Origin of the sequence: Pseudomonas sp. Sample_14 (assembly GCF_004307515.1) — a bacterium.
GTDB lineage: Bacteria > Pseudomonadota > Gammaproteobacteria > Pseudomonadales > Pseudomonadaceae > Aquipseudomonas > Aquipseudomonas atacamensis.
Map to the genome: position 1 here is coordinate 1 of NZ_RCOC01000037.1, position 189298 is coordinate 189298.

Consider the following 189298-nt stretch of genomic DNA (forward strand, 5'->3'; position numbering starts at 1 on the left):
TGCCATATGACCCGAAACTTGCGCTTGCCCGGTGAGGCTCAAGACGGTATCTACAGGAAACCGCGTTCCAAATGTAGGAGCTGCCGAAGGCTGCGATCTTTTGATCTTAAGCTCCGCTGTCTTTCCCCACCTCATACTCACGCAGCTTGTTGGCAATGGTGGTGTGCGAAACACCGAGTCGCTTGCCCAACTGCCGACTGCTGGGATGCTCGGAATACAACCGCTCCAGCACCGCTTTCTCGAAACGCCCGACGATCTCGTCAAGATTTCCGTCGAGGGAGAAATCGCCAAGCGGCTGCCGCACGCCGTAATCCGGCAGGCGAATATGTTCGGCCTTGACCGTGCCGCCGTCGCACAGGGAAACCGCTTGGAACAGCACGTTCTCTAGCTGCCGCACGTTGCCCGGCCAGTGGTAATGGCTGAGGCGATCCATCGCCGCCGGGGCCAGTTTCGGCAGCGGACAGCCGATCTGCCGACTGGCCTGATCGAGAAAGTGTTCAACCAGCGGCGTCAGACCGTCGAGGCATTCGCGCAGTGGCGGGATGTGCAGCGACAGCACGTTCAAGCGGTGATAGAGATCCTGGCGAAACTCGCCGCGCGCGCACAATTCGGACAAGTCCACCTGCGTCGCGCAGATCACCCGCACGTCCAGATACACCTCTTCATCACTGCCGACGCGACGGAAGCAACCGTCCTGAAGAAAGCGCAGCAATTTGACCTGCAAGCGCGGGCTCATCTCGCCGACGCCATCGAGAAACAGCGTGCCGCCAGCGGTCAACTCCAGCAGGCCAAGCTTGCCCTCAGCGCGAGCGCCTTCGAAAGCGCCGGGGCCGTAGCCGAACAGTTCGGTCTCGGCCATCGACTCCGGCAACCCGGCGCAGTTGAGCGCCATCAACGGTGACTGTCCACGCGGGCTGGCGAGGTGACAGGCGCGCGCGAGCAGTTCCTTGCCGGTGCCGGTTTCGCCTTCTATTAATAGCGGTGCATCCAGCGGCGCCATGCGTCGCGCTTCGCGGACCACAGCGGCCATGACTTTCGAGCTCTGGAAGATACTGTCGAAGCCGCGCAGCTCCTGCTTGCGCACGTTGTAGATGCGCTCGCCGACCCGATCGGCGCGGTGCAGAGTCAATACGGCGCCGGCCATGGCCTCGCTGTCATCGTGCTCCGATTGCAGCGGCGCGATGTCAGCGAGAAAGATGTCGCCCTTGACCTTGACGCGCATGCCGTTGATCCGCGATTTGTTGGCGCGCACCAATTCCGGCAAATCGAAATCCTCGGCGTAGCGCGACAGCGGAATCCCCGGCACTTCATCGACGCGCACCCCGAGCAACTGCGCCGCCGCGCGGTTGGCCGCAACGATTGAGCCGCCCATGTCGATCGACAGCACCGGAAACTCCAGTGCGCCGAGCAGTGCGTTCAGTTCCATGTGCCGGCGTTCGCTGGGCATCAGCCCGACGCGCTTGACCCCAAACACCCCGCCGATCGCCTCGAACTTGGGGCGCAACGCCTGGAACTGGATGTTGATCAGGTTCGGGCAGTGCAGGTAGATCGCATTGCCATGCTCACCACCCACCTCGCCGCGTGCGACGTTGATCCCGTACGCCACCAGCAGATTGAGAATGTCGCGCAGGATGCCGATGCGGTTCTGGCAGTGGACTTTGATGCGCATAGAAAAAGGCCCGACAGGTTTGAAAGGTAAACACATGTCCTTGTGGGAGCGAGCCTGCTCGCGAAGGCGCCAGCACATCGAGTATCGATGTGTCAGACAGACCGCTTTCGCGAGCAGGCTCGCTCCCACAGGGTTTTGTGGCGCGCCGAGGCAGAGTTTTCTGTCGAGGCACGCAGATAGTTGTCAAGATTATGTGACAGCTCCTGCCCTTTTCAAACCCGCCAATCACCGTAAATGCGCATTACCCGACAATGCGTAACGATAACTTTACGAAACTCGACGAAATTTCCTACGCATGCGCGGCTCAACGTGCTGCGCAGCTTCGCGCTTTGGGGTATTCCTTTAGCCATCGCTGGACATAACAACAACGAATTTCCTAGCAGGAGAGCAGCATGAAGCAGACGCAATACGTGGCTCGCGAGCCCGATGCGCAAGGTTTTATCGACTACCCCGCCGAAGAACATGCGGTGTGGAACACGCTGATCACTCGCCAGTTGAAGGTGATCGAAGGTCGCGCGTGCCAGGAATACCTGGACGGTATCGAAAAACTCGGTCTGCCCCACGACCGCATCCCGCAACTGGCCGAGATCAATAAAGTCCTCGGCGAGACCACCGGCTGGCAAGTTGCCCGGGTGCCGGCGCTGATTCCTTTCCAGACCTTTTTCGAGTTGCTTGCCAGCAAGCAATTCCCCGTCGCCACCTTCATACGTACCCGCGAAGAACTCGACTACCTGCAAGAGCCGGACATCTTTCACGAGATCTTTGGTCATTGCCCGTTGCTGACCAACCCGTACTTCGCTGAATTCACCCACACCTACGGCAAGCTCGGCCTGCAAGCGACCAAGGAAGAGCGCGTGTATCTGGCGCGTTTGTACTGGATGACCATCGAATTCGGCCTGGTCGACACTCCGCACGGCAAGCGCATCTACGGTGGCGGAATTCTGTCCTCGCCGAAAGAAACCGTTTACTGCCTGTCGGACGAGCCTGAGCATCAGTTCTTCGATCCGCTGGAAGCCATGCGCACGCCGTATCGCATCGACATTCTGCAACCGTTGTACTTCGTCCTGCCCAATCTCAAGCGCCTGTTCGACGTGGCCCATGAAGACATCATGGCCATGGTTCGTCAGGGCATGCAGTTGGGCTTGCACGCGCCGAAATTTCCGCCGAAACCCAAAGCCGCCTGAACCGCGACTTTTGCTGACAATTGCGTCTGTCCGTCGCCGCCACTTTGCTTTAGCGTGGCGGCATTGACGGCACACGCGCTTTAATAAAAAACACACTCGTTTTCAGGAATCCACCATGTCGACTTTGAACCAAGCCCACTGCGAATCCTGCCGCGCCGATGCGCCACAAGTCAGCGATGAAGAACTGCCGATCCTGATCAAGCAGATCCCTGACTGGAACATCGAAGTACGCGACGGCATCATGCAGCTGGAGAAAGTTTTCCTGTTCAAGAACTTCAAGCACGCGCTGGCCTTCACCAATGCCGTGGGCGAGATCTCCGAGGCCGAAGGTCACCACCCGGGCCTGCTGACCGAGTGGGGCAAAGTCACCGTGACCTGGTGGAGCCATTCGATCAAAGGCCTGCACCGCAACGACTTCATCATGGCTGCGCGCACTGACGAAGTGGCGAAGACCGCAGAAGGACGCAAGTAATGCACTTCGACGCCATCGGCCGGGTCCCCGGCGACCCGATTCTCGGTTTGATGGAGGCTTATGCGCAGGATCCCAATCCGCGCAAGTTCGACCTTGGCGTTGGCGTCTACAAGGATGCCCAGGGCCTGACGCCGATCCCGGAAGCGGTGAAAATCGCCGAGGCACGACTGGTCGAAAGCCAGGACACCAAGACCTACATCGGTGGCCACGGCAATCCGCTGTTCGGCAAGGTCATCAACGAACTGGTGCTCGGTAGCGACTCGGCATTGATTGCCGAACAACGCGCCGGCGCCACCCAGACCCCGGGAGGCACCGGTGCCCTGCGTCTGGCGGCCGACTTCATCGCGCAATGCCTGCCGGGCAAAGGCGTGTGGTTGAGCAACCCGACCTGGCCGATCCACGAAACCATTTTCGCCGCCGCCAAGGTTAAGGTCAGCCACTACCCGTACGTCGGCAGTGACAACCGCCTCGACGTCGAAGCGATGCTCGCCGTGCTCAGGGAAGTGCCGAAGGGCGACGTGGTGCTGCTGCATGCGTGCTGCCACAACCCGACCGGTTTCGACCTGAGCCATGACGACTGGAAGCGCGTGCTTGAAGTGGTGCGCAGCCGCGATCTGCTGCCGCTGATCGATTTCGCTTATCAGGGTTTTGGCGATGGTATCGATCAGGACGCGTGGTCGACCCGGTTGTTCGCGGCGCAGGTGCCAGAGCTGCTGATCACCAGTTCCTGCTCGAAGAACTTCGGCCTGTATCGCGACCGTACCGGTGCGCTGATCGTCTGCGCGACCAGCGCCGACAAGCTCATCGACATCCGCAGCCAACTGGCCAACATCGCCCGCAATCTGTGGTCGACGCCGCCGGATCACGGCGCGGCGGTGGTCGCGACCATCCTCGCCGATCCAGAGCTGAAAGCGCGCTGGGCCGATGAAGTGGAAGCGATGCGCTTGCGTATCGCGCAGTTGCGCAGCGGTCTGGTCGAGGCGCTGGAACCGCATGGTCTACGCGAGCGTTTTGCCCACATCGGCGTGCAACGCGGGATGTTCTCCTACACCGGCCTGTCGCCGGAACAGGTTAAACACCTGCGCGAGCGGCACAGCGTGTACATGGTCAGCTCCGGCCGCGCGAATGTTGCCGGGATCGACGCCACCCGCCTCGCATTGCTTGCGGATGCCATCGCCGACGCCTGCAAATAATCCCCCCGCCCGACTGATCGTTCCCACGCTCTGCGTGGGAATGCAGCCCGGGACGCTCCGCGTCCCAACAGCGGACGCAGAGCGTCCATTGAGGCATTCCCACGCAGAGCGTGGGAACGATCAGCAAACCCAGCTCTTGCCTCCCCTGCGGCCATCTGTCGCATTAATTTGAATTAAAAGTCTGATTGTCATTTTTCCTGCTGTATCCTGCGCAGGCTTTGTAAAGCGCGGAGCACCTGATCTATCAACAGACTTAGCGAGGAGCGCAACCATGCACGAGATTCCCAATCTCCCCTTCCCAAGCCTGCACGTACCTGAGCAGACGACCCCGCAACACGCCGGCGCCGAAAAGCCCGAGCCGCAAGAAGCCGCTGACAGCCGCAAAGCCGACAGCGAAGAGTAAGACCCGCCGTACAGACCGTGTGGAAAGCGCTAACATGCGCTTTCCACACTGCCTGAAACCCGAGCCCGCCATGACCGATGAATTCTCCGAAAGCCAAGCTGCCGTGCTGATCGGCGCCACCGAGAAAATGATCGAGATCTGGAATCGCCTCTCACCCGAGAAACAGGCCGCCCTGCTCGAGCGTTTCGGCAGCGAAGAAAACGCCCTCGCCGCCCTCGTCACCACGCAACTGGTCGCCCCGGCGAAATCCTGAAAGCGCCACCCGGCAAATAGTTTTACTTTTCCCCGCCCTTGAGCGGTTCACGCCGGTATCATGAGCAGCCTATCTAATCTGCTGCTCCCGTGGATCGTTACCCATGTCGTCTATATCCGAGCCCCAGCGTCCGCTGACGGTTACGCTGCAAGTAGTCTCCATCGTCCTTTTCACCTTCATCGGTTACCTGAACATCGGCATCCCGCTGGCCGTGCTGCCGGGCTATGTCCACAGTGACCTGGGTTTCGGTGCGGTGATCGCCGGGCTGGTGATCAGCGTGCAATATCTCGCCACCCTGCTCAGCCGCCCGTACGCGGGCAAGATCATCGACAACCAGGGCAGCAAACGCGCGGTGATGATTGGCCTCGCTGGTTGCGGCTTGAGCGGTGTGTTCATGCTGATTTCCGCGTGGACGCCGAACCTGCCACTGCTGAGCCTGATCAGCCTGTTGATCGGCCGTCTGGTGTTGGGCAGTGCGGAAAGCCTGGTCGGCTCGGGCTCGATTGGCTGGGGCATCGGTCGCGTCGGCGCGGCGAATACAGCGAAAGTGATTTCCTGGAACGGCATCGCCAGTTACGGCGCCCTGGCGATCGGCGCGCCCTTCGGTGTCTGGCTGGTGAGCCGGCTGGGGCTGTGGAGCATGGGCGTGAGCATCATCCTCCTCGCTTTGCTCGGTCTGGCGCTGGCATGGCCAAAAACCGCTGCGCCGATAGTGGCCGGTGAACGTCTGCCGTTCATGCATGTGCTGGGCAAAGTCTTCCCCCACGGCTGCGGGCTCGCGCTGGGCTCGATCGGCTTCGGCACCATCGCCACTTTCATCACCCTGTATTACGCGACCCAGCACTGGGACAACGCCGTGCTGTGCCTGAGCCTGTTCGGCGCCAGTTTCATCGGCGCGCGGCTGCTGTTCGGCAATCTGATCAACCGCCTCGGCGGCTTCCGCGTAGCGATTGCCTGCCTGTCGGTGGAAACGTTGGGTTTGTTGCTGTTGTGGATTGCTCCGGATGCGCATTGGGCACTGGCCGGTGCGGCGCTGAGCGGTTTCGGCTTCTCGCTGGTGTTCCCGGCGCTGGGCGTGGAAGCAGTGAATCTGGTGCCGGCCTCGAGCCGTGGCGCGGCGGTCGGTGCCTATTCACTGTTCATTGATTTGTCGCTGGGGATCACCGGGCCGCTGGCCGGGGCGATTGCGGCGGGGTTCGGTTTTGCTTCGATCTTTCTGTTCGCAGCCTTCGCGGCGTTGAGCGGCCTTGGCTTGAGTGTCTATCTGTACAAGCACACGGCGAAGTATCGCGAGGTTTAGAAGTCCACCTTGCCGCGCCCGGCCTTGATGCTGCCGCGCTTGGTTTTCGACTCCAGCCGACGCTTCTTCGAACCGAGGGTCGGCTTGGTCGGGCGGCGTTTCTTTTCGACTTTGGTGGCGCTGAGAATCAGCTCGACCAGCCGCTCCAGCGCATCGGCGCGGTTGGCTTCCTGGGTGCGATATTGCTGCGCCTTGATGATCAGCACGCCGTCGCTGGTGATACGGCTGTCGCGCAGTGCCAGCAGGCGTTCCTTGTAGAACTCCGGCAACGACGAGTTGGGAATGTCGAAGCGCAAGTGCATGGCGCTGGAGACCTTGTTGACGTTCTGCCCTCCGGCGCCTTGCGCGCGGATGGCGGTCAATTCGATCTCGGCATCCGGCAGATGCACATTGTTGGAAATCACCAGCATGGAAAAGCGTCCGTAATCAGAGCGTGCAGGATAACCTGATTCACTCAACCTCTGTGGGAGCGAGCCTGCTCGCGAAGGCGGTGTGTCAGTCGATGCAGATGTTTCTGATGGACCGCTTTCGCGAGCAGGCTCGCTCCCACAGGGTTCGGTGTGATGCCAGATTTTTCCATTTCAAAACAACAAACCCGGCACTCTGGCCGGGTTTGTCGTTTCTGCCTGCGAGGTTATTTCGCTGTTGCAGCCACCACCGCCTGCACACTGCGCTTGTTCTTGATCAGGTAGCAGACCCACATGAACACCACCCACACCGGAATCGCGTACACCGAGATCTGAATCCCCGGGATCAGCAGCATCACGCCGAGGATGAACACCACGAACGCCAGGCAGACGAAGTTGCCGTACGGGTACCACAGCGCCTTGAACAGTGGCGTCTGTTTGGTCTGGTTCATGTGCTGGCGGAATTTGAAGTGCGAGTAGCTGATCATCGCCCAGTTGATCACCAGCGTCGCAACCACCAGCGACATCAGCAGTTCCAGCGCGTGCTGCGGGATCAGGTAGTTGAGCAGCACGGCAACCAGCGTCACTGCCGCCGACGCCAGAATCGAACGCACCGGCACGCCGCGCTTGTCGATCTTCGCCAGACCTTTCGGCGCATCGCCCTGCTCGGCCATGCCCAGCAGCATGCGGCTGTTGCAGTAGGTGCCGCTGTTGTATACCGACAGCGCGGCGGTCAGCACGACGAAGTTGAGGATGTGCGCGGCGGTGTTGCTGCCGAGCATCGAGAACACTTGTACGAACGGGCTGCCGCTGTAGGAATCGCCCGACGCATTGAGAGTTTCCAGCAGGCTATCCCAAGGAGTCAGCGACAGCAGGATCACCAGTGCGCCAATGTAGAAAATCAGGATGCGGTAGATCACCTGATTGATCGCTTTCGGGATCACGGTTTTCGGCTTGTCCGCTTCAGCGGCGGTGAAACCGAGCATTTCCAGACCGCCGAAGGAGAACATGATGATCGCCATGGCCATCACCAGACCGCTCACCCCGTTGGGAAAGAAACCGCCGTGGGACCACAGGTTGCTCACCGACGCCTGCGGGCCGCCGTGGCCGCTGACCAGCAGGTAGCTGCCCAGCGCGATCATGCCAACGATGGCCACAACCTTAATGATCGCAAACCAGAATTCGGCTTCACCGAAGACTTTGACGTTGGCCAGGTTGATCGCGTTGATCAGCACGAAGAATGCAGCAGCGGAGACCCAGGTCGGGATGTCCGGCGCCCAGTAATGGATGTACTTGCCAACCGCCGTCAGCTCGGACATGCCCACCAGAATGTACAGAATCCAGCAGTTCCAGCCCGAGAGGAAACCGGCGAAACCGCCCCAGTATTTGTGCGCGAAATGACTGAAGGAACCGGCCACCGGCTCTTCGACGATCATTTCGCCGAGCTGGCGCATGATCATGAAGGCGATGAAGCCGCAGATGGCGTAGCCGAGGATCATCGACGGCCCGGCGGATTTCAGGACCCCGGCAGAACCGAGGAACAATCCGGTACCGATCGCGCCACCGAGGGCGATCAGTTGAATATGGCGATTTTTCAGGCCGCGTTTAAGCTCGCCTGATTGCGAGGGTTGTCCACTCATGAAAAAGGTCTCACGCAAGGTTTGATGATGTTCAGTAGACGTTGCTGCAAGGTTGCGATTTCAGGCAGCCCCGATCAAACCCCAGCGCAGGCACCAGGAGTTCAGCTCATTTACAACGGTCATGCGTCACCTGTTTGTTTTTATCTGTGACGAAATCGAACCCGGCACGCTTGTGGCGCGGCGGAGTGAACAAGGCGGATAGCCTCGAGATTTTTGCGATTACGCAGAGGGTCACAGTTAAAACGCGGCGCATTGTACACCGCTAACCCCCTGCTGCCAGACCCGCCTGATCAGCGTGTCGGTTGCCGGGATTGCATGTGTCCGCCTCGACAGTCTCGAGCGGCTGCAAAATGTGAGTCAGGCCTTTGCAGGCCATCGACGGGGACGAGGAGAAAACCGTCCCACGGGGAGAAGTGGAAATCAGTCGCGGCGTACATTGCGCCTCCTTCTTGTTATTCGCCTGCACGACAGGCATGGGGCGCATAACACCCTGCCTGAAGGCTGGAAACAAGCGCGCCAGAGCCCTGCGTGGCGCACGCTCCGTCGGGTTACGGAAGCTTTTCCTTACAACGGAGGGCGAGACGGGAAATCACCGCGTTGGCGGGTCAATATCGTCAGGTTTTCTTTACAGCGCGTAACGAATATTTTCCGAATCAGAAATTTCTGTAGGACGTCTGCATATTGACGGTCGCTAGCTTGCTATCAATTTCACCAACCTAGTTTTTTGTTTTCAAATAAGAAAATCCATCCCGAAAAACAGAACAAAAAGTCTATTTAAAAATTAAATGGATAAATTTTTGCATTCACAAAAACGCTCAACTAGGTTCTTCACGTCTCACCGGCCACCTCGACCGGTCAGTCATAAACCGTGAAATTCTCTAGGAGATCGACCATGCAAGCACTGGAAAAAGACTTGGATACCGAACTGCAACTGGACGAATGGTTTGAAGCGCCAACCCATGAGGCCGCTGTGGAAATGATGCAAGCCGACGCGGTGGTTCCGTTCGGCACGGCGATGTGGCCTCTGTAAGACATCCCGGGCAGGCACGGTCCGGCCGGTCGTGCCTGCCGCTTCATTTCCCGGTCAGTCAGGGAGGATTCATGGACAAGCCCCGCGCCATCTCGCATTTCCTTTACTACCTCGAACATCACCCAGCCCTCGCCGGCCTCGACTCGGCGAAGGTCATGCTCGGCCATACTGCCGACTACGAAGCCCTGACCGGCGCCATTGCCGAACAGGCCGGTGAACATCCGCGCTTCCAGTTCAGCGCCCGGCGCCTGGACCTGGAAAGCACCGCAGCGCTGTCCGAAGCAATTGCCGATAGCGATCTGTACATTTTCTTCTACGACTCTTCCACCCTGCTCAACCCACGCCCCGACGGCCCGGAGTTCGTTCGTGCGCTGCAAGCGGTCATGGCGGAAAACTGGAAGAAGTCGCTGCTGTTCAAGGATTACGGCGACTACTTCTACGACACTTTCAGCATCACCCCGCAGCGCATCGCCGGGCTCAACAGTCACCTGATCCAGCGCATGTCCCAAGCGACCACGCTGAGTTTCAAGGACGACCACGGCTCATGGTTCGAAACGCCGATGAGCAGCATCAAGAAGTGGACCGACATCAATGGCGTCGGCAACTTCGACCTCGCCCCCGGCGAAATTGCCACCCACAGCGAAGCCATCAATGGCCATGTGAAATTCAAGGGCACCTTCCTCAGCACCATCCCCTTCGCGCGCAAGTACGGCGTGCTGGAATCGCCGCTGGAATTGTGGATCGAGAACTCGACCATCAGCCGCATCGCCACCGACGTGCCGGGGCTGGAACATGATTTCAACAAGTACCTGGATGCCAACCCGTCGAACCGGCGAATTGAGGAGTTGGGGATTGGCACAAACGAAGGCGTGAAGGATCTGTATGCGCGCAATGCCGGGTTCGAGGAGCGGCATTGTGGGCTGCATCTCGGACTGGGCGGTGGCGCCAAGGGTAGTCATCACCTGGACCTGATCTTTTCGGGTGGGGTGTTGGCGCTGGATGACAAACCAGTCTTCGACGGACGATTCGTGTTTTAAGCGACTGGCCCCTTCGCGAGCAGGCTCGCTCCCACAGGGGATTTATGTAAGCCGCAGATGATCGTTCCCACGCTCCGCGTGGGAATGCAGCCCGGGACGCTCCGCGTCCCTTCCAAAGCCGAACGCGGAGCGTCCGTTGAGGCATTCCCACGCAGAGCGTGGGAACGATCGCTGGGCGCCAGACGAAAAAAACGCCAACCCTAGGGTTGGCGTTTTTGCTTCAACTTGCAGCTAGTAACTCACAGCTGCCTTATTCCGGTTTCTTGCGTCCAAAACCCGGGCGCTGACCGGAACCAGCCGGTGCGCCGCGACGCTTGCCCGAGGGCTTGTCGCCGTCGACCAGTTTGATCCCCGGACGCTTCGGCGCCGGTTTGGCCGGGCGCTTGTTGCTGGTGTCGGCTGGACGATCCGCCACTGGCGTACCGCGACCGGCCGGTGCACGACCTTCGCCACGCTCAGTACGGCCATTAGCCGGACGCGGTGCGCGCTCGCCGTCACGGGCGACTGGCTTGCGACCTGGACGCTCGCCTTCGATCTGCGGCTCACGGCTCGGGCGCGGTGCGGTTGGTGCGCCAGCGGCTGGACGCAGGGTACGCACGCGCTCGGTCTTGGCCATCGGCCGCGACGATTTGCGCTGCATGCGTTCGAGCTTGTCCTTGCTCTTGGCGTTCAGCTGCGGCATTGCCACCGGGGTCAGGCCGACTTCGGCGCTGAGCACGTCGACTTCGTACTGGCTCATTTCGCGCCAGCGGCCCATCGGCAGGTCGGAGTTGAGGAACACCGGACCGAAACGCACACGCTTCAGACGGCTGACCACCAGACCCTGCGATTCCCACAGACGACGCACTTCACGGTTGCGCCCTTCCATGACCACGCAGTGGTACCAATGGTTGAAGCCTTCACCGCCCGGCGCCTGTTGAATGTCGGTGAAACGCGCCGGGCCGTCTTCCAGCACCACGCCGGCCTTGAGGCGTTCGATCATCTCGTCATCGACTTCACCGCGTACACGCACGGCGTACTCGCGGTCCATCTCGTAGGACGGGTGCATCAGACGGTTGGCCAGCTCACCGTCAGTGGTGAACATCAGCAGACCGGTGGTGTTGATGTCGAGACGGCCGATGTTGATCCAGCGGCCTTCTTTCGGACGCGGCAGCTTGTCGAACACGGTCGGACGGCCTTCCGGGTCGTCACGGGTGCAGATTTCGCCGTCGGGCTTGTTGTACATGATCACGCGGCGCACCGATTCGGCGGCCTCTTCGCGTTTGATCACCTTGCCATCGATGGTAATGGCGTCATGCATGTCGACGCGCAGTCCGAGGGTGGCGTCTTTGCCATTGACCTTGATCCGGCCCTGGCTGATCCAGGATTCCACGTCACGGCGCGAGCCGACGCCGATACGGGCGAGGACCTTCTGCAGCTTTTCGCCTGCTGGGCCGATTTCCTGGTCGTCTTTCTGATTGATGTCACTCATCTGGGCACCTCCCGGTGTGGTCTGTTCAGGCGGCGCCTGAAGTATTGAAAACTGGGTCCAGGCCGAAGGGATCGGCGAAGGGTCGCGAATCATACGCGGATGTGCGCCATCGCGCATCAGAGACTAGCTGATCGATTGCCGGTTATTTCTTTTTCCGCCGACCGGCACCACCGAGTTTGATCAGGCGCAGCGCGGCTTCGGCCAGCACGGTACGCTTGTCGTCCTTGTCGAGTTTCTTCCAGGCCTTGATCTCGCGCTTGCTGCGACCGCAACCCAAGCAGATGTCGTCGGAGAATTTGCAGAGGCTGATGCAGGGGTCTTTGGTTGAGCTCATCGCAATCTCCAGAACGACATTTCACCCTGTGGGAGCGAGCCTGCTCGCGAAGGCGCAGTGTCATTCAGTATTGATGTATCTGACACACCGCCTTCGCGAGCAGGCTCGCTCCCACAAGGGTCTTCACTGGTTTCTCAATAGGCGTCAGTCTTCGAACTCGCGCCGTTCGGCTTCAATCGCCTCAGCCAGTGCGCGGGCTTCGGCTTCTTCTTCGCTGAGTTCCGGTTCCGGCTGTTCGAGGGCGGCGACAGCGGCCAGGAGCTTCTCGCGGGCTTCGGCGACACCGAGAATGTCTTCTTCCGGTTCGGCGTCAGGCGCCGCTTCAAGTTCAACTTCAGCTTCAACAACCGGCTCGATGATCTCAGGCTCGGGCACCGGCGCTTCGCCATCCACCGCATCGCGCAGCAAATCGTCGAAATCGGTTTTGATGCCCTCTTCCATGCTGTCCAGCTCCAGCAGCAGGGAATGGAAACTGGTTTCTTCCTTCTCCTCCTCCGGCTCCGCGCTGGCGTCGGCCAGTTCCTGCAGACTCTGCGGCACCGGCGCGTCGTCGAAGTCGAGCACCGGTTCGGCTTCCATCTCGCGCAGTTCGGCCAGCGGCGGCAGGTCTTCGAGGTTTTTCAGGTTGAAGTGGTCGAGAAACGCCTTGGTCGTGGCGAACATCGCCGGTTTGCCCGGCACGTCGCGATAACCGACGACGCGGATCCACTCACGCTCGAGCAAGGTCTTGACGATGTTGCTGTTGACCGCCACGCCACGCACGTCTTCGATTTCGCCCCGGGTGATCGGCTGGCGATAGGCGATCAACGCGATGGTTTCCAGCAAGGCGCGGGAATAGCGCTGCGGGCGCTCTTCCCAGAGACGGCCGACCCACGGCGAGAACTTCTCGCGGATCTGCAAGCGATAGCCCGACGAGACTTCCTTGAGCTCGAAGGCACGGCCCTCGCAGGATTTGCCGAGCAGGGTCAGGGCTTTCTTGAAGACCGCCGGCTCCGGCCGCTCGCCTTCTTCGAACAGTTCAAACAGGCGCTCAAGGGATTGCGGCTTTCCCGAGGCCAACAGAAAGGCTTCAAGCAGGGACGCCAGCTCGCGGGGTTCAGTCAGGTTCATACAGGGACTCGTTATTCGGCTCGGGCTCGCACGTGGATCGCGGCGAACGGCTCATTCTGCACCAGCTCGACCAAGGATTCCTTGACCAGTTCAAGGATCGCCATAAAAGTCACCACCACACCCAGGCGACCTTCTTCAGCGGTGAACAGCTCGACAAACGGCACAAAACCGCCGCCCTTGAGCCGTTCCAGCACATCACTCATGCGCTCGCGGGTGGACAGCGCTTCACGGCTGACCTGGTGGCTTTCGAACATGTCGCCACGGCGCAGAACTTCGGCCATGCACATCAGAATCTCTTCCAGCGCGACGTCGGGCAACAGCTTGCGCGCCCGCGCTTCCGGGGCGTCGAGCTTGGGCAAGATCACATCCCGGCCGACCCGGCTCAGACCGTCGATGCCTTCAGCGGCAGCCTTGAAGCGCTCGTATTCCTGCAAGCGGCGGATCAGTTCAGCGCGCGGGTCGTCTTCTTCATCTTCAACGGTTTCGGCGCGCGGCAGAAGCATGCGCGATTTGATCTCGGCAAGCATCGCCGCCATCACCAGATATTCGGCGGCCAGCTCCAGACGCACCGACTGCATCAACTCGACGTAGCCCATGTACTGGCGGGTGATTTCCGCCACGGGGATGTCGAGGATATTGATGTTCTGTTTGCGGATCAGATACAGCAGCAGGTCGAGCGGGCCTTCGAAGGCTTCAAGAAAGACTTCCAGCGCATCCGGCGGGATGTACAAGTCCAGCGGCATTTCCATGACCGCCTGGCCATAGACCATCGCGAACGGCAGTTCCTGCTGGGCGCCGGCCTGGGGATCGACCACGGTTTCCACTGCGGACATTCAGGCCTCGACCATGAACGGCGTCGGATCGCCGCAACCGACGCGGACCACTTCCGGGTCGTCGCCGGTCAGGTCAATCACCGTTGAGGCCTTGATGCCGCCAAAACCGCCGTCGATGATCAGATCGACCTGATGCTCAAGCAACTGGCGCATTTCGTAGGGATCGCTGAGCGGGTCTTCATCGCCGGGCATGATCAGCGTCACGCTCATCAGCGGCTCGCCGAGTTCGGCCAGCAGCGCCAGCGCGATCGGATGGCTTGGCACGCGCAGGCCGATGGTGCGTTTTTTCGGATGCAGCAACAGGCGCGGCACTTCGCGGGTGGCGTTGAGAATAAAGGTGTAAGGGCCGGGTAGATGCGCCTTGAGAATGCGGAAGGTGCCGGTGTCGATCTTGGCGTAATTGCCCAGTTGCGACAGGTCGCTGCAGATCAGCGCGAAGTTGTGCTTTTCATCGAGCTGACGCAGACGTCGCACACGCTCGATGGCGGTCTTGTCGCCAATCTGGCAACCAATGGCGTAGGACGAGTCCGTGGGATAAATCACCACCCCGCCCTTGCGGATGATCTCGACCGCCTGTTTGATCAGGCGCGCTTGCGGGTTTTCCGGATGTATCTGGAAAAATTGACTCACATTCTCTACCTGTTCAGACGGCGGCAATATCTGTGTCATGTTTGAACCGACACCACAGGGGTGGAAGGTCCTCGGGAACCGGCCGGTACTGGCCGATCTCGGACCAGCCGCCAGGGCCATGGAAGTCACTGCCGGCGCTGACCAGCAGACCGAACTCACGGGCAAGGATCGCCAGGCTGCCCACCTGTTCTGCGGGCTGATGGCCATTGACCACCTCGATAGCATGCCCGCCTGCTTGAATATAGTCGGCAATCAGCTTTCGGCGCTTGCTACGGGTGAAATCGTAGTGCCATGGATGCGCCAGGCTGACCCAGGCACCGGCGGCGCGCAGGGTGGCGACGGTGTCTTCCAGGGTCGGCCAGTGCAGCTTGACGTCGCCGAGCTTGCCGGCGCCGAGCCATTTGCGAAACGCCTCGGCGCGATCCTTTACATAACCTTCACGCACCATCCAGTCAGCGAAATGCGGCCGGGCCGGCGCGTTGCCGCTGTCGCCCAGCTCCTGCTGGATCTGCCGGGCGCCGTCGAGGGCACCGGGCATCCCCTTGAGGGCGAGCTTGCGGCTTATTTCTTCCGACCGCAGCCAGCGGCCATCGTGCAATTTGGCGATCGCTTCGACCAACGGCGCAGCGTTGACGTCGAAACCGTAGCCCAATACGTGAATGGTCGCCCCGCCCCAGGTGCAGGACAATTCGACGCCATTGACCAGTTGCATGCCCAACTCGGTGGCAGCAGTACGCGCCTCGGCGAGCCCCTCAAGGGTGTCGTGGTCGGTCAACGCCAGGACTCGCACGCCGTTTTCGAACGCTCGCGCAACCAGAACCGCAGGCGCCAGGGCGCCGTCGGAGGCCGTGCTGTGGCAGTGCAAATCAACATTCACGGGGAGTTGTAACCTCAAATCAGCTGGCGCTATCGCGCGCCCATATGTTTGTTATTATGCCGCCACATCCAGCTTCTGGCTCTCACTGTGAAACAATTCATCGATTTCATCCCGCTTTTGCTGTTCTTCATCGTTTACAAACTTGATCCACGGGTCGTCGACATTGCCGGCCAGCAAGTGACCGTAGGCGGTATCTACAGCGCCACGGCGATGCTGATCATCAGTTCGCTGGTGGTGTACGGCGCGCTGTTCATCAAGCAGCGCAAGCTGGAAAAGAGCCAGTGGCTGACGCTGATCGCCTGCCTGGTATTCGGCAGCCTGACGCTGGCATTCCACAGCGAAACCTTCCTGAAATGGAAAGCGCCGGTGGTCAATTGGTTGTTCGCTGCGGCGTTCATCGGTAGCCATTTCATCGGCGATCGCCTGCTGATCAAACGCATCATGGGCCACGCGCTGACCTTGCCAGACCCGGTCTGGACGCGCCTGAACATCGCCTGGATCGGCTTCTTCCTGTTCTGCGGCGCGGCCAACCTGTTCGTCGCCTTCACCTTCCAGAGCATCTGGGTCGACTTCAAGGTGTTCGGCAGCCTGGGCATGACCGTGCTGTTCCTGGTCGCACAGGGCGTTTACCTGTCGCGCCATCTGCATGACACCGATACCACAACGCCTAAAACCGAGGACTGACATGCTCTACGCCATCATTGCCACCGACGTTGCCAACTCGCTGGAAGCTCGCCTGTCCGCGCGCCCGGCGCATCTGGAACGCCTGCAAGCGCTCAAGGGCGAAGGCCGCATCGTGCTGGCCGGCCCGCACCCGGCCGTCGACAGCAATGATCCGGGCGCAGCGGGTTTCACCGGCAGCCTGATCGTCGCCGAGTTCGACTCCCTCAGCGCCGCTCAGGCTTGGGCCGATGCCGATCCGTACATCGCCGCCGGCGTCTACGCCAATGTGATCGTTAAACCGTTCAAGCAAGTCCTGCCTTAATCCCGCTATTGAAATGCCGAAGGGATTCATGTGGCGAGGGGATTCATCCCCGCTGGGTGGCGAAGCCGCCCCAAAACCCATCCAACGCGGTGTGCCTGACACACCGCATGCTCCCATTTCAGGACTGCTACGCAGCCCAACGGGGCGGTGCGACGTTTCGCTAAACCCCTCGCCACAGAATATTCATCAGCCACAAATTATTTGTCAGCCACCAACATCACCTCCTGCGCACTGAACCTTCTTGCTTCTCACCCATCTCAATCGCTCATTATTCTCGTTTGCCTGCCGACAACCTGCCCAATATCCATTTGGAAACAGGTGTCGCGATGCGCAAGGGTCCGTTGTGTCTGATGTTGCTCACGTTGTCGATCATGGCCTCCGCCCATGGTGAGGAAACCACCGAAAGCGGCAGCTCCACACCATTGTCATTGAGCGCCGGCAGCCAGATCACCGAGCTGCAACAGCGGCTCAAGGCCAGTGAGCAGCAGCGCGAAGAACTGAACAAACAACTGCAAAATGCCGACAACACTCGCGAAAGCGCCCAGCTCGCCCGGCTGCGCCAGGAGAACCAGCGTCTGAAGCTGCAACTCAAGGAAGCCCAGGCCAGCCCGCTGCCGCGTTTGCTGACCGATCAACAGCAGTGGTTCGTCACTGGCGCCGGGGTAGCGCTATTGGCGCTGCTCTGCGGTATCTTTGCCAGTGGTGCAAGCCGAAAACGTCGGCAATGGCTAAATTGAGTGAGTCATGAGCGAGCTGTTACTGATTGATGATGACCAGGAGTTGTGCGAACTCCTGAGTAGCTGGTTGAGCCAGGAAGGCTTCCAGGTGCGCGCCTGCCACGACGGCCAGAGCGCCCGCAAGGCGTTGGCCGAAACCGCCCCGGCGGCGGTAGTGCTGGACGTGATGCTGCCCGACGGCAGCGGTCTGGAACTGCTCAAGCAATTGCGCAACGACCACGCCGACCTGCCGGTGCTGATGCTGTCAGCGCGTGGCGAACCGCTGGACCGCATCCTCGGCCTCGAACTGGGCGCCGACGATTACCTGGCCAAACCCTGCGACCCCCGCGAACTGACCGCGCGCCTGCGCGCCGTGTTGCGCCGCAGCCACCCGGCCGCCGTATCGACGCAACTTGAGCTGGGTGATCTGAGTTTCAGCCCGGTGCGCGGCGTAGTCAGCATCGACGAAAAAGAACTGACCCTGACCGTCTCCGAAAGCCGCCTGCTCGAAGCCCTGCTCAAGCAGCCCGGCGAGCCGCTGGACAAACAGGAACTGGCGCAACTGGCCCTCGGCCGCAAGCTGACCCTGTACGACCGCAGCCTCGACATGCACGTCAGCAATCTGCGCAAAAAAATCGGCCCCCACCCCGACGGCCGCCCACGCATCGTCGCGCTGCGTAGCCGTGGTTACTACTACAGCTTATAAGACCTGCGCCGTGTAGGAGTGAGCCTACTCGCGATGGCGGTGTGTCAGTCAACACACTCTTGTGCCATCGCGAGCAGCCTCACTCCAGAGGGGATCTGATCTTTTCCACGCTCTATGGGAATGCAGCCATCGGTGGCTTTGCAGTGGTTAATCGGGCATCGAACGAATAATGTCGGCCAAATCGTCCTTGGTTATCTCGTTGGCCTTAATGGCAGCGGCAATGTCTTTTTTGGAAAGTGGGAAACGCTTGAATATTTCTTGCAAAGTATTCGCATCAACATTTGCCAGCCAGAGCGGATCAATGAAAGAACCGCCGTACTCAGGCTTCATCGGTACTTCTTCGTGGGCAATCGTACCCTTATGATTGAGATACACCACATAACGATCATGCCCTTCAGGAAAGCTTTTATCGTGATATAGCGTAGTACCCTGCGGCAGCACGTAGTAATTTTCGTCGCCGTTTGGACCCTCGATCAGCAACGGTTCTTTAGTTTTGATCATCTTCATATCGTGCCCCTGCGAACCATGATCAAAAATCAGGAATGCCAAAAAAATCGCATTGACCGATAAAGCTGCCATCAGCCATGGGCCGAGTTGCCTGGTAAACGTTTTATTAGTCATAAGGAAGCTCGGTATTCGCTTTGTTAAGGCACGCAGCCGTTGTTCTTTCGCTGAGCGACAATGTCGTCTAAATGAGTGATCACAGCCTCGGCCCGTGCATTATCCAAAAGATCGCAGCCTTCAGCACCTCCTGCACTGGATATGTGTAAGGCCGGGCACGAAGCGTCTTTACCGAAGCTTTACGCTGCGCTGACCGCCGCTGACCTTGATCTGCGTAATCTGCACTCATCCGGAACGTACCGGGAACGAGACAAGGAGATACACCATGCGCAAGACTCTTATCGCTCTGATGTTCGCTGCCGCTCTGCCAACCGTGGCCATGGCCATGCCGCAGGATGGCGGTCCGCTGGGTGGTCCGCTGGATGGCCCGCGCCACGGCGGTCAGATGCACGGCGGCATGCACGGCAAAGGCCCGTACAGCGAGCTCGACCTGACCCGCGAACAGCGCGAGCAGATTCGCAAGATCATGGGCGAGCAGATGCACGAGCGTAAGCAGGTGGTCGACAAGTACCTGGAGAAACTCTCGCCGGCCGACCAGAAAGCCATGAAGGACGAGATCGCGGCCAACCACAAGAAAGCCGAGTCCGATGTCCGTGCACTGCTTAAGCCCGAGCAACAGAAGCAGTTCGACGAAATCCAGAAGAAACGCGCCGAACGCCGCGCCGAATGGGCCGAGTTCAAGGCCTGGAAAGCGCAGCAGGCACAAAAGGCGCAATAATGGCTTGACCCTGGGCCCGACGACTCACCTCGTCGGGCCTGTTCCATTCAAATCGAATGTGGGAGCGAGCCTGCTCGCGAAGGCGGTGTATCAGCCAGCGATGGTTTGACTGACACTGCGTCTTCGCGAGCAGGCTCGCTCCCATATTTGAACGGTGTGATTTTCGAGGAGTTTCTGTGCGTTCACTGTTCTGGCGGATTCTTGCGAGCTTCTGGCTGGCCATCGCTCTGGTAGCCGGGCTGTCGATTCTGCTCGGGCACATGCTCAATCAGGACGCGTGGATTCTCAGCCGCCATCCCGGCCTCAACACACTGGCCGCAGAATGGACGCAGACTTACGAAACCCAAGGCGAGGAAGCCGCCCAGGACATCCTCGAACAACGCAAACGCCAGTATCACATCGACGTTCAGGTGCTCAACGAAACCGGCGATCCGGTGGTGCGTGGCACCTTCCCGCGCCGCGCCGCAGCATTCGAAGCGCGGCAGAACAACGATGACCGCCGCCTGCCATGGCGGCGTCTGACCGACGAGATCACCAGTGAAAAAACCGGTGATACCTACCTGTTCATCTACCGCATCCCGCACCCGGAACTCGACGCCTGGCACCGCGAAAGCCTGCTCTGGCCGCTGAGTGCGCTGGGCATCGCGCTGGTGGTGCTGACCCTGTTCAGTTTGCTCGTGACTTTCTCTATCACCCGCCCACTGAGTCGCTTGCGCGGCGCGGTGCATGATCTGGGGCAGACGACTTATCAACAGAACAGTTTGGCGAAACTGGCCAACCGCCGCGACGAATTCGGCGTGCTGGCCACTGATTTCAACCGCATGGGTGCGCGCTTGCAAAGCCTGATCGGCAGTCAGCGCCAGTTGCTGCGCGATGTCTCCCATGAACTGCGCTCACCACTGGCGCGCCTGCGCATCGCGTTGGCTTTGGCCGAGCGCGCCAACCCTGAAGAGCGCGAAAAACTGTGGCCACGCCTGACCCGCGAATGCGATCGGCTGGAGGCGTTGATCAGTGAAATTCTGGTGCTGGCGCGAGTCGATGCCGACAACGCCAGCGCTGAAGAAGTGGACCTGAATGCGTTGCTCGCCACGCTGCAAAAGGATGCGCAGCTCAGCTCCCCCGAGCAGCCCGTGCGCCTGCAAGCCGAGCCGCAGTTGAATCTCAAAGGCTGGCCAACGATGATCGAGCGCGCCGTGGACAATCTGCTACGCAACGCCCAGCGCTTCAACCCGAGCGATCAGCCGATCGACTTGCAGGCAGCGCGGCAGGGTGAGCGGATTGTCATCAGCGTGCGCGACCACGGGCCGGGGGTGCAGACCGAACATCTGAGTCAGTTGGGCGAGCCGTTCTACCGGGCGCCGGGGCAGACCGCTGCCGGGCATGGCCTGGGGCTGGCGATTGCCAAACGCGCGGCGGAACGGCATGGCGGCACGCTGACGCTGGCCAATCATCCGCAGGGCGGCTTTGTGGCGAGTCTGGAATTGCCGTTGGTACCGGGAGTCGTGGTCCAGCCCTGAAAAAGCCCCTCACCCCAACCCTCTCCCGGAGGGAGAGGGGGCCGACCGAGTTGTCTGCCGTTGTGCATCGACCTTATGGATTCGCAGAAACTAGACGTCCGGTATCCCGACGCTGGATTCAGCGAAGGACGCTCAGGTCGGTGTAATTCCAAAGCATCCCCCCAATCAGTCCCCTCTCCCTCTGGGAGAGGGTTAGGGTGAGGGGCTTTTGATCTTCAGGCCTTACCGGGCCAGGCGCTGACGAACTCAGCCAGATCAACCTTCTCCGCCACGCGCGGCTCTTTCTGCGGCGTGCCGAGATAGAGAAACGCGATCACCTCCTCGCCTTCCACCAGCCCCAAGCCTTCGGCCACATGCTTTGAGTACGCCAGATCCCCGGTGCGCCACACTGCGCCAATCCCCTGCGCATACGCCGCCAGCAGAATCCCGTGGGCAGCACAGCCGGCCGTGAGCAGTTGCTCGGCCTTCGGGTATTTCACGTGTTCCTGCAATTTCGCGATGACCACAACCACCAGCGGCGCGCGCAGTGGGCCGTTGCGGGCCTTGTCGATCATCGCTTCGGTGACTTCGCCGCTCTGCTGGCGGGCCGCCTCGGCCAGCAACTCGCCCATTTGCTCACGCGCTGCGCCTTCGACGGTCAAAAAGCGGTACGGCTGCAAGTGCCCGTGATCCGGGGCACGCAAGGCCGCGGCGAACAGGGCTTCGCGCTGCTCGGCAGTGGGGGCCGGTTCGACCAGTCGGGGAACGGAAACACGGTTGAGCAACGCGTCGAGAGCCTGCATCGGCCACCTCCTTTGAAAAATGTGCGGCTATTCTAGCTTCATCTGCGCAGCGCCTGCCGGTTTACATGCCTTGCCCCACAGGTAGAATGGCGCCCTTCTCCCATCAGCCCGAGCGGATTTCATGGCGTTGCCGACCTTACGGATCATTGGTTTTATCATCGGCATCTTCCTGATCACCCTGGCTGTGGCCATGGTCGTGCCGATGGCCACGCTGGTGATTTTCGAGCGCACCAGCGACCTGCCGTCGTTCCTCTGGGCGAGCATGATCACCTTTGTCGCCGGCCTCGCCCTGGTGATACCCGGCAGACCGGAACACATTCACCTGCGCCCGCGCGACATGTACCTGCTGACGGTCAGCAGCTGGCTGGTGGTGTGCATTTTCGCCGCGCTGCCGTTTCTGCTGACCCAGCACATCAGCTACACCGACTCGTTCTTCGAAAGCATGTCCGGCATCACCGCCACCGGTTCCACCGTGCTCAACGGCCTGGACAACATGTCGCCGGGGATTCTGATGTGGCGGTCGCTGCTGCACTGGATCGGCGGCATCGGCTTCATCGGCATGGCGGTGGCGATTCTGCCGCTGCTGCGCATCGGTGGCATGCGCCTGTTCCAGACCGAATCCTCGGACCGCTCGGAAAAGGTCATGCCGCGCTCGCACATGGTGGCGCGGCTGATCGTGGCGGCCTACGTCGGCATCACCATTCTCGGCAGCCTGGCGTTCTGGTGGGCCGGGATGAGCCCGTTCGATGCGATCAACCACGCGATGTCGGCGATTTCCACCGGTGGCTTCTCGACCTCCGACCAGTCGCTGGCCAAGTGGACGCAACCGGCAGTTCATTGGGTGGCGATTGTCATCATGATCCTCGGCAGCCTGCCGTTCACCCTCTACGTGGCGACGCTGCGCGGCAACCGCCGTGCGTTGATCAGGGATCAACAGGTGCAGGGTTTGCTGGCGATGTTGCTGGTGACCTGGCTGGTGCTCGGCACCTGGTACTGGTGGACCACCAAGCTGCATTGGCTGGAAGCGCTGCGGCATGTGGCGCTGAACGTGACCTCGGTAGTCACTACCACCGGTTTCGCCCTCGGCGACTACAGCCTGTGGGGCAACTTCTCGCTGATGCTGTTTTTCTACCTGGGTTTTGTCGGCGGTTGCTCAGGTTCGACGGCGGGCGGGATCAAGATTTTCCGTTTCCAGGTCGCCTATATCCTGCTCAAGGCCAACCTCAATCAGCTGATCCACCCGCGCGCGGTGATCAAGCAGAAGTACAACGGTCACCGCCTCGACGAAGAAATTGTCCGTTCGATCCTGACCTTCTCGTTCTTCTTCGCCATCACCATCTGCGTAATCGCCCTGCTGCTGTCGCTGCTCGGGGTCGACTGGATGACCGCGCTGACCGGCGCCGCCAGCACCGTGTCCGGCGTCGGCCCGGGTCTGGGCGAAACCATCGGCCCGGCCGGCAACTTCGCCACCCTGCCGGATGCGGCGAAGTGGATTCTGTCGTTCGGCATGCTGCTCGGCCGACTGGAGATCATTACGGTGTTTGTGCTGTGTATTCCGGCGTTCTGGCGTCATTGACCGCGTCCGGCACCTGCGTCAGGCGCAAGCGGTACTCGCCGGGCGTGGTGTCGAACCAGCGGCGAAACGCGCGAAAGAAGTTGCTCGGGTCGGCAAAGCCCAACAGGTAAGCGATTTCCAGCAAGGTCATGCTCGGTTGCGCCAGATATTGCTCGGCCAGCTCGCGCCGGGTGTCGTCGAGCAACTGCTGAAAACTGGTGCCCTCCTCCTGCAAGCGCCGCTGCAAAGTGCGCTGCGACAGGTGCAGCGTCTGCGCCACGGTGTCACGCTTGGGCTCGCCCTGGGGCAATAAACGACACAGCACCTGCCGTGCCCGGTGCGTCACGCGACTTTCGGAAAACCGCGCCAGATATTCCCCGGCAAAGCGATCATGCAACAGCGCCATGGCTTCGTTGGCGGTCGGCAGCGGCGCCTCCATATCGGCACGTTCGAAGATCAACGCATCGTAAGGCGCGTTGAACACCAGCGGCGCGTGAAAGGCTTCTTTATAGGGTTGCAGGTTTGTCGGCTGATCGCCCTGAACCAACACTTTGACCGGGTGCAGCGGGCGCCCGGTCAGCCAGCCGCACAGCGCCAGTGCGCAAGCCAGTGACGCTTCGGCGCTCTGCCGGGTCGGCGGCAGGTGATCGCCGTGCACGGTGAGAATCAGCGCGTAACCTTCATCGAGCAAGCGAAAGCTCAAGTCGGCGCTTTCGGCAATGATGCGTTGATAGCGCACCAGACGCTGGAAGCCTTCAGCCAGGGTATTGCTCGACATCAGCGCATAGCCGGCGACATGAAATGAGGCCGGGCGCACCACTTTGCCCATGTTCAGGCCGATCGCCGGGTTGCCGGAAACCTCGACCGCGCGCTGCCAGAGCCGGGTCATGGAGTCTTGCGGGAAGCGTGCATCCGGATCTTCAAGGGCGCTGAAATCCAGCCCCAGCTGCCTGAACAGTACCCGGCAATCCAGGCCGTCCATCTCCAGTGCTTTGACAATCCCCATCGCCCAGCTTGCAGAAGTCGTTCGTTCGCTCATGGTTGTTATTCTTTTACATGACGGGCTGCAGATAACCGCCCTATTTGCGAAGGATACTAAAGTGGCGCCGATTGTCACTGGCCCACGCCAATGATCACTCTAGACTCAAATAAGCTGCCCGACGCACAACTTGTCGCCAGAACAATCACCACAGAGAGCGCGGTCGTGGAAAACATCAAGCAGTTCAACAGCTTCGCCGAGTTCTACCCGTATTACCTCGCCGAACACAGCAACAGCACCTGCCGTCGTTTGCATTTCATCGGCACTTCTCTGGTCATCTTCATTCTCGCCCTGAGCATCGCCAAAGGCGCCTGGCTGCTGTTGCTGGCATTGCCTGTGGCCGGTTACAGCTTTGCCTGGATCGGCCATTTCTTTTTCGAGAAAAACCGCCCGGCGACGTTTCAGCATCCGCTGTACAGCCTGCTCGGCGATTTCGTCATGTACCGCGACATGATTCTCGGTCGCGTGGCGTTCTGAATGAGGGTCTGCCAATGAATGCCCATGCTCGCTTCACCCATATGAAGGACGGCACCGAGGAAGACTGGGCGATTATCGCCGCTGATTTCAGTGCCTATGCCAGACAGCTGCCATCGCGGATCCTCGCGCATTTGAAGCTGCTTGAGGGCGACTTCGGCGGTTTCCCCGTGGATCGCCTGACCCACTCGTTGCAAACCGCGACCCGCGCCTTTCGCGACGGGCGTGACGAGGAATACGTGGTCTGCGCGCTGTTGCACGACATTGGCGACACCCTCGGTTCCTACAATCATCCGGACATCGCCGCAGCGATTCTCAAGCCGTTCGTGAGTGCGGAGAATCTGTGGATGGTGGAGAAGCACGGCATCTTTCAGGGCTATTATTTCTTTCATCACCTGGGCATGGATCGGCACTTGCGCGAGCAATTCAAGGATCATCCGCAGTTCCAGGCCACTGCCGAATTCTGCGCCAAATACGACGCGGCGGCGTTTGATCCCGCGTATGACACGCTGCCGCTGAGTTTCTTCGAGCCAATGATGGAAAGGCTGTTTGCGCAGCCGAAGAACTCGATTTACAAGGCTGCGATGCAAGAACACAGCCCGGCCTGAGAAAACATGTGGGAGCGAGCCTGCTCGCGAAAGCGCTGTATCAGGCACAGAAGTTTCGTCTGACGCTACGCCTTCGCGAGCAGGCTCGCTCCCACAGGGTGCTTTTTCGCTCAGGCGATTTCGGCAACTTTGGCAGCTTTCAATTGCGCCTCACGCGCCTGCGCATCCGCCAGCCGATACAGCTCGATCGTGCCGTCCCAATGCTCGATCAGCGCTGTGCACGACTCGACCCAGTCGCCGCAATTGAGGTAGTCCACCTCCCCCACCTTGCGAATCTCGGCATGGTGGATATGCCCGCAAACCACGCCATGCAGCTCGCGCTTCACACACTCGTGGGCGATGGCTTCTTCAAAGTCGCTGATGAAACTCACCGCTGTCTTGACCTTGTGCTTCAGGTACGCCGACAGCGACCAGTAGCCGTAGCCATAGCGGGCACGCCAGTGATTGAGCCAGCGGTTGAGGGTCAGGGTGAATTCGTAGGCGGAGTCGCCGAGAAACGCCAGCCAGCGGTGATAACGGGTGATCACATCGAACTGATCGCCGTGGATCACCAGCAAATGCCGGCCATCGGCGGTGACATGCACCGCTTCGTCGACCAACTGGATATTGCCCAGAATCAGCTTCGAATAGCGCCGCAGGAATTCGTCGTGGTTGCCGGTGACGTAGATTACCTCGGTGCCGCGCTTGCTCATGGTCAGCAGGCGGCGGATGACGTTGGTGTGGGCTTGCGGCCAGTACATGCCGCTGCGCAGTTTCCAGCCATCGATGATGTCACCGACCAGATAAACCTTGTCGGCGTGGTAGCCCTTGAGAAATTGCGACAAGTGCTCGGCCTGGCAATCCCGCGTGCCCAGGTGCACATCGGAGATCCACAGGGTTCGCACCCGTTGTTTGCGGCTGGGTCGGGCGAGCTCGGCGCTGGTCATGGGCAACCCTCTGCGATGTTTTCGCCAGCTTGCGCGCGCCCGGTTAATCGACCGTGACAGGCGTGAGTCAGTCGTGTGACAACGCATCCGGCGTACGGCGGTGTAGACTGACGGCCACCTCGGAGACAACCTGCCATGCGACCGATCCTCACCCTGCGCCAGTACACCCACGACCTGATTGTGCACAGCCACGAGCACGCGCAGTTGGTGTTCGGTCTGTCCGGTGCGCTGGATTTCGAGGTCGAGGGCTGTGGCAGCCAAGTGCGTCAGCAGAGTGTTGTGGTGGTTCCGTCCGGCGCTCATCATGCCTGCGACAGTCCCCAAGGCAGCAGCTGCCTGGTGCTCGACATCCCTGAAGGGCAATGGGTGCAGGACTCGCTGGGCGCGCACGCCGAGGCCTGTCGCCGCTTGCTCGATCATCCGGGGCGGCTGTCGCTGGACTCGGGGCAGAGCCAATTGGTCAACTGGCTGGCGAACAGTCCGGTCAGCGATCCGTTGATCGCGCAGCAAGGCGCAGTGTTGCTGCTGGCCAGTCTCAATCACGCGCAACCTGCCGAACTCCGCGCGCGTCGCCTGCCCTACGCCGCGCTGGATGCGCACATCGAGCAATACGCCGGCTATCCGCTGCAAGTCGCTGACCTGGCGCGCGTGGCCGGGTTGTCCAGCGCGCGCCTGCACGCACGGTTCATGGCCGAATGCGGACAGACGCCGATGGATTACATCCGCAGTCGACGCCTGCATCTCGCGGTGCAACTGCTGCGCGACACTGCATTGCCGATTGGTGAAGTAGCCAGTCGCGTCGGTTACAGCTCGCAAAGTGCGTTCTCGGCCGCAGTCCTACGTGAATTCGGCTCCTCGCCCGGACATCTTCGGCGCGATTCCTGCGACAAAAGACGATAGCCTGCCGACAGACTTGCAGGCCGAGACGCGGTTCAATGGCCCCATGAAGTTGAACCTGAAAAAAGGAATGCAATGACTCCGCGTACCGCCCTCGGCGCTCTGCATATTGGCGCTTTGATGTTCGGCCTGACCGGTGTGTTCGGCAAACTCGCTGCCGCATCCCCTGCTGTGATCGTCTTTGGACGTGCGGCTTTCGCCGTGCTCGCCCTGGCATTTTTCGCCCGTTTCGCCAGCCAGCATGGTTGGCAGAAACTTCAGGCCGTGGACTGGCGGCGCCTCGCCCTCAGCGGCGTGTTGCTGGCTGGGCACTGGGTGAGTTTTTTCGTATCGGTGAAGATCGCCGGGGTGGCCATCGCCACCTTGGGCTTTGCCAGTTTCCCGGCGTTTACGGTGATTCTCGAAGGACTGATTTTCCGCGAACGCATCCGTGCCAATGAAATCGTCCTGGTGGTATTGGTCAGCATCGGTCTGGTGCTGGTGACGCCCGCATTTGATCTGGGCAGCGGCGCCACCGTCGGCTTGCTTTGGGCCGTACTGTCCGGCCTGCTGTTTTCCCTGCTGTCGCTGACCAACCGCGCCAGTTCCGGGCGCATCCCGGCGGTGCAGGCGGCGTTGTGCCAGAACGTCGTCGTGGCGTTGTGTCTGTTGCCGGTCGCGGCGCCGCAGTTGAGTCAGGTCCGAGCGCTGGACTGGTTGTGGATCGCCCTGCTCGGAGTGTTCTGCACGGGCGTGGCGCACAGCCTGTTCGTCGCCAGTCTGGCGGTGATCAAGGCACGCACGGCGGCAGTGGTGTTCGCCATGGAACCGGTCTACGGCATCACCCTCGCCTGGCTGCTGTTCAGCGAAACCCCGACCCTGCGGATGCTCATCGGTGGCGCGTTGATCATCGTCGCGATTGTGGTGTCGGCGCGGATGTCAGGCTCGGCCGACAAGAAAACCGTCGCCGCCGAGGCCGCCTCTCACTGAGTGCGGTCGTTGTGGCCGAGGTCGCGGTCAGGATCGATCTGATCGCGCACTCGCTGCTTCAATACCTTGGCCTCAGGGAAACCACCGTCGGCCTTGCGCTCCCAGATCTGCACACCCGCACAAGTGATGTGAAACACCCCGCCGGTGCCCGGCACCAATGACACTTTGCCCAAGTCATCAGCGAAGGTACTGAGCAGTTCCTGAGCCAGCCAGGCCGCGCGCAGCAGCCACTGGCATTGGGTGCAATAAGTGATGACAACTTCGGTTTTGACGACGGTCATGATCGCTGAAACTCCTGAGACAGAGGGCGCCGCTATAATAGCCGGCTTTACCGCTTGCCCCGAGACTCACAATGCGCCGTTTGCTGTTCTGCCTGCTGCTTGGTTTCCTTCCCCTGCTGGTTCTCGCCAGTGAGGCGCCACGACCGAAAGTCGGCCTGGTGCTGTCCGGCGGTGCTGCGCGCGGGCTGGCGCACATCGGCGTGCTTAAGGCGCTGGAAGAACAAGGCATCAGGATCGATGCGATTGCCGGCACCAGCATGGGCGCGGTGGTCGGTGGGCTGTACGCCTCGGGCTACAAGGTCGATGAACTGGAAAAGCTCGCCCTGAGCATCGACTGGCAAGCGGCGCTGTCCGACGCGCCGCCGCGTGAGGACGTGCCATTTCGACGCAAGCAGGACGACCGCGACTTTCTGGTGAAGCAGAAACTCAGCTTCCGCGACGACGGCAGCCTCGGCCTGCCATTGGGGGTGATTCAGGGCCAGAATCTCGCGCTGCTGCTGGAAAGCCTGTTGGCCCACACCAGCGACACCCGCGACTTCGACAAACTGCCGATCCCGTTTCGCGCCGTGACCACCGACATCGCCAATGGCGAAAAAGTGGTGTTCCGCAAAGGCCACCTGCCGCAAGTGATCCGCGCGAGCATGTCCATCCCCGCAGTGTTCGCCCCGGTCGAGCTTGATGGCCGGTTGTTGGTGGACGGCGGCATGACCGACAACATCCCGCTGGATGTCGCGCGGGAAATGGGCGTCGACATCGCCATCGTCGTCGATATCGGCACACCGCTGCGCAATCGCAAGCAGTTGACTACCGTGGTGGACGTGCTCAATCAGTCGATCACCCTGATGACCCGGCGCAACTCCGAAGAACAACTGGCGACGCTGCACGCCAATGACGTATTGATCCAGCCTGCGCTGGCCGCGTTCGGCGTGACCGATTTCGGCAAGGCTCAAGAGATGATCGACGCCGGTTATCGCGCCACGCGAATCCTCGATGCGCGGCTGGCGCAACTCAAGCCGACGGAAACCCAGGACGCGGAACTGAACGCCGCCCGCCAGCCTGGGCAACGCACGCCGATCATTACCGGGATCCGCATCGAAAATGACTCGAAAGTCGACGATGACGTGATTCGCTATTACATCCGCCAACCGATCGGCGCGCCGCTGGACCTGGGCCGCCTGCATTCGGACATGGGCACGCTGTACGGCCTCGATTACTTCGATCAAGTACGTTACCGCGTGGTGCACAAAGGCCAGGATCACACCTTGGTCATCAGTGCCAGCGGCAAGCGCAGCGGCACCGATTATTTGCGGGTCGGCCTCAATCTGTCGGACGACATGCGCGGCGACAGTGCTTTCAACCTTGGTGCGAGCTATCGCGTCAACGGCATCAACCGCCTCGGTGCGGAATGGCTGACCCGCGCGCAGATCGGCGACAAGCAGGAGCTGTACAGCGAGTTCTATCAGCCGCTGGACGTCGGCTCGCGTTACTTCGTCGCACCCTACGGGTCGTTCGAGGCGCAGAACGTTGACTCGGTGCTGGATAACGATCCGATCGCCCAGTATCGCGTCGAGCGCTACGGCTTCGGCCTCAATCTTGGGCGGCAGATCGGCAACAACGGTGAAGTGCGACTCGGCGTCGGCCAGGCCTGGGGCAAAGCTGATGTGCGCATCGGTGATCAGGATCTGCCGAGCGAGAGTTTCAACGAAGGCTTCTATACCGTGAAGTATTCCTACGACTCGCTGGACAACGTCTACTTTCCGCACGAGGGCAAGGACGTCAGCCTGACGTTTGCCCAGTTCGAACCGGGCCTGGGTTCAGACAATCGCTATCGCCAGTGGGAACTGAATTTCGACAAGGCCATGAGCCACGGGCCGGATACGCTGATTCTCGGCGGGCGCTACGGCCGCACGCTGGACGATGCCAATGTGGTCACCTCAAGCTTCCTGCTCGGCGGCGCGCGGCAGTTGTCGGGGTTCCGTGATGACGCGCTGTCCGGGCAGAATGTCAGCCTGATGCGCGCGGTGTACTACCGCCGCCTGACGCCGCGCTCGTATCTGCCGCTGGACTTCCCGCTGTACGCCGGCGCCTCGCTGGAACGCGGTCGGGCGTGGAACAACGACAATGAGTTCGACAGCGGCTACATCAATGCCGCGAGTGTGTTTATCGGCTTCGACACGCCGCTGGGGCCGTTGAACTTCACGTATGGGTTGAATGATGCGGATGAGCAGGCGGTTTATCTGAATCTGGGGCAGACGTTCTGACGCCTTCGCGAGCAGGCTCGCTCCCACAGGGAAAGCACATTCCATTGTGGGAGCGAGCCTGCTCGCGAAGGCGGTGTCGGATGAACGCGAAATCCGTTGGCGCTCAGCGAATCCCCGCCAACAACGTCCTTGCCGTCTGCTTCAACGGCTCATCCCCTTCCCTGAGCAATTCATTGAGCAGCGCGATCGCACTGTCGATGTCGCCATCGTCGATGCAGGTTTGTGCCTGTTCGAGCTTGCCGGCGGCCTCGGTGTCAGTGTCGGTGGACTCGGGTAATTGCAGATCCAGAGGTTCCAGCACCAGCGACGGCTCGGGATCGCCGAACTCGTTGAGAAAGTCATCGTCGAGCGGCTGGGCGTCGGGTTCGGGGATCCATTCAAGTTCGGCTTCTTCGGCAGATGCAGCCTGTGGCAGTTCGAAATCGACAGGTAGCACCGACAGGCTGGTGCCCAGCTCTGGATCATCAATCGGCGGTGCGGCGGCATCAGTGCGGCTATCGTTCAGATCCCAATTTGAATCCATCGACAGCTCGCCCAGATTCAATTCGAAATCATCCTCGAGAGCGCTGGGCGACGCTGCAAGCGGCGCGGCTGCGGTCGCTGCCGAGGCCACGGGCAGTTCGGGCGCGATTGGCGTTGCTGCAAATGCCGCCGGTGCGGCGCCTGCCAGTTTTGCATGGCGAGCGCGGATTTCAATCAGTTCACGGTCATCGACGCCAAGCGCACGCAGGCGGTTTTCCTGCTGTTCAAAAGCGCCGCTGTCACCCTGGCGCCCAAGAACCTCCAGCAACTGCAGACCGAGATCAATGCGTTCAGGCTCCTTGTGCAAGGCATCGCGCAGCAGCCCGGCCGCTTCGCTGAGTCGACCGTAGGCCAGATAGATGCCCACGGCCTCCAGCACGTCGCCGGCACCGGGCTCGTCACGATGATCAGCGGCCGCGTGCGCACCGACAGATTGTTGAAGCTCGGGCTCGTCGACGTCTTCTTCGGCGCTCACGGGCAGTAGCGGCAGCGGCGTGCCATCTGCTGTCGAACGTTGCTGACGGCGACGTATGAGCAACGCAGCCAGCACGCCCAGTAGCAATATCAGTCCGCCGAGCAGCGGCCAGTTCACGCCATCGTCTGCCGCCTCGACCGGGGCTGAAACAGCGGCCGGAGCCGGCGCGACCACAGGTGGTGGCGGCGCTTTCTGCACTTCGGCCAGACGGGTTTGCAACTCCTCGATCTGCTTCTTGCCGTCGGCTATTTGCACTTGCTGCTCTTGCAGCCTGAGGTTCTGTTCGTCGAGGGTCTTTTGCAGTTGCTGGGTGAGCAGCACGCTGGCGGCCAGTTGCTCGGCCTGCGCATCGTTGGCAGGTGCCGCCGGCGTTGGCGGCACAGGCGCCGCAGTGCGTTTGCCCTGGGCAGCCTGAGGCGGTGCGGTAACCGGTTCGACGGTTGGAAATTCGGAGGATTGCGGGCGCGGATCCGGCTCGTCGGTGGCGGGCACGATGCCCGGCGAACCCGGCGGGTCGATCAGCACCGTGTACTCGCGCAACAGACGGCCGTTGGGCTGATCGAGCTGCACGAGGAAGTTCAGGAAAGGTTCGTTGACCGGTTTGCCGGACGTCACCCGGATCATCTGGCGGCTGCCGCGCAGGATCGGGGTGAACTTGAGATCATTGAGAAAGAACACCCGCTCGACGCCCGCCCGGCCGAACTCATCCGCCGAAGCCAGGCTGGCCGAGAGATCGTTTTGCGTCAACGTGCCGACATCGACCAGCGCGATGTCGGCCTTGAACGGCTGATTGAGGGCTGAGTGAACAGTGATCTCGCCCAACCCCAACGCCATCGACCAGGTCGAATAGCTGAATACGCCAGCGAGCAGCAGCCATTTGGCGCCCCCGCGCAGCACGTGCCGACTTGCGAGCATGAGCATCCCTTAAATAAGCAAAACCGGTTTCTATGCGTTCGCACATCCGGTACGAACACGATATTGCCCAGTAGTTCTTATAGTCGGCTCAGCGCGATCTCTCAAAAAATCACTGGCGGGATGTGCCTCAAGATTTTTCCAGGTTGGCCAGAATGTGCCCGTGTACGCGCATGCACACCTTCAAATCCGCCTCATCGACGCCCTCGAACAATTCGTGGCGCAGTTGCGTGGCAATGGTTTCGATTTGTTCGATCAGAGGCAAGGCAGGTGCGCAGAGCACGATTTTTTTCGCCCGACGGTCTTCCATCACTGACTGGCGTTGCACCAGTCCCTGGTTCTCAAGACTATCGAGCAAGCGCGCCAGGGTCGGGCCTTCGACGCCGACACTCTGCGCCAGTTCGCGTTGGGTCGGCGCCTCTTCGAAACGCGCCAGATGCAGCAGCACCAGCCAGCGCGCCTGCGACAGGCCCAGCCCGGCGAGGCGACGATCCAGTTCGGCACGCCAGCCACGGGACATCTGGGCCAGTTGCATACCAAAGCGATGTTGATCGGTTAACGGCATAAAACACTCACGGTTAGACTGAAAATACGGAAAATCTAATTATTAGTCAGCTAAGCATGGGCGGCAGTTATAGGCAAGAGTCGCTCTGTACTGAATCGTTACAACTGCAGGGGGCTTGGCGCATACGTCGTTTCACATCTCGAATTCAGACTGCAAAGCCGCCCGCACGCAATACAGCACGCCTTCCGGCACACGCCCGGCAAACAGCTCAGCCACTTCAGCGACGGACGGCAACTCGCCCTCCCCGTCGAGAAACGCGTCCTGCACTTCGCCCATCAATTCCTCAGGCAAATCCAGCGCCTGCTCCAGCGACAATTGTTGCTTGCCGATGGCTTCGGCGAGCATGGCGTAGACGTTCTTCTCCGAGCATTGCAACTGCCCGGCGATCTGCAGCGGGGTCATGCCGGCGCGGGCCAGGGTGATCAGCTCGTGACGGACATCGGCGACCACCTTCGGCGCCTCCGCCTCGCCGCCGAGTACTTCGAGGAAGGCTTCACCGTAACGTTCCAGCTTGCGTGCGCCGACGCCGCTGACCCGGGCCATTTCCGCCAGCGAGGTTGGCTGGCTGCGGAGCATTTCCAATAGCGTCGAGTCGGGGAAGATGACATATGGCGGCACGCCGTGTTCTTCGGCGAGTTTGCGCCGTAGTGCGCGCAAGGCTTCCCACTGTTCGCGTTCCTCGCCGCGCACCAGTTGGCTGGCCTGGCTCTTGCTGCCCGTTTTCGCGGTGACTTGCGGTTTCAGGTCGCGGCGCAGTTCCAGCTTCACTTCGCCTTTGAGCAGCGGCCGGCAACTGTCATTCAAGCGCAGACCGCCATAACCCTCGTGATCGACATCGGCCAACCCACGCGCCACCAACTGGCGAAACAGCGAGCGCCACTCGCTCTCGCTCAACGCCTTGCCAACGCCGAACACCGACAAATGCTGATGGCCGAAGCTGCGCACCTTTTCGTTGTCCTTGCCCAGCAACACGTCGACCAGATGACCGACGCCATAACGCTGGCCGGTGCGGAAAATCGCCGACAATGCCTGACGTGCAGGCTCGGTGGCGTCCCAGGTCTGCACGCCGTCGACACAGTTGTCGCAATGCCCGCACGGTTCGGGCATGTCTTCGTCGAAATAGGCCAGTAACGCCTGCCGGCGGCAGCGGGTTTCTTCGCACAGCGAGAGCATGGCGTCGAGCTTGTGCTGCTCCAGACGCTTGTGCCGCTCGTCGCCTTCGGAGTTCTGCAGCATCTGCTTGAGCATCACCACATCTTGCAGACCGTAAGCCATCCACGCATCCGCCGGCAGCCCGTCACGGCCGCCGCGCCCGGTTTCCTGGTAATACGCTTCGAGGGATTTAGGCAGATCAAGGTGCGCGACAAAGCGTACGTTGGGCTTGTCGATGCCCATGCCGAACGCCACGGTCGCAACCATGATCAGGCCTTCCTCATTGAGGAAGCGCTTCTGGTGATAGGCGCGCAGATCGTTGGGCAGACCGGCGTGATACGGCAGCGCCGGAAAACCCTGTTCGCTGAGGAACGCCGCAACTTCTTCAACCTTCTTGCGCGACAGGCAATAAACGATGCCTGCATCGCTGCGCCGTTCGGCGAGGAAGGCCAGTAACTGCTTGCGCGGCTGCTCTTTCGGGACGATGCGGTAAAAAATATTCGGACGGTCGAAGCTCGACAGGAAGCGCTCGGCATTCTGCAGGTGCAGGCGATCGACAATTTCTTCGCGGGTGCGCTTGTCGGCGGTCGCGGTGAGGGCAATGCGCGGAACGTTGGGAAACAGCTCTGCCAATTGACCCAGTTGCAGGTATTCGCGGCGGAAATCGTGGCCCCATTGCGATACGCAATGCGCTTCGTCGATGGCGAACAAAGCGATTTCCAGGCTTTGCAGGAACGCCAGCATGCGCGGCTGCACCAAGCGCTCGGGCGCCAAATAGAGCATTTTCACTTCGCCGCGTTTGATCCGCAGAGCGAGGTCGCGCTGCTGCTCGGCACTCAGCGTGGAGTTCAGCGCAGCGGCGGCCACGCCCAGTTCTTCGAGGGTGGCGACCTGATCGTCCATCAGTGCGATCAGCGGTGATACCACTACCGCCAGACCTTCACGCAACAGCGCTGGCACCTGGAAGCACAACGACTTGCCGCCACCAGTAGGCATCAGCACCAGCGCATCACCGCCGCTGGCCACGCGCTCAATGATCGCACCCTGACGGCCACGGAAACTGTCGTAGCCGAAGATGTCCTTGAGGACGCGTTGAGCCTGTTCGAGCATAAAAACTCCAAAAATCTACCGATACATCCCTGCTCAGGCTGGTTCAGAGCAGCCTCGGCTGCTTAAACAAAACGTAAGAACACATTGCATGACCAGCGCAGCGCCGGCAGGGATCGCAAAACGCGGCAGTATACCCGAGGCATTCGCCGCAGAGGGTGCCGCTGAGAAGACACTGATAAACCTGCCACACACAAAACCCTGTGGGAGCGAGCCTGCTCGCGAAAGCGACCTGTCAGTCGATAGAAAAGTGCCTGATACAGCGCCTTCGCGAGCAGGCTCGCTCCCACAGGGTTATTCATCTTTCCAGTGAGGCCGGTAATTCGGGCAAATCTGCCAAGCGGCTGGCTAGAGCGCGCAAGAAGGCCTAGAATTCCCGCATTGTTTATTCCCCAAGGTAGCCCCGTAATGTCCTTCGCTGAGCAACTGACCCGCCTGCAAGTCTTCCTCGACGCCGACGAGCTGCACGACGAGGCGCTGGATTACGTCGCCGCCCACGGTTACCTGACCGCGCTGTCGATCTGCTCCGAAGACGTTCCGGAGCGCGAGTGGATCGACGCGCTGTTCGCCGAAGAGCCGCATTACACCGACGAAGCCCAGCGTGCCGAAATCGAAGCCACGCTGATCGGCCTCAAGGCGCACATCGCTCGCCAACTGGCCTCGGATGAAGAATTCGAACTGCCGTGCGAACTGGATCTGGGCGAAGAGCCGGACGACTCCGAACTGCGCGGCTGGTGCATCGGCTTCATGGAGGGCGTATTCCTGCGCGAAGCGGCCTGGTTCGAAACCGCCGAAGAAGAAGTCAGCGAAATGCTCCTGCCGATCATGGTCGGTTCCGGCCTGTTCGACGAGCAGCCTGAGTTCGAAGACATCGCCAAGGACGCCAACCTGATGGACGACATGATCGTTCAGATCCCGGAAGCCCTGACCGCGCTGTACCTGCTGTGCCAGGCCCCCGACGAAAAACCGGCGATCCTCAAGCCTCGTCATCACTAAGAACCGGCCTATGGACAACCCCATAGGCAACCGCCCCCTGATGTTGCGCTACGTCCTGCTGGCCATCGGCTGGCTCAGCGTGGCATTGGGGGTGATCGGCATCTTCCTGCCGGTCCTGCCCACCACCCCTTTCCTTTTGCTCGCCGCGGCCTGCTTCGCGCGCAGCTCTCCGCGCTTCTATCGCTGGCTGGTCGAACACCCACGCCTCGGGCCATGGATCCGCGACTACCTCGAAGGCAACGGCATCCCGCTCAAAGGCAAGGTCTACGCGATCGGCCTGATGTGGGTGAGCATCCTGTTCTCGTGCTATCTGGTGCCGCTGGTTTGGGCGCGGGGGTTCATGTTGACCAGTGCGGTGCTGGTGACGGTTTATATTTTGCGGCAGAAGACGTTGCGTAAAACTTGATACCTCCCAGTTGATCATGCTTGGCGAACTGGCAGTGAGTCGGGTGCTGGATAATCTGGAGTTGCCGGGGTGATGTTGGTCTGCTGAGTTACTTGGTGATCAACCCGGCCTCTTCGCGAGCAAGCTCGCTCCCACAATTGATCCTGGTCGGACACATATTCTGCATCCACTGAAGAACCCTGTGGGAGCGGGCTTGCCCGCGAAGGCGGACTCACAGCCAACACATCTGTACAGACACACAAACCCGCCGCCCCCGAAACAACCGGGGCGGCGGGTTTTGTCGTTTCAGACCTCAGGTCAAACCGTATCCACCTTCAACGAATGATCATTAAGCATGCCGCTGATGATCGTCGCCGTGTCATGCCCCCCAGCCACCATGCCGCCCGCCCCCGGTGTCACGCCGTAATGGCTGGCGAGGTTGACGCCGGCGAGGTCGATAGTCTGGTTCGGCGTGCCGCCGGCCATGGCGCTGACGTCGATGCTGGTCATCACCGAGGCGCCGCTGCCGCTGACGGTGAAGTGCAGATAGTCGTCCAGCGACGCGGTGCTGGCGTTTTCGCCTTGCAGCAGTTGCGACAGGTCGAGCTTGTCGGTACCGGGGGTGAAGTCGGTGATCAGGTCGTGGCCGCTGTTGCCCTTGAGCCACTGGAAGGTGTCGGCCCCTGCCCCGCCCGTCAGCGTATTGTTGCCCATGCCACCGATCAGATAGTCATCGCCAGCGCCGCCATTGAGGAAGTCGTTGCCGAGGCCGCCGTTGATCACGTTGTTGTTGCCGTCGCCGGTGAGGCTGTCGTTGAAGTTCGAGCCGAGCAGGTTTTCGATGCCGGTCAGCGTATCGGTACCGGCGCCGAGGGTGTTTTGCGCACCGAGCAGGCCGAGATTGACGGTGACGGCGGCCGTGGCGTGGGCGTAGCTGGCGGTGTCGCTGCCAGTGCCGCCGTCGAGCAGGTCATTGCCCGCGCCGCTGTAGAGCAAGTCGTTGCCGCCGTCGCCGTGCATTTCGTTGTTGCCCGAGCCTGCGCTGAGCACGTCGTTGCCTTCGCCGGCGTTGATCACATTGTTGCCGCTGCCCGCTACCAACACATCGTCGCCAGCAGTGCCGGTCAGGGTGTGGCCGTCCTGATAGCTGATGCTGACGTTGGCCGTGTCGCTGCCGCCGTGGTTATCGTTGGCGGTGTAGGTGCCGTGGTAGTCCGGCGTGATGTCGTGGGCCCCCGCATAGTTGAGGGTCATGGTCAGTTGGTAGTTTTCCGCCGCGTTCGGGTTGCCGCCACCATTACCAATGTTGGTGATGTGGATCTGGTAGACGCCGTCCGCCGAGGCGCTGAGGGTCTGGCCGTCCGCCAGCGCCATCCAGGCACCGCCGTTGAGCGAATACTCCATGCTGATCTTACCGGCACCCAGATTGTGATCCAGATTGAGGGTTTCGCCCTGACGTAGATTGACGGTGATGCGATCTTCATCGTTGGCATTGCTGTTGCTCACCATGCCCAGATAACCGCTGACCACCAGCACGGCGGTCATGGTCGCGGCATTGGCGCTGAAGGCGCTGCGCACGTTGGCCAGGTTCTGGTTGGCCGCATTATTGTTCTGCCCAGTGAAACCGATCAGGCCGGTACCGGTGAAGTCCGCCGCTTTCGAAACCCAACCGGTGTTGAAGCTGGTTGGCGTGGCGTTGAGGGTGTCGCCGTTCGGATCGCTGTCATTGGCCAGCAGCAGCTCACCCGGCACCACGATGTTGCCCGAGAGCACGTTGGTGATGACGTGATCGTCCATCGCCACTGGCGGCGCGTTGGGGATCACTTTCACCGTCAGGGTGGAGCTGGCCAGATCGCCGTCGTTGTCGCTGACGGTGAAGCCGATGTTTTCGGTGATGACCACGGCGGTGGTTTTCTGCGAGGTGTAGCTGTATTCGCCGGTATCGAGGTTGACCACCAGCGTGCCGCTGTTGTTGGTGGCGATACTGACGGTGTTGTTGGCGGTATTGAAAGTGCCGTGGTTGGCGCCACCGCTCGCGGTCAACGAACCCTGGCCACCAAGGGCTTTCGGGTCGTAGGTGTAGGTGGTGCCGTCGACCACGATCGACTTGATGAAACCGCCATCGGCACCGAACGAGCCGCCCTCGCCCAGCAGCGAACCGGTGACCGGCGCGCCCTGCACAGTGCCGGACAGCACCGAGTTGAGCTGGTTGAGATCGGTGACCACCACCGCATTAGTGTTGGTGTGGTTGATGCCGTCGTAGGCCAGCGGATCAAGGTTGGCGTTGCTCACGCCACTGCCCAGACCGATTGCATAGTTCTTGATGTTGTTGGCGTCGAGGAAGTTTTTCAGCGCGGCCTCGTCAGCCGTGCCGATGTCGCCCTCGTTGGGCTTGCCGTCGGAGAAGAAGTAGCCGACGTTCTGTGCCCCGGTGAGTTTGCCGGAGGTGTCGAACGCGGTCTGCATCACCGCCACGGCGGCATCGTAGTTGGTGCCGCCGCCGGCGTTGAGGCCGGCGAGCAATGTCTTGGCAGTAGCGACATCGACCCACACCGTGGTGCGGTCGGCGGCATTGCTGCTGAACGTCACCAACTGCACTTTCACATCGCCCAGATCATCGTACTTGTCGAGCAAGGCGCCAATGGCCTGCTTGGCCAGTGCCAGCCGCGACAGGCCCGGCACGCCAGAGGGATCGGCCATGCTGCCGGAGATGTCGAGGACGATGAGGATGTTGGAATCAATCTCCACTGCGGTTACCGAGCGATCCGAGGCAACGGCTTTCGGTATGTCGTCGACGATGTTGACCACGAGGGTGCTGGTGGTGCTGTTGCCCAGCGCATCGGTGGCTTTGTAGGTGAACGTTTCGCTCAGGGTGTTCGGCCCGTCGTTGGCGCTCGGGGCGGTTTTCGGTGCCGACGTCAGCGTGTAGGTGTAGGTGCCATCAGCGTTGAGCAGCAGTTGCCCGTAGCTGCCGGTGGCGTTGCCGACCAGGGTGTACGTGATCGCGCCGCTGCCGCCACTGACCGAACCGACCAGCGTGCCGCTGGCGGTTTCGCCGATGTTGCCCGGTTCGCTGCCGGTGACTGTGCCGGGGGCGAGATCCTGGCCATCCTTGTTCAGGTCGAGGGCTTTTTCGTAGACCGTCACATCCTGATCCACCGAGGCGACCAGTTTGCTGTCGGCGACATTGATGGTCAGCGTTGTGGTGCTTTCGTCGCCATCGCTGTCACGGATGGTGTAGGTGAACGTGTCGGTCGCGCCCGGCGGGCTCACCGAGTTCGGGTTGCTGTGGTAAACCGCGTTGCCCGCCGCGTCGAGGGTCAGGTAGCCGTAGTTGCCGTTGATGTTGCTGTTGAGCCCGCCGCTGGCTGACGTCGCGGTGTTGCTGCCGGCGCGCACGCCGACCACCGTGGCGGCGCCGTCGGCACCGCTGAGGTCATTGCCGAGCACACTGACATTGACCGTGCCGCCCTCCGCTACCGAGCCGGTATCGGCGTTGGCAGTCGGCAGATCGTCGACGATGTTGACGTTGATCTGACCGCTGGCGGTACTGCCATCGGTATCAGTGGCGACCACGTCGAAGCTCTCGCTGAGGCTGTTGGCACCGTTGGCGTTCGGATGGGCTTCGTTGTCGACCAGGGTGTAGCTGTAACTGACCACGCCGGAGGCCGGATCGTAACCGGTGATGGTGAAGGTGCTGCCCAGTGGCGAGACCACCGATTGCGGCAAACCGGCGGCGACGCCATTGCTGATCACCGCAATGCCGCCGACCGTGAGGGTTTGCAGGCCATCAAGCGCAGTCACGGTGAAGCTGCCGCTCTGGGTCAGCGCCGAAGTGTTGGGGCTGCTGCCGTCGCTGAGGTTTTTCTCGTAGACGGTGATTTCGCCGCCCTTCACATCGAGGCCGTCGAGGCACACCGGATCGTCGTTGTTATGGATGTTCAGCACCAGGTTGGCGGTGCTGGTGTCGCCGTCCGCGTCGGTGATGGTGTAGGCGAAGGTTTCCGTGCCGTTGCCGCCGCCGTGGAGGTTTTTGAAGTCGGCGTCATTGGCGTCCAGCGTGTAGGTGTAAGTGCCGTTGGCGTTGAGCACCAGCGTGCCGTAAGTGCCAGTGAAAGTACCGGCGGTTACCGGGCCGCTGGCGACGCGGTCGGCGCCCTGCACATCGTTATCGAGGACGTTGCCGGTCAGGGTCAACTGGTCTTCGGTCGCGTTGGTCGCGTTGCTGTCATTCAGTGCTTTCGGCACGTCATCGACGATGCTCACGACGATTGTGCTGGTGACGACGTTGCCGAGAGAGTCGGTCGCCTGATAGGTGAAGGTCTCGCTCAGGCTGTTGGCGCCGTCGTCAGCGTGCGGCGTAGTGGTAGCCGGCGAAGTCAGGGTGTAGGTGTAAGTGCCATTGGCGTTGAGGACGATCTGCCCGTAATTGCCGGTGGCGCTGCCGACCAGTGCATAACTGATCGCGCCGACCGCACCGGTGACCGAGCCGACCAGTGTGCCGGAAGCGGTTTCGCCAGTGCTGTTCGGATCGCTGCCGACCACACTGCCCGCCGCCAGATCCTGGCCATCCTGGTTCAGGTCGAGGGCTTTTTCGTAGACGGTGACGTCAGTGTCGCTGACCGCTTTCAGGCAGCTGTTATAGACGTCGATGGTGATCGTCGTGGTGCTTTCATCACCGTCGGCATCGCGCACGGTGTAGGTGAACACATCCACCGCACCCGGACCGTTCACCGCGTTGGGATTGCTGTGATAAACGGCGTTGCCGTTGGCATCAAGCGTGAGGTAGCCGTAGGTGCCGTTGATCTGCGAATTGAGTCCGCCGATGGCCGAAGTCGAGGTGTCGGCACCGGCGCGCACGCCGACCACTGCGCCGGTAATCGCCGGGCCATCCGCGCCGCCGACATCGTTGTTGAGTACGTTACCGCTGACAGTACCGCCCTCCGCCACCGAAGCCGCGTCCGCATGCGCGGTCGGCAAATCATCGACGATATTGACGTTGATCTGGCCGCTGGCGGTACTGCCATCGGTGTCCGTCGCGACGACGTCGAAGTTCTCAGTGAGGCTGTTGGCGCCGCTGGCAGTCGAGTGGGCTTCGTTGTCGACCAGGGTGTAGCTGTAGCTGACCACGCCGGTCGTCGGGTCATAACCGCTGATGGCCAAGGTGCTGCCCAGCGGGGTGACGATTGATTGCGGGAAGCCTGCGGCCACGCCATTGGTGATCACCGCGATGCCGCCGACTGTGAGGGTCTGCAGACCATCGAGAGCGCTGACGGTGAAAGTGCCGTTCTGGGTCAGCGCCGGGGTGTTGGGGCTGGTGCCGTCGCTGAGGTTTTTTTCGTAGACGGTAAGTTCGCCGCCGTTGACGTCGAGGCCATTGAGCAGCACCGGATCGTCGTTGTTGTGGATGTTCAATACGAGATTGGCAGTGCTGGTATCGCCGTCGGCATCGGTGATGGTGTAGGCGAAGGTTTCGGTGCCGTTACCGCCGCCGGTCAAGGCTTTGAAATCGGCATCGCTGGTGTTCAGGGTGTAGGTGTAAGTGCCGTCGGCGTTTAGAACCAAGGTGCCGAACGTGCCGGTGAAAGTGCCCGGCGTGACTGGACCGGTGGGTACGCGGTCGGCGCCTTGTACGTCGTTGGTCAGGACGTTGCCAGTCAGGGTCAGTTGGCTTTCTGATGCGGTACCGTTGCTGTCGTCGTTCGCTTTCGGCAGGTCGTCGACGATGTTGACGTCGAGGGTGCCGGTGGCCGTCGTGCCGTTGTCATCGACCACCGTGACCGCGAACTGCTCAGGCAGATTGTTGGCGCCGTTGGCGTTCGGATGCGTTTCGTTGTCAGCCAGAGTGTAGCTGTAACTGACCACGCCGGTTGCAGCGTTGAACCCGGTAATGGTCAGCGTGCTGCCCAGTGGCGTGGTGATCGATTGCGGGAAACCTGCGGCCACACCATTGGTCACCACGGCGATGCCACCGACTGTCAGCGTGGTGACGCCGTCCAGTGCGGTGATGGTGAAGGTGCCGTTTTGGGTGAGCGCGCCAGTGTCCGGGGCGCTGCCGTCGCTGAGGTTTTTTTCGTAGATCGTCAACTCGCCACCGGCGACGTTCAGGCCATCGATGGTGACTGGATCATCGTTGTTGTGAATCTGCAGAACGAGGTTGGCAGTGCTGGTATCGCCGTCGGCATCGGTGATGGTGTAGGCGAAGGTTTCGGTGCCGTTACCGCCGCCGGTCAAGGCTTTGAAATCGGCATCGCTGGTGTTCAGGGTGTAGGTGTAAGTGCCGTCGGCGTTTAGAACCAAGGTGCCGAACGTGCCGGTGAAAGTGCCCGGCGTGACTGGACCGGTGGGTACGCGGTCGGCGCCTTGTACGTCGTTGGTCAGGACGTTGCCAGTCAGCGTCAGTTGGCTTTCTGACGCGGTACCGTTGCTGTCGTCGTTGGCTTTCGGCAGGTCGTCGACGATGTTGACGTCGAGGGTCCCGGTGGCGGTAGTGCCGTTGTCATCAACGACCGTGACTGCGAACTGCTCAGGCAGATTATTCGCGCCGTTGGCGTTCGGATGCGCTTCGTTATCAGCCAAGGTGTAGCTGTAACTGACCACGCCGGTTGCAGCGTTGAAACCAGTAATCGTCAGCGTGCTGCCCAGTGGCGTGGTGATCGATTGCGGGAAGCCTGCGGCGACGCCGTTGGTCACTACGGCGATGCCGCCGACGGTCAGCGTGGTGACGCCGTCCAGTGCAGTGATGGTGAACGTGCCGTTCTGCGTCAGCGCGCCAGTGTCCGGGGCGCTGCCGTCGCTGAGATTTTTCTCGTAAACCGTCAACTCGCCACCGGCGACGTTCAGGCCGTCGATGGTGACTGGATCGTCGTTGTTGTGGATCTGCAGAACCAGATTGGCAGTGCTGCTATCGCCGTCGGCATCAGTGATCGTGTAGGCGAAGGTTTCGCTGCCGTTGCCGCCGCCGGTCAAGGCTTTGAAATCGGCATCGCTGGTATTGAGCGTGTAGGTGTAGGTGCCGTCGGCGTTCAGCACCAACGTGCCGTAAGTACCGGTGAAAGTACCCGGCGTGACCGGTCCGGTGGGTACGCGGTCAGCACCTTGTATGTCGTTGGTGAGGACGTTGCCGGTCAGGGTCAGCAAGGTTTCCGAGGCAATGCCGTTGGCGTCGTCAAACGCTTTGGGCACGTCGTCGGTGATATTCACGTCCAGCGTGCCAGTGGCGCTGTCGCCATTGCTGTCGGTGGCGATCACGGTGAACTGTTCGCTGAGATTGTTCACGCCGTCGCCGGCCGCGTGGGTTTCGTTACCGTTGAGGGTGTAGCTGTAGCTGACCGTGCCGGTCGCCGCGTTGTAACCGGTGATGGTCAGGGTGTTGCCCAGTTGCGTGGTGATCGACTGGGGAAAGCCGATCGGCACGCCGCCAACAATCACGTTGATGCCGCCGATGCTCAGGCTGTTCAAACCATCCGCTGCCGAGACCGTGAAGCTGCCACTTTGCGTCAGCGCGCCTGGATTGGCCGCTGTACCGTCAGGCAGATTGGCTTCATTGAGGTTGAGTTCGCCATCCGCCCCATTGAGGCCGTTGAGGATGACCGGGTTGTTCACTGGTGGCGCTGGCACCACGACCGGCGCTGGCGTGTCGTCGCCATTGTCGATGTCCGCGTCGCGACGATACTCGGGAAATTCGGGAATACCGTTGAAGCCAGCGGTGGGGAAACCAATGATCGGATCGACTCGGCCGCCGACTTCGGTGAGCAGAACGAAACTGTGCCCGCCGCCCAGTTCACCGGTATTGCCGGTGGGCGCGTTGGGGCCGGCCGCGGTGGCTTCGGCGGTTTTGCTCGGGTCTTCACCGGCGGCGATGGCTTGCTGGATTTGCTCGACATCGGTCAGTTGCGCCTGGCTTGGGGTCTGCGCTTCGTCGACGTTCACCGGCACAGCCTGGTCGGCCAGCAATTGCCCGGTCATGGTGATGCTGCTGCCCCGGCCGAGGGTCAATTCCTCGCCGTTTTGCAGTTTCACTGCCACCGCGCCTTCCGCGCCGGTGATCAGTTGATCGCCAGCGTACAAACGATCGCCCTCGAACAGCGGACGCTTGATGCCGTCGCCCGCCTGAGCGAACACCTGACCAATGACTTTTGTGACCGTACCGATGAGCGCTGCCATGTGAAATCCTCCGCTGCCGACCACCGTCGGCACAGGTTCGCGAAGCAGCCCATGGCTCAATCGGGTTGCCGGGGGCGACGCTCGCACCCTCGACAGTTCGCTTCGCAGGCCCGGTTTGAGGTGAATTGTCAGCGCTATCAAGCACTTGCCAACCCTGTTCAATCCATCGACCCACTAGCGCTACGTAACGGTGGTGAATCACCCGAGTGACAAAAATCTGTCGCTCATTCCCCGCTACGCGTCCCTCCCCTTCAGCAGTACTTCGCAGTGTCTCGCAAAGTGAATGGAACTTTCCTCAAGCCTTTTCGAGCTCCCTAAAGCGCATAAAACAAAGGCTTTCGAGCTGAACAATGTGCTGCTTTTGAAAAACCGCATAAGTTTTTTTTGGAATAAACCTTATGAAAATTTTTTCTTAGCTACGCTCTAGGATGTTCTTAGCTCTGTTGTTACAAGAGTGAAACGCTTACACCCTAAATTTACGTCAAATATTTGGCGACAGTAACACAACATTGAGATCCAGGGAGATGCACCCATGCGCGTTTTAACCCCCCTCTGCAGCGCGGTTTTGCTGGCCATGGCTTGCACTTCCCAAGCCCAGGCGATGAACCTCACCGAGGCGATTCAAAGCACCATCGCCACCCACCCGGAGCTGGCTTCGCGCGTGGACGCCCGCCTGTCTGCGGATGAGCAGGTGAAAGTGGCCAAGGGCGGGTTTTATCCGTCGGTCGATCTGAACGCTGCCTACGGGCGCGGCTACAGCGACAACACCAACACCCGTGCCTTCGGTAATCACAACACCGAAATCCTCAATTACACCCAGTCCGAGCTGCGTTTGCGGCAGATGATCTTCGACGGTTTCAACACCGCCAACGAGGTCGAGCGCACCAAGGGCGTGTCCAATTCGCGCGCCTACTACGCGCAAGGCACCGCACAGGATCTGGCCCTGCGCACCATCGAGGTCTACCTCGAAGTGCTCAAGCGGCGTGAACTGGTGACGCTGGCGAAGAACAACCTGCAGGCGCACTTGCGCGTCAACGATCAGATCGGCCTGCGCACCGAGCGCGGCATCGGCAGTACCGCCGACTCCGATCAATCGGTTGCCCGTCGTGCACTGGCGCAGAACAACCTCGACACCGCCGAAGTCGATCTGGCCGACGCCGAATCGAATTTCTACAGCGTGGTCGGACGCATGCCCGATGAGCTGGAAACCCCGGCCTCGACTCGCGGTGAGATGCCGCCGGACCTGCGTGAAGCGCAGCAGAGCATGGTCGACAACAACCCGTACCTGAAATCGGCCCAGGCTGACGTGCAGTCCGCCGAGAGCCAGTACGAAGTGGCCAAGTCGCCGTTCTACCCGCGCTTCGACGCGGAAGCGGCAGTGGGCGCGAACAACAACGTGCAGGGCGACGAAGGCCACGACAACGAATGGCGTGTCGGTGTGGTGATGAACTACAACCTGTTCCGTGGCGGCAGCGACAAGGCACGTCTGGCCGCGAATGCCCACGACATCAACCAGGCGATGGACATCCGCAACAACGCCCTGCGTCAGCTCAACGAGAACATTCGCCTGGCCTGGAACGCCATGGAGAACGCCAAGAAGCAGACGCCGACCGCTCGCGAATACGCCGAAACCACCAAACGCGTGCGCGCCGCTTATCAGGACCAGTTCGGCCTCGGCCAACGCACCCTGCTCGACCTGCTCGACAGCGAAAACGAGCTGTACAACGCCAACCGTCGCTACACCGAAATCCGCTACACCGAGGAATACTCGATGTACCGCGTGCTGGCGAACATGGGCCAGTTGCTGAGCAAGCAACGCGTGGTGCTGCCGGCTGATGCGATTGCCACGACCGAAGTGAAAAACCAGGCGCGCCTGCCCGAGTTGAAATAGATCCTGCAGGACCTGCCGAAGGCTGCGATCTCTGATCGTTCCCACGCTCTGCGTGGGAATGCAGCCCGTGACGCTCCGCGTCACTGGACGCAGAGCGTCCCTAGAGGCATTCCCACGCAGAGCGTGGGAACGATCCGATAACCGAGCCCGTTCAACAGAGGCAATCACTATGACCAGCATGGAACCCGGCGCCACCGGGGTCGATCCGCGCCTGAGCTTCGACGATCCGTTACTCGACGGTCTGCTGATCCTCTGCAAACTGCATGGCGCCACGGTCAGTCGTGCCAGCCTGAGTGCCGGGCTGCCCCTGAACAAACAACGCCTGAGCCTCGATCTGCTGCCCCGTGCAGCCGCGCGGGCCGGATTACAGGCGCGCTTGTTGCGCCGTGAATTGAAAGACATTTCACCGCTGAACCTGCCGATTCTGTTGCTGCTCAACGACGGCCGCACCGCTGTGCTGCGGCGGTTTGGCGAGGATGGCAAAGCCCTGCTGCTGCCCAGCGAAGCCGACGGCGGCGAGCAATGGGTGAGCCGCGAAGAGCTTGGCGAACACTACAGCGGCCAGGCCTTGTTCGCCCGTCCGCGTCACGAACTCGAAGACCTGCGCGCGCCGCTGGTGCCACGGGTAAATGCGTGGTTTCGCGACACCCTTAAACTGTCAAAATGGCTGTACAGCGATGCGATTCTCGCCAGTTTTCTGATCAACCTGCTCGGCCTGATGGTGCCGCTGTTCGTCATGCAGACCTACGATCGCGTGGTGCCCAATCAGGCGACCTCGACGCTGTGGGTGCTGTCGATCGGTTTGCTGATCGGCACCGGTTTTGAACTGGTGCTGCGCGTGGTGCGTGCGCACCTGCTCGACACCGCCGGGAAGAAAACCGATGTGATCCTCTCGGCAACGTTGTTCGAGCGCATCACCGGCATGTCGATGAAAGCGCGGCCGGCGACCATCGGCGGCTTTGCCCAGAGCATTCACGACTTCCAGGGCCTGCGTGAGTTTCTCACCGCCGTGACCCTGACCAGCCTGATCGACTTGCCCTTCGTGGTGTTGATGCTGGTAGTGATCGGCCTGCTTGGCGGCTGGCTGGTGGTGATTCCGCTGCTGGCGTTTCCGATCACGATCATCTTCGCCATGGCGATTCAAGTGCGCCTGCGTGACACCGTGCAGAAAAGCCTGAGCCTCGGCGCCGAGCGTCAGGCAGTGCTGATCGAAACCCTCGGTGGCCTGGAAACCCTCAAGGCCTGCGGCGCCGAAAGCGAGCGCCAGCACAAATGGGAAAGCACCCACGGCGCCCTCACCCGCCTCGACAGCCACGCGCGCAACCTGTCGGCGCTGGCCACCAACGGCACGCTGTTCATCCAGCAGTTTTCCGGGATGGCGACGATTGTTGCCGGGGTCTACAGCATCATTGCCGGCAACCTCAGTGTCGGCGCGCTGGTTGCCACCTACATGCTTGGCAGTCGTGTGCTCGCCCCGCTCGGGCAGATCGCCGGGCTGATCACCCGCTACCAGCAAGCGCAACTGACCATGAAAAGCACCGACGCGCTGATGGCCCTGCCGCAGGAACGCGACGGCAAACAACGGCCACTGGAACGCACGCAGCTGCAAGGCGCCCTCGACGTCAGCGGCGTGACGTTCCACTACAACGGCCAGAACGCACCGGCGCTGAGCGAGGTCAGCTTCAGCCTGAAACCCGGCGAGCGGGTCGGCATCATCGGCCGCAGCGGCTCCGGCAAAAGCACGTTGGCGCGATTGGTCATGGGCTTCTACGAAGCGGAGCAAGGCCAATTGCTGCTCGACGGCCTCGACCTGCGCCAACTGGACGTGGCTGACCTGCGCCAGCAGATCGGATATGTCGCCCACGACCTGCCGATGCTGGCCGGCAGCCTGCGCGACAACCTGACCCTGGGCGCGCGTTACATCAGCGATTCACGCATGCTCGAAGTCGCCGAACTGACTGGCGTCACCGAGCTGGCCCGACAACATCCGCAAGGCTTCGACCGACCGGTGGGCGAACGCGGACAACTGCTATCCGGCGGCCAGCGCCAGGCGGTGTTGCTGGCGCGCGCGTTACTGCTCGATCCGCCGATCATGCTGCTCGACGAACCCACCAGCGCCATGGACAACAGCAGCGAAGATGCACTGCGGCAGAAACTGCATGGCTGGGTGCAAGGCAAAACCCTGCTGCTGGTCACCCACCGCACCTCGATGCTGAGCCTGGTGGACCGGTTGCTGGTGCTGGACAACGGCCGGGTCGTCGCTGACGGCCCGAAAGAAGCGGTCATCGATGCACTGCGCAAGGGCCGTGTCGGCTCGGCGGCGGTCTAGGAGTTACGCCATGCCTGCTTCCTCCGATAGCAACAAGCGCGGTTACTTCGACAGTTTCGGCAAAAGCGCCGAAGCCGAGTTCATGCCGGAAACCGCCGGCGCAGCATTGCAGGATTCGCCGCGCAAATCGCGGATCACCGTGTGGCTGGCGGCAGCGCTGCTGATCGCCGCCCTGGTCTGGGCCAAATTCGCCGTGCTCGAAGAAGTCACCATGGGCGAAGGCAAGGCGATCCCGTCGAGCAAAGTCCAGGTGATCCAGAACCTTGAGGGCGGCATCGTCACCGAGATTTTCGTTCGCGAAGGCCAGATGGTCGGCAAGGGCGACACCCTGCTGCGTCTGGATGACACGCGCTTTCGCTCGAACAAGGGCGAAAGCGAGGCCGACCGTTACGCGCTGACCGCGCAGGTTGAACGGCTGTCAGCAGAGGCCGAGGGACGCCCCTTCAAACTCTCCGCTGAAGTCATCGCCAAAGCGCCGCAAGTCGCCGAGGACGAGCGCTCGCTGTACGAGCAACGCCAACGCCGCTTGGCCAGCGAACAGCGCACCCTCAGTGAACAACTGCGGCAGAAAACCCAGGAACTGGCGGAGTTTCGCTCCAAGCAGGGCCAGTTCAGCTCGAGCCTGGCGCTGCTGCAACAAGAGATGAACATGTCGGAACCGCTGGTCAAAACCGGCGCCGTTTCACCGGTGGAAATTCTTCGCCTCAGACGCAGTGCCGTGGAAATTCGCGGTTCGCTGAACGCCACCACGCTGGCGATTCCCCGCGCCGAATCGGCGATCGCCGAGATCCGCAGCAAGATCGACGAATCCGAGCAGACCTTCCGTTCCGAGGCCGCCAAAGAGCTGAATGAGAAACGCACCGACCTGTCGAAAATCACCGCGTCGAGCATCGCCATCGACGACCGCGTCAGCCGTACCACGGTGACTTCGCCGGTGCGTGGCGTGATCAAGCAGATGAAGGTCAACACCATCGGCGGCGTGGTCCAGCCGGGCAGCGACATGGTTGAAATCGTGCCGCTGGAAGACAACCTGCTGATCGAAGCCAAGGTCCGCCCGCAAGACGTCGCGTTCCTGCATCCGGGCCAGAAAGCCATGGTCAAATTCAGTGCCTACGACTACACGATTTACGGCGGGCTGAGCGCCAAGCTCGAGCTGATCGGCGCCGATACGATCACCGATGACAAGGGCAACAGCTTCTATCTGATTCAGGTGCGCACCGACAAGAATCACCTGGGCGGCGACGTGAAACCGCTGCTGATCATCCCGGGGATGGTGGCGACAGTGGACATTATCACCGGTGAGAAAAGCGTCTTGGATTACCTGCTCAAACCGGTGTTGAAAGCGCGGACCGAGGCGATGCGTGAGCGTTAGCCAATGATCGTTCCCACGCAGAGCGTGGGAACGATCATCTGTCGCCATGGTTACGCTGGAAAACCTCCTCCCCCATCGCCGCAATCTGCCCTTCGATCAGCGCTTCAAACGGCTGGAGCAACGGCGCAAACGTCGTCGGCGCTTCGAGGGTTTCCAGCGCCTGCACGATCGCCTCGATCGTCGATAGCGCCCCCGGCCCCGGTGCCTTGCGCAAGCGATAGCGCGACACGCCGCCCTCGGTCAGGGTCACCCGTGGCAGTGCTGCCAGCAGCGGATTGAGGTGCAACATCTTGCGCGCCTTGCGCCAGGTGCCGTCCGGGACGACCAGCAAAATTGGCTGATCATTCGGTGCGTAAGCCTGCAGCGGCTGCGCATCCTCAGCCGGGAACAACAAGCGCGCGTGATAGCCCGGCCGGTTCAACAGTTTCGGCAAATCCTCGAATACCTCGCCGACAATCAGCTCGGCATTGCTCAGCCCCAGCGCCGCCAGCCGCGCGGTATTGAGCGCGTGACTGACCTCGCTCGGATGCTGCAGCAGCAATACTCGGGTGCGGCTATCGAGGTGCGGAATCAATGGGCACAGGCAATGGGTCTGGGGGCGCAGGCAGCGCGGGCATTGGGCTCGGGACATGATGGGTTACGCCTGATTCAATTGCGCTTTGAGCAAATCGCGGAAAGTCTGGATCAGCGGCTCGCGGCTGCGGCCCCTGCGCATGATCATCGAAAACGGCGCCTGATAACCGAAGGTCGCCGGCAGCAGAACGCGCAGATCGCCCTTGTCGGCCCAGGCCTGCGCGTAGTGTTCCGGCAGGTAACCGATGTAGGCGCCGGAGAGCACCAGAATCAGCTGCGCTTCCATACTTTCCACGGTCGCGGCGCTGTGTTTGAAACCGTGCCGGGCCAGTTCCGCCTGACTCCAGTAACCGCGCCCGACCATCCGTTGCTGAGTGATGACCTGCTCGGGAATGCGCCGCTCGTTGAACAGTGGATGGCGACTGCTGCAATACAGCCAGTGCTGCTCGCGGTACAGCGGCATGTAGACCAGACCGCTCATGCGCGTGGAAAACGCACCGATGGCCAGATCGAGGCGATTGTCCTGCACGCCGAGCTGCAATTCATAAGGACTCATCACCGACAGGTGCAAATGCACCGCCGGGTGTTCCTGGCTGTAGGCGCCGATGGCTTCGGCGAACGGCAGGGCCTTGTCGCTGACCGTGGAATCGATCACCCCGAGATTGAGCGTGCCGCGCAGTTCGCCCTTGAGCGCGGCGGCGTATTGCTCGAAGCCTTCAAGCTCGGCGAGCAGGCGCAGGGTTTCCTGATGGAACAGCTCGCCCTTGCTGGTCAGGCTGAAGCCACCGCGCCCGCGATGGCACAGCACCAGACCGAGCGCGGCTTCGAGCTGGCTCATGTAAGTGCTGATCGCCGAGGTCGACAGGTTGAGTTCCTGCTGTGCATTGGCAAAACCCTGATGACGCACGACGCTGACGAAGATGCGCAGGAGTTTCAGGTCGGGTAAAGCGTTGGCCATGTCTACTCCGGGCTTTGCAACTATGTGTCTGTGGGAAAAGCCCCTCACCCCAGCCCTCTCCCCGAGGGAGAGGGAGCTGATCTCCATGGCTTTCAAATCCTGAGTTCAACTCGATTTTTCAGGTCGATGCAGATTCCGCCAAAAACTCGGTCGGCCCCCTCTCCCTTGGGAGAGGGCTGGGGTGAGGGCAACAATCTTCAGCCCTACACTTCATTCGAACCCACCAAAGTCTAATCCCACCTCTCCCATTAGTTTAGAAAAATCTGAACTAAGTTTTTGCCCGTAGCGATTCTTTCCCGTCACTACATTTCGCATGATCGGCCCCACAGCGGCGTCCGAACCTGTGCTCAACGGCGCGCCGGCATAAATAAAACAAAGACGATGAGGCCCTACCCGTGGACAAGATTCTTCACCAACCACTGGGCGGCAATGAAATGCCGCGCTTCGGCGGCATCGCCACCATGCTCCGACTTCCCCATGTACCGACCGCTGCCGGCCTCGACGCTGCCTTCGTTGGCGTGCCGCTGGACATCGGCACTTCGCTGCGCCCCGGCACGCGCTTCGGGCCGCGCGATATCCGCACCGAATCGGTGATGATCCGCCCGTACAACATGGCCACCGGTGCCGCGCCGTTCGACTCGCTGTCGGTGGCCGACATCGGTGACGTGGCGATCAATACCTTCAATCTGCTCGACGCCGTGCGCATCATCGAAGAAGCCTACGACAACATCCTCGAGCACAACGTTATCCCGATGACGCTGGGTGGCGACCACACCATCACCCTGCCGATCCTGCGCGCGATTCATAAAAAGCACGGCAAGGTTGGCCTGGTGCACATCGATGCGCACGCTGACGTCAACGATCACATGTTCGGCGAGAAGATCGCTCACGGCACCACGTTTCGTCGTGCCGTCGAAGAAGGTCTGCTCGATTGCGACCGCGTGGTGCAGATCGGTTTGCGTGCCCAGGGTTACACCGCCGACGACTTCAACTGGAGCCGCGATCAGGGCTTCCGCGTGGTGCAGGCCGAAGAGTGCTGGCACAAGTCGCTGGCGCCGCTGATGGCGGAAGTGCGCGAGAAAGTCGGTGGCGGTCCGGTATATCTGAGTTTCGATATCGATGGCATTGACCCGGCCTGGGCGCCCGGCACCGGCACCCCGGAAATCGGCGGCCTGACCACCATTCAGGCGATTGAAATCGTCCGTGGCTGCCAGGGCCTCGACCTGATCGGTTGCGATCTGGTAGAAGTCTCGCCCGCTTATGACACCACCGGCAACACCTCGCTGCTGGCCGCCAACCTGCTGTACGAAATGCTCTGCGTACTGCCTGGCGTGGTTCATCGCTGAGGGTCGGGTCATGCACGCACGTGATCAGGTTCTGCATGCGGCCGCCGAGTTGGTCGCCGCGTTTGCCCGTAATGATCGCGAAGCCTACTTCGGTGCGTTCAGCGCCGATGCCAGCTTCGTTTTCTACACCCTCGACCAGCCATTGCTGTCGCGCGATGCCTATCAGGCGTTGTGGGACCGCTGGCGTGCCGAGGATGGATTCGAGGTGCTGTCGTGCACCTCGAGCAACGCCTTTGTCAGCCTGCAGGGTGACGTGGCGATTTTCATCCATGACGTGGCCACCGAGCTGCGCATGCAAGGGGAGCAACACTTCAGCCAGGAGCGCGAGACGATTGTTTTCACAAGACAAGCGTCGAGCCTAGAACAACAAGGCCTATGGCTGGCCTGTCACGAACATTTGTCCGCAATGCCGGAAGGGCTGCCACCCCCTTAGCCAATGGTGACGCTCACGCACGATGAGCGCGCCTGATGATCGGAGCAGATCATGAATAACAACAACAACGAAAAAAGCCTTAGCAGCATCGAAACAAACGGGGTCGAACAGATCCCGGATCATGAGCGCGACGCCCGACCCAGCGACCTGTTTCGCTTGATCTTCGGCGGCGCCAATACGTTTGCCACCGCTGTGCTCGGCAGTTTCCCGGTGCTGTTCGGCCTGTCGTTTCAGGCGGGTGTCTGGGCGATTGTGCTGGGTGTGGTGGTCGGTGCGCTGATCCTGGCGCCGATGGGCCTGTTCGGCCCGCTCAACGGCACCAACAACGCCGTGTCTTCCGGTGCGCACTTCGGCGTGCACGGGCGGATTGTCGGTTCGTTCCTGTCGTTGCTGACGGCGATCGCGTTCTTCTCGCTGTCAGTGTGGAGCTCGGGTGATGCGCTGGTCGGCGGCGCCAAACGCCTCGTCGATCTGCCGGAAACCGATCTGACCCTGGGCCTGGCCTACGGCCTGTTCGCGCTGCTGGTGCTGACCGTGTGCATCTACGGTTTCCGCATCATGCTGTGGGTCAACCGCATCGCGGTGTGGGCCGCGAGCCTGTTGTTCCTGCTCGGTATCTTCGCCTTCGCCCCCGCTTTCGACAGCCAGTACGCCGGCAGCGTGGCACTGGGTCAGGCCGGGTTCTGGGCGGCATTCATCGGCGCGGCGCTGGTGGCGATGAGCAACCCGATTTCCTTCGGTGCGTTCCTCGGCGACTGGTCGCGCTACATCCCGCGTGAGACGCCGAAGGGCCGGATCATGCTGGCGGTGATCGCCGCGCAACTGGCAACGTTGATCCCATTCCTGTTCGGCCTCGCCACCGCCACTATCGTCGCGATCAACGCGCCGGACTACATCGCCGCGAACAACTATGTCGGCGGCTTGCTGGCCGTCTCGCCGAGCTGGTTCTTCCTGCCGGTGTGCCTGATTGCGGTGATCGGCGGCATGTCCACCGGCACCACGTCGCTGTATGGCACCGGGCTGGACATGTCCAGCGTATTCCCGCGCGTGCTCTCCCGGGTCAAGGCGACCTTGCTGATCGGCGTGCTGTCGATCGCCTTCATTTTCATCGGCCGGTTTGCGGCGAACCTGGTGCAGAGCGTGTCGACCTTCGCCGTGCTGATCATCACCTGCACCACCCCGTGGATGGTGATCATGATCATCGGTCTGCTGGTGCGGCGCGGCTTCTACTGCCCGGATGACCTGCAAGTGTTCACTCGCGGCGAACAGGGCGGACGCTACTGGTTCAACCACGGCTGGAACTGGCGCGGTCTGGGGGCGTGGATTCCGAGTGCGCTGGTCGGCCTGTGCTTCGTCAACCTGCCGGGGCAGTTCGTCGGCCCGCTGGGCGAACTGGCCGGTGGCATCGACATCAGTTTGCCGGTGACATTGGGCCTGGCGTCGGTGGTGTATCTGACGCTGCTGCGCTTGTTTCCTGAGCCTCGGGAGGTGTTCGGGCCAACGGATGTGCGCAGTGAAGCCGCAATAAAACCTCAACTGCGTCAGGCCGCCTGACACGAATCCCCTGTGGGAGCGAGCCTGCTCGCGAAGACTTCAGCACATCCAACATTGGTGTGACTGACAGACCGCCTTCGCGAGCAGGCTCGCTCCCACAGGAAGCCTTGCAGACCCCATTTGCTTGACCATAAAAAAGACAATCGGAGACACGCCATCATGGCTTTGGATTTATTCGTCGTACTCATTTATGCCGCTGCGATGCTGATTCTCGGCTACTACGGCATGCGCAACGCCAAGACCCACGAAGACTATCTGGTTGCCGGGCGTAATCTGGGGCCGTCGCTGTACATGGGCACCATGGCAGCAACCGTACTCGGCGGCGCGTCCACCGTCGGCACGGTCCGTCTGGGCTACGTGCACGGCATTTCCGGTTTCTGGCTGTGCGCGGCACTGGGCTGCGGCATCGTCGCGCTGAACCTGTTTCTCGCCAAGCCCTTGCTGAAACTCAAGGTATTCACCGTCACCCAGGTCCTGGAGAAGCGCTACAACCCGATGGCGCGCACCGCCAGTGCGACGATCATGCTCGCTTACGCGCTGATGATCGGCGTGACCTCGATTCTGGCGATCGGCACCGTGCTGCAAGTGTTGTTCGGTCTGCCCTTCTGGATTTCCGTACTGCTGGGCGGCGGTATCGTGGTGACTTATTCAACGATCGGCGGCATGTGGTCGCTGACCCTGACGGACATCGTCCAGTTCGGCATCCAGACAGTGGGCCTGATGTTCGTGTTGTTGCCGATCTGCCTGTACCGCGTAGGCGGCTGGGATCAATTGGTCGCGCAACTGCCGGCGGCCAGCTTCAACTTCACCAGCATCGGCTGGGACACGATCATCACCTACTTCATGATCTATTTCTTCGGCATCCTGATCGGCCAGGACATCTGGCAGCGGGTGTTCACGGCAAAAAGCGAAAAAGTCGCCAAGTACGCCGGCACCTCGGCCGGGATCTACTGCATCATCTACGGCCTGGTCTGCGCCTTGATCGGCATGGCTGCGCATGTACTGATCCCGGATCTGGATAACGTCAACAACGCGTTCGCCGCCATCGTCAAAGTCTCGCTGCCTGACGGCATCCGTGGTCTGGTGATCGCTGCCGCACTGGCGGCGATGATGTCCACCGCCAGCGCCGGCCTGCTCGCCGCGTCCACCACGCTGACCGAAGACCTGCTGCCGAAACTGCGCGGCGGCAAACAATCCAACGTCGCGGTCAGCCGTCTGTTTACGCTGCTGACGGGGATCGCGGTGTTGGGCATTGCTCTGGTCGTCAATGACGTGATCAGCGCGCTGACCCTGGCTTACAACCTCTTGGTCGGCGGCATGCTGATTCCGCTGATGGGCGCGATTTTCTGGAAGCGTGCGACCACTGCCGGGGCGATCAGCGCGATGACGCTGGGCTTTATCACCGCGCTGGTGTTCATGGTCAAGGACGGCATGGACGCGAACACGCCGATCTATTACAGCCTGGGTGTCAGCCTGGTGAGCTTTGTACTGGTCAGCCTGTTCTCGCCGCGCCCGGCGACCGTGGCAACGGCGGTGTGAATCGGCTGTAACGACTTGATGTTTTCTTCAGCGGGTGTGGCGTCGGTGGCCACACCCGTTTTTTTTGCCTGATAAAAAACAAAAGATCGCAGCCTTCGGCAGCTCCTACACTTTGTAGAAACTGCCGACGGCTGCGATCTTGAAATCTCTGATCGCAGGTATTAACGGCGACGTGGCTGGCGTCGGCGCTGTTCGTCGTCCGTGCGAATCGGTACCGGTTGCAGAGGCGGTTCGATCAAACCGAGGGCAACTCCCAAATCGTGCAGCCAGTTCTGGATTTTCTCTTTCATCGTCATGCCCCCTTCAGGGTGGTGCTGAGCGGCCGGAATTCTGAGGCCGCTTCGCACTGATAATAGTCCGAAGTCCTACGCAATGCTCGGCCAAATCCGCAATGATCTGTTACTGAATTGAACAGAATCTGTTGCGATTGGTTCAGGCTGTTTCACGGACGTCATGCAAAGCCACGGGATAGACCGCTTGCTGCACGTCGATCCAGGCATTCAGGTTGGCCCCGGCCATACCCTTGCGCCACATGAGCCATGTTGTCGCACCCGCGAACGGCTCGGCCAACGGATGCACGGCGACGCTTTCGCGACCCGGCAGGCTGGCCAGCATCGACTCGGCCATCAACGCCACACCACTGCCGGCAATCACACAGGCGAGCATGCCCTGATACGACTCAATCTCCATCGGCCGGCCCATCGCCGCGTGGTAATGAGAGAACCACGCCTCCAGACGCATGCGATATGAACAGCCCTGACGGAAGGTGAATACCGAGCGCCCCTCGACATCCTGCGCGCTGTGCACCGGTGGATGGTCGATTTCGGTAATCAACACCAGCCGTTCCTCGCACAGCGGCACGCCATCGAGCCCGGCCAGCTCCAACGGTCCGTCGACCAACGCCGCGTCGAGGCGGCCGGTGAGCAACCCTTCGAGCAATTCCCCGGTCGGTGCCGATTGCACCTGCAAATTCACCATCGGGTATTGCTTGTGATAACGCGCCAACAACGCCGGCAGATGGATCGCCGCCGTGCTGTACATGGTGCCCAGCACGAAATCCCCGGCCGGTTGCCCGCCCATCACCGCCGCACTGGCCTGATCGCGCAGAGCGAAAAGTTTGCCGGTGTAGTCGAGCAGCACCTTGCCCGCCGGCGACAGCTGCAAGCGCTGCCGTTCGCGCACGAACAGTTCGACGCCCAACTGCTCTTCAAGCTGTTTCAGCCGCGTCGACAGATTTGATAGCACCCGATGCAGGCGCTCGGCGGCACGGGTGATCGAGCCTTCCTCGGCGACCGCCTGAAATATCCGCAGTTGGCTGAATTCCACTGCTTTCTCCTGAACAGAACAAGTTACTCACTATTATTCAATTTTAAAGAAAGTCAATCGATCCTAGCCTGACGGTCATTGCTGCCTTGAAGGAAGCCCGACCATGTCGCCGCTGATACGTTTATCCGCCTGTTTCGTTGCCCTGATGATGGCCATGGGCATTGGCCGTTTCGCCCTGACACCTCAGATGCCGCACCTGCTCAGCGAAGGGCAGATCGACCTCACCGCCGCCGGGCTGATCGCGGCGGCCAACTACTTTGGCTATCTGCTGGGTGCTGTGGATGCGATGTTCGCCCAGCGGCCGCAGCAGGTGCAGCGTCGCCTGCATGGCGGGCTGTGGCTGTGCGTGCTGCTGACACTGGCGTCGTTCTGGGCCAACGGTTTCTGGTCGCACCTGCTATTGCGCTTTGGCACCGGGGTGGCGAGTGCCTGGGTGCTGGTGATGATCACTTCACTCAGTCAGCCGCTGGCGGCGGCAGCGGGTCGCCCGCGCTGGGGTGCTCTGGTTTTTGCCGGGCCGGGTCTGGGGATTTTTCTCACAGGCTTGCTGGCGCTGGTCTCACACCGCTTGCAGCAGACATCGGCGACGCTGTGGCTGATTTACGCGGCCGCCGCGTTGCTGATGATGCTCGGCGTCTGGCGGTTGTTACCGCAGCCCACGGGGGTAGCGAGGCCAGCGACAACCCATGTGAACCCAGCGAATCGCGGCATTGCCCGGCTGGCGCTGGTGTATGCGCTGTACGGCATCGGCTACATCATTCCGGCAACGTTCCTGTCGCAGATGGCCAACGCGCAGTTTCACGGCCAGTGGCAGGCGGATCTGTTCTGGCCGTGCTTTGGCCTCGGCGCGGCAATCGGTGTGTGGTTGGTGAGTCTGCGCCGACATGATCCCGAAACCACGCGGCACTGGCTGATGGCGACGTTGTGGCTGCAAGCGGCCGGAGTGTTCGCCTGTCTGCTGGGCAGCGGCGTCGGCCTGGCGTTGGGGGTGATCCTCTGCGGCACGCCGTTTCTGGCCTGCATGCAACTGGTCATGCAGCGTTCGCGAGAGCTGGCGCCCCACGACACTCAGCGCAACGCCGGGATGCTCACGGCGTGCTTCGCTGTCGGCCAACTGAGCGGCCCGCTGCTGGCGGCGCTGAGCAGCCATTTCAGCGGCGGCTTGCAGCCGGCGCTGCTGATCGCCGGTGCCGGCCTGCTGCTGGCCGGCGCGCTGGCGATGCAGGCCAGGGCTACTGGCCCAGCGCCTTGCGCAAACGCCGACGCAGCCACTGTTCGGCGCTGACGAAAGTGATGCCGAGCAGCACCAGCACGGCGCCGATGACGAAGTTCAGGCTCAACTGTTCGCCGAGCAGCAGCACGCCGAAGGTCACGCCGAACAACGGCGTCATGAACGAGAACACCGCAAGGTTGGCCGCCAGATAACGGCGCAGCAGCCAGAACCACACCAGGTAGCTGAAGAACGACACCACCAGGCCCTGGAACAGCACACTGGCTACCGCCACGGTAGTCAGGCTGACGTGGCTGATCTGCCCGCTGAACAACGCGATCAACAGCAGACCGATGAAACCGACCAGCAACTGATAGAACAGGGTCAATGTCACCGGCGCTTCCGACAGTCGCGAGGCGCGCACCACCACAGTGGTCGCGCCCCAACAGGCGCCGGCCAATACGCCGAAGGCATCGCCCAGCAGCATGCGCCGATCAAGGTTGTCCCACGACACACCGCCGGCGAAGGCAATCGCGATGCCGATGAACGCCAGCAGAATCCCCAGCCATTGCAACGGGCGCAAACGCTCGCTGGCCAGCAGGAAATGCACGCCGAGTGCGGTGAAGATCGGCGCGGTATACAAGAACACCGACATATGCGCGGCGGTGGTCAGTTGCAGACCTTCGGCGATGAACAGGAATTCCAGACCAAACAGCGCACCGGCCAGCAAGCCGCCGCGCCAGGTGCTGCCGACCTGATCCCAACCGCCCTTCCAGCAGATCAGCAAACCGACCAGCAACGCAGAAATCCCCGAGCGCCCCGCCGCTTGCATCACCGGCGCGATGTCCGTTGCCGCCCACTTGATCAGGACTTGCTGCACACCCCAGATCAGGCACAGGCCGATCATCACTTGCAGGGCAAAACCGTCGGCATTGCGCCGCTCGGCACTCACCGCAACACCTCGAACACACACAACATGGCAGGCCATCCAATGGTCAGAAAACAGTGTCGGGGATTATCAATCAGATGCGCGGAAAAAGCCGTCTGGAAAAGACATTAAGTTGGTCAGTGGCGTCAGCGCTGAATGGTTGACGGCTGCGCCGTCATTCGCGAGCAGGCTCGCTCCCACAGAGGGTTCGATGAACATGTGGGAGCGAGCTTGCTCGCGAAGAGGTCAGCACTGGCGATAAAGCTTTTGGATCAGTCAGGCGAATCGCTTCGCCACCAGATACCCCACCGTGCAAGCAACCGCCGTCGCCACTGTCCCCCACGCCCAGTCCATCAAACTCACCTGCACCGACCAGTCGCGCAAAGTCGCCCAATTGGTCAGGTCATAAGTGCCGTAGGCCATCAGCCCCAACAGCGCACCCAGCTTCGCCGCCCTCTGCCAGCTCAGCGCCGGCAACACGACAAACACCACGCAGCCAATAACGTACAGGCAATAAAAAACCGCTGCGGGCAACAGCAGCGGTTTTTCCAGCATCAGCGAACCGAGCAGTTCGCGATAGGTCGGCGCCATCAGCAGCCCGAGCCAGATGCCATCGAGCAGCAGAAACGTCAGCAGCGTTGCGACGTAAGCGATCAGCGCCTTTTTCATCGATCCAACCTCTTGTGTGGCCTGCAACATGGGCCACTCAAGGCTCAGGTTAGTTCAATGCGATCGGCGTGAATGACGATCTTGCCTTCCTTGTACAGCGAGCCGATGGCTTTCTTGAAGTTGCCCTTGCTGACGCCGAACAGGCTGCTGATCAGTGCCGGATCACTCTTGTCACTGACCGCCAGGGTGCCGTCGTTTTCGCGCAACTTGCCGAGGATCTTCGAACTCAGACTGCTCGCCGCTTCCTGACCAACCGGTTGCAGGCTCAGGCTGATCTTGCCGTCGGCGCGCACTTCCTTGATGAAGCCTTTCTCGAGCATGCCCGAACGCATGAACTTGAAGATCTCGTTCTTGTGGATCAGGCCCCAGTGCTTGTTGTTGATGATCGCCTTGAAGCCCATGTCGGTGGCTTCGGCTACCAGCAGATCAACTTCCTGGCCCGGGCTGTAGATGGCCGGGGTCTTGTCCAGGTAACGATCGAGGCGCGCGGTGGCGGTGATGCGGCGCGTGTGTTTGTCGAGGTAGACGTGCACCACGCAGTATTCGCCAGCAGTCATCTGGCGCTTTTCTTCCGAGTACGGCAGCAGCAGATCTTTCGGCAGCCCCCAGTCGAGGAACACGCCGATGCTGTTGACTTCAACCACTTTCAGGCTGGCAAATTCGCCGACCTGAACTTTCGGTTTTTCCGTGGTGGCGAGAAGTTTGTCTTCGCTGTCCAGATAGATGAATACGTTGAGCCAGTCTTCATCTTCGCTGGGAATATCTTTGGGGATATAACGGTTGGGCAAAAGAATTTCGCCGTCGGCACCGCCGTCCAGATATAAACCGAAGTTAGTGTGTTTAACCACTTGCAAACTGTTGTAACGCCCGACTAAAGCCATTTCCGAAACCCTCAATACGTGGGCGGCATTCTACCCGTTTTTGCCGCAGACGTCGGGCGACAGATCCTCGCAGCGGAAAATCTGTGTCAACCTGTTGATTTTGCTTGTCACTGCCCTACGGGGTGCCGCTCGTCAGCCGGTCCGACGCTTCACAGCCGTGCTGATTTGCCTCACTTCAATTAAATGTTCTTATTTAAAACAGCAGGTTAGCTGGTTATTACGAGGGGGCGCCCGGTAATAATGCAGCGTTACGGTTGGTTAATCCGGGGGATATTTACCAAGCTATTGTCAAGTTATTCCTGTACGATGCCTGGCCGAGTTACTTTTCTAAAGGTTAATGGCCGCCATGCGTGTAAAAGCATCCACCAGCAAAGCAAAGCCAGCTCCAGCCGTTGAAACCAGCGAATCGATCAACGATCAGATCGCAGCATTCCTCAAGTCCGGCGGCGAGATCCAGCAAATTGCCAAAGGCGTCAGCGGCCAGACATTCGGCCCGTCCAAGCAGATCAGCCTGGGCAAGAAGTAATACCGGTTTCACCCCGTCCAGAGGCGCTTTGAGCTTCGAAGCGCCTGGACTGGCACCGTGCAACACCCCTTCGCTTTAAACAAAAATTCCCGAAAATCGACGAACGGCCATCAATGCCGGGCATTCGTCGGTATCCTTGCACGCGTCTAGATCAAGCGTTTCAGCAGGCCTTTGCCCTGCGCTCGCGGTTCATGGAGTGACGCATGCGCCCATTTCCCTGTTTATTGTTCGTCAGCCTGCTGTCAGGCGCGACCGCGCACGCGCAGGTTTTTCAGGGTGAACTGGGTGACTTCGATCTCAAGCTCGGCACTACGCCCAGCCGCAGCATGGCCCAGGGCCTGGTGAAACCGGCGGCGGTCGGCTCGTTCCACGGTGGCCTCGACCTGAGTCACGACAGCGGCGTGTATTTCGGCCAGTACGCGCCGAGCATGGGCATCAGCCCGGGCAAGAACCTCGAGATCGATTCCTATGTCGGCTTCAAGCAGCCGTTCGATCAGGTGATCGGCTATGAAGTCGGGATGATCCATTACAGCTATCCCCGCGTGGACACCCTCGACAGCCAGGAGCTGTTTGGGGGCCTGACTCTGCTCGGTAGTCGCTTTGGCATTGCCCTGAGCAACGACCCGGATAAACAGAACAACACCTTGTTTGCCGACCTCACTGGCAATCAGCCGTTCGGCATTGGCGTGAGCATGAAATACACCACGCACCAGTTGAATACACCGGCGGCGGTGGACGGTGGCTATATCAGCAGTTTCACTGATTGGTCGGTGAAACTGTCGCGGCCGTTCATGGGCGTCGATCTTGATCTGATCTACAGCGACTCCAGCCTCAGCGGCAGTGATTGCTCGGCCTATTCCGGGCACAACAGCGAGTGCGACGGCCTCGTCACCCTTAAGGCTGTACGCACGTTCTATTGATCGGCTGAACTGCCGCGCGCATCCTGCATCACATAAGAATCAGATTTCCGACGCCAGGCTCTCGCAAGGATTTGCCCATGTCTCGCTGGTTCAAACAGATTGCCGCCCTGCTGATCTTCACCCTCGCCCTCGGCGCTTGCAGCCGCGTGGGCCTGGCCTACCGCAACCTCGACGTAATCATCCCGTGGTCGCTGAGCGACTACGTGGACATGAACGGCGAACAGAAAGACTGGTTCAATGAACGCCTCAAGGAACATCTGAGCTGGCACTGCACCACGCAGTTACCGGGTTACCTCGACTGGCTGGACCGTTTGCAGGCCATGGTCGAGAGCAATCAAGTGAGCGACGCCGCGCTGCAGGAGCGCACCGCCGAAGCCAAACAGGCCATCGCCGAAACCGCCCGGGAAATCACCCCTTCGGCCATTGAGTTGCTGCAAGGCCTGGACGATAAACAGGTGGCTGAAATGAACGACGCGTTTGCCAAGGATTTGCGCAAACGTCAGCAGGAATACGTGAAACCGCCGCTGGCTCAGCAGATCAAGGAACGCGGCGAGCGCATGGAAAAACGCCTGAACGATTGGCTAGGCCCGCTCAGTGACACGCAGAAACAACGCGTCGTGGCCTGGACCAACGCCTTGGGCGACCAGAACACCCAATGGATCGCCAACCGCGCGCACTGGCAGCAACAGTTCAGCGCCGCCGTTGCGCAACGCCAAAGCCCCGAATTCCCACAACGCATCGAGACACTTCTGGTCAATCGCGAGCGCTTGTGGACAGCGGACTACCGCAAGGCCTACGCCAACACCGAAGCCCAGGCGCGCTCGCTGTTTGTCGACTTGATGGCCGAGAGCACGCCGCAACAGCGTCAGCGTTTGTTGAAGAAAATCGAGGGAGTGCGTAAGGACTTCAATGACCTCAAGTGCCTGAAGGCCGCGCAGAAACCTTGAAATCACTGGAATCCAATGTGGGAGCGAGCCTGCTCGCGAAAGCGGAATATCAGACAGATCAAATGTCACTGACAGACCGTATTCGCGAGCAGGCTCGCTCCCACAGGGGATTTCGCTGGCTCAGGCGATTTGAGCCTTCGAGGCGACTTCATCAAACGTCACCTCATCCAGCGCATCCTCCTGCTCATCCAGCACCTGACGCGGATGGTCGTTGCCGGGGATGCTGCTGTCGATCAGGCTCAGCAGGCTGGAGCCGCGCGGGGTCAGAATGAAGTTGTTGCCAGTACTGCCCTCGTGATCCGGCCGCGGCTCGATGAATCCGCGCTCCAGCAACATCTTTTCATAATCACAGGCCAGGGTTTTCAAGTGATCGAGATTGTCGATCGGCTCGCCGGCGCTGGCTTTCTCGGCCGCGTGGTCTTCGGCATACGCGCGGGGAGCGAAGCTGTGGCCAGCGCTGTTCTGCACTTCATGCAGCAAACGTTCAATCAAATCCCAGTTATAAGTCGTCATCCTGATCCAACCTCCGGTGCGGGTGATTTTGTGCCGCGTTCAAGGTTGTGACCGAAGCGCTGCGCAGCCGTTCAGCAGTATTTCCGGCCCCGACCGACCGACGGCTGTCGATTAGCTCGCACGTTGAACGACTAGGCTGAAACAGCCGGTTCAACCCGCAGGAGACATCGTCATGAACGTTGCAAACCATCCGGTGGTATCACGCGAAGAATGGCTCGCCGCCCGTCAACAGCATCTGGCCCACGAAAAAGCCTTCACCCGGGAACGCGATCGCCTCAGCGCCGAGCGCCGCGCCCTGCCGTGGGTGAAAGTCGACAAGGACTATCATTTTCAAGGGCCGAACGGCGAGCTCAAGCTCAACGACCTGTTTGGCACCAACAGCCAGTTGATCATCTACCATTTCATGTTTGCCAAAGGCTGGGAGCAAGGCTGCCAGGGCTGCTCGTTCCTCAGTGACCACATTGATGGCGCCAACCAGCACCTGGCCCATCACGACGTCGCGGTGGTTGCAGTTTCCCATGCGCCATTCAACGAGTTTCAGGACTTCAAAAAGCGGATGGGCTGGAAGTTCGACTGGGTCTCGTCAGAAGGTTGCGATTTCAATTACGACTTCGGCGTCTGCGCCCGGGCTGAGGACGTCGCGGCGGGAAAGGCTACCTACAACTACGAAAGAACCGACAGCGCCGAGGAAGAAATGCCGGGGCTGAGCGTGTTTTATCGCAATGACGAAGGCGAGATTTTCCACACCTATTCCACATACGCGCGCGGTCTGGACATGCTGGTTGGCGCTTACCACTACCTTGATCTGACGCCCAAAGGCAGGAACGAGGACGAGATCATGGAATGGGTGCGGCATCATGATCGGTATGACGGTGCGCCGAAGTCGGGCTGCTGCCATGCCGATTGAGCGCAACCCTGCCCCCACAGTTTCTGAACTTTTACCAGGCTTCAGCCCTCAACCGGTTAACCCGCCTTAACCGGAACTGAGGCCTGCCCATGAAAACCCTGATCAAGCTCTCCCTCGCCGCCACCCTTGCCTGCGCCCTGCCCGTCTGGGCTTGCACGCCGGAAGAGGCGACGATCAAACGCGAACAACTGGCCAAGGAAGTCTCCAAGCTCACCGAGCAGAATCCGGCAAAAGCCAAGGAGATCAACGCCGAGTTGCAGAAAATGGATCTGGGCACGGCCAGTGCGGATCTGCCGGACAAGTGCCAGTTGATCGATCAGCGTTTGAAGGAACTGGGTTCGGCGGAGAAAAAGGCCGACAGTTGAGGCGAAAAAAAACCGGACAATGTCCGGTTTTTTTATGCGCGGTCTAAAGCTTACTCAGCCGCAGGTTCAGCTGGCTTGCGACGCTTGAGCGGGGCCATGCCGTCGCTGCTCACCAGAGAATCCGGCTTTGGACGGTTGACGCTCTTGCGCTTGGTCGGCGTCTTGGCGGCGGTTTTCTTTTTGTCGCCCTTGGCGTCAGTCTTTTTCTTCTTCACACCAACCGCTTTACCCGAAGCCTTGACCTTTTTAGGGCCGCCGTAGGTGCCTTTGACTTCCTTGATGGTGCGGCGCTCGAAGCTCTGCTTCAGGTAGCGCTCGATGCTCGACATCAGGTTCCAGTCGCCGTGGCAGATCAGCGAGATCGCCAGACCATCGTTGCCGGCGCGGCCGGTACGACCGATGCGGTGTACGTATTCGTCGCCGCTGCGTGGCATGTCGAAGTTGATCACCAGATCCAGACCGTCGACGTCCAGACCACGGGCTGCAACGTCGGTAGCGACGAGGATCTTCACACCGCCCTGCTTCAGACGATCGATCGCCAGTTTGCGATCCTTCTGGTCTTTCTCGCCGTGCAGCACGAACGCTTTGTATTCCTGAGCCACGAGGCGGCCGTAGATGCGGTCGGCCATGGCGCGGGTGTTGGTGAAGACGATGGCCTTCTGGTAGGTCTCGTTGGCCAGCAGCCAGTTCACAATCTGCTCTTTGTGCTGATTGTGGTCGGCGGTGATGATTTGCTGGCGAGTCGTCGAGTTGAGCTGGCTGACCGCGTTGAGCTGCAGGTGCTCCGGGTTGTTCAGGACCTTGGCGATCATCTCGCGCAGGCCGGAACCGCCGGTGGTCGCGGAGAACAGCATGGTCTGCTGACGGTTCGGGCACTCGTCGACCAGACGCTGCACGTCTTCGGCGAAACCCATGTCGAGCATGCGGTCGGCTTCGTCGAGCACCAGCACTTCGACTTCTTTCAGGTCGAGGTTGCCGGCATTGAGTTGCTCGATCATTCGCCCCGGGGTGCCAATGAGGATGTCCGGCACTTTGCGCAACATCGCGGCCTGGACTTTGAAGTCTTCGCCGCCAGTGATCAGGCCGGACTTGATGAAGGTGAACTGCGAGAAGCGTTCGACTTCCTTCAAGGTCTGCTGGGCCAGTTCACGGGTCGGCAGCAGGATCAGCGTCTTGATGCTGACGCGGATCTTCGCCGGGCCGATCAGGCGATTGAGGATCGGCAGGACGAAAGCGGCGGTTTTGCCGCTACCGGTTTGCGCCGTCACCCGCAGATCACGCCCCTGGAGCGCCAGCGGAATGGCCGCGGCTTGCACAGGCGTTGGCTCGACAAATTTCAGCTCGGCCACAGCTTTGAGCAGGCGTTCGTGCAGGGCGAATTGGGAAAACACGGGTGCTACCTCGAAGATATGCAAAAAAACAGCTGCATAGGTTACCGGTTTCGAGCGCTCAGGCCGAGTTTCTTTGTGCAAACGCCGACAATCAGTGGTTTTTTTGTTGCCCGATTTGTCACTCGCAGCAATACACAGCGTCTTAAATGCTCTAATCGGCCCTCGCGTCTTACAGAAGAAACGTTTCGCTTATGGATATCAAACAGCTCTGGCTCAAAGCCCAAGGCCTCTGGGGCACGCTCGAAGAGCACCCACTTCTGCAATCGGGACTGGCGCTGTTGGTGCTGCTGGTCATCGCGCTGGTGCTCGGACGGGTGGCGCGTTACCTGATCCTGCATGCCAGCCGCATGCTCGGCCGCCAACCGGCACTGCACTGGATCAACGACTTCCGGCACAACAAGGTGTTTCAACGGCTGGCGCAAATGACGCCGTCGCTGGTGATCCAGTTCGGCCTGCACCTGGTGCCGGAGCTGAGCAAAACCGCGATGAATTTTCTCGGCAACGTCGCGCTGGCGTTCACCATCCTGTTCCTGCTGCTGGCGGTCAGCGCCCTGCTCAACGCCCTGCTCGACATCTACGCGCGCACCGAGCATGCGCGTACACGCTCGATCAAAGGCTACGTGCAACTGGCGAAAATGGTTTTGTACGTGTTCGGCGCGATCATCATCGTCGCCACCCTGATCGACCGCTCGCCGCTGTTGCTGCTGTCGGGTCTGGGTGCGATGTCGGCGGTGATTCTGTTGGTCTACAAGGACACGCTGCTGTCGTTCGTCGCCAGCGTGCAGCTGACCAGCAACGACATGCTGCGCGTCGGCGACTGGATCGAAATGCCACAAGTCGGCGCCGATGGCGACGTGGTCGACATCACGTTGCACACCGTCAAAGTGCAGAATTTCGACAAAACCATCGTCTCGATCCCGACCTGGCGGCTGATGTCCGAGTCGTTCAAGAACTGGCGCGGCATGCAGCAGTCCGGCGGTCGGCGGATCAAGCGCAGCCTGTTCATCGATGCCAGCGGCGTGCGCTTCATCCGCGACGACGAGGAAGAAAAGCTCTCCCAGGTGCACCTGCTGACCGACTATATGGGCCGCAAGAAAGCCGAGCTCAAGGCCTGGAACGAAGCGCAGGGCAATGTCGCGGCCATGTCAGCCAACCGCCGCCGCATGACCAACATCGGCACTTTCCGCGCCTATGCGCTGGCGTATCTGAAGAGCCACCCGGAGATTCAGCCGAACATGACCTGCATGGTCCGGCAGATGCAGACCACCGCGCAGGGCATTCCGCTGGAAATCTACTGCTTCACCCGCACCACGGTGTGGGCCGATTATGAGCGGATTCAGGGGGATATTTTCGATTACCTGCTGGCGGTGTTGCCGGAGTTTGGCTTGAGTCTGTATCAACAGCCGAGTGGCGGGGATTTGCGTGCGGGGTTGTTGCCGGCGGTACTGGGCTCGGCGAGTATTCCGGAGCCGGAAAAACACCTGATGTAACCCAAAGATCAAATGTGGGAGCGAGCCTGCTCGCGAATGCAATGTGTCAGTCGACCCATACTTATCTGACCCAGCGCCTTCGCGAGCAGGCTCGCTCCCACAGGGGTTATGCGGCGGCCGGGGATTTGCGGATGCCCAACCGGCTGATCCACACCGCTGCCAGAATCACACCCCCGCCAAGGAACAATCTCCCCAGTTCCTCATGCTGATTCCAGATCAGCAGATTCAACAACAATCCCACCGGCACATGCAGGTTGTTCATCACCGCCAGTGTGCCGCCGTTGACCATGCATGCACCTTTGTTCCACCAGTACAGACCCAGCGCCGTCGACACCAGTCCGAGAAACAGCAACACCGCCCATTGCAGCGGCGCTTCCGGCAGGAAGTTCGACTTGCCGAATAACAGGAACGCTGGCAGCACAACCGCCAATGCACCGAGGTAGAAATAACCGAAGCGGCGGTAATGCGGCAGATCGCTCGGATGCTTGGCCACCAGATGCTTGTACAACACTTGCCCGGCGGCATAAGTGAAGTTGGCCAGTTGCAGCAGCAGGAAGCCCATGAAAAAGTCGGGACTGATGCTGTCGAAGCGAATTACCGCCGCACCGCCCACGGCCACCAGCGCAGCAACCAATGCCCACGGATTAAAGCGGCGGTTCAGCGCGTCTTCGATCAACGTCACGTGCAGCGGCGTGAGAATGGTGAACAGCAACACCTCCGGCACCGTCAGCACACGGAAGCTCAGGTAAAGGCAGACGTAAGTCACACCGAACTGCAACGCGCCGATCAGCAACATGCCACGCATGAACGCCGGCTCCACCGAACGCCAGCGTGTCAGCGGAATAAACACCAGTCCGGCCAGCACCACACGCACCAGCACCGCGAAGTAACTATCGACATGCCCGGCCAGGTATTCGCCGATCAGACTGAAGGAAAACGCCTGGATCAGCGTCACAAAAAGTAGATAGCCCATGTTCGCCTCGAAATCGAATGGCGGCGACGATAGCGGTTTTTACTTTCTGGAACCAACACAAATCCCCATGTAGGAGCTGCCGCAGGCTGCGATCTTTTGATCTTGTTTTTTTAAAATCAAAAGATCGCAGCCTGCGGCAGCTCCTACAGAGGGATTGTTTGAAGCAGAAAATATCGCAGGCAAAAAAAAGCCCGATCTCGCTAAAGCGTTCAATCGGGCTACAGCACTCAGGAGCAAAAGTGCAAAGGGAGGTTCGATGCGCGTGGAACCTTGAAGGGGTAGCGCCAGGTCACTAGACCATCCAGCGATTATCTGGCGATTAACCGATCAGGCGACCTGAGACAGTTTGGCGTTGGCCTGATTCAGGCCCTTCTCCTGGAAGTCACCGCCCAGGTTCATGCCCTCAGCATGGATAAAGGTCACGTCGTTGATCCCGATGAAACCCATCACCTGACGCAGGTACGGTTCCTGATGATCCGCCGGGCCACCGGCATACACGCCACCGCGAGCAGTCAGGACAAAGGCGCGCTTGCCGTTGAGCAGACCTTGCGGACCGGTTTCGGTGTACTTGAAGGTCACCCCGGCGCGCAGCACATGATCCAGCCAGGCCTTGAGCGTGCTCGGGATCGCAAAGTTGTACATCGGTGCCGCCAGCACCAGCACGTCGGCGGCAAGCAGCTCATCAGTCAATTGGTTGGAGCGGTCCAGCGACGCCTGTTCGCTGTCGTTGCGCTGTTCGGCGGGCTTCATCCAGCCACCCAGCAAGTTGGCGTCCAGATGCGGCACCGGGTTCGCGGCGAGGTCACGCACGGTGATCTGATCGGCAGGGTGCGCGGCTTTCCACTGAGCGATGAAGGTCTGGGTCAGTTGACGGGAAACCGAGTCTTGCTGGCGGGCACTGCTTTCGATGATCAGAACGCGGGACATGGTGTGTAGCCTCCATCCGAATATGTTGTAAGTCGATGGAGTGAAGGTTAAACAGAGTCGAATCGATGAAAAAGCGCAAATATCCGCTGTAATCAATCGATAAATTCGTTTATAAGCTAGACCCATATCCCCTGTGGGAGCGAGCCTGCTCGCGAAAGCGGAATGTCAGTCACATCATCTCTGGATGACACTCCGTCTTCGCGAGCAGGCTCGCTCCCACAGGGAAATAGCGCTATTTCGGGGTGCAGGTCAGTTTGATGCGCAGCTTGATGATCTCTCGGGTGAACTTGGCCGTGGCGTTTTTATGCTTGCCTGCCGGGACATCGATGCTGCGCGTGCGTGGTGCTTCCGGGCCGTTGCTGAACACCGCACGGCAGGTCGCATCGACATCACCGTAGTTGGCCACGCGGATCGAGCCGATGTCGTTGTCCGTGTCGTAAGTCTCGTAGTCGATCTTCATGCCGTTGAGATCCTTTTGCACGTCGATCGGATAGGCAAACGCGGTCAACGGCAGCAGCGCCAGCACCACACAACAGAATTTTTTCATTCGGCAGTCTCCATGAGGGACGGCCAGCTTAGGACAAGAGGAGCTATTGATGAAAGCGCCCCGCGTGACCCTTGATCAATGGCGAACGTTGCAGGCCGTGGTCGACCACGGCGGATTCGCCCAGGCCGCCGAGGCCCTGCACCGTTCGCAATCGTCGGTGAGCTACACCGTCGCCCGCATGCAGGATCAGCTCGGCGTGCCATTGCTGCGCATCGACGGGCGCAAAGCTGTGCTCACCGAAGCCGGCGGCGTATTGCTGCGCCGTTCGCGGCAATTGGTCAAACAGGCCAGCCAATTGGAAGACCTCGCCCATCACATGGAGCAAGGCTGGGAAGCTGAAGTGCGGCTGGTGGTCGATGCGGCCTACCCGAGCGCGCGGATCGTCCGTGCCCTGACCGCGTTCATGCCGCAGAGTCGCGGCTGCCGCGTGCGTCTGCGCGAGGAAGTGTTGTCGGGCGTCGAGGAAGTGCTGCTCGAAGGCGTGGCGGATCTGGCCATCACCGGCCTGAGCATTCCGGGCTACCTGGGTGCGGAATTGAGCGATGTCGAGTTCGTCGCCGTTGCCCACCCTGATCACCCGCTGCATCGGCTCAACCGCGAGCTGAGCTTTCAGGATCTGGAAACCCAGATGCAAGTGGTGATCCGCGACTCCGGCCGCCAGCAGCCGCGCGATGTCGGCTGGCTCGGCGCCGAGCAGCGCTGGACCGTCGGCAGCCTCGCCACCGCCGCGACCTTCGTCAGCAGCGGCCTGGGCTTTGCCTGGCTACCGCGGCACATGATCGACCGCGAACTCAAGGATGGTTCGCTCAAGCTGCTACCGTTGGACCGAGGCGGCAGCCGCAATTCGAGTTTCTATCTGTATTCGAACAAGGACAAACCCTTGGGCCCAGCCACGCAAATCCTCATCGAACTGCTGCGCACCTTCGACACCTTGCCGCTGGACGCACCGTTTGCCGCACCTGAACAAGCCTGACACGGAGTTCACCGATGGCGTATTTCGAGCACGAAGGTTGCAACCTGCACTACGAGGAATATGGCCACGGTGCGCCGTTGCTGCTGGTTCACGGGCTCGGCTCGAGCACCCTGGACTGGGAAATGCAGATCCCCGCGCTGGCCGCGCACTACCGGGTGATCGTCCCGGACATACGCGGCCACGGGCGCTCGGACAAACCCCGCGAGCGCTACAGCATCGCCGGGTTCAGCGCCGACCTGCTGGCCTTGATCGAACACCTGCGCCTCGGTCCGGTACACTACGTCGGGCTGTCGATGGGCGGGATGATCGGTTTTCAGCTGGCTGTCGATCAGCCGCAAGCGCTCAAGAGCCTGACCATCGTCAATAGCGCGCCACAGGTCAAATTGCGCAGCCGCGATGATTATTGGCAGTGGTTCAAACGCTGGAGCCTGATGCGCCTGCTCAGCCTGGAAACCATCGGCAAAGCCCTCGGCAGCAAACTTTTCCCCAAGCCGGAACAGGCCGATCTGCGACGGAAAATGGCCGAACGCTGGGCAAAAAACGACAAACGTGCTTATCTCGCCAGCTTCGATGCGATCGTGGGCTGGGGCGTTCAGGAACGACTTTCCCGGGTGTCCTGTCCAACGCTCGTCATCAGCGCCGACCGTGACTACACACCGGTGGCGTTAAAGGAAACCTATGTAAAACTGCTGCCGGATGCGCGGCTGGTGGTCATTGACGACTCGCGCCATGCCACCCCGCTCGATCAACCCGAACGCTTCAATCACACGCTGCTGGATTTTCTCGCCACAGCCGACCTTCACTCTCAGGATCACTGACCCATGCTGAAAAAACTCGCCCTCGCCGCCGGCTCCGTACTGTTTGCCGCCAACCTGATGGCTGCTACCCCGGCCAAGGCGCCCCACGTGCTGCTGGACACCACCAACGGCCAGATCGAAATCGAACTGGACCCGGTCAAGGCACCGATCAGCACGAAGAACTTCCTTGAATACGTCGACAGCGGCTTCTACAACAACACCATTTTCCACCGCGTGATCCCGGGTTTCATGGCTCAGGGCGGCGGCTTCACCCAGCAGATGCAACAGAAAGAAACCAAGGCGCCGATCAAGAACGAGGCCAGCAATGGCCTGCACAACGTTCGTGGCACCCTGTCGATGGCGCGTACTTCCAACCCTGATTCGGCGACCAGCCAGTTCTTCATCAACGTCGCCGACAACGCGTTCCTCGACCCGGGTCGCGACGCCGGTTACGCGGTGTTCGCCAAAGTGGTCAAGGGCATGGACGTCGTGGACATCATCGTCAACTCGCAGACCACCACCAAACAAGGCATGCAGAACGTGCCTGTCGACCCTGTGATCATCAAGTCGGCCAAGCGCATCGACTGAGTTTCGCCGGGCATATCGAGCGGCGCCGGGCTGAGCCTGCGCCGCTCGCACTGATAAAAGGAGAGCCCGGATTCCGGGCGGTTATCTGATGCTCTATCGCCGTTTCGAACAACTGATCGATATCTTCCGCGACGCCCCGACGGCGTCCCCGCCGGACCGCGTCTGGCCCTTCTACGTCTATTACCTGAAGCAGGTCTGGCCGAGTTTCGCTGCCCTGCTTGTTATCGGCCTGTTTGCCTCATTGATCGAAGTAGCGTTGTTCAGCTACCTGAGCCGCATCATCGATCTGGCGCAAGGCACGCCCAACCCGAATTTCTTCAGCGACCACGCCCTCGAATTGACCTGGATGCTGGTGGTCGCTCTGGTGCTGCGACCGATCTTCTTTGCCCTGCACGACCTGCTGGTGCATCAGACCCTGAGCCCCGGCATGACCAGCATGATCCGCTGGCAGAACCACAGTTACGTGCTCAAGCAGAGCCTGAATTTCTTCCAGAACGACTTCGCCGGGCGCATCGCCCAGCGCATCATGCAGACCGGCAACTCCCTGCGCGATTCTGCCGTGCAAGCGGTCGACGCGCTGTGGCACGTGGTGATCTATGCGATCAGTTCGCTGGTGCTGTTCGCCGAGGCCGACTGGCGCCTGATGATCCCTTTGCTGACCTGGATCGTCGCTTACATCGGCGCGCTGTATTACTTCGTGCCACGGGTGAAGGAGCGCTCGGTGGAAGCCTCCGACGCGCGCTCGAAACTGATGGGCCGTATCGTCGATGGCTACACCAACATCGCCACGCTGAAACTGTTCGCCCATACCAACTTCGAACAGCACTACGCCAAGGAAGCCATCGAAGAACAGACCGTCAAAGCGCAAATGGCCGGTCGCGTGGTGACCAGCATGGACGTGGCGATCACTACCATGAACGGCCTGCTGATCGTCGGCACCACGGCGCTGGCGTTGTGGCTGTGGACGCAGTCGCTGATCACCGTCGGCGCGATTGCCCTGGCCACCGGCCTGGTGATTCGTATCGTCAACATGTCCGGCTGGATCATGTGGGTAGTCACCGGCATTTTCGAAAACATCGGCATGGTCCAGGACGGTCTGCGCACCATCTCGCAACCGGTCAGCGTCACCGACCGCGAGCAGGCCAAACCGCTGGCCGTGGCCTCGGGCGAAGTGCGTTTCGAGCACGTGGATTTTCACTACGGCAAGAAGAGAGGCATCATCGGCGACCTCAATCTGACGATAAAACCAGGGGAGAAAATCGGCTTGATCGGCCCGTCCGGCGCCGGCAAATCGACCCTGGTCAACCTGTTGCTGCGCCTGTACGACGTCGAGGGCGGGCGCATCCTGATCGATGGGCAGAACATTGCCGAAGTCGGCCAGGAAAGCCTGCGCGCGCGGATCGGCATGATCACGCAGGACACCTCGCTGCTGCACCGTTCGATCCGTGACAACTTGCTCTACGGCAAACCCGACGCCACCGACGCCGAACTGTGGGAGGCGGTGCACAAGGCTCGCGCCGATGAGTTCATTCCACTGCTGTCCGACGCTGAAGGCCGCAGCGGTTTCGACGCGCATGTCGGCGAGCGCGGGGTGAAACTGTCGGGCGGTCAGCGCCAGCGCATCGCGATTGCGCGGGTGCTGCTCAAGGACGCGCCGATCCTGATCATGGACGAAGCGACCTCGGCACTGGATTCGGAAGTCGAAGCGGCGATTCAGGAAAGCCTCGAGACCTTGATGCAGGGCAAAACCGTGATCGCCATCGCTCACCGCCTCTCGACCATCGCGCGCATGGACCGTCTGGTGGTGCTGGAAAACGGCAAGATCGCCGAGAGCGGCACCCACGCCGAACTGCTCGCCCATCGTGGTCTGTATGCGCGGTTGTGGGCGCACCAGACCGGAGGGTTTGTCGGTATCGATTGATCGCGCGATATGATCGTTCCCACGCTCCGCGTGGGAATGCCTCAAGGGACGCGGAGCGTCCAGTGACGCGGAGCGTCACGGCCTGCATTCCCACGCAGAGCGTGGGAACGATCATGGTCAGGTTTGGCGATAAGGCAACGCGGTGCGGGCCTCTTCGGCATAGGCCAGAACCCCGGCGCGCTCTTGCTGGAGGAAATCCTTCACCGCCGCTTTCAGCCCCGGATGGCGCAGGTAATGCCAGGAATGGGTGATCACCGGTTCGAAGCCGCGAATCAACTTATGCTCGCCCTGTGCCCCGGCATCGAAACGCTGGATGCCTTGGGCAATCGCGTAATCCATGCCCTGGTAGAAACACGTCTCGAAATGCAGCCGATCAAACTCGGCCAGGCAGCCCCAATAACGCCCGTAGAAACTGTCGCCACCGACCAGGCTGAACGCCATCGCCACCGGCCGTGAGCCCTGTTTGGCCAGGACCACGCGAATCGCTTCGGGCATGCGTTCAGCCAGCAGACTGAAGAACTCGCGCGTCAGATATGGCGCCTGACGCCGCACCGCGTAGGTGTTGGCATAGCAGGCGTACACGAAATCCCACTGCGCCTCGCCCAGCTCACGCCCCTCCAACCACTCGAACTCAAAGCCCTGCCCCGCCACCTGCTCGCGTTCCTTGCGCATCTGCTTGCGCTTGCGAGAGCTGAGGGCGTCGAGGAAGTCCTGAAAGTCGCGGTACTCACGGTTCTGCCAGTGATATTGACAGCCGATGCGCTGCAGCCAGCCCGGTTGCTCGGCCATCGCCGCATCGGTAAACGGATCAGTGAAATTGATGTGCGCGCTGGACAGCTCTTCGATCTGCAAATAGTCGGGCAGGCTTTTCAGCAGTTCGAAACCGTCCTCCACTTTCGCCGCCAGCAAGCGCGGGCCGCTGACCGGGCTGAAGGGCACGGCGGTCAACAGTTTGGGGTAGTAATCGATGCCGGCACGCGCGCAGGCGTCGGCCCAGCCGTGATCGAAGACGTACTCGCCGTAGGAATGCCACTTGCGATAACAGGGCAGCGCGGCGATCAGTCGATCATCTTCGATGTGCAGCAAATGCTCCGGCTGCCAGCCTGTATGCGGGCCGACACTGCCGCTGTCTTCCAGCGCGCTGAGGAAGGCGTGACGCAGGAACGGCTGGTTGTCCGGCACCAGCGCATCCCAGCTTGCCGGGGCGATTTCTGACAGGTCTTGCAGGCGTTGCAACGGCATTCACTGGCACTCCACAGCTTGGCGACAAAGCCCGGCGAGTATCGCTGATCGCGACCCCGTTGCACACGCTCAATCGGCCGACAGCGCTCTAACTCGATAGTTCACGCCTGATCCGCATCGTCATCAACCTGCCATCACTGTGCCACCGCTCTGTCATAAACCATCGCGATACTGGCGCCTGTTTTTAGAGCGCCGGGTTCTAACCCGGACACAGTTTTCCGGCCTTCAGGCCGGTTGTGCCCAGGATGGTTCAGCCATCCCCTTCATCTTCGGAGATTGCTATGCGTCTTGCTTCCACGAAAACTGCAGCGGCCCTGTGCGGCGGCTTGTTGCTGGCCATGAGCGTTCCGGCCAGTGCTGCAGTCGACGCCAAACTGCTCGACATGCTCAAGGCCAACGGGTCGATTTCCCAGGCGCAGTACATCGAGCTGCAAACAGAACTGGCCAAGGATCAGAAGGCTCAGCAAATCGCCCAACAGGCGCAGCAGGAAACCAACGAACAAGTAGCGGCGGTCGCGAAGAAGACCAACGAACAGAGCCTGTTCGATCAGAAACTGGCCTGGGCGGCCAAGACCCAGTTCAAGGGCGACGTCCGTATCCGTCAGGAAACCATCAAGATCGACGGCGAGCCGAACAACGGCGGCCGCGACAAGGACCGCCAGCGCATCCGTGCGCGTCTGGGCGCCTATACCGAGATCAACCCGCAAGTCGACACCGGTATCCGTATCGCCACCGGCGGCGGTGACGACGCGCGCTCGACCAACCAGGATCAGGACAACTACTTCGACAAGAAGCAGATCTGGCTCGACCTCGGCTACATCGACTATCACCCGGATCAGATCAAGAACCTGCACGTGATCGGCGGCAAGATGCTGCAACCATGGGTAAGCATGGGTGACGTGATCTGGGACAGCGACATCAACCCGGAAGGTCTGGCCGTTACCTACAAATACCCACTGGGCGGCAGCGCCGAACTGTTCGGCAGCCTGGGTAACTACAACCTCAAGGACAACGTTGACGGCGACGGCGTGCAATTCCGCCACGACCTGCGCCTGACCGCTGGCCAGTTGGGCAGCCGCTTCAACATCACCGACAACCTGAAAATGACCTTGGGCGGCAGCGTCTACGCCTACCAGAACGACGAAGACAGCCGCTGCACCGGCACCTCGACGCCGTGCGCCCTGGCGGTCAACGGCAACTCGGCGAACAACGAATTCCGTCTGTATGAAGGGTTCAGCCAGATCGACATCGGCGGCCTGCCAATGCCGCTGTCGTTCTACGGCCAGTACGTGAAGAACAACGATGCCGTAACCGATCAAGACACCGCATGGTTGCTCGGCGCCAAGTCGAAAGTCTTCGGCTTCAACCTCGACTACAACTATCGCGACGTGCAGCGCAACGCCGTGGTCGGCGCCTTCACCGACTCCGACTTCGCCAACGGCACCACCGGTTCGCGCGGGCACAAGTTCAAGGTCGGTTACGACATCGACAAGAACTTCGCCGTCGGCGCCACGTACTTCCTGACCAAGGCCGACTTCGCCAGCCGCAGCCAGCGCGATGCAGATGCCAACACCCTGCAGCTGGATGCTGAAGCGAAGTTCTAAGAAAACAGCTACAAGCTTCGAGCGACAAGCTGCAAGTCACCGCTCCCCTTGCGACTTGTCGTTCGAAGCTGATGTCCTGCAGCCCGGCGCAATGCCAGCGATCCCCATCATCCGTTCGCTGACGCTGCCCCGGGCTGACTCTTTCAAGGACTGTCGTCGCGCCTCTGCGTCGCCAGACGCTCAGCCAAAGCATCCACTCCCTCTTCCGGTTTTTCCGGCAGCGCCTTCAGGGTTGCCTGCATCACGCGCATCTGCCGCATGAAGCGCCGGCAGTTGGGGCAGAACAACAGGTGATGACGCACCATCAGCGTCTCGCGAAAGCTCAGTTGGCCATCGAGATAATCGCTGGATCGTGCCACTTGCTCCTTGCAGGTCAACATTCTCCTGTCTCCTCAAAATGTTCCACGGTCGCGAAGACCTTCAAGCGTGCCCGGTGCAGCAGCACGCGGACATTGGAGAGCGAGATCTCCAGAAGATTACAGATATCTTCCAGCTCCAGCCCCTGGCGTTCGCGCAACAGCAGGACACTGCTCTGCAACTCGGACAGACTCAGCAACGTGTGTTCGAGGCATTCGCGCAGTTCGTTTTCGGTGAGCAGCGCCTCTGGGGTGTCCTGATGCCAGGCAAATGGCGCGACCAGCCAATGACCGTCGCTCGAGGAAAATCGATCGTCACCGATGGTGCCGTGGGGCGATGGCAGGTCGTCGAGCAGGACTTCCCGGCGATTGAGCTTGTAGCGACTCTTGGCCGAATTGGCGGTGATGGTCAGCAACCAGGTCTTGAGGCTGGAACGGCCTTCGAAGCTGGCCAGATGGCGCACCACCGACAGCCAGGCATCCTGCACCACTTCCTCGACATGACGCTGGCCGACAATCGCGTAAGCCACGGCGCGCATGGCGCTCTGATAGGTGGTGACCAGTTCCTTGAAAGCCTTTTGCTCCCCCGCCAGCAAGCGCGTGAGCAGTTGGGTGTCGTCAGCCGCCATCCATCAATCCCCTTGTCCGGACTTCGAAAATGAACGCGGCAGGTGTGCACCTGCCGCGACGTCCGAAAAATTACAGCGTTTCAGCCGCTTCGAATGTAGGAAAGATCGACGCGATTAAGGGGAAATTAACCTGTTTCAGCGCTTGCGCAGCAACACGCTACCGATCGAATAACCAGCACCGAAGGAACTGAGCACCGCCAGCGAACCCGAGGCCAGATCATCCTGGTATTTGTGGAAGGCAATGACCGAACCGGCCGAACTGGTGTTGGCGTAGCTGTCGAGAATCACCGGCGCTTCTTCTTCAGTGGCTTCACGGCCGAGCAGCTTGCGCACGATCAGGTGGTTCATGCTCAGATTGGCCTGGTGCAGCCAGAAACGCTTCACGTCGCCGACGTTGAGCTGATTCTCTTCCAGGTGCTCGCCAATCAGCTCGGCGACCATCGGGCAGACATCCTTGAACACCTTGCGGCCTTCCTGCACGAACAGCTTGTCGCGGGCACCGATGCCTTCTTCCGCCGCTCGGTTGAGGAAGCCGAAGTTGTTGCGGATGTTGTTGGAGAACTTGGTCAGCAGTTTGGTGCTGACCACGTCGAACTGGTACGGGGAGGTCGCCAGATCCGCGCGCTCGATGATCACCGCAGTCGCGGCATCGCCGAAGATGAAGTGGCTGTCGCGATCACGGAAGTTCAGGTGCCCGGTGCAGACCTCCGGGTTGACCATCAGGATCGCCCGCGCCTGGCCCAGTTGCACGCTGTTGGCGGCGGCCTGGATGCCGAAGGTGGCCGAAGAACACGCCACGTTCATGTCGAAACCGAAACCTTCAATGCCCAGCGCTTCCTGGACTTCGATAGCGATGGCCGGGTAGGCGCGTTGCAGGTTGGAGCAGGCGACGATCACGCCGTCGATGTCGGCGGCGGTTTTGCCGGCTCGTTGCAGGGCTTGTTCAGCCGCGCCAACCGCCATCTGGCAGAGCACCGACCATTCGTCGTTGGAACGCTCGGGCAGGCGCGGGGCCATGCGTTGCGGATCGAGGATGCCGTCCTTGTCCATGACAAAGCGGCTCTTGATGCCCGAGGCCTTTTCGATGAACGCGGCGCTGGATTCGGTCAGGGCCTGGACTTCACCGCTGGCAATGGCCTCGGCGTTATCGGCGTTGAACTGGGCGACGTAAGTATTGAAAGACTGCACCAGCTCTTCGTTGGAGATGCTGTTGGCCGGTGTGTACAGGCCGGTGCCGCTGATGACGACGTTATGCATGGTCGTTTCTCTAATCTGTTCAGGCAGAAAGTGCTGGAACCGTCGTACCAACACGCAAAGGGTCTATTCCCATCCGGGGGACGCAAACCTGCATCGTTTTATTCCGCAGCGCGACACGGCCGAAGGCTCTGGGTCGCGAAACGGCGGGTTATGGTGGCGAAGTTTGCCATAAACCCGAGGTTTTGGCGCCTTTCTCCTGCTCAACCCGATCCCTGCAGGAGCGGCCGAAGGCTGCGATCTTTTGATGATCGTTCCCACGCTCCGCGTGGGAATGCAGCCCGTGACGCTCCGCGTCACTGGACGCGGAGCGTCCCCAGAGGCATTCCCACGCAGAGCGTGGGAACGATCGATGAACCGAGGTCGTAGGTTTTGGGGCGGCTTCGCCACCCAACGGGGATAAATCCCCTCGCCACAAAGCCCGCTTCCACAGGGGGATTGTGTATGGCTGCAGGTCAGGGCTCGACCTGGCTCCACTGTTTGCTCAGGCGCTTGTCGGAGATCGGCACTTTGGTGCCCAACTGTTGAGCGAACAGCGACACGCGGTATTCCTCCAGCCACCAGCGGTACAACTCCAGCTGCGGATCGCGCTTGCCTTCCTGCGCATGCTTGGCCGCGCGGGCCTGGTATTGCGCCCACAGGCCAGCGAGTTCGCCGCTCCAGACCCGATCCTTCTGCACCTGCGCACCGAGTTTCTCGAAACGTTGCTCGACCGCTTTCAGGTAACGCGGCAACTCTTTGAGCCACTGCATCGGCGTTTCGCGGACGAAACCCGGATAGACCAGATTGCCGATCTGTTGCTTGATGTCGTTGAGTGCCACCGCTTGCGCCAGATCGATCTTGCCCTTGAAGCGTTTTTGCAGACCGTGCCAGATCTTGAGAATTTCCAGCGTCAGCCGCGCAACCCGCTCGGCGTGCTCGGTCCAGTTGCCGCGTTTGCGTTCGGCCAATGCCGCCAACCCGGCGCCATCACGGGGCAACGGGTCTTCGCCTTCGAGAATGCAGCTGTCGAGGCTGGCCAGCAGAATGTCTTCGACCAGCGCATCGACCCGGCCCAGTTCGCGATACAGCAAGCCCAGTTCAGTCTGCCCCGGCAACTTGCCGCGCAGGAATTTCGCCGGCTCGGCCAGTTGCTGCATCAGCAAGCGCTGCAAGGCGCGACGGTGCTGGAACTCGGCTTCGGCCGGGGTAGAGAAGCGTCCCTCCTTGACCGTGCCGCCCTCTTCCACCAGCGCCGGGTACACCGTCATCGACAACCCGGCGATCTTTTGCTGGGTCTTTTCTGCTACCGGCGCGAAGACTTTCGCCTCAACCGGTTGCTGACTTTTCGCACTCTGCGGCACCGCCAGCGCGGCCTGGCTGGCTTCGGCGAAGCGCGCGGTCAACTCAGCCAGATCGCGGCCTTCGCCAAGGAACTTGCCCTCGCCATCGACGATTTCCAGGTTCATGCGCAGATGGCTCTCAACCTGCTGCGCCGCTTCCGCCCACGCTTCATCGCTGACCCGCGCGCCGGTCATGCGCAGCAGCTCGCGACCGAGCGCTTGCGGCAGCGAACCTTCGGCGAAAGTCATGCGCTGCAACGCGGCCTTGATGAAGTCCGGCACTGGCACGAAGTTCTTGCGCAGGGCTTTCGGCAGGTTGCGCACCAGAGCAATGCACTTGGCCTCGATCAGCCCCGGCACCAGCCATTCCAGACGCTCCGGCGGCAGCATCGGCAGCAGCGGAGCCGGCACGCGCAAGGTCACGCCGTCGCGCGGGTGATTGGGCTCGAAATGATAAGTCAGCGCCAGTTCCAGATCGCCAATGTGCAACGTATCCGGGTAATCACGGGCGGTGACTTCGCTGGCCTCGCGGGCCAACACGTCTTCTTCGCGCATGATCAACAGCTGCGGATCTTTCTGGCTGTTGACCTTGTACCAACTGTCGAAGGTCGCGGTCTGGTGGATCTCCGCCGGCAGACGCGCATCGTAGAAGGCGTAGAGGGTTTCTTCGTCGGCGAGAATATCGCGACGGCGAGCCTTGGCCTCGAGTTCGTCGAGCTGCTCGAGCAGTTTCTGATTGGCACTCAGGCATTTGGCCCGCGACTGAATCTCGCCGCGCACCAGACCTTCGCGGATAAACAGCTCACGCGACACCACCGGATCGACCGGGCCGTAATGCACCGGGCGGCGACCGACCACGATCAGGCCGAACAGGGTGATCTGCTCGTAGGCTACGACCTGGCCGCGCTTCTTCTCCCAATGCGGCTCGAAATGGTTTTTCTTGATCAGGTGCCCGGCCAGCGGTTCGATCCAGTCGGCGTCGATCTTGGCGACCATGCGCGCGTAAAGCTTGGTGGTTTCCACCAGTTCGGCGGTCATCAGCCACTGCGGGCGCTTCTTGCCGATGCCCGACGACGGATGAATCCAGAAGCGCCGCTGCCGCGCGCCGAGGTAATCGCCGTCTTCGGTTTTCTGACCGATCTGGCTGAGCAATCCGACCAGCACCGCTTTGTGCAGCTTCGGATAATCCGCCGGCTCTTTGTTCAGGCTCAGCTGCATGTCGCGGCAGATCAGACTTAACTGACGATGGGAATCACGCCACTCGCGCAAACGCAGGTAATTGAGGAAATTCTTCCGGCACCAATTGCGCAGCGGATTGGCGGTCAGCGCCTGGCGCTGTTCTTCAAAACCACGCCACAGATTGACCAGCCCGGCGAAGTCGGAATCCGGATCCTTCCATTGCGCATGGGCCTGATCCGCCGATTGCTGACGCTCCGGCGGACGCTCGCGCGGGTCCTGAATCGACATGGCGCTGGCGACGATCAGCACTTCCTGCAGACTGCCGAGCTTGGCCGCTTCCAGCAGCATGCGGCCCATGCGTGGGTCGACCGGCAAGCGCGCCAACTGGCGACCGAGTGGTGTCAGTTGACTGTTGCGATCCACCGCCGATAGCTCTTGCAGCAGGTTGAAACCGTCGCTGATCGCCTTGCCGTCCGGCGGCTCGATAAACGGGAACGCGGTGATTTCGCCGAGGCGCAGATGGAGCATCTGCAAAATAACGGCGGCGAGGTTGGTGCGCAGAATTTCCGGATCGGTAAATTCCGGGCGGCCGAGGAAATCCTCTTCGCTGTACAAACGCACGCAGATACCCGGCTCGACCCGCCCGCAGCGACCTTTACGCTGATTGGCGCTGGCCTGGGAAATCGCTTCGATCGGCAAGCGCTGGACCTTGGCGCGGTAGCTGTAGCGGCTGATGCGCGCGGTGCCGCTGTCAATCACATAGCGAATGCCCGGCACGGTCAGCGAGGTCTCGGCGACGTTGGTCGCCAGCACCACGCGGCGGCCCGGATGCGACTGGAAAATCCGCTGCTGTTCAGCCGGCGACAGGCGCGCGTACAGCGGCAGGATTTCGGTGTGTTTGAGCTGGGCCTTGCGCAACATGTCGGCGGCGTCGCGAATCTCGCGCTCGCCGGGCAGGAACACCAGCACATCGCCGGGGCTGCGTCGTTCGCTGCGCTCGTAGGCGGCGATTTCGTCGAGAGTGGCGAGAATCGCCTGATCGACGGTCAGGTCGTCCTCGACCCGGTTGCCCTCTTCGTCCTGCTCCAGGGTCAGCGGCCGGTACCAAGTTTCCACCGGGAAAGTACGACCCGACACTTCGACGATCGGCGCGTCATCGAAGTGCTTGGAGAAGCGCTCCAGATCGATGGTCGCCGACGTGATGATGACCTTGAGGTCGGGACGGCGTGGCAGCAGGGTTTTCAGGTAGCCGAGGAGGAAATCGATGTTGAGGCTGCGTTCGTGTGCTTCGTCGACGATGATCGTGTCATAGCGTTCCAGATAACGATCGTTCTGGGTTTCCGCCAGCAGAATGCCGTCGGTCATCAGTTTGATCAGGGTGTTGGAATCGCTTTGATCTTCGAAACGCACCTGATAGCCGACCAGCGCTCCGAGCGGCGTGCCGAGTTCTTCGGCGACACGGCTGGCAACGCTGCGCGCGGCAATCCGGCGCGGCTGGGTATGGCCGATCAGACCGTGCTGCCCACGACCGATTTCCAGACAGATCTTCGGCAACTGGGTGGTTTTGCCCGAACCGGTTTCGCCGGCGATGATCAGCACCTGATGTTGCTCCAGGGCCTTTTTGATCTCGTCGCGCTTGGCCGCGATCGGCAAACTGTCGTCGTAACGAATCACCGGCAGGCTCGCGCGACGCGCCAGTACCTGATCACAGGACGCCTGCATCCGCGCCACCCACTGGGCCAGTTTGGCCTCGTCGGGTTTCTTGCGCAGCTCAAGCAACTGCCGCCGCAGCCGGTGACGGTCGGCGAGCATGGCGTGATCGAGGTTTTTCAGCAGTTTGTCGATGGAGGGCGATTCGTCGGTCATCGGGTAGGCAATTCGGTCGTCTATTTATGCAGGGGGCGGATTGTCGCAGATTTGCGGCACCGAACACGACTGTGAGGTGCTCTTGTGGCGAGGGGATTTATCCCCGATCGGCTGCGCAGCAGTCGCCGACTGGATATCAACGTCGATCTGAAGCGTCTGAGTTGAATGGTTTTGGGGGTGCTTCGCACCCCATCGGGGATAAATCCCCTCGCCACAATGTATTCAGGGGGATTTATTCGTTATCGCGGCCCTTGCGCCGGTATGGGAAGACGTCGATGACTTTCCCCGCCCGAATCGCCTCCTGCAAGCCCTTCCAGTAATCGGCGTTGTACAACTCGCCGTGCAATTGATCGAACAATTTCCGCTGGCCCGAATCGGCAAACAGGAACGGCGGAAACTCCTCGGGAAACACGTCCAGCGGTCCGATCGAGTACCACGGCTCGGAGGCCATTTCATCCTCCGGCGTGCGCGGTTGCGGGATGTGGCGGAAGTTGGCTTCGGTCAGGAAGCAGATTTCGTCGTAATCGTAAAACACCACGCGCCCGTGACGGGTGACGCCGAAGTTTTTCAGCAGCATGTCGCCGGGAAAAATATTCGCCGCCGCCAGTTGCTTGATCGCCAGACCGTAATCTTCCAGCGCTTCGCGCACTTGCGCGTCGTTGGCGTTTTCCAGATACAGGTTGAGCGGAGTCATCCGCCGCTCGGTCCAGCAGTGGCGGATCAGCACGGTTTCGCCTTCGACCGAAACCGTGGATGGCGCGACCTCTAGCAGTTCTTCGAGGCACGCCGGATCGAACTTGCTCAGCGGAAAACGAAAGTCGGCAAATTCCTGGGTATCGGCCATACGCCCGACCCGATCGACGCTTTTCACCAGACGATACTTTTCGATCACCGTGGCGCGATCGACGTTTTTCGACGGTGAGAAACGGTCCTTGATGATTTTGAATACGGTGTTGAAACCCGGCAGGGTGAACACGCTCATGACCATGCCGCGCACGCCCGGGGCCATGATGAACTGGTCGTCAGTGTTGGCCAGGTGATTGATCAGCGCGCGGTAAAACTCCGACTTGCCGTGCTTGTAGAAGCCGATCGAGGTGTACAGCTCGGCGATGTGCTTGCCCGGCAGAATGCGTCGCAGAAAACCGATGAACTCCGCCGGCACCGGTACATCGACCATGAAATACGAACGGGTGAAAGAGAAGATTATCGACACATCGGCTTCGTCGGTGATCAACGCATCGATCTGAATGCCCCGACCTTCGCGGTGCAACAGCGGAATCACCAACGGCCATTGCTCGTCACGGGTGTAGATGCGTCCGACCAGATACGCGCCCTTGTTGCGGTAGAGCACCGAGGAAAATAGCTCGACGCTCAGCTCCGGGTCCTTGCATACCCAGTCCGGCAGGTTCTCGCGCAATTGCGCTTCGAGCCGCAGCAGGTCGCCAGGCAAATCGGCGTAATCCTCGCTGAAGCGGTAGTCGGAAAAGATACTGGCGAGCATGGCGGACAACTGGCCCTGCGGCTTGTACGTACGGGTTTGCGCGGCGCGGGCCCGGCGCAGGCTCGGGCGCGTGGTGTGGATGAACATGCAGCCGTCGCTGATCAGGTCGTGGCTGAACAGCCCGCAGAAAATCGAGTTGTACCAGGTTTCCGAAAGCTCATCGTCGAATCGCAGGTCGATCACACTGATGTAGGCGCTTTTCACCAGCGGCCAGCAGCTGACGTTCTTCAGGGTTTCTTCGTCGAAATACTCGCGCAGGCGAGCGACGGTTTCGCCAACCTTTTCTTCGTACAGACTGATCCGCGCCGCCGAGGCGACCTGCGCCTCCTGCCAGCGCGCCTGTTCGAAGCGCTCGCGCGCGCCGTCGGTGATGCGGCGGAAATGCTCGCGGTAATCGTCGAAGCCGGCGAGGATCATCCGGGCGATCTCGGTGGCTGGCCATTGCTGCGACATAAATGAAACCTCGGCGGGAAATCGATTCGTTTGAGCTTAGTCACGGAACCGTCCGCAGGAAAAGCGCAATTTCTGCCAAAACCGATACCGGGGCGACCGTTGACGAGGTTTCTCGTGCCGATGCATCGGCAAGCAGAATTAAAAGCCCGAATAGCGGTTGCCATGATCCGGACGCTCGGCAACACTCTCGTCCCGATCAAGGAAGGAGCCCGCCGTGAGCCCTGTCGATATTTTCCGTATGTTGTCGCTGGCCGCTATCTGGGGCGCGAGTTTTCTGTTCATGCGCATCATTGCCCCGGTGATCGGCACGATCCCGACCGGTTTCTTTCGGGTGTCGATCGCGGCGGCCGGGCTGCTGGTGATACTCGGGCTGATGCGCATCAGCTGGGACTTCAAGGGCAAGCTGAAAACCGTGATGCTGCTGGGCGTGATCAACTCGGGGATTCCGGCGACGCTGTATTCGGTGGCGGCGCAAGTATTGCCGGCCGGCTATTCGGCGATCTTCAACGCCACGACGCCGCTGATGGGCGTGTTGATTGGCGGTTTGTTCTTCAGCGAAAAGCTCACGGCGGCCAAGCTCAGCGGTGTGTTCCTCGGCCTGTTCGGCGTCGGCGTGCTGACGCGCGCCGGTCCCGTAGCCTTCGATCTGCAACTGCTGATGGGCGCGGTCGCCTGCCTGCTGGCGACCACTTGTTACGGCTTTGCCGGATTTCTCGCGCGGCGCTGGCTGGATCAGGCCGGTGGGCTGGACAGCCGTTTGTCGGCACTGGGCAGCATGCTCGGGGCGACGTTGTTTTTGCTGCCGCTGTTCGCCTACAGCACCATTACCGCGCCGCCGGTCAACTGGGGCGGCTGGCAGGTCTGGCTATCGCTGCTCGGCTTGGGCCTGGGTTGCACAGCGTTTGCCTACATCATTTATTTCCGCCTGCTCAGCTCGATCGGCCCGGTGAAATCGATGACCGTGACCTTCATGATCCCGCCGTTCGGCGTGTTGTGGGGGGCGTTGTTGCTGGATGAGCCGTTGTCGATGGCGCACATTTATGGCGGGGTGCTGATTGCGGCGGCGTTGTGGCTGGTGTTGAAGCCGGCGGTGGTGAAGCCTGCAAACGCGTCAGTCCGTTAGATTTTCTGCCGCAGATATTCGCGAGCAGTCTCTCCCACAGAAAAATAAATTCCAATGTGGGAGCGAGCCTGCTCGCGAAAGGCGGCGCAACAAGCGCCACCTGCCTATCGGCTATCCGGTTTTACGGAACACAAATACCAATCCAACAATGATCAGCAACATCCCCAGCACACCCAACGCCGCCAGCCGATTGCCGAAAATCAGGTAATCCATCACCGCCGTCACCGCCGGCACCAGATAGAACAGACTGGTGACATTCACCAGATTGCCCCGCGCGATCAGTCGATACAGCAACAGCGTCGCCAGCACTGAAACCACCAGGCCCATCCATAACACCGGGACAATGAAGCCTGCGCTGTGCTCGAAGTGAAACGGCTGGAACGGTACGAACACCCCGCACAGCAACAGCCCGGCCAGGTACTGCACTGGTAGCGTACCCAATGGATTTTCGGTGATGCGCTTTTGCATGATCGAGCCGAGCGTCATGCTCGCCAGCGCCAGCAAACCGAACAGCATGCCGGCCCAGGACATTCCGGCCAGACCGATCCCTTGATAAACCACCATGATCAGCCCGGCCAGACCCAGCGCCAGGCCGAACAGGCGGCTCGCCGAACGCTGCCGTTCCATCAAGACCACGGTGAGGATCGGCTGAACGCCCATGATCGTCGCCATTACCCCCGGCGTGACTTTGCAATCCAGCGCCAGCAGATAAAAGATCTGATAGGCCCCGAGCAACACCAGTCCCGTGGCGATCGCGAACAGCATCGGCTTGCCACCCTTGGGCAGCTTCAATCTCAGCAGCGGCGCCAGCAACACCAGCCCGCACAGGGCGATGGCGAAGCGAATCAGCAGAAAGGCAAAGGGCGAAGCATGGACGAGGCCCCATTTGGAGAAAATCGCCCCGCTGCTCCACAGCAGAACGAACAGGCTCGTGGACGTCGCCGCGAGCGCGGATTGTTTCGAAAGGACAAACATGAATACCACCTGTAGTCAGGCAAGAAGCCAACTCAGCCGAAGCTGAAATTCAGTAGGTTGTTCTGGCGGGCGCAGGGGTCAGCAGAAACTGCCGATCAACCCCGCACACCAACGCCCGGCGGCGAAACGACTGCGCACACCGGCGTGCTACTGACAGGTGGAGGGTAATGACTGATCTGCACAGGCTGCCGATTCCCGCACGGCACGACGCCAGCGTTGACCGCTGAATCGACTACCGCGTTGATGAGGGATGCAGGCATGAATGCTGATCTTTAGTGAGGAAATGAACGCGCGAGCCAGGCGGCTCGCGGGCTGACTATAACCAGCCCGGGACACAGATTGCAATGACTTGGGCAATGGGCCGGTAGCGACAGTCTGGCGCCGGGTGGTTAGGGTTATTGGCGTGGCAACGGATTGTCAGGAGACATGGAATGCAAGAGATCACATGCCAAGGGAACGGACGTATTTGCGGTATCAGGTTTATCGGTCAGAGGCGAGGAAGCGGGCGGGTGTTGCGACTGCGCAGATGCGATGCATTTCGGGAGCCGACATGTCTGAAGTCCGCTTTGAGCCTATTGATGCTGAAGCACTCGCAGTTTATCAGTCTTGGGACGACCCGATTTTCTCGTGGGAAGATGTCGTCGTCTGGAAAGCTCGAGAACCTCTGTCTCTGGATATCGCAATCTGGTTTGAACAAGAGCTCTGCGGGCTATGCTTCGCAAATCCCAACAATAGCCGCCAGCGGATTCGCATCGTGCGACTGGAGGGCAAACCCGGAAAGGCTCACCCGCTGAAAAACCGGATAGCCGCTTTGGCATTGCTCGCCATCGACGAATTCGCCCGAATTATTGGCAGCCAAGTCATCGAAGTTCAGGAACCTATGCCGGGAGCCATTCCGGTTTTTCAACAACTCGGCTTCACATTTGATGTGCAAGGTCGCCTTGTTCTACCAGTGGAGAGTGAAGTATCGTGACATCTGTTCATTTATTGACCAGCGAGGGAGGGAGTATGCGCAAAGTCGTAAGAAAATCCCCAAGCAAGAAGGAATTGCGCGAGCCGGTGGAAAAGCTTGATCGACTGGAGTTATCCGCGAATCAGCGCCGTTTTCTGCAGGTCCTTGAAAACGGAACCGACGTGACCGAGCCCAACCTGCTCGCCGGCCGTCCTTGAACCCATCAATAAAAAACCGCTCCCGAAGAGCGGTTTTCTATTGTCTGTTCCAGCCTCAACCAAACAACCAATACCCCAGCAACGTCAGCACCAGCACCGCCAGCACCGGGCGCATTACACGGTAGGCCTTGGGATGGCGGCGCTTCCACTGCTTGACCACGCCGCTGAAACGGTCGCTGAAATTCTTGCTCCAGGCATAAGCCTGGTTGATGCCGCCAACGCGTTCGTCGTCCAGATTCTGCGGCGCGGTGGCGCGGCCGAGCCAGCCGCTGATGAAGCGGTTGATCCGGGTCATCAGGCGGTTGCTCAGCGGGCGTTCGATGTCACAGAACAGAATCACTCGAGTCTGAGCGGTTTCATTCTTGACCCAGTGCACGTAGGTCTCGTCGAACATCACGTCATCGCCGTCGCGCCAGGCATAGACCTGACCGTCGACGAAGATCCGGCAATCGTCGGAGTTGGGTGTCGACAGGCCGAGGTGATAACGCAGGGAGCCGGCGAACGGGTCACGGTGCGGATTGAGGTGACTGCCGCCCGGCAGCAGCGCGAACATCGCGCCCTTGACGTTGGGTATGGCACTGACCAGCGCCACGGTTTTCGGGCAAAGAGCTTCGGCCGATGGCAGCGGTTTGTCGTACCACTTCAGATAGAACCGCTTCCAGCCCTTCTTGAAGAACGAACCGAAACCCGCATCGTTGTTCTTCTCGGCGGCGCGAATGTAGCCTTCGTCGAACAAGTGCATGGCTTCGTCGCGAATGGTTTCCCAGTTGTCGCGCAGTACATCCAGCTCCGGAAACTTGCTGCGATCCAGATACGGTCTGGATGGCACTGCGGAAAACAGGTACATCAACGCGTTGTACGGAGCAAACAGTGCGGAGTGGTTGACGAACTGGCGCAATACCGGCAAACGCGCCTTGCCGCGCAAATGCACATAGAGCGTGCTGCCCAGGAACAGCAACAGCACAAACGCCTTGGCGGCAAACGAAACGGTCATCAACGACTCCTTGAATAAAGACAACGCTGCGCAATGCCCTTTTCCCGGCATGGCAGCCGGCCATGATAAACACTACCGGCTCCGGGAAAAACCCGCCTGACACAAGATTCAGTGTTAAGCATTACGCAACAAAGCCTTTATTAACATGCAGCGCCTGAACCTTGGCTGACTTGAATCAACAGGCTTACTGCTGGTTCTCCTGCTCGGTGAACAGGTCACTGAACAGCATGCTCGACAGATAACGCTCGCCCGAATCCGGCAGCACCACGACGATGGTTTTGCCCTGCATCTCTGGTTTCTCCGCCAGACGCACCGCCACCGCCATGGCAGCACCGCAGGAAATCCCGCACAAAATCCCCTCTTCCTGCATCAGGCGCAAAGCCATGGCCTTGGATTCTTCATCGGTCACCTGTTCGACGCGATCGACCATCGACAGATCAAGATTCTTCGGCACAAAACCGGCGCCAATGCCCTGAATCTTGTGCGGGCTCGGCTTGATCTCGGCACCGGCCAACGCTTGCGTAATCACTGGCGAAGACGCCGGCTCGACGGCCACCGACAGAATCGGTTTCCCGGCGGTGTTCTTGATATACCGCGAGACACCAGTAATGGTTCCACCGGTACCTACGCCAGCCACCAGCACATCCACGGCGCCGTCGGTGTCGTTCCAGATTTCCGGGCCGGTGGTCTTCTCATGAATCGCCGGGTTGGCCGGGTTATCGAACTGCGCCGGCATGAAGTATTTGTCGGCATCGCTGGCGACGATTTCCGCAGCTTTCTCGATGGCGCCCTTCATGCCCTTGGCCGGCTCGGTCAATACCAGTTCCGCGCCCAAGGCTTTCAGAACCTTGCGGCGCTCGATGCTCATCGACGCCGGCATGGTCAGCATCAATTTATAGCCACGCGCAGCGGCAACGAAGGCCAGACCGATACCGGTATTACCGGAAGTCGGCTCGACAATGGTCATGCCCGGCTTGAGTCTGCCGCTGCTTTCGGCGTCCCAGATCATGTTGGCGCCGATTCGGCATTTGACCGAGTAACCGGGGTTGCGCCCCTCGATCTTGGCGAGGATGGTGACCCCGCGCGGCGCGATGCGGTTGATCTGGACCAGCGGCGTATTACCGATGGAATGGGCGTTGTCAGCGTAAATACGGCTCATGGCTGGGTCCTTATGCAGCGTTGAATTCAGCCTTCCAAGGTAAGCCCGTTGCCGATCACAGTCCAGTCGGGTCGAACGTCTGCAAACGCGCGGAGTCAATCGCATTGAATCGTCAAGCCACACTCTTGAAGGAACAATGGCATGAAACGTCGTTACAGCTGGCCGCTCTGGACCCTGACGGGTGTCGTGGTGCTGCTGGTCGCCCTGCATTTCGCCCTGCCCTATCTGGTACGCGACTACCTCAATGACAAGCTCGCGGACATGGGCGATTACCGCGGCCAGATCACCGATGTCGACCTCGCGCTGTGGCGCGGCGCATACAAAATCAACGGTCTGAAGATCGTCAAGGTCGATGGCAAAGTACCGGTGCCGTTCGTCGATGCGCCGTTGATCGACCTGTCGGTAAGCTGGCATTCGTTGTGGTACGACCATGCCGTGGTCGCGCAGGTGCAATTCCTCAACCCCGAAATCAACTTCGTCGACGGCGGCCCCAACAAGCAGAACTCGCAGACCGGTCAGGGCACCGACTGGCGTGAGCAGTTGGGCAAGCTGCTGCCGATCACCCTCGATGAGGTGCAGATCAACGACGGCCGTATCACCTTCCGCAACTTCAATTCCAAGCCGCCGGTGAACATGAATGCCAGCAACGTCAACGCCAGCATCTACAACCTGACCAATGTGGTCGACAAGGAAGGCAAACGCGACGCCCGCTTTGAAGGCAAGGCTTTGCTGCTGGGCCACGCGCCGCTCGAAACCACCGCCACCTTCGATCCACTGAGCAACTTCGAAGACTTTGAATTCCGTCTGCGCGCCCGTGACATCGAGCTCAAACGCATGAACGACTTCGCCGCCGCCTACGGCAAGTTCGACTTCAACGCCGGTCACGGCGACGTGGTTATCGAAGCGAAGGCAGAGAAAGCCCGGCTCACCGGCTACATCAAACCCCTGCTGCGCGACGTCGACGTATTCAACTGGCAGCAGGACGTCGAGAACAAGAACAAAGGCCTGTTCCGCTCAATCTGGGAAGCGCTGGTCGGCGGCACCGAGACCGTGCTGAAAAACCAGAACAAAAACCAGTTCGCCACCCGCGTTGAACTCAGCGGCAATGTTCACCAGCAGAACGTCAACGCCTTTGAAGCGTTTTTGCAGATTTTGCGCAATGGCTTCATCCAGGCATTCAATGCGCGGTACGAACGGCCGAAGCCAGATGAGGGTTAAGTTTTGCCGTTGACAAAATATTCGGCCACCCGCCGAGACTGAGTCAACATGTGACGCTCCATTCAGAGACTGAATAAGCCGTCTGCGTTCACAGTCGACCGGCGTGCGCGTTATAGTCGGGCATCCGATTATTTCGCCCCCGCCCTGCCCGTCAGGTCGGCGTTACCGTTCGAGGATTAGCAGATGAAGTTCGAAGGCACCCAGGCCTACGTCGCCACCGATGACCTGAAGCTGGCGGTCAACGCCGCCATCACCCTGGAACGGCCGCTGCTGGTCAAGGGTGAACCGGGCACCGGCAAGACCATGCTCGCCGAGCAACTGGCCGAGTCGTTCGGTGCCAAGCTGATCACCTGGCACATCAAATCCACCACCAAGGCCCATCAGGGTCTGTACGAGTACGACGCGGTCAGCCGTTTGCGCGACTCGCAGCTGGGCAATGAAAAAGTCCACGACGTGCGCAATTACCTGAAGAAAGGCAAGCTCTGGGAAGCCTTCGAGTCCGAGGAGCGGGTGATTCTGCTGATCGACGAAATCGACAAGGCCGACATCGAGTTCCCCAACGACCTGTTGCAAGAACTCGACAAGATGGAGTTCTACGTTTACGAGATCGACGAGACCATCAAGGCCAAGAAGCGCCCGATCATCATCATTACTTCCAACAACGAAAAAGAACTGCCGGACGCCTTCCTGCGCCGCTGCTTCTTCCACTACATCGCTTTCCCCGACCGCACTACCCTGCAGAAAATCGTCGACGTGCACTACCCGGACATCAAAAAGGATCTGATCAGCGAAGCGCTCGATGTGTTCTTCGACGTGCGCAAGGTACCGGGCCTGAAGAAAAAGCCTTCGACGTCCGAGCTGGTCGACTGGCTGAAACTGCTGATGGCCGACAACATCGGCGAAGCGGTGCTGCGCGAGCGCGATCCGACCAAGGCCATCCCGCCACTGGCTGGCGCGCTGGTGAAGAACGAACAGGACGTGCAACTGCTTGAGCGCCTGGCGTTCATGAGCCGGCGCGGCACCCGCTAAGAGGCTGCTGCCATGTTGCTCAACCTGTTCAACGAAATGCGCGCAGCCAAAGTACCGGTGTCGGTGCGCGAGCTGCTCGACCTGATCAACGCGCTGAAACAGCGCGTGACCTTCGCCGACATGGACGAGTTCTATTACTTGTCGCGGGCGATTCTGGTGAAGGACGAGCGCCATTTCGACAAGTTCGACCGCGCGTTCGGTGCCTACTTCAATGGCCTGGAGAAACTCGACGACCACTTGCAGGCGCTGATTCCCGAAGACTGGCTGCGCAAGGAATTCGAGCGCTCGCTGAGCGACGAAGAACGCGCGCAGATCCAGTCCCTTGGCGGGCTGGACAAACTCATCGAAGAGTTCAAGAAGCGTCTGGAAGAACAGAAGGAACGCCACGCCGGCGGCAACAAATGGATCGGCACCGGCGGCACCAGCCCGTTCGGCTCCGGCGGTTTCAACCCGGAAGGCATCCGGGTTGGCGACGCCGGCAAGCGTCAGGGCAAAGCGGTCAAGGTCTGGGATCAGCGCGAGTACAAGAACCTCGACGATTCGGTGGAACTGGGCACACGCAATATCAAGGTCGCCCTGCGTCGTCTGCGCAAGTTCGCTCGCCAGGGTGCGGCGGAAGAACTCGACATCGACGGCACCATCGACCACACCGCCAAGGACGCCGGCCTGCTGAATATCCAGATGCGCCCGGAACGGCGCAACACGGTGAAGCTGCTGCTGTTGTTCGACATCGGCGGCTCGATGGACGCGCACGTGAAGATCTGTGAGGAATTGTTCTCGGCCTGCAAGACCGAGTTCAAGCACCTCGAGTACTTCTACTTCCACAACTTCATTTATGAATCAGTGTGGAAGAACAACATGCGCCGCACTTCCGAGCGCACCTCGACCCAGGATCTGCTGCATAAATACGGCGCCGACTACAAAGTGATCTTCATTGGTGACGCCGCCATGGCGCCGTACGAAATCACCCAGGCCGGTGGCAGCGTCGAGCACTGGAACGAAGAGCCGGGTTACGTGTGGATGCAGCGCTTCATGGAGAAATACAAGAAGCTCATCTGGATCAACCCGTATCCGAAGGACACGTGGGGCTATACCTCGTCGACCAACATCGTCCGCGATCTGATCGAGGATCAGATGTATCCGCTGACGCTGCGCGGGCTTGAGGAAGGGATGCGGTTTCTTTCCAAATGACGACCTGATCGTTCCCATGCTCCGCGTGGGAATGCATCAAGTCACGCTCTGCGTCACAGGGACGCGGAGCGTCCCTGTGACGCAGAGCGTCCCGGGCGGCATTCCCACGCGGAGCGTGGGAACGATCAACATCTGTGGGAGCGAGCCTGCTCGCGAAGCTTTTAGCGATCTTTGAAGCGCTGCAAATACTCGACATGCTCGCGGTGCGCGACGTCCTGCACCACCGGCCTTAACCTCACCTTCGCTCCCGGCAGGCATTGCGCCAATTGTGCCAGTGCCAGCGGCGTCAACGCGCCCAAGCGCGGATAGCCACCAATGGTCTGGCGATCGTTGAGCAACACAATCGGCTGCCCGTCCGGCGGCACCTGCACTGCCCCCAACGGAATCCCCTCGGAGATCATCGGCGCGCCCTGATATTGCAACGCCGCGCCGAGCAGGCGGATGCCCATGCGGTCGGCGCGACTGTCGATGGTCCAGGCGCTGTTGAAGACATCGAACAGGCTCTGCCCGCTGAACTGGCCGATCTGTGCGCCGAGCACCAAGTCCAAAGGCGCGTGCATTTTGAAATCCGGCCGCAGCGCTGAAGGCATTTCCCGCGTCGCCAACGCTTCGCCGCTGTAACCGAGCGCCGCCCCTTTGGCGAGCGGAACGCCCATGCCATCAAGTCCGCCCAATTCTTCGCGCAGCACCGTGGCACTGCTGCCCAGCACCTTAGGCGCAGTAAACCCACCGGGCGCGGCCAGATATGCCCGTGCGCCGAGCAAAGGCTGGGTGAAGCGCAATATCTGCCCTTTCGCCAACCGGAAACTGCGCCACGGCGCCAGCGGCTGGCCGTCGATCTGCGCACCGAGATCCGCTCCTGCCAGCGCCAGCAGGCAATCCTCCTCAGCCACCACAGCAAAGCCGCCGAGGGTGATTTCAACCACCGCCGCATCCAGTTCATTACCCAACAGCCAATTGGCCCAGCTCATCGAACACCAGTCCGCCGCGCCGCCCTGGGTCACGCCCAGATGTCGCACGCCAAACCGCCCGGCGTCCTGCAACAGGCACAGCGGCGTGCTGGCTTCGATCATCAATCGACTCATGCCAGCGCCTCCAGTGGGGTGTCATCGCCGCCCAGACGAATGAATTCGGCGTGGTCGACCACTTCGAAGCGCACCGTGTCGCCGGGTTGCATCAGGCTGTAGCCGTCGCGATGGCGATCGAAGAGTTTCGCCGGGGTGCGCCCGATCAAGTTCCAGCCACCGGGTGAGACCACCGGATACGCTGCGGTCTGCCGCTCGGCGATACCGACGCTGCCGGCGGCGACTTTCTTGCGCGGTGTGTTCAAGCGCGGCGCGGCGAGCATTTCTTCGACCAGGCCCATGAAGGCAAAACCCGGCGCAAAGCCAAGGGCGAACACCTGATATTCCCGTGCGCTGTGGCGACGAATCACCTCCTTCACCGCCAGCCCGCTGCGTTCGGCCAACAGGCTCAGTTCCGGGCCGACACTCAAGTCGTACCAGACCGGCAAGACGTGGCACTGCCCGGCACTGCGCGCATTCGGCGCCAGATCGACCAGCGCTGCGGCGATCAATTCGCGCGCCTGCGCCGGACTCAACAGCGTCAGATCGTAATGCACCATCAACGTCGTATAGGACGGCACCAGATCGATCAGTTGTGCACCAAACGCCGTGCGCAAGCGCTCGCTGGCGGCGAGCATCCACGGCATGTTGACTTCGGCGATGTCATCGAACAGACGCAGCATCAGGCAATCGAGCGCCACCACTTCAACCCGTGGATTCATGACGCACTCGACTGCTGCAAGGCCTGACGAATACGCCGCACGGCGGCCACGGAACTGGCGTTGTCGCCGTGGACGCACAAGGTGTTGGCGCGCAGGATCAAGGCGCTGCCATCGCTGGCGCTGAGTTCGCCGCCACGGGCGATGGTCAACGCTTGCTCGATGATTTTTTCGGCATCGTGATGCACTGCGTCCGGCAGTTGCCGTGAGACCAGCCGGCCGGCGCTGTCGTAGGCACGGTCGGCAAAAGCTTCGAACCACAGGGTTACGCCGTATTCATCGCCGATCTGCTGCGCGGCAGCGTTGTCGCGTGTTGCCATCAACATCAGCGGCAGGCTGCGGTCATACGCGGCCACGGCCTGCACCACCGCGCGCAACTGCGCCGGGTTGGCCATCATGTCGTTGTACATCGCGCCGTGGGGTTTGACGTAACTCACACGCCCGCCCTGCGCCTTGCAGATGCCGTCGAGGGCGCCGATCTGGTAATGCAGGATGTCCTGCAGCTCTTGCGCGGAATACGCCATGGAGCGTCGGCCGAATCCGACCAGATCCTGATAGGCCGGGTGCGCGCCAATCTGCACGCCGTGTTCGAGGGCCAGCGCCACGGTTTTGCGCATGATGCTCGGGTCGCCGGCATGGAAACCACAGGCAACGTTGGCGCAATCGATGAAGGGCATGACTTCGGCGTCCAGACCCATGGTCCAGCTGCCGAAGCTCTCGCCAATGTCGCAATTCAATAGCAGGCGGCTCACGGTGAACACTCCTGTAGCTGCTGGTCTTTTTATCTGTAGGAGACTTCTGCGCAGGGTATCAGTTACTGCGCGTCGAGTTGCTTGCCACGGGTTTCCGGCAGGCTCAGCGCCGCCAGAATCACCACGCCGTAAGACACCGCCGCGAAGGCGCCGATGCCCATGCTCAATGGCACTTTCTGGCTGAGCAGGCCGATCAACAGCGGGAACAACGCCGCCAGTGCGCGGCCGATGTTGTAGCAGAAACCCTGACCCGAGCCGCGAATCCGCGTGGGGAACAATTCAGTCAGAAACGCGCCCATGCCGCTGAAAATCCCCGAGGCGAAGAAGCCCAGCGGAAAGCCCAGCCACAGCATCACGCCATTGCTGACCGGCATCTGCGTGTAGAGCAGAACGATGGTGAACGAGCCGACCGCGAACAAAATGAAGTTCTTTTTCCGCCCCAGCAGGTCGGTCAGATACGCGCTGATCACATAGCCGACGTAGGAACCGACGATTACCATCGCCAGATAACCACCGGTGCCAAGCACGCTCAAACCGCGCTCGTTCTTGAGGAAAGTCGGCAGCCAGGAGGTGATCGCGTAGTAGCCGCCCAGCGCACCGGTGGTCAGCAAGGAAGCGCGAAACGTGGTGAAGAGCATTCCCGGTGCGAAGATCTCGTAAAACTTCGCCGGGTTTTCCGGAGTTTGCGCAGCTTTGGCTTCGCGATAAATCTCAGGATCCTTCACCAGGCGACGGACGAAAATCACGAATATCGCCGGCACGATGCCGAGGATGAACAGCGCGCGCCAGGCATCTTCCGCTGGCAACACCGAAAACAGGAGCGCGTACAGAATCGCCGTCAGGCCCCAGCCCAACGCCCAACCGGATTGCACCATGCCCACCGCTTTGCCGCGATCCTTGGCGCGGATCACTTCACCGATCAACACCGCGCCGGCGGTCCATTCACCGCCGAAACCGAAGCCCATCAAGGTGCGGGCGATCAGCAATTGTTCGTAGTTTTGCGCGAAGCCGCAGAGGAAGGTGAAGAAGGCGAACCACAGCACCGTCAGTTGCAGGGTGCGCACGCGGCCGATGCGGTCGGAGAGGATCCCGGCGACCCAACCGCCGATCGCCGAAGCGATCAGGGTACTGGTGTGAATCAGCCCCGCTTCGCCCGTGGTGATGCCCCACATCGCGATCAGCGTCGGCACGACGAAGCTGAGCATCTGCGTGTCCATGCCGTCCAGACCGTAGCCGATCTTGCAGCTCCAGAACGTGCGGCGCTCCTGCTGGTTGATGTTGCGATACCAGTCGAACGGCCCGGGGCGCGTTACAGGTTTGGATAACGGGAGGGTGTCGGGAGCACTCATGGCAAATCTCCGCAGGGCTTTTATTGGTCTTGTTCGAAGCTCCGACGACGCCTATCGTGGGAACCGGATGCGCCGATTTTTCGTCGCCCTGCCCTGCGCCGTCCAACGAATAAAAACCCGCCTTAGGCATAAGAAAAATTTGTCAGCCGAGCCTTGTCCATGAATCTGAAGTTTCTCGAGACCTTTGTCTGGGTCGCGCGCCTGAAGAGTTTTCGCCTGACCGCTGACAAGCTGTTCACCACCCAGGCGTCGATTTCCAGCCGCATTGCTGTGCTCGAAGGCGAGCTGGGCGTGAAGCTGTTTCTGCGCGATTCACGCGGCGTCAGCCTGACCCCGGAAGGCCTGAAAGTGCTCGACTATGCCGAGCAGATGCTCGACACCATGGCAGCGCTGAAACAATCGATCGAGACCCGTTCGAGCAAGGTCGGGCGGGTGCGTATCGGCGTGATGGACACAGTGATCCATACCTGGCTGAGCCCGCTGGTGGCGCAGATGACCGATCTGTATCCACGGGTGGAGATCGAGTTGGTCGCCGATACCGCGCTGAACCTTTGCGATCAGCTGCAAAAGGGCTTTCTCGATCTGGTGTTGCAAACCGATCTGATCCGCCACGAAAGCGTGCGCAGCCTGGAGTTGGCCAGCCATCCGCTGGGCTGGATTGTCGCCAGCAATTCGATCTACAACCGCGACTACGCCGACCTCGCCGAACTGGCGCAGGAGCGGATCATCACCTACTCGAAAAACTCACGGCCGCATCAGGATATCGTCGCCCTGATGCAGGCCAACGGCGTCATGGCGCCCCGCTTGAATTGTGTAAATTCGGTGTCGGCGATCACCCGGTTATTGCGTGACGGCTTTGGTGTCGGCGCCCTGCCGCCGGTGCTGGTGGCCGAAGAGCTGGCGCGCGGCGAATTGATCTTGCTCGACATCGAGCAGCGGCCGGCGAATCTGCCGGTGGTGGTGTCGTGGCGGGTCGGGGTTGAGTGGGTCGAGGAGATTGTGACGTTGTGTCAGCAGGTGCTTGCAGAGTACGCGCAGAAAGTCGGCAAAAATTACATTTCCCTTACGTCATGATCGTTCCCACGCTCTGCGTGGGAATGCCTCAACGGACGCTCTGCGTTCGCCTTTGGGGACGCAGAGCGTCCCGGGCTGCATTCCCACGCAGAGCGTGGGAACGATCATCAGAGGCCGCGGACGTCGCGATCTTCGATCGGTCGGCTCTGGCGCAGGCGGCGGCCGCCGAGAACGACCCAGTCGATCAGGCGGAACAGGCATTCGATGCCGAACGACAGCAGCAATGCGCCGCTCATGCCCCAGATCATCGCCTCGGGCGTCAGCAGGATCTGGTAGCTGTAGCCGTTCCAGGTTTCCTTGCGAATGTCCGGATCAGCAGCCAGCACCACTTGCAGGAAGCGCACGTACCACGGGCCTTGCATCGCCTGGAATTGCTTGTCCAGCGCGACCTGGCGGGTGAGCAAGGTGTTCAGGCTGTCGGCATCGCTGCGGAAAATCGGGTCTTCGCTGGCCCGGTAATGCGCGACCAGCGCCTGCATGTCGCCTTTGAAAAACTGATCCGCCGTGCCCTGGAAACCCCGCAGGCCGGTCTGCGCTTCGATCAGGTGCGCTTCGACACGCTGGGCATAATCGTTGATGAATCCCGGCACCTGGACACCGATCAACAGGCCCGCCGCAAACAACACCAGCCGTAGATAACTGAGCAACATGGGTGCAAATCCTTATTCGGTCTTGCCCTGGCTGACGCATTCGCCGCGTCGCCACAGGCTCCATTGGCCCGGTTCGTAGCGGGTCCAGGTTTCGTTTTCGGTCAGAGGCTCGGTGGCAATTACCGTGACCACGTCGTTGGGCGTGGTTTCGGCCTGGAAATCGACAATCACATCGACATCCTTGAGCCGCGCCGGGCCAAATGGTGCGCGGCGGGTGATCTGAGCGAGTTTGGTCGAGCAGTAACAGAACAGCCAGTCACCGTCGCTGAGCAGGCAATTGAACACGCCTTTGCTGCGATATTCGGCGCACGCCGCGACCAGATCCGGCAGCAGCACTTCGATATCGACCGGCTCGGGGAAGGCTGCGCGTACCCGGTTGAGCAAATCGCAGAAGGCCGCTTCGCTGTCGGTATCGCCGACCGGGCGGTAGAAACTCTTGATCGGAGTGAAGTCGGCGAGCTGGCCGTTGTGCGCGAAACACCAGTTGCGCCCCCACAGTTCGCGGACGAACGGGTGGGTGTTGGACAGGCAGACCTTGCCGACGTTGGCCTGGCGGATGTGGCCGATGACCACTTCGCTCTTGATCGGATAACGCTGCACCAGATTGGCCACTTCCGACTCGCTGCTCGCTGCCGGATCCTGAAACAGACGCAAGCCGCGCCCCTCGTAGAAGGCAATGCCCCAGCCGTCGCGGTGCGGGCCGGTGCGGCCGCCGCGCTGCATCAGGCCGGTGAAGCTGAACACGATGTCAGTCGGCACGTTGGCACTCATGCCCAGTAATTCACACATGTGCGGACTCTCGGGTTACAGACGCGGCTCGACCCGCATGCGCTGCGGATTGTTCGGCACTGGCGGGCGACCGTAGCGGTCATCACCGGCGCCGCCGAACGGTTGATCATCGTCGCGCTCTTCGGCACGGGCCGCAGCCTTGGCGGCCTCGGCGCGTTCACGCCGGGCTGTAGAGGCACGCTCGATCGGCAGGCGGATCAAGACGAAAACCAGATACACCCCGAAGGCGATCATGCCGTACATGAACAGATCGGAAACCGCGCGCCAGGCGTTGTTGCCGACCTTGAACAGCATGTCCAGGGCGGTGATGGCGATGGCCGGTGCAACTTTGGCTTTCACCGGATCGACGATGGTCGGGCTGAACAGCAACACCGCCATCAGCACACGCAGCGGCTCGCGCAGCCAGCGCCACATCCAGGTGGTCAGGCGCATCCATACCAGCAGGCAGCCCACGGCGGCAAAGGCGTAAAGGCCCCAGGCGATCAGATAGTCGTTCTCGGTCATGGTGTCCATGGCAAGGCAGGCAAATTGGCGCTTATAGTAACGACTTTTCGCCCATGCGGCTTGTCCCAATACCAGACGGCCAGCAGCCGCCCCTGTGGGAGCGAGCCTGCTCGCGAATACGGACTGTCAGTTGCAACAGCGTTGCCTGACACACCGCTTTCGCGAGCAGGCTCGCTCCCACAAGGGCTGCGGCGCTTTCAAGACCTGCGAACAACCCAATTCCGAATATTGTCCGAGAGCCTTCCATGCCCCAATCCGCCAATGTCATGACTGCCCCGATTGCCCAGCGGGCGCCCGGCGCCGACCCGTATGCCTGGCTGCAGGAGCGCGACACCGACGCGGTGCTCGACTACCTCAAGGCTGAAAACGCTTATCAGGAAGCGCAAACCGCCGATCAGGCCGAGCTGCGTGAAAGCCTGTTCAATGAGATCAAGGGACGGATTCTCGAGACTGATCTGTCCCTGCCCTCGCCTTGGGGCCCGTATCTGTATTACACGCGCACCACCGCCGGTGACGAATACGCCCGGCACTACCGCTGCCCGCGTCCTGCCGACGACAGCCTGACCCTCGATGAAAGCCGCGAACAATTGCTGCTCGACCCGAATGCGCTGGCCAATGGCGGCTTCTTCTCGCTCGGTGCTTTCAGCATCAGCCCCGATCACCAGCGCCTGGCCTACAGCGTCGATGCTTCGGGCGACGAGATCTACACGCTGTTCGTCAAAGAGCTGTCCAACGACAGGGTCAGCGAACTGGAATTCGAGGACTGCGACGGCAGCATGACCTGGGCCAACGACAGCCTGACCCTGTTTTTCGGCGTGCTCGACGACACCCATCGCCCGCATAAACTGTTCCGCTATCGCCTCGATGGCACTGCCGCTGAAGAGGTTTTTCACGAGCCGGATGGGCGGTTCTTCCTGCATTGCTACCGCGCCAGCTCCGAACAGCAATTGCTGCTGTCGCTGGGCAGCAAGACCACCAGTGAAGTCTGGGCGCTGGAAGCCAATCAGCCGCATCTGCCGTTCAGCTGCCTGGCGCCACGGGTCGAAGATCACGAATACGACGTCGACCACGGCCTGCTCGATGGCGTCTGGACCTGGTTTATCCGCACCAACCGCGACGGCATCAACTTCGCTCTGTATCAGGCCCCGGACACTGGCGTGCCGCCAAGCGAGGCCGAGTGGCAGAACCTTATCCCGCACAACGAAGAAGTGATGCTCGACGGCGTCAGCCTCAACGCAGAGGCTATGACCTTGAGCCTGCGCGAAGGTGGTCTGCCGATCATCGAGGTTCACCCGCAGGGCCAGGCGTCGTATCGCGTGCAGTTGCCCGATGCGGCCTACAGTCTGCATGTGCAAAACAGCCTGGAATTCGAGAGCGATCGCATTCGCTTGCGCTACGAAGCGTTGAATCGCCCGGCTCAGGTGCGCCAGTTGATCCTCGCCAGCGGCGAGCAAACGGTGCTCAAGGAAACTCCGGTACTCGGCCAATTTGATGCCGACGCCTATGTCAGCCAACGTCTATGGGCCACCGCCCCGGACGGCACGCAGGTGCCGATCAGTCTGGTGATGAAGCGCGAGATGGTCGGTAAACCGGTGCCGCTGTATCTGTATGGTTACGGCGCTTACGGTTCCAGCCTCGATCCGTGGTTTTCCCATGCACGCCTGAGCCTGCTCGATCGCGGCATGGCCTTCGCCATCGCTCACGTACGTGGTGGTGGTGAATTGGGCGAAGCCTGGTATCGCGCCGGCAAGCAGGAACACAAACACAACACCTTCAGCGACTTCATCGCTTGCGCCGAATTCCTGATTCTCAACGGCATCACCACGGCGGAGAAACTGGCGATCAGCGGCGGCAGCGCCGGTGGCCTGCTGATCGGCGCGGTGCTCAACCAGCGCCCGGACCTGTTCGGCGTGGCGATTGCCGAAGTGCCGTTCGTCGACGTACTCAACACCATGCTCGACCCCGAGCTGCCCCTGACCGTTACCGAATACGACGAATGGGGCAACCCGGAAGAACCGGACGTCTATGATCGGATCAAGGCTTACGCGCCGTACGAAAACGTCACCGCGCAGGCTTATCCGCCACTGCTGGTGATCGCCGGTTACAACGACAGCCGTGTGCAGTATTGGGAGGCGGCCAAGTGGGTGGCGAAATTGCGCGCGACCAAGACCGACGACAATGTGCTGCTGCTCAAGACCGAACTGGGTGCCGGGCATGGCGGCATGAGCGGGCGCTATCAGGGATTACGTGACGTAGCGCTCGAATATGCATTTGTGTTCAAGGTTTTGCAGATTGCCTGAGGAACTCTTTGGGTGGCTTGGGTCTTAACTGCAAACCCTTGTGGCGAGGGGATTTATCCCCGTTGGGCTGCGAAGCGGCCCCAAAACCTGCAAACTCAGTATTCCAGAAGCACCGAGTTGGCAGGATTTGCGACTGCTGCGCAGCCGAGCGGGGATAAATCCCCTCGCCACAAGAGCCCGTTCCTACGGGATCCGTGTATAGCCTTGAAATGTGATAACAAAAAGACCGCATCGACATGTCTGAACCGACCTTTCTGAACAACGAAATCCGCGACTGGCTGATGGACTGTGGCCTGTTCGATCAATTGCAACTGGCCGACTTTGCGGCCGCTTCCGGCTATTTCAGTATCAGCACCGTGGCTGAGGGCGAGGCGATTTTTCGCGAGGGTGATGCCGGCAGTTTCATGTGCATCATCCACACCGGCCAGGTCGCCGTGCAGAAAACCGGCGCCGACGGCCAGGTGATCACCATGGCCACCCTGCGCAGCGGTCGCGCCTTCGGTGAAATGGCCGTGCTCGATGGCGAGCGCCGCTCGGCTACCTGCATCGCGGCGAGCAACTGTCAGTTGCTCAATCTGGGCAAGGATTCGCTGGAAAAAATGCTCAACGACGCACCGAAAATCGCCGCAAAGATCATCCGCGCCCTCGCCGTCTCGCTGTCCAAACGCCTGCGCATGGCCGACGGCCAACTCGCCGCACAACAGGTTTAACCGCCGGGGGACTTGACCTTGTTGCCGTTCGGCTCGATGCCCGGCACCGGTTGATCCTTGCTCGGCGGGCTGGGCATTTCGATCGGTACCAGCGGCGGGCTGCCGCTGCCGGCGCCCGACTTGGGCAGGGTGATCGGGGTGATCTGCGGATACGGCGTCGGCGTCGCAGTGCCGGGCGAACCGGGTTGCGGCGTCGGGCTGACTGGAACGCTCTGCTGGGCCTGCACTGCAGTAATCGCGAGCGCGGCCAGGGTAATGACCGTTAGAATGGTGCGCTTCATCAAGGGCTCCGTTTGGCCTTTAGTCTGTGCTCAGGCTACTCCCAACGCGCCTGCTTGCCTTCCCCCTTGTAGAGATTTCCATGAAACGTTTCGTTCTGCTCGACACCACCCCGATCCCTGAAAACGGCGGTGCCCTGTGCCTGTTCGAGTATGGCGAGGATTTCGTCATCAAGATCCAGGGCGGCGACGGCGGACAGTTGATGAACACGCGCATGCACGGTTCTGAAGATGCGCTGGCCGAGATTCCCTGCCGCAAGGTCGCCGGCCGGCCGAATTCGCGGGTGTTGATCGGCGGCCTGGGCATGGGTTTCACCCTCGCCTCGGCACTCAAGCACCTGGGCAAGTCCGCCGAAGTGGTGGTCGCTGAGCTGGTGCCCGGCGTAGTCGAGTGGAATCGCGGCCCGCTCGGGGAGAAGTCCGGTCGGCCATTGCTCGACCCGCGCACGGTGATCCGCATGGAAGATGTGGCCAACGTGCTGCAAAGCGAGCCGAACGGTTTCGACGCGATCATGCTCGACGTCGACAACGGCCCTGAAGGTCTGACCCAGAAGGCCAACAGTTGGCTGTACTCCGCCGCTGGTCTGAATGCCTGCGCCAAGGCCCTGCGCCCCAAAGGCGTGCTCGCGGTGTGGTCGGCCAGCGCTGACCGACAGTTTTCCGACAAATTGAAGAAGGCCGGCTTCAAGGCCGAAGAAGTCCAGGTCTTCGCCCACGGCAACAAGGGCACCCGCCACACGATCTGGATTGCCGAGAAGCTCAAGGGCTGAGCTAAACTCTGCGCATAACCGTCATCAGTCTTTCTGCAAAGGTGAACCCATGAGTTCGTCCACCCCCACCAACACGTCGAAGCTGGACCGCATCCTCGCCGACAACCAGCGCGACAAGGAAATGGGCTACCGCGACAAGGCCCTGAAAATGTACCCGCACGTCTGCGGCCGCTGCGCCCGTGAGTTTTCCGGCAAGCGCCTGAGCGAACTGACCGTGCACCACCGCGACCACAACCACGACAACAACCCGCAGGACGGCTCGAACTGGGAGCTGTTGTGCCTGTATTGCCACGACAACGAGCACTCGCGTTACACCGATCAGCAGTATTTCGGCGACGGCTCGCTGAGCACACCAAAAATCGCCAAGGCCACGCATAATCCGTTTGCGGCCCTCGCTGGCTTGATGAAAAAAGAAGACTGAAGATCTTCATCGCCTGAGCTGGCCCTTTCGCGAGCAGGCTCGCTCCCACAGGGGATGTGGGAGCGAGCCTGCTCGCGAAAGCGGCCTGCCAGACACCACAAGTCTCGAATCTGCCCGCCCTCCCCCAATCCCCGTATAATCGCGCTCTTTTTCTCGAAGGCACCCCGCTCGTGGCAGACAAACGGTACAGCTGCATTGGTTTGTATAACCCAAAATCACCGGAGAACGTCGGTTCGGTGATGCGCGCCGCAGGCTGTTACGGCGTGGCGTCGGTGTTCTACACCGGCAAGCGTTATGAACGCGCCGCCGACTTCGTCACCGACACCAAACGCGTGCACTACGACATCCCGCTGATCGGCATCGACGACCTGAAAAAAATCCTTCCGCTCAACTGCGTGCCCGTTGCGGTAGAGCTGGTCGAAGGCGCACGGCCGCTGCCGGAATATACCCACCCCGACCGCGCCCTGTACATCTTCGGGCCGGAAGACGGCTCGCTGGATAAAGAGATTCGCGACTGGTGCGAAGACGTCGTGTACATCCCGACCACCGGCTGCATGAACCTCGCCGCCACGGTCAACGTCGTGCTCTACGACCGCATGGCCAAAGGCCTGAACACCCGCTCCGGGCCGAAATTCCGCTGAAGCGTCGCACATTCGATGGAACAAGCTGACCGCCCTGGCAGTCAGCTTATCTATCAATCGCACCCTGCCTGGAGATAGACCATGAGCGAGCTCAAACGCGTAGAACGCATCGAATCCACCCCGTTCCAGTCGCCTTCGCACAAGAACGTGCATGGCTGGGAGCGCGTCGGCTCGTTGACCGGCGGCGTGCTGATGGTCGGCAAGGGCCTGCGCCGTGGCGGCGTGTTCGGCCTGATTCAAGTGGCGCTCGGCGGCATGGCCGTGGCCCGTGGCATTACCGGGCACTGCTCGGCGAAAAGCCTGCTGGAAAAAGGCCGTCAGGACATGAGCAACGTGCGGGCGAAGATCGAACGCGCCGGGGAAGAGCTGAGCAAGCTGAAGACCAATGCCGAAGTGGCCACCGAAACGGCAACCGTTACCGGCAATGATTCGCTGACCTCGCCGAAAGCCGGCGTCTGAGGCTTTAAAGCAAAAGATCGCAGCCTCCGGCAGCTCCTACACGGAATCACGTTTTCCATTGTAGGAGCTGCCGAAGGCTGCGATCTTTTGATCTTTACGGGTTCAACAACCCACCACCTCATCAGCCCGCGCGAAAAATCAGATGATCTTCCCAGTCATCCTCCGGCACGCTGCCTTCGGCGAGCATGCGCCCGGACTGGGAAATCCGCTCATGGTGCACCGCATCGCGGTCGCCACACACCAGGTGATGCCATAACGGCAGATCCTTGCCCTCGCTGACCAGACGATAACCGCAGGTCGGCGGCAGCCATTTGAATTCTTCCGCCTGACCCGGCGTGAGCTGGATGCAGTCCGGGACAAACTTGATCCGGTTCGGATAATCGCTGCACTGACAGGTTTTCAGATCCAGCAGTTTGCAGGCGATGCGCGTGTAATAGACGCTGTTGTCTTCTTCATCCTCGAGCTTTTGCAGGCAGCACAGACCGCAGCCGTCGCACAGCGATTCCCATTCCTCGTGATCGAGTTGATCGAGGGTTTTGCGTTTCCAGAACGGTTCGACTATGGCGGCCATGGCTCAAGCATCAACATCAAGGTGGTGAAAAGGCCGCCAGTCTAGTGCCAGCGGACGCAAGGGCCAAGCGCTGGCGACTGTCGGTAAATCCGCTTGTCAGCGCCAGCGCCGCCCGCTGAGCAAACTGGTGGCTGCACTTTGAAACCAATGTGGGAGCGAGCCTGCTCGCGAAAGCGCTGTGTCAGACACGCTGTTGTCGACTGACACGCCCTCTTCGCGAGCAGGCTCGCTCCCACAGCGAAATCGGGTGAGTCAGTAACCGCGGGTGAAATCCACCTCGCCGCGCAACGCTTCACCCGCCTCATACGCTTTCAGATTCTGCACAAACAAATCCACCATCAGCGCCGGCGAGGTCGGTGCCGAGCTGTGCCCGGTCAGGAGCAAGCCCCACGCGGTCCAGAACGGATGGCGTTGCGGCAATGGTTCCTGACGGCAGACGTCGATCACCGCGCCGGCCAGGTGCCCTTCTTTCAAAGCTTCAACCAGATCGGCATCGACCACTGCCACACCGCGTCCAGCGTTGATGAACAGTCCGGTCGGTTTGAATTGCTTGAACAGCGCCGCGTCGTAGATATCGTGGGTGTGTTCGGTGTTCGGCAGCAGATTGACCACGTAGTCCACCTCGCCCACCAGACGCGGCAGATCCGCCAGCGCGCCGACTTCGACAAACGGCGCCTGTTCGCGGGCGCTGCTGGCGATGCCATAAAGCTCGACGCCGAACGGCAGTAGAAACTGCGCAACGCTCTGGCCGATGTCACCGGTGCCGACGATCAGCACCTTGCGCCCGACCAGACTCTGGCCGCTGCGGTTGTCCCACTTGCGCTCGACCTGACTGACCAGCCGCGCCAGCACTTCGCGTTCGTGGCCGAGGATGTAGGTCAGCACGTATTCGGCCATGACCTGACCGAAAATCCCCACGGCGCGGGTCAGGCGATAATCGCGGCGCAGGCCGTCGGCGAGCAGCGGCGTGATGCCGGCCCAGGTCGATTGCAGCCATTGCGGTTGATGGCCCTGGCGCAGCAGGGTCGCGAGCAGATCCGGCTGGCCCAGCCACACCGGGCAATCGGCGGCCTGCCGCGCCAGTTCGGCGGAGTCGCCGCTGGTCAGGACTTCAAGCTCGGGCAGTGCCTGACGCAGCAGGCGGGCGTATATCGCGTGGTCGTGTTCAGCAATCAGAACGCGCATCTTCAAACCTTTCGCAAACCGTGCAGACAGCCGCCGGGTTTGGGCCGGCCATCGCGGTAAAAACAGTTCCAGGGTTAACCGAGGCCCAGGACAGGGCCTCGCGGGTCAGACCGGGTCGTTGCGTCGCAGCAACTCTTCGGGCAAGTGCTCGATGTACTCGTCCTCGGCCGGTGGCATCTGCAGGTGATAGCCCTGCTTGTCGAGGTTTTCCAGAACCACGGTGATGTCTTCGCTGGCCAGCTTGCGCTCGGGCGACAGCACCAGATCGAAGGAATGCTTCGCTTTGCCGAAAGCCGTCATCAGCGCATCCGGCACGCGCTCGAGCGCATCGCTCTTGAGCACGTAGAGATACATGCCGCTGCGCTTGGAGCTTTGGTAGATGGAGCAAATACGTTTCAAGGCTGTTCTCCGGCGGTGGCCAGGCTGTCGAGCAGCTTCTGGCCGAGCAATTCGCGGCGCCAGCCACGCAGCGAATCGGGCAATTGGTAAGGCCCCTCGGGGAAGCCGCTTTTGACCAGCGCTTCGAGGGTTTTCTTGCGCAGCATCAGTTCCGGGGCAATACCCAGGCGTTCGGCCTCGGCCTGACCCAGCGCGCGCAGTTGTTTGATCAACGCAGCGGCTTCGATCGGCAACGGCTCGGGCACTGCCGGCGGCCATTGATCCGGCCCCACACTGCCAGAGCGCTTGATCAGATCAAGCAGAAACTGACCGTCCTGACGTACGGTACGCGGGTGCATGTCTTCGATCTTGCCCAGCGCCGCGAGGTTATCCGGCTGCGTGCGGGCCAGGGGCCACAGCGAGTGTTCCCGGACGATGCGGTTGCGCGGCAGGTCGCGGGCGCGGGCTTCTTTTTCGCGCCAGGCGCACAGCTCACGCAGCACGGCCAGTTGCGCACGGGACAGCTTCCACGCCAGTTTCGCCTCGCGATAGACCTCGTACGGATCGGTCTCGCGGCGCAGGTTGGCAACCAGTTCGGCGCCATCCTCCAGCACCCAGGCGAACTTGTCGGCGGACAGCTTGGGCCGCAACTCGACGAACACCTCAGCCAGATGCACGGCGTCTTCGGCGGCATAGCTGATCTGGGTATCGGACAGCGGGCGCTGCAACCAGTCGGAGCGGGTTTCGCCCTTGGGCAGGTCGATGCCGAGCACTTCCTGCACCAGACGCGAATAGCCCATCGAGAAGCCGAGGTTCAGGTAAGCGGCGGCCAGTTGCGTGTCGAACAACGGCGCCGGCAGGCTGCCGGTCAGGCGCAACAGCACTTCGAGGTCTTCGCTGCAGGCGTGCAGGACTTTCAGCACCGCCGGGTTCTCCAGCAACGCGGCCAGCGGTTGCCAGGCGTTGATGGTAAGCGGGTCGATCAGGTAGGCGCGTTTGCCGTCGCCGATCTGCAACAGGCCGGCAATCGGGTAGAAGGTGTCGACCCGCATGAATTCGGTGTCGAGGGCAACGAACGGCAGCTGCTGCCACTCGGCGCAAAACTGCGCGAGGCTTTCGTTGTCGCGAATCCAGTGAATATCGATAGCCACACGGCTCTCCCTTGAAGAATGGCGCGCAGTATATATCGCCACCGACGATTTACGCGCCTTTGAAGGGCAAGAGCTGTAAGGAAATGTCTTGCCTGTCAGCAAGAATAGTCTGACAGCAGAAACAGAAAGGCCCGTCGCATTGGTGCGACGGGCAGGGAACGCTTCACTGCTTGGCCAACACGCCGTCGATCACTGCGCCGCGACAACCGGCGAACATGTCCAGCGCCGGCTGATAGACGCTGCTGCGCACTTCCAGCAGGCCGAGCATCGAGTGGAACAGATTGTCCTGGCTCAGCGGTTTGTCACGGCTCAGTTGCAGGCAATGGGTGTCGACCGAGTAGGCCTTCTGATAGCTGTCGGAGAACCACGCCAGCATCGCTACATGCTTCTGTTGCTCGGGCGCCAGCATATAAGGCGTGCCGTGCAGAAACAGGTTGTATTCGCCCAGCGATTCGCCGTGGTCCGACAGATAGAGCATGGCGGTGTCGACTTTGTCCTGATTGCTGCGCAGCACATCGATCAGGCTCGCCAGCACATGGTCGGTGTAGACCAAGGTGTTGTCGTAACCGTTGACGATACTTTCGCGACTGCAATTGTTCAGCGCGTTACTTTCACAGACCGGAGTGAAGTGTTCGTACTCCTTGGGATAACGCTTGAAGTAATCGGGGCCGTGACTGCCCATCTGATGCAGCACCAGCACGGTGTCCTTGTCCAGATGTTCGATAAAACTTTGCAGCCCTTGCAGGAGGATTTCATCGCGACATTCGCTGTTGGCGCACAACGCCGGGTCTTGCAACTTGCTGACATCCTGCACCGTGACACGGTCGCAAGTGCCTTTGCAGCCGGACTGATTATCGCGCCAGATCACATTGATGCCGGCACGCTTGAGTACGTCGAGCAAGCCCTCTTCATTCCTGGCCTTGCTGGCGTTGTAATCCTTGCGGCCCATATTGGAGAACATGCACGGTACCGAGACTGCGGTTTCCGTGCCGCAGGAATGCACGTCAGTGAAAGCGATCAGCCCCGCTTCCTTGTCCAGTTGCGGCGTGGTGTCTCGGTCGTAACCGAGAATGCCGAAGTTCTGCGCCCGCGCACTCTCCCCCACCACCAGCACCGTGAGGGATTTGCGTGGCTGTAGCTGCAAGTCGGGATTGCGCTGGGCATCTTCGCCGATCTTGATGAACGGCTGCTGCGCCGAGACCACTTGCTCTTGCAGATAACCAATGGATGCGCCGATGTAATTGCTCGGCACCAGCATCAGGCGAATTTCGTGGTGATTGCGAAACAGCGACGACAAGCCTTGATAGTTGGCCAATGCGACAACACCGATCACCGCTGCCGAGGCAACACTGACAATAACTTTGCTGAACAACTCGCGATGCCAGCGCCGATAACTGACCGGAACTTTCCACAACAACAAACACGGCAGGACACCCAGCAAGAGAATATAAGCAAACAACTTCAATGAGAGCAGATCACGCACTTCCGTGACGTTGGTCTCGGCAAAGTTGCGCAACATGCCGGCATCGATCATCACGCCATATTGGCTCATGAAATAAGCCACGCCGGCGCTGACTAAAAACAACAGGGTCAATAGTGGTTTAAGCAGTGGCCGGAAAGCGAATAATGTCAGGACTATGTTGAACGCGGCAAAGATCATCACGCCAAACGCAACGCGCATGGCGATGCCCTTGCCATCGGCGGCGGTGATCTCGAACAGATGTTGCCAAAGCACCAGATTGAAACCGAGCAACAAAAAGGCGCTGGCAAACAACGTCACCCATTCCGGGTGCACGGCTTTTAACTTCAACATATGAGTGACTGTTCCTGAAAGAAGAGCCTCGTCGATTGTGAAAATTTCATTCACCGAGGCATGCCAAACTTTAGGCGGCAGCGAATCAATTTTTCGTGAAAAAGATGCTAATGATTAGTTGCCTCGGAGTACGAACGTGAAGGTTTGCGAGTATTTGAGAATGGTTCAGGTTTTATTCAGTTTCAGGCACTTCGCAATGTCCTGTGGGAGCGAGCCTGCTCGCGAAAGCGCAGTGTCAGCAAATGAATGTCTGTCTGGAGGAACGCATTCGCGAGCAGGCTCGCTCCCACATCGGGACAGGGGTGTTATCGAGTTTTTAGGTCTGGCCCGCGACTTTCTGATTTGCCGACGTCGGCGACGCCAAGCCTAATCATCAGCCTCCGCACTCAAAGGCCCGCCGATGAATCACACCCGCCCCGCCGCTTGGCTGATGCTCGCGATCATCCTTGTCGCACTTAATCTGCGCCCCTCAATGGCAGCCATCGGGCCGCTGCTGTCGGCGATCCGTGGCGATATACCGTTGAGCTTCACGCTTGCCTCTCTGCTGACGATGCTGCCGGTGATGGCCATGGGACTGGCGATGTTTTTCGGCCTGAGCATCAGCCAGCGCCTGGGCGACCGACGCACGGTGCTGCTGTCGCTGTTGATCATCGGGCTGGCGAGCGTGTCACGGCTGTTTATCGATTCGGCGATCGAGCTGATCGTCAGCGCGATGCTGGCCGGCATTGGCATAGCCCTGATTCAGGCATTGATGCCGGCGCTGATCAAATCGCGCTTTGCTGACAACGTGGCGTTATGCATGGGCGTCTACGTCACGTCAATCATGGGCGGCGCGGCGATTGCCGCCTCGTTCGCGCCACTGGTGATGGTGCAGGCCGGCAGCTGGCGCGTGGGGCTGGCCATCTGGGCGGCGTTGGCATTGGTCGCGTTGCTGGTCTGGTGCTTGCAGCCCGCGCAAGCCATATCAACGGTGACCCGGCGGGAGTCTTTCATCACCCGCCCTCGCGCCTGGTTGCTGGCGATTTTCTTTGGCCTCGGTACGGCGTCCTACACCTGTGTCCTCGCCTGGCTCGCCCCGTATTACGTGGAAAAAGGCTGGAGTGAACAGAACGCTGGGCTGCTGTTGGGTTTTCTTACAGCGATGGAGGTCATTTCCGGCCTGGCAGTGCCTGCGATCGCCAATCGCAGCCGTGATCGGCGTGGGATAGTGGCGGTTCTGCTGTTGCTGATCATCGGCGGTTTCTGCGGGCTGATACTCGTCCCGCAATATTTGGCCCTGCTGTGGCCTTGTCTGTTGGGCCTGGGGATTGGCGGTCTGTTTCCGATGAGCCTGATCGTCGCGCTGGATCATTGCGACGAGCCGCAGCGTGCCGGTGGCCTGACCGCGTTTGTACAGGGGATCGGTTATCTGATCGCCAGCCTCTCGCCGCTGTTGGCAGGGATGATTCGCGATCGGCTGGGCAATTTCGAAGGCGCGTGGTGGGCGTTGACGGCGGTGATGGTGATCATGCTGCTGATGGTGATGCGCTTCGACCCTCGCCACTACGCGCGCCACTTGCCTCGCCCGGGCTAGAGGCCTCTGGCCATCTTTTGCGCACGAGATTGGCAACGTCGTGTTGCTAAAAGTTTCTGTCCCACATGTGTCCGTGAAATGTCCTACAAGGGTTTCTCCTGGCACCATCGTTCCGTTAGGATCGTACGCACACGTTTGCGCGAATTCTGCGCAAGGGGGCACAGCGAGACGGAACTCATGCTGAACAGTAATTTGCTTCGCAAGCTCGACATGCAGGACTTGATGGTATTCGTCGCCGTGTACGAGCAGAGCAGTGTCACCGATGTCTCGGAAACCCTGTTCGTCAGCCAGTCCACCGTCAGTTATTGCCTGAAGAAACTGCGCACCAGTTTCGAAGACGAACTGTTCATCAACACCCGCACCGGCATGCGCCCGACCTACAAGGCCTGCAGCATGTACGGCCATGTGCAGAAGATCATCGAAAGCATCAACCTCTGCCACGCCGGTGCCCCGGCCTTCGACCCGAGCCGGCAGGCGGTGACTTTCAACATTTGCGCCCCGGAATACTTCGAGCAGTTGATCCTGCCGCGCCTGTTGAAGCGCTTCGACTTTGACGACTTGCCGGTGATGGTCAACATGCACAAGTTTGAAACCGATGTGCCGGCCGAAGAGCTGCGCGACGGCAGCCTCGATCTGGTGATCAGTTTCGGCCCGCACTTTCACCGCCAGCATGCAGATCTGAAATCACGGATGCTGCTGGAAGATGACCTGGTCTGCGTCTTCGACAAACGCGCCACGCCACTGGAGCCGCGCCTGAGCCTGCAAGCATTTACCGAGCGTCGGCATGTGTTCCCGACGCCGTGGACATCAAGCACCAACATGGTCGACGGCTGGCTGGCGCGGCAAGCGCAAAAGCGCCAGATAGTGGCCCGATCGAACAGCTACAGCGCCGCATTGAAGATGATCACCGGCACCGACTTCATCCTCACCCTGCCCCGACGTATCCAGCGTTTGCTGACCAACGACGCGGTGTTCAACCACTGCGAGGCGCCCAATGGCTTGCCGGGTTTCACCCTCGACATGCAGTGGAGCCAGAACGCCGATCAGGACAGCGCCAACGTCTGGCTGCGCGAGCAGGTGATTCAGGTGTGCAGCGAGCTGGAAAACGCCTGAGCGTCAGACGCCGATCGCGGCTTTGCTGTAGGACTCGCGATCGATGTCGAGCAGTTCGACACACAGTTGCACTTCGAGCCCAGCCGGCCATTCGCAGAGTTCCTGCAACACCGCCAGCAGGCTTTGCGAGAGCTGCTTCTTGATCTCCGCCGAGCGCCCGCTGAGCAAGGCCAGTTTCACATGGACGAAGGCGCGCTCGCCCTGCGCCGTGCCGACCTTGAAGTTGTCGATCTTGATCGCGCGGCTCTTGATATCGAACTCCGCGCCGAACTGACCGGAACCGACCAGCGTGTTGTTGAGCCGAATCAGGGCGATGTCAGCGTTCAACTGCGTCAGGTTGGCGGTGTATTCCATGTGCAGGTGTGGCATTGCGGATCTCCAGTCGGCGGATGCGGGGGCGTACATATACCACAATCACACAGCGTCATTTGTGGGAGCGAGCCTGCTCGCGAAAGCGTCCTTTCAGTTCGCACATCCGCGCCTGCCGAACGGCTTCGCGAGCAGGCTCGCTCCCACAGGGTTGTGTGGTGCTTGTCAGGACGGAATCAGCGCCCGTTCACTCATGAACGCTTCGAGCCGCGAGCGCAGCCAGCGTTCGGCAGGGTCGCTGTCGACGTGGCTGAGCCAGACCATCGACAGGTCCAGTGTCGGCGTCTTGAACGGAAACGGTTCCTGGAACAGCGCCCCGGACGCCGCCATCGCCGCTGCGGTGTAATCCGGCAGGCTGGCGATCAGGTCGGTGCCGGCCAGCAACGCCGGCAGTGCGCTGTATTGCGGCACCGACAACACCACCTGCCGCGTGCGGCCCAGCTCCGCCAGCCACTCATCGGCGTAGCCACTGACATTGGCCGTGTGCGACACCAGCACATGCGGGCGAGCGCAATATTCGTCGAGGGTCAGCGGCGTATCAGAGGCATCGGCACGCAGGATGCTCGGCTGGATGTGCCGCAGCAGTTTGCGTTTGGCGTTGGCCGGCAGGCCGCGGGTCTGGCTGATGCCGACGGTGATATCACCGGCGGCCAACAGGTCGGGAATGCGCCAGTAATCGACATGCTGCACCACGAACACCACGCTCGGTGCTTCCTGGCGCAGCGCGCGCAACAGCGGCGGCAGCAGGCCGAATTCGACGTCGTCGGACAGGCCGATGCGAAAGGTCATGGTGCTGGTGGCGGGATCGAAATCGCGGGTCAGGCTCAGCGCCGCCGACAGTGAATCCAGTGCCGGTTTGAGATGGCGGTAAATGTCTTCGGCGCGGGCCGTCGGTTCCATGCGATGGCCGACGCGGATGAACAGCGGATCATTGAGCATCGTGCGCAAACGGTTGAGTGCCGAACTGATGGTCGGCTGGCCGAGGAACAGCTTCTCCGCCGCGCGGGTCACGTTGCGTTCGAGCATCAGGGTCTCGAACACCACCATCAGGTTGATGTCGGCCTTGCGTAGTTCATTGCGGTTCATCCATTGCCCCTGCTCCCGGAATAGCGGCAGTGTAGAAAGGCGTTGGGGATGCCGTCCATAAACGTTTATGCAGCGGCTTTTGCAGAAACATTCGCGAACGATTGGAAACAAATCCCCGATAGCCAAAAAAACCCGCTGCGCTAGGCTTGCGTCGATGCGCCACACAGGTTGGCGCGCACATCCATCGCAGGGAGCGAACCCCATGTATTTCGAAATCTACCGACAAACCCGAGGCACCCCGAGCACTGGCAAAGGCCAATGGCGCTGGCGGCTGCGTGCGCGTAACCACGAGACCGTGGCCAGTGGCGAATCGTATGTGAACAAGGCTGATTGCCTGCATGTGATCAATCTGATCAAAGCCGTACAGGGCGAGACGCCGATCAAGGAAATTTGAGCGACGTCCCGTTCATCTGCAAAGCGGCACCGTCTGTCGCCCTTCAAAGGGTTTATTTGAATGCTTGTCAGCGGTGTTCATCAAAGGTGCATGTACTGCAATTTTTGCTGCCATGCACCCAAGGATTTCAGCCATGTCCCATGAGCACCGCTACCTCGTCAGTTTCATCGTCGACAACCAGCCGCAAAGCCGCACGCTGATCCACGATGGCGACACCCTTGATCCGGGTCTCGCTGAAACCCTGGTCAAGACCGCTTTCGCCGAATTGAAGACCGCTTCACTGAGCGACGTCCAGGTGCAGAAACGCACCAGGCCCGACGAAGGCGACAACGTCCCCGGCCACTATCAGCAGCCATGAGCCGATCCCGGGCCGCCACCATCCATCGATGCTGCGGAGGTTACGCGCCATGAAATCACTCGCCGCGATCTGCCTTGCGGTCTTGGCTATGAGCGTCCAGCCAGGCCATGCAGACACTATCGACGCCTTCATCGAAGAGGCGGCACAGCAAAGCCTGTTCCAGCACAACAGTTCGCGCATCGCCTTGGAAAAGGCAACCTTGCCCGAAGTCAAAGCGTTCGCCAGACAAATGATCTCCGACCATGAGCGTTTCGATAAACAAATCAGGCAGCTGGGGCAAAGCCAGCATATGGTGGTTCCCGCCGAACCCTCGGTGGCATCCAAAGCCAAGCAGCTACGCCTTGAATCAAGGGATGACTCGTTCGACCGCATTTACATCGACAGCCAGGCCGAAACCCTTGAGCAAAAGCTGATGCTGTTCAAGAAAGAAGCGATGTCATCACAAAATCCGCAGCTCAAGGCTTTCGCCCAATCCGCATTGCCGGACATCGAGAAACAGGCAAAAACTGCCCGCGACCTGCAGGAAAAACTCAAGCCCTCCGCTGGCGCACTGAAATCCGTCAACCCCTGACTAACGGGGAACAATCAAAGCTGTAATAGAACCACGGCCACCAGTACGGCAATTACTGCCGATACCGCCAGCACTTGAGTCGAAGTCAAGGCCAGCGCCGCGTCCTTTGAGCGGCCGATAAAGCGGCCACGGGTCTGATGCCGATCCGGCTGCGCTTCGAACAGGTTGTCCGGGTGCTCGTTGTCTTCAGGCTCATTGGTCTGCTGACCGGACCATGCACTTCGCGCCATCAAACGGTCGAGCAGACCGGGAATGACCGACTGGCCGACAATCGCTTTGATCGTCGACCACCCCAGCCACAACTCTCGCGGCGGACGCTTTACCACACTGAAAATTGCCCGTGCTGCCACATCGGGGTCGTGAATCGGTGGCACCGGTTGGGGACGCTTGGGCAATTTGTTGCGTGCCCAATCGAACTGCGGGGTATTGATCGCCGGCAATTGCACCATGCACACGCGAATATGGCTGCGCTCATGCAGCAACTCACAGCGCAATGAATCAGTAAAACCGCGCACAGCGAACTTCGCCCCGCAATAGGCGGCCTGCAACGGAATCGCGCGATAGGCCAGTGCCGAGCCGACCTGGATGATCAGGCCCTTGTTGCGCGCACGCATCAACGACAGCGCCACCAAGGTGCCATGAACCGTACCGAGATAGGTCACCTGAGTGACGCGCTCGATCTCGGCGGCGGACAATTGTTCTATCGGCGAGAGCACCGTGACCATCGCCGCGTTGACCCACACCGCCAGCGGCCCAAGCGTGGCTTCCAGTTGCTGCGCGGCCTCTTGCACGGCGAGCGCATCGGCGACATCGACGCTAACCGTTTCAACCTGAACGCCATACGCTTGCAGCTCTGCTTGCGTGGCGGCCAGCCCCGCCGGATCACGCGCCAACAGGCCGATGCGGTAGCCCCCAGCGGCAAATCGATGAGCCACCGCGCGCCCCACGCCAGCACTGGCGCCGCTTATCACCACCAAAGGTTGCTCCTGCATGAACCGTTCTCCCTGATGCTCAGTCGATCGGCCCGATATTGATCATCAGGTCATCGCCCAGCCCTTGCACCTTGGCCAGTACGTCCACCGGCGTCTCGCTGGAAAAATGCACGACGTAGCCCATGCCGCTGCCGTCCTCTTCGATTGCACTGACCCACGACTCCACCTCGTCAGCATCCAGCCCCAGCGCCTGACCGAACTGGCGGTTGCGGTGATCGGAATCGGTTTCGTCCATCGGATAATCACTCATAGCAAACATCTCCTCGGGGATCGTCCCCTCACTGGTTGCTCAATGTGGTCTTAAGGATGGACGCCGAACGTTCACTGACAGTTCGTTTTTTCAGCCGAGCATCGAGCGCAGCTTGCGCAGCAGATCCACCGGCGCGTAGGGCTTGGCGATCAATTCGAACTCATTGTCAGCCAGCTCATTGGGCGCCGACTCGTCCGCGCAGTAGCCGGTCGTCAGCAGGATCTTCATGGCCGGATAGCGCTGGCTGATTTCCCGCGCCAGTGCCAGCCCGTTCATCTCACCGGGCATGACCAGATCGGTGAAGACCAGCTCAAATTCGCTACTCTGCAACATCGCCAGCGCCTCGCTCGCGTCTGCAGCAATGGCTGTGCGGTAACCGTGTTCGGACAGGACCAGACGCGCCAGTTCAGCGACTTCCGGACGGTCCTCGACGATCAGAATGCGCTCCGTGCCCTTGAGATTTTCTGCGGTTTCAGCGGAGCCAGGTGCCGATAGCTGACTGTCATCCGCCGGGAAGAACAGGCGCACCGTGGTGCCGAGCCCCGGTGTCGATTCGATTTTGACCACACCGCCGGATTGCTTGACGAAGCCGTAGACCATCGATAGCCCGAGGCCAGCGCCGCTACCTTCCTCTTTCGTGGTGTAGAACGGTTCCATGACCTTGTCGAGATCGTCAGCGGCAATGCCCACGCCGTTATCGGCGATCGCGATGCAGACGTAACGCCCCGCCGCCAGTCCGCCCTGGTGCGGATCGGTCGCGTCCGGGACAACGACGTTGCGGGTCTGCACGGTGATCACCGGCTGTTGCTGCTGCCCCAACGCATCGCGGGCATTGGACAGCAGATGATTCAGTGCCATCTCGGCCTGCGCCGGGTCGAGCCGGCAGTTCCACAAATCCTCGGCCAGTTCGAATCGCGGTTCCAGATCGGCGGATTCATGCGTCGGCAACGGAGAGCGCTCAAGCAAGGCATTAAGATTGATCACCCGCCCCTCAAGCCGTTGTCGGCGGGAGAATGCCAGCAGATGCTGGGTCAGCAAACGTGCTTTTTCCGCCGCCGCGCGAGCGTGGCCGGCGCCGACTACGATGCGTTGCGGATCAATGCTCGGCCGCTTGGCGGTGTGTTGGATCAGCTCGATGTAGCCGATCATCACTTGCAACAGATTGTTGAAATCGTGGGCGATGCCACCGGTCAACTGGCCCAGCGCTTCCATGTTCTCGCTGTAGCGCAGGCCGTCCTCGGCGTCGCGTCGGCGGCTGACGTCCATTTGCGAGGCGAAGAAATACACCAGTTGCCCGCGCTCGTTGAATAGTGGCGCGATAAACAGCTCGTTCCAGAACGACGAGCCATCCTTGCGATAGTTGAGTACCTCCACGCAGGTTTCGTGTTGATGTTTGAGCGCTTGCTTGACCTGCTGCAAGACGGAACGATCAGTCTGCTCGCCTTGCAGAAACCTGCAGTTGCGCCCGAGCACTTCTTCCAGCTCGTAGCCGCTGAGTTCAAGAAACGCATTGTTGGCAAAAATGATGGGATCGTCGGGCTGCGCTGGATCGGTGACAATCATGGCCATACGGCTGACCTGCACCGCCGCGAAAAACACATCTTTGCGTTCTTGCGAAAGGGTCGCCGCATCGGCGCGGTCGACGATCGGCCTGGATTTTCTGGGCAAGTTGACCTCCGCTAAGTGACTCCGTTTCGCTGTGACCATCATCAGCGAGCGAAGTGCCAAGGCCGGACACCGCAACGGCGGGTGTCCGATGAATCGCCCCGGTACTTCGATGGATCCGAATCGCCTCGCTGATTGTCGAAAGCTCACCGAGAACTGCACGCAAGATCTGAAATCCGATCCGCCAGGGAGAACCACCGTGGATTTGTTGTTTCTGGGCACGTCTGCCGGCGTGCCGACCCGCCAGCGCAACGTCAGCGCAACAGCATTGATCGCCTCTGCCGGCAAGGGCTGGTACCTGATCGATTGCGGTGAAGGCACCCAGCACCAAGTGCTGCACACGCCGCTGTCACTGAGTGAATTGCGGGCGATTTTCATCACTCATGTGCACGCCGATCACTGCCTGGGCTTGCCGGGTCTGCTGGCGAGCACCGGCATGTCCGGACGCACGCGGCCGCTGGACATTATTCTGCCGGCGGCGCTGCAGCCATGGCTGAGAATGAGCCTTGAGGTGACGCAATCGCATCTGCCCTTCGAGATCAACCTGCACGCTGTGGAAACGCTTACCGAATGGCGCAACCTCAACGTCCAGGTGCAGACCGTCGAGTTGTCGCATCGTGTGCCGTGTCACGGTTATGTATTTACCGAGTCCGATCCGGAACCGCGTCTCGACGTGCAGCGACTCGACGCTGAAGGCATCGAACGCGGCCCGCTCTGGGGTCAGTTGGCCCATGGGCAGGACGTGGAGGTTGGCGGGCGGATGCTGCACGCTCGCGACTATATGCTGAGCGCGCGACCTGATCGGCGCATCATCGTCTGCGGCGACAACGATCGGCCGGCACTGCTGGCAGAAGTGGCGCAATCGGCGGATGTGCTGGTGCATGAAGCGACATTCGTGCAGGCAGCAATCGACCGTGCTCGTGCCAGTTACGGCCACAGTAGCGCCGCCGCTGTCGCCGGTTTCGCCGAATCCGCCGGGGTGCGCAATCTGGTGCTGACGCACTTCAGCGCACGCTATCAGGCCAACCCGGCGGTGAGTCCGTCGATCGAAGATGTGCGCAGTGAAGCGGCGGCGCTGTATGACGGCCAACTGATTCTGGCGCGGGATCTGCAGCGCTATCACTTGGACCGGCTAGGTCATTTGCAACCGGTGGAGATCGAGCGCAAGCCGCTGCAGGTCGCGCCGTAATTTGATAGCGCGTCCGCCCGTCTGGCAGGCGGACGCCGGTGGGCATGGTTACTTCTTGGCTTCTTTGTCCGGATCCGCCGAGCGTTCGAGAAACGCGTCGGTCAGTTGCGGCAAATGCTTGAGCAGCCATTCAGCCATGGCCACTTCCTGCGGCAGAATCTGTTCGCAGGCCTTCTGCGTCTGCGTGTCCCCCGCCGCTTTCGCCGCTGCGATCAGCACGGTATAGCTGGCGACCTCCATGTTCTCGAAAACGTAGCCGGCCATGGCGCCCTTGATCACTTCATCGCTCATCAAGGAGCCGCCGACAGCCTGACCGAACGCCATCAATTTGCCGCCCAGGTCTTTCATCGTCGAGGATTCACCGCCCAGACGTTGCAGGCATTCGTCGATGAGTTTCTGCTGGCCGAGGGTTTCTTCGATGTGCTGATCGATGCGCGCCTTGAGCTGCGGGTAATGTTCCAGACGCTTGGATTGTGCCTTGAGCATTTGCTCGGCCTGTTGCTCCATGGCATGGGCATCACGCAGCCAGTCGAGCAGGTTTTCCTGTGGAGTAGCCATTGTCGAGTCCTCTTCTTGATGATTTCACAGTGATCAACCGGGGCGCGCCGCTCGATGTCCGGCGCGCCCCACGTGCCTTACAAACCAGGCTTGGCCTGCGCGCCGGAGCCCAGATCCGCACCGGTGACCGGCTCGCTGTTGGGGTCGGACATGGTGCGCATCTTCATGTTTTCCAGCAGCGCTTCGTCGGCGCTGTCCAGTTGCACGGTGGCCAAGCCATCGCCGCCGTCGACCGCTGGCGTCGGGGTTTCGACGAACTCCCAATCGTCGCCCTGATTCCACGGGCCGCGCATGCTTTCGGTGCCTTGCGACATGTTGAAGTAGACGTTGGTGAACTCAGGCATGCCGGGCAGCTTGCCTTGCGGGAAGTTTGGCTGAATCGAATGCAGGGCTTTTTCGAACGACAACTGGTGGGCGATCTCACGGGTCATCAGAAAGCCCAGAGCCTCTTTCACGCCGGGGTCATCGGTCACGTTCATCAAGCGCTCATAGACGATCTTCGCCCGTGCTTCAGCAGCAATATTGGAGCGCATGTCGGCGGTCGGCTCACCGATGGTATCGACGTACGCCGCCGTCCAGGGCACACCGGCAGAGTTGGTCAGCGGCGAACCGGCACCGTAGAGGAGGCTGGTGATGTGCGAGTCATTGCCGTTGCCATTGAGCGAGCGATACAGCTCGCCCTCCTGCTCGACGCCTTCGGCCATCCGGCCTTTCGCGCCCTTGTTGAGCATGACGATGATCGAGCCAATGATTTCCAAATGGCTGAGTTCTTCAGTGGCAATATCCATCAGCAGGTCTTTGCGTCCCGGATCGTCCTCGGCCAGGGCTTGAGTGAAATAGCGCGAAGCCGCCGCCAGTTCACCTTGTGCGCCGCCAAACTGCTCGAGCAACAGATTGGCCAGCCCCGGATTGGGCTCGGCGACACGAACGGTGTATTGAAGTCGCTTGTTATGTAGAAACATGACAAATCTCCTCAGTCGGGTAAGCGTGGCAAGTTCTGGGTAAAAGTTTGCCTACCCTTTTGTGAAGCATTGTCGTTGCGGAAATTTCAAAAAATTTGCGGCGACAGGACAAATGGTTTGAACCGCGCGAACAAGCGAAACGGGGCTATACCGCTGGGGATATTCGCACTGGAATGACCGGAACTTATGGCCGGAATCGAGTCTCCAGCGCGCGATTCGATTTCCGGCGCCGCGATCACTAACGCAGCAAATGCACCACCAACCCAACCAACGCACAGCCCAGCAACACCTGAATCACTCCGCGCTTGAAGCGAAACAGCGCAATGGCCGCCGCAATGGCGATCAACGCCGAGGGCCAATCCAGGCTGCCGCTGAAGCCTTGCGGCCAGAGCACGTGGTAGCCGAAGAAACACGCCAGATTGAGAATCACCCCAACCACCGCAGCGGTGATCGCGGTCAGTGGGGCGGTGAATTTGAGTTCGTCGTGCGTCGACTCCACCAGCGGGCCGCCGGCGAGGATGAACAGGAAGGAAGGCAGAAAGGTGAACCACGTCACCAGTGCGGCAGCGACCGCTCCGGCGAGAAACACCTGATCGGCGCCAAACACCTGCGACACATAAGCCCCGATAAAACCGACAAACGCCACCACCATGATCAGCGGCCCCGGTGTGGTTTCGCCCAGCGCCAAGCCGTCGATCATCTGCGTCGGGGTCAGCCAGCCGTAGTGACCGACCGCACCTTGATAGACATAGGGCAGCACCGCATAAGCTCCACCGAAGGTGAGCAGCGCTGCTTTGGTGAAAAACCAGCTCATTTGCGTCAACGTGCCCTGCCAGCCGAATAGCGCGGTCAATACCCCCATCGGCAACGCCCAAAGCGCGGCGCCAATCACGGCGAGCGTGGCCAGTTTCGTCCAGCTGAAACGGGCATGGGCCGGGGTTGGCGTGTCGTCGTCGATCAACGCCGCGCCGAAAGACTTCTTCGCTGCGCTATGCCCGCCGGCCCTGAATTTCTCCGGCGCCAGTCGACCGCCGAAATAGCCAATCACCGCAGCACCCAGCACGATCAACGGGAACGGCACATTGAACGCAAAAATCGCCGTAAACGACGCCGCCGCGATCGCCCACAGCCAATTGTTCTTCAGCGCCCGCGAACCGATGCGATGCGCCGCTTGCACGACAATGGCCGTCACCGCAGGCTTGATCCCGTAAAACAGCCCCGCCACCACCGGCACTTCACCGAAGGCGATATAGAGCCACGACAGGAAAATCAGGATGAACAGCGACGGCAACACGAACAACGCCCCGGCCACAATCCCGCCCCAGCTCCGATGCATCAGCCAGCCAATGTAAGTCGCCAACTGCTGCGCCTCAGGCCCGGGCAGCAACATGCAATAGTTCAAGGCATGCAGAAAACGCCGCTCGGAAATCCAGCGCCGCCGCTCGACCAACTCCTGGTGCATTATCGAAATCTGCCCGGCCGGCCCGCCGAAACTGATAAAGCCCAGCTTCAACCAGAACCAGAACGCCTCGCGCAGACTCACGGCCTGCGGCCTAACGTCGTCATCACCCACCAACGGCTGAACTTCACTCATCGAGCTGTTCCTTTTATGCAGTCGGCAGGTTGTACCCGAAAAGCGCAACGAACAAAACGCCAGAAACGAAAAAGCCCCCGTAATCAGCAATGATTACGGGGGCTTCGTCTTGTTCAATAATGGCGGAGAGATAGGGACTCACCATACGTAGCCGCCAAGCCCAGCAGGTGCCGTATTTACTGGCTTTCCCGGCGATTTTACGTAGACTCTTTACGTAGAATCATCGGAGCTACTGACCATGCCCAAGGCCAACAATCTCGAACTTCAAGGCGGCACCTACCACGTCAGAATGGATATACCCAAGGACGTGCGAGAGGCTTTCGGCGGTCGTCGTATCCTGTCCCTGTCGCTGAAAACTGGCTCGCGAGAGGAGGCAATGTTCCGTCGTCTGCCCATCCTGCACGCTTGGAAGAGCCAGATAAAAGCCATACGTGAAGGCAAGCTACTGGGAGATGGCTGGCAAGAAGACATAGTGCAAACCCTTGAAGATTTGGATGCCATCACCCAAGGGCAGAAACGAGCGCTTGTCGGTGAGACCGCCCCACCACTGCCTGATGTTGATCCAGCCCTGAAAGCGAAGCTGATGAGCAGCCCTCGGTTCATGGAAGCAGTGCGCCTGCTCGTGGGCGACCACCTAAAGGATGGAATCGGCGGGCGAGTACAGATTCAGGACGAACTGAATCGAGGGCTCAAAGGCATGCTGCAAAAGCGTCTCGGCACTGATTACAAGCTCACCGCTCAGCAGCGCCAAGAACTGGAAACATTGGTGAAAGATCCGGCCAGCTACAAGGCTCGCTCGCCGATTACGAAGGCACGGTTAGCCTCATTCCGCACCTACAGGCTTGAGCACCATGTCGCCCTCAAGACGGTGAATCAGCAGGAGTCGAAGCTGTTGAATCTGTCGGAGCATCTGCAAACGACTGGCACCAAGCTCGACTTTGATTCGGTGAGTGCATGGCTACAGGGCATGAAACTCAGCTCGAAAACCAAGCAGCAATATCTGCTCGCTGGTAGCCAATTCTGGCGATGGGCAATGACGCATGAGCCACAGTGGCGACAGACCTTCAAAGGGCATGTGAACCCGTTCGATAAACACACGCTACCTACACTCAAAGGCAAGGCCAAGCTTGACGCGAAACGGAAGGCTTTCACCGTTGAGGAAGTCGGCACCCTGTATTCAGCAGCGAAGAAACAAGGTCTCGACACACTGGCAGACTTGATCCTACTGGGTGGGTATACCGGCGCTCGCATTGAGGAACTGTGCCAGCTCCGCAAGGAACATCTGATTACCGTGGACGGGGTGAGGATGTTCGATATCGTGGATTCGAAGACCGTTGCGGGGATTCGACAGGTGCCAGTGCATCCCAACCTAACGGCGCTGGTGGATCGACTCAGCGAATCATCTACGGATGGCTATCTGGTGCCCACCGGCAGCAATAACAAATACTCGATTCGGTCGGACGCATTGAGTAAGGCGTTTGGTAGGCTGAAAACCACCTTGGGCTTTGATCGTAACCGCGTGTTCCACAGCATAAGGGCGACGGTAATTACTCAACTGGTACGGGCGGACATACCTGACAGGTTGATCAAGGAGCTTGTAGGTCATGAAACCGGAACGGTGACGTTCGACGTATATTCGAATGGATCGTCACCGAAACAGAAGTTCGACGCCGTCGCTAAGCTGCCTGCCGTACCAATTGATCAAATGTTAGGCCCACTCAATCTGGCTACCAAAGCCCACTAACTATCTAAAAAAAGATATAAAATATCATAACGGCAACAGCACCTGATTGAATCCACTTAGATAAGCGTGACGAAACACATGATGAATTTGCCACCATTTGTACATTGCCACCCCAGTGCTGAGACTTCCAAATAAAAGCGGCCAGACATTATCAGTAAACCATGCCAGCCCCATTGCTCCTTTTAGAAAAGCGTAAACGATAGCAACCATGTACAAAATTCTGTTCGGAGTTACATCGTAGCTTCTTCCCCCCGAAGACTTTATATTCATACCGTCTTTGACAAATTCAGCACTAAGCCCGAATGTTATTTTTACTCGATTCGGGTATGAGTAATCCCAAGGGCCAGTTGGGCTAAATTCATCTCGCCCCCCTTCCCGCTCCAAATCATCTCTGTATGTAAGATATCCATACATCTTCAGCCCGACAAGTTTTCCGTCCTCATCTTCCTCTGCAAGCGAAGCCGCATACTTGAAAGCACTACCTTTGTATGCAAACCTGCAAACATTAATTAACACCCTATCCAAAGTATTATGCATATGCTTATCAAAACGCAGCGCCCCTGCTGGAAGCCTCTGGTAAAACCGGAAAAACAGATAAACATTAATTAACGCAATAACGAACCACGCGTGACGGATATTCTCCTTGAGATAGATCTCATTACCCATTAATTTAAACTGACTTAGATCTGCACCAAAGAACCACAACAGCAGAACTACCAATGAATACCCGATCAAAAATCCTCGTGCTTTATTGAAATCTGGCGAATCCGTGTCACCCATCGTGCCCCCTTCGAAACGATAACTACTATCAAGAAAAAATTTGCATTCCCAGCAAAAAAATGCTCGGGCAGTCTCTCAGACTTAAGTATAACCAGAACGTGGTGGCACTATGCCAAAATAAAGGATAATGTCGCAATCCCCACTGACATGGAAGGCATCATGAAATCAAGAAACCTATACACAATCCACGACCTGATAGTCAGAGACTATACGATCACGGAACAACCAAGCGGTAAATTTCTTCATCAGTTCAAACCCTCTACTACTGAGACGCTGTACCAATTCGAGACAAATAGCAGTGCTATCGAATTAGTAAATGGTGAGCGTTATAATATCGGATACATGGAGGACGCGGCTGGCAGAAGAGTTATAGACCCATCATGCTTGGGCAAAGCAGATACCGTAAACAAATACCTTAGCTACTCAGCGGCCAAGCAATTTTCTTTAGACAAACTCGCCGAGAACAAGGGCAAAAATGATGATCGAGTGAGACACAAGGCCAAAGATGGATACTACTGGGGACGCAAATACGCGTGGCGCCGATTTGGCCTAGTGATTGCTAAGGATGCCTTCTACCAATATTTAGAAGAAATTAAACACCCATCCGTGCCATGCAAAACCATTAGCGGCGACGTCGGAATTCACTCAAATCAAGAATCGATTGCTTATAAAGAGGAGGGTCTCGAAGAGGCGATGGATGAACTCATAGAAACAGCAGTCAGAAAAGGTCGCCTTTTCAAATCCCCCAAATACACAAAGCAATTCCAGATTCGGCCTATCAATGCCATAACCGACAAAAAGTAGGTTGAACATCCCCCGCCGTTTTCAGACTTTGCAAAGGGCGGGGGGCGTCTCTGTGCAGGGGTGGAAAAATAAGCTGTAGCCCTGAGTTCTCTCAGAAGTGTTGAGCAGACCACGTCTGAGCGAGGGGTATAGCGTGATGAATTCAAAATAAAGACAGTCGCCCTGTAGCGCTCTCAGACGCTGTCAGAGGCGTGCAACCTCAGCGAAGATGGATGCACTACAAAGACAACAAAGCCCGCTCAAGGCGGGCTGATGTGGGTGTACAGGGTCTAATTCAAACCTTGTTCCAATGTCTCTTGATGGTGGGCAAGCTCACCTTGAGTTCGGCTGCTGCCTGAGCCTGTGTCATGCCTTTAGCCTTGAGCTTCTGCACTGCTTCCGTGGTGTCGGTAGCCACTGGACGACCACCCTTCTTGCTCGACCTTGCGAGGCCCTCTTTGGTGCGCTCCTTGATTCGATCACGCTCAAAGGCTGCAACTGCTGCGAGAACTGTTAGCTGTAGCTTCCCGGCTGCACTGGTGAGGTCTACACCATCGAGGTCAAGACTACGGACATGGATACCATCCTTTGCCAGTTTCTCTACTGTGGCGAGAACGTCTTGCACGTCACGGCCTAGGCGATCCAGTTTCAGCACCACCAACGTGTCCCCCGTTTCCATGCGTTCGGCCATCTTGCTGAACTGTGGACGTTGGAGGGCTGGTACGCCGCCACTGATTTGTTCAGAGAACCAGCGGGTGGGCTTGATATCGAAACCCTTGGAGGTGAGCGCCACCAGTTGGTTGTCGGTGTTCTGCTCTGTTGTACTGACACGACCGTATCCGAATAGACGACTCATTTACTCACCTCCTAGGTATTCCCCCACGCCGTTCGTGGGGTATCAACAATGGAGGGATCATCATGCAATGGTATCAACAATCTGTAAACCCGTATTTGATGATACCGGGATAGCTATCGGATAGACGGTATCGCTTAACGGTCGTTTGTTGACACCAACATCTCCGGTGTCAGGTTCAACGCCGCGTAGCACGCAGGAAGCAACATCGCGTTGGAGTAGGTGCGCTGACCTCTTATGTCATTTGGTTCACCAGTCGCCCAGCCATTAGCGATGAAACGCTCGAAAAGCGGCACGTCATCGCTTCGAATATCAGGAAGCCCACGGTGTAGGCGTAAGGCCAGCGCTATGTATTCATCACCACTAAATACGTCCATATCCACACCCCTGCTCTCATGACTGGAGGATCTAGTGAAGGCATCAGCTCAGCGCCTGTCAATGTTGCCGATTTGCACTAATCGGTGATTCCGGCTCAAAACTACCGTTTTGGCGTAGAAACCTCGGATTGAAGCGTTCTCACCGGATCGAGCTTGACCCACTTTCACCAGACCCCGCGTAAATACTGCCTCATAGCTTTGCTCTATCAATGCAATATTCCTGACAGACACAACTGCACACAGGGTTTTAGTGGGGATTCGCCCCGGTTGTTTTGAGATATGGCCGAGGTTTCAGACTCGGCCAATGGAAGCACTGAGTCAGGCGGCATTTACAGCCGGGTCGAACTCATTAACCTTGTAAATTCCTCGAACCTTCTCAACCACTATACGAGTTGGAGGTGTATTTCCCATTTGAAGTACGTATGAAATCCTCTGGATGTCTAGCTTCTCTACTGTACTTCTTAGTATTTCGTGAATGGAGCCAGCTAACTCATCAATTCTCTGCTGAGTGTTGCTCACATTCATCGGAAGAACCCAAACCGTATCGACGCCATCCACCTTTATGAAATTTACCGCCCTCAACTTCTTGTACAAATCGTCGCGCTGTTCATCAGCGTTTTTCAAGTCCAGCGACAGCATTATGTGAATCATTCCGTGCTTCCTTTCAGGGGGGATGGGATACCCAGACAACCTACCCCGGATAGACGCTAGGAAGCAATGCCAATGAGCCACTATCAAAGTGGTATGGTATCTCTTACCGGAGAGCGCGTGTAAGCCATGGGCGTGAGATGGCATCGACGCCAGTAACTGATCACAGACTATTTTAGGAGTAGAGAGGATGCATGCAGAAGGATGGCGACGGCTCTGGGAGCTGTTGAAGTGGACGGCAGCCATTGCCACCGGGCTGTTTGTATCCTTCAAGCTGATTCAAACATCGCCGCATGTACCAGAGGCAGGAAATAATCAGCTGGGTATTGGTATCTTCCTTGGCGGTGTGCTTGCGGGATTAGCTATATACGGAATATTGCATGCATTTGAGTGGGTGTATCGAGGGTTCCGCCCCTTACTCGTCAGTCCCACGGGAGAGGCTCAACCTGATTCGCAAGCGGAGCGATCTGATACAGCTCTGACACCGGCAGAAGCATTGGAACATCATCCTGCCCTTCCCCATCCAGACAGTCAGCGAATGAACGAGCGTCAGCAGCGACGCTGACAGGGCTGTGCACCTTTGCCCCAACCTTAGCCGGGCGCTGAGCTTTGAACACGATTGGCTGGTATGTGGGGATACGCTCTATAGCTCCGCTGTGGCGCTCCGCGAACACTTCGAGCACTGGGCGAATGGCATCTACGTCTTTCCCGTGCAACACATCGAACAGAGCCTGTAGCTCGGGTGGTGACATGAAGTCGGCTGGCACCCACCCCACCAGCTCATCGATTGAACGAGAGCAAATGACATCGGCTGACCAGCTACTAAAGAAGTGCCCTGCTGCTACATGGATCACCTTCACCACTTGGGCCAGCTCAGGGCGGTGCTGGGCATGGCGCTCAAGCTCGCGATACAACACTTCAAACTGTGTGTAGGCACGTGTGGTGAATTTGAAATTACATCCTTCCTTGCCCTCGATACCGGCCTTAAGGGCTGTCAGGGCCTTTGTTGTCATTGTGTCGAGGCTTGTTAACCATGTGTGGTGTTGGGTGTTACTCGGGTCAAGGTGGGCACGGAGCCAGGTCAACACTGTGACGCGCTTGGATGGCTGCATACCCGCAAGCTTCGACGCTTGGGCAACTACGTTAGGGCCAACAAACTTGATGATGCGTTGCACAATCGCCTTCTGTGTTTCCCCACGCTCAACGGTGTGACGCGGGTTGAGCTTGTTGCGATCAATGCTCACGCCGTGGCCGAAGTGACGGGTGCCGTGACATCTGTTCATGTCCTTGGGTGCCACTGTCAGGTTTCGTGGATGGTAGAGACCGACTGTGTTTTCACCCTGTGACGGAGCAATGTGTGACAGCTCGAAATCCTTGGCTTCGCCGAATCGGTTTGCACGTAGCTTGAAAGCGTACAGACGGTAAAGCTCAGCGAGGGATTCAGCATCAAGGCCGGTGAAGACCTCCAGCGTTCCGGCACGTTGAGCTTCAAAGGCCAGAGTCTGGAAGAAGGCACTGTCTCTGGCTTTCTCAGCGTATCTGACGCGCTTCTTGGCTGTGGCGGCGTTTTGTTTGCACTGACGTGTGCAGTAGATGGCTTTGATACTGGTTGTGCGGAACTGCTTAGCGCAGTGTTTACAACGTGGACGGCGCTCGGCCTTATTAGTCTTGTTCGATGTGTCTTGTTGCATGTAGTGCTCCGTCATGGTCAGCAGGGTGTGTTGGTTTTGGATTGATTAGGGTGAATTCATGTCTGCAACGTCCGCTGCAAAAGACTTGAACCTTTGAATTAGAAAACTGGGTTTGGCAGTGCCTACAGATGAAAGTCTTCATGCTGTGAATACCTCGTATGGGATTGCCGGGTTTCCGTCTGGATGTGTGACGATCCAGCGGAGCTGACCAAATGGATTGATGATCTGTTTGATTACAAATTTCTTACGTGTTGTTCCGATCAGGGTCATGGCAGCGGTTAACGCCGCCCCTGATGATTTGAATTCGAATGGCAATGCCATACAGTTGTCTCCTGTGAAATGGGATAGAAATGTGTGCTCACGCACACGGTGGTGTGACAGGAAAAAGGGTTACAGCCCTTGAATTACTTGACCTGTAGCGATGTACCGAGGAATCACTCAGATACATAGGAGGGTGTTACTTCTTTTCTGGAACTGGTAGGCGGTGATCACTCAGAATATTGAGCTGTGCGAGTTCCTCAGTCGCACCTGCCAGCAGTGAAGACCAAAGCGTATCCAGCACGGCCGGTAGCTGATGCACTACAGCCTCACCGTAAGTCTCGGCGACATAAAGGCCGCAAGCGGCCCTATAGTCTGATTGGTTGACGATCTCATAATATTTCATTGCTTATGCCCCTTGGGAAGTTGAGAAAGCTTCAAGTCGATCCGCTTATCAATCCATGTATGAAGGCTTTCACGCTCTTGCGAGCGTTCCAGCTGAAGTTGGTTATATCGCAAACGTAGTGCCTCATCGGTGTAAGCGTTGGCGTTACGCTCTGCCATTTGGGCATACTGCAACGCCATATCGCTGTTGTGATTGAATAGCCAGAGCGTTAGGCCCGTCGCTATAACGATCTGAACTAAGAAGCCTAGCGCTATAGCAAGGATGATTCCTTTCATCACTCAACCTCGGTCTGTGAAGCTCGGGCCGTTCTCAGCGCCTTATTGAATTCATCATGGAAGGTCTCAGCCGAAAGCTGTCTCATTTCGGCAGCATCCATACCACGAGCATCCACATTTACAGAGACGTTAACCTCTGTATGACTTTGGTCGATATTGCTTTCAGCGGGTTTGACGATTCGCCCATTATTTGGATCATCTGCCGACATCCAGTCACTTGGCAACGCCGTTTGCTTGCGTTGTTGTTGCGCTGCTTCCATCACGTCCTGAGCAGTAACAGGTTGATAACGAAACTGACGAAGTTTTCCGTCTGCAAGATTCTCTGGATCTTTGCCAAGATCTGGAGAGCCAATTCGGAATACATCGAAACTTTCGCGTTGAACTGGGTTGATATGTCCACCCGCCCAACGTTCTCTATGCTCATTGGCTTTAGCTTGATCATCTTCAATGGTTGTTCCAGTGAGAAGACGACGCAGACCATTCAATAGTCCGGGCTGAGCACGCTCTTCCAAGTCTCCTTGGGCATTTAGAGGTGCTGGCTTCAATCTCGGGCCAAGCGCTGCACCTACTGAGCCGGGAGTCGGATTTGCATCTTTCGACATAGCAGTGGTTGCAACAGTGCCATCTGAATCGCGGCCAATCATCCAGCGGATTATGCTTGTGTTTGCACGCATCAAACCTGCTTCGAAATCCATTAACGATTGCTTCAACGGAGCGAGTGCAGTGACAAGCTCACCCTCGGCGGCGATACGATCACTGATGGATTTCACCAGCAAAGGCGAAGCGTTGATTTCCTGTTGCTGCAAATACTTGGCATTGTCCAGACGGGTTTGCTGAGCGTCGATACTCACCATCTGGCGAGCAAGCGTTTCTTGTTGCTGTGATACGAAACGAGCGAAGCCAGCTTCGAAATCCGCCGAGGTGACACCACCCTTTGGAATCGACTTCATGAACGCACCGTCAAGGTTGTCGCCCTTGTACCCGGTACGCTGACCCCAAGCCTCTGTGATAGCCAATCGAATCAAGGGCGCCGATTCTGTGAAGGTTTTTACGTCCTCTGTATCCGCTTTGCCCAAGCTCCGCACCTGCTGCAACTGAATCACGGCGCGATCCTGCTGAGCCTTAGTCATCCCAGCCGCCCGGAACGCCGCAAGCTGCGTTTCATACGTGGCAAGACTCTTTGACATTGCAATGCCTTTGGCCTGCTGACTGAGCATGAACACACGGAAATCGGCGGCTGTCTGGGCGTTGTTGGTCATGCCGTATTTCTCGGTCATTTCGGCGAAAGCCTTTTCAGCTCGTTCCGCATTGGCTGGGTTTTTACCTCCCACCTGAGCGAAGATATTCTGATAGGTTTGGCTCTCGCTTGCGTCGGCTTGACGCTTGTCCAGTCGTGCAGAGAGGGCACCCAGCGCAGCCACTACAGCGGCAACGCCACCTGCAACACCACCAAGGGCAATACCTGCACCAAAGCCTGTAAAGGGCTTAGGCTCAGCCTGCTTAGCAGCCCACGCTGCCTGTCTTGTTTGCGCCCATTGGAAGCGCTCGGCTTTCTGGGCGTGGCTCACATCGAGACGCTGAGCGCGAAGCTTTGCAGCCTCTTGTGACGCAGCGAATTTCTCTGCTGCCCTATGGCCTCGAATTCTCGCCTGCTGCAATGCAAACTCGGCTCTCTGGGTGGCCGTCATTGCTTGGAATTGCTTCTGTTGCAAGATGGCGGTCTTCTGTTGCTGCTGACCCAAGAGCGCTTCCCAGCGAGCTTGACGGGCCTTGTGCTGCTCAACGGATTGAGCCTGCTTAAGAGCTGCACCTGACACCTTCAAGCGCTCCCCTTCGGCCTTGGCTGATTTGGCATCTAGAACGGCCTGAGCGATCTTGTCGCGTAGGGCCTGGGACTGGATCGCAGCCCCTTCTTTCTGACGAAGGTTGATGAGTTTCTGCCCTGCCAGCTCAGCGGTGAACGTGGCGCGGCGTGTACGCTGCACAGCGTTTTCAAGCTTCAACTCTCTGTCGAGGTTGGCTCTTACAGTCTTGGCTAGTTTTTCCTGAGCGGCGCTATCAACCTTGATGCCCATCTTGGTGCCAAGCTTCTTGCTCAGTACATCTGCCTCACGAGACAGAGCCATCATCTTCTGGCGTGCTTGGGATAGGCCACGCTCGAATCTCTGGAGGCCGGAGACATCCACTTGAAACTGGAGAAGGCCAACGAGCTTGGCAATGATCTCGGTGTTCATCGGCTGCTCCCCCTTCCGTGGTATCCATGAATTGGGTGAAACAGTAGCGCGACATCCCGTTCGAATTCCGAGTGTCGATGTCCGTAATGCTCAATGTGAAATGCAACTTCGCGATGCTCAAGATAGGACTCAAATGCTTTCAAGACAGAGCGAGTTCCGCTAATTGCGTAGAAGAGCGCCCCACTTTCGTGGCGAGTCCACTTGTAAACAACTTTGACCGGGTGGCCGTGCCAACGATTAGCGTAGTCGGCAAACTGTGACATGAAATCTCGTGTAGAGATTGCTGCGGCAGGGTGTACTGTGAAGATTGCGTGATACTGGTGGGAGGCTTTATTCAGCCTTGTAGCGGTGTTACTTGTTTGATCCATTAGTTTCCTCAGGGTATTCGATAAACACCCAGCTTCCGGCTGGGATGCCTTCATAGGTGCAAGGTAGTTGGTAGCTGTTACTCATCTGTTCGGGATGTAGGCTGTTAAACTCAGCGCAAGCCTTGGTGATATCAGCGTCGTCATACTGGGTTGAATCCATCAAAACAGCAATCACACCAGTACGACCACTTGCAGACTTATATACGACCTCCTGAGAGCTTACAGGAGACACCTTATTGGCTTGCTTATGTGTATGTAGCGACTCAACATTAGAAGCGCTTACAGGAGCTTGTAGGGCCTTGTTAGTTGGATCATATTTCTCAAGCAAGATTCGGGTAGTTGCATCAATTGTCATGCTGCACTTCCATCGGCGTTCAATTTGCCGGATTCAATGAGTTGATCTCGGAGCTTTGCACGGGAAGCGGCGAGTTCATCACGAACTTCTTGTTCACGGTTCAAGCGTTGTTGTTGTTCGGCCTGTAGGCGGTCACGCTCATCTTTGGCAAGTGACAACGCCACTTGACGATCAATTTCAGCATTCAACGCTGCTTCAAGTTCGGCCTCATATTGAGCCTTAACCTGCTGACGAATCTTCACACAATCACTTTCCTGCTGGGCATCAGGCTTCATCAGGTAAATGGTGACGAATGAACCCAGCGGACTATCAAATAGTGTTGCTGTTGGGAGAGCCGACATCTCTTCAAGCGGCGTGTAACCAGCAGAAAGCATTTGATGGTAGTAATCGAGAGACTGTCGCAATGTTAGATTGCTCGGTGAAGATTCGATGATAGCCCCGACGATACCCTCATATGGCTTCTCGATTCGTGACTTATAGAACGCAATTTCATTTTCGCAGCGTGATCGGTACTCCGTTTCGGAAAATACAAATTGCATTGGTGTTTGTGTCGCCATTGGTGTTACCTCTTGGGTTTGAGATTGTTGTTTTGTGTTTTGCTTCTCTTGGCGATGAAACTGCATCCGGCATTTACCGGAACAGAACTTCGCATGGGGTGCTTGGGGCCTTACAGGAAACTTGGTACTGCACACAGCACAAGGCTGATAGGTGACTCTTGATGCCATAGTGGCTCCTTGAACTTAGTTTTTTGGTTTTAGGTTGTGACGCAGATAACGAGGCACGAAAAAATGGCCAGAATTTTTAGGCTCTGGCCACAAATGCAACACCATTCAATATTAGTGCCTATGCCGGGATCACGGCTGCTGCTGTAGGCGGCAACACGACAGATTCACAAGGTCTGTCTATGCGGAGAACTCCCAAGTTTAGGAGCGAGCAAGTTCACCGGCAGTTTGGTTTGAAATTAGTTGTCCATGCCGTCGAGTAGCTGACCGTAGGACTGACGGTGCGGCGAGTGACCTAAACCCACCTTACAGAGTTTCGACCAAGCCGGCCCTGTCAGCGGCTGAGGTGGGTGCAATGAACCCATGGTCTACATCCGCACCGCTCGACAAGTTCATGCTTGGATCGGTGTGGGTGATTCGGAAATGACGAAACCGAACTCAGCTCGGCGCTGGCCCGGTATATGTTCTGGAATTCTGGTTGAAACTGGAGGGTGGCGGAGTGATGAAGCCCGGACAGACGTTTGAGCTTCTACCCTACACTATTGTCGCACGGAACATTTAAAAAGTCAAGCAATTTCTGTGCCAGCTAATGAAATATCTACAACCGACTGTGTGGCTTCCTGCCGCGTTTCTGTACCTGTATGTGCTAAGTATACACCCAAAAGGCGTTTTTGTCAATGGTAATTCTACAAATGTCAATAGCCGTTCGTCACCAAAAGGGCGTCGGCAACCATGGGATGTCGCTCTTATGTACGAACTGTCAATCCGGCTTGGTCGGCACGAGCGGTTGCTCCCACGTCGATCCGTCACGCTGGTGAAGTGATGCCCTAGAGCGCTACAGGCGCAATGAGAACGCTCAGGCAGAACAATGACTGCGAGCCGAAGGAAGCGAGCCACAGGAGCGCCCTGAGGGGGCTGTAGAGACAAGTATTTTACGTAGAAACGCTACGTAGAATCCCAGAAAGCAAAAAGCCCCGCGACCTGAGTCTACGGGGCTTTTCAATGTATGGCGGAGAGATAGGGATTCGAACCCTAGGTACCGGTGAAGGTACAACGGATTTCGAATCCGTCCCATTCGGCCACTCTGGCATCTCTCCAACGGCGCGCATCATAACAACACTTTCGTTGGTTGCGAACCCCCCAAACGAAATTTTTTCCGTGCTATCAGATGCTTGCGTCGATTAAAGCGGTACGCCCAGACGAGCGGCGACTTCTTCGTAGGCTTCGATGACGTCACCGAGGCCTTGGCGGAAGCGGTCCTTGTCCATCTTCTTCTTGGTGTCCTTGTCCCACAGACGGCAGCCGTCCGGGCTGAACTCGTCGCCGAGGACGATGGAACCGTCGCTGAACACGCCGAATTCAAGCTTGAAGTCGACCAGCAGCAGGCCGGCGTCGTCGAACAGTTTGCTCAGGACTTCGTTGACCTTGAGCGACAGTTCCTTCATGCGCGCCAGTTGCTCGGCGGTGCCCCAACCGAACGCCACGACGTGGGATTCGTTGATGAACGGGTCGCCCTTGGCGTCGTCCTTCAAGAACAGTTCGAAGGTGTACGGGTTGAGCTTCATGCCCTCTTCGACGCCCAGACGCTTGACCAGGCTGCCGGCGGCGTAGTTACGCACGACGCATTCCACCGGGATCATGTCGAGCTTCTTCACCAGGCATTCGTTGTCGCCCAGCAGTTTGTCGAACTGGGTCGGCACGCCGGCCGCTTCGAGTTTCTGCATGATGAAGGCGTTGAACTTGTTGTTCACCATACCTTTGCGATCAAGCTGTTCGATGCGCTTGCCGTCGAACGCCGAAGTGTCGTTGCGAAACAGCAGGATCAAGCGGTCAGCGTCGTCGGTCTTGTAAACCGATTTGGCTTTGCCGCGGTAGAGTTCTTCACGTTTTTCCATGATGGGCTCCGCTTGCTAAGTAGGTGGGCTAGGCGATGTGGCGCCAGTCGAGCCCTGAATCTTGATCGGCCAGTTGCAGCCAGTCCGGGTCGCACCCGAGGGTGTCGACAAAACATTGCCGGGCCAGCTGCGGCAGGTTGTTCTTGCTGCTCAGATGGGCCAGCACCAGGTGTTGCAAACCCTGCCAGCCCAACTCGGCCACCAGGAATGCCGCCTGATGGTTGTTCAGATGTCCGCGTTCGCCGCCCACCCGTTGCTTGAGAAAGTACGGGTAGTGACCACGGGCCAGCATGTCGCGGCAATGGTTGGACTCGATCATCAACGCATCGAGATCCCGATAGCCATCCAGCACCCGCTCGCAGAACGACCCCAGGTCGGTCAGCAGGCCGAAGCGCCGCTGTTCCTGATCGCTGAAGACATACTGGGTCGGCTCCTGCGCGTCATGGGCCACGGCAATGACCCCGACATTCAGTGCGCCGATCTGCAGTTGCTCGCCGCCGGCCAGAAAGCCTGCCGGTTCAAGCGGTTTGCGCATCCCGCGCAGCGTGCCGCGACTGAGGTAGACCGGCAGATTGTAGCGCCGAGACAGCAAACCCACGCCATGCACGTGGTCGGCATGTTCGTGGGTCACGAGTATCGCGCTCAGTTGCGCCGGGTGAACACCCAGGCGCAACAGACGTCTTTCGGTTTCCCGCAGGGAAAAACCACAATCCACCAGCACGTACGTATCAGCACTGGCGATCAGCGTGCCGTTCCCTTGGCTACCGCTGCCGAGAACGGCAAAACGCATATCGGATCAGCCCAGGTTGTCCTGAATCACGCTCAACACTTTACGCGCGACATCGGCCGGCGCGACGGTGTTGATGTTCTTTTCGACGGTAACCTGGATGTTCTCGCCCACCTTGCTCAGGCGAACCTGATAACGCTCGGCGCGGGCTTCGACCTCTTCCTTGCTCGGCGCACTGCCGAACAGGCTGCTGAAGAAGCCAGGCTTGTCGTCTTTCTTCTCGGCTTTTTCGGCCAGGTTGATGTAGTACAGACCCAGGCTGCGGTTGATGTCTTCAACGCGCCATTCGCCCTGTTCCAGCGCACGGCCGACGCTCGACCAGGCGCGGTCCAGATCGGTACCGACGTTCAACACCGGGTTGCCGCTGCCGTCTTCGTTCAGGCTGACACGGCTCGGCGCATCGAAATCACGCGAGGCCAGCATCGACACCGAACCGCCCTTCTCGGAGGTGCGGCTCATGCTCGCGAGCATGTCGTCGACCAGCGCAGCGTCCAGGCCAGTGTTGACCGAACGGTTGGTGAAAGCCACGTCGGCCGTGCTGCCGGCAGGACGCTCGGCGCTGACCACGTAGATCTCACTGGTGTTGCGCTGCACACCCGGCTCGATGCGCACACGCACGCGGGTTTCGCTGTCGCTGGCGATACCGGCCGCACTCAGGCGCTTGGCCATCGACGCGGACAACTCGTCGGAGTGCTGCCAGGTGGTGGTGAACTCACCGGTCTGCGGACGCTGTTCATCCAGACGGAAACCGTTGTCCTGGAAGAACTGCAGCGCCACTGGCCAGACTTCGGCCGGCGGGTGCTGGGCCACGACCCAACGCGAATCACCGCTCTTCTGCAGCGAGTAATCCGTGGCATCGGCAACCGCCGAAAGCGGCTGAGGACGCGGCACGACGTATTCGCCCGTCGCGGTGTCATCGGCCACGTTGCGCGGGATCGGCAACAGCGGATCGAGACGTTTGGCAGTGCTCACATCCGGTGGCAATTGCATCGGTGCAGTCTGTTGCGCTTGCAGGTAATCGCTTCCACGGTCGCGGAAATAACCTTCCGGCCCCCAGACCCATCCGCAGCCACTGGTGCTGGAGATAATCAAGGCAAGTGCGGAAAGTCCGGCCATTCGCTTCATGCGTTGTACTTCCTCAATTAAACCAGGACGTTGCACTGGCGCAGGGCCGAGCGCAGCGTTTCATGACAAGGGGTGCTCAGCCAGGTCAGTGGCAGGCGGATGCCTTCGTGCATCAGGCCCATTTCGACCAAAGCCCACTTCACCGGAATCGGGTTGGCTTCGATGAACAGGTCCTTGTGCAGCGGCATCAGTTTTTCGTTGATTGCGCGTGCGGTATCGGCGTCGCCCTTGAGCGCGGCCTCGCACAGGTCAGCCATTTCGCGCGGGGCGACGTTGGCGGTGACCGAGATGTTGCCTTTGCCGCCCAGCAGGATCAGCTCGACAGCGGTCGGATCATCGCCGGACAGGACGATGAAATCCTTGCTCACGCCATCGATGATCGCTTTGGCGCGCTTGAGGTCGCCGGTGGCTTCCTTGATGCCGATGATGTTCGGCACGGTGGAAAGGCGAATCACCGTCTCGGCCTGCATGTCGCAGGAGGTGCGGCCGGGAACGTTGTAGAGAATCTGCGGAATGTCGACCGCTTCAGCGATGTGCTTGAAGTGCTGGTACAGGCCTTCCTGGGTCGGCTTGTTGTAATAAGGAACCACCAGCAGGCAGGCATCGGCGCCGGCGGCCTTGGCGTTGCGAGTCAGCTCGACGGCTTCGCGGGTCGAATTGGCGCCGGTGCCGGCGATGACCGGAATGCGCCCGGCAACCTGTTTGACCACGGCTTTGATGACGGCGATGTGCTCTTCTACATCAAGGGTGGCCGACTCGCCGGTTGTACCGACGGCGACGATGGCATGGGTGCCGTTCTTGAGGTGGAAGTCCACGAGTTTGCTGAGGCTGTCCCAGTCAAGACGCCCTTGTGCATCCATGGGAGTGACCAGTGCCACCATACTGCCCGCAATCATGAAACCGCTCCTGCCGGAAAAAGAGAGCGGTAATGGTACTGGCGCCAAGATGCTTGCACAAGCGAAGTACTGCGCCGCCGCCATTCCCCTTGGCGCCGCTTTTCGCTACCCTTCAGACTTTGATCGGTACAGATCAGCTTGTACGCCGGGTTTCAGCCTCCCCTTTCGGCCTCCCAGGCCCCGTTCCTGCGTCGCATCGACGCGCTCCCGCACAGCGGAGCGAGCCGCGAACGCTGGCCGGGGCTCTTTATACGGACCGCCAGAACAGGCACTCCCGGCCGCCAATGCCCGTCAACCTACCGACCGCTCATCGCTTTAGGAATGCTGCATGTCCACCCCCACAGTTCGCGAACAATTCCTTGTCATCAGTGCCCTCGGCGCCAACCCCATGGAGCTGACCAACGTCCTGTGCCGCGCCAGCCATGAAAACCGCTGCGCCGTCGTCACCTCTCGCCTGACCCGCCACGGCGAGTGCAGCGCCCTGGTGCTGGAAATTTCCGGCAGCTGGGACGCCCTCGCGCGCCTCGAAGGCAGCCTGCCATTGCTGGCCAAGCGTCACGCATTCACCGTCAACGTGGTGCGCAGCGCCGCTCTGGAAAATCGCCCGCAAGCGCTGCCTTACGTGGCTTACGTCAGCTCGGCGTATCGCCCGGACATCATCAATGAGCTGTGCCAGTTCTTCATGGACCACAACGTCGAGCTGGAAAACCTCACCTGCGACACCTATCAGGCGCCACAGACCGGCGGCACCATGCTCAACGCCACGTTCACCGTGACCCTGCCGGCCAACACCCAGATCAGCTGGCTGCGCGATCAGTTCCTCGATTTCGCCGACGCGATGAACCTGGATGCCCTGATCGAGCCTTGGCGCCCACAAAACCCAATGTAAGGAAGCTTTCATGGCCGTTGTCATCGACCAACCGGTTGCGGATTTCACCGCACCTGCGACCAGCGGGCAGACCGTCAGCCTGTCCGAACTCAAGGGCAAGCAAGTGGTGATCTACTTCTACCCGAAGGACAGCACCCCGGGCTGCACCACTCAGGGCCAGGGCTTTCGCGATCAATATGCGGCGTTCAAGGCTGCCAACACCGAAGTCTTCGGCATTTCCCGCGACAGTTTGAAGTCGCACGAAAACTTCAAAGGCAAACAGGAGTTCCCCTTCGAACTGATCAGTGACAAGGACGAAGCGGTTTGCCAGTTGTTCGACGTGATCAAGCTGAAAAAACTGTATGGCAAGGAATACCTAGGCGTTGATCGCAGTACTTTCCTGATTGATAAGGACGGTGTGCTGCGTCAGGAATGGCGTGGCGTGAAAGTGCCGGGGCATGTTGATGCCGTGCTGGCGGCGGCTGAGGCTCTGAATAAAGCCTGATGTTTTTGCTGCGTCTGTAAAGACGCCTTCGCGAGCAGGCTCGCTCCCACAATTGAAATCTAATCACCGTGGGAGCGAGCCTGCTTGCGAATAGCCTCTCTGTAAAATCCGGATCAACCGCTAAAGCAACGGCGCCACCACCGGCTCCTTGCGCGGCCACGCATCCAGCACAGCCTTGAACAGCGTCGCCAGCGGGATCGCGAAGAACACACCCCAGAATCCCCACAACCCACCAAACAACAGCACCGCGCAGATGATTGCCACCGGATGCAGATTCACTGCTTCCGAAAACAGCAACGGCACCAGCACGTTGCCGTCCAGCGTCTGAATGATTCCGTAGACCGCCATCAGGTAGATGAACTGATCGCTCCAGCCCCACTGGAACAGCGCAATCAGCAGCACCGGTACGGTCACCACTACCGCACCGACATACGGCACCACCACCGACAAACCGACCAGCAACGCCAGCAGCGCCGCGTAGTTCAGGCCCAGCGCGATGAAGGCGATGTAGGTCACGCCGCCGCAAATCACGATCTCGATGCCTTTGCCACGTATGTAATTGGCGATCTGCCGGTTCATTTCCTGGGCGACGCGGGTGATCAGCGCGCGCTCGCGAGGCAGATAGCCGCGCACCCACTCGCCGATCATCGCCCGATCCTTGAGGAAGAAGAACACCAGAATCGGCACCAGCACCAGGTAGATCATGATGTTCACCAGCAGTGGCAAACTCGACAATGAGAAAGTCAGAGCCCACTGACCGAACTTGCCAATCTCGCCCCGCGCCGCTTCGATCGCTTGCAGGACTTGCTCGTCAGACACCAGATGCGGATAGCGCTCGGGCAATAGAAGCAGCAGCGATTGCCACTTGGCGAGCATGCCCGGCAACTCGTTGAACAGGGTGATCAACTGATGCCACAGCAATGGCAGCACCACGACGATAAACAGCATCAGCGCGCCCATGAACAGCGCAAACACCAGCCCCACGGCCACCCCGCCGGGCACACGCAGCCGCTCGAGCGTCACTACCAGGCCCTGCATCAGATACGCCAGCACCATCCCGGCCAGAACCGGCGCAAGCATGCCGCCGAGGGTAAGCACGGCGGTGAAGGCGAGAAACAGCAGCACTGCCAGCACCACCGCTTCTTCATCGGAGAAGTAGCGCTGAATCCAGTCGCGTAACACTTTGAACATCAATAATCCCTTCGATTTTAGGCGCGGCGCTTCAGGCTTTTTTCAACCAGTAACGGTAGACGCCAGCCTCGTCTTCTTCGCGCAACAGCGCATGACCGGCGAGTTTGGCAAAGGTACGGAAGTCGCGTTGCGAGCCGGCATCGGTAGCGATCACCTTGAGCACAGCGCCACTTTGCAGTTTGTTGAGTTCCATTTTTGCCTTGAGCAACGGCAACGGACAGTTCAGGCCACTGGCGTCCAGTTCCACGTCATGGGCTACAGCGTCAGTCATTGCGTCACTCCGGTTCGGGTTGTCGAGCTGCCTAGAATATCTGGTCGCGGCTTCGGTGTCCGGCTACAGTAAGGTCTTTGTCCTCCAAGGCTTTGTGCATGACTTTTCTGCGCCCTACCCTGCTGACGCTCGCTTGCCTGCTCGCCTCACCAGGCTTTGCCGACGATCTGCCGTCACTCGGCGACGCCAGCTCTGCCATTGTCTCGCCGCAACAGGAATACCAGCTCGGCCGTGCCTGGCTGGCCATGCTGCGCAGTCAGGTTTCCCAGCTCAACGATCCGCAGCTCAAGGATTACGTCGAATCCAGCGTGTACAAGCTGGTGGAGACCAGCCAGGTCTCCGACCGCCGCCTGGAATTCATCCTGATCAACAGCCCACAACTCAACGCCTTCGCAGCGCCGGGCGGCGTGGTCGGGGTCAACGGCGGCCTGTTCCTCAACGCCCAGACCGAAGGTGAATACGCCTCGGTGCTCGCTCACGAACTGGCGCACTTGTCGCAACGTCACTTCGCTCGAGGCGTCGAAGCCTCACAAAGAATGCAGGTGCCGATGATGGCCGCGTTGCTGGCGGGTATCGTCATCGCGGCGGCAGGCGGCGGTGATGCCGGCATCGCCACCATCGCCGGCACCCAGGCTGCGGCGTTGCAGGAACAACGGCGCTTCTCGCGGCAGAACGAACAGGAAGCGGACCGCATCGGCATCCTCAACCTGGAAAAGGCCGGTTACGACCCGCGCTCGATGCCGACCATGTTCGAGCGCCTGATGCGCCAGTACCGTTTTGACGCCAAACCGCCGGAATTCCTCCTGACTCACCCGGTCACCGAATCGCGTATCGCCGACACTCGCAACCGCGCCGAGCAGGCGAAACCGGGCGGCATCGAAGACAGCATGCGCTACCAGTTGATTCGCGCGCGGGTGCAGTTGATCTACGAGGAAACCCCGGGGCTGGGCGCCAAGCGTTTCCGCGCCCTGCTTGATGAGAACCCGAAAAACGATGTGGCGCGTTACGGCCTCGCCATCGCGCAGATCAAGGGCGGCCAGCTCAACGAAGCGCGAGAGAACCTCAAGCAATTGTTGGCCAAGTCGCCGAACGAGATCATCTACAACCTCGCGCAGGTCGATCTGGACATCACCAACAATCGTCTGCCCGATGCGCAGTCACGGGTCGACCGCATGCTTACGCAGTTCCCGGGCAACTACCCGCTGAATCAGGTGCGCGTCGATCTGCTGTTGAAACAGAATCGCGCTGCCGATGCCGAGAAGGCACTCGACAGCCTGCTCAAGTCACGCCCGGATGATCCGGACGTCTGGTATCAGGTTGCTGAAACCCGCGGCTTGTCGGGCAACATCATCGGCCTGCATCAGGCGCGCGCCGAGTATTTTGCACTGGTCGGCGATTACCGCCAGGCCATTCAGCAGCTGGACTTCGCCAAGCGCAAGGCGGGCAACAACTTCCCGCTGTCCTCGCGCATCGATGCCCGCCAGCGCGAGTTGATGGAGCAGGAGCGCATGGTCAAGGACATGATGGGCTGAGTCTTTCCCGACAAAGACAAAAGCTGCAGACACAAAAAAACCGCCTCTTTCCGAGGCGGTTTCTTTTTACCTGCCTGCTGGCTTATTCAGCCAGTTTGAAGGTGATGAAGCTGGCACGGCCCTGACGCAGCACGCGCATCGACACCGAACGGTTCTTCGGCAACGCCTTGGCGATGTCGGTGAACTCCTTGGCCGAGCCGATGGCTTGATTGTTCAGGTGGGTGATCACGTCACCCGGTTGCAGACCGATCAGGGCCGCAGGACCGTCCTGCACTTCCTTGATCACCACACCACCTTTGAGGTCGTAGGTTTTCTTCTGCTCGTCGGTCAATTCACCGACCGCAACACCGAGGCGGTTGCTGCTGCTTTCAGCGCCGGATTTCGGCAGACCTGCCAGCTCCTTGTCCTCGTCCGGGATTGCGCCGACGGTCAGCTCGACGTTCTTGCGCTTGCCTTCACGAATCACTTCCAGATTGGCTTTGGCGCCAGCCTTCAGCGCGCCGACCAGATGCGGCAGATCGGCGGACATGACGATCGGCTGACCGTTCATGCTCAGGATCACGTCGCCAACCTGCAGGCCGCCCTTGGCCGCAGGGCCGTCATCCTGGATCTGCGCTACCAGCGCGCCAGCTGGCTTGTCCAGACCGAACGACTCGGCCAGATCCTTGTTCACTTCCTGAATGACCACGCCCAGCCAGCCGCGGCTGACTTTGCCACCGCTTTTGAGCTGATTGGAAACATCCATCGCCACGTCGATCGGAATGGCGAAAGACACGCCCATGAAGCCACCGGAGCGGGTGTAGATCTGCGAGTTGATGCCGACCACTTCACCGTTCAGGTTGAACAGCGGGCCACCGGAGTTGCCCGGGTTGATCGGCACGTCGGTCTGAATGAACGGCACATAGTTTTCGTTTGGCAGGCTACGACCGACGGCGCTGACGATGCCTTGGGTCACGGTGTGGTCAAAGCCGAATGGCGAACCGATCGCGACGACCCACTGGCCGGCCTTCAGGTCCTGGGACTTGCCGAGCTTGAGCACCGGCAGATCCTTGCCTTCGATTTTCAGCAACGCCACGTCAGAGCGTGGATCGGTGCCGACCAGCTTGGCTTTCATCTCACTGCGGTCAGCCAGACGGACGAGGATTTCGTCAGCATCGGCGATCACGTGGTTGTTGGTGAGGATGTAGCCATCCGGCGAAATGATGAAACCCGAACCCAGCGATTGCGCTTCACGCTGGCGGCCATCGCCACGTGGCGAGCGCTGCTGAGGCGGCATGCCGCGCTCGAAGAATTCGCGCAGCATCGGTGGCAGGCCTTCCAGATCCGGCATCTGCTGGTTGACCCGACGGTCCGGCAGTTTCTGCGTGGTACTGATGTTCACCACCGCTGGCGACGCTTGTTCGACCAACTGGGTGAAATCAGGCAGATCGGCCGCTTGCGCAGCAGGCACCGCCTGACCGAGCAACAGCACGGTGGCGAGGATGGAAAGATAAGACTTCAAACTTGGTATCGACATACAGCTCCCGTTACGACGAGCAGGGTTAAGCGATATGGAGCAAAGGAACACCGGAAACCACAGACCGGCATTTTTGTTCCGGGAACAACAAACAAGGCCAGAGCCGTGAGGCTCTGACCTATAAAAAATTTTCAGGGGTTTTGCAAATGAAAATGCTCAGCAAACATTTCGACGTCTCGACGACGAAGTGGAAATGACTGAAATCAGCTCACTGCTTGCTGGTCGCAGCGCCATCGTTGTTACGCATCGATAGAGCGATTCGTTCGGCGGTGCCAATCGGGATTTCGCCGACCACCGTGACCATCATTTCGCCTTGCGGCGTGGTCAGGCGCCGGGATACCGCGACGGTCGGGCCCAACTGAGTGCGGGTGTCAGTGGCCGTTGCGCCATTCAACGGTTCAAGGAACACCGAGAAACGCGCCAGACCATCGTCATACATCAAGCTGCTGACTTGGGTCTTGGTTTGCGCATCCTTATGCGAACTGCTGCTGGTCAGCTCAAAGCCTGGCGGGAGCCAGTCCGAACGCCAGTTTTGCACGGTTTTAGCTGCAGAAGCCTTGTCGCTTGCGATATTGATCGGCTTACAATCCGGGTCCGCCAACAAGTCCTTGTCCGACGGGATTTCATCCGTGTCGAGGCTGGTGAACTGGAAACGCTCGAGCAACTGCCCTTTGTCGTTCAACAGTAACGACTTGAGCGGCAGCCCGGTTTTCTTGTCCAGATGCAGCTCGAAGCCGTAACGGTGCTGATCACGAGGGGTCAGCGACACGATCACTGCATCACGACCGGCCACGCGCGACTTGCCAATGACGGCAAGGTCATACCAATTCTTCAGCTTTTTGGGATCCAGCGCACGGGCGGCAGCGTTGGGTGAATCACCCAATCCCGCAATCAGGGTGCCGCTGACGCATTGAGTACGTCCATCAATGCGCACGACTTCCTGAGCCGAACCGTCGAGCTGTAATAACCGCTCGCGGACCTGGCCATTCTGGACACGATGCCAGATGTTGTGCGTGGAAAAACTGCCGTTGCGCTCGTAAACGAAAGTGCCGTGGAAGCTCTGCTGCTCGGCCTGGCCCAGACGGGTCAACCAGTCCTGGGCCTCGTCAGCGTGGGCTGGAACGATGAACCAGCCACTGAGCAGAAGCGAAAGTAGAGGGATGGCGCGCATGATCCTCCTTAACGGTTTTCCAGGCTTGCGGCACGTGCGTATGGCAGCGCGCTTTCAGTTCCTTTGAGTGCAGCCTGCTGAGCGTGCTGACGCAGGTAGCCTGGCAGACGCTGATCATGCCAGCCTGGCTGGCCTTGCAGAACGCCGTTAGCCATAGGACCAGTCGCTTCCGAGCTCTCGCTGTAACCAGCCAGAACTGCCGGACCTTTGACCTGTGGAGTGGCCAGAGTAGGCTGGTTCGACTGCTGGGCCAGTTCAACACCGGCGATTTCGTCCTGGTTGTACAGGCGAACACCGGCCAGAACGGCCACGGTTACCGAAGCGGCAACAGCGAGGCGACCCAGGTTACGCCATGGGCTGCGGGATACTTTGGCCGGAGCCGTTTCGTCTTCCAGCGCAGCGGACACTGCCGCAGCGATATCCAGACGCGGAAGCAGCAGATCCTTGTGCATGGCTGCCCGAGCGATCTGGTAACGAGCCCAGGTCTCACGGGTATCAACATCATCCAGTGCGCTGAGCACTCGACGCAATTCCAGTTCGTCCGCTTCGTTATCCATCACTGCGGACAGCGATTCCTGCAGGGCTTCACGACTCATGGCGTTCCTCTCTTGGCTGTCGCCGCTGTCTCAGTTTTCCTGCAACAACGGTTGCAGGGCTTTGTCGATGGCCTCCCGAGCGCGGAAAATCCGGGAGCGCACGGTACCCACCGGACACTGCATGACGCTCGCAATGTCCTCGTAACTCAGACCATCGAATTCACGTAAAGTTAAAGCCGTACGCAAATCCTCTGGCAGTTGCTGGATGGTCCGATGGACAGTGCCTTCGATCTCATCCCGCAGCAATGCACGTTCTGGTGATTCGAGATCCTTGAGGCCGTGATCGCCATCGTAGAACTCTGCATCCTCCGAACTTACATCGCTATCCGGCGGCCGACGGCCGCGGGAAACCAGGTAGTTCTTTGCCGTGTTAATGGCAATACGGTACAGCCACGTATAAAACGCACTGTCACCGCGGAAATTTCCAAGTGCCCGATACGCCTTGATAAAGGCTTCCTGAGCAACGTCCTGGGCTTCATGGGTGTCGTGCACAAAACGCACGATCAACCCGAGAATTTTGTGCTGATATTTCAGCACCAGCAGATCGAAAGCTCGCTTGTCGCCACGCTGTACGCGTTCGACCAGCTGCTGATCCTCTTCCTGGGTTAGCATGAACACTCCTCGATAAGCCCGGAGGAGACTTGCATTACTAAACGACCAGACTTGCAAACATAGACTCGGGCTTTTCGCAAAAGTTCTCCCCCTCCAAGCAAGTTTCCTGCGGGCTCTGATTTGGCACGCACGAAAAACGCAGCGCGGGATAAACCGGCTGCGCGAATAATCTTGTTATCGGTTTCGCCGGCAGGAATCCAAACGCAGATTCCGCACTGAAGCCGACACTGTCCCTGGTTTCTGGCACCGTCTATTGATCTTGGGCCTTTGGCAAAAGTTCCAATTATTTATAGCCGTACCCACCTGACATTGCGCAACCCTGCTCGGAAAAGACTGTTTCAGCGCCGATACAGGTGTCATTTTTCAAAACCGATGAAAAAAACTTCCGACGAAGCACAGCGCTTTTTACTGCGCAGTAGTCTCACAATGCCATCTGGGCCCGGCTATTGTGCCGCCCAACCCCTCTATATACTAGTGGGCTGTGTGGCTGTCTTGACTCGCCGATCCAGCTGTCTTGCGCCAACCCCGACCCGGGTCGCTTTGAGCGGAATCCTGAAATGAGCCAACAGTTCCAACACGATGTTCTGGTGATTGGCAGCGGTGCTGCCGGTTTAACTCTCGCTTTGACCTTGCCCGGTCATCTGCGCATTGCCGTATTGAGCAAAGGCGATCTCGCCAACGGTTCGACCTTCTGGGCCCAAGGCGGCGTCGCTGCGGTGCTCGACGATACCGACACTGTCGAATCCCATGTCGACGACACCCTAAATGCGGGCGGCGGCTTGTGCCATGAAGACGCCGTACGCTTCACCGTCGAGCACAGCCGCGAAGCCATTCAATGGCTGATTGACCAGGGCGTGCCGTTCACCCGCGACGAACAGTCCGGCACTGAAGACGGTGGTTTCGAATTTCACCTGACCCGCGAAGGTGGCCACAGCCATCGACGGATTATCCATGCTGCCGACGCCACCGGCGCTGCGATCTTCAAGACCTTGCTGGCCCAGGCCAAAGAGCGCGATAACATCGAATTGCTGGAACAGCGCGTCGCCGTCGATTTGATCACCGAACGCCGCTTGGGCATGGAAGGCGATCGTTGCCTGGGCGCTTACGTGCTGAACCGCGCCACCGGCGAAGTCGACACCTACGGCGCACGCTTCGTGATTCTGGCTTCAGGCGGCGCAGCCAAGGTCTACCTTTATACCAGCAACCCCGACGGCGCCTGCGGTGACGGCATCGCCATGGCTTGGCGCTCCGGCTGCCGCGTAGCCAATCTGGAATTCAACCAGTTCCACCCGACCTGCCTGTATCACCCGCAAGCCAAGAGTTTCCTGATCACTGAAGCGTTGCGTGGCGAAGGCGCGCATTTGAAGCTGCCCAACGGCGAGCGCTTCATGTATCGCTTCGATAAACGTGCCGAGCTGGCGCCTCGTGACATTGTCGCGCGGGCCATCGACCATGAAATGAAGCGTCTGGGTGTCGACTGCGTATATCTCGACATCAGCCACAAGCCTGAATCGTTCGTCAAAAGCCACTTCCCGACTGTTTATGAGCGCTGCCTGGGCTTCGGCATCGACATCACCAAACAACCGATCCCGGTGGTCCCCGCCGCGCACTACACCTGTGGCGGGGTGATGGTCGATCAGCACGGTCGCACCGATGTACCCGGCCTCTACGCCATCGGCGAAACCAGCTTCACCGGCCTGCACGGCGCCAATCGCATGGCCAGCAACTCACTTCTGGAATGCTTCGTTTATGCCCGTTCGGCAGCGGCGGACATTCTTGCGCAACTCGATGACGTCGCGGCACCAAGCGCCCTGCCCGTCTGGGACGCCAGTCAGGTGACCGACTCGGATGAAGACGTGATCATCGCGCACAACTGGGACGAATTGCGCCGATTCATGTGGGACTACGTCGGCATCGTGCGCACCAACAAACGCCTGCAACGGGCGCAGCACCGGGTGCGTCTGCTGCTGGATGAGATCGATGAGTTTTACAGCAACTATAAAGTCAGCCGTGACCTGATCGAGTTGCGCAACCTGGCACAGGTTGCCGAATTGATGATCAGCTCAGCCATGGAACGCAAGGAAAGTCGCGGGCTGCATTACACCCTCGACTATCCGGATATGCTGCCCGAAGCGCTCGACACTATTCTGGTGCCGCCCACCTACGCCGGCTGAACTTGAGCCGCACTCGCAGGCGTCGGTGCAGATCCGCCGCTTGCGAGTCACGTGGCACGCAGATTGACCTGACCCGCCACTCTCCGCGCAGGCGAAAGCGCAGCACTACGATCAATGGCAGCGCCAGACTGTCCGGTCGTAACTGCGCAGCCTGCCAGCCATCAGCCTGATTCCACACCTGCCAGCCATCGCCGTCGCGCCGCAACCCGCAAAATGCTTTCGGATGACTCAGCAGAATCTGCCGTGGCAGCATCCAAAAACCGTGCAGCGCACAGGCGCAAGCGCCGAGCAGACTGGCCCAGAGCGGAATCGACAGCAGACACAGCGAACCCATGGCGAACGCCTGGGCCAACAGATACGCCGCCAGCAACTGCCGTGAGGCATGCCAGCGGCATTCGAACGTATTACTTGGGCTGGACACGATCCAGAATCATCCGGACCATGCGTTGCAGCTCGGGATCTTCCGACTCGCTGCGCTCCATGAACCAGCCGAACATGTCCTGATCCTCACAGGTCAGCAAACGCACGTACAGATCGCGATCCACTTGATTCAACGTCGCGTAAACCTCCTGCACGAACGGCACCAGCAGCACGTCAAGCTCAAGCATGCCGCGACGGCTGTGCCAAAAGAGGCGATTCAGTTCAACTTGTTCGACCATGGAGCCCTCCTCGAATTTGCCGGGCAGTATACAGCCCCGGCGCGGGCCGCACAGTCGGCTTTGGTCGGGCACCCGTGATCCTTTATCAACTACCCATTTCAACCCTGCCCCCTTATGATGTGCCCCAGTCTATTTACCCTGCGATGACCCATGGCCGATTCTGCTTTTTTCTGCACCCTGTCTCATGAAGGCGTACTCGCGGTTCGCGGTGCGGACGCCGGAAAATTCCTGCAAGGCCAGTTGACCTGCAATATCAATTACCTGAGCGACACCCGCGCCAGCCTCGGCGCCCGCTGCACGCAGAAAGGCCGGATGCAGTCGAGCTTCCGCATCCTGCTTGAGGGCGACGGCGTGGTGATGGCGATGGCCAGCGAGCTGCTCGAGCCGCAACTGGCCGACCTGAAAAAGTACGCAGTGTTCTCCAAATCGAAACTGACCGATGAAAGCGCCGCCTGGGTGCGCTTCGGTCTGGCACATGGCGATGCAGCCCTGACCAGCCTCGGTCTGGCATTGCGCGCCGAAACCGACAGCGTTGTGCGCCATGAAGGCCTGATCGCAATTCGCGTTTCGCCCGAGCGCGCCGAACTCTGGGTGCCTGCCGCTCAGGCGCCAAACATTCAAAGCCAACTGTCCGCCACGCTGGCTGAGGGCGAACTGAATCAATGGCTGCTGGGCCAGATCCGCGCCGGTATCGGTCAGGTCATGCCTTCCACTCGCGAACTGTTCATCCCGCAGATGCTCAATCTGCAGGCGGTCGGCGGGGTGAGCTTCAAGAAAGGTTGCTACACCGGCCAGGAAATCGTTGCGCGCATGCAGTACCTGGGCAAGCTCAAGCGGCGCCTGTACCGCCTGCACCTCGACGCAGCCGAGTTGCCGGAGCCCGGCACTCAGTTGTTCGCGCCCAGCCACAACAGCTCGATCGGCGAAGTGGTGCTGGCGGCCAATGCCGAGGGAAACATTGAACTCCTGGCCGTGTTGCAGGCCGAAGCTGCCGAAGCCGGTGATTTGCGTCTGGGCGCCCTCGAAGGCCCCGCGTTGCACGTGCTCGACCTGCCTTACGAACTGGATCGCGACCGCGAAATCCAGCGTTGATCGCAGCATTGTTGCAACACCCTAGAGAGTCCAAATGAGCGAACTGGCGGAAAAGGTCCAACAGGATTTGGTTGCGGCCATCGATAACGATGACCTGGTTCTGCCAACTTTGCCGGAAGTGGCCCTGCAGATTCGCAAGGCCGCCGAGGATCCGGAAATCAGCGTCAGCGATCTGAGCAAAGTCATCGGCCGCGACACTGCGCTGTCGGCGCGCCTGATCAAAGTGGTCAACAGTCCGCTGCTGCGCGCGGCGCAGGAAGTCACCGACCTGCACACCGCCATCACCCGTTTGGGCATCAACTACAGCAGCAACCTGGCGATCGGTCTGGTGATGGAGCAGATCTTCAATGCCCGCTCCGAGGTGGTCGAACAGAAGATGCGCGAAGTCTGGCGCAGCAGTCTGGAAATCGCTGGCGTCAGCTATGCGCTGTGTCGTCGTCACACTCAGCTCAAACCCGATCAGGCGGCACTCGGCGGGCTGGTGCATCAGATTGGTGTGTTGCCGATCCTGACTTACGCCGAAGACCACAATGAACTGCTCTCGGATGCGGTCAGCCTGACCCATGTGATCGAGCAGATTCACCCATTGCTCGGCGAGAAATTGCTGCGGGTGTGGGAGTTTCCCGAGCGCCTGGTGCATTTGCCGTTGCTGTATCAAGACTTCAGCCGCGACTCGACGCGCATCGATTACGTCGATGTCGTGCAGGTAGCCAATCTGTATTGCCGCAAGGACACCGACCATCCGTTTGCGCGGATTGACCCGTTTAGCGTGCCGGCGTTCAGAAAGCTGGGGATTGACCCGGAGAACAAGCAGTTCTGCGCGGATCTGGAAGAATCGCGGTCGATGTTCTACTGACCTGTGGTGAGGGGATTTATCCCCGTTGGGTTGCGAAGCGACCCTAGACTCTGCGATCCGAACCGCGACTGCTGCGCAGCCGAGCGGGGATAAATCCCCTCGCCACAAAAAACCCTTGCCACAAAAGTATTACCCGGCAATAAAACTGACCCGCACCTTCAACCCTGCCTGCTCGCCATCATGCAAGGTGATCTGCGCCAGATGCGCGCGACAGATCTCGCCGACAATCGCCAAGCCCAGACCTGAACCGGCAACCTGCTGATTGCGCCGATAAAACCGTTCGAACACTCGATCACGCTCGTGCAGCGGGATGCCCGGCCCGTCGTCCTCAACCTCAAGCACCGCCGGGGCCGTGACCCGCAGAATCACATTGCCGCCCGATGGCGTATGCGCCAGCGCGTTGTCGACCAGATTGCTCAGCAGCTCATTGAGCAGCGTCGGCTCACCGCGCAGCCACACCGGCTCATCCGCTTCAAGCGCCAGCGCCACGCCGCGCTTGTGCGCCAACGGCGCCATGGCCATGCCCAGCTCTCGGGCCAATTGACTCAGATCGAGCAACTGCGCACCGCCCTCGGCAATCGCCCGCGCACCGTTTTCGACCCGGGCCAGCGACAGCAACTGATTGGCCAGATGGGTCAAGCGATCGGTGCTTTGTGCGGACGATTCAAGGGTGGTGCGCCAGGTCTCCGGCTCGTTCGAGCGCAGGCCCAGTTCCAGGCGTGCCTTGAGTGCGGCCAGCGGCGTACGCAACTCGTGAGCGGCATCGGCGATGAACTGCGCCTGCCGCTCGAACTGGCCGCGCAGACGCTCGGTGAAATGATTGAGCGCGCGCACCAACGGCCCGAGTTCATGCTGCACTTCCACCAGCGGCAGCGGCCGCAAATCGTCGGGCTGGCGTTCCTCAACAGCGGTTCTTAACCGCTCCAGCGGGCGCAACGCCGCACTCACCGCGAACCACACCAGCAGCAATGCACCCACGGCCAACATGCCCAGGCGCAACAGGGTGTCAGCCGCCAGACTGCGCGCCATGCTGACCCGCGCTTCGTCGGTTTCAGCCACGCGGATTTCCGCCATGCCGTTCATGTTCGGCTCGCTTACGGCCTTGAGCAGACTGACCACACGCACGTTCTGGCCGTTGTACTTCGCGTTGTAAAAGCGCGCGAGCGCCGGATAGCTGTCGGTACGCGGCGTGCCGGGCGGCGGCCCGGGGAGATTTTCGTAGCCGGAAATCAGCTTCTGGTGAATGTCGTTGACCTGGTAATAGATGCGTCCGGCGCTGTCGTAGGCGAAGGTATCCAGCGCCACGTAAGGCACGTCGGCGCTGAGGCTGCCATCGCGCTGCGACAACCCGGCAGCGATGGTGCGTGCCGAGGCCAGCAGCGTGCGGTCATACGCGGTGTCGGCGGCTTCGCGACCGTTCCAGTAAGCGCTCAAACCACTGGCGAGCATCAGCACCACCAGCAACCATCCAAGGTTCCACAGCAACCGCCAGCGCAGGCTGCTGGGCTTATGCATCGCGGCTTTCCAGCAGATAGCCGAGGCCACGGAAGGTGACAATGGCCACGGGCTGGCCATCGAGCTTCTTGCGCAAGCGGTGCACGTAGATTTCGATGGCGTCGGGGCTGGCTTCTTCGTCGAGGCCGAACACCTGCGCGGCCAGTTGTTCCTTGCTCATCACTCGCCCCGGCCGCGCGATCAACGCTTCCAGGACAGCTTGCTCGCGGGAGGTGAGGGTCAGCAGTTCGTCGCCGAGGGTGAAGCGCCGCGTATCGAGGTCGTAAGCCAGCACACCACAGCGCTGCTGACGCTCGCCGCCCAGCACACTGCGGCGCAGCAAGGCTTTGACCCGCGCTTCCAGTTCCGTCAGTTCGAACGGCTTGGCCAGGTAGTCGTCAGCACCGAGATTGAGGCCATGCACGCGATCCTTGACGTCACTGCGCGCGGTCAACATCAACACCGGCAGGTTCTTGCCGCGAGCACGCAGCCGCGCCAGCACCTCGAAACCGTCCATGCGCGGCAGGCCGACATCGAGGATCGCCACGGCGTATTCCTCACTGCCCAGCGCCAGGTCGGCAGCTACGCCATCGTGCAACACATCCACCGTCAGACCGGTGCTCTTGAGCGCCTGAGCCACGCTTTCGGCCAGTTGCAAATGGTCTTCGACGAGCAGGACACGCATGGATTTGTACCTCGTTCAGGGTTGGCCGACGCCGCGCTTTGCCGCGAAGTTTACAGCCGCAACCGCCGCTGTGAAGCCCGAAAACCGTGAAAGACAACTGAAAGGTTGTTGAAAGGTTAGCCGGTTAGAGTCGGCCCACGGACAGTTTCGACTGTCGCCGCTGCCGCCACACAGCGCAACGAAAAACGCCATGAAGCGTTTTCGACTCATAAGAACAATAACGGAGTACCCCAGCATGCCCTCCATGCGCACCAAGGCTGTAATGCCTGCTCGCCTTGCTCGATTCCACCGTTGCACTGTCGGTTTTTCGCCGCAGTCCTGTTTCCCCTCCGTTGTTTCAGTCGTTGCGCTCGCGCCGCGAGAGAACTGCGCCTGCCGCTAGGTTTTCGCGTTGCCCTTTGGTCATTCGGTCCATCCATAACAACAACTCCTCTGGAGACTCAAATGAACGTATCACTGCGTAAAGTTGCTCTCGCCGCTGGCGCGATGCTGTTTGCCGGCCAACTCATGGCCGAGCCGAAACGTCCGGAATGCATCGCCCCCGCCTCCCCCGGCGGTGGTTTCGACCTGACCTGCAAACTGGTGCAGAGCGCACTGGTCAACCAGAAGCTGTTGAGCAAACCGATGCGCGTGACCTACATGCCCGGCGGTGTCGGCGCGGTGGCATACAACGCAGTAGTGGCGCAACGTCCGGCGGATGCCGGAACGCTGGTGGCGTGGTCGAGCGGTTCGCTGTTGAACCTGGCCCAGGGCAAGTTCGGCCGCTTCGATGAAACCAACGTGCGCTGGCTCGCGGCCGTCGGCACCAGCTACGGCGCCATCGCAGTGAAAAGCGATTCGCCCTACAAGACCCTCGACGATCTCGTTCAGGCGTTGAAGAAAGATCCAGGCTCGGTGGTTATCGGCTCCGGCGGCACCGTCGGCAGCCAGGACTGGATGCAGACCGCACTGATCGCCAAGGCTGCCGGGATCAACCCGCGCGAGCTGCGTTACGTGGCACTCGAAGGCGGTGGTGAAATCGCCACGGCCCTGCTCGGCGGCCACATCCAGGTCGGCAGTACCGACATCTCCGACTCCATGCCGCACATCCAGAGCGGTGACATGCGTCTGCTCGCGGTGTTCTCGGACAAGCGTCTCGACGAACCGGAAATGAAGGACATCCCGACCGCTCGCGAGCAAGGCTACGACATCGTCTGGCCAGTGGTGCGCGGCTTCTACCTCGGGCCAAAAGTCAGCGACGAAGACTACGCCTGGTGGAAAGACGCGTTCGACAAACTGCTGGCTTCCGACGAGTTCGCCAAGCTGCGCGATCAGCGTGAGCTGTTCCCGTTCGCCATGACCGGCCCGGAACTGGACACCTACGTGAAGAAGCAGGTCGCCGACTACAAAGTGCTGGCCAAAGAGTTCGGCCTGATCCAGTGATCGTCTCTGTCTAGTGGCTGCGTCTCCTACGCGGGGACGCAGCACAGGAGCTCCCATGCTTATTCAACGCATTTTCGCCTCGGTGTTGCTGCTGGTGTGTGCCGGCCTGGCACTGATGGCGTGGCCGTACCAAGCGGCTTTTTCCTATGAACCGGTCGGTCCACGCGCCTTTCCGCTGCTGATGCTCGGCCTGATGGGCCTGGCGCTGCTGTACATGGTGTTTCGCCCGGCGCCGATCAAACACAACCCGGATGAGCCGCCGCTGGATCGCGAAACCCTGACCAAGATCGGTCTGTGCGTGGTGTTGTTGCTGGTGTTTGCCGGCACCTTCGAACCCCTTGGCTTCATTGTGGCCAGCATCATTACCGGCGTACCGATGGCCCGTCTCTATGGCGGCCGCTGGCTACCGAGCGTGGTGATCATCAGCCTGATGGCGGTTGGTCTCTATCTGCTGTTCGATCGCTTGATGGATGTTCCGCTGCCCCTCGGCCTGCTCAGCGTCCTGGAGAACTGATATGGATACCCTTGGCTATTTGGGTCAGGGCTTCGGCGTCGCGCTGAGCCCGTACAACCTGGTGACCGCACTGTGCGGCACCCTGATCGGCACCGTCGTCGGTCTGCTGCCGGGCCTTGGTCCGATCAACGGCGTGGCGTTGCTGATTCCGATCGCGTTCGCGCTCGGCCTGCCGCCGGAGTCGGCGCTGATCCTGCTCGCGGCGGTCTATCTGGGCTGCGAATACGGCGGTCGGATCAGCTCGATCCTGCTGAACATTCCGGGTGAAGCTTCCACCGTCATGACCACTCTCGACGGCTACCCGATGGCCCGCAAAGGTATGGCCGGTGTCGCGCTGTCGCTGTCGGCGTGGAGTTCGTTCATCGGCGCGTTCATCGCCACCTGCGGCATGGTCCTGTTTGCGCCGCTGCTGGCGAAATGGGCGATTGCCTTCGGACCGGCGGAATACTTCGTGCTGATGGTGTTCGCGATTGTCTGTCTCGGCGGCATGGCCGGTGATCGACCGTTGAAGACCTTTATTGCGGCGCTGATCGGTCTGTTCCTTTCCACCGTCGGCATCGACGCCAACAGTGGCGTGTACCGTTTCACCGGCGACAACATTCACCTGACCGACGGCATCCAGTTCGTGGTGTTGGTGCTGGGTCTGTTCTCGATCAGCGAAATCCTTCTGCTGCTGGAAAAAACCCACCACGGCCAGGAAGCGGTGAAAGCCACCGGCCGGATGATGTTCAACTTCAAGGAAGCGGCGTCGGTTTTCGTCGTCAACGTCCGCTGCGGCGTGCTCGGTTTCATCATGGGCGTGCTGCCCGGTGCCGGCGCAACGCTCGCCAGTGCCGTGGCCTACATGACCGAGAAGCGCATCGCCGGCACCAGCGGCAAATTCGGTGAAGGCGATCCCCGTGGTCTGGCCGCGCCGGAAACCGCTATCGGCGGCGCGGCGTGCGGCGCTCTCGTTCCGATGCTGACCCTCGGCGTTCCGGGTTCGGGCACCACGGCGGTGATGATCGGCGCGCTGTCGCTGTACAACATCACCCCGGGTCCACTGCTGTTCCAACAGCAACCGGACATCGTCTGGGGCCTGATCGCGTCGTTGTTCATCGCCAACGTGATGCTGGTGATCCTCAATATCCCGATGATCCGCGTATTCACCCGCATCCTCGCCGTGCCGAACTGGGCGCTGGTGCCGATCATCGCGATCATCACCGGCATCGGCGTTTACGCGGTGCACGCGACCACCTTCGATCTGTTCCTGATGATCGGTATCGGCATCTTCGGTTACATCCTGCGCAAGCTGGATTTCCCGCTGTCGCCGCTGCTGCTGGGCTTCATCCTCGGTGGCCTGATGGAGCAGAACCTGCGTCGCGCCCTGTCGATCTCCAATGGCGCGCTGGAGATTCTCTGGTCGAGTCCGATCACCTTCGGTTGCTGGATCCTCACCGCGATCATGCTGCTGATGCCGCTGATCCGCATCTGGCGCAAGCGTTCGGCGGCACGGCGCGTCATTGCCGATGTTTGATCGCTTGTCCCTGAAAGCCTGGTGGGGCACCCCGCTGGTCGGTCTGCTTGGCGGTTTCATCGCCAGCCAGATCGGCTGGCCGCTTCCGTGGATGGTCGGCTCGTTGCTGGCGATCATCCTGGTGCGCTGCCTGACGCCGTGGCAACTGGCGGAAATCCCTGGCGGGCGCAAGTGCGGCCAGTGGATCGTCGGCATCGGTATCGGCCTGCACTTCACCCCGTTGGTGATGGAACAGGTGCTCAGTCATTTCGGTTTGATTTTCTTCGGTGCATTGGTCACCAGCCTTTCGGCGGTGGTCGGCGTGTGGCTGATGCGCCGCACCGGCGAGGATCGCGCCACGGCTTTTTTCTCAAGCATGCCCGGTGGTTCCGGGGAGATGGTCAACCTCGGCGCGCGCAACGGTGCTCTGCTCAGCCATGTGGCGGCCGGGCAGAGTCTGCGGGTATTGGTGGTGGTGTTGTGCGTGCCGGCGGCGTTCAAGTATCTGCTCGGTGACGGCACGCCGATTTCTCACGCCGGCAGTGTCGATTGGCGCTGGCTGGCGATTCTGTTTCCGGCGGGCGCCCTGCTCGCCTGGCTCTGGCAGCGGCTGCGCCAACCCAATCCATGGCTGTTCGGGCCGTTGCTGGTCAGTGCGGCGGTGAGCATTACGTGGGATCTGCACATCGGTTTGCCCAATGGCGGCAGTCAGATCGGTCAATGGCTGATCGGCAGCGGTCTGGGCTGTCACTTCAATCGGCAGTTCTTCCGCCGCGCGCCGTCGTTCATGGGCCGGACGTTGATCGGCACCGCGCTGACCATGTTGATCGCGTCGCTGGCGGCGCTGGGCTTGAGTGCATTGACCCATCTGGATCTGCGTTCACTGACTCTGGGCATGATGCCGGGCGGGATTGCCGAAATGAGTCTGACGGCGGAGACCCTGCAACTGTCGGTGCCGCTGGTGACGGCGATGCAGGTGATGCGGCTGTTGTTTGTGCTGTTTCTGGCGGAGCCGTTGTTCAGGTATTGGAATCGTATTCCAGAGTCCTGACTGACTGATCGTTCCCACGCTCTGCGTGGGAATGCCTCAATGGACGCTCCGCGTCCGCTTTGGGACGCAGAGCGTCCCGGGCTGCATTCCTTTGCTGCGCGTGGGAACGATCTCAGGCGAGAGGTGGCAAGCGCCAGTCGATCGGCGTTTCGCCATTCTGTTCGAGAAACTTGTTGGTCCGGCTGAAATGCCCACAGCCCAAAAAACCCCGATAGGCCGACAACGGCGACGGATGCACCGAGGTCAGCACCAGGTGTTTGGTCGCGTCGATCAGCTTCTGCTTGCTCTGCGCATGGGCGCCCCAGAGCATGAACACCAGATGCGGCTGCCGTTCGCTGACCACTTCAATGATGCGGTCGGTGAAGTGTTGCCAGCCCTTGTCCTTGTGCGCGTTGGCGTTGGCGCGCTCAACCGTCATGGTGGTGTTGAGCAGCAGCACGCCCTGTTCGGCCCAGCTCTGCAGGTAGCCGTGGTTGGGAATGTCGATGTTGAGGTCGCGTTTCAGCTCTTTATAGATGTTGACCAGCGACGGCGGCGCCGGCACGCCCGGTTGCACCGAGAAGCACAGACCGTGGGCCTGGCCCGGGCCGTGGTAAGGGTCCTGGCCGAGAATCACCACTTTCACCTTGTCCAGCGGCGTTGAGTTCAGGGCATTGAAAATCATCGGTCCCGGCGGATAGATCTCCTTGCCGGATGCCCGCTCCTGCTGCAGAAAGCTGCGCAACTCTGCCATGTAAGGCTGGTCGAACTCAGCACGCAGTGCCTCCTTCCAGCTCGGTTCGAGTTTGATACGGTCGTCAGCAGTCATGGTCATTTCCGGCAAAAACAATGGGGCGAACCCTAGGAAAGCCGACCACGCTTGTCAATTAATCTGACGCAGATCCGGCACTTTCCCCCATAGCGATCATACTGATCGCTCAAATTCCCGATCGAGGTCACGATGAATCTGCACTTCGAAGAACTAACCGGCACCGACGGCGCCCGCATCGGCATCGCCAGCCTGGATGCCGAGAAATCGTTGAACGCGCTGTCCCTGCCGATGATCAACGCGCTCAGCGACAAATTGAACGCCTGGGCCACTGACCCGCAAATCGTCTGCGTGCTGCTGCGCGGTAACGGCAGCAAAGCCTTCTGCGCCGGTGGCGAAGTGCGCAGCCTGGTCGAAGCCTGCCGCGCTCACCCCGGCGAAGTGCCGCCGCTGGCCGCGCAATTTTTCAGCGCGGAATATCGCCTTGATTACAGCCTGCATACCTATCCGAAGCCGCTGATCTGCTGGGGTCACGGTTATGTGCTTGGCGGCGGCATGGGCCTGTTGCAGGGCGCGAGCACGCGGATCGTCACGCCGAGCAGCCGTCTGGCGATGCCGGAAATCACCATTGGACTGTATCCGGACGTTGGCGCCAGCTGGTTTCTTGCGCGGTTACCGGGCAAGCTCGGCTTGTTTCTCGGTCTGACCGGCGCGCATATCAACGGCCGTGATGCGCTGGATCTGGATCTGGCCGACCGCGTCCTGCTCGACGAACAGCAACCGCAATTGATCGAAGGCTTGCTGCAATTGAACTGGCAGGAACAGACCGCCATGCAGCTCAACAGCCTGCTCAAGGCTCTGCAGCAGGAAGCACTCGAACAAATGCCCGAAGCGCAGTGGCTGCCGCGTCGTCAGCAGATCGACGAACTGCTCGATGTCAGCGACGTTGCCTGTGCGTGGAAAGCCATCAGCCTGCACCGCGACAGCAGCGATCCGTTGATTGCCCGCGCGGCGAAAACCATGACCGAGGGCTCGCCGCTGACCGCGCATCTGGTCTGGGAACAGATCAGCCGCGCGCGGCACATGTCGCTGGCCGAAGTATTCCAGATGGAATACACCCTGAGCCTCAATTGCTGCCGTCATCCGGAATTCAGCGAAGGCGTGCGCGCGCGTTTGATCGACAAGGATCAGAAGCCGCACTGGCACTGGCCGGATATCAATAACGTGCCGGATGCGGTGGTCGAGGCGCACTTTCATAAAGTCTGGGAGGGGCGGCATCCCTTGGCGGATCTGACCCAGTATTGAGGTGACGCGTGGCCCGCGATGGCGACTGGATTGCCATCACGGGCCGGCTCAATCGGTCATCCTGTCAGACATTCAGTTCGTAGAACTCAATGATTTCCTTGATGGCCCGCTGCGCTTCATCGTCGCCCTTTATCAAAATATCCTCGACATCCCTTAATGGCGGAAGAGGATGCAGACGCTCGGCAATCTGCGTCGCGCTGTAGTCTTGAATCGCTGTTCCTTCGCTGACTCTTATGAAGCCAATAGCGCTTTCACCAGCGGCAAAATGACTGGAAACCCGGATTTTCGGCGCCATTCCGTAATCCACCACAATCACCAGATCATCGCGCTCACGATGAAACCTCAGGTTGTCGATCGTCAGCCTGCGTTCGGAAAAATCGATTCCATCCTGTCCGCCTCCGTTGTTGATGATCACGTCTCTGCCGAGGCCATCGTATCGGTAGAGATCATTTCCCGCGCCGCCGGTTAGCGTGTCATTGCCCGGCCCACCCAGCAGCAGGTCGTCACCGAGGCTGCCGGTGAGCACGTCATCCCCTTGCATGCCTCGGATCTCCCCCGCGCCGCTTATCGTGTCGTTGCCACGACCGCCCACGAGTGGCAGCGCTCGTCCGTCTCGCAAGGAAGTTGAAAGGGTGGGATGGTTGACGATGACACCCGTACGAAAAGTCTCGGGCGCAGGTCCCAGCTGACTTGATTCCAGGAGCTGCCTCAAACTTGCGACCGAGCCATCGGCGAACTTGACGAGCTCAATACCGGCGCCCTCAAGTTCACCGTTATGGGGCAAGACGATGCGGACTTTCTGTGTCCCGCCCCATTGGATATCGAGTGTCGGATGAAGCATTTTCGCTCTCGGCGGGTTGCGGTAAGCCGCGCGATCCGGGTTGGGCTCCAGCTCGACATGGGTGGTCTCTATCAGCGCAGCACCCCAGCTCAATTGCAGTGCATCGCGCTGCGCATCTGCTGGAAGAACGACCGTGTCCTGATCGATCAATCCGTACTCGTCTTTCCACCCCGCTACGCCAACTTCTGCTCGGTGGAAAACAGGGTTGAGCACGTCCGCAATCGTGGTTGTCGCCCCGGCATGCGCTTGCACGATGTAAGTGTCGGCGCCGTCTTCGCCGTAGAGCCAGTCATCACCCGAGCCGCTGAGCAGATAGTCGGCGCCCTCGGAGCCGAGCAAGGTATCGTCACCTGCACCTGCGGATAAAAACGCGCCCGGTGTTCTGTCGCCGACAGTGCCATAGTCAAGTGGGGAGCCTGCATAAGCGACGATCAGATCATCACCCGCGCCGCCGTGGAAAACGTTTTCCACTTCAACGTTGACTCGCCCGCCGGCATCGTCGCCATGGACGATTTTGCGTTTGATCGTTTCAGTTGTGACATCCCAGCGAAACGCCTTGGGCACTGTTGCGCCCGAACTGAAGCTTGCCGCCGGATAGACGTACCAGCCTTCAAGCGCGCCGGATTCCTTTCGGTCTTCAACCAATACGTCGCCCGTATTGAAGGAAAACCCGTTGGCCGAGCCGGATCGATAATAGCGAGGCGCCTGACTTGAGGAGGCGATTGCTCCCTCGGCTTTCACCGGTTTATGTTCGACACGGGTTGTGGTTGTCGACTGCCTTTCACTGACCACAGCGTGCCCTGCATCAGCCTTCATCCATGGCGGCGTTTCAGACAGTGTTACTGCGTCGACGCTGTCCTCGCTCAGCTCGGTGTGAGTGGTGTAACCGGTGTCGCTGGTGGTGACATGACTGCGCACCCAGACGCCTTGCTCATTCAAGGTAAAACCTGTGGCGTGTTTGCGGGCAGAGCGTTTTGACTGGATTTGCGCGAGGAACTCATCGGTCCAGTTGACCGCTTGAACAGACGCCACCGGGCCTTGCGCCGCAGCGGTCACATCATCTGGCTTAACCGGATCCGCAACTTTGCTTTCAGGGGTTGCCGGGGCGGTGACAAGTTCTGGTACGGGTGATTCGGCCGTCTCTATCGGTGGCAATGTTTTGCGCAGGACATCTGCGTAATCAAGTACCACGCCGTCGCTGAAACTGAATGTGGAATCCTTCCACTTCTCGTGATTCTTGATGAGTATCGCGTCGCCTGTGCCATTGGCCAGTCGCAACACCGTACCGACGGAAACTTCGATAACGTCGGCCTTCAGACTTTGCGCGCAAAACCCTGCACCGAACCTGATGATGTTGCGGCCGCCGGCATCGGTGACGATATCCAGGCCGTCGCCAGCGCCGAAATAGTAGATGTCGGCGCCATCCATGCCATCCAGCACGTCAGCACCGGGACCGCCATCAAACACGTTGTCACCGGAATCACCGCGAAGGTAGTCCGTCCCTTCCCCGCCCAGCAGGGTGTCGTTGCCACCGCCTCCGAGCAGCGTGTCGTTACCTGAGCCACCGTGCAGATAATCGGCATTCTGCTCGGCCTCAGCGCTGTTTTCGTAATCGCCGGCAAGAATGTCGTCACCCGCGCCGCCGTACAGCGTGTCGGCACCGAAACCACCCTGTAACGTATCGTTTCCTTCGCCGCCCTGAAGCACGTCATTGTTGCTTCCGCCCGGCTGCAGGTCAGACACATCGCCATCGAGAAAATCCGCCCCTGCGCCACCCGCCAGCGTATCCGCGCCGCCCATGCCGCGCAGGGTGTCATCCCCCGCGCCGCCATCGAGAAAGTCGTTGCCGTGATAGCGAACCGGATGCTCAGGGCTATCGCCGATCAGATCGTCATTACCTTCGCCGCCGAAGAGCAAATCATCGCCACCGCCGCCCCAGAGCGTGTCATCGCCGGAGCCACCGTCCAGCAGATCATCGCCAAAAAAATGCGCGGCATCGCCTTCGACGCCGTCCAGTACGCCGTCATCACCCTGCAAAATGTCGTTGCCAGGGCCGCCATACAGCGCGTCGCTGCCACCGTTACCGGCGAGCCGGTCATCACCGCTACCGCCGTCCAGCACATCGTTGCCATGGTGTTTGCTGGGTAGCCCACCGCCCCAATCGAGGTTGTCGCCGAGCATTACGTCGTTGCCGCTGCCACCGGTCAGGGTGTCGTCACCTTGATCGCCTTTGAGAAAATCGTCGTCAGCTCCGCCGTCAAGCAGGTCCTCACCCCAGCCGCCGTTGATAATGTCCTTGCCGCCCTGCCCGTACAGCACGTCGTCACCGCCCTCGGGCGCACTGTTTATCGAGGCCTTAGAATAGACCGCTCGGTGACTGGTTACACCGCGAGCTATGGGGACGTCAGCGCGTTTGACCGCCCAACCTTGTTCCAGTGCACCGGTGGTTTCGTCTCCGGATAACACATCGTCGCCAGCACCGCCGATCAAGGTATCCCGGTCATTACCACCGAGCAGAACATCTCGGGATGCCGTACCGATAAGCAAATCGTCACCTTGCCCGCCGTCGAGCCAGTCTCCGCGACTTGCCTTGCCCTTGGCGTCACCGTCGGCCATAGCTTTTTCGAGCGTCGTCTGCTTGTCGCCGAATAACCGATCGTCTCCAGCCTTGCCGAACAATCGATCAGAACCACCCAAGCCGAGAATGACGTCGTCTGCGGCGGAACCGTAAAGTACGTCGGCCTTGTTGCGCTGTTTTACCTGGGGCAGCAGCACCACGTTGCCCAGTTCATCAAAGGAGGGCTGATCGCCGGGGACACTCGGATCTGTGTCTTTGGCTTTCCAGTCGCCCTGAAGCGTCAAAGCCGCAGCAGTGAGCGGCTGCCCCTCATATTCAGGGAGGCGGATGCCAAGCATCCCGGGCTGGAAGTTTTTGATCACCACCAGATCGCCCTGGCCGTATTTGATGTTGAGGGTGTTTTCAACAAGCGCCAGGGTGATGGACCGATCCTCGGTAGACCAGATATTGCTCAGAGGCGCGCGGCGTTTGAGATGGGGAATCGGCGCGCCGTTGATCCGCAGTTGCCCATCGGCGTTGGCATCAAGAATCTCGTCGATGCCATCGCCGCTGGCGAATTCATAACGGTCGTTGCCTTCGCCCCCAATCAAGGAGTCGTTACCCTTTCCTCCGAGCAGAACATCGTCACCGGCCATCCCGTACAACTCATCATTGCCGTCACCTCCGGTAAGCGAGTCATTGCCGCGACCACCTTCAATAACATCGTGACCGGCCATCCCATGGATCGAGTCATTGCCCACGCCGCCATACAGATGATCGGCATTTGCGCCGCCGGCGAAAGATCGCCCACCGTCATCACCGAACATGGCCAGCGGGTTCAGCACTCCGGTGGTCATCGGCGCCTGTTTGCCTGAGGCGAGATCGGAGTAGGAAAACTGCTGCAGCGAGTGTTCTCCAAACGAGCCTTGGGTTCGGGCAATCAACCGCGCCAGCATTTGCGCTCGATCCGCCAGCCACTGCGCGGTGATAAAGCCTTCGCCAGTGTGCGGATCGTAAAGCTCGAGGTTGCGATCGGGATAACCGTCGGCTCGTTCTATGACGACTTCACTGAGTTGCTGCAAAGAGTTGCGCAACGCCAGACCGAGCGGCGTCGCCTCGCCTGCCAGTTTCGCCCATGCATTGGCATTGCCGAACTCGCTTATTGTCCGGGTGACGATGCTTTGCGACTGCTCTGGGGAAAATGCCGAGAAGAACGCGTAAGCGTTGCTGGCGAAGGTGTCGTTGGTGGTGGGTATGGCAGCAGAATCGCCGTCGTACGTGCGCTTGAACATGTCGAGAAATTCGTTCTGGCCGTAGCGCAATATCAGCTCGACCACGGCGGCAACAGGCGTGCCTTTGACTACATGCTGAATCAGCGGATTCACACTGCCACTGGCCAGCGCGATGTTGATTTGCTCGGGTACGACCGAGAGCAGACTTTGCAGTGGATTGATGCCGAAATTGCTGATCGCCGCTTGCAGGCCGACGCTGTAGGCGTCGATGGCGAAGAGAATGTTTTTATAGTCGTCGAGCCGGTTGGGCTTTGCCTGGATGGGTGGGCCGCCATCTTCCGCATCCGGGTCGCCCGCAGAGACCAGTCTCCACGTTTCATAGGGAGGTTTACCGCCCAACAGGCTGAATCCGACTGTTCCAGACCAACCAGAGTTACGTTTCACGGCGGTGTCGTCCTCCCCGCAAACCTCCTTGAACAGGGCCTCGCCAATCGCGCTGGCGTCGATTTCTGCGATCTGGCTGATTGACGGCACGGTCCAGGGTGCCAGTTGACCGGCAAGGGATCCGTTGATCAGGGTATTGATGAAGTTGACGGCAACCTGGTTGGATGAAAGCTGCATCAGGTCTTCACTGAAAATTGTATTCAGTCTCAGTTCACCCTGGCGGGAGGTGTAACCACGAATCAGGGCAGAGTAGGCACCGTTTCCACCGTTGGCATCAATGGCCACGGCAAGCCAGAGTCTGGCGCTTTTCAGCACGTCTCCAGCCTCTTTATCGGCAGCTGCAACGTCAGAAACTTTTTCACCAATAATGTCGAATAGCTTTTGGTACAGGGGGGCGCAGCTTGCCCCTGCTAATTCCAATGCAATGTACTCCACACCCTCAGAATTTAATGTCATGCCTTTGCAACTATTTGCCGCATTGAAAATTTCGGATTTTTCCATATCGTTAAAAACATAACTCATTGTTACTTCCTTGTAATAACAGAGCGTGAAAGATAATCACTGAGATACTTGAGCATCTCAGGTGCTTCGCGTAATGACGACAGACCAAGACCTACACTACCGTGCCCTCCAGCGAAGTCGAAGTTATCCAGATTGACCGTGCAGAAGAAATTCAGCTTGCCGAAATCCAGATTCTCCAATTCAGCCCTACCAAAACCTGCCAGCTTTTTGTCAGTCAGTTGCTCTTCGGAAGCCGGGCGAATCAAGCCGTCACACTTGATCAGCCGAGGGGTTCCGTCTCGCCGCGGCCAACCTGCAATGACAAAATTTCGTACGGATGACACATTCTTGAAATGCGGTGGCGGAGCATTCAGCCAAACTTCCAGCCCCGGATAATTCTTAAGTTTCACAATCAACTCATCCGGCCAGTTGACGTGCCGATAACCCCGTTCATGGGGCTCGGTAGTTTCCTTCCTGGTAAAAAGCCCGGCATTCAATTTATAGAGCCGCCAGCTTTCGGGGATCGGTTCCAGGCGCTGATTCTGGTGCCGATGCAGCCCCGTCCCGGTCCACCAGAAAAGGCCCTTCAGAGCAATCGCCAGACACGCTTTCTTGTTCACCATCTCAGGCATGCCAACGTAAAACTCAGGGACTAGCGTCTTATCTATATAGGCGCCGCCTAATATCGGCACTTGCTTCATGCTCGCCAGCTTGTTCTGGCAAGCTTTCTCGTTTGCATGGTGAATAGCCGCCGACTCGGCAGATTGTTCTTTGCGAATATAAAATTCCGCTACGCAATAACAGACATAAAAGAACAATCCATACTTCGATAACCTTTTAAACCACTTGATCGCCTGCTTACGCGACTTCCTGGACATTTCAAACCTCCCGCTCGAACGGCGGAACGGTTGGTATGTCGTTATGCCCGGATATCGCGCTTGCAAAAATCTCAAAATATTGGCTCACGCCCGATTCCACACTGAACCGACCTGCCGTCAACTTCGCGGCGCTGGCAAGACCATCGAACTCACCTGCCGACTTCAAAACCTTGCTGACACTTCTGGCAATTCCTTGATGGTCGAAGAAATCCACCAACACGCCATTAGCCCCATCGACAATGACTTCCCTTACCGGAGCCGTATCCGACGCAACAACCACACAACCAGACGCCATCGCCTCCAGTAACGACCACGACAAGACAAACGGATACGTCAAGTAAACATGGACTTTGGAACATGCGAGAACCGCGCGGTAAGTCTGGTAAGGAAGTTTCCCTGTGAAATGCACTCTGGAGTGATCGAAACTGACCTCCGCCTCCATCCTGCTGCGCCAATCCGGGTACCCGACCGGCTTACTCCCATAACTGACACCATCACCGCCAACCACGATGATCTGCGCATCGGGGCACTCGGCCTGAATAAGCGGGATCGCTCGCATGAAACTGTGAAAGCCGCGATAAGGCTCAAGGTTTCTGGCGACATAGGTAACGATCGGCTGTCCGGCTTTGAGCTCGATTCCATTGGGCAATCTGACTGCCCCGACTTTCGCCGGGTCTGAACGTTGAATCACACCTTCGTGAATGACCCGAATCGCCGACCGGTAAGCGGCCGGAAACAGGCTGCGCTGCCACTGCGTAGGCGCGATTGCGATATCACATTGTTGAAGATTCAACAGATGCAGCGAGTTGAGCACGCGCAGCCGTGACGACTCCCTCGCGGCTCGCCGGAATTCAGGGTCGAACCCGCAATCGGCGCCCTGCGCTCGATAGTAATACTCGCAATAGTGAATCAGCGGCGTATCGGCATAGACATCCTTGGCAAACAGCGTCTCCCCCCATCCGGGATGAGCAAGAATGACATCTGGCTGATAACCCGAACGCTTCAGCCTGCCCAGGATTTCAAAAACCTTCTGACCGTCGATCACCGCTTGTTCATAGCGGATCAGATAGGGGTGAATATTGCCGGGCGCTCGGCTGGTCGCTCGATATCGATGGATTTGCACACCGGCGACGCCCGGTGCCGTGTCCCGACCTATCGCCACAACCTCATCACCGCGCTCCAGCGCTGCCAGCACCACATGACGGAACTGACCGGGAAAATTTTGATGAATAACCAGTAGCTTCATAGCGCTGAACGTCCATTTTTCGCCGCTATCGAGCTGAGGATTGCTCGCCTCGTTCGGCATCCACGAACGCTACCAAACACCACAAAATGAAACTGTAGGACGCTTCCGGGATTGCCTTGGGAGATGGCCCACGGAAGGACTTTTCGACGGGCAAAAAAAAGCGGCGCATCATGCGCCGCTTTTTTATTTACGGTCAGTTACCAGCGGTTACCACGGCCGTTGTAGTCACGGCGACCGCTGTGACGATCATAGTTGCCTCGACCCCGGTGGTCATTGTCCCAACCGCCGCGACGGTGGCCGTCCCAGCGTCCGCGATCATTGCCGTGCCAGCGACGGCTTTCGTAATGACGCGGGGCCGGTTGATAGTGCCGCGGCGCCTGGTAATACCGCGGTTGCTGGTAGTAACGCGGCGCTGGCTGGTAGTAGCGCGGCTGAGTGTAATAAGTGCCGCCGCTGCGGTAATAGGAGCCGCCACCGCTGTAATAGGCCGGTGCGGGTGATGTGTAGACCTCTGACCTGTAGTAGCTGTCTCCATAGGAATAAGGAACGCATCCGCCAAGGGAAAAAAGCATCACGGCAAGCAGTACGATTCGGCGATACATGGCGGCCTCCTGGACCGCGGGTTGGCCACACCAGCGACGCTGGCAGGCGACCGTCAGCAATTGCTGACTGTCGAAGAATCAGACAGCGGTTTCGGAATCTGGTGCGTTCCTGCAACAAGTTGAAACAAGTGATTATGAAATCTTGTTTATCCGCAAAATCAGCGACCAGTGATGCGTAAACGCGCTGCATGACGGTGCAACCGCGCACCACCACGATGCGCTGTCGCTCGCCCCGCTCACCTCGGCAATCCAGCACATCCCCGCCGCAGAGGCCTCGGCCCGACTTGGCACGCCTCTCGCTTTAGCAAACCCGTGCAGGAGTCATCACAGGTTCGCGGCACCACAATTTGCAATGGCTGACTAGGGTTCCGGCTCGCAATCGCGAGTGGCTGGTCCGAGAGTTGGCGACCTCCAGTTGAGGTTACACGGCGGGACAAAAGCCCGGGAGACAAGCCACCGTTCGCGGTGCCGCGTTGCCTTCCTGTCCGCCCTCGATCAACTGGAGAATCCGCAATGATCCGACTACGTTTCCCCGCCCTGCTCGCCGCCGCCTTCGCCGCGCTCATCAGTACGCAATCTTCCGCCGCCCAGAAAGACCACTTCAGCGTGTGCTGGACGATCTACGCCGGCTGGATGCCATGGGAATACGCCGGCAGCCAGGGCATCGTCGACAAATGGGCGAAGAAATACGGGATCAAGATCGACGTCGTGCAGCTCAACGACTACGTCGAATCAATCAACCAGTACACCGCCGGCCAGTTCGACGGCTGCACCATGACCAACATGGATGCGCTGACCATTCCCGCTGCCGGTGGCGTCGACAGCACCGCGTTGATCGTCAGCGACTTCTCCAACGGCAACGACGGCATCGTGCTCAAAGGCGAAGGTAAAAAAGTCGCTGATCTGAAAGGCATGGACGTCAATCTGGTCGAGCTGTCGGTCTCCCATTACCTGCTGGCTCGCGCGCTGGACTCGGTGGACCTGACCGAGAAAGACCTGAAGGTGGTCAACACCTCCGACGCCGACATTGCCGCCGCATTCAACACCGACGACGTCAACGCCGTGACCACCTGGAACCCGATGCTCTCGGATATCAAAGCCAAACCCGGCGTCACCGAAGTGTTCAATTCCAGCCAGATTCCCGGCGAGATCATGGACATGATGGTGGTCAACAGCGCCACCCTCAAAGACAACCCGGCGCTCGGTAAAGCGCTGACCGGCGCGTGGTTCGAAGTGGTCGCTTTGATGGACGCAAAAAATGCTGCGAGCAAAGCTGCGCTGGAACACATGGCCAAGGCCTCTGGCACCGATCTGGCAGGGTTCCAGGCGCAACTGGACACCACAAAACTGTTCGCCACGCCAAGCGAAGCGCTGAATTTCGCCACCAGCAAACAACTGCCGGACACCATGCGCAAGGTCGCTGAGTTCTCCTTCGAGCACGGCCTGCTCGGCGAAGGCGCGAAAGACCCGAGCGCGGTGGGCATGTCCTTCGCCAACGGCGTGACCAGCGGCGACACCGCCAACCTCAAGCTGCGTTTCGATCCGACCTACGTGCAGATGGCCGCCGACGCCAAGCTGTAAGCCACGGAGGATTTGGCCATGCGCCTGATCAATCGCCACCCCGATCGCCCGAGTCGCCTGTTGCTGGTGATCCTGCCGTTCGCGCTGGTGCTGTTCGCCTACTTCACAGGCTCGGCCGAGCGCCTGGCGGACAACCCCAACGACAAACTGCTGCCCAGCGCCGTGCAGATGAGCGACGCGGTAAAACGCCTGGCCTTCAACGCCGACAGCCGCACCGGTGAATATCTGTTGTGGCAAGACACCGCGTCGAGTCTGCGCCGTTTGGCCATCGGCCTCGGCATCGCGGCGCTGGCGGGTCTTTGCCTCGGTACAGCGGCGGGCACCCTGCCGCTGTTCGGCGCGCCGTTGTCGCCGATGCTGACGGTGCTGTCGATGGTGCCACCGCTGGCGATCCTGCCGATTCTGTTCATCGTCTTCGGCTTGGGCGAGTTATCGAAAGTCATGCTGATCGTGATTGGCATCACCCCGGCGCTGGCTCGGGATCTGGAACAGCGGGCCCGTGACATTCCGGTCGAACTGCTGATCAAGGCGCAGACCCTCGGCGCCTCGACCTGGACGCTGATGCTGCGCGTGGTCTTGCCGCAGCTGTTGCCGCGCTTGCTGATCTCGCTGCGCTTGATGCTCGGTTCGGCGTGGCTGTTCCTGATTGCCGCCGAAGCGATCGCCTCCACCGATGGCCTCGGCTACCGGATCTTTCTGGTGCGGCGCTACCTGGCGATGGATGTGATCCTGCCCTACGTGGTGTGGATCACCCTGCTCGCCTGGCTGATGGACTGGGGCTTGAAACAGCTGACCCAGCGCGCTTTCCCTTGGTACGAGGGTGCGGCGAAATGAGCTTCATCACAGTAAAAAACGTCTGGCAGCAATACGCCGATCAAGTGGTTCTGGAAGGCTTGAACCTGAGCGTCAACGAAGGCGAGTTCTGCACCTTGGTCGGCGCCTCCGGTTGCGGCAAATCGACCTTCCTGCGCCTGCTGCTCGGCCAGGAAAGCGCCAGTCGCGGGGAGATTCTGCTCGACGGCCAGCCCTTGGCCAGCGAGCCGGATGCCAGCCGTGGCGTGGTCTTTCAACGCTACTCGGTGTTCCCGCACCTGAGCGTGCTCGACAACGTCGCCCTCGGTCTCGAATTGCCGCGCGCGCCCTTGCTTGGCCGGCTGTTCGGCAACGCCAAACGCGAAGCGCGCGAGCAGGCGGCAGCACTGCTGACAAAAGTCGGCCTCGGCCATGCGCTGGACAAGTACCCGGCACAGCTGTCCGGCGGCATGCAGCAACGCTTGGCCATCGCTCAGGCGCTGATCATGAAGCCGCGCGTGTTGTTGCTCGATGAGCCCTTCGGCGCGCTTGATCCGGGCATCCGCAAGGACATGCACGCGCTGCTGCTGGAGCTGTGGCGCGAGACGCAACTGACGGTGTTCATGGTCACCCACGACCTGTCCGAGGGCTTCAGCCTCGGCACGCGCCTGCTGGTGTTCGACAAGGTGCGCCTCGACCCGCACGCCCCCGGCGCCTATGGCGCCCGCATCACCTACGACATCCCGTTGAACAGCGACCGCCGCGCCCAGCGCGCCGCCGTCGAGGCCCTGCCGCTGCCGCTGGCGGGCACCCTTCGCACTGCTTGAGAGGACTGCTCCAATGACTGATTCAATCCAACTATTCCCACCCTTCGCTGAAGAAATGCTGCCGGGCGGCGGCCACCGTTCGTTCGTGCTCAAGCGCGGCCAATTGCTGCGCCTGACCGACCTGCGCGGTGGCGCTAACGTCAGCCTGACCTTGCTCAATGCCAATGAAAAAACCGAGCGATTGAACCTGCCCGACAGCCTCAAATGCCAACACACCGCCAAGCTCACTGCCGGCCACTGCCTGTACTCGGACATGGGCCGCGTGCTCGCCGCGATCACCGCCGACACCTGCGGCTGGAGCGACAGCCTCGGCGGCGTGCTCTGCGCGCAAGAAGTCGCCGAAAAATACGGCCAGGGCCGCTACCAGGAACTGCGCAACGGCTTCTTTCGCAATGGCACCGACAACCTGCTGGTGGAGCTCGGCAAGTGGGGCCTGGGCCTGTCCGACCTGCTGATGACCCTGAATCTGTTCAGCCGCGTGAACGTCGATGAGGCCGGGCGTTTCCACTTCGTCGAAGGCAACTCGAAGGCCGGTGACTACATCGAGTTGTATGCGCCGATGGACACCCTGGTGGTGCTCACCGCCCTGCAACATCCGATGGACCCGTCCCCCGAATACGCCCCGAAACCCTTGAAGCTGAGCTGGATGAACGCCGACGCCAGCGTCGCCGAACACTGCCGCACTTCGCGCCCGGAAAACGAGCGCGGCTTCATCAACACCGACCGTTTGTTCGCCTGAGGATCGCAGCCATGTCACTCGCAATCGCCACTTCGCACAAGCAAGCCGACAGCGCGATCTACCGCGCGACCATTCCCGCCGGCGAGCCCTGGCTGATGGAGGTCAAGGCCGGGCAGACCCTGCGCATCCTCGATCTGGAAGGCAATCAGGCCGTCGACACTTTGTTTTACAGCCTCGCCAACCCCAAGGAACGCTACGACGTGCAACGCACCTTGCGCCGGCAGAACAGCGTCTACCTGAGCACCGGCAGCGTGCTGTATTCCAACCTCGGCCAGCCGATGCTGACCATCGTTGCCGACACCTGCGGGCGCCACGACACCCTCGGCGGCGCCTGCGCGCAAGAGAGCAACACCGTGCGCTACGCCCTGGAAAAACGCTACATGCACAGCTGCCGCGACAACTACCTGCGCGCCTGCGCCCACGACGGTCGATTGAGCAAGAGCGACATCGGGCCGAACATCAATTTCTTCATGAACGTGCCAGTGACGGCGGATGGCGGGCTGACCTTCGAGGACGGTATTTCCGCGCCGGGCAAGTACGTTGATTTGCGCGCGGAGATGGACGTCATCGTGCTGATTTCCAACTGCCCGCAGTTGAACAACCCGTGCAATGCCTACAACCCGACCCCGGCGGAGTTGCTGGTATGGAATTGACCATCAGCCGTTTACGCCGTTGGCTCTTTGCCCTGTGCCAGGCGCGTTCCGGGCAGTGCCTGAAATCCACCAGACAACCCTGAACGCTGTGGGAGCGAGCCTGCTCGCGAATGCGCCGTGTCATTCAGCATTGATGTGGCTGATCCACCGCCTTCGCGAGCAGGCTCGCTCCCACAGGGGGGTTGTGGTGGGTTTGAGTGAAGTGTGTTTTTTCCATCCGGGACGGCCCGGATGTCTGTCGAAAAACAGCGGGACGGCCCGCTCCCCCTTCAGGGGTTATGCCATGTTCGAAAAAATCCTGATCGCCAACCGTGGCGCGATTGCCTGTCGCATCCTGCGCACGATCAATGTGCTGAAGGCCCAAGGCGTCGCCGTGTACTCAGAAGCCGATGCTGCCAGCCTGCACATCTCCCAGGCCGCTGAAGCGCACAGCCTCGGCGAAGGCGCGGCGTCCGCGACGTATCTGGCCGTCGATAAAATCCTCGCTATCGCCAAACAAAGCGGCGCCACCGCCATTCATCCCGGCTACGGATTTCTCTCGGAAAACGCAGCGTTCGCCGAAGCCTGCGAAGCGCAGGGCATCGCCTTCATCGGGCCGACGCCGGAGCAATTGCGGGTGTTCGGCCTCAAGCACACTGCTCGCGCGTTGGCCAGACGGCACGGCGTACCCATGCTCGAAGGCACCGACCTGCTCGACAGCCTCGATTGCGCGCTGAGCGCCGCCGAACAGGTCGGCTACCCGGTGATGCTGAAAAGCACCGCTGGCGGCGGTGGCATCGGCATGCGCGTGTGCCGCAGCGCCAGTGAATTGAGCGAATCATTCGAAGCGGTGAAACGCCTCGGCCAGAACAACTTCAGCGACGCCGGCGTGTTCATCGAAAAGTACATCGAACGCGCGCGGCATCTGGAAGTGCAGGTGTTCGGCGACGGCTGCGGTGAAGTCGTCGCTCTCGGCGTGCGCGACTGTTCGGTGCAGCGGCGCAACCAGAAAGTCCTCGAAGAAACCCCGGCGCCGAACCTGCCCGAAGGCATGGCCGATGAGCTGTGCGCAGCGGCGATCAAACTGGCGCAAGCGGTGAATTACCGCAGCGCCGGCACCGTCGAATTCGTCTTCGACAGCGAAGCCCAGCGCTTCTATTTTCTCGAAGTGAACACGCGCTTGCAGGTCGAGCACGGCGTTACCGAACAGGTGTGGGACGTGGATCTGGTGCGCTGGATGATCGAGCTGGCCGCTGGTGATCTGCCGCCGCTGAACGAGTTGTATCAAGGCCTGGAACCGCAGGGCCATGCGATTCAGGCACGTCTGTACGCGGAAGATCCGGGGCGTGATTTCCAGCCGAGCCCGGGCCTGCTGACCGGTGTGCAATTTCCGCCCGCCAACGGCGTTGAGTTGCGTATCGACACCTGGGTCGAGGCCGGCGTGGAAATCCCGCCGTATTTCGATCCGATGATTGCCAAGCTCATCGCGTGGGCGCCGACTCGCGAACAGGCTCGCGCCGAACTCCATCAGGCATTGGGCGATAGCCTGTTGTACGGCGTGGAAACCAACCGCGACTATCTGCGGCAGATTCTGCTCGATGCTCCATTCGCCAGCGGCCAGCCGTGGACCCGTTGTCTGGAAAATCTGCTGTATCACGCCAACACCTTCGAAGTGCTCAGCGCCGGCACGCAGACCAGCGTGCAGGACTATCCCGGACGCCTCGGCTATTGGGCCGTCGGCGTGCCACCCTCGGGGCCGATGGACAGCCGAGCGCTGCGCCTGGGCAATCGTCTGCTCGGCAATGAACAAGGCGCCGCCGCACTGGAGATCACCATGAGCGGGCCGATCCTGCGCTTCAATTGTGACGCGGTGGTCGCGGTGACCGGCGCGCCGATTGCCTTGACCCTTGACGCTGAACCGGTGCCGATGAACACCGCGCTGCTGATCCCGGCCGGCGCGACGTTGCAACTGGGCAGCATCAGCGGCGCCGGCGCGCGCAGTTATCTGTGCCTGCGCGGCGGCTTGCAGGTGCCGGATTATCTGGGCAGCAAAAGTACCTTCACTCTCGGCCAGTTCGGCGGGCATGGCGGTCGCGCGTTGAGGGCCGGTGACGTGTTGCATGTGCCGGCATTGACCGAGCGCAGCGTCGGCCAGCAACTGGCCGAACAGCACATCACGGCGCTGCCGAGCGTGCGCCAGATACGGGTGATCTACGGCCCGCACGGCGCGCCGGAATACTTCAGCGAAAACTACATCGCCACATTCTTCGCGACCCAGTGGGAAGTGCATTTCAACTCCAGCCGCACCGGCGTGCGCCTGATCGGACCGAAGCCTGAGTGGGTGCGTGAGGATGGCGGTGAAGCGGGTCTGCACCCGTCGAACATCCATGACAATCCGTATGCGATTGGCGCGGTGGATTTCACCGGGGACATGCCGGTGATCCTCGGCCCGGATGGCCCGAGCCTGGGTGGGTTTGTCTGCCCGGTGACGGTGATCGAGGCGGACCTGTGGCAGCTGGGACAGCTCAAGGCGGGCGATAAAATTCAGTTCATTCCCGTCGACCTCAACACCGCCCGCGATCTCGCCCTGAAATGGGATGCCCCCTGTGGGAGCGAGCCTGCTCGCGAAAGCGTCGGCAAAGACAAATCGATATTGACTGACACGGCCTCTTCGCGAGCAGGCTCGCTCCCACAGGGTTTGGTGTCGCCTGTGGTGTTGGCGTTGGGCCAAGGCGATCAGCGACTGGTTGCACGGGTTTCTGGCGACACTCATTTACTGCTGGAAATCGGCGCGCCGGAGCTCGATCTGGTCCTGCGCTTTCGCGCCCACGCGCTGATGCAGGCGCTGGAAAGCCAAGCCCTGCATGGGGTGATCGACCTCACCCCGGGCATTCGCTCGCTGCAAGTGCACTACCAGCCCGAGCAACTGCCGCTGGCCGATCTGCTCGGCATCATCGCCGGCGAATGGGACGCGGTGTGCGCCGCCAAGGACTTGCAAGTGCCGTCGCGCATCGTGCACTTGCCGCTGTCGTGGGACGACCCGGCCTGTCAGTTGGCGATCGAGAAATACATGACCACCGTGCGCAAGGACGCGCCGTGGTGCCCGAGCAATCTGGAGTTCATCCGGCGCATCAACGACCTGCCGAATCTCGACGAAGTGCAGCGCACGGTGTTCGATGCGAGTTATCTGGTGATGGGCCTTGGCGACGTTTACCTCGGCGCGCCGGTGGCCACGCCGCTCGACCCGCGTCATCGTCTGGTGACCACCAAGTACAACCCTGCACGCACCTGGACCGCCGAAAATTCGGTGGGCATCGGCGGCGCCTACATGTGCGTGTACGGCATGGAAGGCCCGGGCGGTTATCAGTTTGTCGGGCGCACTCTGCAGATGTGGAATCGCTATCGCGAAGTCGCCGCGTTCGATGGCAAACCGTGGCTGCTGCGCTTCTTCGATCAGATCCGCTTCTACCCGGTCAGCGCCGAAGAACTGCTGCGTATCCGCCGTGATTTCCCGCTGGGGCGCTTTGATCTGAACATCGAACACAGCCAGCTCAACCTCGCCGACTATCAGGCATTTCTCTGTAAGGAAGCCGAGGGCATCAGCGCTTTCCGTGCGCAGCAACAGGGCGCGTTCAAGGCTGAACGCGAGCGCTGGATCGCCAGCGGCCAGGCGCATTTCGACAGCGAAGAAGCCGTGCCTGACGCCAGCGAAGAAGCACCGCTGCAAAGCGGTGAACACAGCGTTGACAGCCACATCGCCGGCAATCTCTGGCAGGTGCAGGTCGAGGCTGGTCAGCGTGTCGCGGCGGGCGATGTGCTGGTGATTCTCGAGTCGATGAAGATGGAAATCCCTGTGCTCGCGCCGCTGGCCGGCGTGGTGCGAGAGATCCGCGTGCAACCCGGTTCGGCGGTGCGCGCCGGACAACGGGTGGTGGTGCTGGAACTCGACTGAAGCCATTTTTTATAAGGATCAACCGATGAATCTGCAACTCGATGCACTGCGCCAGGCCTATCGCAATGGCGACACCACACCGCGCCAACTGCTGCTGCAATTGCGCGAAAAAGCCGCTGCGCTGAATCCCGACTATCACCTGTTCATCCACCTGCTCAGCGTCGATGAACTGGAGCCGTATCTGGCCGCCCTCGACGGTCGTGACCTCGACAGCCTGCCGCTATATGGCGTGCCATTCGCGATCAAGGACAACATCGATCTGGCCGGCATTCCCACCACAGCCGCGTGCCCGGCGTTTGCCTATGTGCCGCAGCAGTCGGCGACCATCGTCGAGCAACTGTTGGCGCTGGGGGCGATCCCGCTGGGCAAGACCAATCTCGATCAGTTCGCCACCGGCCTCAATGGCAGCCGCTCGCCTTATGGTGCGTGCCCGAACAGCGTATTGCCCGAATATCCGTCCGGCGGCTCCAGCGCCGGCTCGTCACTGGCGGTGGCGCTGGGCCTGGCCAGTTTTGCCTTGGGCACTGACACCGCCGGTTCCGGGCGAGTGCCGGCGGCGCTGAATAATCTGGTGGGTTTGAAGGCGAGCAAAGGCCTGATTTCCACCGCTGGCGTGCTGCCGGCGTGCCGCACGCTGGACTGCGTAACCACCTTCACCGCGACCGCCCGTGAGGCCAGTCAGTTGCTGGCGTTGACGGCCAAACACGATCCTCGCGATGAGTACAGCCGAGGCAACCCGGCATGGAACGACGGCTCGGCATTCGGCGCGCCACGGCCGTTTCGCTTCGGCGTGCCACGGGCGCAGGACCTTGAATTTTTCGGCTGCAACGAGGGGCCACAGTTGTTCGCAGCGGCCATCGAACGGCTCAAGGCTCTGGGTGGCGAAGCGGTCGAACTGAACCTGTCGCCATTTCTCGAAGCAGCGCGCCTGCTCTACGACGGGCCGTGGGTCGCCGAGCGTTACAGCGTCGCCGGTGAGCTGCTGGAGCAGAATCCCGAAGCGGTGCTGCCGGTGATCCGAGCGGTGCTGGCCAAGGCTCCGGCAGTGACTGGCGTGCAGACCTTCCGCGCGCAATATCGATTGCAGGCGCTGAAGGCCCTCTGCGACGAGGCCCTGGAAAATCTCGACTGCGTGCTGACACCGACCATCGGCCGTCCGGTGACCCTGGCCGAGCTTGAGGCCGAGCCGGTGCTGCGCAATTCCGAACTCGGTTATTACACCAACTTCATGAACCTGCTCGACTACGCCGCCGTCGCCGTGCCGACCGCGTTCATGGGCAATGGTTTGCCGTGGGGCGTGACGTTGTTCGGGCGGGTATTTACCGATCAGTATCTGTTGAGCGTGGCCGATGCCTTGCAGCGCCAGCAGGACAGCGCCCTGCCAGTTCCGGCAAACCCTGCGCGCAATGACCGCGCTCGATTGGTGGTGTGTGGCGCGCATCTGCAAGGGCTGGCGTTGAACTGGCAACTGACCCAGCGCGGCGGGCGCTCGCTGGAAACCACGTTCAGTTCGCCGGACTATCGACTGCACGCCCTCGCCGGCGGCCCGCCATTGCGGCCGGGGATGGTGCGGGTCAAGGACGCCGGCGTGGCGATTGCCGTGGAAGTGTGGGAATTGCCGAGCAGCGAATTGGGCTCGTTTCTCACCGGGATTCCGGCGCCGCTGGGACTGGGCAAGGTGCAACTGGCGGATGGGCGCTGGGAGAGCGGGTTTATCTGTGAGCCGTATGGGTTGGAGGGTGCGGTGGATATCAGTCATTTGGGGGGATGGCGGGCGTATCTGGCATCCCGGAGCTGATCCGAAAGCTCGCCCTCACCCTGGCCCTCTCCCCCAGGAGAGGGCCAGGGTGAGGCGATTGTCCATCGGTTGCCATTGGCTGATACCGAGTCGATCACAGATTTTCCATCACCCACAATCCAGCTCCCTCTCCCCCGGGAGAGGGCTGGGGTGAGGGGCTGCGATTTCCCTGACACACCGCTACGTCATATCCCCCGCCATTTCAGGCACAAATCCCGCAGTGTTTTCCCGACCATCCCACTAGAATGCATCCCATCGGGCCACTGCCAACGGATCTGCCATGCCGCTTCGTTCTCCCTTGTACTCGCAACGCTCACTGGTGCTCACCCTCGTCGCCCTGCTCGGCGCCGGCTTTCTCGCCACCTCGCTGTTGAGCTACTTCGCGTCCCGCGAGTCGATCCGCGACAACATCGTCAACACTGAACTGCCACTGACCTCCGACACGGTCTATTCGGAAATCCAGAAAGACCTGGTCCGGCCGATCCTGATTTCCTCAATGATGTCCCGTGACACGTTCATGCGCGACTGGGTGGTCGACGGCGAGCAGAATCCCGAGCAGATGACCCGCTATCTCGATGAGGTCATGACCCATTACGGCGCCTACACGGCGTTCTTCGTTTCCAATGCCACGCTCACCTACTACCACGCCAAGGGCGTGCTCAAGCAGGTCAAAGTCGATGAACCGCGCGACACCTGGTACTTCCGCGTGCGCGACATGCAGGACCCGTACGAGATTAACGTCGACCCGGATCTGGCCAACAAGGACAACCTGACGTTCTTCATCAACTACAAGGTCTACGACTACCACAACCGCTTCATCGGTGCCGCGGGCGTGGGCCTGACCGTGGACGCGGTGATCAAGCTGATCGACAAGTATCAACAGCGCTATCAACGCAGCGTGTACTTCGTCGATACTTTCGGCCGCCTCGTATTGACCGGTGCCGAGGGTGGCCCGGAAGGCGCGCACATCGGCCAGAGTCTTGGCGAACTGGAGAGCATGAAAAGTCTGGTCAGCCAGTTGCCCAAGCCGCACAGCGGCAGCTACGAATATTCCACTCAGGGCCAGGGGCACTTTCTCAACGTGCGGTTTATCCCCGAGTTGAACTGGTACCTGTTCGTCGATAAACGCGAGGACGGCGCGCTGAGCGAGATCCGCCAGTCGCTGTATCTCAATCTGCTGATTTGCCTGCTGGTGACGTTGATCGTGCTGGCCTTGCTCAATCGAGTGATCAAGCGCTTCCAGGCGAAGATTCAGGCGCACGCCACCCTCGACAGTCTCACCGAACTGCCGAACCGACGCGGCTTCGACATCCTCGCCGCGCAAGCGCTGCACGAGGCCCAACGGGAAACCAAGCCGCTGACCGCGTTGTTGCTCGACCTCGACCACTTCAAAGCCTTGAACGACACCTACGGCCACATGGCTGGCGATCAGGTGTTGATCGGTTTCGCCCGCGACCTGCAAAGTTGCCTGCGTCACGCCGATATCGTCTGCCGCTGGGGCGGTGAAGAGTTCATCGTTCTGTTGAAAGACACCGACGGTGAGACCGGGCAGAAAATTGCCGAGAAGATCCGCCAGCACGTCGAACAACACAAATATGCCTACGATGGCCACAGCCTGCATCTGACCGTGAGCATCGGCGCCACCACCGTGCAACGCGATGACACCTTGCACACTCTGCTGTCCCGGGCCGATCATGCGATGTACCGCGCCAAGCAAACCGGGCGCAACCGCACCTGCATGGAAATGCCGCACTCGACCTATGCCTGATAACGACGTCAAACCCGACCACTGCCCGGCCTGCGGTGCGCGCAACGATTGCAGCCTCGCCGACCCGCGCACCGCCGACCGCGAATGCTGGTGCTATGGCGTGACTATCGACCCGGCGGTGCTCGAAGCGCTGCCGGCCGAACTGCGCAATCAAGCCTGCCTGTGCCCGCGCTGCGCACAGGTCGAAGCGCAACTGCAAGCAGGCCGGCGGCCGATCCCGTAAGATGCGCGGCCCTTCGTCCGTTGAATCCTGACCATGCGCGTCGACCGCTTCCTCAGCAATCTGCCCCGCTACAACCGTCAGCAGGTTCGCCTGTTGCTGGTGGAAAAGCGCGTGCGGATTGACGGAAAAGTCGTCAGCGACCCGCACAGTGAGGTGCTGGAATTCAGTCGGGTCGAAGTCGACGATGAGGTGCTGCAGAGCGGCAAACCGGCGCGCTATTTCATGCTGCACAAACCCCCGGGCTGCGTCAGTGCCACCCGCGATCCGCAGCATGCGACCGTGCTCGACCTGCTCGATGAACCGCACAAGGACGATCTGCACATCGCCGGACGTCTGGATTTCAATACCACCGGGCTGATGCTGATCACCAATGACGGCGCCTGGTCGCGGCGCCTGACGCAGCCGCAAACCAAACTGGCGAAGGCCTATTACGTCGAAACCGAACAGCACATCGACCCGAGCTACGCGCTGAAATTTGCCGAGGGCATCTACTTCGCTTTCGAAGATCTGACCACGCAACCGGCGCAGCTTGAGCTGCTCGGCCCACGCTCGGCGCGACTGAGCATCGTTGAAGGCCGCTACCATCAGGTCAAGCGCATGTTTGGTTTCTTCAACAACAAAGTCCTGCGCCTGCACCGCGAATCCATCGGCGAACTGACCCTCGATCACGCGCTAAAACCGGGCGAATACCGCGCTTTGCGCACCGAAGAGATTCATTTGTTCTAAGCCGGCGACCGCTCAGCCGAAGTTGTCGAACAATTCGCCGACGGCACTTGCGTGATCCTGAGTCCCCTGCTTGAATCAGGACGTCCGCCGAAATGTGACCGATGAGTCACCACATACTTCCAAGAAACTTTTTGTCGGTCGTCTGCCCTCAAGGGCTGCGCCTCAGCCGGCAATCTGCCCGCCAATAACAACACCCGTCGACCTGCCGTACCGGATCGACATGGGCCAGCAAATTTCAGGCGTATGCCTACCTGTCACAAAGCTCGTGCAATCTCGATTGCGCGCATACCCGCTTGCTTGCCAGGAGTCTTATGACATGAGGCCAGAAATCGCTGTGCTGGATATACAGGGTCAGTATCGGGTTTACACGGAGTTCTATCGCGCAGACGCCGCAGAAAAGACCATCATTCTGGTCAACGGCTCGATGGCCACGACTGCGTCGTTTGCACAGACCGTGAAAAACCTGCACCCGCAATTCAACGTGGTCTGCTATGACCAGCCCTACGCGGGCCGCTCAAAAGCCCACAACCGGCATGAGAAACATCTGACGAAGGAAGTCGAAGGGCAGATTTTGCTGGAGCTGATCGATCACTTCGCCGCCGAACACGTGCTGTCGTTCTCCTGGGGCGGCGCCGCCACTCTGGTCGCCCTCGCCCAGCAGCCCCGGCGCATCGAAAAAGCCGTGATCAGCTCGTTCTCACCGGTGATCAATGCGCACATGCTCGATTATCTCGAGCGTGGTGTCGATTACCTCGGCAGCCGCGACGGCGACCGGGTCGGCCATCTGGTCAACAACACCATCGGCAAACACCTGCCGTCGCTGTTCAAGCGCTTCAACTATCGCCATGTCAGCAGCCTCGCCGAGCATGAGTACGGACAGATGCACTTTCACATCAACGACGTGCTGCACAGCGATCGCCAGTGCTATCTGAATGCGGCGAAAAAGATCAGCGTGCCGGTGCTGTTCCTGAATGGCGAATGGGACGAATACACCGCTGCTGAAGACGCACGCCTGTTTGGCAATCACGTAGCGCACAGCAGCTTCACCACCCTGCAAGCCACCGGGCACTTCCTCGACATGGAGCACAAAGCCGCCTGCCGCGACAGCCAGAACGCTCTGCTGGGCTTTCTGAAACCTGCGCCGCAAGCCAGCCGAACGCGCTACTCGTTTGTGCAGGATCACCATGCCCTGGCCATTTGAAACAGCGTCATCGCGGGCAAGGCTGCAAGCTTGAAGTGCCTGTTGCACCGGCGCAGCCCTTGCTCGCGATCGACCGATTTCTGCGCGGCAAAGCCCTCGCAGAGAAAAAGAAAACTTCAAATCCGTGGCCGAGTCTGGTACAAAGTCAGCCGCTCTGAGCGGGTATAGTTTAGTGGTAGAACGAAAGCTTCCCAAGCTTTAGATGAGGGTTCGATTCCCTCTACCCGCTCCACCGAATATTGATCTCGCGTTGTGTTGTCCGACGAGGGATGCAGGAATAGAAAAAGCCGGCCTTGATGGCCGGTTTTTTTGTGTCTGGAAGTTGGTGAAAGACAATTTCCAAGGAAAAGCCTTCAGCTCCAAAAAGAACCCCAGCGACTCTGAAAATCATCCAGAGAAGGATCGCTACCAACGTCGCCCTCCTTCGTTGAAACGACGGGTAAGCTCGCTCTATCAGTCGCAATGACTGGCTGAGCGATCTGCTTTCATTTTGCGGCGTAAATGTCACCGCAAAACACTGCAACACAACCATCGTTCCTCCAAACACGCGCGGCCTAGACTGGGTTGACCACCTCGCCGGACGCCACAATGGCTGAACGGTAGCAAGTCTATTGATCTGTAGAATTCAGTAGGTATAGTAACCACCAAGCACACCACAGGGAGGTGTTGTGAACAGCCGTTTTTTAATCGGACAACTCGTCGCGGACGGTTGGTTTCTGGTACGTATTCGGGGCAGTCATCATCACTTCAAACATCCAACCAAACCAGGATTGGTAACAGTGCCGCATCCAAAAAAGGATCTGCTCAAAAAAACGGCCATCAGTATTTTGCAACAGGCCATGCTCTGAATCCGTTCTCAGCGTTGCCTTGGAGGATCACGAACATGCTTTACCCGATTGCGATTTCAATAGGCGACGAGGAACACGCTTGGGGAGTTGAAGTGCCGGACATTCCTGGCTGCTTTTCTGCCGGCGACGACCTTGATGACGCTGTCGCCATGGCGCGCGAGGCGATCGAAGGTCATTTCGAAATTCTGGCAGACGACGGTGCGCCGATTCCATCGGCCAGCAAATTGAGCCTGCATGTCGCCAATCCGCAGTACGCCGGATGTGCGTGGGCGGTAGTGGATATCGACGTGGTCAAATACCTGGGCAAAGCACAGAAGCTCAACATCACTCTGCCGGGGCACTTGCTCAATCGCATTGATGAGTACGTGTTACATCATCCTGAGGAGAAAAGCCGATCGGGGTTTCTGGCTTCGGCGGCGTTGAAGGTCTTGCAGCAGGGTTAAAAAATTCTTACTGCCCAACCGGCTCTCAGTCGCCGGTTTTTTCATGTCTGACGTTTGGGGAAATTCTCGCTCTGCTGATTGAAAAGTATGAGGAGCAGCATTTTCCGATGCCGCCCTCTGATCCCATTGAAGCCATCAAATTCCGTATGGATCAGCAAGGCTTGACGCCGCGGGATCTCGAGTCCTTTATTGGCACCAGTGGCCATGTTTCGGAAGTATTGAACCGCAAGCGCAAGCTGAGTCTGGCAATGATCAAACGTCTGCACGATGGCTTGCGTATTCCTTAGCAGACCGGTAGGAAGTCCAAAACCCGGCTCACCCGAGGGTGCCATGCGCACAGCCACCATCAAGTGCAGGCGAAGCCTGACTGGAAGGTACATGTGCAACCGTTGGTCAATCCAGGCCGGGCTGCTAAACCCGATCACTGGAAATCAGTGACGCGAACCAAGTTACCGACCGCCCTCCAGGCGCACAAGCAGGCGGATTCTGGCGTACCGGTAGGCAGCGGCGCAAGGATTTGTAGGCATCGGGACGTAACGCGATTCGACTTTAAACAGCCATGGCGCACCACGTGTAAAAGCCTGGAAAACAGAGGGAAATTTCCGACGAGTTCAGGGTGAACGAGTTGAAAGGATGCCAGAGGACGATGATGGTGGCGGTGCAGCGGTGATCGGTTTTGCATGCATCAAGAGGCCCCTCACCCTAGCCCTCTCCCGAGGGAGAGGGAACCGACCGGATTGCTTTCAAGGGATGCGCCGACCTGAGATAACGTGGCGAACTCCAGAAAGTTAGAGGCGTGATTCAGCGAGTCGCAACAATAAACAAACGTGGAAACGGCAACAGCACCGAGCCGTCAGCCAAGGCCGGATAAGCCTTGGCAACCTCCGCCAGATACCGCTGCAGATACTGCGCCCGCTCCTCCTCGGTCAATGGGCTCAGGAATGGAATCAACCCGCTACCCTTGAACCACTCCACCACCCCCGCCGCCCCGTCCCGAAGTTGGTGGTGATAGGTGGTGCGCCAC

Annotated in this window: 176 protein-coding genes, 2 tRNA genes, 2 pseudogenes and 1 riboswitch; of the genes and pseudogenes, 88 read left to right on the plus strand and 92 right to left on the minus strand. The window is 59.8% G+C overall.

Annotated elements, in window-relative coordinates; genetic code table 11:
- Positions 1 to 106 precede the first annotated feature (106 nt).
- A complete protein-coding gene (locus D8U61_RS07855) occupies positions 107 to 1669 on the minus strand; it encodes a sigma-54-dependent transcriptional regulator (RefSeq protein WP_130899939.1) in 1563 nt (520 codons plus the stop codon).
- Between the two features lie 392 nt (positions 1670 to 2061).
- On the opposite strand from D8U61_RS07855, the gene phhA reads away from it, so the two are divergent.
- The 6 genes from phhA to D8U61_RS07880 all read left to right on the plus strand — a co-directional run bounded on the left by phhA (position 2062) and on the right by D8U61_RS07880 (position 6474).
- Positions 2062 to 2853: a phenylalanine 4-monooxygenase gene (phhA, locus tag D8U61_RS07860; protein ID WP_130926714.1), complete on the plus strand. Its 792-nt coding sequence runs from the start codon at positions 2062 to 2064 to the stop codon at positions 2851 to 2853.
- Positions 2854 to 2968: 115 nt separating this feature from the next.
- Positions 2969 to 3325, plus strand: a complete 357-nt coding sequence (locus D8U61_RS07865; protein WP_130926715.1) for a 4a-hydroxytetrahydrobiopterin dehydratase — start codon at positions 2969 to 2971, stop codon at positions 3323 to 3325.
- Positions 3325 to 4518 (plus strand): amino acid aminotransferase, encoded by a 1194-nt coding sequence (locus tag D8U61_RS07870; protein WP_130926716.1) that lies wholly within the window; start codon positions 3325 to 3327, stop codon positions 4516 to 4518. Before D8U61_RS07865 ends, D8U61_RS07870 begins: the two co-directional genes overlap by 1 nt.
- 271 nt (positions 4519 to 4789) lie before the next feature.
- Positions 4790 to 4921, plus strand: a complete 132-nt coding sequence (locus D8U61_RS28210) for a hypothetical protein (protein WP_016771117.1) — start codon at positions 4790 to 4792, stop codon at positions 4919 to 4921.
- A gap of 70 nt (positions 4922 to 4991) precedes the next feature.
- Positions 4992 to 5174: a hypothetical protein gene (locus tag D8U61_RS07875; RefSeq protein ID WP_039761215.1), complete on the plus strand. Its 183-nt coding sequence runs from the start codon at positions 4992 to 4994 to the stop codon at positions 5172 to 5174.
- Between the two features lie 112 nt (positions 5175 to 5286).
- Complete coding sequence (locus tag D8U61_RS07880; RefSeq protein ID WP_122611737.1) at positions 5287 to 6474, plus strand: MFS transporter; 1188 nt, start codon at positions 5287 to 5289, stop codon at positions 6472 to 6474.
- Here D8U61_RS07880 and arfB read toward each other — a convergent pair.
- Together arfB and D8U61_RS07890 are read right to left on the minus strand one after the other, a co-directional pair.
- Positions 6471 to 6884: an alternative ribosome rescue aminoacyl-tRNA hydrolase ArfB gene (gene arfB, locus D8U61_RS07885; RefSeq protein WP_016771119.1), complete on the minus strand. Its 414-nt coding sequence runs from the start codon at positions 6882 to 6884 to the stop codon at positions 6471 to 6473. The two genes, D8U61_RS07880 and arfB, sit on opposite strands and share 4 nt — an antisense overlap.
- Positions 6885 to 7108: 224 nt before the next feature.
- Complete coding sequence (locus D8U61_RS07890; RefSeq protein ID WP_071171407.1) at positions 7109 to 8521, minus strand: amino acid permease; 1413 nt, start codon at positions 8519 to 8521, stop codon at positions 7109 to 7111.
- Positions 8522 to 9413: 892 nt separating this feature from the next.
- Between D8U61_RS07890 and D8U61_RS27775 the strand changes: the two genes are divergently transcribed.
- Positions 9414 to 9551 carry a hypothetical protein gene (locus tag D8U61_RS27775; RefSeq protein ID WP_003222780.1) on the plus strand — a complete coding sequence of 46 codons (138 nt, stop codon included), beginning with the start codon at positions 9414 to 9416 and terminating at the stop codon, positions 9549 to 9551.
- A 71-nt stretch (positions 9552 to 9622) separates the two neighbouring features.
- Positions 9623 to 10588, plus strand: a complete 966-nt coding sequence (locus D8U61_RS07895) for a leucyl aminopeptidase (RefSeq protein WP_130926717.1) — start codon at positions 9623 to 9625, stop codon at positions 10586 to 10588.
- Between the two features lie 250 nt (positions 10589 to 10838).
- Here D8U61_RS07895 and rluB read toward each other — a convergent pair whose 3' ends face one another.
- The 6 genes from rluB to D8U61_RS07925 form a co-directional block, all read right to left on the minus strand.
- Entirely contained in the window at positions 10839 to 12059 is a 1221-nt protein-coding gene (gene rluB, locus D8U61_RS07900; protein WP_073472826.1) for a 23S rRNA pseudouridine(2605) synthase RluB, read from the minus strand.
- Between the two features lie 142 nt (positions 12060 to 12201).
- Positions 12202 to 12393, minus strand: coding sequence for a DUF1289 domain-containing protein (locus D8U61_RS07905; protein ID WP_016771121.1), 192 nt, complete (start codon positions 12391 to 12393; stop codon positions 12202 to 12204).
- 144 nt (positions 12394 to 12537) lie between these two features.
- A complete protein-coding gene (gene scpB / locus D8U61_RS07910) occupies positions 12538 to 13503 on the minus strand; it encodes an SMC-Scp complex subunit ScpB (RefSeq protein ID WP_130926718.1) in 966 nt (321 codons plus the stop codon).
- Between the two features lie 11 nt (positions 13504 to 13514).
- Complete coding sequence (locus D8U61_RS07915) at positions 13515 to 14213, minus strand: ScpA family protein (protein WP_177433319.1); 699 nt, start codon at positions 14211 to 14213, stop codon at positions 13515 to 13517.
- 123 nt (positions 14214 to 14336) lie between these two features.
- On the minus strand, positions 14337 to 14966 hold the full coding sequence (locus D8U61_RS07920) for an L-threonylcarbamoyladenylate synthase (protein ID WP_016771124.1): 630 nt from the start codon (positions 14964 to 14966) through the stop codon (positions 14337 to 14339).
- A 13-nt stretch (positions 14967 to 14979) separates the two neighbouring features.
- Positions 14980 to 15843 carry a PHP domain-containing protein gene (locus D8U61_RS07925; protein WP_016771125.1) on the minus strand — a complete coding sequence of 288 codons (864 nt, stop codon included), beginning with the start codon at positions 15841 to 15843 and terminating at the stop codon, positions 14980 to 14982.
- A gap of 87 nt (positions 15844 to 15930) precedes the next feature.
- Between D8U61_RS07925 and D8U61_RS07930 the strand changes: the two genes are divergently transcribed.
- From D8U61_RS07930 to D8U61_RS07945, 4 genes are all read left to right on the plus strand, one after another.
- On the plus strand, positions 15931 to 16527 hold the full coding sequence (locus D8U61_RS07930; protein ID WP_016771126.1) for a septation protein A: 597 nt from the start codon (positions 15931 to 15933) through the stop codon (positions 16525 to 16527).
- Between the two features lies 1 nt (position 16528).
- Positions 16529 to 16828, plus strand: a complete 300-nt coding sequence (locus D8U61_RS07935) for a YciI family protein (protein WP_016771127.1) — start codon at positions 16529 to 16531, stop codon at positions 16826 to 16828.
- 326 nt (positions 16829 to 17154) lie between these two features.
- A complete protein-coding gene (locus D8U61_RS07940; protein WP_130926720.1) occupies positions 17155 to 17565 on the plus strand; it encodes a translation initiation factor 2 in 411 nt (136 codons plus the stop codon).
- Positions 17566 to 17572: 7 nt separating this feature from the next.
- Complete coding sequence (locus D8U61_RS07945) at positions 17573 to 18250, plus strand: response regulator transcription factor (RefSeq protein ID WP_016771129.1); 678 nt, start codon at positions 17573 to 17575, stop codon at positions 18248 to 18250.
- 147 nt (positions 18251 to 18397) lie between these two features.
- Here D8U61_RS07945 and D8U61_RS07950 read toward each other — a convergent pair whose 3' ends face one another.
- Complete coding sequence (locus D8U61_RS07950) at positions 18398 to 18871, minus strand: hypothetical protein (RefSeq protein ID WP_073472834.1); 474 nt, start codon at positions 18869 to 18871, stop codon at positions 18398 to 18400.
- Between the two features lie 265 nt (positions 18872 to 19136).
- Here D8U61_RS07950 and D8U61_RS07955 point away from each other — a divergent pair, with 265 nt between their 5' ends.
- A complete protein-coding gene (locus D8U61_RS07955; RefSeq protein ID WP_016771130.1) occupies positions 19137 to 19589 on the plus strand; it encodes a Spy/CpxP family protein refolding chaperone in 453 nt (150 codons plus the stop codon).
- A gap of 176 nt (positions 19590 to 19765) precedes the next feature.
- Positions 19766 to 21106 (plus strand): HAMP domain-containing sensor histidine kinase, encoded by a 1341-nt coding sequence (locus tag D8U61_RS07960; RefSeq protein WP_130926721.1) that lies wholly within the window; start codon positions 19766 to 19768, stop codon positions 21104 to 21106.
- Between the two features lie 215 nt (positions 21107 to 21321).
- On the opposite strand, the gene D8U61_RS07965 is transcribed toward D8U61_RS07960, so the two are convergent.
- Positions 21322 to 21888, minus strand: coding sequence for a nitroreductase family protein (locus D8U61_RS07965; RefSeq protein WP_122505904.1), 567 nt, complete (start codon positions 21886 to 21888; stop codon positions 21322 to 21324).
- Between the two features lie 121 nt (positions 21889 to 22009).
- Between D8U61_RS07965 and D8U61_RS07970 the strand changes: the two genes are divergently transcribed.
- Positions 22010 to 23464 carry a TrkH family potassium uptake protein gene (locus tag D8U61_RS07970; protein WP_024012066.1) on the plus strand — a complete coding sequence of 485 codons (1455 nt, stop codon included), beginning with the start codon at positions 22010 to 22012 and terminating at the stop codon, positions 23462 to 23464.
- On the opposite strand, the gene D8U61_RS07975 is transcribed toward D8U61_RS07970, so the two are convergent.
- Complete coding sequence (locus D8U61_RS07975; RefSeq protein ID WP_202947690.1) at positions 23421 to 24482, minus strand: AraC family transcriptional regulator; 1062 nt, start codon at positions 24480 to 24482, stop codon at positions 23421 to 23423. The genes D8U61_RS07970 and D8U61_RS07975 overlap by 44 nt on opposite strands.
- A gap of 165 nt (positions 24483 to 24647) precedes the next feature.
- Between D8U61_RS07975 and D8U61_RS07980 the strand changes: the two genes are divergently transcribed.
- Entirely contained in the window at positions 24648 to 24959 is a 312-nt protein-coding gene (locus tag D8U61_RS07980; protein WP_122611674.1) for a DUF962 domain-containing protein, read from the plus strand.
- 14 nt (positions 24960 to 24973) lie between these two features.
- The gene (locus D8U61_RS07985) at positions 24974 to 25564 is read left to right on the plus strand and encodes an HD domain-containing protein (RefSeq protein ID WP_016771136.1); all 591 of its coding nucleotides are present in this window, start codon (positions 24974 to 24976) and stop codon (positions 25562 to 25564) included.
- Positions 25565 to 25674: 110 nt separating this feature from the next.
- Here the strand turns inward: D8U61_RS07985 and D8U61_RS07990 are convergent, their stop codons facing one another.
- Positions 25675 to 26490, minus strand: a complete 816-nt coding sequence (locus tag D8U61_RS07990) for a UDP-2,3-diacylglucosamine diphosphatase (protein WP_071171397.1) — start codon at positions 26488 to 26490, stop codon at positions 25675 to 25677.
- A 135-nt stretch (positions 26491 to 26625) separates the two neighbouring features.
- Here D8U61_RS07990 and D8U61_RS07995 point away from each other — a divergent pair, with 135 nt between their 5' ends.
- Together D8U61_RS07995 and D8U61_RS08000 are read left to right on the plus strand one after the other, a co-directional pair.
- Positions 26626 to 27390 carry a helix-turn-helix domain-containing protein gene (locus D8U61_RS07995; protein WP_130901631.1) on the plus strand — a complete coding sequence of 255 codons (765 nt, stop codon included), beginning with the start codon at positions 26626 to 26628 and terminating at the stop codon, positions 27388 to 27390.
- Between the two features lie 72 nt (positions 27391 to 27462).
- Positions 27463 to 28356, plus strand: a complete 894-nt coding sequence (locus D8U61_RS08000; RefSeq protein ID WP_125925335.1) for a DMT family transporter — start codon at positions 27463 to 27465, stop codon at positions 28354 to 28356.
- On the opposite strand, the gene D8U61_RS08005 is transcribed toward D8U61_RS08000, so the two are convergent.
- Positions 28350 to 28637 carry a SelT/SelW/SelH family protein gene (locus D8U61_RS08005; RefSeq protein ID WP_130926722.1) on the minus strand — a complete coding sequence of 96 codons (288 nt, stop codon included), beginning with the start codon at positions 28635 to 28637 and terminating at the stop codon, positions 28350 to 28352. The two genes, D8U61_RS08000 and D8U61_RS08005, sit on opposite strands and share 7 nt — an antisense overlap.
- A gap of 71 nt (positions 28638 to 28708) precedes the next feature.
- On the opposite strand from D8U61_RS08005, the gene D8U61_RS08010 reads away from it, so the two are divergent.
- Positions 28709 to 30898, plus strand: coding sequence for a patatin-like phospholipase family protein (locus D8U61_RS08010; protein ID WP_130926723.1), 2190 nt, complete (start codon positions 28709 to 28711; stop codon positions 30896 to 30898).
- Between the two features lie 103 nt (positions 30899 to 31001).
- Here D8U61_RS08010 and D8U61_RS08015 read toward each other — a convergent pair whose 3' ends face one another.
- The 3 genes from D8U61_RS08015 to recQ form a co-directional block, all read right to left on the minus strand.
- The gene (locus D8U61_RS08015; RefSeq protein WP_130887187.1) at positions 31002 to 32810 is read right to left on the minus strand and encodes a FimV/HubP family polar landmark protein; all 1809 of its coding nucleotides are present in this window, start codon (positions 32808 to 32810) and stop codon (positions 31002 to 31004) included.
- Between the two features lie 127 nt (positions 32811 to 32937).
- Positions 32938 to 33372 carry a MarR family transcriptional regulator gene (locus D8U61_RS08020; protein ID WP_016771142.1) on the minus strand — a complete coding sequence of 145 codons (435 nt, stop codon included), beginning with the start codon at positions 33370 to 33372 and terminating at the stop codon, positions 32938 to 32940.
- Between the two features lie 132 nt (positions 33373 to 33504).
- Complete coding sequence (gene recQ / locus D8U61_RS08025; RefSeq protein ID WP_024012058.1) at positions 33505 to 35634, minus strand: DNA helicase RecQ; 2130 nt, start codon at positions 35632 to 35634, stop codon at positions 33505 to 33507.
- Between the two features lie 405 nt (positions 35635 to 36039).
- On the opposite strand from recQ, the gene D8U61_RS08030 reads away from it, so the two are divergent.
- Both D8U61_RS08030 and D8U61_RS08035 read left to right on the plus strand, forming a co-directional pair.
- On the plus strand, positions 36040 to 36627 hold the full coding sequence (locus D8U61_RS08030) for a YecA family protein (protein ID WP_016771143.1): 588 nt from the start codon (positions 36040 to 36042) through the stop codon (positions 36625 to 36627).
- Between the two features lie 10 nt (positions 36628 to 36637).
- Positions 36638 to 37033 carry a YbaN family protein gene (locus tag D8U61_RS08035; protein ID WP_024012057.1) on the plus strand — a complete coding sequence of 132 codons (396 nt, stop codon included), beginning with the start codon at positions 36638 to 36640 and terminating at the stop codon, positions 37031 to 37033.
- A gap of 297 nt (positions 37034 to 37330) precedes the next feature.
- On the opposite strand, the gene D8U61_RS08040 is transcribed toward D8U61_RS08035, so the two are convergent.
- Positions 37331 to 45178 carry a retention module-containing protein gene (locus D8U61_RS08040; protein WP_130926724.1) on the minus strand — a complete coding sequence of 2616 codons (7848 nt, stop codon included), beginning with the start codon at positions 45176 to 45178 and terminating at the stop codon, positions 37331 to 37333.
- Between the two features lie 532 nt (positions 45179 to 45710).
- Between D8U61_RS08040 and D8U61_RS08045 the strand changes: the two genes are divergently transcribed.
- The 3 genes from D8U61_RS08045 to D8U61_RS08055 all read left to right on the plus strand — a co-directional run bounded on the left by D8U61_RS08045 (position 45711) and on the right by D8U61_RS08055 (position 50770).
- On the plus strand, positions 45711 to 47069 hold the full coding sequence (locus D8U61_RS08045; protein ID WP_016771146.1) for a TolC family outer membrane protein: 1359 nt from the start codon (positions 45711 to 45713) through the stop codon (positions 47067 to 47069).
- A 169-nt stretch (positions 47070 to 47238) separates the two neighbouring features.
- Positions 47239 to 49398 (plus strand): type I secretion system permease/ATPase, encoded by a 2160-nt coding sequence (locus D8U61_RS08050; protein WP_130926725.1) that lies wholly within the window; start codon positions 47239 to 47241, stop codon positions 49396 to 49398.
- A gap of 10 nt (positions 49399 to 49408) precedes the next feature.
- Entirely contained in the window at positions 49409 to 50770 is a 1362-nt protein-coding gene (locus tag D8U61_RS08055) for an HlyD family type I secretion periplasmic adaptor subunit (RefSeq protein ID WP_039761043.1), read from the plus strand.
- Positions 50771 to 50804: 34 nt separating this feature from the next.
- Here D8U61_RS08055 and D8U61_RS08060 read toward each other — a convergent pair whose 3' ends face one another.
- Both D8U61_RS08060 and D8U61_RS08065 read right to left on the minus strand, forming a co-directional pair.
- Positions 50805 to 51401: a DTW domain-containing protein gene (locus tag D8U61_RS08060; RefSeq protein ID WP_130926726.1), complete on the minus strand. Its 597-nt coding sequence runs from the start codon at positions 51399 to 51401 to the stop codon at positions 50805 to 50807.
- Between the two features lie 6 nt (positions 51402 to 51407).
- Positions 51408 to 52301 (minus strand): LysR family transcriptional regulator, encoded by an 894-nt coding sequence (locus tag D8U61_RS08065; RefSeq protein WP_007956593.1) that lies wholly within the window; start codon positions 52299 to 52301, stop codon positions 51408 to 51410.
- A gap of 395 nt (positions 52302 to 52696) precedes the next feature.
- Here D8U61_RS08065 and speB point away from each other — a divergent pair, with 395 nt between their 5' ends.
- The 4 genes from speB (at position 52697) to D8U61_RS08085 (ending at position 57173) form a co-directional block, all read left to right on the plus strand.
- Entirely contained in the window at positions 52697 to 53647 is a 951-nt protein-coding gene (gene speB, locus D8U61_RS08070) for an agmatinase (RefSeq protein WP_003222717.1), read from the plus strand.
- A 10-nt stretch (positions 53648 to 53657) separates the two neighbouring features.
- Positions 53658 to 54080, plus strand: coding sequence for a nuclear transport factor 2 family protein (locus tag D8U61_RS08075; RefSeq protein ID WP_130926727.1), 423 nt, complete (start codon positions 53658 to 53660; stop codon positions 54078 to 54080).
- A 51-nt stretch (positions 54081 to 54131) separates the two neighbouring features.
- Positions 54132 to 55634 carry a cytosine permease gene (locus D8U61_RS08080; protein WP_130926728.1) on the plus strand — a complete coding sequence of 501 codons (1503 nt, stop codon included), beginning with the start codon at positions 54132 to 54134 and terminating at the stop codon, positions 55632 to 55634.
- 159 nt (positions 55635 to 55793) lie between these two features.
- The gene (locus tag D8U61_RS08085) at positions 55794 to 57173 is read left to right on the plus strand and encodes a sodium:solute symporter (RefSeq protein WP_130926729.1); all 1380 of its coding nucleotides are present in this window, start codon (positions 55794 to 55796) and stop codon (positions 57171 to 57173) included.
- 161 nt (positions 57174 to 57334) lie between these two features.
- Here the strand turns inward: D8U61_RS08085 and D8U61_RS28215 are convergent, their stop codons facing one another.
- Both D8U61_RS28215 and D8U61_RS08090 read right to left on the minus strand, forming a co-directional pair.
- A complete protein-coding gene (locus D8U61_RS28215) occupies positions 57335 to 57463 on the minus strand; it encodes a PA1414 family protein (RefSeq protein ID WP_003184145.1) in 129 nt (42 codons plus the stop codon).
- Positions 57464 to 57605: 142 nt separating this feature from the next.
- The gene (locus D8U61_RS08090) at positions 57606 to 58499 is read right to left on the minus strand and encodes a LysR family transcriptional regulator (protein WP_130926730.1); all 894 of its coding nucleotides are present in this window, start codon (positions 58497 to 58499) and stop codon (positions 57606 to 57608) included.
- A 103-nt stretch (positions 58500 to 58602) separates the two neighbouring features.
- On the opposite strand from D8U61_RS08090, the gene D8U61_RS08095 reads away from it, so the two are divergent.
- Positions 58603 to 59784 carry an MFS transporter gene (locus D8U61_RS08095; RefSeq protein WP_016771154.1) on the plus strand — a complete coding sequence of 394 codons (1182 nt, stop codon included), beginning with the start codon at positions 58603 to 58605 and terminating at the stop codon, positions 59782 to 59784.
- Here D8U61_RS08095 and D8U61_RS08100 read toward each other — a convergent pair.
- From D8U61_RS08100 to D8U61_RS08110, 3 genes are all read right to left on the minus strand, one after another.
- Positions 59732 to 60661, minus strand: coding sequence for a DMT family transporter (locus D8U61_RS08100; RefSeq protein ID WP_125925325.1), 930 nt, complete (start codon positions 60659 to 60661; stop codon positions 59732 to 59734). The genes D8U61_RS08095 and D8U61_RS08100 overlap by 53 nt on opposite strands.
- Before the next feature lie 252 nt (positions 60662 to 60913).
- The gene (locus tag D8U61_RS08105; RefSeq protein WP_130926731.1) at positions 60914 to 61306 is read right to left on the minus strand and encodes a DUF2177 family protein; all 393 of its coding nucleotides are present in this window, start codon (positions 61304 to 61306) and stop codon (positions 60914 to 60916) included.
- A gap of 44 nt (positions 61307 to 61350) precedes the next feature.
- A complete protein-coding gene (locus D8U61_RS08110; protein ID WP_125925323.1) occupies positions 61351 to 62187 on the minus strand; it encodes a S1-like domain-containing RNA-binding protein in 837 nt (278 codons plus the stop codon).
- 337 nt (positions 62188 to 62524) lie between these two features.
- Between D8U61_RS08110 and D8U61_RS08115 the strand changes: the two genes are divergently transcribed.
- From D8U61_RS08115 to D8U61_RS08125, 3 genes are all read left to right on the plus strand, one after another.
- A complete protein-coding gene (locus D8U61_RS08115; RefSeq protein WP_016985943.1) occupies positions 62525 to 62713 on the plus strand; it encodes a hypothetical protein in 189 nt (62 codons plus the stop codon).
- Between the two features lie 203 nt (positions 62714 to 62916).
- Positions 62917 to 63633 (plus strand): TorF family putative porin, encoded by a 717-nt coding sequence (locus D8U61_RS08120; RefSeq protein ID WP_125925322.1) that lies wholly within the window; start codon positions 62917 to 62919, stop codon positions 63631 to 63633.
- A gap of 77 nt (positions 63634 to 63710) precedes the next feature.
- A complete protein-coding gene (locus D8U61_RS08125) occupies positions 63711 to 64580 on the plus strand; it encodes a DUF6279 family lipoprotein (protein WP_130887199.1) in 870 nt (289 codons plus the stop codon).
- Positions 64581 to 64700: 120 nt separating this feature from the next.
- Here the strand turns inward: D8U61_RS08125 and D8U61_RS08130 are convergent, their stop codons facing one another.
- Positions 64701 to 65093, minus strand: a complete 393-nt coding sequence (locus tag D8U61_RS08130; RefSeq protein ID WP_130887200.1) for a transcriptional regulator — start codon at positions 65091 to 65093, stop codon at positions 64701 to 64703.
- A gap of 172 nt (positions 65094 to 65265) precedes the next feature.
- On the opposite strand from D8U61_RS08130, the gene D8U61_RS08135 reads away from it, so the two are divergent.
- Together D8U61_RS08135 and D8U61_RS08140 are read left to right on the plus strand one after the other, a co-directional pair.
- Positions 65266 to 66000, plus strand: coding sequence for a thioredoxin family protein (locus tag D8U61_RS08135; RefSeq protein WP_130887201.1), 735 nt, complete (start codon positions 65266 to 65268; stop codon positions 65998 to 66000).
- Positions 66001 to 66089: 89 nt separating this feature from the next.
- Complete coding sequence (locus D8U61_RS08140; protein WP_073472880.1) at positions 66090 to 66365, plus strand: hypothetical protein; 276 nt, start codon at positions 66090 to 66092, stop codon at positions 66363 to 66365.
- 50 nt (positions 66366 to 66415) lie between these two features.
- Here D8U61_RS08140 and D8U61_RS08145 read toward each other — a convergent pair whose 3' ends face one another.
- On the minus strand, positions 66416 to 67756 hold the full coding sequence (locus D8U61_RS08145) for a DEAD/DEAH box helicase (RefSeq protein WP_024012040.1): 1341 nt from the start codon (positions 67754 to 67756) through the stop codon (positions 66416 to 66418).
- A 191-nt stretch (positions 67757 to 67947) separates the two neighbouring features.
- On the opposite strand from D8U61_RS08145, the gene D8U61_RS08150 reads away from it, so the two are divergent.
- Positions 67948 to 69246 (plus strand): mechanosensitive ion channel family protein, encoded by a 1299-nt coding sequence (locus D8U61_RS08150; RefSeq protein WP_056783642.1) that lies wholly within the window; start codon positions 67948 to 67950, stop codon positions 69244 to 69246.
- 106 nt (positions 69247 to 69352) lie between these two features.
- Here the strand turns inward: D8U61_RS08150 and D8U61_RS08155 are convergent, their stop codons facing one another.
- From D8U61_RS08155 to D8U61_RS08165, 3 genes are all read right to left on the minus strand, one after another.
- Positions 69353 to 70219 carry a carboxylate/amino acid/amine transporter gene (locus tag D8U61_RS08155; RefSeq protein WP_016771196.1) on the minus strand — a complete coding sequence of 289 codons (867 nt, stop codon included), beginning with the start codon at positions 70217 to 70219 and terminating at the stop codon, positions 69353 to 69355.
- A gap of 327 nt (positions 70220 to 70546) precedes the next feature.
- Positions 70547 to 71146 carry an FMN-dependent NADH-azoreductase gene (locus tag D8U61_RS08160; RefSeq protein WP_125917799.1) on the minus strand — a complete coding sequence of 200 codons (600 nt, stop codon included), beginning with the start codon at positions 71144 to 71146 and terminating at the stop codon, positions 70547 to 70549.
- 232 nt (positions 71147 to 71378) lie between these two features.
- Entirely contained in the window at positions 71379 to 71693 is a 315-nt protein-coding gene (locus D8U61_RS08165) for a hypothetical protein (protein WP_016771198.1), read from the minus strand.
- Between the two features lie 49 nt (positions 71694 to 71742).
- Between D8U61_RS08165 and D8U61_RS08170 the strand changes: the two genes are divergently transcribed.
- The 4 genes from D8U61_RS08170 to D8U61_RS08185 all read left to right on the plus strand — a co-directional run bounded on the left by D8U61_RS08170 (position 71743) and on the right by D8U61_RS08185 (position 75972).
- The gene (locus D8U61_RS08170) at positions 71743 to 72666 is read left to right on the plus strand and encodes a LysR family transcriptional regulator (protein WP_016771199.1); all 924 of its coding nucleotides are present in this window, start codon (positions 71743 to 71745) and stop codon (positions 72664 to 72666) included.
- Between the two features lie 14 nt (positions 72667 to 72680).
- On the plus strand, positions 72681 to 73484 hold the full coding sequence (locus tag D8U61_RS08175) for an alpha/beta hydrolase (protein ID WP_125917798.1): 804 nt from the start codon (positions 72681 to 72683) through the stop codon (positions 73482 to 73484).
- A gap of 3 nt (positions 73485 to 73487) precedes the next feature.
- Positions 73488 to 74051 (plus strand): peptidylprolyl isomerase, encoded by a 564-nt coding sequence (locus D8U61_RS08180; protein ID WP_016771201.1) that lies wholly within the window; start codon positions 73488 to 73490, stop codon positions 74049 to 74051.
- An 88-nt stretch (positions 74052 to 74139) separates the two neighbouring features.
- The gene (locus D8U61_RS08185) at positions 74140 to 75972 is read left to right on the plus strand and encodes an ABC transporter ATP-binding protein (RefSeq protein ID WP_071174707.1); all 1833 of its coding nucleotides are present in this window, start codon (positions 74140 to 74142) and stop codon (positions 75970 to 75972) included.
- Between the two features lie 117 nt (positions 75973 to 76089).
- Here D8U61_RS08185 and D8U61_RS08190 read toward each other — a convergent pair whose 3' ends face one another.
- Positions 76090 to 77214, minus strand: a complete 1125-nt coding sequence (locus D8U61_RS08190; RefSeq protein ID WP_130926732.1) for a GNAT family N-acetyltransferase — start codon at positions 77212 to 77214, stop codon at positions 76090 to 76092.
- Positions 77215 to 77495: 281 nt separating this feature from the next.
- Between D8U61_RS08190 and D8U61_RS08195 the strand changes: the two genes are divergently transcribed.
- Positions 77496 to 78818, plus strand: a complete 1323-nt coding sequence (locus D8U61_RS08195; protein ID WP_076566478.1) for a putative porin — start codon at positions 77496 to 77498, stop codon at positions 78816 to 78818.
- A gap of 143 nt (positions 78819 to 78961) precedes the next feature.
- On the opposite strand, the gene D8U61_RS08200 is transcribed toward D8U61_RS08195, so the two are convergent.
- From D8U61_RS08200 to aceK, 5 genes are all read right to left on the minus strand, one after another.
- The gene (locus tag D8U61_RS08200) at positions 78962 to 79198 is read right to left on the minus strand and encodes a zf-HC2 domain-containing protein (protein WP_024012036.1); all 237 of its coding nucleotides are present in this window, start codon (positions 79196 to 79198) and stop codon (positions 78962 to 78964) included.
- Positions 79192 to 79803 carry a sigma-70 family RNA polymerase sigma factor gene (locus tag D8U61_RS08205; protein WP_125925316.1) on the minus strand — a complete coding sequence of 204 codons (612 nt, stop codon included), beginning with the start codon at positions 79801 to 79803 and terminating at the stop codon, positions 79192 to 79194. Before D8U61_RS08205 ends, D8U61_RS08200 begins: the two co-directional genes overlap by 7 nt.
- 135 nt (positions 79804 to 79938) lie before the next feature.
- Positions 79939 to 81060: a beta-ketoacyl-ACP synthase III gene (locus D8U61_RS08210; RefSeq protein WP_016771207.1), complete on the minus strand. Its 1122-nt coding sequence runs from the start codon at positions 81058 to 81060 to the stop codon at positions 79939 to 79941.
- 452 nt (positions 81061 to 81512) lie between these two features.
- The gene (gene hrpA, locus D8U61_RS08215) at positions 81513 to 85424 is read right to left on the minus strand and encodes an ATP-dependent RNA helicase HrpA (RefSeq protein ID WP_130926733.1); all 3912 of its coding nucleotides are present in this window, start codon (positions 85422 to 85424) and stop codon (positions 81513 to 81515) included.
- A gap of 232 nt (positions 85425 to 85656) precedes the next feature.
- On the minus strand, positions 85657 to 87378 hold the full coding sequence (aceK, locus tag D8U61_RS08220; protein ID WP_130926734.1) for a bifunctional isocitrate dehydrogenase kinase/phosphatase: 1722 nt from the start codon (positions 87376 to 87378) through the stop codon (positions 85657 to 85659).
- A 214-nt stretch (positions 87379 to 87592) separates the two neighbouring features.
- On the opposite strand from aceK, the gene D8U61_RS08225 reads away from it, so the two are divergent.
- Complete coding sequence (locus tag D8U61_RS08225; RefSeq protein ID WP_130926735.1) at positions 87593 to 88501, plus strand: DMT family transporter; 909 nt, start codon at positions 87593 to 87595, stop codon at positions 88499 to 88501.
- A gap of 111 nt (positions 88502 to 88612) precedes the next feature.
- On the opposite strand, the gene D8U61_RS08230 is transcribed toward D8U61_RS08225, so the two are convergent.
- The gene (locus D8U61_RS08230; RefSeq protein ID WP_130926736.1) at positions 88613 to 89476 is read right to left on the minus strand and encodes a DMT family transporter; all 864 of its coding nucleotides are present in this window, start codon (positions 89474 to 89476) and stop codon (positions 88613 to 88615) included.
- A gap of 550 nt (positions 89477 to 90026) precedes the next feature.
- Here D8U61_RS08230 and D8U61_RS08235 point away from each other — a divergent pair.
- Positions 90027 to 90449: a hypothetical protein gene (locus D8U61_RS08235; protein ID WP_347237675.1), complete on the plus strand. Its 423-nt coding sequence runs from the start codon at positions 90027 to 90029 to the stop codon at positions 90447 to 90449.
- Between the two features lie 35 nt (positions 90450 to 90484).
- On the plus strand, positions 90485 to 90646 hold the full coding sequence (locus tag D8U61_RS27780) for a hypothetical protein (protein ID WP_016771212.1): 162 nt from the start codon (positions 90485 to 90487) through the stop codon (positions 90644 to 90646).
- A gap of 55 nt (positions 90647 to 90701) precedes the next feature.
- Here the strand turns inward: D8U61_RS27780 and D8U61_RS08240 are convergent, their stop codons facing one another.
- Together D8U61_RS08240 and cysK are read right to left on the minus strand one after the other, a co-directional pair.
- Positions 90702 to 91640 carry an aspartyl/asparaginyl beta-hydroxylase domain-containing protein gene (locus D8U61_RS08240; RefSeq protein WP_041478836.1) on the minus strand — a complete coding sequence of 313 codons (939 nt, stop codon included), beginning with the start codon at positions 91638 to 91640 and terminating at the stop codon, positions 90702 to 90704.
- 184 nt (positions 91641 to 91824) lie between these two features.
- Positions 91825 to 92799 (minus strand): cysteine synthase A, encoded by a 975-nt coding sequence (gene cysK / locus D8U61_RS08245; protein WP_016771214.1) that lies wholly within the window; start codon positions 92797 to 92799, stop codon positions 91825 to 91827.
- A gap of 141 nt (positions 92800 to 92940) precedes the next feature.
- On the opposite strand from cysK, the gene D8U61_RS08250 reads away from it, so the two are divergent.
- The 3 genes from D8U61_RS08250 (at position 92941) to D8U61_RS08260 (ending at position 96237) form a co-directional block, all read left to right on the plus strand.
- On the plus strand, positions 92941 to 94017 hold the full coding sequence (locus tag D8U61_RS08250; RefSeq protein WP_122611698.1) for a DUF748 domain-containing protein: 1077 nt from the start codon (positions 92941 to 92943) through the stop codon (positions 94015 to 94017).
- Positions 94018 to 94200: 183 nt separating this feature from the next.
- Positions 94201 to 95046 carry a MoxR family ATPase gene (locus D8U61_RS08255; RefSeq protein WP_130926738.1) on the plus strand — a complete coding sequence of 282 codons (846 nt, stop codon included), beginning with the start codon at positions 94201 to 94203 and terminating at the stop codon, positions 95044 to 95046.
- A 12-nt stretch (positions 95047 to 95058) separates the two neighbouring features.
- Complete coding sequence (locus D8U61_RS08260) at positions 95059 to 96237, plus strand: VWA domain-containing protein (RefSeq protein WP_016771218.1); 1179 nt, start codon at positions 95059 to 95061, stop codon at positions 96235 to 96237.
- Between the two features lie 161 nt (positions 96238 to 96398).
- On the opposite strand, the gene D8U61_RS08265 is transcribed toward D8U61_RS08260, so the two are convergent.
- From D8U61_RS08265 to D8U61_RS08280, 4 genes are all read right to left on the minus strand, one after another.
- A complete protein-coding gene (locus D8U61_RS08265; RefSeq protein ID WP_130926739.1) occupies positions 96399 to 97322 on the minus strand; it encodes a biotin-dependent carboxyltransferase family protein in 924 nt (307 codons plus the stop codon).
- Positions 97319 to 98023 carry an allophanate hydrolase subunit 1 gene (locus tag D8U61_RS08270; protein WP_130926740.1) on the minus strand — a complete coding sequence of 235 codons (705 nt, stop codon included), beginning with the start codon at positions 98021 to 98023 and terminating at the stop codon, positions 97319 to 97321. Before D8U61_RS08270 ends, D8U61_RS08265 begins: the two co-directional genes overlap by 4 nt.
- A complete protein-coding gene (locus tag D8U61_RS08275; protein WP_130926741.1) occupies positions 98020 to 98772 on the minus strand; it encodes a 5-oxoprolinase subunit PxpA in 753 nt (250 codons plus the stop codon). Before D8U61_RS08275 ends, D8U61_RS08270 begins: the two co-directional genes overlap by 4 nt.
- Before the next feature lie 62 nt (positions 98773 to 98834).
- Entirely contained in the window at positions 98835 to 100121 is a 1287-nt protein-coding gene (locus D8U61_RS08280; RefSeq protein ID WP_071174695.1) for an MFS transporter, read from the minus strand.
- A 159-nt stretch (positions 100122 to 100280) separates the two neighbouring features.
- On the opposite strand from D8U61_RS08280, the gene D8U61_RS08285 reads away from it, so the two are divergent.
- A complete protein-coding gene (locus tag D8U61_RS08285; RefSeq protein WP_130926742.1) occupies positions 100281 to 101195 on the plus strand; it encodes a LysR family transcriptional regulator in 915 nt (304 codons plus the stop codon).
- A gap of 107 nt (positions 101196 to 101302) precedes the next feature.
- Here D8U61_RS08285 and D8U61_RS08290 read toward each other — a convergent pair whose 3' ends face one another.
- Genes D8U61_RS08290 through D8U61_RS08300 form a run of 3 tightly spaced genes read right to left on the minus strand, consistent with a single transcriptional unit; the run spans position 101303 to position 103147 of the window.
- Positions 101303 to 101845 carry a DUF2937 family protein gene (locus tag D8U61_RS08290; protein WP_016771223.1) on the minus strand — a complete coding sequence of 181 codons (543 nt, stop codon included), beginning with the start codon at positions 101843 to 101845 and terminating at the stop codon, positions 101303 to 101305.
- A 12-nt stretch (positions 101846 to 101857) separates the two neighbouring features.
- Positions 101858 to 102634: a class II glutamine amidotransferase gene (locus tag D8U61_RS08295; protein WP_024012022.1), complete on the minus strand. Its 777-nt coding sequence runs from the start codon at positions 102632 to 102634 to the stop codon at positions 101858 to 101860.
- 15 nt (positions 102635 to 102649) lie between these two features.
- Positions 102650 to 103147: a hypothetical protein gene (locus tag D8U61_RS08300; RefSeq protein ID WP_016771225.1), complete on the minus strand. Its 498-nt coding sequence runs from the start codon at positions 103145 to 103147 to the stop codon at positions 102650 to 102652.
- Positions 103148 to 103383: 236 nt separating this feature from the next.
- Between D8U61_RS08300 and D8U61_RS08305 the strand changes: the two genes are divergently transcribed.
- Entirely contained in the window at positions 103384 to 105438 is a 2055-nt protein-coding gene (locus tag D8U61_RS08305; RefSeq protein ID WP_130926743.1) for a S9 family peptidase, read from the plus strand.
- A 236-nt stretch (positions 105439 to 105674) separates the two neighbouring features.
- Complete coding sequence (locus D8U61_RS08315) at positions 105675 to 106148, plus strand: cyclic nucleotide-binding domain-containing protein (protein WP_016771227.1); 474 nt, start codon at positions 105675 to 105677, stop codon at positions 106146 to 106148.
- Here D8U61_RS08315 and D8U61_RS08320 read toward each other — a convergent pair.
- Entirely contained in the window at positions 106145 to 106429 is a 285-nt protein-coding gene (locus tag D8U61_RS08320) for a hypothetical protein (RefSeq protein ID WP_016771228.1), read from the minus strand. The two genes, D8U61_RS08315 and D8U61_RS08320, sit on opposite strands and share 4 nt — an antisense overlap.
- 80 nt (positions 106430 to 106509) lie before the next feature.
- Between D8U61_RS08320 and D8U61_RS08325 the strand changes: the two genes are divergently transcribed.
- The 4 genes from D8U61_RS08325 to D8U61_RS08340 all read left to right on the plus strand — a co-directional run bounded on the left by D8U61_RS08325 (position 106510) and on the right by D8U61_RS08340 (position 108717).
- Positions 106510 to 107196: an MnmC family methyltransferase gene (locus tag D8U61_RS08325; protein WP_016771229.1), complete on the plus strand. Its 687-nt coding sequence runs from the start codon at positions 106510 to 106512 to the stop codon at positions 107194 to 107196.
- 49 nt (positions 107197 to 107245) lie between these two features.
- Positions 107246 to 107617 carry a YajD family HNH nuclease gene (locus D8U61_RS08330; RefSeq protein ID WP_003222612.1) on the plus strand — a complete coding sequence of 124 codons (372 nt, stop codon included), beginning with the start codon at positions 107246 to 107248 and terminating at the stop codon, positions 107615 to 107617.
- Between the two features lie 170 nt (positions 107618 to 107787).
- The gene (locus tag D8U61_RS08335; protein WP_007911337.1) at positions 107788 to 108258 is read left to right on the plus strand and encodes an RNA methyltransferase; all 471 of its coding nucleotides are present in this window, start codon (positions 107788 to 107790) and stop codon (positions 108256 to 108258) included.
- Between the two features lie 81 nt (positions 108259 to 108339).
- A complete protein-coding gene (locus D8U61_RS08340; RefSeq protein ID WP_110645006.1) occupies positions 108340 to 108717 on the plus strand; it encodes a DUF2892 domain-containing protein in 378 nt (125 codons plus the stop codon).
- A gap of 121 nt (positions 108718 to 108838) precedes the next feature.
- Here the strand turns inward: D8U61_RS08340 and D8U61_RS08345 are convergent, their stop codons facing one another.
- From D8U61_RS08345 to D8U61_RS08365, 5 genes are all read right to left on the minus strand, one after another.
- Positions 108839 to 109288, minus strand: coding sequence for a YcgN family cysteine cluster protein (locus tag D8U61_RS08345; protein WP_016771232.1), 450 nt, complete (start codon positions 109286 to 109288; stop codon positions 108839 to 108841).
- Positions 109289 to 109540: 252 nt separating this feature from the next.
- Positions 109541 to 110473 (minus strand): D-2-hydroxyacid dehydrogenase, encoded by a 933-nt coding sequence (locus D8U61_RS08350; RefSeq protein ID WP_016771233.1) that lies wholly within the window; start codon positions 110471 to 110473, stop codon positions 109541 to 109543.
- A gap of 105 nt (positions 110474 to 110578) precedes the next feature.
- Positions 110579 to 110872, minus strand: coding sequence for a YcgL domain-containing protein (locus D8U61_RS08355; RefSeq protein ID WP_016771234.1), 294 nt, complete (start codon positions 110870 to 110872; stop codon positions 110579 to 110581).
- A complete protein-coding gene (rnd, locus tag D8U61_RS08360; protein WP_130902066.1) occupies positions 110869 to 112002 on the minus strand; it encodes a ribonuclease D in 1134 nt (377 codons plus the stop codon). The genes D8U61_RS08355 and rnd overlap by 4 nt, the downstream gene beginning before the upstream one ends.
- Positions 112003 to 112165: 163 nt before the next feature.
- Positions 112166 to 113815 (minus strand): phosphoethanolamine--lipid A transferase, encoded by a 1650-nt coding sequence (locus tag D8U61_RS08365; RefSeq protein WP_130902065.1) that lies wholly within the window; start codon positions 113813 to 113815, stop codon positions 112166 to 112168.
- A 400-nt stretch (positions 113816 to 114215) separates the two neighbouring features.
- On the opposite strand from D8U61_RS08365, the gene D8U61_RS08375 reads away from it, so the two are divergent.
- Together D8U61_RS08375 and D8U61_RS08380 are read left to right on the plus strand one after the other, a co-directional pair.
- On the plus strand, positions 114216 to 115388 hold the full coding sequence (locus tag D8U61_RS08375; RefSeq protein WP_130902063.1) for a cyanate transporter: 1173 nt from the start codon (positions 114216 to 114218) through the stop codon (positions 115386 to 115388).
- A 177-nt stretch (positions 115389 to 115565) separates the two neighbouring features.
- Positions 115566 to 116501 carry a LysR family transcriptional regulator gene (locus D8U61_RS08380; protein ID WP_073472928.1) on the plus strand — a complete coding sequence of 312 codons (936 nt, stop codon included), beginning with the start codon at positions 115566 to 115568 and terminating at the stop codon, positions 116499 to 116501.
- Positions 116502 to 116504: 3 nt separating this feature from the next.
- On the opposite strand, the gene D8U61_RS08385 is transcribed toward D8U61_RS08380, so the two are convergent.
- Together D8U61_RS08385 and D8U61_RS08390 are read right to left on the minus strand one after the other, a co-directional pair.
- Complete coding sequence (locus D8U61_RS08385; RefSeq protein ID WP_016771238.1) at positions 116505 to 116870, minus strand: 5-carboxymethyl-2-hydroxymuconate Delta-isomerase; 366 nt, start codon at positions 116868 to 116870, stop codon at positions 116505 to 116507.
- Positions 116871 to 117035: 165 nt separating this feature from the next.
- Complete coding sequence (locus D8U61_RS08390; protein ID WP_130926744.1) at positions 117036 to 117956, minus strand: LysR substrate-binding domain-containing protein; 921 nt, start codon at positions 117954 to 117956, stop codon at positions 117036 to 117038.
- A 202-nt stretch (positions 117957 to 118158) separates the two neighbouring features.
- Here D8U61_RS08390 and D8U61_RS08395 point away from each other — a divergent pair, with 202 nt between their 5' ends.
- From D8U61_RS08395 to D8U61_RS08405, 3 genes are all read left to right on the plus strand, one after another.
- Positions 118159 to 118350 carry a DUF1508 domain-containing protein gene (locus D8U61_RS08395; protein WP_016771242.1) on the plus strand — a complete coding sequence of 64 codons (192 nt, stop codon included), beginning with the start codon at positions 118159 to 118161 and terminating at the stop codon, positions 118348 to 118350.
- Between the two features lie 133 nt (positions 118351 to 118483).
- A complete protein-coding gene (locus tag D8U61_RS08400) occupies positions 118484 to 118708 on the plus strand; it encodes a hypothetical protein (RefSeq protein WP_122752025.1) in 225 nt (74 codons plus the stop codon).
- Between the two features lie 49 nt (positions 118709 to 118757).
- A complete protein-coding gene (locus D8U61_RS08405) occupies positions 118758 to 119279 on the plus strand; it encodes a DUF4142 domain-containing protein (protein WP_177433318.1) in 522 nt (173 codons plus the stop codon).
- A 14-nt stretch (positions 119280 to 119293) separates the two neighbouring features.
- Here D8U61_RS08405 and D8U61_RS08410 read toward each other — a convergent pair whose 3' ends face one another.
- From D8U61_RS08410 to D8U61_RS08420, 3 genes are all read right to left on the minus strand, one after another.
- Complete coding sequence (locus tag D8U61_RS08410) at positions 119294 to 120271, minus strand: SDR family oxidoreductase (RefSeq protein ID WP_130926745.1); 978 nt, start codon at positions 120269 to 120271, stop codon at positions 119294 to 119296.
- A 19-nt stretch (positions 120272 to 120290) separates the two neighbouring features.
- On the minus strand, positions 120291 to 120521 hold the full coding sequence (locus D8U61_RS08415; protein ID WP_071174678.1) for a hypothetical protein: 231 nt from the start codon (positions 120519 to 120521) through the stop codon (positions 120291 to 120293).
- 90 nt (positions 120522 to 120611) lie between these two features.
- Positions 120612 to 122189, minus strand: a complete 1578-nt coding sequence (locus D8U61_RS08420; protein ID WP_241663607.1) for a histidine kinase famiy protein — start codon at positions 122187 to 122189, stop codon at positions 120612 to 120614.
- Between the two features lie 196 nt (positions 122190 to 122385).
- Here D8U61_RS08420 and D8U61_RS08425 point away from each other — a divergent pair, with 196 nt between their 5' ends.
- The gene (locus tag D8U61_RS08425; RefSeq protein WP_130926746.1) at positions 122386 to 123375 is read left to right on the plus strand and encodes a ribonuclease Z; all 990 of its coding nucleotides are present in this window, start codon (positions 122386 to 122388) and stop codon (positions 123373 to 123375) included.
- Positions 123376 to 123423: 48 nt separating this feature from the next.
- On the opposite strand, the gene D8U61_RS08430 is transcribed toward D8U61_RS08425, so the two are convergent.
- From D8U61_RS08430 to chrA, 3 genes are all read right to left on the minus strand, one after another.
- On the minus strand, positions 123424 to 123933 hold the full coding sequence (locus tag D8U61_RS08430) for a DUF892 family protein (protein WP_024012005.1): 510 nt from the start codon (positions 123931 to 123933) through the stop codon (positions 123424 to 123426).
- 77 nt (positions 123934 to 124010) lie between these two features.
- Positions 124011 to 124895 carry a manganese catalase family protein gene (locus D8U61_RS08435; protein WP_125925300.1) on the minus strand — a complete coding sequence of 295 codons (885 nt, stop codon included), beginning with the start codon at positions 124893 to 124895 and terminating at the stop codon, positions 124011 to 124013.
- Between the two features lie 238 nt (positions 124896 to 125133).
- On the minus strand, positions 125134 to 126489 hold the full coding sequence (chrA, locus tag D8U61_RS08440; RefSeq protein ID WP_130926747.1) for a chromate efflux transporter: 1356 nt from the start codon (positions 126487 to 126489) through the stop codon (positions 125134 to 125136).
- 238 nt (positions 126490 to 126727) lie between these two features.
- Between chrA and D8U61_RS08445 the strand changes: the two genes are divergently transcribed.
- The gene (locus tag D8U61_RS08445) at positions 126728 to 128233 is read left to right on the plus strand and encodes a site-specific integrase (RefSeq protein ID WP_130926748.1); all 1506 of its coding nucleotides are present in this window, start codon (positions 126728 to 126730) and stop codon (positions 128231 to 128233) included.
- Positions 128234 to 128257: 24 nt separating this feature from the next.
- On the opposite strand, the gene D8U61_RS08450 is transcribed toward D8U61_RS08445, so the two are convergent.
- Entirely contained in the window at positions 128258 to 129013 is a 756-nt protein-coding gene (locus tag D8U61_RS08450; RefSeq protein ID WP_130926749.1) for a hypothetical protein, read from the minus strand.
- Positions 129014 to 129172: 159 nt separating this feature from the next.
- On the opposite strand from D8U61_RS08450, the gene D8U61_RS08455 reads away from it, so the two are divergent.
- Positions 129173 to 129817, plus strand: coding sequence for a hypothetical protein (locus tag D8U61_RS08455; protein WP_123596287.1), 645 nt, complete (start codon positions 129173 to 129175; stop codon positions 129815 to 129817).
- A 274-nt stretch (positions 129818 to 130091) separates the two neighbouring features.
- Here D8U61_RS08455 and D8U61_RS08460 read toward each other — a convergent pair whose 3' ends face one another.
- The 15 genes from D8U61_RS08460 to dapA all read right to left on the minus strand — a co-directional run bounded on the left by D8U61_RS08460 (position 130092) and on the right by dapA (position 142686).
- A complete protein-coding gene (locus D8U61_RS08460) occupies positions 130092 to 130652 on the minus strand; it encodes a recombinase family protein (RefSeq protein ID WP_130926750.1) in 561 nt (186 codons plus the stop codon).
- 134 nt (positions 130653 to 130786) lie between these two features.
- Positions 130787 to 131032: a hypothetical protein gene (locus D8U61_RS08465; protein ID WP_130926751.1), complete on the minus strand. Its 246-nt coding sequence runs from the start codon at positions 131030 to 131032 to the stop codon at positions 130787 to 130789.
- Positions 131033 to 131344: 312 nt separating this feature from the next.
- The gene (locus D8U61_RS08470; protein WP_130926752.1) at positions 131345 to 131677 is read right to left on the minus strand and encodes a hypothetical protein; all 333 of its coding nucleotides are present in this window, start codon (positions 131675 to 131677) and stop codon (positions 131345 to 131347) included.
- 419 nt (positions 131678 to 132096) lie between these two features.
- Positions 132097 to 133365 (minus strand): hypothetical protein, encoded by a 1269-nt coding sequence (locus D8U61_RS08475; RefSeq protein ID WP_130926753.1) that lies wholly within the window; start codon positions 133363 to 133365, stop codon positions 132097 to 132099.
- A 138-nt stretch (positions 133366 to 133503) separates the two neighbouring features.
- Complete coding sequence (locus tag D8U61_RS08480; protein ID WP_130926754.1) at positions 133504 to 133686, minus strand: hypothetical protein; 183 nt, start codon at positions 133684 to 133686, stop codon at positions 133504 to 133506.
- 136 nt (positions 133687 to 133822) lie between these two features.
- Positions 133823 to 134029 carry a hypothetical protein gene (locus tag D8U61_RS08485; RefSeq protein WP_130926755.1) on the minus strand — a complete coding sequence of 69 codons (207 nt, stop codon included), beginning with the start codon at positions 134027 to 134029 and terminating at the stop codon, positions 133823 to 133825.
- Complete coding sequence (locus D8U61_RS08490; protein WP_130926756.1) at positions 134026 to 134304, minus strand: hypothetical protein; 279 nt, start codon at positions 134302 to 134304, stop codon at positions 134026 to 134028. Before D8U61_RS08490 ends, D8U61_RS08485 begins: the two co-directional genes overlap by 4 nt.
- Positions 134304 to 136538 carry a tape measure protein gene (locus D8U61_RS08495; RefSeq protein WP_130926757.1) on the minus strand — a complete coding sequence of 745 codons (2235 nt, stop codon included), beginning with the start codon at positions 136536 to 136538 and terminating at the stop codon, positions 134304 to 134306. Before D8U61_RS08495 ends, D8U61_RS08490 begins: the two co-directional genes overlap by 1 nt.
- 351 nt (positions 136539 to 136889) lie before the next feature.
- The gene (locus D8U61_RS08500; RefSeq protein WP_130926758.1) at positions 136890 to 137261 is read right to left on the minus strand and encodes a hypothetical protein; all 372 of its coding nucleotides are present in this window, start codon (positions 137259 to 137261) and stop codon (positions 136890 to 136892) included.
- The gene (locus D8U61_RS08505) at positions 137258 to 137884 is read right to left on the minus strand and encodes a hypothetical protein (RefSeq protein ID WP_130926759.1); all 627 of its coding nucleotides are present in this window, start codon (positions 137882 to 137884) and stop codon (positions 137258 to 137260) included. The genes D8U61_RS08500 and D8U61_RS08505 overlap by 4 nt, the downstream gene beginning before the upstream one ends.
- A 1106-nt stretch (positions 137885 to 138990) precedes the next feature.
- Positions 138991 to 139080, minus strand: a tRNA-Ser gene (locus tag D8U61_RS08510).
- Positions 139081 to 139164: 84 nt separating this feature from the next.
- The gene (gene purC / locus D8U61_RS08515) at positions 139165 to 139878 is read right to left on the minus strand and encodes a phosphoribosylaminoimidazolesuccinocarboxamide synthase (protein WP_016771262.1); all 714 of its coding nucleotides are present in this window, start codon (positions 139876 to 139878) and stop codon (positions 139165 to 139167) included.
- 28 nt (positions 139879 to 139906) lie between these two features.
- Entirely contained in the window at positions 139907 to 140668 is a 762-nt protein-coding gene (locus D8U61_RS08520; RefSeq protein ID WP_024012002.1) for an MBL fold metallo-hydrolase, read from the minus strand.
- Positions 140669 to 140674: 6 nt separating this feature from the next.
- Complete coding sequence (bamC, locus tag D8U61_RS08525; protein ID WP_016771264.1) at positions 140675 to 141790, minus strand: outer membrane protein assembly factor BamC; 1116 nt, start codon at positions 141788 to 141790, stop codon at positions 140675 to 140677.
- Positions 141791 to 141807: 17 nt separating this feature from the next.
- The gene (gene dapA / locus D8U61_RS08530) at positions 141808 to 142686 is read right to left on the minus strand and encodes a 4-hydroxy-tetrahydrodipicolinate synthase (RefSeq protein WP_016771265.1); all 879 of its coding nucleotides are present in this window, start codon (positions 142684 to 142686) and stop codon (positions 141808 to 141810) included.
- A gap of 328 nt (positions 142687 to 143014) precedes the next feature.
- Here dapA and D8U61_RS08540 point away from each other — a divergent pair, with 328 nt between their 5' ends.
- Together D8U61_RS08540 and D8U61_RS08545 are read left to right on the plus strand one after the other, a co-directional pair.
- Positions 143015 to 143575 (plus strand): glycine cleavage system protein R, encoded by a 561-nt coding sequence (locus D8U61_RS08540; protein ID WP_071174673.1) that lies wholly within the window; start codon positions 143015 to 143017, stop codon positions 143573 to 143575.
- A gap of 10 nt (positions 143576 to 143585) precedes the next feature.
- Positions 143586 to 144059 carry a peroxiredoxin gene (locus tag D8U61_RS08545; RefSeq protein WP_041478861.1) on the plus strand — a complete coding sequence of 158 codons (474 nt, stop codon included), beginning with the start codon at positions 143586 to 143588 and terminating at the stop codon, positions 144057 to 144059.
- 120 nt (positions 144060 to 144179) lie between these two features.
- Here D8U61_RS08545 and D8U61_RS08550 read toward each other — a convergent pair whose 3' ends face one another.
- Both D8U61_RS08550 and D8U61_RS08555 read right to left on the minus strand, forming a co-directional pair.
- Positions 144180 to 145250 carry an AI-2E family transporter gene (locus D8U61_RS08550; protein WP_016771268.1) on the minus strand — a complete coding sequence of 357 codons (1071 nt, stop codon included), beginning with the start codon at positions 145248 to 145250 and terminating at the stop codon, positions 144180 to 144182.
- 31 nt (positions 145251 to 145281) lie between these two features.
- On the minus strand, positions 145282 to 145521 hold the full coding sequence (locus tag D8U61_RS08555) for a sulfurtransferase TusA family protein (RefSeq protein WP_016771269.1): 240 nt from the start codon (positions 145519 to 145521) through the stop codon (positions 145282 to 145284).
- Positions 145522 to 145619: 98 nt separating this feature from the next.
- On the opposite strand from D8U61_RS08555, the gene D8U61_RS08560 reads away from it, so the two are divergent.
- Complete coding sequence (locus tag D8U61_RS08560) at positions 145620 to 147053, plus strand: M48 family metalloprotease (RefSeq protein ID WP_024011999.1); 1434 nt, start codon at positions 145620 to 145622, stop codon at positions 147051 to 147053.
- Positions 147054 to 147135: 82 nt separating this feature from the next.
- Here D8U61_RS08560 and D8U61_RS08565 read toward each other — a convergent pair whose 3' ends face one another.
- The 4 genes from D8U61_RS08565 to rpoE form a co-directional block, all read right to left on the minus strand.
- A complete protein-coding gene (locus D8U61_RS08565; protein WP_125925297.1) occupies positions 147136 to 148569 on the minus strand; it encodes a DegQ family serine endoprotease in 1434 nt (477 codons plus the stop codon).
- A gap of 208 nt (positions 148570 to 148777) precedes the next feature.
- Entirely contained in the window at positions 148778 to 149740 is a 963-nt protein-coding gene (locus D8U61_RS08570; RefSeq protein ID WP_130926760.1) for a MucB/RseB C-terminal domain-containing protein, read from the minus strand.
- Positions 149741 to 149748: 8 nt separating this feature from the next.
- Positions 149749 to 150336, minus strand: coding sequence for an RseA family anti-sigma factor (locus tag D8U61_RS08575; protein WP_008077804.1), 588 nt, complete (start codon positions 150334 to 150336; stop codon positions 149749 to 149751).
- 30 nt (positions 150337 to 150366) lie between these two features.
- Positions 150367 to 150948, minus strand: coding sequence for an RNA polymerase sigma factor RpoE (rpoE, locus tag D8U61_RS08580; RefSeq protein WP_003172477.1), 582 nt, complete (start codon positions 150946 to 150948; stop codon positions 150367 to 150369).
- A gap of 557 nt (positions 150949 to 151505) precedes the next feature.
- Here rpoE and nadB point away from each other — a divergent pair.
- Complete coding sequence (nadB, locus tag D8U61_RS08585; RefSeq protein ID WP_125925295.1) at positions 151506 to 153122, plus strand: L-aspartate oxidase; 1617 nt, start codon at positions 151506 to 151508, stop codon at positions 153120 to 153122.
- Here nadB and D8U61_RS08590 read toward each other — a convergent pair.
- Positions 153091 to 153543, minus strand: a complete 453-nt coding sequence (locus D8U61_RS08590) for a protein YgfX (RefSeq protein ID WP_125925294.1) — start codon at positions 153541 to 153543, stop codon at positions 153091 to 153093. The two genes, nadB and D8U61_RS08590, sit on opposite strands and share 32 nt — an antisense overlap.
- Positions 153527 to 153781: a succinate dehydrogenase assembly factor 2 gene (locus tag D8U61_RS08595; RefSeq protein ID WP_007911418.1), complete on the minus strand. Its 255-nt coding sequence runs from the start codon at positions 153779 to 153781 to the stop codon at positions 153527 to 153529. The genes D8U61_RS08590 and D8U61_RS08595 overlap by 17 nt, the downstream gene beginning before the upstream one ends.
- A gap of 150 nt (positions 153782 to 153931) precedes the next feature.
- Between D8U61_RS08595 and D8U61_RS08600 the strand changes: the two genes are divergently transcribed.
- On the plus strand, positions 153932 to 154873 hold the full coding sequence (locus D8U61_RS08600; RefSeq protein WP_125925293.1) for a folate-binding protein YgfZ: 942 nt from the start codon (positions 153932 to 153934) through the stop codon (positions 154871 to 154873).
- A 34-nt stretch (positions 154874 to 154907) separates the two neighbouring features.
- A complete protein-coding gene (locus D8U61_RS08605) occupies positions 154908 to 155729 on the plus strand; it encodes an HDOD domain-containing protein (RefSeq protein WP_016770675.1) in 822 nt (273 codons plus the stop codon).
- A gap of 129 nt (positions 155730 to 155858) precedes the next feature.
- Here the strand turns inward: D8U61_RS08605 and D8U61_RS08610 are convergent, their stop codons facing one another.
- Together D8U61_RS08610 and D8U61_RS08615 are read right to left on the minus strand one after the other, a co-directional pair.
- Positions 155859 to 157244, minus strand: coding sequence for a sensor histidine kinase (locus D8U61_RS08610; protein WP_024011993.1), 1386 nt, complete (start codon positions 157242 to 157244; stop codon positions 155859 to 155861).
- Positions 157237 to 157908 (minus strand): response regulator, encoded by a 672-nt coding sequence (locus D8U61_RS08615; RefSeq protein WP_024011992.1) that lies wholly within the window; start codon positions 157906 to 157908, stop codon positions 157237 to 157239. Before D8U61_RS08615 ends, D8U61_RS08610 begins: the two co-directional genes overlap by 8 nt.
- Positions 157909 to 158352: 444 nt before the next feature.
- Here D8U61_RS08615 and D8U61_RS08620 point away from each other — a divergent pair, with 444 nt between their 5' ends.
- Genes D8U61_RS08620 through D8U61_RS08635 form a run of 4 tightly spaced genes read left to right on the plus strand, consistent with a single transcriptional unit; the run spans position 158353 to position 162390 of the window.
- Positions 158353 to 159330 (plus strand): tripartite tricarboxylate transporter substrate binding protein, encoded by a 978-nt coding sequence (locus tag D8U61_RS08620; RefSeq protein ID WP_016771275.1) that lies wholly within the window; start codon positions 158353 to 158355, stop codon positions 159328 to 159330.
- Positions 159331 to 159385: 55 nt separating this feature from the next.
- Entirely contained in the window at positions 159386 to 159844 is a 459-nt protein-coding gene (locus D8U61_RS08625; protein ID WP_016771276.1) for a tripartite tricarboxylate transporter TctB family protein, read from the plus strand.
- Between the two features lies 1 nt (position 159845).
- Complete coding sequence (locus D8U61_RS08630; RefSeq protein WP_016771277.1) at positions 159846 to 161360, plus strand: tripartite tricarboxylate transporter permease; 1515 nt, start codon at positions 159846 to 159848, stop codon at positions 161358 to 161360.
- Positions 161353 to 162390, plus strand: a complete 1038-nt coding sequence (locus tag D8U61_RS08635; RefSeq protein ID WP_123442926.1) for an AbrB family transcriptional regulator — start codon at positions 161353 to 161355, stop codon at positions 162388 to 162390. The genes D8U61_RS08630 and D8U61_RS08635 overlap by 8 nt, the downstream gene beginning before the upstream one ends.
- A 112-nt stretch (positions 162391 to 162502) precedes the next feature.
- Here D8U61_RS08635 and ung read toward each other — a convergent pair whose 3' ends face one another.
- Entirely contained in the window at positions 162503 to 163198 is a 696-nt protein-coding gene (gene ung / locus D8U61_RS08640) for a uracil-DNA glycosylase (protein ID WP_016771280.1), read from the minus strand.
- 132 nt (positions 163199 to 163330) lie between these two features.
- Here ung and D8U61_RS08645 point away from each other — a divergent pair, with 132 nt between their 5' ends.
- Positions 163331 to 164443, plus strand: coding sequence for an enoyl-CoA hydratase/isomerase family protein (locus D8U61_RS08645; RefSeq protein ID WP_125925292.1), 1113 nt, complete (start codon positions 163331 to 163333; stop codon positions 164441 to 164443).
- A 64-nt stretch (positions 164444 to 164507) separates the two neighbouring features.
- Here the strand turns inward: D8U61_RS08645 and D8U61_RS08650 are convergent, their stop codons facing one another.
- From D8U61_RS08650 to D8U61_RS08665, 4 genes are all read right to left on the minus strand, one after another.
- Positions 164508 to 170039, minus strand: a complete 5532-nt coding sequence (locus D8U61_RS08650) for a calcium-binding protein (protein ID WP_130926761.1) — start codon at positions 170037 to 170039, stop codon at positions 164508 to 164510.
- Positions 170040 to 170041: 2 nt separating this feature from the next.
- The gene (locus D8U61_RS08655) at positions 170042 to 170896 is read right to left on the minus strand and encodes a hypothetical protein (RefSeq protein ID WP_130926762.1); all 855 of its coding nucleotides are present in this window, start codon (positions 170894 to 170896) and stop codon (positions 170042 to 170044) included.
- Between the two features lies 1 nt (position 170897).
- Complete coding sequence (locus D8U61_RS08660; RefSeq protein WP_241663608.1) at positions 170898 to 172202, minus strand: glycosyltransferase family 4 protein; 1305 nt, start codon at positions 172200 to 172202, stop codon at positions 170898 to 170900.
- A gap of 137 nt (positions 172203 to 172339) precedes the next feature.
- Entirely contained in the window at positions 172340 to 172744 is a 405-nt protein-coding gene (locus tag D8U61_RS08665) for a hypothetical protein (protein WP_016771286.1), read from the minus strand.
- Positions 172745 to 173093: 349 nt separating this feature from the next.
- Positions 173094 to 173194, plus strand: a riboswitch (guanidine-I (ykkC/yxkD leader).
- 63 nt (positions 173195 to 173257) lie between these two features.
- On the opposite strand from D8U61_RS08665, the gene D8U61_RS08675 reads away from it, so the two are divergent.
- The 15 genes and pseudogenes from D8U61_RS08675 to D8U61_RS08745 all read left to right on the plus strand — a co-directional run.
- Positions 173258 to 174325 carry a putative urea ABC transporter substrate-binding protein gene (locus D8U61_RS08675; protein ID WP_130926763.1) on the plus strand — a complete coding sequence of 356 codons (1068 nt, stop codon included), beginning with the start codon at positions 173258 to 173260 and terminating at the stop codon, positions 174323 to 174325.
- Positions 174326 to 174343: 18 nt separating this feature from the next.
- Entirely contained in the window at positions 174344 to 175159 is an 816-nt protein-coding gene (locus D8U61_RS08680; RefSeq protein ID WP_130926764.1) for an ABC transporter permease subunit, read from the plus strand.
- Complete coding sequence (locus D8U61_RS08685) at positions 175156 to 175944, plus strand: ABC transporter ATP-binding protein (RefSeq protein WP_125925287.1); 789 nt, start codon at positions 175156 to 175158, stop codon at positions 175942 to 175944. The genes D8U61_RS08680 and D8U61_RS08685 overlap by 4 nt, the downstream gene beginning before the upstream one ends.
- Positions 175945 to 175957: 13 nt before the next feature.
- Positions 175958 to 176683: an urea amidolyase associated protein UAAP1 gene (locus D8U61_RS08690; protein WP_016771290.1), complete on the plus strand. Its 726-nt coding sequence runs from the start codon at positions 175958 to 175960 to the stop codon at positions 176681 to 176683.
- 11 nt (positions 176684 to 176694) lie between these two features.
- Positions 176695 to 177336, plus strand: coding sequence for an urea amidolyase associated protein UAAP2 (locus tag D8U61_RS08695; protein ID WP_016771291.1), 642 nt, complete (start codon positions 176695 to 176697; stop codon positions 177334 to 177336).
- A gap of 283 nt (positions 177337 to 177619) precedes the next feature.
- Positions 177620 to 181267, plus strand: coding sequence for an urea carboxylase (uca, locus tag D8U61_RS08700; protein ID WP_130926765.1), 3648 nt, complete (start codon positions 177620 to 177622; stop codon positions 181265 to 181267).
- A gap of 25 nt (positions 181268 to 181292) precedes the next feature.
- On the plus strand, positions 181293 to 183065 hold the full coding sequence (atzF, locus tag D8U61_RS08705) for an allophanate hydrolase (protein ID WP_130926766.1): 1773 nt from the start codon (positions 181293 to 181295) through the stop codon (positions 183063 to 183065).
- 280 nt (positions 183066 to 183345) lie between these two features.
- Entirely contained in the window at positions 183346 to 184833 is a 1488-nt protein-coding gene (locus tag D8U61_RS08710; RefSeq protein ID WP_130903207.1) for a sensor domain-containing diguanylate cyclase, read from the plus strand.
- Complete coding sequence (locus tag D8U61_RS08715) at positions 184826 to 185056, plus strand: cysteine-rich CWC family protein (protein WP_016771293.1); 231 nt, start codon at positions 184826 to 184828, stop codon at positions 185054 to 185056. Before D8U61_RS08710 ends, D8U61_RS08715 begins: the two co-directional genes overlap by 8 nt.
- Positions 185057 to 185089: 33 nt before the next feature.
- Positions 185090 to 185782: a pseudouridine synthase gene (locus D8U61_RS08720; protein WP_130926767.1), complete on the plus strand. Its 693-nt coding sequence runs from the start codon at positions 185090 to 185092 to the stop codon at positions 185780 to 185782.
- A gap of 316 nt (positions 185783 to 186098) precedes the next feature.
- Entirely contained in the window at positions 186099 to 186983 is an 885-nt protein-coding gene (locus D8U61_RS08725; RefSeq protein WP_016771295.1) for an alpha/beta hydrolase, read from the plus strand.
- Positions 186984 to 187141: 158 nt separating this feature from the next.
- A tRNA-Gly gene (locus tag D8U61_RS08730) sits at positions 187142 to 187215 on the plus strand.
- A gap of 436 nt (positions 187216 to 187651) precedes the next feature.
- Positions 187652 to 187831: a type II toxin-antitoxin system HicA family toxin gene (locus D8U61_RS08735; protein WP_016771297.1), complete on the plus strand. Its 180-nt coding sequence runs from the start codon at positions 187652 to 187654 to the stop codon at positions 187829 to 187831.
- A gap of 35 nt (positions 187832 to 187866) precedes the next feature.
- Positions 187867 to 188274 (plus strand): type II toxin-antitoxin system HicB family antitoxin, encoded by a 408-nt coding sequence (locus D8U61_RS08740; protein WP_024011974.1) that lies wholly within the window; start codon positions 187867 to 187869, stop codon positions 188272 to 188274.
- A 59-nt stretch (positions 188275 to 188333) separates the two neighbouring features.
- Positions 188334 to 188561, plus strand: a pseudogene (locus tag D8U61_RS08745) (transcriptional regulator); the annotation flags it as partial.
- Between the two features lie 514 nt (positions 188562 to 189075).
- On the opposite strand, the pseudogene D8U61_RS08750 reads toward D8U61_RS08745, so the two are convergent.
- Positions 189076 to 189298, minus strand: a pseudogene (locus D8U61_RS08750) (trans-aconitate 2-methyltransferase); the annotation flags it as partial.

Bases quoted from the DNA above. Each gene is read 5' to 3' on its own strand.
- D8U61_RS08130 (WP_130887200.1), bottom strand. From the start codon at position 65,093: ATGACGACTTATAACTGGGATTTGATTGAACGTTTGCTGCATGAAGTG.
- D8U61_RS08065 (WP_007956593.1), bottom strand. From the start codon at position 52,301: ATGGCCAACGCTTTACCCGACCTGAAACTCCTGCGCATCTTCGTCAGC.
- nadB (WP_125925295.1), top strand. From the start codon at position 151,506: ATGAGCCAACAGTTCCAACACGATGTTCTGGTGATTGGCAGCGGTGCT.
- D8U61_RS08210 (WP_016771207.1), bottom strand. From the start codon at position 81,060: ATGCATAACGTCGTCATCAGCGGCACCGGCCTGTACACACCGGCCAAC.
- D8U61_RS08180 (WP_016771201.1), top strand. From the start codon at position 73,488: ATGCTGAAAAAACTCGCCCTCGCCGCCGGCTCCGTACTGTTTGCCGCC.
- D8U61_RS08050 (WP_130926725.1), top strand. From the start codon at position 47,239: ATGACCAGCATGGAACCCGGCGCCACCGGGGTCGATCCGCGCCTGAGC.
- D8U61_RS08690 (WP_016771290.1), top strand. From the start codon at position 175,958: ATGACTGATTCAATCCAACTATTCCCACCCTTCGCTGAAGAAATGCTG.
- D8U61_RS08320 (WP_016771228.1), bottom strand. From the start codon at position 106,429: ATGAAGCGCACCATTCTAACGGTCATTACCCTGGCCGCGCTCGCGATT.
- D8U61_RS07995 (WP_130901631.1), top strand. From the start codon at position 26,626: ATGCGACCGATCCTCACCCTGCGCCAGTACACCCACGACCTGATTGTG.
- D8U61_RS08455 (WP_123596287.1), top strand. From the start codon at position 129,173: ATGAAATCAAGAAACCTATACACAATCCACGACCTGATAGTCAGAGAC.
- D8U61_RS08720 (WP_130926767.1), top strand. From the start codon at position 185,090: ATGCGCGTCGACCGCTTCCTCAGCAATCTGCCCCGCTACAACCGTCAG.
- phhA (WP_130926714.1), top strand. From the start codon at position 2,062: ATGAAGCAGACGCAATACGTGGCTCGCGAGCCCGATGCGCAAGGTTTT.
- D8U61_RS08520 (WP_024012002.1), bottom strand. From the start codon at position 140,668: ATGCGTTTTGCCGTTCTCGGCAGCGGTAGCCAAGGGAACGGCACGCTG.
- D8U61_RS08435 (WP_125925300.1), bottom strand. From the start codon at position 124,895: ATGTTTCTACATAACAAGCGACTTCAATACACCGTTCGTGTCGCCGAG.
- D8U61_RS08165 (WP_016771198.1), bottom strand. From the start codon at position 71,693: ATGAAAAAATTCTGTTGTGTGGTGCTGGCGCTGCTGCCGTTGACCGCG.
- D8U61_RS08055 (WP_039761043.1), top strand. From the start codon at position 49,409: ATGCCTGCTTCCTCCGATAGCAACAAGCGCGGTTACTTCGACAGTTTC.
- D8U61_RS08315 (WP_016771227.1), top strand. From the start codon at position 105,675: ATGTCTGAACCGACCTTTCTGAACAACGAAATCCGCGACTGGCTGATG.
- dapA (WP_016771265.1), bottom strand. From the start codon at position 142,686: ATGATTGCGGGCAGTATGGTGGCACTGGTCACTCCCATGGATGCACAA.
- D8U61_RS07940 (WP_130926720.1), top strand. From the start codon at position 17,155: ATGCGCAAGGGTCCGTTGTGTCTGATGTTGCTCACGTTGTCGATCATG.
- D8U61_RS08240 (WP_041478836.1), bottom strand. From the start codon at position 91,640: ATGACCGTTTCGTTTGCCGCCAAGGCGTTTGTGCTGTTGCTGTTCCTG.
- purC (WP_016771262.1), bottom strand. From the start codon at position 139,878: ATGGAAAAACGTGAAGAACTCTACCGCGGCAAAGCCAAATCGGTTTAC.
- D8U61_RS08270 (WP_130926740.1), bottom strand. From the start codon at position 98,023: ATGAATCCACGGGTTGAAGTGGTGGCGCTCGATTGCCTGATGCTGCGT.
- D8U61_RS08150 (WP_056783642.1), top strand. From the start codon at position 67,948: ATGGATATCAAACAGCTCTGGCTCAAAGCCCAAGGCCTCTGGGGCACG.
- D8U61_RS08265 (WP_130926739.1), bottom strand. From the start codon at position 97,322: ATGAGTCGATTGATGATCGAAGCCAGCACGCCGCTGTGCCTGTTGCAG.
- D8U61_RS07945 (WP_016771129.1), top strand. From the start codon at position 17,573: ATGAGCGAGCTGTTACTGATTGATGATGACCAGGAGTTGTGCGAACTC.
- D8U61_RS08570 (WP_130926760.1), bottom strand. From the start codon at position 149,740: ATGCGCGCCATCCCTCTACTTTCGCTTCTGCTCAGTGGCTGGTTCATC.
- D8U61_RS08475 (WP_130926753.1), bottom strand. From the start codon at position 133,365: ATGCAACAAGACACATCGAACAAGACTAATAAGGCCGAGCGCCGTCCA.
- D8U61_RS08500 (WP_130926758.1), bottom strand. From the start codon at position 137,261: ATGACAATTGATGCAACTACCCGAATCTTGCTTGAGAAATATGATCCA.
- D8U61_RS08680 (WP_130926764.1), top strand. From the start codon at position 174,344: ATGCGCCTGATCAATCGCCACCCCGATCGCCCGAGTCGCCTGTTGCTG.
- D8U61_RS08160 (WP_125917799.1), bottom strand. From the start codon at position 71,146: ATGTCCCGCGTTCTGATCATCGAAAGCAGTGCCCGCCAGCAAGACTCG.
- D8U61_RS08340 (WP_110645006.1), top strand. From the start codon at position 108,340: ATGAGCGAGCTCAAACGCGTAGAACGCATCGAATCCACCCCGTTCCAG.
- D8U61_RS27780 (WP_016771212.1), top strand. From the start codon at position 90,485: ATGCGCAAAGTCGTAAGAAAATCCCCAAGCAAGAAGGAATTGCGCGAG.
- D8U61_RS27775 (WP_003222780.1), top strand. From the start codon at position 9,414: ATGCAAGCACTGGAAAAAGACTTGGATACCGAACTGCAACTGGACGAA.
- cysK (WP_016771214.1), bottom strand. From the start codon at position 92,799: ATGAGCCGTATTTACGCTGACAACGCCCATTCCATCGGTAATACGCCG.
- D8U61_RS08480 (WP_130926754.1), bottom strand. From the start codon at position 133,686: ATGGCATTGCCATTCGAATTCAAATCATCAGGGGCGGCGTTAACCGCT.
- atzF (WP_130926766.1), top strand. From the start codon at position 181,293: ATGAATCTGCAACTCGATGCACTGCGCCAGGCCTATCGCAATGGCGAC.
- D8U61_RS08045 (WP_016771146.1), top strand. From the start codon at position 45,711: ATGCGCGTTTTAACCCCCCTCTGCAGCGCGGTTTTGCTGGCCATGGCT.
- D8U61_RS08490 (WP_130926756.1), bottom strand. From the start codon at position 134,304: ATGAAAGGAATCATCCTTGCTATAGCGCTAGGCTTCTTAGTTCAGATC.
- arfB (WP_016771119.1), bottom strand. From the start codon at position 6,884: ATGCTGGTGATTTCCAACAATGTGCATCTGCCGGATGCCGAGATCGAA.
- D8U61_RS08615 (WP_024011992.1), bottom strand. From the start codon at position 157,908: ATGCGTGTCCTGCTCGTCGAAGACCATTTGCAACTGGCCGAAAGCGTG.
- D8U61_RS08660 (WP_241663608.1), bottom strand. From the start codon at position 172,202: ATGCCGAACGAGGCGAGCAATCCTCAGCTCGATAGCGGCGAAAAATGG.
- D8U61_RS08120 (WP_125925322.1), top strand. From the start codon at position 62,917: ATGCGCCCATTTCCCTGTTTATTGTTCGTCAGCCTGCTGTCAGGCGCG.
- D8U61_RS08395 (WP_016771242.1), top strand. From the start codon at position 118,159: ATGTATTTCGAAATCTACCGACAAACCCGAGGCACCCCGAGCACTGGC.
- D8U61_RS08470 (WP_130926752.1), bottom strand. From the start codon at position 131,677: ATGATTCACATAATGCTGTCGCTGGACTTGAAAAACGCTGATGAACAG.
- D8U61_RS08725 (WP_016771295.1), top strand. From the start codon at position 186,099: ATGAGGCCAGAAATCGCTGTGCTGGATATACAGGGTCAGTATCGGGTT.
- chrA (WP_130926747.1), bottom strand. From the start codon at position 126,489: ATGAGTGAAGTTCAGCCGTTGGTGGGTGATGACGACGTTAGGCCGCAG.
- rpoE (WP_003172477.1), bottom strand. From the start codon at position 150,948: ATGCTAACCCAGGAAGAGGATCAGCAGCTGGTCGAACGCGTACAGCGT.
- D8U61_RS08665 (WP_016771286.1), bottom strand. From the start codon at position 172,744: ATGTATCGCCGAATCGTACTGCTTGCCGTGATGCTTTTTTCCCTTGGC.
- rluB (WP_073472826.1), bottom strand. From the start codon at position 12,059: ATGAGTGACATCAATCAGAAAGACGACCAGGAAATCGGCCCAGCAGGC.
- D8U61_RS07935 (WP_016771127.1), top strand. From the start codon at position 16,529: ATGCTCTACGCCATCATTGCCACCGACGTTGCCAACTCGCTGGAAGCT.
- D8U61_RS08505 (WP_130926759.1), bottom strand. From the start codon at position 137,884: ATGCAGTTTCATCGCCAAGAGAAGCAAAACACAAAACAACAATCTCAA.
- D8U61_RS08410 (WP_130926745.1), bottom strand. From the start codon at position 120,271: ATGCAGGAGCAACCTTTGGTGGTGATAAGCGGCGCCAGTGCTGGCGTG.
- D8U61_RS08460 (WP_130926750.1), bottom strand. From the start codon at position 130,652: ATGAGTCGTCTATTCGGATACGGTCGTGTCAGTACAACAGAGCAGAAC.
- D8U61_RS08385 (WP_016771238.1), bottom strand. From the start codon at position 116,870: ATGCCACACCTGCACATGGAATACACCGCCAACCTGACGCAGTTGAAC.
- D8U61_RS08255 (WP_130926738.1), top strand. From the start codon at position 94,201: ATGAAGTTCGAAGGCACCCAGGCCTACGTCGCCACCGATGACCTGAAG.
- D8U61_RS08295 (WP_024012022.1), bottom strand. From the start codon at position 102,634: ATGTGTGAATTACTGGGCATGAGTGCCAACGTGCCGACTGACATCGTG.
- D8U61_RS08235 (WP_347237675.1), top strand. From the start codon at position 90,027: ATGTCTGAAGTCCGCTTTGAGCCTATTGATGCTGAAGCACTCGCAGTT.
- D8U61_RS08375 (WP_130902063.1), top strand. From the start codon at position 114,216: ATGAATCACACCCGCCCCGCCGCTTGGCTGATGCTCGCGATCATCCTT.
- D8U61_RS08400 (WP_122752025.1), top strand. From the start codon at position 118,484: ATGTCCCATGAGCACCGCTACCTCGTCAGTTTCATCGTCGACAACCAG.
- D8U61_RS07975 (WP_202947690.1), bottom strand. From the start codon at position 24,482: ATGAGCGAACGAACGACTTCTGCAAGCTGGGCGATGGGGATTGTCAAA.
- D8U61_RS08035 (WP_024012057.1), top strand. From the start codon at position 36,638: ATGGACAACCCCATAGGCAACCGCCCCCTGATGTTGCGCTACGTCCTG.
- D8U61_RS08405 (WP_177433318.1), top strand. From the start codon at position 118,758: ATGAAATCACTCGCCGCGATCTGCCTTGCGGTCTTGGCTATGAGCGTC.
- D8U61_RS08610 (WP_024011993.1), bottom strand. From the start codon at position 157,244: ATGCATAAGCCCAGCAGCCTGCGCTGGCGGTTGCTGTGGAACCTTGGA.
- D8U61_RS08565 (WP_125925297.1), bottom strand. From the start codon at position 148,569: ATGTCGATACCAAGTTTGAAGTCTTATCTTTCCATCCTCGCCACCGTG.
- D8U61_RS08555 (WP_016771269.1), bottom strand. From the start codon at position 145,521: ATGACTGACGCTGTAGCCCATGACGTGGAACTGGACGCCAGTGGCCTG.
- D8U61_RS07950 (WP_073472834.1), bottom strand. From the start codon at position 18,871: ATGACTAATAAAACGTTTACCAGGCAACTCGGCCCATGGCTGATGGCA.
- D8U61_RS08430 (WP_024012005.1), bottom strand. From the start codon at position 123,933: ATGGCTACTCCACAGGAAAACCTGCTCGACTGGCTGCGTGATGCCCAT.
- D8U61_RS28215 (WP_003184145.1), bottom strand. From the start codon at position 57,463: ATGAAAGAGAAAATCCAGAACTGGCTGCACGATTTGGGAGTTGCCCTC.
- D8U61_RS08085 (WP_130926729.1), top strand. From the start codon at position 55,794: ATGGCTTTGGATTTATTCGTCGTACTCATTTATGCCGCTGCGATGCTG.
- D8U61_RS08155 (WP_016771196.1), bottom strand. From the start codon at position 70,219: ATGGGCTATCTACTTTTTGTGACGCTGATCCAGGCGTTTTCCTTCAGT.
- D8U61_RS08135 (WP_130887201.1), top strand. From the start codon at position 65,266: ATGAACGTTGCAAACCATCCGGTGGTATCACGCGAAGAATGGCTCGCC.
- D8U61_RS08345 (WP_016771232.1), bottom strand. From the start codon at position 109,288: ATGGCCGCCATAGTCGAACCGTTCTGGAAACGCAAAACCCTCGATCAA.
- D8U61_RS28210 (WP_016771117.1), top strand. From the start codon at position 4,790: ATGCACGAGATTCCCAATCTCCCCTTCCCAAGCCTGCACGTACCTGAG.
- D8U61_RS08195 (WP_076566478.1), top strand. From the start codon at position 77,496: ATGCGTCTTGCTTCCACGAAAACTGCAGCGGCCCTGTGCGGCGGCTTG.
- D8U61_RS08300 (WP_016771225.1), bottom strand. From the start codon at position 103,147: ATGGACACCATGACCGAGAACGACTATCTGATCGCCTGGGGCCTTTAC.
- D8U61_RS08125 (WP_130887199.1), top strand. From the start codon at position 63,711: ATGTCTCGCTGGTTCAAACAGATTGCCGCCCTGCTGATCTTCACCCTC.
- D8U61_RS08380 (WP_073472928.1), top strand. From the start codon at position 115,566: ATGCTGAACAGTAATTTGCTTCGCAAGCTCGACATGCAGGACTTGATG.
- D8U61_RS07865 (WP_130926715.1), top strand. From the start codon at position 2,969: ATGTCGACTTTGAACCAAGCCCACTGCGAATCCTGCCGCGCCGATGCG.
- D8U61_RS08230 (WP_130926736.1), bottom strand. From the start codon at position 89,476: ATGTTTGTCCTTTCGAAACAATCCGCGCTCGCGGCGACGTCCACGAGC.
- uca (WP_130926765.1), top strand. From the start codon at position 177,620: ATGTTCGAAAAAATCCTGATCGCCAACCGTGGCGCGATTGCCTGTCGC.
- D8U61_RS08545 (WP_041478861.1), top strand. From the start codon at position 143,586: ATGGCCGTTGTCATCGACCAACCGGTTGCGGATTTCACCGCACCTGCG.
- D8U61_RS08685 (WP_125925287.1), top strand. From the start codon at position 175,156: ATGAGCTTCATCACAGTAAAAAACGTCTGGCAGCAATACGCCGATCAA.
- D8U61_RS08140 (WP_073472880.1), top strand. From the start codon at position 66,090: ATGAAAACCCTGATCAAGCTCTCCCTCGCCGCCACCCTTGCCTGCGCC.
- D8U61_RS08605 (WP_016770675.1), top strand. From the start codon at position 154,908: ATGAGCGAACTGGCGGAAAAGGTCCAACAGGATTTGGTTGCGGCCATC.
- D8U61_RS08630 (WP_016771277.1), top strand. From the start codon at position 159,846: ATGGATACCCTTGGCTATTTGGGTCAGGGCTTCGGCGTCGCGCTGAGC.
- D8U61_RS08625 (WP_016771276.1), top strand. From the start codon at position 159,386: ATGCTTATTCAACGCATTTTCGCCTCGGTGTTGCTGCTGGTGTGTGCC.
- D8U61_RS07990 (WP_071171397.1), bottom strand. From the start codon at position 26,490: ATGACCAGCGCCGAGCTCGCCCGACCCAGCCGCAAACAACGGGTGCGA.
- recQ (WP_024012058.1), bottom strand. From the start codon at position 35,634: ATGCTCGAACAGGCTCAACGCGTCCTCAAGGACATCTTCGGCTACGAC.
- D8U61_RS08600 (WP_125925293.1), top strand. From the start codon at position 153,932: ATGGCCGATTCTGCTTTTTTCTGCACCCTGTCTCATGAAGGCGTACTC.
- ung (WP_016771280.1), bottom strand. From the start codon at position 163,198: ATGACTGCTGACGACCGTATCAAACTCGAACCGAGCTGGAAGGAGGCA.
- D8U61_RS08285 (WP_130926742.1), top strand. From the start codon at position 100,281: ATGAATCTGAAGTTTCTCGAGACCTTTGTCTGGGTCGCGCGCCTGAAG.
- D8U61_RS07855 (WP_130899939.1), bottom strand. From the start codon at position 1,669: ATGCGCATCAAAGTCCACTGCCAGAACCGCATCGGCATCCTGCGCGAC.
- D8U61_RS08350 (WP_016771233.1), bottom strand. From the start codon at position 110,473: ATGCGCGTTCTGATTGCTGAACACGACCACGCGATATACGCCCGCCTG.
- D8U61_RS08550 (WP_016771268.1), bottom strand. From the start codon at position 145,250: ATGTTCAAAGTGTTACGCGACTGGATTCAGCGCTACTTCTCCGATGAA.
- D8U61_RS08695 (WP_016771291.1), top strand. From the start codon at position 176,695: ATGTCACTCGCAATCGCCACTTCGCACAAGCAAGCCGACAGCGCGATC.
- D8U61_RS07905 (WP_016771121.1), bottom strand. From the start codon at position 12,393: ATGAGCTCAACCAAAGACCCCTGCATCAGCCTCTGCAAATTCTCCGAC.
- D8U61_RS08330 (WP_003222612.1), top strand. From the start codon at position 107,246: ATGAGTTCGTCCACCCCCACCAACACGTCGAAGCTGGACCGCATCCTC.
- D8U61_RS08170 (WP_016771199.1), top strand. From the start codon at position 71,743: ATGAAAGCGCCCCGCGTGACCCTTGATCAATGGCGAACGTTGCAGGCC.
- D8U61_RS08115 (WP_016985943.1), top strand. From the start codon at position 62,525: ATGGCCGCCATGCGTGTAAAAGCATCCACCAGCAAAGCAAAGCCAGCT.
- D8U61_RS08060 (WP_130926726.1), bottom strand. From the start codon at position 51,401: ATGTCCCGAGCCCAATGCCCGCGCTGCCTGCGCCCCCAGACCCATTGC.
- scpB (WP_130926718.1), bottom strand. From the start codon at position 13,503: ATGAACCTGACTGAACCCCGCGAGCTGGCGTCCCTGCTTGAAGCCTTT.
- D8U61_RS08560 (WP_024011999.1), top strand. From the start codon at position 145,620: ATGACTTTTCTGCGCCCTACCCTGCTGACGCTCGCTTGCCTGCTCGCC.
- D8U61_RS08650 (WP_130926761.1), bottom strand. From the start codon at position 170,039: ATGAGTTATGTTTTTAACGATATGGAAAAATCCGAAATTTTCAATGCG.
- D8U61_RS08260 (WP_016771218.1), top strand. From the start codon at position 95,059: ATGTTGCTCAACCTGTTCAACGAAATGCGCGCAGCCAAAGTACCGGTG.
- D8U61_RS08005 (WP_130926722.1), bottom strand. From the start codon at position 28,637: ATGACCGTCGTCAAAACCGAAGTTGTCATCACTTATTGCACCCAATGC.
- bamC (WP_016771264.1), bottom strand. From the start codon at position 141,790: ATGAAGCGAATGGCCGGACTTTCCGCACTTGCCTTGATTATCTCCAGC.
- D8U61_RS08280 (WP_071174695.1), bottom strand. From the start codon at position 100,121: ATGAGTGCTCCCGACACCCTCCCGTTATCCAAACCTGTAACGCGCCCC.
- D8U61_RS08495 (WP_130926757.1), bottom strand. From the start codon at position 136,538: ATGAACACCGAGATCATTGCCAAGCTCGTTGGCCTTCTCCAGTTTCAA.
- D8U61_RS08110 (WP_125925323.1), bottom strand. From the start codon at position 62,187: ATGGCTTTAGTCGGGCGTTACAACAGTTTGCAAGTGGTTAAACACACT.
- D8U61_RS07965 (WP_122505904.1), bottom strand. From the start codon at position 21,888: ATGCAGGCTCTCGACGCGTTGCTCAACCGTGTTTCCGTTCCCCGACTG.
- D8U61_RS08020 (WP_016771142.1), bottom strand. From the start codon at position 33,372: ATGCCGTTAACCGATCAACATCGCTTTGGTATGCAACTGGCCCAGATG.
- D8U61_RS08485 (WP_130926755.1), bottom strand. From the start codon at position 134,029: ATGAAATATTATGAGATCGTCAACCAATCAGACTATAGGGCCGCTTGC.
- D8U61_RS08595 (WP_007911418.1), bottom strand. From the start codon at position 153,781: ATGGTCGAACAAGTTGAACTGAATCGCCTCTTTTGGCACAGCCGTCGC.
- D8U61_RS08740 (WP_024011974.1), top strand. From the start codon at position 187,867: ATGCTTTACCCGATTGCGATTTCAATAGGCGACGAGGAACACGCTTGG.
- D8U61_RS08205 (WP_125925316.1), bottom strand. From the start codon at position 79,803: ATGGCGGCTGACGACACCCAACTGCTCACGCGCTTGCTGGCGGGGGAG.
- D8U61_RS08200 (WP_024012036.1), bottom strand. From the start codon at position 79,198: ATGTTGACCTGCAAGGAGCAAGTGGCACGATCCAGCGATTATCTCGAT.
- D8U61_RS08365 (WP_130902065.1), bottom strand. From the start codon at position 113,815: ATGTTGAAGTTAAAAGCCGTGCACCCGGAATGGGTGACGTTGTTTGCC.
- D8U61_RS07870 (WP_130926716.1), top strand. From the start codon at position 3,325: ATGCACTTCGACGCCATCGGCCGGGTCCCCGGCGACCCGATTCTCGGT.
- D8U61_RS07890 (WP_071171407.1), bottom strand. From the start codon at position 8,521: ATGAGTGGACAACCCTCGCAATCAGGCGAGCTTAAACGCGGCCTGAAA.
- D8U61_RS08715 (WP_016771293.1), top strand. From the start codon at position 184,826: ATGCCTGATAACGACGTCAAACCCGACCACTGCCCGGCCTGCGGTGCG.
- D8U61_RS08325 (WP_016771229.1), top strand. From the start codon at position 106,510: ATGAAACGTTTCGTTCTGCTCGACACCACCCCGATCCCTGAAAACGGC.
- D8U61_RS08185 (WP_071174707.1), top strand. From the start codon at position 74,140: ATGCTCTATCGCCGTTTCGAACAACTGATCGATATCTTCCGCGACGCC.
- D8U61_RS07970 (WP_024012066.1), top strand. From the start codon at position 22,010: ATGGCGTTGCCGACCTTACGGATCATTGGTTTTATCATCGGCATCTTC.
- hrpA (WP_130926733.1), bottom strand. From the start codon at position 85,424: ATGACCGACGAATCGCCCTCCATCGACAAACTGCTGAAAAACCTCGAT.
- D8U61_RS08655 (WP_130926762.1), bottom strand. From the start codon at position 170,896: ATGTCCAGGAAGTCGCGTAAGCAGGCGATCAAGTGGTTTAAAAGGTTA.
- D8U61_RS08415 (WP_071174678.1), bottom strand. From the start codon at position 120,521: ATGAGTGATTATCCGATGGACGAAACCGATTCCGATCACCGCAACCGC.
- D8U61_RS08305 (WP_130926743.1), top strand. From the start codon at position 103,384: ATGCCCCAATCCGCCAATGTCATGACTGCCCCGATTGCCCAGCGGGCG.
- D8U61_RS08030 (WP_016771143.1), top strand. From the start codon at position 36,040: ATGTCCTTCGCTGAGCAACTGACCCGCCTGCAAGTCTTCCTCGACGCC.
- D8U61_RS07955 (WP_016771130.1), top strand. From the start codon at position 19,137: ATGCGCAAGACTCTTATCGCTCTGATGTTCGCTGCCGCTCTGCCAACC.
- D8U61_RS08445 (WP_130926748.1), top strand. From the start codon at position 126,728: ATGCCCAAGGCCAACAATCTCGAACTTCAAGGCGGCACCTACCACGTC.
- D8U61_RS08175 (WP_125917798.1), top strand. From the start codon at position 72,681: ATGGCGTATTTCGAGCACGAAGGTTGCAACCTGCACTACGAGGAATAT.
- D8U61_RS08540 (WP_071174673.1), top strand. From the start codon at position 143,015: ATGTCCACCCCCACAGTTCGCGAACAATTCCTTGTCATCAGTGCCCTC.
- D8U61_RS08290 (WP_016771223.1), bottom strand. From the start codon at position 101,845: ATGTTGCTCAGTTATCTACGGCTGGTGTTGTTTGCGGCGGGCCTGTTG.
- D8U61_RS08250 (WP_122611698.1), top strand. From the start codon at position 92,941: ATGAAACGTCGTTACAGCTGGCCGCTCTGGACCCTGACGGGTGTCGTG.
- D8U61_RS08675 (WP_130926763.1), top strand. From the start codon at position 173,258: ATGATCCGACTACGTTTCCCCGCCCTGCTCGCCGCCGCCTTCGCCGCG.
- D8U61_RS08635 (WP_123442926.1), top strand. From the start codon at position 161,353: ATGTTTGATCGCTTGTCCCTGAAAGCCTGGTGGGGCACCCCGCTGGTC.
- D8U61_RS08015 (WP_130887187.1), bottom strand. From the start codon at position 32,810: ATGCTCGCAAGTCGGCACGTGCTGCGCGGGGGCGCCAAATGGCTGCTG.
- D8U61_RS08105 (WP_130926731.1), bottom strand. From the start codon at position 61,306: ATGAAAAAGGCGCTGATCGCTTACGTCGCAACGCTGCTGACGTTTCTG.
- aceK (WP_130926734.1), bottom strand. From the start codon at position 87,378: ATGTCGCAGCAATGGCCAGCCACCGAGATCGCCCGGATGATCCTCGCC.
- D8U61_RS07895 (WP_130926717.1), top strand. From the start codon at position 9,623: ATGGACAAGCCCCGCGCCATCTCGCATTTCCTTTACTACCTCGAACAT.
- D8U61_RS08010 (WP_130926723.1), top strand. From the start codon at position 28,709: ATGCGCCGTTTGCTGTTCTGCCTGCTGCTTGGTTTCCTTCCCCTGCTG.
- D8U61_RS08575 (WP_008077804.1), bottom strand. From the start codon at position 150,336: ATGAGTCGTGAAGCCCTGCAGGAATCGCTGTCCGCAGTGATGGATAAC.
- D8U61_RS07985 (WP_016771136.1), top strand. From the start codon at position 24,974: ATGAATGCCCATGCTCGCTTCACCCATATGAAGGACGGCACCGAGGAA.
- D8U61_RS08075 (WP_130926727.1), top strand. From the start codon at position 53,658: ATGCACGCACGTGATCAGGTTCTGCATGCGGCCGCCGAGTTGGTCGCC.
- D8U61_RS07875 (WP_039761215.1), top strand. From the start codon at position 4,992: ATGACCGATGAATTCTCCGAAAGCCAAGCTGCCGTGCTGATCGGCGCC.
- D8U61_RS08000 (WP_125925335.1), top strand. From the start codon at position 27,463: ATGACTCCGCGTACCGCCCTCGGCGCTCTGCATATTGGCGCTTTGATG.
- D8U61_RS08450 (WP_130926749.1), bottom strand. From the start codon at position 129,013: ATGGGTGACACGGATTCGCCAGATTTCAATAAAGCACGAGGATTTTTG.
- D8U61_RS08710 (WP_130903207.1), top strand. From the start codon at position 183,346: ATGCCGCTTCGTTCTCCCTTGTACTCGCAACGCTCACTGGTGCTCACC.
- D8U61_RS08390 (WP_130926744.1), bottom strand. From the start codon at position 117,956: ATGAACCGCAATGAACTACGCAAGGCCGACATCAACCTGATGGTGGTG.
- D8U61_RS08080 (WP_130926728.1), top strand. From the start codon at position 54,132: ATGAATAACAACAACAACGAAAAAAGCCTTAGCAGCATCGAAACAAAC.
- D8U61_RS08095 (WP_016771154.1), top strand. From the start codon at position 58,603: ATGTCGCCGCTGATACGTTTATCCGCCTGTTTCGTTGCCCTGATGATG.
- D8U61_RS08040 (WP_130926724.1), bottom strand. From the start codon at position 45,178: ATGGCAGCGCTCATCGGTACGGTCACAAAAGTCATTGGTCAGGTGTTC.
- D8U61_RS08645 (WP_125925292.1), top strand. From the start codon at position 163,331: ATGAATCTGCACTTCGAAGAACTAACCGGCACCGACGGCGCCCGCATC.
- D8U61_RS08190 (WP_130926732.1), bottom strand. From the start codon at position 77,214: ATGCCGTTGCAACGCCTGCAAGACCTGTCAGAAATCGCCCCGGCAAGC.
- D8U61_RS08620 (WP_016771275.1), top strand. From the start codon at position 158,353: ATGAACGTATCACTGCGTAAAGTTGCTCTCGCCGCTGGCGCGATGCTG.